This window comes from Prosthecobacter sp. (assembly GCF_034366625.1).
Taxonomy (GTDB): Bacteria; Verrucomicrobiota; Verrucomicrobiia; order Verrucomicrobiales; family Verrucomicrobiaceae; genus Prosthecobacter.
In genome coordinates this window covers 173,015-403,700 of sequence record NZ_JAXMIH010000008.1, presented here as the reverse complement: position 1 = coordinate 403,700, position 230,686 = coordinate 173,015, and the positions used below count along the sequence as shown (strand labels likewise).

169 protein-coding genes (2 of these 169 cut by a window edge) are annotated in these 230,686 nt (G+C 60.6%); 95 read left to right on the top strand and 74 right to left on the bottom strand.

The window, feature by feature from the left end:
* The 4 genes from U1A53_RS10065 to U1A53_RS10050 form a co-directional block, all read left to right on the top strand.
* Window positions 1–410 carry the 3' end of an MFS transporter gene (locus U1A53_RS10065; protein WP_322280553.1) on the top strand. The gene continues 862 nt to the left of window position 1, outside the view, so the window shows 410 of its 1,272 coding nt (coding positions 863–1,272); its start codon lies off the left edge, out of view; its stop codon occupies window positions 408–410.
* 230 nt (window positions 411–640) lie between these two features.
* Complete coding sequence (gene xylA / locus U1A53_RS10060; RefSeq protein ID WP_322280551.1) at window positions 641–1,951, top strand: xylose isomerase; 1,311 nt, start codon at window positions 641–643, stop codon at window positions 1,949–1,951.
* 200 nt (window positions 1,952–2,151) lie between these two features.
* A complete protein-coding gene (locus tag U1A53_RS10055; protein WP_322280550.1) occupies window positions 2,152–4,002 on the top strand; it encodes a hypothetical protein in 1,851 nt (616 codons plus the stop codon).
* Between the two features lie 55 nt (window positions 4,003–4,057).
* Window positions 4,058–4,417 carry a hypothetical protein gene (locus tag U1A53_RS10050; protein WP_322280548.1) on the top strand — a complete coding sequence of 120 codons (360 nt, stop codon included), beginning with the start codon at window positions 4,058–4,060 and terminating at the stop codon, window positions 4,415–4,417.
* Here U1A53_RS10050 and U1A53_RS10045 read toward each other — a convergent pair.
* Window positions 4,404–4,901, bottom strand: a complete 498-nt coding sequence (locus U1A53_RS10045; RefSeq protein ID WP_322280546.1) for a hypothetical protein — start codon at window positions 4,899–4,901, stop codon at window positions 4,404–4,406. The genes U1A53_RS10050 and U1A53_RS10045 overlap by 14 nt on opposite strands.
* 274 nt (window positions 4,902–5,175) lie before the next feature.
* On the opposite strand from U1A53_RS10045, the gene U1A53_RS10040 reads away from it, so the two are divergent.
* Both U1A53_RS10040 and U1A53_RS10035 read left to right on the top strand, forming a co-directional pair.
* Window positions 5,176–6,147 (top strand): DUF2971 domain-containing protein, encoded by a 972-nt coding sequence (locus U1A53_RS10040; RefSeq protein WP_322280544.1) that lies wholly within the window; start codon window positions 5,176–5,178, stop codon window positions 6,145–6,147.
* 357 nt (window positions 6,148–6,504) lie between these two features.
* Window positions 6,505–7,761: an SEL1-like repeat protein gene (locus U1A53_RS10035; RefSeq protein WP_322280542.1), complete on the top strand. Its 1,257-nt coding sequence runs from the start codon at window positions 6,505–6,507 to the stop codon at window positions 7,759–7,761.
* Window positions 7,762–8,100: 339 nt separating this feature from the next.
* Here the strand turns inward: U1A53_RS10035 and U1A53_RS10030 are convergent, their stop codons facing one another.
* The gene (locus U1A53_RS10030) at window positions 8,101–9,636 is read right to left on the bottom strand and encodes an arylsulfatase (RefSeq protein WP_322280541.1); all 1,536 of its coding nucleotides are present in this window, start codon (window positions 9,634–9,636) and stop codon (window positions 8,101–8,103) included.
* Between the two features lie 81 nt (window positions 9,637–9,717).
* Between U1A53_RS10030 and U1A53_RS10025 the strand changes: the two genes are divergently transcribed.
* From U1A53_RS10025 to U1A53_RS10005, 5 genes are all read left to right on the top strand, one after another.
* A complete protein-coding gene (locus U1A53_RS10025; RefSeq protein ID WP_322280540.1) occupies window positions 9,718–10,974 on the top strand; it encodes an NAD(P)/FAD-dependent oxidoreductase in 1,257 nt (418 codons plus the stop codon).
* Window positions 10,975–11,044: 70 nt separating this feature from the next.
* Window positions 11,045–14,104, top strand: coding sequence for a hypothetical protein (locus U1A53_RS10020; protein ID WP_322280538.1), 3,060 nt, complete (start codon window positions 11,045–11,047; stop codon window positions 14,102–14,104).
* Window positions 14,091–14,657, top strand: a complete 567-nt coding sequence (locus U1A53_RS10015; RefSeq protein ID WP_322280536.1) for a DUF1318 domain-containing protein — start codon at window positions 14,091–14,093, stop codon at window positions 14,655–14,657. The genes U1A53_RS10020 and U1A53_RS10015 overlap by 14 nt, the downstream gene beginning before the upstream one ends.
* Entirely contained in the window at window positions 14,654–14,977 is a 324-nt protein-coding gene (locus U1A53_RS10010; RefSeq protein ID WP_322280534.1) for a hypothetical protein, read from the top strand. The genes U1A53_RS10015 and U1A53_RS10010 overlap by 4 nt, the downstream gene beginning before the upstream one ends.
* Window positions 14,978–14,986: 9 nt before the next feature.
* The gene (locus U1A53_RS10005) at window positions 14,987–15,583 is read left to right on the top strand and encodes a L,D-transpeptidase (protein WP_322280532.1); all 597 of its coding nucleotides are present in this window, start codon (window positions 14,987–14,989) and stop codon (window positions 15,581–15,583) included.
* 12 nt (window positions 15,584–15,595) lie between these two features.
* Here U1A53_RS10005 and U1A53_RS10000 read toward each other — a convergent pair whose 3' ends face one another.
* On the bottom strand, window positions 15,596–15,817 hold the full coding sequence (locus U1A53_RS10000; protein WP_322280530.1) for a hypothetical protein: 222 nt from the start codon (window positions 15,815–15,817) through the stop codon (window positions 15,596–15,598).
* 98 nt (window positions 15,818–15,915) lie between these two features.
* On the opposite strand from U1A53_RS10000, the gene U1A53_RS09995 reads away from it, so the two are divergent.
* On the top strand, window positions 15,916–16,323 hold the full coding sequence (locus U1A53_RS09995) for a hypothetical protein (RefSeq protein WP_322280528.1): 408 nt from the start codon (window positions 15,916–15,918) through the stop codon (window positions 16,321–16,323).
* A 13-nt stretch (window positions 16,324–16,336) separates the two neighbouring features.
* Window positions 16,337–18,253, top strand: a complete 1,917-nt coding sequence (locus U1A53_RS09990; RefSeq protein WP_322280526.1) for a hypothetical protein — start codon at window positions 16,337–16,339, stop codon at window positions 18,251–18,253.
* Between the two features lie 38 nt (window positions 18,254–18,291).
* Here the strand turns inward: U1A53_RS09990 and U1A53_RS09985 are convergent, their stop codons facing one another.
* Genes U1A53_RS09985 through U1A53_RS09975 form a run of 3 tightly spaced genes read right to left on the bottom strand, consistent with a single transcriptional unit; the run spans window position 18,292 to window position 20,585 of the window.
* Window positions 18,292–19,029: an amino acid ABC transporter ATP-binding protein gene (locus U1A53_RS09985; protein ID WP_322280524.1), complete on the bottom strand. Its 738-nt coding sequence runs from the start codon at window positions 19,027–19,029 to the stop codon at window positions 18,292–18,294.
* Window positions 19,019–19,786 (bottom strand): amino acid ABC transporter permease, encoded by a 768-nt coding sequence (locus U1A53_RS09980; RefSeq protein ID WP_322280522.1) that lies wholly within the window; start codon window positions 19,784–19,786, stop codon window positions 19,019–19,021. The genes U1A53_RS09985 and U1A53_RS09980 overlap by 11 nt, the downstream gene beginning before the upstream one ends.
* Window positions 19,787–19,832: 46 nt before the next feature.
* Complete coding sequence (locus U1A53_RS09975; RefSeq protein ID WP_322280520.1) at window positions 19,833–20,585, bottom strand: N-acetylmuramoyl-L-alanine amidase; 753 nt, start codon at window positions 20,583–20,585, stop codon at window positions 19,833–19,835.
* 63 nt (window positions 20,586–20,648) lie between these two features.
* Between U1A53_RS09975 and U1A53_RS09970 the strand changes: the two genes are divergently transcribed.
* From U1A53_RS09970 to U1A53_RS09960, 3 genes are read left to right on the top strand one after another with little or no spacing between them, the layout of a single operon-like run.
* Complete coding sequence (locus tag U1A53_RS09970) at window positions 20,649–21,926, top strand: LysM peptidoglycan-binding domain-containing protein (RefSeq protein ID WP_322280518.1); 1,278 nt, start codon at window positions 20,649–20,651, stop codon at window positions 21,924–21,926.
* A 56-nt stretch (window positions 21,927–21,982) separates the two neighbouring features.
* Entirely contained in the window at window positions 21,983–22,513 is a 531-nt protein-coding gene (locus U1A53_RS09965; protein ID WP_322280517.1) for a hypothetical protein, read from the top strand.
* Window positions 22,510–22,692, top strand: a complete 183-nt coding sequence (locus tag U1A53_RS09960; RefSeq protein ID WP_322280516.1) for a hypothetical protein — start codon at window positions 22,510–22,512, stop codon at window positions 22,690–22,692. The genes U1A53_RS09965 and U1A53_RS09960 overlap by 4 nt, the downstream gene beginning before the upstream one ends.
* Before the next feature lie 20 nt (window positions 22,693–22,712).
* Here the strand turns inward: U1A53_RS09960 and U1A53_RS09955 are convergent, their stop codons facing one another.
* Window positions 22,713–23,237, bottom strand: a complete 525-nt coding sequence (locus U1A53_RS09955; RefSeq protein ID WP_322280515.1) for a cytochrome C — start codon at window positions 23,235–23,237, stop codon at window positions 22,713–22,715.
* 141 nt (window positions 23,238–23,378) lie between these two features.
* Here U1A53_RS09955 and U1A53_RS09950 point away from each other — a divergent pair, with 141 nt between their 5' ends.
* Window positions 23,379–26,471 carry a PVC-type heme-binding CxxCH protein gene (locus U1A53_RS09950; RefSeq protein ID WP_322280514.1) on the top strand — a complete coding sequence of 1,031 codons (3,093 nt, stop codon included), beginning with the start codon at window positions 23,379–23,381 and terminating at the stop codon, window positions 26,469–26,471.
* 62 nt (window positions 26,472–26,533) lie between these two features.
* Here the strand turns inward: U1A53_RS09950 and U1A53_RS09945 are convergent, their stop codons facing one another.
* Complete coding sequence (locus U1A53_RS09945; RefSeq protein ID WP_322281234.1) at window positions 26,534–27,034, bottom strand: transposase; 501 nt, start codon at window positions 27,032–27,034, stop codon at window positions 26,534–26,536.
* Window positions 27,035–27,206: 172 nt separating this feature from the next.
* Between U1A53_RS09945 and trmB the strand changes: the two genes are divergently transcribed.
* The 7 genes from trmB to U1A53_RS09910 all read left to right on the top strand — a co-directional run bounded on the left by trmB (window position 27,207) and on the right by U1A53_RS09910 (window position 39,955).
* Window positions 27,207–27,806: a tRNA (guanosine(46)-N7)-methyltransferase TrmB gene (gene trmB / locus U1A53_RS09940; protein WP_322280513.1), complete on the top strand. Its 600-nt coding sequence runs from the start codon at window positions 27,207–27,209 to the stop codon at window positions 27,804–27,806.
* 7 nt (window positions 27,807–27,813) lie between these two features.
* Window positions 27,814–28,512: an SGNH/GDSL hydrolase family protein gene (locus U1A53_RS09935; RefSeq protein WP_322280512.1), complete on the top strand. Its 699-nt coding sequence runs from the start codon at window positions 27,814–27,816 to the stop codon at window positions 28,510–28,512.
* A gap of 67 nt (window positions 28,513–28,579) precedes the next feature.
* Window positions 28,580–34,777, top strand: coding sequence for a hypothetical protein (locus U1A53_RS09930; RefSeq protein ID WP_322280511.1), 6,198 nt, complete (start codon window positions 28,580–28,582; stop codon window positions 34,775–34,777).
* Complete coding sequence (locus U1A53_RS09925) at window positions 34,774–35,361, top strand: hypothetical protein (protein WP_322280510.1); 588 nt, start codon at window positions 34,774–34,776, stop codon at window positions 35,359–35,361. Before U1A53_RS09930 ends, U1A53_RS09925 begins: the two co-directional genes overlap by 4 nt.
* A gap of 71 nt (window positions 35,362–35,432) precedes the next feature.
* Window positions 35,433–36,653: an exonuclease SbcCD subunit D C-terminal domain-containing protein gene (locus tag U1A53_RS09920; RefSeq protein ID WP_322280509.1), complete on the top strand. Its 1,221-nt coding sequence runs from the start codon at window positions 35,433–35,435 to the stop codon at window positions 36,651–36,653.
* Between the two features lie 12 nt (window positions 36,654–36,665).
* Window positions 36,666–37,094: a hypothetical protein gene (locus tag U1A53_RS09915; protein WP_322280508.1), complete on the top strand. Its 429-nt coding sequence runs from the start codon at window positions 36,666–36,668 to the stop codon at window positions 37,092–37,094.
* Window positions 37,095–37,114: 20 nt separating this feature from the next.
* Window positions 37,115–39,955 carry an AAA family ATPase gene (locus U1A53_RS09910; RefSeq protein WP_322280507.1) on the top strand — a complete coding sequence of 947 codons (2,841 nt, stop codon included), beginning with the start codon at window positions 37,115–37,117 and terminating at the stop codon, window positions 39,953–39,955.
* Window positions 39,956–40,095: 140 nt separating this feature from the next.
* On the opposite strand, the gene U1A53_RS09905 is transcribed toward U1A53_RS09910, so the two are convergent.
* From U1A53_RS09905 to hrpA, 3 genes are all read right to left on the bottom strand, one after another.
* Entirely contained in the window at window positions 40,096–41,808 is a 1,713-nt protein-coding gene (locus tag U1A53_RS09905) for an amidohydrolase (protein ID WP_322280506.1), read from the bottom strand.
* Between the two features lie 209 nt (window positions 41,809–42,017).
* Window positions 42,018–43,100 (bottom strand): WD40 repeat domain-containing protein, encoded by a 1,083-nt coding sequence (locus U1A53_RS09900; protein WP_322280505.1) that lies wholly within the window; start codon window positions 43,098–43,100, stop codon window positions 42,018–42,020.
* 286 nt (window positions 43,101–43,386) lie between these two features.
* On the bottom strand, window positions 43,387–47,160 hold the full coding sequence (gene hrpA / locus U1A53_RS09895) for an ATP-dependent RNA helicase HrpA (RefSeq protein WP_322280504.1): 3,774 nt from the start codon (window positions 47,158–47,160) through the stop codon (window positions 43,387–43,389).
* Window positions 47,161–47,245: 85 nt separating this feature from the next.
* Here hrpA and U1A53_RS09890 point away from each other — a divergent pair, with 85 nt between their 5' ends.
* Complete coding sequence (locus U1A53_RS09890; protein ID WP_322280503.1) at window positions 47,246–47,980, top strand: DUF1003 domain-containing protein; 735 nt, start codon at window positions 47,246–47,248, stop codon at window positions 47,978–47,980.
* On the opposite strand, the gene U1A53_RS09885 is transcribed toward U1A53_RS09890, so the two are convergent.
* Together U1A53_RS09885 and U1A53_RS09880 are read right to left on the bottom strand one after the other, a co-directional pair.
* Window positions 47,981–48,400 carry a hypothetical protein gene (locus tag U1A53_RS09885; protein WP_322280502.1) on the bottom strand — a complete coding sequence of 140 codons (420 nt, stop codon included), beginning with the start codon at window positions 48,398–48,400 and terminating at the stop codon, window positions 47,981–47,983.
* A gap of 58 nt (window positions 48,401–48,458) precedes the next feature.
* Window positions 48,459–48,935 carry a cupin domain-containing protein gene (locus U1A53_RS09880; RefSeq protein WP_322280501.1) on the bottom strand — a complete coding sequence of 159 codons (477 nt, stop codon included), beginning with the start codon at window positions 48,933–48,935 and terminating at the stop codon, window positions 48,459–48,461.
* A 130-nt stretch (window positions 48,936–49,065) separates the two neighbouring features.
* Between U1A53_RS09880 and U1A53_RS09875 the strand changes: the two genes are divergently transcribed.
* Genes U1A53_RS09875 through sufD form a run of 5 tightly spaced genes read left to right on the top strand, consistent with a single transcriptional unit; the run spans window position 49,066 to window position 53,699 of the window.
* Window positions 49,066–49,521, top strand: a complete 456-nt coding sequence (locus U1A53_RS09875; protein ID WP_322280500.1) for a Fur family transcriptional regulator — start codon at window positions 49,066–49,068, stop codon at window positions 49,519–49,521.
* Window positions 49,522–49,543: 22 nt separating this feature from the next.
* Window positions 49,544–50,302, top strand: coding sequence for a Fe-S cluster assembly ATPase SufC (sufC, locus tag U1A53_RS09870; RefSeq protein WP_322280499.1), 759 nt, complete (start codon window positions 49,544–49,546; stop codon window positions 50,300–50,302).
* An 8-nt stretch (window positions 50,303–50,310) separates the two neighbouring features.
* Entirely contained in the window at window positions 50,311–50,820 is a 510-nt protein-coding gene (locus U1A53_RS09865) for a YcxB family protein (RefSeq protein ID WP_322280498.1), read from the top strand.
* Between the two features lie 47 nt (window positions 50,821–50,867).
* The gene (sufB, locus tag U1A53_RS09860; RefSeq protein ID WP_322280497.1) at window positions 50,868–52,295 is read left to right on the top strand and encodes a Fe-S cluster assembly protein SufB; all 1,428 of its coding nucleotides are present in this window, start codon (window positions 50,868–50,870) and stop codon (window positions 52,293–52,295) included.
* 48 nt (window positions 52,296–52,343) lie between these two features.
* Window positions 52,344–53,699, top strand: a complete 1,356-nt coding sequence (gene sufD, locus U1A53_RS09855) for a Fe-S cluster assembly protein SufD (RefSeq protein WP_322280496.1) — start codon at window positions 52,344–52,346, stop codon at window positions 53,697–53,699.
* Window positions 53,700–53,729: 30 nt separating this feature from the next.
* Here sufD and U1A53_RS09850 read toward each other — a convergent pair whose 3' ends face one another.
* The 8 genes from U1A53_RS09850 to U1A53_RS09820 form a co-directional block, all read right to left on the bottom strand.
* A complete protein-coding gene (locus U1A53_RS09850) occupies window positions 53,730–54,308 on the bottom strand; it encodes a 3'-5' exonuclease (protein WP_322280495.1) in 579 nt (192 codons plus the stop codon).
* Between the two features lie 68 nt (window positions 54,309–54,376).
* A complete protein-coding gene (gene alr, locus U1A53_RS09845; RefSeq protein ID WP_322280494.1) occupies window positions 54,377–55,489 on the bottom strand; it encodes an alanine racemase in 1,113 nt (370 codons plus the stop codon).
* Between the two features lies 1 nt (window position 55,490).
* Complete coding sequence (locus U1A53_RS27065; RefSeq protein WP_345786483.1) at window positions 55,491–55,661, bottom strand: hypothetical protein; 171 nt, start codon at window positions 55,659–55,661, stop codon at window positions 55,491–55,493.
* A complete protein-coding gene (locus U1A53_RS09840) occupies window positions 55,613–55,879 on the bottom strand; it encodes a hypothetical protein (RefSeq protein WP_322280493.1) in 267 nt (88 codons plus the stop codon). The genes U1A53_RS27065 and U1A53_RS09840 overlap by 49 nt, the downstream gene beginning before the upstream one ends.
* A 15-nt stretch (window positions 55,880–55,894) precedes the next feature.
* The gene (locus U1A53_RS09835) at window positions 55,895–56,470 is read right to left on the bottom strand and encodes a DUF1802 family protein (protein WP_322280492.1); all 576 of its coding nucleotides are present in this window, start codon (window positions 56,468–56,470) and stop codon (window positions 55,895–55,897) included.
* A gap of 39 nt (window positions 56,471–56,509) precedes the next feature.
* Window positions 56,510–57,766, bottom strand: coding sequence for a phosphatase PAP2/dual specificity phosphatase family protein (locus tag U1A53_RS09830; protein WP_322280491.1), 1,257 nt, complete (start codon window positions 57,764–57,766; stop codon window positions 56,510–56,512).
* The gene (locus tag U1A53_RS09825) at window positions 57,763–59,487 is read right to left on the bottom strand and encodes a bifunctional alpha/beta hydrolase/class I SAM-dependent methyltransferase (RefSeq protein ID WP_322280490.1); all 1,725 of its coding nucleotides are present in this window, start codon (window positions 59,485–59,487) and stop codon (window positions 57,763–57,765) included. Before U1A53_RS09825 ends, U1A53_RS09830 begins: the two co-directional genes overlap by 4 nt.
* Window positions 59,484–60,137 carry a CDP-alcohol phosphatidyltransferase family protein gene (locus U1A53_RS09820; protein ID WP_322280489.1) on the bottom strand — a complete coding sequence of 218 codons (654 nt, stop codon included), beginning with the start codon at window positions 60,135–60,137 and terminating at the stop codon, window positions 59,484–59,486. The genes U1A53_RS09825 and U1A53_RS09820 overlap by 4 nt, the downstream gene beginning before the upstream one ends.
* A 94-nt stretch (window positions 60,138–60,231) precedes the next feature.
* Between U1A53_RS09820 and U1A53_RS09815 the strand changes: the two genes are divergently transcribed.
* From U1A53_RS09815 to U1A53_RS09805, 3 genes are read left to right on the top strand one after another with little or no spacing between them, the layout of a single operon-like run.
* Window positions 60,232–61,629 (top strand): DUF1501 domain-containing protein, encoded by a 1,398-nt coding sequence (locus U1A53_RS09815; RefSeq protein ID WP_322280488.1) that lies wholly within the window; start codon window positions 60,232–60,234, stop codon window positions 61,627–61,629.
* The gene (locus U1A53_RS09810; RefSeq protein WP_322280487.1) at window positions 61,626–62,144 is read left to right on the top strand and encodes a hypothetical protein; all 519 of its coding nucleotides are present in this window, start codon (window positions 61,626–61,628) and stop codon (window positions 62,142–62,144) included. The genes U1A53_RS09815 and U1A53_RS09810 overlap by 4 nt, the downstream gene beginning before the upstream one ends.
* A complete protein-coding gene (locus U1A53_RS09805) occupies window positions 62,141–62,719 on the top strand; it encodes a methyltransferase domain-containing protein (RefSeq protein ID WP_322280486.1) in 579 nt (192 codons plus the stop codon). Before U1A53_RS09810 ends, U1A53_RS09805 begins: the two co-directional genes overlap by 4 nt.
* Here the strand turns inward: U1A53_RS09805 and U1A53_RS09800 are convergent.
* From U1A53_RS09800 to U1A53_RS09770, 7 genes are all read right to left on the bottom strand, one after another.
* Window positions 62,709–64,133, bottom strand: a complete 1,425-nt coding sequence (locus U1A53_RS09800; RefSeq protein WP_322280485.1) for a neutral/alkaline non-lysosomal ceramidase N-terminal domain-containing protein — start codon at window positions 64,131–64,133, stop codon at window positions 62,709–62,711. The two genes, U1A53_RS09805 and U1A53_RS09800, sit on opposite strands and share 11 nt — an antisense overlap.
* A 75-nt stretch (window positions 64,134–64,208) precedes the next feature.
* A complete protein-coding gene (gene tpiA / locus U1A53_RS09795) occupies window positions 64,209–65,009 on the bottom strand; it encodes a triose-phosphate isomerase (RefSeq protein WP_322280484.1) in 801 nt (266 codons plus the stop codon).
* Window positions 65,010–65,050: 41 nt separating this feature from the next.
* A complete protein-coding gene (locus U1A53_RS09790; RefSeq protein WP_322280483.1) occupies window positions 65,051–66,265 on the bottom strand; it encodes a phosphoglycerate kinase in 1,215 nt (404 codons plus the stop codon).
* Window positions 66,266–66,395: 130 nt separating this feature from the next.
* The gene (locus tag U1A53_RS09785) at window positions 66,396–67,301 is read right to left on the bottom strand and encodes an anti-sigma factor (protein ID WP_322280482.1); all 906 of its coding nucleotides are present in this window, start codon (window positions 67,299–67,301) and stop codon (window positions 66,396–66,398) included.
* On the bottom strand, window positions 67,301–67,936 hold the full coding sequence (locus U1A53_RS09780; protein ID WP_322280481.1) for a sigma-70 family RNA polymerase sigma factor: 636 nt from the start codon (window positions 67,934–67,936) through the stop codon (window positions 67,301–67,303). Before U1A53_RS09780 ends, U1A53_RS09785 begins: the two co-directional genes overlap by 1 nt.
* 78 nt (window positions 67,937–68,014) lie before the next feature.
* Window positions 68,015–71,176, bottom strand: a complete 3,162-nt coding sequence (locus tag U1A53_RS09775; protein WP_322280480.1) for a UvrD-helicase domain-containing protein — start codon at window positions 71,174–71,176, stop codon at window positions 68,015–68,017.
* Window positions 71,177–71,222: 46 nt separating this feature from the next.
* Window positions 71,223–72,104, bottom strand: coding sequence for a DMT family transporter (locus tag U1A53_RS09770; protein ID WP_322280479.1), 882 nt, complete (start codon window positions 72,102–72,104; stop codon window positions 71,223–71,225).
* A 250-nt stretch (window positions 72,105–72,354) separates the two neighbouring features.
* On the opposite strand from U1A53_RS09770, the gene bamA reads away from it, so the two are divergent.
* The 7 genes from bamA to U1A53_RS09735 all read left to right on the top strand — a co-directional run bounded on the left by bamA (window position 72,355) and on the right by U1A53_RS09735 (window position 81,418).
* On the top strand, window positions 72,355–74,697 hold the full coding sequence (gene bamA, locus U1A53_RS09765) for an outer membrane protein assembly factor BamA (RefSeq protein ID WP_322280478.1): 2,343 nt from the start codon (window positions 72,355–72,357) through the stop codon (window positions 74,695–74,697).
* Between the two features lie 69 nt (window positions 74,698–74,766).
* Entirely contained in the window at window positions 74,767–75,381 is a 615-nt protein-coding gene (locus U1A53_RS09760) for an OmpH family outer membrane protein (protein WP_322280477.1), read from the top strand.
* A 92-nt stretch (window positions 75,382–75,473) separates the two neighbouring features.
* Complete coding sequence (gene lpxD, locus U1A53_RS09755) at window positions 75,474–76,535, top strand: UDP-3-O-(3-hydroxymyristoyl)glucosamine N-acyltransferase (RefSeq protein WP_322280476.1); 1,062 nt, start codon at window positions 75,474–75,476, stop codon at window positions 76,533–76,535.
* 74 nt (window positions 76,536–76,609) lie between these two features.
* Window positions 76,610–77,836, top strand: coding sequence for a tryptophan synthase subunit beta (gene trpB, locus U1A53_RS09750; protein WP_322280475.1), 1,227 nt, complete (start codon window positions 76,610–76,612; stop codon window positions 77,834–77,836).
* A gap of 10 nt (window positions 77,837–77,846) precedes the next feature.
* Window positions 77,847–78,566, top strand: coding sequence for a hypothetical protein (locus U1A53_RS09745; protein ID WP_322280474.1), 720 nt, complete (start codon window positions 77,847–77,849; stop codon window positions 78,564–78,566).
* A gap of 1 nt (window position 78,567) precedes the next feature.
* Window positions 78,568–79,191, top strand: coding sequence for a class I SAM-dependent methyltransferase (locus U1A53_RS09740; RefSeq protein WP_322280473.1), 624 nt, complete (start codon window positions 78,568–78,570; stop codon window positions 79,189–79,191).
* Window positions 79,192–79,261: 70 nt separating this feature from the next.
* Window positions 79,262–81,418 (top strand): tetratricopeptide repeat protein, encoded by a 2,157-nt coding sequence (locus tag U1A53_RS09735; RefSeq protein ID WP_322280472.1) that lies wholly within the window; start codon window positions 79,262–79,264, stop codon window positions 81,416–81,418.
* Window positions 81,419–81,430: 12 nt separating this feature from the next.
* Here U1A53_RS09735 and U1A53_RS09730 read toward each other — a convergent pair whose 3' ends face one another.
* The 6 genes from U1A53_RS09730 to recF all read right to left on the bottom strand — a co-directional run bounded on the left by U1A53_RS09730 (window position 81,431) and on the right by recF (window position 89,195).
* On the bottom strand, window positions 81,431–83,017 hold the full coding sequence (locus U1A53_RS09730; RefSeq protein ID WP_322280471.1) for an Rne/Rng family ribonuclease: 1,587 nt from the start codon (window positions 83,015–83,017) through the stop codon (window positions 81,431–81,433).
* Between the two features lie 32 nt (window positions 83,018–83,049).
* Window positions 83,050–85,335, bottom strand: coding sequence for a penicillin-binding protein 2 (gene mrdA / locus U1A53_RS09725; RefSeq protein WP_322280470.1), 2,286 nt, complete (start codon window positions 85,333–85,335; stop codon window positions 83,050–83,052).
* Complete coding sequence (locus tag U1A53_RS09720; protein ID WP_322280469.1) at window positions 85,325–85,939, bottom strand: hypothetical protein; 615 nt, start codon at window positions 85,937–85,939, stop codon at window positions 85,325–85,327. The genes mrdA and U1A53_RS09720 overlap by 11 nt, the downstream gene beginning before the upstream one ends.
* Window positions 85,940–85,945: 6 nt before the next feature.
* Window positions 85,946–86,797: a rod shape-determining protein MreC gene (gene mreC, locus U1A53_RS09715; protein WP_322280468.1), complete on the bottom strand. Its 852-nt coding sequence runs from the start codon at window positions 86,795–86,797 to the stop codon at window positions 85,946–85,948.
* An 80-nt stretch (window positions 86,798–86,877) separates the two neighbouring features.
* Window positions 86,878–87,909: a rod shape-determining protein gene (locus U1A53_RS09710; RefSeq protein WP_322280467.1), complete on the bottom strand. Its 1,032-nt coding sequence runs from the start codon at window positions 87,907–87,909 to the stop codon at window positions 86,878–86,880.
* Between the two features lie 215 nt (window positions 87,910–88,124).
* Entirely contained in the window at window positions 88,125–89,195 is a 1,071-nt protein-coding gene (gene recF / locus U1A53_RS09705) for a DNA replication and repair protein RecF (protein ID WP_322280466.1), read from the bottom strand.
* Between the two features lie 68 nt (window positions 89,196–89,263).
* Here recF and hisS point away from each other — a divergent pair, with 68 nt between their 5' ends.
* On the top strand, window positions 89,264–90,553 hold the full coding sequence (gene hisS, locus U1A53_RS09700; RefSeq protein WP_322280465.1) for a histidine--tRNA ligase: 1,290 nt from the start codon (window positions 89,264–89,266) through the stop codon (window positions 90,551–90,553).
* A gap of 49 nt (window positions 90,554–90,602) precedes the next feature.
* The gene (locus tag U1A53_RS09695) at window positions 90,603–96,260 is read left to right on the top strand and encodes a PVC-type heme-binding CxxCH protein (RefSeq protein ID WP_322280464.1); all 5,658 of its coding nucleotides are present in this window, start codon (window positions 90,603–90,605) and stop codon (window positions 96,258–96,260) included.
* Between the two features lie 197 nt (window positions 96,261–96,457).
* Here the strand turns inward: U1A53_RS09695 and U1A53_RS09690 are convergent, their stop codons facing one another.
* Entirely contained in the window at window positions 96,458–97,324 is an 867-nt protein-coding gene (locus U1A53_RS09690; RefSeq protein ID WP_322280463.1) for a TIM barrel protein, read from the bottom strand.
* 139 nt (window positions 97,325–97,463) lie between these two features.
* Between U1A53_RS09690 and U1A53_RS09685 the strand changes: the two genes are divergently transcribed.
* Both U1A53_RS09685 and U1A53_RS09680 read left to right on the top strand, forming a co-directional pair.
* Entirely contained in the window at window positions 97,464–98,441 is a 978-nt protein-coding gene (locus tag U1A53_RS09685) for a PmoA family protein (RefSeq protein ID WP_322280462.1), read from the top strand.
* A 2-nt stretch (window positions 98,442–98,443) separates the two neighbouring features.
* A complete protein-coding gene (locus tag U1A53_RS09680; RefSeq protein ID WP_322280461.1) occupies window positions 98,444–98,884 on the top strand; it encodes a SufE family protein in 441 nt (146 codons plus the stop codon).
* Window position 98,885: 1 nt separating this feature from the next.
* Here U1A53_RS09680 and U1A53_RS09675 read toward each other — a convergent pair whose 3' ends face one another.
* On the bottom strand, window positions 98,886–99,146 hold the full coding sequence (locus tag U1A53_RS09675; protein ID WP_322280460.1) for a hypothetical protein: 261 nt from the start codon (window positions 99,144–99,146) through the stop codon (window positions 98,886–98,888).
* A 137-nt stretch (window positions 99,147–99,283) separates the two neighbouring features.
* Between U1A53_RS09675 and rpsT the strand changes: the two genes are divergently transcribed.
* The 3 genes from rpsT (at window position 99,284) to U1A53_RS09660 (ending at window position 101,323) form a co-directional block, all read left to right on the top strand.
* Complete coding sequence (gene rpsT / locus U1A53_RS09670; RefSeq protein ID WP_322280459.1) at window positions 99,284–99,556, top strand: 30S ribosomal protein S20; 273 nt, start codon at window positions 99,284–99,286, stop codon at window positions 99,554–99,556.
* Window positions 99,557–99,652: 96 nt separating this feature from the next.
* Window positions 99,653–100,573: an aldo/keto reductase gene (locus tag U1A53_RS09665; RefSeq protein ID WP_322280458.1), complete on the top strand. Its 921-nt coding sequence runs from the start codon at window positions 99,653–99,655 to the stop codon at window positions 100,571–100,573.
* Between the two features lie 57 nt (window positions 100,574–100,630).
* A complete protein-coding gene (locus U1A53_RS09660; protein WP_345786485.1) occupies window positions 100,631–101,323 on the top strand; it encodes a protein-L-isoaspartate(D-aspartate) O-methyltransferase in 693 nt (230 codons plus the stop codon).
* Here the strand turns inward: U1A53_RS09660 and U1A53_RS09655 are convergent.
* Together U1A53_RS09655 and U1A53_RS09650 are read right to left on the bottom strand one after the other, a co-directional pair.
* Window positions 101,320–101,793, bottom strand: coding sequence for a hypothetical protein (locus tag U1A53_RS09655; protein ID WP_322280456.1), 474 nt, complete (start codon window positions 101,791–101,793; stop codon window positions 101,320–101,322). The genes U1A53_RS09660 and U1A53_RS09655 overlap by 4 nt on opposite strands.
* Window positions 101,794–101,796: 3 nt before the next feature.
* Complete coding sequence (locus U1A53_RS09650; RefSeq protein WP_322280455.1) at window positions 101,797–102,657, bottom strand: MBL fold metallo-hydrolase; 861 nt, start codon at window positions 102,655–102,657, stop codon at window positions 101,797–101,799.
* Between the two features lie 168 nt (window positions 102,658–102,825).
* Between U1A53_RS09650 and gltB the strand changes: the two genes are divergently transcribed.
* The 3 genes from gltB (at window position 102,826) to U1A53_RS09635 (ending at window position 109,565) form a co-directional block, all read left to right on the top strand.
* The gene (gltB, locus tag U1A53_RS09645; RefSeq protein ID WP_322280454.1) at window positions 102,826–107,412 is read left to right on the top strand and encodes a glutamate synthase large subunit; all 4,587 of its coding nucleotides are present in this window, start codon (window positions 102,826–102,828) and stop codon (window positions 107,410–107,412) included.
* Between the two features lie 58 nt (window positions 107,413–107,470).
* Window positions 107,471–108,955, top strand: coding sequence for a glutamate synthase subunit beta (locus U1A53_RS09640; RefSeq protein WP_322280453.1), 1,485 nt, complete (start codon window positions 107,471–107,473; stop codon window positions 108,953–108,955).
* A gap of 118 nt (window positions 108,956–109,073) precedes the next feature.
* Window positions 109,074–109,565 carry a hypothetical protein gene (locus tag U1A53_RS09635; protein ID WP_322280452.1) on the top strand — a complete coding sequence of 164 codons (492 nt, stop codon included), beginning with the start codon at window positions 109,074–109,076 and terminating at the stop codon, window positions 109,563–109,565.
* An 18-nt stretch (window positions 109,566–109,583) separates the two neighbouring features.
* On the opposite strand, the gene U1A53_RS09630 is transcribed toward U1A53_RS09635, so the two are convergent.
* Entirely contained in the window at window positions 109,584–111,008 is a 1,425-nt protein-coding gene (locus U1A53_RS09630; protein ID WP_322280451.1) for a sulfatase, read from the bottom strand.
* A 108-nt stretch (window positions 111,009–111,116) separates the two neighbouring features.
* Here U1A53_RS09630 and U1A53_RS09625 point away from each other — a divergent pair, with 108 nt between their 5' ends.
* Window positions 111,117–114,575 (top strand): S8 family serine peptidase, encoded by a 3,459-nt coding sequence (locus U1A53_RS09625; protein ID WP_322280450.1) that lies wholly within the window; start codon window positions 111,117–111,119, stop codon window positions 114,573–114,575.
* On the opposite strand, the gene U1A53_RS09620 is transcribed toward U1A53_RS09625, so the two are convergent.
* Window positions 114,576–115,727 carry a M20 family metallopeptidase gene (locus U1A53_RS09620; protein ID WP_322280449.1) on the bottom strand — a complete coding sequence of 384 codons (1,152 nt, stop codon included), beginning with the start codon at window positions 115,725–115,727 and terminating at the stop codon, window positions 114,576–114,578.
* Between the two features lie 144 nt (window positions 115,728–115,871).
* Between U1A53_RS09620 and U1A53_RS09615 the strand changes: the two genes are divergently transcribed.
* Window positions 115,872–116,627: a c-type cytochrome gene (locus U1A53_RS09615; protein ID WP_322280448.1), complete on the top strand. Its 756-nt coding sequence runs from the start codon at window positions 115,872–115,874 to the stop codon at window positions 116,625–116,627.
* Here U1A53_RS09615 and U1A53_RS09610 read toward each other — a convergent pair whose 3' ends face one another.
* Both U1A53_RS09610 and U1A53_RS09605 read right to left on the bottom strand, forming a co-directional pair.
* Window positions 116,628–117,935: a DUF1501 domain-containing protein gene (locus U1A53_RS09610; protein ID WP_322280447.1), complete on the bottom strand. Its 1,308-nt coding sequence runs from the start codon at window positions 117,933–117,935 to the stop codon at window positions 116,628–116,630. It lies immediately after the preceding gene.
* A 1-nt stretch (window position 117,936) separates the two neighbouring features.
* On the bottom strand, window positions 117,937–119,598 hold the full coding sequence (locus tag U1A53_RS09605; RefSeq protein WP_322280446.1) for a DUF1553 domain-containing protein: 1,662 nt from the start codon (window positions 119,596–119,598) through the stop codon (window positions 117,937–117,939).
* Window positions 119,599–119,703: 105 nt separating this feature from the next.
* On the opposite strand from U1A53_RS09605, the gene U1A53_RS09600 reads away from it, so the two are divergent.
* Window positions 119,704–120,870, top strand: coding sequence for a DUF4013 domain-containing protein (locus U1A53_RS09600; RefSeq protein ID WP_322280445.1), 1,167 nt, complete (start codon window positions 119,704–119,706; stop codon window positions 120,868–120,870).
* A gap of 78 nt (window positions 120,871–120,948) precedes the next feature.
* Complete coding sequence (locus tag U1A53_RS09595) at window positions 120,949–121,716, top strand: sulfite exporter TauE/SafE family protein (protein WP_322280444.1); 768 nt, start codon at window positions 120,949–120,951, stop codon at window positions 121,714–121,716.
* A 1-nt stretch (window position 121,717) separates the two neighbouring features.
* Here U1A53_RS09595 and U1A53_RS09590 read toward each other — a convergent pair whose 3' ends face one another.
* Complete coding sequence (locus U1A53_RS09590; RefSeq protein WP_322280443.1) at window positions 121,718–122,476, bottom strand: hypothetical protein; 759 nt, start codon at window positions 122,474–122,476, stop codon at window positions 121,718–121,720.
* 88 nt (window positions 122,477–122,564) lie between these two features.
* Here U1A53_RS09590 and U1A53_RS09585 point away from each other — a divergent pair, with 88 nt between their 5' ends.
* Complete coding sequence (locus U1A53_RS09585; protein WP_322280442.1) at window positions 122,565–125,510, top strand: PVC-type heme-binding CxxCH protein; 2,946 nt, start codon at window positions 122,565–122,567, stop codon at window positions 125,508–125,510.
* A 12-nt stretch (window positions 125,511–125,522) separates the two neighbouring features.
* On the opposite strand, the gene U1A53_RS09580 is transcribed toward U1A53_RS09585, so the two are convergent.
* Window positions 125,523–127,262, bottom strand: coding sequence for a S8 family serine peptidase (locus U1A53_RS09580; RefSeq protein ID WP_322280441.1), 1,740 nt, complete (start codon window positions 127,260–127,262; stop codon window positions 125,523–125,525).
* A gap of 567 nt (window positions 127,263–127,829) precedes the next feature.
* Here U1A53_RS09580 and galE point away from each other — a divergent pair.
* Window positions 127,830–128,834, top strand: a complete 1,005-nt coding sequence (gene galE / locus U1A53_RS09575) for a UDP-glucose 4-epimerase GalE (RefSeq protein ID WP_322280440.1) — start codon at window positions 127,830–127,832, stop codon at window positions 128,832–128,834.
* 186 nt (window positions 128,835–129,020) lie between these two features.
* Complete coding sequence (locus tag U1A53_RS09570; RefSeq protein WP_322280439.1) at window positions 129,021–129,347, top strand: hypothetical protein; 327 nt, start codon at window positions 129,021–129,023, stop codon at window positions 129,345–129,347.
* A 2-nt stretch (window positions 129,348–129,349) separates the two neighbouring features.
* Here the strand turns inward: U1A53_RS09570 and recN are convergent, their stop codons facing one another.
* Both recN and U1A53_RS09560 read right to left on the bottom strand, forming a co-directional pair.
* Window positions 129,350–131,011 (bottom strand): DNA repair protein RecN, encoded by a 1,662-nt coding sequence (gene recN / locus U1A53_RS09565; protein ID WP_322280438.1) that lies wholly within the window; start codon window positions 131,009–131,011, stop codon window positions 129,350–129,352.
* A gap of 44 nt (window positions 131,012–131,055) precedes the next feature.
* On the bottom strand, window positions 131,056–131,913 hold the full coding sequence (locus tag U1A53_RS09560) for an AraC family transcriptional regulator (protein ID WP_322280437.1): 858 nt from the start codon (window positions 131,911–131,913) through the stop codon (window positions 131,056–131,058).
* Between the two features lie 102 nt (window positions 131,914–132,015).
* Here U1A53_RS09560 and U1A53_RS09555 point away from each other — a divergent pair, with 102 nt between their 5' ends.
* The 3 genes from U1A53_RS09555 to U1A53_RS09545 are packed head-to-tail and all read left to right on the top strand — an operon-like array spanning window position 132,016 to window position 135,190.
* Window positions 132,016–132,921: a dihydrodipicolinate synthase family protein gene (locus U1A53_RS09555; protein WP_322280436.1), complete on the top strand. Its 906-nt coding sequence runs from the start codon at window positions 132,016–132,018 to the stop codon at window positions 132,919–132,921.
* A 9-nt stretch (window positions 132,922–132,930) separates the two neighbouring features.
* Window positions 132,931–133,983 carry a sialidase family protein gene (locus U1A53_RS09550; protein ID WP_322280435.1) on the top strand — a complete coding sequence of 351 codons (1,053 nt, stop codon included), beginning with the start codon at window positions 132,931–132,933 and terminating at the stop codon, window positions 133,981–133,983.
* Between the two features lie 13 nt (window positions 133,984–133,996).
* Window positions 133,997–135,190, top strand: a complete 1,194-nt coding sequence (locus U1A53_RS09545) for an exo-alpha-sialidase (RefSeq protein WP_322280434.1) — start codon at window positions 133,997–133,999, stop codon at window positions 135,188–135,190.
* A 54-nt stretch (window positions 135,191–135,244) separates the two neighbouring features.
* On the opposite strand, the gene U1A53_RS09540 is transcribed toward U1A53_RS09545, so the two are convergent.
* The 3 genes from U1A53_RS09540 to U1A53_RS09530 all read right to left on the bottom strand — a co-directional run bounded on the left by U1A53_RS09540 (window position 135,245) and on the right by U1A53_RS09530 (window position 139,054).
* Window positions 135,245–136,324, bottom strand: coding sequence for an SGNH/GDSL hydrolase family protein (locus U1A53_RS09540; protein WP_322280433.1), 1,080 nt, complete (start codon window positions 136,322–136,324; stop codon window positions 135,245–135,247).
* 141 nt (window positions 136,325–136,465) lie between these two features.
* Entirely contained in the window at window positions 136,466–137,707 is a 1,242-nt protein-coding gene (locus U1A53_RS09535) for a hypothetical protein (protein WP_322280432.1), read from the bottom strand.
* A 282-nt stretch (window positions 137,708–137,989) separates the two neighbouring features.
* Complete coding sequence (locus U1A53_RS09530) at window positions 137,990–139,054, bottom strand: hypothetical protein (RefSeq protein WP_322280431.1); 1,065 nt, start codon at window positions 139,052–139,054, stop codon at window positions 137,990–137,992.
* A 39-nt stretch (window positions 139,055–139,093) separates the two neighbouring features.
* Here U1A53_RS09530 and U1A53_RS09525 point away from each other — a divergent pair, with 39 nt between their 5' ends.
* The 7 genes from U1A53_RS09525 (at window position 139,094) to U1A53_RS09495 (ending at window position 147,881) form a co-directional block, all read left to right on the top strand.
* Window positions 139,094–140,365, top strand: coding sequence for a hypothetical protein (locus U1A53_RS09525; protein ID WP_322280430.1), 1,272 nt, complete (start codon window positions 139,094–139,096; stop codon window positions 140,363–140,365).
* Between the two features lie 31 nt (window positions 140,366–140,396).
* The gene (locus U1A53_RS09520) at window positions 140,397–140,831 is read left to right on the top strand and encodes a nuclear transport factor 2 family protein (protein ID WP_322280429.1); all 435 of its coding nucleotides are present in this window, start codon (window positions 140,397–140,399) and stop codon (window positions 140,829–140,831) included.
* Window positions 140,832–140,923: 92 nt separating this feature from the next.
* Window positions 140,924–142,363: a Gfo/Idh/MocA family oxidoreductase gene (locus U1A53_RS09515; RefSeq protein WP_322280428.1), complete on the top strand. Its 1,440-nt coding sequence runs from the start codon at window positions 140,924–140,926 to the stop codon at window positions 142,361–142,363.
* 69 nt (window positions 142,364–142,432) lie between these two features.
* Window positions 142,433–143,992, top strand: a complete 1,560-nt coding sequence (locus U1A53_RS09510; protein ID WP_322280427.1) for an FAD-dependent oxidoreductase — start codon at window positions 142,433–142,435, stop codon at window positions 143,990–143,992.
* Between the two features lie 36 nt (window positions 143,993–144,028).
* Window positions 144,029–146,044, top strand: coding sequence for an SUMF1/EgtB/PvdO family nonheme iron enzyme (locus tag U1A53_RS09505; protein ID WP_322280426.1), 2,016 nt, complete (start codon window positions 144,029–144,031; stop codon window positions 146,042–146,044).
* Window positions 146,045–146,053: 9 nt separating this feature from the next.
* Complete coding sequence (locus tag U1A53_RS09500; RefSeq protein WP_322280425.1) at window positions 146,054–146,830, top strand: prolyl oligopeptidase family serine peptidase; 777 nt, start codon at window positions 146,054–146,056, stop codon at window positions 146,828–146,830.
* Window positions 146,831–146,894: 64 nt separating this feature from the next.
* On the top strand, window positions 146,895–147,881 hold the full coding sequence (locus U1A53_RS09495; protein WP_322280424.1) for an alpha/beta hydrolase: 987 nt from the start codon (window positions 146,895–146,897) through the stop codon (window positions 147,879–147,881).
* 87 nt (window positions 147,882–147,968) lie between these two features.
* Here U1A53_RS09495 and U1A53_RS09490 read toward each other — a convergent pair whose 3' ends face one another.
* From U1A53_RS09490 to U1A53_RS09475, 4 genes are read right to left on the bottom strand one after another with little or no spacing between them, the layout of a single operon-like run.
* A complete protein-coding gene (locus tag U1A53_RS09490) occupies window positions 147,969–148,871 on the bottom strand; it encodes an alpha/beta hydrolase (protein WP_322280423.1) in 903 nt (300 codons plus the stop codon).
* A gap of 51 nt (window positions 148,872–148,922) precedes the next feature.
* Window positions 148,923–149,501: a sigma factor gene (locus U1A53_RS09485; RefSeq protein ID WP_322280422.1), complete on the bottom strand. Its 579-nt coding sequence runs from the start codon at window positions 149,499–149,501 to the stop codon at window positions 148,923–148,925.
* 18 nt (window positions 149,502–149,519) lie between these two features.
* Complete coding sequence (locus U1A53_RS09480) at window positions 149,520–155,783, bottom strand: Ig-like domain-containing protein (RefSeq protein ID WP_322280421.1); 6,264 nt, start codon at window positions 155,781–155,783, stop codon at window positions 149,520–149,522.
* A 36-nt stretch (window positions 155,784–155,819) separates the two neighbouring features.
* A complete protein-coding gene (locus tag U1A53_RS09475; protein ID WP_322280420.1) occupies window positions 155,820–158,192 on the bottom strand; it encodes an autotransporter-associated beta strand repeat-containing protein in 2,373 nt (790 codons plus the stop codon).
* 372 nt (window positions 158,193–158,564) lie between these two features.
* On the opposite strand from U1A53_RS09475, the gene U1A53_RS09470 reads away from it, so the two are divergent.
* The 15 genes from U1A53_RS09470 (at window position 158,565) to U1A53_RS09400 (ending at window position 181,141) form a co-directional block, all read left to right on the top strand.
* Entirely contained in the window at window positions 158,565–160,634 is a 2,070-nt protein-coding gene (locus U1A53_RS09470) for a sensor histidine kinase (protein ID WP_322280419.1), read from the top strand.
* 32 nt (window positions 160,635–160,666) lie between these two features.
* Complete coding sequence (locus U1A53_RS09465) at window positions 160,667–160,972, top strand: type II toxin-antitoxin system prevent-host-death family antitoxin (protein WP_322280418.1); 306 nt, start codon at window positions 160,667–160,669, stop codon at window positions 160,970–160,972.
* Window positions 160,973–161,337: 365 nt separating this feature from the next.
* Complete coding sequence (locus U1A53_RS09460; protein WP_322280417.1) at window positions 161,338–161,961, top strand: response regulator transcription factor; 624 nt, start codon at window positions 161,338–161,340, stop codon at window positions 161,959–161,961.
* Between the two features lie 66 nt (window positions 161,962–162,027).
* On the top strand, window positions 162,028–168,141 hold the full coding sequence (locus U1A53_RS09455) for a LamG-like jellyroll fold domain-containing protein (RefSeq protein ID WP_322280416.1): 6,114 nt from the start codon (window positions 162,028–162,030) through the stop codon (window positions 168,139–168,141).
* A gap of 114 nt (window positions 168,142–168,255) precedes the next feature.
* Window positions 168,256–169,821: a hypothetical protein gene (locus tag U1A53_RS09450; RefSeq protein ID WP_322280415.1), complete on the top strand. Its 1,566-nt coding sequence runs from the start codon at window positions 168,256–168,258 to the stop codon at window positions 169,819–169,821.
* Between the two features lie 258 nt (window positions 169,822–170,079).
* Entirely contained in the window at window positions 170,080–172,365 is a 2,286-nt protein-coding gene (locus U1A53_RS09445; RefSeq protein ID WP_322280414.1) for an autotransporter-associated beta strand repeat-containing protein, read from the top strand.
* Window positions 172,366–172,584: 219 nt separating this feature from the next.
* The gene (locus tag U1A53_RS09440) at window positions 172,585–173,088 is read left to right on the top strand and encodes a hypothetical protein (protein WP_322280413.1); all 504 of its coding nucleotides are present in this window, start codon (window positions 172,585–172,587) and stop codon (window positions 173,086–173,088) included.
* A gap of 12 nt (window positions 173,089–173,100) precedes the next feature.
* Window positions 173,101–173,244 carry a hypothetical protein gene (locus U1A53_RS09435; protein ID WP_322280412.1) on the top strand — a complete coding sequence of 48 codons (144 nt, stop codon included), beginning with the start codon at window positions 173,101–173,103 and terminating at the stop codon, window positions 173,242–173,244.
* Between the two features lie 164 nt (window positions 173,245–173,408).
* A complete protein-coding gene (locus U1A53_RS09430) occupies window positions 173,409–175,550 on the top strand; it encodes a sensor histidine kinase (RefSeq protein WP_322280411.1) in 2,142 nt (713 codons plus the stop codon).
* Window positions 175,547–176,182 (top strand): response regulator transcription factor, encoded by a 636-nt coding sequence (locus U1A53_RS09425; protein ID WP_322280410.1) that lies wholly within the window; start codon window positions 175,547–175,549, stop codon window positions 176,180–176,182. Before U1A53_RS09430 ends, U1A53_RS09425 begins: the two co-directional genes overlap by 4 nt.
* A 62-nt stretch (window positions 176,183–176,244) precedes the next feature.
* On the top strand, window positions 176,245–176,997 hold the full coding sequence (locus U1A53_RS09420; RefSeq protein WP_322280409.1) for a DUF2334 domain-containing protein: 753 nt from the start codon (window positions 176,245–176,247) through the stop codon (window positions 176,995–176,997).
* A 57-nt stretch (window positions 176,998–177,054) separates the two neighbouring features.
* Entirely contained in the window at window positions 177,055–177,498 is a 444-nt protein-coding gene (locus U1A53_RS09415) for a nuclear transport factor 2 family protein (RefSeq protein ID WP_322280408.1), read from the top strand.
* 38 nt (window positions 177,499–177,536) lie between these two features.
* Window positions 177,537–178,034, top strand: a complete 498-nt coding sequence (locus U1A53_RS09410) for a hypothetical protein (RefSeq protein WP_322280407.1) — start codon at window positions 177,537–177,539, stop codon at window positions 178,032–178,034.
* A gap of 6 nt (window positions 178,035–178,040) precedes the next feature.
* On the top strand, window positions 178,041–180,032 hold the full coding sequence (locus U1A53_RS09405) for a VCBS repeat-containing protein (RefSeq protein WP_322280406.1): 1,992 nt from the start codon (window positions 178,041–178,043) through the stop codon (window positions 180,030–180,032).
* Entirely contained in the window at window positions 180,029–181,141 is a 1,113-nt protein-coding gene (locus U1A53_RS09400; RefSeq protein WP_322280405.1) for a sialidase family protein, read from the top strand. The genes U1A53_RS09405 and U1A53_RS09400 overlap by 4 nt, the downstream gene beginning before the upstream one ends.
* A gap of 6 nt (window positions 181,142–181,147) precedes the next feature.
* Here the strand turns inward: U1A53_RS09400 and U1A53_RS09395 are convergent, their stop codons facing one another.
* From U1A53_RS09395 to U1A53_RS09340, 12 genes are all read right to left on the bottom strand, one after another.
* A complete protein-coding gene (locus tag U1A53_RS09395) occupies window positions 181,148–182,659 on the bottom strand; it encodes a sulfatase-like hydrolase/transferase (protein ID WP_322280404.1) in 1,512 nt (503 codons plus the stop codon).
* A 58-nt stretch (window positions 182,660–182,717) separates the two neighbouring features.
* A complete protein-coding gene (locus U1A53_RS09390; RefSeq protein WP_322280403.1) occupies window positions 182,718–184,964 on the bottom strand; it encodes a hypothetical protein in 2,247 nt (748 codons plus the stop codon).
* 48 nt (window positions 184,965–185,012) lie between these two features.
* Entirely contained in the window at window positions 185,013–185,879 is an 867-nt protein-coding gene (locus U1A53_RS09385) for a hypothetical protein (RefSeq protein ID WP_322280402.1), read from the bottom strand.
* Between the two features lie 6 nt (window positions 185,880–185,885).
* Window positions 185,886–186,866, bottom strand: coding sequence for an alpha/beta fold hydrolase (locus tag U1A53_RS09380; protein WP_322280401.1), 981 nt, complete (start codon window positions 186,864–186,866; stop codon window positions 185,886–185,888).
* A complete protein-coding gene (locus U1A53_RS09375) occupies window positions 186,863–187,621 on the bottom strand; it encodes a M14 family metallocarboxypeptidase (RefSeq protein WP_322280400.1) in 759 nt (252 codons plus the stop codon). Before U1A53_RS09375 ends, U1A53_RS09380 begins: the two co-directional genes overlap by 4 nt.
* Window positions 187,622–187,665: 44 nt before the next feature.
* Window positions 187,666–188,511, bottom strand: a complete 846-nt coding sequence (locus U1A53_RS09370) for a hypothetical protein (protein WP_322280399.1) — start codon at window positions 188,509–188,511, stop codon at window positions 187,666–187,668.
* A 21-nt stretch (window positions 188,512–188,532) separates the two neighbouring features.
* Complete coding sequence (locus U1A53_RS09365) at window positions 188,533–189,957, bottom strand: sulfatase (RefSeq protein WP_322280398.1); 1,425 nt, start codon at window positions 189,955–189,957, stop codon at window positions 188,533–188,535.
* A gap of 81 nt (window positions 189,958–190,038) precedes the next feature.
* Complete coding sequence (locus tag U1A53_RS09360; protein ID WP_322280397.1) at window positions 190,039–192,147, bottom strand: hypothetical protein; 2,109 nt, start codon at window positions 192,145–192,147, stop codon at window positions 190,039–190,041.
* 34 nt (window positions 192,148–192,181) lie between these two features.
* Window positions 192,182–193,534, bottom strand: coding sequence for a sialidase family protein (locus U1A53_RS09355; protein ID WP_322280396.1), 1,353 nt, complete (start codon window positions 193,532–193,534; stop codon window positions 192,182–192,184).
* 13 nt (window positions 193,535–193,547) lie between these two features.
* Window positions 193,548–194,936 carry a neutral/alkaline non-lysosomal ceramidase N-terminal domain-containing protein gene (locus tag U1A53_RS09350; RefSeq protein ID WP_322280395.1) on the bottom strand — a complete coding sequence of 463 codons (1,389 nt, stop codon included), beginning with the start codon at window positions 194,934–194,936 and terminating at the stop codon, window positions 193,548–193,550.
* An 8-nt stretch (window positions 194,937–194,944) separates the two neighbouring features.
* Window positions 194,945–196,498, bottom strand: a complete 1,554-nt coding sequence (locus U1A53_RS09345) for a hypothetical protein (protein WP_322280394.1) — start codon at window positions 196,496–196,498, stop codon at window positions 194,945–194,947.
* A gap of 31 nt (window positions 196,499–196,529) precedes the next feature.
* Window positions 196,530–200,663, bottom strand: coding sequence for a PVC-type heme-binding CxxCH protein (locus tag U1A53_RS09340; protein WP_322280393.1), 4,134 nt, complete (start codon window positions 200,661–200,663; stop codon window positions 196,530–196,532).
* A 76-nt stretch (window positions 200,664–200,739) separates the two neighbouring features.
* On the opposite strand from U1A53_RS09340, the gene U1A53_RS09335 reads away from it, so the two are divergent.
* Window positions 200,740–201,717 (top strand): sugar phosphate isomerase/epimerase family protein, encoded by a 978-nt coding sequence (locus tag U1A53_RS09335; RefSeq protein WP_322280392.1) that lies wholly within the window; start codon window positions 200,740–200,742, stop codon window positions 201,715–201,717.
* A gap of 3 nt (window positions 201,718–201,720) precedes the next feature.
* Here the strand turns inward: U1A53_RS09335 and U1A53_RS09330 are convergent, their stop codons facing one another.
* Window positions 201,721–202,578, bottom strand: a complete 858-nt coding sequence (locus U1A53_RS09330; RefSeq protein WP_322280391.1) for an alpha/beta hydrolase — start codon at window positions 202,576–202,578, stop codon at window positions 201,721–201,723.
* Between the two features lie 116 nt (window positions 202,579–202,694).
* Here U1A53_RS09330 and U1A53_RS09325 point away from each other — a divergent pair, with 116 nt between their 5' ends.
* Entirely contained in the window at window positions 202,695–204,209 is a 1,515-nt protein-coding gene (locus U1A53_RS09325) for a hypothetical protein (protein ID WP_322280390.1), read from the top strand.
* On the opposite strand, the gene U1A53_RS09320 is transcribed toward U1A53_RS09325, so the two are convergent.
* From U1A53_RS09320 to U1A53_RS09285, 8 genes are all read right to left on the bottom strand, one after another.
* Window positions 204,210–205,823, bottom strand: coding sequence for a sialidase family protein (locus U1A53_RS09320; protein ID WP_322280389.1), 1,614 nt, complete (start codon window positions 205,821–205,823; stop codon window positions 204,210–204,212).
* A gap of 5 nt (window positions 205,824–205,828) precedes the next feature.
* Complete coding sequence (locus tag U1A53_RS09315) at window positions 205,829–206,680, bottom strand: GDSL-type esterase/lipase family protein (protein WP_322280388.1); 852 nt, start codon at window positions 206,678–206,680, stop codon at window positions 205,829–205,831.
* Between the two features lie 78 nt (window positions 206,681–206,758).
* Window positions 206,759–209,368 carry a DUF4838 domain-containing protein gene (locus U1A53_RS09310; RefSeq protein WP_322280387.1) on the bottom strand — a complete coding sequence of 870 codons (2,610 nt, stop codon included), beginning with the start codon at window positions 209,366–209,368 and terminating at the stop codon, window positions 206,759–206,761.
* Between the two features lie 139 nt (window positions 209,369–209,507).
* The gene (locus U1A53_RS09305; RefSeq protein ID WP_322280386.1) at window positions 209,508–210,353 is read right to left on the bottom strand and encodes a GIY-YIG nuclease family protein; all 846 of its coding nucleotides are present in this window, start codon (window positions 210,351–210,353) and stop codon (window positions 209,508–209,510) included.
* A gap of 337 nt (window positions 210,354–210,690) precedes the next feature.
* Window positions 210,691–210,990 (bottom strand): type II toxin-antitoxin system RelE/ParE family toxin, encoded by a 300-nt coding sequence (locus U1A53_RS09300; RefSeq protein WP_322280385.1) that lies wholly within the window; start codon window positions 210,988–210,990, stop codon window positions 210,691–210,693.
* Window positions 210,987–211,223 carry an addiction module protein gene (locus U1A53_RS09295; RefSeq protein ID WP_322280384.1) on the bottom strand — a complete coding sequence of 79 codons (237 nt, stop codon included), beginning with the start codon at window positions 211,221–211,223 and terminating at the stop codon, window positions 210,987–210,989. The genes U1A53_RS09300 and U1A53_RS09295 overlap by 4 nt, the downstream gene beginning before the upstream one ends.
* Window positions 211,224–211,306: 83 nt before the next feature.
* Window positions 211,307–212,203, bottom strand: coding sequence for an alpha/beta hydrolase (locus tag U1A53_RS09290; RefSeq protein ID WP_322280383.1), 897 nt, complete (start codon window positions 212,201–212,203; stop codon window positions 211,307–211,309).
* Window positions 212,200–214,797 (bottom strand): c-type cytochrome domain-containing protein, encoded by a 2,598-nt coding sequence (locus U1A53_RS09285; protein ID WP_322280382.1) that lies wholly within the window; start codon window positions 214,795–214,797, stop codon window positions 212,200–212,202. The genes U1A53_RS09290 and U1A53_RS09285 overlap by 4 nt, the downstream gene beginning before the upstream one ends.
* A gap of 124 nt (window positions 214,798–214,921) precedes the next feature.
* Here U1A53_RS09285 and U1A53_RS09280 point away from each other — a divergent pair, with 124 nt between their 5' ends.
* From U1A53_RS09280 to U1A53_RS09230, 11 genes are all read left to right on the top strand, one after another.
* On the top strand, window positions 214,922–215,455 hold the full coding sequence (locus tag U1A53_RS09280; protein WP_322280381.1) for a sigma-70 family RNA polymerase sigma factor: 534 nt from the start codon (window positions 214,922–214,924) through the stop codon (window positions 215,453–215,455).
* Window positions 215,448–216,950 (top strand): LamG-like jellyroll fold domain-containing protein, encoded by a 1,503-nt coding sequence (locus U1A53_RS09275; RefSeq protein ID WP_322280380.1) that lies wholly within the window; start codon window positions 215,448–215,450, stop codon window positions 216,948–216,950. Before U1A53_RS09280 ends, U1A53_RS09275 begins: the two co-directional genes overlap by 8 nt.
* A 48-nt stretch (window positions 216,951–216,998) precedes the next feature.
* On the top strand, window positions 216,999–221,474 hold the full coding sequence (locus tag U1A53_RS09270) for a PVC-type heme-binding CxxCH protein (RefSeq protein ID WP_322280379.1): 4,476 nt from the start codon (window positions 216,999–217,001) through the stop codon (window positions 221,472–221,474).
* 133 nt (window positions 221,475–221,607) lie between these two features.
* Window positions 221,608–223,863, top strand: a complete 2,256-nt coding sequence (locus U1A53_RS09265; RefSeq protein ID WP_322280378.1) for a sialate O-acetylesterase — start codon at window positions 221,608–221,610, stop codon at window positions 223,861–223,863.
* A 10-nt stretch (window positions 223,864–223,873) separates the two neighbouring features.
* The gene (locus tag U1A53_RS09260) at window positions 223,874–224,647 is read left to right on the top strand and encodes an SDR family oxidoreductase (protein ID WP_322280377.1); all 774 of its coding nucleotides are present in this window, start codon (window positions 223,874–223,876) and stop codon (window positions 224,645–224,647) included.
* Between the two features lie 25 nt (window positions 224,648–224,672).
* On the top strand, window positions 224,673–227,366 hold the full coding sequence (locus U1A53_RS09255; protein WP_322280376.1) for a DUF1592 domain-containing protein: 2,694 nt from the start codon (window positions 224,673–224,675) through the stop codon (window positions 227,364–227,366).
* 35 nt (window positions 227,367–227,401) lie between these two features.
* Window positions 227,402–228,334, top strand: a complete 933-nt coding sequence (locus U1A53_RS09250; protein WP_322280375.1) for a GxxExxY protein — start codon at window positions 227,402–227,404, stop codon at window positions 228,332–228,334.
* Window positions 228,273–229,559, top strand: a complete 1,287-nt coding sequence (locus U1A53_RS09245; protein ID WP_322280374.1) for a DUF1552 domain-containing protein — start codon at window positions 228,273–228,275, stop codon at window positions 229,557–229,559. The genes U1A53_RS09250 and U1A53_RS09245 overlap by 62 nt, the downstream gene beginning before the upstream one ends.
* Before the next feature lie 57 nt (window positions 229,560–229,616).
* On the top strand, window positions 229,617–229,847 hold the full coding sequence (locus U1A53_RS09240; RefSeq protein ID WP_322280373.1) for a hypothetical protein: 231 nt from the start codon (window positions 229,617–229,619) through the stop codon (window positions 229,845–229,847).
* Complete coding sequence (locus U1A53_RS09235) at window positions 229,844–230,239, top strand: Fic family protein (protein ID WP_322280372.1); 396 nt, start codon at window positions 229,844–229,846, stop codon at window positions 230,237–230,239. Before U1A53_RS09240 ends, U1A53_RS09235 begins: the two co-directional genes overlap by 4 nt.
* Window positions 230,240–230,384: 145 nt before the next feature.
* Window positions 230,385–230,686, top strand: partial view of a PVC-type heme-binding CxxCH protein gene (locus U1A53_RS09230; RefSeq protein ID WP_322280371.1) — the 5' end (the start) only. The gene runs 3,853 nt beyond the window's last position; only the first 302 of its 4,155 coding nucleotides appear in the window; the start codon lies at window positions 230,385–230,387; the stop codon falls past the right edge of the window.

Genomic DNA, 230,686 nt, shown 5'->3' with positions numbered 1-230,686 from the left:
CGTGCTTCGGGGCGCTGTCAGATCGCGTCGGACGGCGGCCGGTTTATCTTGGCGGCGCGTTCTTTCTGCTGCTGTTCACGTTTCCGTTCTTCTGGATGATCGAATCACGCCAAACCGTGCTCGTTGTGCTGGCCGTCGTCATCGGCCTCATCGGCCACGCGGCGATGTATGGCCCGCAGGCGGCGTTCTTCTCGGAGCTGTTCGGCACACGGGTGCGTTACAGCGGTGCTTCGCTCGGTTATCAGCTTGCCTCACCTCTCGCCGGCGGCCTCGCCCCGCTCATCGCCACTGCCTTGCTGGATCAAAGCGGCGGCAAACCATGGCCCGTGGCGCTGTATCTTATTTTCATGGCGGTGATCACGTTGGTGGCCGTCTGGCTGGCGGAGGAGACGAACAAGAAGGCGCTGTGAGGACATTCGGATCCACCGCAGAGAGGCGGAGGAGCAGAGGACGCAGAGATTAAATCGATAAAACTCTGCGCTCTCTGCGCTCTCTGCCTCTTTGCCCCTCTGCGGCAAACCCGAATCACCCATCGCCTGCCTTCGCCTCCCCGCGTCCATTTCGGCCCAAAAACTGTCCGCCCGCGTCCTGACGAACCAGTTGCACGCCGCCCTGTTCCGCCTCCCTTGCACGCCCTACCATGAACGAAGCCTTCCCAGACATTCAGAAAATCCAGTTCGAAGGACCGAAGAGCCGCAACCCGCTCGCCTTCAAGCACTACAACGCCGACGAAATCGTGGGCGGCAAAAAGATGCGCGACCACCTGCGCTTCGGCGTCGCCTACTGGCATGCCATGCGCAATTCGCTCTCAGATCCCTTCGGTGGCGGCACCGCCCAGCGTCCGTGGGATGACGGCAGCAACTCCGTCGCCAACGCGCAGCGCCGCGTGTGGGCCTGCTTCGAGTTCATGGACAAGCTCGGCGTCGATTACTACTGCTTCCATGATCGCGATGTCGCGCCTGAACTCGGCTCGCTCGCCGAAAGCAACGCCGCCTTCGATGCCGTCGCTGACGAACTCGAAAAAGCGCAGAAGCAGACCGGCAAGAAGCTCCTCTGGGGCACTGCTTGTCTCTTCTCACATGCGCGTTACTGCCAGGGTGCCTCCACCAGTCCGAACGCCGGCGTCTTCGCCTATGCCGCCGCGCAGGTGAAGAAGGCCATGGACGTCACGCATCGCCTCGGTGGTGAAGGCTACACCTTCTGGGGTGGCCGCGAAGGCTACGCCACGCTGTGGAACACCGACATGAAGCGCGAGATCGACCACCTCGCCCGCCTGCTGCACATGGCCGTCGATTACAAGCAGAAGATCGGCTTCAAAGGCCAGTTCTACATCGAGCCGAAGCCGCGTGAACCCTCCACGCACCAGTACGACTCCGACGCAGCCGCCTGCTTGAACTTCCTGCGCGAGCACAACCTGCTCGACCACTTCAAGCTCAACCTCGAAACCAATCACGCCACCCTTGCCGGCCACAGCATGCGTCATGAGATGCAGGTCGCCATCGCCGCGAACGCTCTCGGCTCCGTCGATGCGAACACCGGCGACACGCTCATCGGCTGGGACACCGACCAGTTCCCGACCAACATCTATCTCACCACCGAGATCATGCTCGAAGTCCTCCGCATGGGAGGCCTCACCACCGGCGGTCTCAATTTCGACGCCAAGTGCCGTCGCGAGTCCTTCGAACCCGTCGATCTCTTCCACGCCCACATCGGCGGCATGGACGCCTTCGCCCGCGGCCTCAAGGTCGCCCACGCGATGATCGAGGACGGTCGCATCAACACCTTCATCAAGCAGCGCTACGCCACCTTCGACACCGGCATCGGTGCGAAGATCGAGAAGGGCGAAGTCGGTTTCGCCGAACTCGAAGCCCACGTCCTCGCCAATGGCGAGCCTTTGCTCGGCAGCGGCCGTCAGGAGATGATGGAGAATCTCGTGAACGAGTACCTCTGAGCCACCGCACGCCCGACAACGGGGAAACCCGGCTGCTTGGGTTGAATTCAAATCGCGATTTGCGGGGCGTCCGTTGCCGGACGCCCCGTATTTTTTTGAGGCTGGCAAGACATTGAGGCCGAACGATTCAGGAGATGCCTGCGGCAAGGTGCGAAAAATTGAACTCGACTGATGCCGGCACTTTTGGTGTTAATCCCGGCATGAACACGCAATTCCTGGAAAGAGCGATGCTGATCACCGGTGGCTTCGAAGGTTCTGATCCTTGGGCCAACATCACGGGCAACTTCGATGGCGAGGGCCTCACCTGCGGGCAGTTGGGCAAGACCATCAAGGCGGGCGATCAGCAGGCCGTGGTCAAAAACTACATCAAGGCCCATGGCACCGCCGAACTGCTGGCGCTGATGCCCAAGAAAGGCGGCGAGTACGTCAAGGTCATCAACGCCAGCATTGCCAACGGCATGGCCATCGTGGTGAAGTGGAGCGACAAGCACGGGCGTGTTCTCGAGCCTTACAAGAGCGAGCTCGCCGCGTTTTGGAAGAGCGCCAAAATGGTGGTGAAACAGCGCGAACATGCGGAGGCCCATGAAGGCGCGCTCACGGACACCTGGGTGAAGGATTGGAAGGGCAACGGCAGCTTCCAGGAGTTTGCGTTGTTCTTCGATGTCGCCGCACAGAACGGCAGCCTCAAAGGCGTGACGGCCGCGGTGGTCGATGCCTACATTGGCACCAGTCCCGCCGCCGCCGTCGCCAAGGCGCTGCTGTGGGTTGACTCCTGCCCCAAAAAGACCAGCGGTTATGCGGATGCGAAAAAGAACGTGCCTCTCTGGCGGGGAATTCTCGCCTCGGCGGAGCTGCAGATCATCCGTCTGTTCATCTTCGCGATTCTGCGGGCGCAGAAGGCCCTTCCCGCCTGGCAATGGGATGTCGCGAACCGCAAAGGCACGCTCGCCGTGGGAGAAGGCTGGGTGCATGGCAGCAAATGGTCTTTCCTCGACAAGTTTGATCTCGTCGCTCCGCCCGCCATTCCGGTGATCGAGGAAGTACCTGCCGCCAAACCCGTCGCTCCGCCGGTGGGCGCCGCGCCAGCCGGTGCGGGAGCGCTGTTTCGCATCGCGGCAAATTCGGGTCTCTGGCTGCGTTCATCGCCTGACTCAGCGGGCAACAAGAACAAGATCGCCGCTTACGCGCAGGGCACGCTGGTACGTTTTGTTCGTGAGTCTGCCAAGAAGGATTGGTGGGAGGTGTCGGTGGATGAAGGTGGCAAGACGCGGACGGGTTTCATGGCCGCCGGTTTGCTCAGTCCCGTCGCCTCCGTCGTGGCGCCGAATCCCGCGCCAGTTTCTCCAGCCGCGCCTCCTCCACCGCCACCAGCCACCGCCGCAGGCGTGGTCGAAGTGCATTTCCCGAACCCGAACAACCGGCCGGTGAAACGCGCCGAGACCTCGGGCCGCATCTGGAAGCTCAACGAACCCGGCGCACCTCTGCGCAGCGGCAACACCCCGGCCAAACGTGCCGCCGAACTCGCGGCCGTCATCGCCTGGCTCAATCCCGAAAAATCCGTGCGTCATCTGCCGGACAGCAAGAACACCTACTGCAACATCTACGCCTACGACTACGCCTGCCTCGCGCAGTGCTACATCCCGCGTGTGTGGTGGACGCAGAAGGGCATCCATGAACTCACGCTCGGCCACACCGTCGTCATCAAGTATGAGGACACCGTCGATGAACTCACCGCCAACATGCTCTACCAGTGGTTCCGCGACTGGGGCGGCCAGTTCGGCTGGACTGCCGCGCATGATCTCGACGAGCTGCAGAGCAGCGCGAACACCGGCGGCGTCTCCATCATCGTCGCCAAGAACAGCCAGGGGCACGGCCACATCACCGCCGTCGTGCCCGAAATCCCCGGCAAGCAGGCCAAACGGGACGCCGCAGGCCACGTCGTGGTCCCGCTCGAGAGCCAGGCCGGCAGCACCAACCACAACTACGTCACCAAAGCCTCAGCATGGTGGAAGTCCCCCAAATACACCACGGGCTTCTGGGTGCATGCGTGAGGGTAGGAGATCGCCGCCGCTTCCAAGGAGCGAGGCCTCTCATCCTTCCGAGGCGGTGCGCTGGAATATGCCGTTTGAGGGCACCACCGAGCCGTTTACCGGCAGGATTCGTCCATTTAGCGGCAGCAATGGCCCGTTTATCCTGCGGATTAAACCGTTTAACCGGCGGAAGAAGCCGTTTATGCAGCGCAATAAACCGTTCCCCCACCGCACTAATCGGTTTACAGCGCCGGTTAAATGGATTCATGCGGAGGTTAAACAGTTTCTTCAGGCGGATGAATGGATTAGCCAGCAGGTTAATTGGTTTGTTCCGTCCACTAATCGGCTGATTCAGCCGGATAAACGGCTCATCCTACCCGGAAAAGGGACTGGAACGCCGGTAAATGGGGCGGAAAGTGCCCTTATTCCGTTTTAGCGGGCGAAAATTCAGCGGAAACGGCTGGGGAATCAGCGCTAGCAGGCGGTGTTTCGGCCGGAACGGGACGGGGAATGGTGCAGCGGTAAAGACTGCCGTTCCGGCCCGTCCTCGCTTCGGCAATGATGACCTTCCCCTGCCGGATCATGCGGTTGAGAAAGGTCTTCACCGTGCTGGTCTCCGGGAAGTTGCGTGTGACCTTGTAAATGGCACGCTTGAAGTCCTGCGGGGCGAAACCGCCTTCCGGCATCTGCACCAGGCACTCCAGGAAGATCTCCTCGGACGACTTCCGCTTCTCCGCCGGGGCCGGACTTTGAATCGGCGACGCGGGAGCCGCACTCACGCTCACCGGTGCCGGGGTGGTCGCCAGCAAGGGCCGATGCTCCTCCAGCAGCGCCCGCACCTTGCGGACCATCTCCAGGTCCGCCACCAACTTGGCCTCCAGCCGTGCCAGAGCATCCGGGGATAAATCAGAAACCGTCATGGGAAAGGGTGATCCGTTTACCGAATGGCGTCAAACGGAAGGTTTTTCGTTTCGGAGCCAATGTCTCAATATCGGTCTCAGGAGATTGGCATGCGCTATCTGCTAGGCATCTGCGGCTGCCGTGAGCGAGTAAGGACTAACCAGTCCGTGTTCCGCAATCCACAATCACAAGCAGAGAGATCTACAGCCCACTGCTTGCGTAAGGCGGATTGAAAAGTTGGGGCGACGATAAAGTGCCTTTCTCCTTATCGCTTACCTGTGGTTTCGTGGAGGCATGAAAAAGAACCCGTCTTTTGAGAACAGCTCAGCATGGAAACGTGCTGTCATTGACCGCCTTGATGGAAACTACGTATTCACAGATCATCTGGAGGAAATTCAGTCGGAAATTGACCGGTATCTTCCCAAGTTTCTTTATCGCTACCGATCAGCATCCAACGTGAATCATGTTGCCAGCTTGTTGGCAGGTGAGGAGTGGATGGCTTCTCCGCTGACCTTTAATGATCCGTATGACAGCGGTTTCGCGATCAATTTCGAGCGTTTGGAAGCAAGCATCATGACACCTGATGCCATAGAGGTAATTTGGCAGAAACAGAATCTTGATGCGGAGTTCGACTCCAAAACCAAGCAAGAAATTCTTTCGAGTCCGAAACCCCTTGATGCTCTCATGCGTGCGCTTTTGGCGCAAAGCCCCCTTCATCAGACAAACAAAGATCAGATAGTAGAGGAAGTATGGAGGCGGCAGCAAGAAGCCATGCGCGACGAGATGAGGGATAGTGTACGAATATGTTGCTTCAGTGAGGACGCGACATCCATCCTCATGTGGAGCCACTATGCCGACTATCATCGCGGATTCGTCATCGAGTATGACATCGAGGCATTTTCAGCCGATCAGCGTACCGCCTTCTTTCCGGTGGACTACCGGGATGGACTGCCTGACACCGACGGGGTTTTCCTGAACCGCACCAAGGCCAATCTGTTTTGGAGAGTTGCAGCGGCCTGCATGAAGGCAATTTACTGGAGATATGAGCGTGAGTGGAGGTTGATCACCTGGAATACAGCCTTTTCAGGAAAATTTGAGGGTAGCGCACACCCGATCCAAATGCCAAAACCAGCTCGTGTGCTGTTAGGAGCCAAGATCGAGCCTCGAAACCAACGACTGATCGAACATATCTGCAAAGCAAGAGGCATCCACTGCCCGCCGATGAAGCTAGAGCCGGGCGGGTTTCAAATTGATACTGCATCTTAACATTTCCCAAAGCCCAGCGGGCTTTCGTCATGCAGCGCTCTCCTGGGAACCGCGTCACCCACGAACCCCGCAGGATCATGAACCTTAGCGAGGTTCCGTCACCCGAATGTCTCGGAGTTCCATTTTTTCGTCGTAGGGGTGTTGTTTCAAGGTGTAGACGGAGCACCAGTCGTACTCATGTGCTCGGCCCGAACCCGGCAGCGCTGAAAGCGGTGACGTGAGATCGAAGCAAGATTCCGGGCGCGGAACAGCCATGAGAGGGCGGTGAAAATGTGTTTCGGCTGTGATGCAGTCTGCTCGGCCAATTACTTTAAGTTTTCTCGTTGTGACGACACACGTTATGCCTAGTGCTCTTGCATGGACTCAGATCCGCTTCCAAGTCGAGGATATCTCAGGGCTATTTTTGAGAATGGCGATGCGGAAGAGCAATTTGAATTTGGCGAGCGTTATGCCCGAGGGGAGGGAGTGTGCGAGGATGCCATTGAGGCAGTGAAGTGGTATCGCAAGGCTGCTGAGCAGGGATATGCGAAGGCGCAATACAATCTCGGCGTGCACTATGCTAACGGGGATGGAGTTCCCAAGGATGTCGGGGAGGCGGTGAAGTGGTGTCGCAAGGCCGCTGAACAGGGATATGCGAAGGCGCAATGCAGTCTGGGAGTCCGCTGCACCAAAGGAGAAGGAGTGCCCAAGGATGTCGAGGAGGCAGTGAAGTGGTTTCGCCAAGCCGCTGAACAGGGACATGCGATTGCGCAATACAATCTCGGCGTTCACTACACCAAAGGGGAAGGAGTGCCCAAGAATGTTGAGGAGGCGGTGAAGTGGTACCGTAAGGCCGCTGAACAGGGAAATGCGAATGCGCAATTTAGTCTAGGTGTCCGCTGCTCCAATGGAGATGGAGTGCCCAAGAATGCTGAGGAGGCAGTGAAGTGGTATCGCAAGGCCGCTGAACAGGGCTATGCGAATGCGCAATCCCAACTCGGAGTTTGCTACCTCAATGGTCAGGGAGTGTCCAAGGACGCTGAGCAGGCCGTGAGGTGGTTTCGCAAGGCCGCTGAACAGGGGCTGGCGAATGCACAATGCAGCCTCGGCGTGCGCTACGACCAAGGGGAAGGAGTGCCCAAGGACGCTGAGGAGGCCGTGAGGTGGTTTCGCATGGCCGCTGAACAGGGGCTGGCAAGTGCGCAATACAATCTCGGAATGAGCTCCGGCAAAGGTGTCGGAGTGCCCAAGGATGCTGAGGAGGCAGTGAAATGGTATCGCAAGGCCGCTGAACAGGGCTATGCGAATGCGCAATACAATCTCGGAGTGTGCTACCGCGATGGTGAGGGGGTGCCCAAGGATGCTGAGGAGAAGGTGAAGTGGTATCGCATGGCCGCAGAACAGGGGCATGCGGGTGCGCAAAACAATCTCGGAGTGTGCTACCGCGATGGGCAAGGTGTCCCAAGGGACTTTGTATTGGCTTACAAATGGGCAAACTTAGCGGCAGCGAGTCTTCCAATGGCAGCCGAATTGAGGGATGAAATCGAGGCCAAACTTCCCAAGGCATCGCTGATGAAGGCGCAACAATTGTCGCGCGAGTTCCATGTTAATTCAGGGGAATCGAAGTCAGGTTGAAAAAAATCAACAACCCTGCCTGCAAGCCTAATCCATCGCGCTCAGGTAAAGCCCAACGGGTTTTCGTCATGCAGCCCAGGAGTGCCGAGCGCCAGCGAGCGCTCTCCTGGGAACCGCGCCGCCTACGATCCCCACCGGATCAGGAACCTCAACGAGGTTCCGTCACCCGAATGTCTCTACGGCATCGCATCCCCCGTGACGGGACCGCGTTGCGGTCCGGGCGAACGTCTCGCGGCCTGCGCAGCCACCCCAATCAGCCGGGAAATCCGGCGAAGGAGGCCATGACATTGACGGAGCGTTGAGCGCCGGACACTCCTAGCCTACGACCGGAGGCCCAGCTCACTTCCCCCCAAACTGCTTTTGATACAGCGTCTTGAACGGGTTCTCGGCGGCGAGCGGGGCTTTTTCGTTCACGAGCAGCGGCTGGACGCTGTCCCACCATTGGTCGTAGGCGGTGGCGAGTTGTTTTACGATGTCGGGATTCGCGACGGCGAGGTCGGTTTGTTCGCCGGGGTCGGCCTGGAGGTCAAAGAGCTGCCAGGAGGCGGGCATGGGCTCGGGTCCGGCGCGCACGATGGCGTTGGCGTCTTTGGAGGCGGTGCCAGCGGGTGCTTTGGGCGCGGCTTTGGCCTTCTTGCCTTTGGCGTTGTTTTTGGCGGGGCCGCCGCGGGCGGCGTTGGCGTTGACGAGATGCCAGCGGCTCATGCGGACGCTGCAATTGGTGAACTGGTATTTCTGCGGATCGGCGTCCTTCGGCCAGCGGCCGACGTGGGTGAAGAGCTGGCGGTCGGCCCATTCGGCGTTCGGATTTTCAAGCAGCGGGACGAGGCTGCGGCCTTCGACCTGAGCTTTCACGTCATCGGTGAGCCTGGCACCGGCGAGTTCGGCGAGGGTGGGGAAGAAGTCGATGTGGGCGGTGAGCTTGGTGACGGGTGCGGACTTGAGCGTGCCGGGCCAGCGCCAGAGGCTGCTGGCCTTGATGCCGCCCATCCATGGCGAGCCTTTGGCGGCACGGAGTCCGGCGTTGTAGGTCTTCACCCCGGCGGTGCCGCCGTTGTCGTTCATGAAGATGACGAGCGTGTCGTTCTCGATGCCCCATTCCTTCAGCTTGGCGAGCAGCAGGCCGAGATTTTCGTCGATGTTGTGCAGCATGCCGAAGAAGCTGGCGGCGTCATCGCCCTCGACCTTGCCGTCGAACAGCGCCTTGTCCTCGGGGCGCGCGATGTAGGGGCCGTGCGGGGCGTTGGTGGCGATGTGGCAGTAGAAGGGCTGCTTGCCCTTCACGCTTTCGATCCACTTTTTCGCCTGCGCGAAGAACACATCGGTGCAGTAGCCTTTCGTCTTCTCGAAGGTGCCGTTGTGCAGGATGGCGGGGTCGAAGTACTTGTTGCCCGGCGCATCGCCGCAACTGCCGGGATAGCTCTGGCCGATGCCACCGGCACCGTGGGTGAACGATTCGTCAAAGCCGCGCGCGCTGGGCCAGTAGTCGGGTTCGTCACCGAGATGCCATTTGCCGAAGATGCCGGTGGTGTAGCCCGCCGTTTTCAGCACCTGCGCCAGCGTGGTGGCCTGCGGCGTGAGGCGTTCGCGTTCGAGGATGGTGTGCGTGATGCCGTTTTTGAATTCGTGGCGACCGGTGAGCAGCGCGGAGCGTGTCGGAGCGCAGGTGGGGCTGACGCAGAAATCCTCAAAGTGGACGCCCTCGGCATTGAGGCGGTCCATGTTCGGCGTCTTGAGCACGGGATTGCCGTGGCAGCTCATGTCGCCGTAGCCCTGGTCGTCGGTGAGCAGGAAGATGATGTTCGGGCGCTTGCCGGCCAGTTCGGCGTGAACACTCAAGGCACCGAGGAGGGAGAGAAGGAGAAGACGGATCATGGCGGCGTTCAACGTCGCCATTCACGAGGAGATTGCAGCCGTGTTGTGTCCTGCCGACGTAATCGTGCTACGATGACCGCCATGAACACCGACTCTTCCAACCAACCGCGCGTGGTGATCATCGGCGCTGGATTCGGCGGACTGGCGGCAGCGAAGGCGCTGGGCGGTCAGCCGGTGCAGGTCACGGTGCTGGATCGGGAGAACCATCATCTGTTTCAACCGCTGCTGTATCAGGTCGCCACAGCGGGACTCTCGCCCGCGAACATCGCGCAGCCGGTGCGCAGTATTCTGCGGCGGCATGAAAACATCGAAGTGCTGATGGCGAATGTGACGGGCTTTGATCTGGAACAGAAGCGTGTGCTCGCAGGCGGACGCAGCGTGCCGTTTGATTACCTCATCGTCGCCACCGGCGCGCGGCATGGTTATTTCGGCCACCCGGAGTGGGAGGCGTTCGCGCCGGGCCTCAAAACGCTCGAAGACGCGCTCGACATCCGCCGCCGCCTGCTGCTGGCGTTTGAAAAGGCCGAGGCGGAAAGTGATCCGGTCGAGCGTGAGCGGCTGCTGACGTTTGTCATCGTCGGCGCAGGCCCCACCGGAGTCGAAATGGCCGGGGCGATCTCGGAAATCGCGCGTGAGACGATGCTGCGCGACTTCCGGCGCATCGATCCGCGTGAGGCGCAGGTCATTTTGCTCGACGCGGCGGAGCGTGTGCTGCCGGTGTTTGACGCGGAGCTTTCACGCAAGGCGGAGGAGCAGCTACGGCATCTGAAGGTCACGGTGCGACTCGGCGTGAGCGTGCAGGACATCAACGCGGAGGGCGTGAGAACCAATGATGGCTTCATCCATGCACGCACGGTGATCTGGGCCGCAGGCAATGCCGCGTCGCCGTTGGTGAAAGCACTGCCGGGCACGTTTGACCGCGCCGGGCGTATTCAGATCAGCGAGACGCTGCAACTGCCGGACGCGCCGCACATTTATGTCATCGGCGACACGGCGCTGTGCCTCGGCAAGGACAAGAAGCCGCTGCCCGGCGTCTCACCGGTGGCGATGCAGCAGGGGGCGCATGCGGTGCGCAATATTCTGGCGCAGATCGAGGGGCGGCCACTCAAACCCTTCGCCTACTGGGATCGCGGCAGCATGGCGACGATTGGCCGGCATCGCGCGGTGGCGGATGTGAACTTCGCGAAATTCAGCGGCCTGCCCGCGTGGCTGGCCTGGGTCTTCGTGCATCTGATCTTCCTCATGAGCTTCCGCAACCGCGTCTCCGTCTTCATGATCTGGGTGTGGTCGTATTTCACCCGGGCGCAGGGAGCGCGGCTGATCACAGGCAAAAAATGAGGGCAGGCGAACAAGGAAGGCCGGAAGCCATGCCTTTCATTTCCTGCTTTCCCGCCTTCCTTAACACCTCGTGAAACCAGACTCCCAACCACCCAAACGCCGCCGCTGGTGGCGATGGTTGTGGCGTTTGAGCCTGATCGCCATCGTGATGGCCGCCGCGCTGGGTTACTGGGCCTGGAAGGAGCGCGTGCTGCTGGTGAATGCCGTGCTGCTGCGGCTCGGCGGTGATGTGCGGGTGCAGATCGTGAAGCTGGACTGGGAGGACGGGGCGCTGCATGTGCGGGAGGTGAGCACGCTGCACACGCCCAGCGCGCAACGCGTCGCGACAGTGGATCATCTGGAATGGCGGCCGAGCTGGAGCCAGTTGCGCTCAGGAAATCTGGGCGGCTTGAAGGCGGAAGGCACCACAGTGGATGTGCCTTTGGCGTGGTTGCTGCCATCCGCACCGTCCGCACTGTCCCCAGCAGGCACGGCAGCCGGTTCATCACGCCGCTGGCGTCTGGAGGTGGTGGATCTGGCGCCGACGAAGTTCGTGGTGCGCGATGCCGGGTGGAAGCCGGTGTTCAGCGTGATCGTGACGCAAAAGGTGGAGGCGCTGGAGATGGGCGGCAGCAAGTCGCCTTCGTTTCAAACGGTGATCACGGACTTGAAGCAGGCGGAATGGCACGGGAAGCCGGTGTTTGTCAGCGTGCATCTCGAATCGGTGATGCGTGAGGACACCATCGAGTTGAAGAAGCTTTCGCTGCATGGCGGCAACATCGATCTGGACTGGCTCAAGGAGTTCAGCCCGGCGCTGAGCGCCAAGCTGCCGCCGCTGCGTGGCGAGGTTCAAGTGGAGTGGGAAGGGCGCGATGCGCGGCTTTCGAGCGCCGGACTGATCGCCGGCGGCACGCATGAGGTGCGCTTGAAGAACCTGCGGATCCAGCCGCAGACCGGCGCGGGCATGGTGAAGGCCGAGGCGGTCGATTTGAAGATGTCGCAGGATTTGAACGGCCTCTGGCATGTGCAGAAGGGGCTGGTGGTGAAACCGGAGATCGAGTGGACGCGTGAGCTGGAAGCCGCGCTGCTGCCGAAGGATGAATCGAAGCAGGCGTCTGCGTGGAAGATGCAGGTGGACGAGCTGGAAGTGCGGGATGGCAAGGTGAGGCTGTCGCCGACGGAGCTGAGCCCGGTGGCGGGAGAGTTTGGCTGGAGCACGAAGCTGGAGGCGCTGGAGATCGCCTCGGATGGTGTACGGTCGGCGGTGAAACAGAAACTGGCGCTGGCGAAGCTGGCGCTGTACTGGGGACGGCTCGATCCAAACCTGAAGCCGCGTCCTTTCATCTCGGTGGAAAGCGCCGGACTGGAGGCGGTGCCCGACAAGCTGCGTGAGCTGTGGCAGGTGGAGTCGCTGGTGCTGGCGGGGCCGCATCTGGAGCTGACGCCGGAAAACGGGCCATGGTTTGACAAGGTCGTGGCGGAGCCAGTGAAGCCGCTGCCGAACAATCCGGAGCCGGTGTGGTGGCAGCGGCTGCAGTTTGGCCATCTGGCGATCCAAGACGGCGCGGTGGATATGGCGATGAAGCTGGCGGAGCGCGTGGAGGCCTCGACGCGGTTTCATGTGAGCACGGAGGCCACGAAGCAGCGTCTGCACATCGAGGACGTGCGGGTGCGCATCCCGAAGCGGGCGAATCTGCCGGTGCTGAGCCTGGAGAATGTGGAGGCGGTGGCGGCGCTGCCGGAGATGTGGCGCACGCGGCGGGTGGAAAGCTTGAAACTGGCAGGCGGCCAGATCGAGGTGGGAGAGGCGTTGATGACGCTGTTCAGCGGCCAGGCGGCGGTGGTGGAGGAAAAAGCGAATGCGGCGGCGGCACGCTGGACGGCCGGAAAAATCGAGGTGGAAAAGATGGGCGTGACGCTGATGAGCATCGCGCCCGGCCTGCCGCCGGTACGCTTTGATGTGACGTTCCATGCGAACGAGACGCCGCTCGATCTGGACGGCCTGGCGGAGAACGTGGAGCCGCAGCGCATCGTGCTGACGCGGCTGCGCATCCCGTCACCACACGAGCCGCTGCGCACGGTGGCGGAGATGGACATGATTCATGTGAACTACACGCTGGACGGCCTGCTGCACCGCCGCATCGACCGCGTGGAGATCGTCTCGCCGCTGCTGTATGTGGGCGAGGATTTGTTCTGGTATGTGGAAAACTACCGCAAGATCATGAAGGGCGAACCGCCGAAGGCAGACGCCACTGCCGGACCGCCGCGACCGCCGAAGCCCGCAACGCCGGGCTGGCATGTGGACACACTGGCGGTGACTGAAGGACGGCTGGTGCTTGCACCGAAGGGCGTGCCATTGAAAGGCTTCAGCAAGCCGTTTCCGTTCAGTTTCACGTCCAAACTGGAAAGCGGCCAGCTCGACGCGGTGTTCGACATTCCGACGGATGATTACACGCTGGCGGACCTGAAGCTGGAGTTTCGCGGCATGAAGGGCCAGGTACGCTTCAACCTGCCGATAAAGGACCGGAACAACAACCTGACCGAGACCTTCACGGTGGAGCAGGTGCGCTGGAAGCAGCTCCACATCGAAAAGGCGCACCTGAGCGTGACCTACGACGCGCACGGCATCTATGGCACGTTCGGCGGCGAGTCCTACAGCGGCTATGTGAACGGGGCGTTCGACATCTATCTGGACGATGTTTACACCTGGGACGGCTGGGTTTCGGGCGTGGGAGTGAACCTGGGGCCGGTGACGACGGTGATGTTTCCCCGCTATTTTTTGCTCAATGGCGTGGTGGAGGGAAAAATCATCGCCACCGGGAACAGGAACGAGCTTTACCAGGCGGATGCGGAGTTCAAAAACCACTCGCGCGGAAAGTTCAGCATCGCGGCGCTCAATGACATGATCGCCGCCCTGCCGAAGGCGCTGACGGGCAGCCTCAGCGACCAAATAACCCGCATCGGGCTGGAAACGCTGCGTGACTTTGAGTATGAGAGCGTCGATAGCAAAGCACGTTTCTACGGACGTGAGGGCCGCGGCCACCTGCGGTTCACCGGCCCCTACGGGGCGCGTAACTTTGATGTGAATGTCTATGACCACCGCTGGAAAGAGGAACCGCGCAAACAGGAGGCCGCCGATGCAGTGGAGTGAACTGAGCCGGCTGCCAATGGTGTTTGGGGCTCTCATCTTGAGCGCCTGCAAGCAACTGCCCGCGATCCCGCTCACCACGCCGAAGCCGCTGGAGGTGAACCTGAACATGCGCCTCGACATTTACCAGTATCGTGGTGATGAGCCGCTGGACAAAGAAGCCGCAAAAAGCGCCAGCGAGGCCACGCAGCGGCTGCGCAACCGCATGGAGGAGATCCAGACACTGAAAAACAACCAGCTCGTGGGCGAGGATCATCGCGGCCTGCTGCTGGTCCGCGAAGTCCCTGCAGGCGACTGGGGGCCACAGATGCAAAAGGCCGTGGCCGCTGAAAACGAGGACCGCATGCAGCTCATGCGCCGGAAGGCGAAGGAATCCAACCGGCCGCTGCACGAGATCGAGAGCGAGCAGTGGCGGCTGCGCACGCAACAGGCCAACACCGGCGAGTGGATTGAAGTACCTGGTGCCACGCCGGGCTCGTTCCAATGGAAACGTGCCGGAGCCGAAACGAATCCCCCAGCCACGCCACCTGCCACTCCAACCAAGACCACACCATGAGACTCATCATCTTCCTCCTCATCGCGCTGCTCGTCGTTCTGGCCCTCACCAATCCTAACGAGGCCGAGTTCCGCTCCCACATGCAGCAGAAGTACGGCATCGCCGGTTCGCTGAGCCTGAAAGTGGCGGCGATCTTCTCCGCCGGCACCAGCACCGGCGTGCATCGCGAGAATTTCTTCATCTTCAGCCGCTACTATATTGGTGGTGATGGCATCCTGCCGCGCACCGACCTGGCGTGGGGCGTGGCCGGGAAGTTTTTCGACATTGAGGAAGAAGATGTGACGAAGAAGGACGGCCGGGAAAATTCCACGCGCTTTTAACTCACATCCATGTGGCTGCGCATTCTGCTCGTCGGGAGCCTGTTCATGTCCAGTTGCACGCTGCTGCAACGCAAGCCGCGGCCCCCTGTGGCACCACAGCCGGTCTATCATATCGATGAGGTTCTTGTCGGCACGTTGAAGCCAGGGTCAGCGCGGATCGAAATTGATCTGACCAGACAGGAAATGCGCCTGTTGAACGCGGACCAGGCACCGGTGGTGGTGACGCAGATTTCCACCGGCAGGCATGGCAACCCAACACCCACGGGTGATTTTAAGGTGCTGGAGAAACTGCCGACGAAGTTCTCGAACCGTTACGGCAAGTTCGTGAAGCCGGACACGCGCGAGGTCATCGTCTGGCGCACTTGGGAGCATCAGGGGCCACCGCCGGCCGGCACTGAATACGAGGGCTACGAGATGAGACACTGGCTGCGTCTGACCTGGCCCGGCGTGGGCATTCATCACGGCGAGTTCAAGCCGGGCGAGCTTTCCAGCAAGGGCTGCATCCGCACGCCTGCGGAGCCGCAGCGGGTCATCTGGGAGCATGCACGGCTCGGGACGCCGGTGCGCATCACCGGCAGCATCCAAGGACATCCTGATGCGCCGTGAATGACCTGAAAATCATTTTTTTCCGGTCTCAGGCGGCGGCTCTTCCACTTTTTTCTCCGCCGGCATCTCGAAAGTCACGCTCAGCTCCCAGGCGCGAATTTTGATGGCCCACGCCAACGCCGCCACGGCGAGCAACCCCATGAGCGCCAGATGAATCATGCAGCCGGTACGGCAGCCGATTCCTTGAAACGAATCGCGATAAGTACGGATACTGGTTCTGGCGGAGTCGTTCACGGATGCAAGCTGCTCCATCTTGGATTGGACAGCCAGCAATTGTCGTCGATTTTTGGCCGCCCCGCCCGTTCTCCCCACCCTCTCCTCCCCATCAGCCAATGCCTCGCCGTGCCCAATCTGGAGTCCGCCCCGCCCACTGGCTGGGATTGATCGTCATCCTCGCTGTCATCGGTGGCGGTGGTTATGCCTTGATGAACCGCACCACCGATCCGATGACCGGCATCACCGAACTCAACTCCAACGAGTTCATGGAAAATGCCACGGCCTTGAGCGGCAACGAATACAAGGTCGAAGGCATCGTCGATGACCGGCTCGACAACTGGCGCAGCGCCGACGGCCGTCTCTTCAGCGTGCAGGTCAGCGACGGCACCGGCAACACCTTCGTACCTGTCTGGGTGCCGCCGGACTACAAAGGTTCCAACATTCAGCGCGGCCAGCGCTATGTTCTCAAGGTGCGCGTGCTGGAAACCGGCGTGCTCGAAGTGCTCGAACTCATCAAATCGTAATCCCATCCCCACCATGAAGCGGATCATTCTCACCCTCGTTCTTGCCGGATTATCGCCCGTCTGCGCCCAAGTGCTGCCAGGTGCGCCAGGAGGAACCGCCGCGCCGCCTTCCAACAACACCGCCACGGGCGGGGAGAAAAAAAGTGACGCGCAGATGCTCGGCGGCCTCGCGCCTGCGGTCGATCCCGGCAGCGAAAACGTCTCCTGGGACGGCAAGCTCTGGAACATCAGCAACAACCGCGTGATGCGCTCGCGCTTCGAGGTCTATCTCACCACGCCCGAGGCCAAAAACGCCGAAGACCAGGCCTACCGCGATGTGATGGCGCAGATTTTGGAACTGCTCGCCCCCACGCACAAACCCGCGCCCGAATTGATGAAGGCCTTCGCCCTGCTGCCAGAGGCCGGCACGGCCAAAATCGACGGCGGCCTCTGCAACGCCATCGCCAACTCCATCTGGGACGTGTGGACCTCGCAGAAGCGTGTGAACGAGCGCAAGCTCGCCAACAACGCCATGCTCGACCGCCGCAAGCAGCTTGAATGGAACGCCGAGATGGGCTTGAACAATAACCAACTGGCTCCTCCGGGTGGCAGCAGCAACAGCGGTGCCAGCAAAGGTGGCCAAGGCCAGCAACAGGCCAATCAAACCGCCCAGATGAACAGCGCCACCGTCGGCCGCACCTCCGGCTACATCAAGGGCATCGCCGAGATCGAGGCCCGCATGAAGATGAACGAGACCGCCATGGGTCTTTCCGAGATCACCAGCAAGACGCAGTTCCAGGCGCTCATCATCCAGATGTTTCTTCAGCGTCGTTTCGAGCACGCAGTGATCGCCTGCCGCTTCTACCCCAATTTGTTCAGGGATGGCGACAGCGTACTCCAGCTCGACAAGGACAGCGATGTGCAGAAGGCGCTCTCCAGCAGTTTCGGGGTGCCACCCACCGTCAGCATGATCGACGGTCTCTCGCTCGAAGCCATCCGCAGTGTGGATGAAGCGCTCGTCGCCTTTGAGCAGCTCTCTTTGCGCCAGGATCTTTATAGCGCCGGCAACCGCCTCATGGAGGCCTTCGGCATCGGCGAATACCTGCCACGCGTGCGCCGCCTGCCCATGAGTGAGAAACTCAAGGTGCTCGACTTTGTGCGCGACTCGAACCAGCTCCTCTCCTTCCTCGAAATGAAGGACTACGGCGAAGCGGAAAAGGTCGTGGTCAAGCTCAGGACCGCCGCGAAGGACTTCGACTACGCCAAGCCGCAGGCCGCCATCGAAACCGCCAAGACCATCAGCGACATGCGCCTTCAGGCCGCCCGTGCCGCCGCTGTGAAGGGAGATCAAAACGGCTACGCCACCGAGATCAAGGCCGCCGCCGAAATCTGGCCCACCAATCCGAAACTGCGTGAGCTTTCCAACATGGTCGGCCAGAACTCCGACATCCAGGCCCAGGCGCTCATGGACTTCGACCGCCTCGTCAGCCAGCGGAACTACCGCCAGGTCTTCAACGACCAGGCACGCTTCCTCGCCGCCTCCATCAACGATTCCGCGCGTCAGGAACAGCTCAAAAAAGTGCTCGTGGACATGAACCGCGTGAACATGATCATTCATGGGGCCTCCGAAACCGCCCGCAGCAGTCCCGCCCAGGCGTGGGAGATGGTGGAGAAAGAAGCGCGTCAGTTTCCTGACGATCCTGAACTCACCAAACTCCGCGCCGACCTCGGCGTGAAGGCCAGCGACTTCGTCAGCGCCATCGAGCACGGCCGTCAGCACGAAGAGAAAAAGCAGGTCGGCTCCGCCCTTTCCTGGTATCTCAAGGCCAAGCGCATGCATCCCCCCAGCGAACTGGCCCGTGACGGCGTGAAACGCCTCGTCGAAGTCGTCAAAAGCGGTGACCAGCCGCCGCCCGCTCCCACCGAAACGACCTCGGCGCTCAACAACTGAGAAGCTGGCGGTTTGGACAGCCGAACTCGTCCCCTTCGTCACCGATACTTCGACAAGCCTTCCAGATACTGCTGAGCCAGCTCGGTTTGCGGTTTGGTGAAAAAGTCTGAAGCAGATGAGGATTCCTGAACCTTCCCCGCCGCGAGGAAGACGACCCAGTCGGCGACTTTGCGGGCAAAGCTGATCTCGTGCGTGGCGAGGATGATGCTCTGCCCGGCCTCGGCGAGTTCGCGGATGACATCGAGCACCTCGCCGGTCATGACGGGGTCGAGCGCTGAGGTGGGTTCGTCGAGGAGCAGCAGTCTAGGCTTCGGCGCGAGGGCGCGGGCGATGGCAGAACGCTGCTGCTGGCCGCCGGAGAGCTGGCTGGGACATTTGTGCTCGTGACCTTCGAGTCCGAGGCGATGCAGCAGTTCCAGAGCGCGCTGCGTGGCCTGCGTTTCGGACATGCCATGCACCTCGCGCAGCGGCAGCGTGATGTTTTGCAGCGCGGTGAGGTGCGGGAAGAGATTGTAGCCCTGGAAGACGAAGCCGTTAGCCCGCCGCTCGATCAAGGCACCATTCTCATCATGCGGCAGTGTACGTGCGTCGATTTTGACGCTCCCTTCGTCCGGAACGAGCAGACTGCCAAGCACACGCAGCAGTGTAGATTTGCCGCCGCCGGAGGGGCCGAGCAGTGCGATGACGCGCGCTTCATCGCCCGTGGTGAATGAGGCACCATCGAGCGCGGCGTGGGCACCGTAGCGCTTCGTCACGGTCTGCGTTTCAAGTTTCATACGCGAACCTCCTCTCAAGACGACGCGCGAGGTAAGACAGGGGCAGGGTGACGATCAAATAAGCCAGCGCGAGCGGGAGAAAGCCCTCCAGCGGCTTGTAGGTGGCGGCGTTCATGATTTTCACCTTCTGCACGAGTTCCTCGATGCCGATGACGGAGAGCAGCGAGGAGTCTTTGATGAGCGAGACGAGCTGGCCGGTAGTGCCGGGCAAAGCACGGCGCAATGCCTGCGGGATGATGACGAAGCGGTAGGTTTGTACTTTGTCGAAGCCGACGGCACGCGCGGCCTCAAGCTGCGAGGCGCTGATGCTTTCGACCGCACCACGGAAAATCTCGGCCAGATACGCGCCTTCAAAGCAGCCGAGCAGGATGATGCCGGTGAACACGGGCTGGTCGATGCGCAGGGCGTTCGCGATGATGTAATGACCGATGAGCAACTGCACGAGCAGCGGTGATCCGCGCACCAGCTCCACCACACCGCCGCAGAGCATGCGCACCGGCTCCCACGGCGAGCGGCGGCCGAGCATGAGCAGAAAACCGAGTGCGACGCTGACGATCATGGCGATGAGCGATAGGCCCATCGTCATGAGCCAGCCGTAGCCGAACTGCTGGCGGTAAAGCCACACGCCATCCCAGTTCCACCGGTAAGCCACGCTGGAAAACAGCGTGTAAAACACTGCGGTGGCGAGCGCGAGCAATGCCAGCGCGTAAAGCGTGCGACGTGTCGGCGAAACAGTGCTGTCGGGAGAAGCAGGCAAGGCGAGTGGATTTACGCCGGGGAGCGGTGGTTTGTCCCGCGCAATTTCACTTCACCGCCGTGGCGATGAGGCTGGGACGCGATGGTTGCGCCTGCAAAAAGAGCGCCACGCCCTTGGCGATGCCTTGAGCGACCTGATCGCGGTAAGATTCGTGTTTCAGCTTCGCGGCTTCGCTGTCGCTGGTGATGAATCCGCATTCCACCAGCACGGCGGGGCACGGAGCCTGGGCGACGACGGCGTAACTGCGGGCCTTCGTGCCGCGATTTTGCGCTTTCGTTGTCGAGCAGACCATGCGTTGCACGGCGGCGGCAAAATCGGCGCTGTTGGCAGGTCTGGAAGCGAACTGGCGGGCAGAAAGCGGTGCTGCGTCGGCAAAGTAGGTCTCGATGCCCTCCGCGTCGCTGCCAGCTCCGTCTGTGTTGAGATGCACGCTGACAAAGGCGGCGGCCTCGTGTTTCGCGGCGAGAGCGGCGCGATCTTCGAGCGGCAGGAAGACATCGGTGTCGCGGGTGGTGCGCACGCGCAGTCCGGCAGCTTCGAGCTCGCGCTTCACCCGGCGGGTGAGGTCGAGGGCGAGATTTTTTTCAATGATGTCGTTGGCCACAGCCCCGCCGTCGTGCCCACCGTGGCCGGCATCCACGATGATCAGTGGCGCGGTTTCATCCCAGCGAGGCAGGGCGGGAATCGAGAGGGCGGTGTTTTGGCGCTCCAGCCAGACGAGGGAGGCAGCACTGCCGCCCAGCGCCGCGAAAGCGACGAGGGTTTGGGCTGTCAGGGCGATAAAATGGCGAAATTTCAAAATTATATTCACTTATATAAAATATTTGTTTGAATTAACAACCGAATTTTCTACAATAGCCATATGAAAACGCTGCCTGCCTCCTCCCGTGTGCTGAGTTACCTCGTCGCTTTTTGGGGAACTGCCCTGCCGCTCTCGGCACAGGTTTCCTACAACTACACAGCCCCACCGCCTCCCGGCTACCCGGCTGCTGGAGCGCCGAAACAAACATCAAGGACCACACGCCAGTCTGCCGCCGCCGTACAGGCTCCAGCTACCTATCCTAGCTACCCTGGCACCTATCCGCCGCCTCCCGGGTACACTTACCCACCACCTCCGGGCTATGGCACCGCCCCCCGGACTGCGATTTCCAAACCTGCCGCCACGAAGCCTAGCACCAAGACATCGTCTTCTTCAAAAAAATCCACCGCAGGCCCGCCGCCTCCACCGAAGGTCTATGGCCCCACGGGTGATCTGAGCAGCCAGGTGGCGAAGCTGCGCGACAGCGACAAGGTGCAAAACCTCCGCCTGGGCGATCTGGAACGCGATGTGAGCAGCATCAAACGAGGTGGTAAAAGCAGCTCCGGAAGTCGCTACGCCGGCGGCACCGACCTCGCCGCACATACCACCTACATTGCCAGACCCGGTGACACGCTCTGGCGCATCGCCTCCACGCATCGTGTCAGCGTGGGCGAGATCCAGCAGCTCAACCGCATGACTGAAGAGGAAGTGCATGTCGGCCAGACGCTGCTCATTCCCTCGCCGCATCGCCTCAGCTCCCCAACTACCCAAGTGAGTTACAAGCCCTCGACTCCAGGCAGCTCTCCCGCGCCGGTTAGCACCTCCGCGTATTACACGGTGAAGAAAAACGACAGCCTCAAGGGCATCGCCATCAAGCACAAGATGACCACCGTCACACTGGCCAGTGCAAACAACATCAAGGACGTGAACAAGATCTTCGTCGGTCAGCGTCTGAAAATCCCCGGCCGCACCAGCAGCGTAGCCTCGTCCAAATCGACTCCGCCGCCACAGCCTGAATCGTCTGACACCGTTCCGCTGCCAGGCTTCGGCGTTCCCAGCGCTCCGCCGCCGCCTGCCTCCGGACTCGCACCAGCGACAGCACCCACTCCCGCCCCCTCTCCTGCAGCTCCAGCCAAACCCGACGCCAGCACCGCTGACTCCCACCGCGGCATTCTCGCCTACCGTGTCGATCGTTCGGACACCATCGAGAGCATCGCCACGCAGTTCAGCACCACACCGGACCGTATCCGCGAAATCAACCGCCTCAGCACCAGCACACCGCTCAAGTCCGGCGATGAAATCATGGTGCCAGCGATGGGCGCGGTATCGGTGGGGCGGTGAATGGCAGTGCCAGACAAGCGGCTTGAGCGTGACATGACCTCCGATTAGCCTTCGCCATGCAGTCGCTCGCCGAATACCTTTCCCGTGCCCAACGCCGGGGTGAGTTAAAGTTCATGCTGATTGGCGGCAGGTCGTTGGAGGCTCACGGCTATGTGCGCAACACCAAGGACGTGGACTTTCTGATTGCCACTCACGACATCCCCGTGATGGAGCGTCTGCTCACATCCATCGGCTATCGCAAGGAGGCAGAGACGGAGATTTTCTCACGCTGGAAGCATTCATCCATGGAAGCGGAGGATGTGGATTTGATGTTCGTGGGCGCGTCCACCTTTGATTCGCTCGACAATGACTGCGTGACGATGCAGATCGGTTCTGCGGTGTTGCGGGTGCCTTCCGTGGCGGGGATTGCGGCGCTCAAGCTGCATGCCATCAAAAACAATCCCGAACGTCTCGCCAAGGACAGCACGGACATTATCTCACTCATGCGGCTGAACCCGGCGGCGTTAGATCATGACGGACTGCGGACACTGTGTGAAAAATTTGGCAACGCCGAAATCTGGGCCAAACTCGAACTGCTGCTGTCATGATCTCCCCGCACCTTCTCGATCTCGAACTGCCCGCCGGACGCATCCCGACGGATGGAAAAGACACGGCCACGCCCGAACAAAACGACGCCTGGCAATGGGAAAACACCCGTCTGCGCTGGGAACGCGGCGATTTCAGCCGCAGCGACACGCCGGTGAACGTGATGTTCGAGATCAAGTAGCCGCAGCCTTTGCCACAGGCTCACTCCTTCACAAAATCCCGCATCTCATAGAGCTTTGGGTCACGCACGGGTTCTTTGCGCGAGGCTTTGGCACGTTTGAGCATCTGTGTGAACAGGGCGTCACCTGCTTCGCCCTCATCCATACCACCGAATTCCTGCTCCAGCTTCTCGGGGTCTTCGCCGGATTCGAGGCGGCGCACCATTTCGCGGAGTTCGGGCGGAGTTTTGTCGCCCATCATGTCCGTCATCTTGCGCATGAAATGGCCGAGCTGGCGCGGATCGGGGTTCTCCTCGTCCATACCGCCCATCTCTCGCTCCATGTCCGCCATGAAGCTCTCCATCTTCGTTTCATCCATGCCTGCAAAGGGATCATCCGCCGTGTCTTCCTTCGCCTGGCCGATCACCGCGAAGCGCGACACTCGCTTCTCCATTTTCAAACCTTCGCCATCCGGGCAAGTCGGCACCTTCTCGCGATACGCCAGCGAACGTGCCAGGAACGAATACAGCTTGTTGTTGTCGGGGCAGTAGAACTCGAAGATCGGCATGGTGGTTGGGGAAAGTCGGCGTGCACACTTTAAACAGCCCGCCTCAACGCTCAAGGAAAGCCATGCGCTTCGCGAACCGTTCACGCTTCGCTCATTTCCCGTCCGGTTTCTCCGTTTCATGCGGGAATGGCCATCCACTCCATGAAGCGCCTTCTCCTTCTCTTCGCCCTTGGCCCTTGGCTCTCCGCTTTGTCCCAGCTTCCGCTGGAGTTGAAGCCAGGCACCCGCATCGCCCTCATCGGCAACTCCCTCTTCGACCGTATGCGCGATTACGGCCAGTTCGAGGCGCTCCTGCACCAGCGTTTCGCCAAAGAAAAGCTCATCGTGCGCAATCTATCTTGGTCCGCCGATGAAGTGGCCCTGCGCCCCCGCCCTGACGGCTTTGGCGATCTCAATCAGCACCTCACCGAGCATAAAGCGGATGTCATCCTCGCCGCCTTTGGCTTCAACGAGTCGTTCAAGGGCGAGAAGAGTGTCGCGGAGTTTGAGACGCTGCTGAAAGCCTTCCTCATCGAGTTGAAGAGCCATCGCTACAACGGCAAGACCGCGCCGCAGATCGTACTAGTGTCTCCGACAGCCGCTGAGAAGCCGCATGAGCATCTCAATGCCCAGATCAAACTCTACACCGAGGCGATGAAAAAAGTGGCGAAAGCCGAAGGCGTCGGCTTTGCGGATGTTTTCACCGATTTGGCACCCAAAACGACCAACGGCGTCCATTTGAATGTCGAAGGCTATCTCGCTTTCGGCGAACGACTCTACAACCAGCTCACGCAGGAAACCGCCCCCAAGCTTAACGAAGCCGTCCGCGCGGCGGTGGTGGAGAAGGAAAACAAATTCTTCCAGCACTACCGCCCGCTGAACTACTTCTACATCAAAGGCGGCCGCATGGAGCCGTATGGCGTGGTGAACTTCCCCGGCGAGTTGAAGAAGCTGCTCCAGATGACCGAAGCCCGCGACCGCCTCATCTGGACATCCGCAGATTTCACAGATTCAGCAGATTTAAAATCCAAGCTCCAATCTGCGAAATCTGTGGACGATACCCCCCTTCCTGTGATCACCGGCGACCGTCCCATCAACGAATGGCTCTCCCCCGCCGCTGAACTCGCCGCCTTCAAGATTGACCCCCGCTTCGAAGTCAGCCTCTTCGCCTCCGAAGAAGACTTCCCGGACCTCTTCGTGAAGCCCATCGCCATCCGCTTTGATGCCAAAGGCCGCCTGTGGGTCAGCACGAGCACCACCTACCCGCAAATCATGCCCGGCGAGGCCCCGCAGGACAAGATCCTCATCCTCGAAGACACCAACGGCGACCACCGCGCGGACAAATGCAGGGTGTGGGCGGACAAACTCGCTATCCCGCTCAGCTTCGAGTTCGGCAACGGCGGCGTCTTCGTCTCCGACCAGCCGCACCTGACCTTCCTCAAAGACACCGATGGCGACGGCAAGGCCGACCACCGCGAAAAACTCCTCACCGGCTTCGGCACCGAGGACAGCCACCACGCGCTGCACGACTTCGTCTGGAGCCCCGAGGGCGATCTCATCTTCCGCGAGAGCATCTTCCATCACAGCCAGGTCGAGACGCCCTACGGCCCCGTCCGCGCCCGCGAGAGCAGCTTCTTCCGCTACACGCCCGCCACCGGCCGCCTGCTCGCCTTTGGCAGTTACATGAGCACGAACCCCTGGGGCATCACCTTCGACGACTGGGGCTTCCACGTCGGCAGCCATCCCGTCTTCGCCAGCGCCGTCCATGCGCTCAATCCGCCCTACCCCGACATCCACATCCCCGCCGGCAACTACTTCCCCGCCTACAGCGGCACCTGCGGCCAGGAATTCCTCACCAGCAGCCACTGGCCCAAAGACCTGCGCGACAAAAAACACTTCATGCGCGTCCGCTACAAGCCCACCAACGAAGTCGAGCTGCACGAGTGGGTGGAGCACGACACGCACTTCGAAGAAAAGAAAGTCGGCATCGTCTTCCAGAGCACGAACCTCAGCTTCATCCCCGTGGACATCCAGCAAGGCCCCGACGGCGCGATGTACGTCGCCGACTGGTACAACCCCGTCAAAGGCCACATGCAATACTCCCTCCGCGACACCCGCCGCGACAAAAAGAGCGGTCGCATCTGGCGCATCACCGCGAAGAATCAAAAGCTCGAAGAAGCGCCAAAGATCGCCGGTGCGAGCATCCCCGAACTGCTCGACCTGCTGAAAAGCGAGAACTACCGCACTCGGTATCGCGCGAAGGTGGAGTTGCGGGAGAGACAACCAGCTTATCAAACAGTGAACGCGACCAAAGACTGGTTGAACAAGCGATCAGAAGACGACCTCGCAAATGAACATCTTCAAACCGAGTTGATGTGGGCGCTTGGGTGGAGTGGCTTTCTGGAGGTTTACCGAACCGGGCCATTTCCAATCAAAGCGCTTGAACTGACGACCTCGCCTATGAATCGGCTTCTCAAGGAGATGGCAAGTCCATTAGCTCGCGCTGCTGCTACTCGCCATATCAGGCATCTGAGAGACTTTATCAATTGGCCTCATCTTCTTCTAACAACTGCCTCGAACGACCCCAGCGGTCTCGTCCGCCTCGAAGCAGCCATCGCGGCGAGTTACATCGGCACGCCGGAGGCCTTGGATGCCGCACTCGACCTCCTGAAGCATCCGATGGACAGCTATCTCACTTACGCGCTGCGCACCTCGCTCGACAGCCACACGCTGCAGCCGCTTTGGAAGGGCAACGCTGCCTTCATGCAGCAGCATCCCGAGTTGGTAAAATTCCTCGAAGACAGCGAGCCGAAGAAACCTGCGCAGCTCGCCAAAAAGAAGAAGGCCGAGAAGCCCGATCCCTTCGACGCCCAGCCCGGCCTGCAAACCCTCACTATCAAGACCATCCCCGAGCGCCTGCTCTACGACCTGCGCGAGTTCAAGGTGAAGCCCGGCGCTCCCGTGAAACTCGTTTTCGAAAATCCCGACGTCACCCCGCACAACCTCCTCATCGTCCAGCCCGGTGCCGCCGATGAAGTTGGCATGGCCGGCAACGAAATGGCCAAAACGCCCGACGGCCTCGCCAAAGGCTTCATCCCCGACAGCCCGAAGATCCTGCACAAGACCAAGATGCTCAATCAAGGCGACAGCGAGACCCTCCGCTTCACCGCTCCCTCCGCCAAAGGCAGCTACCCCTACATCTGCACCTTCCCCGGCCACTGGCTGGTGATGAAAGGTGAGATGGTGGTGGAATGAGTACGTTGTTCACGCGTCAGCGTGATGAGAGCGTTCTCACGCTGAAGCGTGAACAACGTACCTCAATCATCCCAGCCCTTCCCGTAATCCAGCACGGGATAGGCCCTCCAAATACGAAGCGCCTCTTCACGCCCGACATCTTCCAAAAAGCTCTCCGCACTGCCAAACGGCCAGTCCTGCCACTGCTCCACATACCCATGCTTCACTGGGTTATGGTGGATGTAGTTCATCGTGGCCCAGAAATGATCGTCGTTGCGAATGAGTCGGTCGGCAGGTGCGGACCAAACTTTTCTTCCCCGCAGATTATCCTCACCGTTCCAGGCATGCGAGGTACGGCCATGCAGACGTCCGAGCGAGGCGATCACATCCTTCAATTCAGGCACCTTCAGCAACAGGTGATAATGATTGGGCAGCACGCACCAGGCATGAACCACGGCTTTGAGTTCCTCCAGCGTCTGCAACAGAGCCTCGGAGAACTGACGCATGCGCTCCAACGATGCGCCGATCACATCCGCATGCTCATAACATGCCGCCGTCAGGTGAAACAATGCCGGTCCCTCCACGAAGTGCGGCGGACTATGCCACGGTCGCCTCAACTGCTGCCGCCATTGAAGCAACCCAGCGCGATCTTCCTCTGAAAGTCTTCGCCAACGATACATGCCGCATGGTACGTTGTTCACGCTTCAGCGTGACAAAAACTTTCTCTCACGCTGAAACATGAACAACGTACCCTGAATGCCCGCCCTTTTCACCCCGCCCGATTACTTCCGCGAACTCACTCCCGCCGAGATCTTCCCCGACCCCACCCGCCCGCTCGAGATCGACCTCGGTTGCGGTGACGGCACCTTCATCACCGGCATGGCCGCGCAGCATCCTGAGTGCGATTTCCTCGGTGTGGAGCGCATGCTCGGCCGTGTGGATAAAACCATGCGCAAAATCGAGCGCATGCAGCTCCCGAACGCCCGTATCATGCGCCTCGAAAGTGCCTACACCGTCGGCTGGCTGTTGCCGACTGCGAGCGTGAGCCGCCTGCACCTGCTCTGTCCCGACCCGTGGCCGAAGAAGAGCCACGCGTCGCGCCGCCTCGTGAATCAAAGCGAGTTCCTGGATGGATTGCATCGCATCCTCATCCCCGACGGTGAATTCCTCCTCAAGACCGACGATCAGCCTTACTTCGAAGACGCCCTCGCCAGTTTCGAGTCACGCACGCATCAGTTCATCCGCCTCGACTGGCCCGACGACGCTTTCTTCTACACCACCACTGATTTCGAGCAGGACTGGCTCCACATGGGCCGCAGCATCCGCCGTGCGAGATGGCAGAAGATCGGGCGTTAACTCGCCCATGCTTCGCCATTGCCTTCTCGCTGCCCTTTTCAGTTTCACGATCGGCCACACCGCCGAAACCAAAACACGTGTCGCTCTCGTCGGTGACGGCACCGTCACCGACAGAGCCGGTTGGGGCGCTGCTTTCACGAAACTGCTGGGTCCCTATGCTGAATGCATCAATTTCGCCGACGGCGGCCAGAGCAGCAAAAGTTTCCGCGACTCCGGCAATTGGAAGAAGGTCATCGACGCCAAACCCGCCTACGTCCTCATCCAGTTCGGTCACAACGACATGCCCGGCAAAGGGCCGAACCACGCAACCGACCCCGCGACGACTTACCGCCAGAATTTGATCCGCTACATTGCGGAAGCCCGCGCCATCGGCGCGAAACCCATCCTCATCACCTCGCTCACCCGCCGGACCTTCAGCAAGGACAAAATTCGCGGCGAGCTGAAGCCCTGGGCCGACGCTGCCGCGAAAGTCGCCGCCGAGCGGGAAATTCCGCTCGTCGATCTTTTCACCCGCAGCGTCGCTTTGCACAACCAGCTCGGCCCCTTCCGGTCAGCCGCCTTCAATCCGCCTTCCAAAAAAGGCGGGGTCTACACAAACGGAACCGACGGTGCCCACCTGAACGAGCATGGAGCGGCGATCATCGCGAAGATCATTGCCGAGGAATTGCGCAAGGTGGAGCCGGAGTTCGCGAAGCACCTGCAGTGACCGCTCCGACAAGTTCTTGCCCCTTGGCTCTGGTGGCAAAGGCGTTTATGATCGAAGGGTGAAGTTTATGCCGTGCATCGCAGGCCAGTTGATGGGATTCAGGCGTCTTGTGGGGACGCTGGCGCTGGCATTGGCACTGAACGTTCATGCGCAAACGGCGGACAAGGCGTGGTCGGAGCGCGAGACGCGGCTGGCAAACGAGTATCTGTCGCTTCTCGTTCAGCAGCCGGAATACGGCCGCGTCCTGGATTTGCTGTGGACGCTGTACGAGAAACACGACGCGACGAAGCTGCTCGTCGAAAACGTCTCGAAGCAGGCGAAGTCGTCGAACTTTCCGGCGGTGAAGCTGGTGGAGGCGCATCTGATCCGGCGCAGCGGTGATTTGAAGCAGGCGGCGAAGCTGTATGACGAACTGCTCAAGGCGGATGGAAAGAACCTGACCTTGCTGCAATCACGCGCGGCGGTGGCGCGTGAGCTGTCTGATCCTGCGACGGCGTTCACGCTGATCAAGAAGGCGGCGGAACTGGTGTCACCCGATGATCCGCAGGGACCGCTGATGTGGATCGAGCTGGGTGGCATGGCGCTGGCGGGCGGCAAGAACGCCGAGGCGGCGGATGCGTATGAGCGTGCTGCTCAATTGAAGCCGCAGGACATCGAGCTGGCACGGCAGGTGGCGCAGTTGCTATTGCAGGCCGGGTTTCCAGAGCGGGCGGCAAGTTTCTTCTCTGCCCTGGCGGATCAAAAAGACCCCCAGCGCAAACTGGACGCGCTGTACGATCTGGCGCGCATCTACGAGCACGCGGACCAGTTTCCGAAGGCGGACCAGGCACTCAAAGACGGTCTGGCGCTGCTGCATTTCCGTGATGGTCGTTATCTCGACTTCTTTCGCCGCCGGGTGCGGCTGCATGAGCGGTTTGGGGCGCTGGAGGATTTGCAGAAGGCGCTGGTGACGACGGCGAAAGCCACACCGCCCTCGGAGCAGGCGTTGTTCGACGCGGCACGTTTTTTTGAGTTCACGGTCGATCTGGACGAGCATCTGCGCTGGCTGCGCGAGCTGGTGAAGACGGTGCCGCAGGTGGAGAATTACCGCTGGGAGCTGGTGCGGGCGCTGCTGGATCACGAAGGAGCCGTGGAAGCAGCGAAACTGCTGGATGAACGGCTCAAAAATGATGGCAGCGACCTTACGGCGATCGTGCTGCTGCGCTGCGAGGCGGATTTGCGCGGTGGTGATGCGGAAAGCGCGGTGAAACGGCTGATCAGCCTGCTCGAAATGCAGGACAATCTGGATGTGGAGAAGCAGGTTCTCGTGTTTGCGCAGACGCGGGCACTGGACGCGGTGATCGAGAAAATCCTGCGTGCCCGTGTGACGCGTGATCCGCAGAAGGCCGAGGCGGTCTTCGATCTGGCGGCGTTTTTCCGCGCGCGGCGCGATGTGGTGGCAGAGGACAAGCTGCTGCGCGAATTCACCAACGGCGCGGCAACGGAGGAGGAGCGGCAGAAACGGCTGAGCGACGCGTCATCCTTCCTCGCCGCGAGCAACAACCTCGACAGCGCGATCATCCTGGCGCGTGAGGCGGTTTCCAAGCCAAGCGCGGGCCGTGAAGCATGGCTGCGGCTGGCGGAACTGCTTGCAGAGCAGGGTGAGAATGAAGAGGCGGCTGAATGGGTGGAAAAAGCCTGGCATGCGAGCACGACGGACGAGGAGCGCGTGGATGTGGATGAACGCCTTCTTTCCATTTTGATGGGCGATCAAAAAGCGGCGGCCAAACCGGTGACGAGCGGGGAATTCAAACTGCCGGATGCGTTCACCGGCACGGGTTTTGCCAGTGATGAAGGCGAAGGGCCTAAGCGAGAGAAGCTGCCGGAGCGTGTGATGGAGTTTGCACAGAAACTGATCGCGACGGCGAAGAACAGCGACTTCAAATCGAAGGAAGCCCAAGCAGCCGGGTTTCGCGGTTTTTGGTGGGCGCTGCGGATCGGTCAGTTCGAGGACGCGTATGACCTGCTGCACCGGTTGGAGTATGATCCGGTGACGAAGAAGGAGCGCCCGGTGTCGCTGATGGCGGAGCAATTGAAGCTGGATCTGGCGCAGGCGGATGAGAACGCGGCCTTGATGGAGCGGCAGTTGCGTCGCTTGTCGGACTTGGATGTCTCAGGACGCATTCGTTACACGCTGCGGCTGGCGGAACTGCTGATGGAGTCGGAACGCCGAGCGGATGCGGAGACGAGCAACCCCGGCTGGAAGAGCAACACGCCGCTGCCCCGGCCGGGCGTCGAGGCGGCGAAGCTGCTGGAGCTTGTGCATCGCGAGTTTCCAGAGTCAGGACAGCTTCTCTCGGCGCTGACGCAGATTTATTTCCTGCAACGGCGTCCTGAGGATGCGCTGGCACTGTGGAAGCAGGCGGTGAAACGTGTGGAAGGCCCGGCGGCGATGCCGCTGCTGGAGAGTTACGCGGACATTTTGTTGCGGCAGCATCGCATCCCGGAGCATGTGGAGGTGCAGGCGCAGATTCTCGAGCGTGAGACAGATGTGAAGCGTCGGCGCGAGGTGCTGCGGCGCTGCATCGACCGGCTGACGTTTTCGGACGCGAGCGGCGGCGAATTGGCCCCGAGCGTGGCGCGTGACCGCCTGAAGCTGCTGGAGCGCGCGCTGCTGGAGCGTGTGCAGCGGCATCCGTTCGACGGTTTCTACCATGAGGCGCTGGCGCAGGTGTTTGAGCGCGGCGGGGATCACGTGAAGGCGTTCGCGAGCATGAAGCAGGCGTATTACACGGCCCCGGACACGCCGTTTTCGCTGGATCAATTGCGTGATGCGGCGCTGAAGGTGGCGGATGTGAAGTCGGCGGTTTATTTTCAAAAACAGATCGCGGCGGCGGCCCCGCCGAAGGAGGTGGCGGCGGAAACTCGACGGCTGGTGGAACTGCTGGAGCAGACGTTTCAGATCGCGGAGGCGGATCGTGTGCGCCGTCGGCTGGAGAGCCGCTTCGCACAAGATGCCTCGGCGCTGGAGGAACTGGCGAAGTATTATCAAACCACCGGGCAGGACGAGGCGGAGCGTCGTGTGTATGAGCAGATGGCGCGGGTGAGGGCGTGGGATGGACGTGCGCTGCTGCGGCTGGCGCTGAAGTGCCTGCGTTTCGCAGATGAGGCGGAAGCAGAGCGGCAATTGCAGGCGGTGCTGGCCGCGCCGGTGAAGTCGCGCAGCTATCCGATGAGCGGCGTGCGCGCGCCGTTGCCACTGACGGACACACGGCGCACGGGCAGTGGCGTGACCACGGGTGATCTGGTGTCGCTGCTGGATTTCGCGCCGGGCCTGGATCGCAAGGAACTGGACACGCTGCGCGCATTCCTGGGCCAGCCGCGCGCGGAATTTGCCGAGCTGCCGGAGGATGCGGCGCTGGTGCGGCTGCGTGCGATCGAGGAGCTGGCAAAGCTGCGAAGCGCGCATGGCGGCGACGGTTTGAGCACGTGGATCAAGCAGTGGAGCGAGGATGCGAAGGCCAACGTCGTGGAAAAACTGTGGGCTCTGTATTATGCAGGCGCGGGCGTGGAGTTTCGCGTCGTGCTGAAGAAGGTGCTGCCAGACACGAGCACGCTGGAGGCGCAGTTTTCCATGGTCTGGTTGTCACTGCGCAGCCGTGGGATGGCAGAGGCGGTGCAATGGGCGGGTGAGAAGGGATGGTCGCCCGAAGTGTTGAAAGCGCGCGCCGAGACATTGCAGGCGTGTGTTTCGATGCTGGCGGATGTGACGGACTTCCGCTACCGTGCGGAGGACCTGCGCGTGCTGGGTGAGTCACGTGTGCTGCGCAACGCGGTGATCGTGGAACTGACGCGCAAGCTGCAGGACAAGCAGCGCTACGACGAGGCGCTGGCCTTGGGCGAGAGCCTGCCGCGCAACTCGCCCGAGATGGAGATGGATTACTCGCTGTTCCTCGCACGCATCGCGGAAAGCGCGGAGCGCTGGGATCTGGCGCGGCGCTACCTGGACGCGGCGGTGCGCGGCCCGGTGGCGGCGGAAAACTATCGCACGACCTACGATCCCTTTTTGCTGAGTCTCACGTCACTGAGCCGCATGGCAGGCTCGGAGCAGGAACGCGAGGAGGCGCTGCGTGATGCCTGGAGCAGACTGCAACGCACGCGGCCTTCTGCGATGACTTCGATCCGCAAAGCCGCCGTGGCGGGCCTGGCGGGCGCGGAACTTAAAGGTGCCGAGACGCTGGGGCGGTTCCTTTCAGGTCCGTTCGTGGCACAGCGCGACATGGTGGAGTCGAAGGGCAGCCTGGTCCCGCAGGCATCGTCGCGATATGAAGAGCCGCTGCATCTGCGCAGCCTGTGGGAGGAAACGCGGGAGATCCAGGCGCTCATGATCCAGCAGGGCCTCGGCGGCGTAGTGAACAGCGCGAACGCCACCCTCACTCGAAAATACGGCGCTACAATGCTCGGCCCGCGCTCGGATTCAGAGTTCGGCGAATGGCGCATCAGCGAGCTGCTCGGCAGGCTGCGCGAAGTTGATTATCCCACGCGGAAACGGCTGATCCGCGAGCATCTGGCGGCGGTGGATCTGCGCACTGAGCACTCGGTGGACACGTTGGGAAATCTCGGCAGCCGGCTGGAGACCGTGGGCATGGCCCGCGAGGCGATCAGCGTGTACAGCATGCTGCCGGATCGTGCGCCTTCGAATCCCGATTACGCCATCTGGATGCTGCGCGTCTGTGAGAACGCGATGGAGATCGAACCCGGGCTGAGCTTTGCGCTCAAGCTGCTGCTGGCCGAGCCGCCGCTCAAGCCGCCACAACCTGGCGATGACACGCTGCGCGAAAAATACGCGCTGTTCCTCGCGCGTGATTTCAACGTGGACGAGTTGCGCCGCCAGGGCTTCCGCGAGCAGTTCTCACAGGTGCTCGAGCGCCGCCGCCCGCACGAGATCTCCTACCTGCGTGAGCTGGGCTTGCTGCTGGAGCGCATGCAGGACGACAAGGCCGCGCTCTCCGCGTGGGACCGCCTGCACGCCGCTTACGTGGCGAATGATCAGGCCGGCACCGATCTCGACATCGAGGCGAGTTTGCATCGCGGGCAGATCCTGCAACGCCTCGCGCAGCCTCAGGCCGCTTTGAAAGTACTGCGTGAGGTGCCGCTGGCGGAGCCGCTCGATCCCGTGGCGCAGGAGGTGCTGAAGCTGCGCTGCCAGATCGCCACGTCCACGGGTGACTGGAATGACGTGCGTGACCTGATGACGCTGTGTGTCGAACGCAAATCGCTGCCCTGCGTGGTGGCGCTCGCCACAGGACTGCGCACGCAGAACCGGGCCGCCGAGGCGCTCAATCTGCTCACACAGGCCGACCGCACGATCAAAGGTGATCATGAGCGTTTCACCCTGCGGCTGGAACTGCTCAAGGTGCTCGCCGTGGACGCCAACTGGGCACCGGAGCGGGGACGCGCGCAGATTGCCGCGTTGTTCCGCGCTTCAACACGGGATCGTGACACGCTCAAGGACATGCATGCGTGGCTGCGAACGCAGTCGTCCGGCAAACACGCCGCAGGCTGGGCTGCCATCCTGCGCACCGAGGCGCGTGCAGGCGCGGACCGTCCTCTCGCGGCGCTGGCCTTGAGCGCCTTCTCCGCGAAACTGCCCGCCACCGCGCAGGCTGATTTCATTCACGCCTGGCAGAAGGTTGAGGAAAAAGACCGGCTCTGCATCGAACTCGCCGCCGAAGCCATGCTGGCCGCAGGCCGTGCCGCCTGGGCCTGGGATGCGTGCGAGATCGTGGCGGGCATCCCCACCTTGCGCGAGCAGGGGCGCAAACTGCCGCTCGCTGTGCGTGTGGCGCATGCACTGAACGATGAAGCGACGGTGCAGGAGCTTTTCAGCGAGACCTTCCGCCTCCCCTTCCCCGGCGGCGCGCAGACCGTGGATTGGGCACGCGCCTTTGAGGACACCGGCCATGCAGGTCTCGCCAGCGAGCTGTTCGCCGCGGCTCTCCAACGCTTGGAAGGCACCGCGGCCTTGCAGCCGGAGTTGTTCGCCGCGCATGCACGATTCCTCGTCCGCCAGCGTGAGTTTGACACTGCGGAGGCATTCCTCATGCGCATGAACTGGGCGATGCCGAACGAGTCCGCGAAACTGATCTTTGAACTCTACCAAAGCTGGGGCAAACTAGCGGGCATCGAGACGGAGTTGCCGAAGTTCCATCTGCCTGGTGCGGTGAAGAAGGAAATCCTCTTCCTCACACGTCAGCCCTCCGCCAAAACCACCCCCCAGCCATGAACCAGCCCGTGCGACTTCTGATCTGCGTCAGCGCAGGCCTTGTGCTGTGCCAGTGCTCCAGCACGAAGAAGAAGAACATAGCTCCCTCGGAGATGAAGCTCTCGCAGCGTGCCATGCTGAAACCGGACGCCAGTCAGCGCAGTTCGTTTGAGAAATACATCACCGATCCCAAAACGGCGAAGGGCGGTTCTGCGGGCGCTTATTTTCAGAAGCAGATGCATCACTCCAAAAGCTTCAACGGCGGCGATGCGTATGCCGGGCAGAAGCAGTTCAAGACCAACCAGAGCGGGTTCGGCAAATCGCAGGCACGAGGCGCTGACATGACCTACGCGCTGGGAGACAAACAACCTTCCGGCATGGATGGCGCCTTCAAAACGAGCCAGTCCCGTCTCGGCGGCCAGCAGTCCCGTGATGGCGGCTCCACCTTCAACAGTGGCGACAACATCTTCAAAACCGGCTCCGCCCTCACCCGCTCCAAAGGCACGCCCGAGGCCCCCCTCATCATCGAGAACTACGGTGACAAAGGCGGAAAGAAGAGCGCCTACTCCGAAGATGAGGTGAAGAAGCTGCTGAACCGAAACTGATCCAGCCAGCGCAGCGTGCCTGCTGCTGCCGATCATTGCGCACTGAGGCATTCCCGCCTAGTTCACGGCGCATGCGCATCCTCCACACCGCAGACTGGCATCTCGGCGCTCGACTCGTCGAGCGTGACCGCCTGCCGGAGCAAGTCGCCTTTCTTGACTGGCTCATCGACACGCTGCGCAGCGAAAAAATCGACGCGCTGCTGCTCAGTGGCGATGTCTTCGACGCCGCGAACCCGCCGCAGGATGCCGTCGCGCTCTACTTCGATTTCCTGAAGCGCCTCGCCGACCTCCAAACGGTGAAGGCCGTCATCACCGGCGGCAACCACGACTCCGCCTCCCACCTCAACGCCCCGCGCGAGCTGCTCCGCCGCTTCGAGGTCCATGTCTTCGGCCACGCCGGTGACAACGTCGTCGATCTCGGCGGCGCGGTCGTCGCCGCCGTGCCCTTCCTGCGCGAGCGCGACCTCCGCCAGGCTGCCCCTGGTGAAACACTCGCCACTGTGCATGAGCAAGTCCGCGCCGCCATCCGCGCCCACTACGCCGCGCAGCTCGCCGCCTGCCGCGAGATCGCGAACGGCCGCCCCGTCATCGCCATGGGCCACCTCACCGTCCTCGGTGCCACCACCAGCGACAGCGAGCGCGACATCCACATCGGCAACCTCGGCTCCGTCGGCGCGGACATCTTCGACGGCTTCGGCTACACCGCCCTCGGTCACCTTCATCGCCCGCAAAAGGTCGCCAGCAATGAAACCATCCGCTACAGCGGCTCCCCCATCCCCCTCAGCTTCTCCGAGGCCGCCGATGCGAAGTCCGTCGTCATCATCGACACAGAGCCAGAGGCTTGCACCGCAGAGAGGGGGAGAACGCAGAGTTCTTCTTCAAAAAAAACATCTCTGCGTTCTCCCCCTCTCTGCGGTGTAAAACTTCTTCCCATCCCCACCACCCGCGCCCTCGTCCGCGTGAAAGCAAACCGCGCCACCCTCGCCGCCGATCTCGCCAACGTGCCCGCCACAGCTTGGGCCGAAGTCACCGTGAAGCTCGATGCCCCCGAGCCCGATCTCGACCGCCAAGTCCGCGAAGCCGCTGTTGGCCGATTCGAGGTATTGAAAGTCCTCGCCGACCTCCCCGTCTCCGAAACCGCCCCCTGGCAATCCACCGCCCCCACCCTCCACGACCTCCAGCCCCGCGACGTCTTCCGCGAACTGCTCCAGGAAAAGCAGATCGAAGGCGACGAACTCACCGCCGTGTTTGATGAGCTGCTGGCGTTGAGGGAGGAGAAAGTGATACTGTAATTCAAAGACTTTATGAAACGGACATCCATCGCCAAACTGCTCTGCGCTTCACTCTTGATGATATTGACTTCGTGTGATGACTCCGTGACATCGAAACCCGCTGCAACAGAGCTTGTTGGGTTGTGGAAATGCAAAAAGCTGCCTGACGGATTCCTTAAGAGCGCAGGCAGTCCAGCTTTTGTAGAGTGTTTGATCCAGTTCAATCTCGATGGAACGTTCGTGGCGAAATCTATGCCTGAACGCGATCCACATCGTTTGGCGGATTCGGCAGGGAAATGGGACATACTCGATCCTTCGATGACACCGAGCGGAAAGTGGTCGGTTGAGATTGATGGCACTTTCCTTCGGTTTGCTCGTCGAGGCGGAAAGTTACTGCTCAAGCAGTCCATTGATGTGCTAGCAGGCTATCGTGCCGAATACGAACGCGAAAGAGCCGAATAGCCCTCTTTCTGATCTCAGCCATGCGCCTCCTCGCCGTCCGACTCCAGAACCTCAACTCGCTCAGCGGGACGCATGAGGTGCGGTTTGATGCGGCTCCGTTGAGCGCGGCGGGCGTGTTCTTGATCACGGGGCCGACGGGCGCGGGGAAATCGACGTTGCTGGATGCTATGACACTGGCGCTGTATGGCCGCGCGGCGCGTTACGGGAATGACAAGGCGGATGAGATGATGAGCCGACATACGGCGGAGTGTTTTGCCGAAGTGGACTTTGAGACGGGCGGGCGCAAGCTCCGCGCGACGTGGCGGCTGGGGAAGACGAAGACGGGCAATCTCAAACCTGTGCAGCGCACGCTGGCGGATGCCACGACGGGCGAGATCCTCGCCGACAAGGGTCGCGAGGTCGATCCGCTGATCGAATCGCTCACCGGACTGGATTACAACCGCTTCATGCGCTCCGTGCTGCTCGCGCAGGGACAGTTCGCGGCGTTTTTGAAGGCGAAGCCGAATGAGCGGGCGGAGCTGCTGGAGAAGATCACGGGCACCGAGATCTACAGCGATCTGTCCGTGCTGGCCTACGAGACACATCGCCAGAAGGACGAGCAGGTGAAGCAGCTCAAAGCCAGTCTCGGCGCGGTGACGATGCTGGATGACGAGGCACGCACGAAGCTGGAAACCGACCTCACCGAGACCCGCACGACCGCCGAACGCCTCACCACCGAAAGCCAGGCCGCGACGAAGCAATGGCACGATCAACGCGAGCACGCGTCCATCGTCGCCGAACTCACGAAGCTCGCCGAGACGGAGCAGCAGCTCAAAAAATCGCAGGTGGAGGCCACCGCAGAGGTTTCCAAGACCAAGGCGCTTGCCGATGAGGCGAAGCAGCAGCGCACGCAACGCGAGCCGGTGTGGGAACAGGCCGCCGGTTTGGCGGCGCAGAGCGATCAGCTCGAAAAGCAGCTCGGCGAGAGTCGCGCGACTTATGAGATATGGAACAAGGACAAGAAAGAAGCCGTTGCGCGAAGCGCTGCGGCTCAGAAAGCCTTGGAAGCTCATGATAAGGCTGCTGAGGAGCTGGAAGCTTGGCTGAAGCAAAACGCGGGCGATGCGGAGCTGGCGGAGCGTTTGCCGAAACTGCGCGTGGCCGTCCGCGAATGGCGCACGGCCTTTGAAAAGCTGGCTGAAGGCCGGAAGCGTCATGCGGAGGCGCAAACGCTGCATTTGAAGATCACCGAGGCGGAAACGCAGGCGGCGGCGTTGGCGAAAAAAGCGGCGGAAAGCACCGCGAAGGCGAAAACCGATCGCGCCGAGCTGGAGCGGCTCGCGAAGGCTCTCGAAGCCCAACGCGAGGTGACGCGGCAGGCGGAGCTGGTGGCCGGGTTTGACGAGCACCGGCATGATTTGAAGGCGGGGGAGCCTTGTCCGTTATGCGGAGCCAAAGAGCATCCGTTCGCGACGAGCAGCGCGAGTTTTGAATCGCAGCTTCAAACCGCGCGAAAGCTGCTCACGACGCTGGAGAAGCAATGCGAGAAGGCGAACCGCGATCTGGCGACGCTGGAACGTGATCTGGCGAAGGTGGAGGCGGAGGTGGGTGCGGAGACGAAGCGGGTGGTGGAGATGCGAAAGAGTGTCGTGGAGCTGGACGCTCCGACGGATGGAGTGTTGGAGGGGTGGCGCACGGAGGAAGCGAAGAAGCGGAGCGCAGTGACAAGTAGTCCAGTTGCTGTGCAACTGGTCCCCTCCCCAGTTGCGCAGCAACTGGACTACTTTGCTTCGCCGAACGATGCGGAGCGCGAAATCGATGCGCTGGACAAGCGGGCGGGTGTCTTTGCGAAGAAGCAGCAGGAGGCCGCGCAGAAACTCAGCGATCGGCAGAAGCTCGAAGGCGCGATCCAACTCGCGAAGGCGGATGAGGCGTCGAAGACGAAGCGGCTCGATGAGCTGAAGGCCGAAGGCGTGATGCTGCGAGGCAAGTCGGACGAGTTGAAGGCGAAGTTGAACGAGTTGCTGGGCGGCCAATCGCTCAGCGAGGATCGTCACCAGCATGAAGCCCGCGTTTCGACGGCGGAGAAAGCCTGGCGTGAGGCGGAGACGAAGCTGAACACCCTGCAAACGCAGATCGCGGCGACGAAGGCGAAGCTGGAGCAACTCGAACTTCGTCGAGTGCCGTTTGAAGCGCAAGCGGTGCTCAGCGTGGAGGCTTTGAACGAGCTGGAGACAGCAGCGAAGCGCTTGAACGATGAATTCGCGACCAAACGCACCGAAGTCGGCTCGCTGGAACAGCAGGTGAAGAATGATGACGAGGCGCGAAAGCGTCGCGAGGCCGGTGGAGCCGAGCTGCAAGCCGCCGAGACCGAGGCGCTGCGCTGGGGCCGGTTGAAGGAGCTGATCGGCTCGGCGGATGGCGCGAAGTTCTCGCGCTTTGCTCAGTCGCTCACGTTGCGGCAGCTCATCGGCTTAGCGAATGAGCATTTAAAGGTGCTGGCGGAACGCTATCGTCTGATGGCGGCACCGGGTGATGAGCTGGACCTGCGGATCGTTGATCTGTATCAGGCGAACGTGGATCGGCCGATGGAGAGCCTCTCCGGCGGCGAGAGTTTCCTAGCGAGCTTGGCGCTGGCGCTTGGGCTGAGCGAGTTGGCGAGCAGGCATCATCCCATCGACTCGCTGTTCATTGATGAAGGTTTCGGGACGTTGGATTCGGAGACGCTGGAGATCGCGTTGAGCGCGCTGGAGAATCTGCGGTCACGCGGGAAGACGATCGGTTTGATCTCGCATGTCGATCTGCTCAAGGAGCGGCTGACGACGCAGGTGCGGGTGATTCGCGGTGCGGGTGGGACGAGCCGGATCGAGGTGGTGGCGTGAGTGCTGGGTTGAAGAACGCTGCTTGCATACCTCCGGCATGCGACCTTGAGAGAGGGAGATGTGTTCGTGTGTTCCAGGGGTGGCACTCGCTGCGCGAGTTTACCCCTGGCTACCTGCTTTGATCCCTCCGGGATCTCGGATCAGTGCTTTTCAAACACGATCTTGCCACCGAGCCACGTCTTGAGCACCTGGGTCTGCACGAGATCGTCGATGGGACACGTCAGTGGATCGCGATCGATGAGAATCATGTCGGCGAGCTTGCCGGTTTCGAGGCTGCCGGTGTGCTGTTCGTTTTTGAGGAGGAAGGCGTTGTTGGTGGTGTAGAGGCGTAGCGCTTCTTCGCGTGTGAGGGCGTTCTCGATGTGGACGGGCTTGTCGAGTTTGCGGGCTTTGCGGGTGATGGCGGTCCACATGCCGAGCCAGGGGTTGTAGGGATTGATGCTGCGGAAGGAGCCGATCTTCTGCATGTGATCGCTGCCGCCACCAACGATGACTTTTTGATCGAAGCAGGCGCGCAACGGCTGGAAGCGGGCCATGCGCTCGTCGCCGAAATGGTGCGTGAGCGTGCGGCCGTCCATGTGCAGCCAGATGGGCTGCAAGTCGATGCAGACGCCGAGTTTGGCGGCCTTGGCGATGGAGTCGGGGTGCATGAAGTTGCAATGGGTGACACTGCTGCGCGCGGCACGGACGCTGTGGCGCTGGTTCACGTCCTCGTAGGTGTCGATGAGGAGCTGCACGGCGGCATCGCCGACGCTGTGCGCGGTGAATTGCAGTCCGGCGGCGGTGACTTTCTCGACGAGTTGCTTGAGGCGGTCGGCGGTGATCTTCTGCACGCCACGGTATTGTGGATCGCTGATGCCGTAGGCTTCGCTGATGCCCCAGGGATCGATCATCCACGCGCTGCCGGTGAGCATGCCACCATCAAGATACACCTTCGTGCCGGTGATTTGCAGCATGGGGTCGGGCTTGGTGCGCGGATGCTGCACGACTTCGTCGATGGCCTTTTCACACGCAGGCCAGAGGCTCATGCTGGGAATGCCGGGCGAGACGCGCATGCGCACGGTGAGATCGCCTTTCGCGAGCATCTTCTCGTAATTCTCGACACTCTTCAGGCTGGAATCGCGATCCGCGACGGTGGTGAGGCCGACGGCGTTGTAATCGCGGAAGAGTTCGACGGTGCGGCGATACGTGTCGTCGGCAGTGGGTGATTTGGCGGAGGAGGGCGCTTTGACGTTGTGGCCGAGGCTGCGTAGTAAACCGGTGGGCTCGCCGGTGGCGGGATCGGTTTCCATCTTGCCCGCGCTGCCTTCCGGCACTTTGAAATCGCGACTGTAACCGCCGAGCTTGAGCGCGAGACTGTTGAGCATCGAGTCCGGGCCGGTGGAGAAGACGACGGGATTGTTCGGCGCGATGCGGTCGAGTTCAGCGCGGGTGGGATAGCGCTTTTCTTCGAGACGGGTGATGAAAATCTGGCGCACGAGGATGAGTTCGCCGGGCTGCGAGGCTTTGACGCGTGTGGCGATGTAGGCGAGCACGTCGGCGATGGTTTCCATCGTCGGAATCTCATGATCGAACTCCGTCATCGCCGCGCCGGGATGCACATGCGAGTCCATGAGGCCGGGCAGCAGCGTTTTGCCGCCGAGATCGAGCAATTGCGTGGAATCAGCCTTCAGCGCGAGGACTTCATCGTTCGTGCCCACGGCGGTGATGCGTCCATTCGCGTCGATGGCGACGGCTTCGGCGATGCGGAAGGCTTGATCGACGGTGATGACCTTGCCGTGATGGAGGATGAGGGACGGGGCGGCGTGGAGGGAGGTGAACGCGAAAACGGCGAGTAAGACAGTGAGTTTCATTGGCAGACAAACGCGGTGAGAAAGGGCTTTATGGCGTAGCGATGATGGACGGAACCCCGTTGGGGTTCGCCCTTGAGATGAAGGGTGTTTTGTTTGGAGACCCAGGGTTCTGCGAACCCTGGGCTGCATGACGCAAGCCCTTTGGGCTTGGGAGATCAATCCGTCCAGTTAGCGAACTTCAAACTGGGCATCAGTCTTCCGGCGCTTCGTTATCGGACATCCGCTGCTCGGAGCCATTGGATTTCTTCCAGCGTCTGCCCATCAAAGATTCGAACCTTTTCTCGGCCTGACCACCCCTGCCGCACCATCAGTCGCAAGCCGTTTGACGAAACTTTGGCATCGGAGAGCCAGTCAAGCACACGGATTGACTTCACAGTTTTGAGATCTGGCAGGCTCAGTTTGATCAGATACCAATCGTGGTAACCAAGCTGCATGAAGCTCGTGTTGTCGAGCACGACATGGCAGTGGCTGAGATCATTGGAGAGAAGAACGTCTCGAATCTGCGCCTTGCTGTGAAAGCCGCCCAAATACTTTCCATCATCCACATCACAACAGTCTAGCGAACCGTCATATCCCCAGCACAACAATCGTTTCTTATCCTGGGAGACGGCAACTCTCGGCCCCTCCACATCATCATGCTGCCGAAGCTCATACAGCTTCTTCAAAGACGGAATCTCATGCACCGTCGCTTTTCCTCGTCCGGGCGAGATCAAAAGCCGGTTGTCAGGCAGAAATCTGCCAGTCAGGCCATTCTGCGCCTCGAAGCTCTTGCCTATTGGCTTCCCGTTCGAAACATCCCAAAGCTGCAAATGGCCCTTGGGGCCGTTTTCGCCAGGACCATCATGCGTGACGGCAAGACTGCTGTCGTCCGAAGTGCTGAAGCCGTAAGAGTAGCCTTCACGATAAGGATGTGACAGTGCTGTGCCGACTGGTTTCCAGCTCTTGGTTTCATAGCGCGTGACCACTCCATGAGTGTCCATGATGAAGCAATAGGCACCATCAGCGGTGAACTTTGTCCGCAGACTGCTTTCGGTGTCGTCACTCGGCTTGGTCTCGCCGTGGAGGCTCTTGAGATTTCTTCCGCTGAGCACATCCAGCACATGAGGCGTGTGAGAGTCATCAAAGAACACCAAAGATGTTAAATCAGGAGAAAATGCGCCTTTGTCAGCCCATGGCCCGATACTTTCGACGTCCAGCGCAGGCGACAACGCCAAGCCTGTGGTCGCATCATACACCACGGGTTTGTGCTGCTTGTATATCGCCACAAAGACCTTGTGGTCGCGATCCAGCAAATAATGGATGCATTCGTTTTCGCTGTTGAGATCGCCTTGAATCGCTGCACCAGTCGCCGTGCTCCACAAGCCAATCCTGCTGTCAGGTCCATGCGTCACAACAACGGAGCCATCGTGATTGAAGTCTGCGGAGTAAACACCCTTCAGCTCGGAGAGCGTTTCGACGTGCTTGTTTTTGTTGTCCTGCGCTAACAAGCCGGATGTTAGAGCGGAGCATGCCAAAAAGAGAAAGGCGATCCTAAGCATGGATGAAAGTCATCTTCATTCCCAGTATTCGCAAGTCTTGTCACACCCACAGAGCCTCCAGCCGCTTCACGCTCACCGGCTGTGCGGTCCCAAGCTCCTGAGCAAAAACCTGCACACGATACTCTTCCATCATCCAGCGGAAGGTTTCGTGCTGGGATTTGGGGACGTGGGATTGCCAGCCGTCGAAATCGGCGATGAGGTTGTATTTCTCGATGTCCTTGGCGGGATTGGCGAGGCAGCGCTCGTTGCGAATCTGGATGGCTTTTAAGTAGCGCGGGAGATGCTGAAGCTGCTCGTGGGGCGTGGTGGCGAGGAGGTCGGTGGGAATGAGGCGGGCGAGGTCTTGTTCGAGGCCGGGGTAGCGTTTGGCGGAGGCGAGGAGTTTGGCGCGCTGGTCGTGGATCTGGGTGAAGAGGGTCTTCACGCGATGGGTGACGACGGGGAGATCACGACGGACGGTTTCGCAGAGGGTGAAGAAGCGTTTCTCGGTGAGCGGGAAGACGGGCTGCAGGCGCAGCATGTGGGCGAGGATGTGCTCGTGGGCTTGGGTACTGAGATTGGAGGCTGGCGTGGCAGCAGCGATGGGTGTGGCGAGCTGGGAGAGGGCTGCTTGGAAGCTGGCGGGTTGTTGGGTCTTCGAAGCCGGTGCACTGATGCTGCGGAGTTCTTTGGGGAGCCAGGCGAGGTCTTTGGAGAGCGTGTTCTCGGCGAGCTGACGAATGGCAGGCGGGGTGCCGCGTGCGGCTTCGGCTTGGGTGCGGAAGAGGCGGACGTCGATCTCGCCCTCGCGGAGCACGAGGCCGAGATAACCGAGGATGGGCGTGCCGTTGAGTTCTTCGACGAGAATGGTCTCGGGAAGGTCGCCGAAGGACCAGGATTTGAGCGCGAAGCGTTCGACGCGTGGCAAAAGCTTATCCCAGGCATCGGAACGCACGTCCTGCTTTTGCACGCTAGTGCGAATGGTGTCGAGATCGCGGCTGGAGGCGATGACGCTGTTGTTTTTGGGATCGAGCACTTCAACGCGCGGCTGCAAGTGCGCGGGCAGGCTTTGCGGCGGCCAGTCTTCGGCGCGGACGTGGATGCGGTAGCGACGCGTGATGAAGTCGGCGAGCGCGGTGAGGAAGTCATCGCGTCCAGGATCGAAGGCGGCGGCGATTTCGCGTCCTTTGGGGTCGATGGGCATCAACTGGCGGCGGATGACTTTTGGAAGCGCACGCAGCATGACGTTGGCGAGTTCTTCGCGATTTCCGGGCACCATCCACTGCACCTGGCCGCTGGTGAGATGACCAGCGAGTTGCGCGGGGACTTGCACGGTGACGCCGTCGTGCTCTTCGCCGGGTTTGTAGTTATAGGTGACGGGCAACGCGGTGTTGCCGAGCGAAACTTTGTCGGGGAACTGCTGGAGGTCGCACTCGAAGTCCTCGCCAGCGGTGAGATCGGCCTCGGTGGCGCAGAGGAAGTTGGGTTGCTCGTCGAGGTGCTCTTTGACGACGCGGTTGAGATCGTGAATGGACGAGACGTTTTTAATGCGCTGGTCGTAGAAGCGGAACAGGCGCTCCTCGATGGCATAGACGCGGTTGTTGCGCACGCGGGTGAGCATGGTCTCGATCTTCTGCCGAAGCTGGTTGTTGTGCGCGTAGAAGCGCAGCGTGATGGGCACCTCCTGGTTGTCGATGAGCGCGGCACGAATGAACATCTGCGTGGCGGCAACGGCATCGACCTTGAGGAAGTCGATGTGCTGGCGCTTCACCTCTAGTCCGTGAATAAGCGTGCGCTGCGTGACGAGCACACGGCCGGATTTGAGGTTCCAATGCGGCTCGCTGTATTTGTGCGTGCAAAGATGCGCGCCGAGTTCGGCGATCCAGTTCGGATCGATCTTCGCAAGGGTGCGCGCAAAGAGCTGCGTGGTCTGCACGATCTCGCCCGCGACGATCCACGGCGGCTGGCGGCCTTTGTCCTGGCCGGGTTTGCCCTTGCTGTTCTTCTCGCGGCGTTCGTAAAGATTTGAGCCTGGGAAGACGGTCACTTCGCGATTGCCAGCAGCCTTGTAGAGATTGCGTTCCTCCTTCATCGCGATGTGGCCGAGCTGCGCGGCGAGGATGCAGCGGTGGATGGCATCGGATTGTTTTTCCCACAGATTCAGAGAACCCGCAGATTGATTTTCATTACCAATCTGTGGGTTTTCTGAATCTGCGGGAGAACTTCTTCTCAAGTCATCCCTGAAGCAGTCGCAGAGCTGGTTCCAGACATCGCGCCACTCCTGCATGCGGGTGAAGGAGAGGAAGTTGGATTTGCAGAACTTTCGCAGTGCGTTGCGTGATTTGCCGGTGGTTTCAGGGCAGGCGTTCCAGATCTTGAGCAGCGTGAGGAAGTCGGATTCGGGCGCGGCGAAGGCTTTGTGCGCGGCGTTGGCGAGTTCGCGTTTTTCCTCGGGGCGCTCGCGTGGATCGGGAATGCTCAAACCGGCGGCGATGATGAGCAGTTCGGGCAAGGCTTTCTCAATGCGTGCCTGCAAGAGCATGCGTCCGAGCGTGGGATCAAGAGGCAGGCGGGCGAGTTCGCGGCCGAGGGGCGTGAGCTCGTGCGTTTCGTTGAGCGAGCCGAGTTCGTGCAGCAGGTCGTAACCGGCGCGGATGGAGGCGCTGACGGGCGGATTGAGGAAGGGGAAGTCCTCGATCTCGCCGAGCTTGAAGGCTTTCATGCGCAGGATGACTTCGGCGAGGTTCGCCCGCTGGATTTCCGGCATGGTGAAGCGGTCGCGCTTTTCAAAATCCTCCTGCGAGTAAAGGCGGATGCAGATGCCATCCTGCACACGGCCGGCGCGGCCCGCACGCTGGTTCGCGCTGCTTTGTGACACGGCCTCGACCGGCAGGCGCTTGGTGCGCGTGCGCGGATTGTAGCGGCTGATGCGGGCGAGGCCGGTATCGATGACGTAGCGAATGCGCGGGATGGTGATGGACGTTTCCGCGACGTTCGTGGCGATGACGACGCGACGTTTGCGGCCCGGCGAGAAGATGCGCTGCTGCTCGGCGGAGGCCATGCGGCCATAGAGCGCGAGCACTTCGAATCCTGCGCCGAGTCGGCCATCGAGCAAATCGCGCGTGTCGCGGATGTCACGCTCGGTGGGCATGAAGACGAGCACATCGCCGTCATCGGTCTCGATGAGCGCATTTTCGACGGCGGAGACGGCACCGTCGATGAAGCCGAAGTCGTCTTCCTCGGTGACGAGCGGCGCATAGCGAATCTCGACCGGGTAAAGCCGCCCCGAGACCTCGATGATCGGCGCACCACCGAACGCGGCGGAAAACGCCTCGGTGTCGATGGTGGCGGAGGTGACGATGAGTTTGAGATCGGGCCGCTTTTTGAGCAAACCGACGAGATAACCGAGCAGGAAGTCGATGTTCAGCGAGCGCTCGTGCGCTTCATCGAGAATGAGCACGGAATAGGCCCGCAGCATGGGATCGCTCTGGATTTCGGCCAGCAGGATGCCGTCGGTCATGAACTTGATGCGCGTGTCGCGGCTCGTGTCGTCACTGAACCGCATCTTGCAGCCGACTTCACGGCCCCAGGGGACATTCAGCTCCTCGGCGACACGTTTGGACACACTCATCGCCGCCACACGACGCGGCTGCGTGCAGCCTATCTGGCCGCGCACATCATGCAGCGCTTCGAGGCACATCTTCGGAAGCTGTGTCGTCTTTCCAGAACCCGTTTCGCCCGCGAGGATGACGACCTGGTTTTGCCGAATGGCCGCGACGATCTCGTCACGACGCGGCGTGATGGGAAGATCGGGCGGATAACTGATGTGCGGCATGAGGCGAAGCGGGCGCGAAGGGTAGGCGGAAAATGGCGAATGACGAATTCCGAATGACGAATGTGCCGGTGATGTATTGTCGGGCATGGAACCGTCACGAACGCAGGCTCAAGGCCAAGGCAGTTGCGCTGTCACCGGACAATCATTGCCGGTGTCCAAACTGGTGCCGCTGCGGGCGTTGCAGCCGAGCATCGCGCAGACGCTGCGGGAGCGGCATCCGGAGCTGAAGGATGGGTCGCTGCTGAGCATGGAGGCGGTGAATGCGGCGCGGCTGGAGTATGTGCGCACGCTGCTGGAGAAACAGGTCGGCGATCTGACCAAGCTCGATGAGGAAGTCGTGGAGAGCCTGCACAAGCAAGAGGTGCTGAGCGAGCGACCGCTGTCGGCAGATGAGGAGATTCAGCATCTGACGTTTGGCCAGCGGCTGGCGGACAAGATTGCGGATTTCGGCGGGAGTTGGACGTTCATCCTCACGTTCTGCGGCTTTTTGATGCTGTGGATCGTGGTGAACGCCGGGCTGTTGCTGACGCGGCCATTTGATCCGTTTCCCTTCATCCTGCTGAACCTGCTGCTGTCGTTTCTGGCCTCGCTGCAGGCACCGGTGATCATGATGAGCCAGAATCGTCTGGAGGCGCGTGACCGGCAGCGCGCCGAAGGTGACTACAAGGTGAATCTGAAGGCGGAGCTCGAGATCCGGCACCTGCACGAAAAGATGGACTACCTGCTACACCAGCACGCGACGCGACTGATGGAAGTGCAGGAGATCCAGCTCGAACTGCTGCGAGAGCTGGCGCGCGGACGCGAACGCCCGAAAGCGTAGCTAAATCGAGCGTGGCATTGCGCCGCGTGGGGTGAACTTGATGTTCGCTCCCGTTGGCACCGCCGCACCGGATTGAATCCAACTACGCAGAATTTGGACATCGTTCTTGCTGATGGCATGACCGCTGGGCGGCATGGCACCGGGGATGGTGTCCGGGAAAATGACGACCTGGAAGAAACGGCTCATTTCGGGTTTGCCGGGGACGATCCAGTTCGTGCCGATCAGCTTCGCAAGCGCATGCGAGTCGTTGATTGGCGGCATGGTGGAGAGGCGGTTGTCGCCGTGGCAATGGACGCAGTTGGTTTCGAGGACGGTGCGTACTGGGGCGAAAACCTGGTCTTCGGCTGGATGCGTGGGCGTGGTGCGGCAACTGGCGAGCAGTGCAACTAAAGCACAAGTGGCGAGGATGGATGGTTTCATGTCGCAGCATGCCTGTGTTTCGTGATCGTGAAATCAGAATGCTTGCGCGCGGATTGGCTCACTCCTCGTCCTTGAAGTAGTCGGCCTCGGCCATTTCGAAGACCTTGCGCTGCGGTTTGACCATCCATTTGCCGGAATCGGGGTAGTGGATGACATCGGCCTGTGGCTGATCGGCGACGACGATGTAGGTGAGGTCTTCGGAGCCGGTGTTGATGAGCTGGTGCGCCTCGCCGGGTGGGAAGACGAGGTAGTCACTGGCTTGGATGGCCTCCTTGCCCTTCGGCGTGCGCACCTTGCCGCTGCCGGAGAGGATGTAATAGGCCTCCCACTGGGCGGCGTGCTCGTGGAGCGGGAAATTGATCTTTCCAGCCGGGATGCGGTGGATTTCGAGGTCAAAGGGGTGGCCGCCGCCCCAGGTGCCGATGTCCTTCTGGCCGCCTGCCCCCTGCGAGACACTGCGGCGCTGGATGCCATACTTGCCCTTGGGGGAGTTTTGCGCGGTCCAGGGGAGGTCTTCGGTTTGGGTGCGGGTCATGCCGGAGGCTGTAGCACGCTGTGGGGGATTTGGCGTGACTGGGAGGAAAGTTTTTTCCAAGGAAAGGCATCCGCCACTTGCCAAAGAGGCGTTTCCAATGCAGTTAGAATCATTCTAATTCTAAATCGCTATGCCCCCCTCTACCCCACGATCTCCTGCCAAAGCCTCCGGTTTGGACTGCCGTCTCGCCGTGCTGGGTGCTGACGTGCGTCTGACACCCCACCGCCGCGAGGTTTTCGACATTCTCGCTGCCTCCACCGACCACCCGACGGCCTACGACATCTTGGACCGCGTGAAAAGTCGCAGCCCAGGCATGTCGCTTGCCACGGTTTACAACTGCCTGGAGCACCTGACCACCCACGGCCTGATCAAGCTCGTCCACCTCGAGCGCGGTCAGTCCCGCTACTGTGCGAACCTCCACGAGCACGTCCATTTCCACTGCGAAACCTGCGGCAAAGTCATCGACGCGCATCCCAACGCCGACTTCGACCCCGCCAAGTTCTGGAATCTCCCTGCTGGCACCAAAGTCACCCGCACCGACCTCGCCATCCACGGCACCTGCCAGACCTGCGCCGCCAAATCTTAATTTCCTCCCCCCAAGCACCCACATGTCACTCGAGATTAAAGACCTCCACGCCCAGATCCCCGGCCGCGAAATCCTCAAAGGCCTCACCCTCACGATCAACCCCGGTGAAGTCCACGCGGTCATGGGCCCGAACGGCTCCGGCAAGAGCACGCTGAGCAAAGTCCTCTGCGGCCACAGCGACTACGAAGTCACCAGCGGCAAAGTGTTGCTCGATGGGCAAAACATTCTCGACATGGCCGTCGATGCCCGCAGCCGCGCCGGCCTCTTCCTCGCCTTCCAATACCCGCACGAGATCCCCGGCGTCAGCAACGCCAACTTCCTCCGCGCCTCCTTGAAGGCCCGCCTGCCGAAGGGCGAGGACATCGACGCCGTGAAGTTTTACAAGCAGATGTATGCCCGCATGGACGCCCTCGAAATGGACCGCAGCTTCACCAGCCGCAGCGTCAATGAAGGCTTCTCCGGCGGTGAAAAGAAGCGCAACGAAATCCTCCAGCTCATGATGCTGGAGCCCAAATACGCCATCCTCGACGAAACCGACTCCGGCCTCGACATCGACGCGCTGAAAATCGTCTCCCGCGGCGTGAACGCCATGCGCAGCGAGAACCGCGGCTTCCTCGTCATCACGCATTACCAGCGCCTCCTGAACTACATCCAGCCCGACATCGTCCACGTCCTCAAAGACGGCCGCATCGTCAAAAGCGGCGGCAAAGAGCTCGCTCTCGAACTCGAAGCCAAGGGCTACGACTGGGTCCATGAGGAGCCTCTCGCCGCTGCCGCATAACTGAATCAATGAACGAAGAGATTACAGTCCAGACAGTCTTTGATGTGCCATCCATGCGCGTGGCTTATCGTTGGCATAAGTGTGCCCATGGATGGCAGAAAGCCACAAAGTGGATGCTGCCCTTGGTAGCTGTGGTCGGGCTTTATCAACTTGTCTATTCCGCAGGGGTAGATCGTACAGTGGGCGGTATTTTACTGGGGATTGCGGTATTCGCTGTGCTGGTGCTGGTTTTGGAGCGACGCATCATGGAAAAGTCTATCAGGAGCAGCCCGGCTTGTGGTGAGAAAATCAAGTTTGTGTTTGGTGAGGAGGGATTTTCCTTGAAGGCACCTGGTCTTGAAAGCGCGCTTTCTTGGAACCAAGTTTTTGAATCAAAGACCACTCCCGAGGGAGCGCTCATCTACCTCCAGCGCCTCATGTTTCACTGGCTCCCCAAGACCGCCTTCACCTCTGAAGCCGACTACAACCGCTTCCTCGACCTCCTCGCCGCCAAAACCAAGCATTCGAAGGTTGGCTAAGCCCCAACTTGAAACTTTGAACCTGAAACCCGCCAAATTTTAACATCATGGTCACCGCCCCAGAACCCGTCGATAACGACATCTCCGACATCAAGGTCGATAACGTTGGCGATTTCACCTTCCCCGAGCGCAACAAGTTCGACTCCGGCTTCGGCGTCACCGAAAAAACGATCGACTACATCAGCGATGTGAAGGGTGATCCCGACTGGATTCGCGAGTTCCGCAAAAAGGCGCTCAAGGTCTTCCTCGACAAACCCATGCCCACGCATTGGGCCACGAAGGATTTGGAAAACATCAAGTTTGACGAATTCCGTTACTACCTCAGCGACGGCCAGAAGCCGAAGCGCTCCTGGGACGATGTGCCTGAGGACGTGAAGAAGACTTTTGATCGTCTCGGCATCCCCGAGCAGGAACGCAAATTCCTCGCCGGTGTCGAAGCGCAATACGACAGCGAGGCCGCTTACTCAAACATCAAAGCCGCCGTCGCCGAGCAGGGCGTCATCTTCGTCAACAGCAGCGAGGGACTCAAAGAACACCCCGAGATCTTCAAGAAGTGGTTCGGCAAAGTCATCCCCACCGGCGACAACAAATTCTCCGCGCTCAACAGCGCCGTCTTCTCCGGCGGTTCATTCATCTACGTCCCGCCCGGCGTGAAGGTGAAACACCCGCTCCAGGCCTACTTCCGCATCAACAGCGAGCAGTTCGGCCAGTTTGAGCGCACCCTCATCATCGCCGATGAAGGCGCGGAAGTGATGTACATGGAGGGCTGCACCGCGCCGAAGTTCGAGACCGCCACCCTGCACAGCGCCGTCGTCGAACTCGTCGCCCTCAAAGGTGCCAAGATTCAGTACGTCACCGTGCAGAACTGGAGCAGCAACGTCTTCAACCTCGTCACCAAGCGCGGCATCGCGCATGAAGACGCCGTCGTGAAATGGATCGACTGCAACATCGGCAGCCGCCTCACCATGAAATACCCCGGCGTCATCATGAAGGGCAAACGCGCCCGTGGCGAAGTCATCAGCATCGCCCTCGCCAACAGCGGCCAGCATCAGGACACCGGCGCGAAAATGGTCCATGCCGCCGATGACACCACCAGCAACGTCATCAGCAAATCCATCTCCATCGGCCAGGGCCGCGCCACGTATCGCGGTCTCGTTCACATCCCGAAGCATCTCAAAGGCTGCAAAAACAACACCGAGTGCGACGCCCTGCTCATCAACACCAACAGCCGCACCGACACCTACCCCGCCATCAGCGTCCGTGGCAACCAGCACTCCACGCAGCACGAAGCCAGCGTCAGCCAGGTCAGCGCCGATCAAATCTTCTACCTCATGCAGCGCGGCCTCAGCGAAGCCGAAGCGATGAGCTTGTCCGTCAACGGCTTCATCAACGACCTCGCGAAGGAATTCCCGATGGAATACAGCGTCGAACTCAAACGCCTCATTGACCTCGAAATGGAGGGCAGTGTCGGCTAACGCTCACGACGAGCCACTATCTTCAAGCAATCGCCATTGTTCGCACGCATGCCCACTCTCGCTCCAGTTCCCCAGACCTCCTCCATGCCTTCCGAAGCCGCTCCTGTCGCCGCGCCACCTGCCGGACTCGAAATCATTGCTCCTGCTCGCGAAACGTCTGCTGCGCCCGCTTGGTTCCTCGAAAAATCCGCTGCCGCATGGAGCAACTTCCAATCCCTACCGGTCCCCGGCCTCAAGGACGAAGCCTGGCGCTACTCCAACGCCAAAAAGATCGCATTGAGCACCTACCAGCCCGCTGCGGCTGCCAATGAGCACATTGAAGCCGAAGCCGTTGCCGCATCGTCAGGCCTCGCCGAAACCGCCGCACGCTTTGTCTTCGTCAATGACCGTCTCGTCGTTGCCGAGACCGACAGATTGCCCGCCGGTGTGATCTGCCTGCCATTCGAAGAAGCGCTGCAATCCCAAGCCGCACTTCTCCAACAGCACTTCATGCAGCGCGAGATGACGCTCGGCTCCGCCAAGTTCGCCGCACTGCATCTGGCGCACGTTCGGGCCGGACTCGTCATTCTGGTGCCCAAAGGCATCGCCATTGAGCAACCCATCGAAATCTTCCATTGGATCGCCGCCGAGCATGCCGCCATTTTCCCGCACACGCTCATCGTCACCGAGGACAACGCCGATGTCACCGTCGTCGATCACTACCGCACTTGGAAGGCCGAGACCGGCCTCAGCCTCGCCGTAGCCGATCTCGTCGCCGGCAAAGGCAGCCGCATCCGTTACATCGCCTGCCAGGAACTGGGCGAGAAGGCGCAAGCCATGCATCTCTCCAGCACCGTCACCGCACGCGATGCGCAGGTGAAAAACTTCCAGGTCCAGCTCGGCGCCGAGTTCAGCCGCAGCGAAAGCGTCAGCGATCTCCTCGGCGAAGGCTCTCACAGCGACATGCTCAGCGTCGCCTTGCCCACCGGCGATCAAATCGTCGATCAACGCACGCTGCAAAACCACAAGGCCCCGCACGCCACCAGTAACCTTCTTTACAAAAACGCGCTCTACGGCAAATCGCGCTCCATTTTTAGCGGCCTCATCACCGTCGATAAAGAGGCGCACTTCACCGACGCCTACCAGACCTGCCGCAACCTCCTCAACAGCGACGAAGCCGAAGCCACGAGCCTCCCCGGCCTCGAAATCAACGCTGACCAGGTCAAATGCAGCCACGGTGCCACCAGCGGCCCCATCAGCGACGAAGAACTTTTCTACCTCAAAGCCCGCGGCATCACCGACGGCGAAAGCCGCAAGCTCATCGTCGAAGGCTTCCTCGCCGACGCCCTCGCCAAACTCGGCAACGGCCCCATCGCCGACATGGTCGTCTCCCGCATTCACGAGAAGTTGATCCTGGCCGTTTGAGCGAAGTGGTCCGCACACTCCGTGTGCGGTTCAGACCAGCGCCGGAATCACGCCCACGGAGCAATCCACCGGACATTCTTGGAAGCTAGGCGTCAGCCGTGTCCACATCTGCCGTACTGCCTGCGCCAGCAGTTGCACATCGCCACGCGCATCGTGACGCACTACGCCCTCGCTTGAGAGACCTAAGCGGCTTAGCACCGCGTCCAGGCCATGGCCGCCTTTGCCGCCCCAGATTTTGCGTGAGAACGACCGCGAATCCAATGCACTCGTCTCGCGCACCGGGATGCCGTGACGCATGCAGTTCTCGGCGATGAAGCGCATGTCAAAGCGCAGGCCGTTGTGCGCGATCAATGTCGCATTCTGACCCACGAAGCGGGAGAACTGCATCAAAACGTCCACCGGCGACGGCGCATCCGCGACTTGAGCCTGCGTGATCCCCGTCAGCTTCGTGATGAACGAGGGTATGTGGTTCTCAGGTCGCACATAGCTGTCAAAATACTCGCCTGCATCCCAACGTCCGTGCTGTACCTTCATTGCCGCGATCTGGATGATCTCATGCTGGGAGGGTAACAAGCCGGTCGTTTCGAGGTCGAAGATGATGAGGTTCATGAATGAGGAGGAACACGCCATCGCGCCCCACCCCTTCGTTGCGTCCATCACCCGTCGAATGCAAGGCATTAAACATACACGCGCGGCACACGCGCATTGATGTTCGTCAGCACCTCATACGGAATCGTTCCCGCGCAGTCGGCCACATCTTGAGCAGTGATCGTCTCCCCACCATCCGTGCCAATGATCGTCACCATATCGCCATTGTAGGCGGTTCCCCACTCCAAATTTACCATGAACTGGTCCATGCACACGCGGCCCACGATTGAATGCCGCTGACCTCGAATGAGCACTTGGCCGCGATTCGACAGCACCCGAAAATAGCCGTCGCCATAGCCCACCGGCACCGTGACGACGCGCACGGGATGATCGCTGCTCCAAGTGCCGCCGTAGCTCACTGGATTGCCAGGTTGCACGACTTTGAAATACACCACCTGCGAGTTCCAGCTCAGCGCCGGCCTTACCGCGACTGTTTGCTTCGTTTCACGCGATGGATAAACACCATACAGCATGATCCCCGGCCGCACGAGATCGAGATGGCTCTCAGGGAGCTGCAAAATGCCGCCGGAGTTCGCGATGTGCCGCTGTGGCGGCGGCAGGCCGCGTTTTGGATAAAATTCGAGCACTTCGAGGAATCGCGCGAGTTGCTCTCGTGCTCCTGCAAGGTCCGCCGCGTCTGAACTGGCGAAGTGTGAGTAAATCCCGGCCACCTCGACATTCGTGAAGCCCAAACTGGCCTCCAGCAGCTTCTCCGCGCTGTACCAATGCACGCCAATGCGCTCCATGCCCGTGTCGATCTTCAAATGCACCCGCGCCATCACCTTCGCCGCAGCCGCCGACTCATCAATCTGCCGCAGCTTGTCGATGGACGATGCGGTCATCATCAACTCATGCGCGATGAACTGCGGAATTTGCCGCGTCGCCACGCCGCCAAACACGAGAATCGGCACCGCGATGCCCGCCTGCCGTAACGCGACCGCCTCCTCCAACAACGCCACGCCAAAACACGTCGCCCCATGCGCCTCCAAATGGCCAGCCACCTCCACGATGCCATGCCCATACGCATTCGCCTTCACCACGGGCATAACCGTCGCCTTGCCGACATGCGCCCGGATCGCAGCAAAATTCTGCGCGAGGGTGCCGAGGTTCACCTCGACATGGGTTGGGCGGATGGCGTCCATTTCAGGAATCATGAAGAGCCGACGATATGCCGGCATTGGATTTCCGCTCGGTTAATTCACAGCGATGCCCCTCGGAATCATCAACCACCGCCCGCAAACCCCACTCACTCAATGTGGGTTTCACTACGGCCTTCGCTCCAGCTTGAACCAATGTCGAGAATGCTTTCTCCACTGAATCCACGGTGAATCCAAGCCGCGTGCTGTCGTGGGCGTTTCGCCAGGCTTCAGTGGATAGATCTCGAAGCCGAAATTGCCGAGTTCGGACGAGAAATGTTCCGGCCCACTGCCATGCCGATGTTTAACGAACTGCATCCCCAAATGGGCATAGAATATCGCCAGCTTTTCTGGTTCGCTGGCTCGAAGCACAAGTAACGACAGGCTTGGATTCATTCCGGCAGCATAACGCTAGCCCAGGATCGCTTTCAACTTCGCCGACACCTCGGCAAACGCCTCATTACTCAGTGCAGGCGTCGCGGCGGCGGCCATGGGCAGGCCTTCCTCCGGCAGCGTGATCCAGGAGCGGCAGCCGCCGTAGCTCTTCGCATACGCGAAGTGCCAGAGTTGCGGGAGCTTGTAGGCACGGACGAGAGCGACATGCAGGCAGCTTTCGTCGTCGTAAATGAAGCGCTCCTTCACCACGTCCTCGTTCCAGATGTGCAGCGGGGCCAATGCGGCGACCTTGTCCCAGTCGGTGACTTTCCAGACCTGTTCTAGCGTGGCGCAGCCGTCGATGTCCACCGTTTGACGTTCTTCTTCCGGTGGGAAGGCACGCTGGGTGTTCTCGGGCGTCCAGCTCAGCTTCTCGGCCTGGTTGTGAAACCACGTCGGGAACAGGAAGAACTCGCGGTGCTTCCACTCGAAGCCGCCACGGCCCTCGTGAATGCCGCCTTTGCGCAAAATGATGCTGAGCTTGCCTTGCACGAGGGCATCGCAGACGAAGGACCATTCTTTGAATCCGATGGGGGCGGTAAGGTTGGGCATGATGCTTGATTAGCCGGACGATTCACGAGGGCAAGCGCTCTAAATGACCACGCTGGGTTCCAGTGCGCGAATCTTGCTCTTGGCGGCCTCCAAGCTCTCCGCTTCGCCATTTTCCACCAGCCAGTGCGCGGCGATGAGCGCGGAACGCTGCAAGCCGAGCTGGCAATGCATGAAGACGCGGCGGCCTGCGGCCCGCTGTTCGCGGATGATGTTCAACGCGGCGGTGATGTGCTCTGGTTTGAGCGGAACGAGATCGAGCAGCGGCAGATTGTGATAATGCGCATGCTCGCGGAAGGCCACGGGCGCGTTGGTTTCGGCGGTGAGGTCCAGCACGGCCAGATCGCCTCCCTGGACGAGTGCCGCGGCTTCTTTGGCGGTAACTTTGCGGCCGAAGAGCACGCCGGGTGTGACTTCATGCCATCCGGGCTTCCGTTGGAGCCACTTGCGCTGAATTTGCGCCGTCGCGATGAGCACCGGCAGCAGGCACCACTCGGCGGAAGGCGAGAGCGTGCCGTTTTCTTTGCCCAACAGTCGCGACTGGCCCGTGGCATAGGCCAGCGCCATAATCCCGCACGCCACGGCGGGCCAGACGAAGAAGATGGAGCCAAAACTCAGCGCCGTGCATGCCACCGCACCGATGCCGTAGCGCAGCGCATATTTTGAGGAAGGATTCCGGGGCCCAAGCTGCCGAGAATCGGGAAAGATGGCCGCGATGGCCCAGCCCATGACGAAACCGCCCGCCACATCGACGAGATGATGCTGCCAGACGAGCAGCGTCGAGAGACCGATGAGGATGAACCACACTTTCACCGCCGTGCGCAGCCGGCCGGTGAGATGCGCGCCGTAAAACACCCACACCAACGAGCGCAGGCTGATGTGCAGCGAGGGCGCGAGGTTGTAGGGCAGGTCGTTGAAGTAGAGCGCATGAAACAGCGGCGCGGTCCAGCCCACGGGCTCCGGCCTGGGCAGGGCAAGTTTCAGTGGAAACAGCAGGTAACACACACCGCTGAGCACGGTGACGGCGATGAGGCGCTTGGTGAGCAGATTCAGCTCCAGCTTGCTGCCGCAGAGAAAAAACGCGCCGCAGAAAAACAGATCAAGCGACCAATACGGCACCACCAGCTCGCGCACGAAGGGGATGTGCCGCTCCCATTCGAACATCAGCGTCGGCACATCACCGCGTGTGGCGGTGAAGTGATTGCAGCCGCTGTACACGATCACAAACGTGGCACCCGCGAGCGCGAGCCGCCAAATCGCGGGCCAGAACAGGCCGGGTTCGCGGGGAGCGCGGTTCATGCAGGTTTGCGGGCGATGCTGACGGTGAAGATGCCGAAATCGTCGATCCACTGCTTCTCTTTTTTGAAGCCTGCCTGCTCGACGAGCGCGTCCATCTCACCCTGCGGGCGGCGGCGCATGATCCAGTATTGGCCGTCGCGGTTGGTGAGCGTGCGGGCGATCATTTCCACCTGCGGATGCCATGGCTGGCCAGTGTAGATGAGCCAGCCGCCCGGATTCACCGCGCTGAACAAACCACGCAACGAGCGCTGGAGTTTGTCGTTCTCTGGAAACAACTCATACAAGCCGGACACGACGGCGATGGATGGCTTCGGCTCGACGGTGGCCAGCGATTGCTCGTCGAAGGCATCACCACGCAGATGCGTGATGCGTTCGCTGAGACCCATTTGCTGCGCGGACTCACGACCTCGTGCCAATGCGGATTCGCTCCAGTCGCGGCACAGGATTTTCAGATCGGGCTCGTCGAGCACGTCCAGCAAGTAGCGCCCCGCTCCGCCGGCGATGTCCATGAGCTGCAAGGGCATGCCAGCCTCTCGAACTTGCTTCACCGCAAAGCGCAGCGCCTGATTCATGCACGCGCGCCGCTGGCGGATTCCGCGCCAGCCGATGGCGTTGAGGTAAAAGTAATCGATGACCTTGCCGACGAGCAGGTTGCCGCGCGGCTTGTTGTCATAGACGTAATCGAGCGATTCGCCGGAGTCGAAACCCGTCGCATGACCGATGCGGATGCCCTGGCTGAGTCTGCCGGTCGTGCCGAGAGCGGCGCGCTGGAAAATGAATGAAAGCCCTCGCAGCGAGGGGGATGGCAGCGGCTTCTTCAGGCTCGCAAACTCCGCATTCGTGGCCGGATGCGTCAAATCGGCCTCCAGGCGTGGAGGCGTGAAATTGGCGATGCAGCGCTCGGCGAAGCGTTTGATCGCGCCGCAGACTTCATCGCGGCATAGATCGTGGAAGATGGCATGGCGCGCGCCTTTGAGCGTGAGATGCGTTTTTTGCTCGCAGCCGTAGTTGGTGTAGAGCGCGTCGATGGCCTCGCGTTTCACCACTTTGTCCGCACCGGCGGAAAAAAGCAGCAGCGGCCGGTCCATGACCTCCGCGTCGCTGATCACGCGCTGCGCGGTGTCGAAGAGATCGACAAGGATTTTGGCCGAGATGTCCTTGGAGATGAGTTTGTCGGCATCGTAAGCGGAGGCTGCGCTCAGATCGCGGGTGAGCCAGGAGCCGCGGACGTAGCTCTTGATCGTGGCGTCGGATTTGAGCTTCTGCATCACTCGGATGCTCGTGAGAGCACCCGGAACGATCAGATTCACCTCCAGCGCTGGCGTGGCGAGCACGAGGCCGGCAATGCGCGGTGCAAAGTCATGCACCCAGGCCGCCGCCACGACTCCGCCAACGCTGTGTGCCACCACCACGGTGCGTTCCGGCGTCAAGCCGTGCGCTTTTTGCAGGTGATGGAAAAACGTGTCGAGATCGCGCACATACTCCATAAAACCTGCCGCATGCCCTCGCCTTCCCGGCGAAAGGCCATGGCCGCGTGCCTCCCAGGCATAGATCGCTGTGTCCGGCATTGAGAGAGAAGGAATCACCGTATCCCAACGGTCTGCATGCTCATGGCCGCGATGCAGCAGCACCAGCGCCTTTGTGGTTCCCTGGACGTTCCAGGCTTTGTAATGAAGGGCGAGACCGTCGTCGGTGGTGAATTGGAGGCGTTCGGAGTTCATGAGGGTCTTTGGTGAAGGACTTTTGCCAGATGACTGACACGCCGCCAGACGGTAATAACGATACCTGCATTGATGACAGCAATGGTCCAGGTCAGCAGCGGGAGTGCGACCTGCATCAGGTCCAGCGTCAGCATTCCCAGGCAGCCCAGCGTCACCGTGAACATCCGGTGCGGTTTCGCCATCGGTCCGCAGAAATCGTGCTTGCCGGTGATGCTGGCGCCGAGGGCACGAACATAGGCGGTCAACACCGAGCCGCCCATCGCCGCCCAGCCTAGCGCGATGCTCCACTCCGTGCCTCCGGCGTATCCCAGCGGCACCAGGATGAAGGCGTCGTCGATGCGGTCGGGGATCTCATTGAAAAGCTCGCCCGTGGCCGATTTGAGACCGCCTTCAACCGCGAGCAGGCCGTCCATCATGTTGCAGAACAAGCGGAGCTGAACTCCTACGGCCGCGATGAGCCAGAAGAGCCACGCCGAATCCGACCGGACCGCCATCAACGCCGCCCCGCCGCCGACAGCCGCGCAAACAATCCCCAACAGGGAAACGGTGTTCGGCTTTAATCCGAGACGCAGCATTCCACGCGAAAAAAACTGAGCCCAAGCCGTGCTGCGCGACTTCAAAGGACGACGTGCCGAAGGATCGCTGCTCATGAGGGCGAAGCAAACAACCGCGCCGTCGGATGTCAATCCGCCTGCTGGTATCGCGAGGAAATAGCGCCATGCTGCACCACGTTTGATCTCACACATGTCCCCTCGTTTCAATCCCACAGGCGCATGTTCGCCCCTCAGCCGCCGCCAACTGCTCTCCGCAGGCGGTTTGGGGATGTTCGGGCTGACGATGCCGCGCTTTCTGTGGGCGGCGGAGCATCAGCCGCTGGAAAAGCTCGTGGCGAAGGCGAAGTCGGTCATCTTTTGCTTCCAGTGGGGCGGGCCGAGCCATCTGGAGACCTTTGACATGAAACCGGATGCTCCTGAGGGCATTCGTGGTTTTCACAAGCCGATCAAGTCGAGCGCGGATGGCATCTGGGTCTCGGAGAAACTGCCGAAAACGGCGAAGGTGATGGACAAGGTCACGCTGGTCCGCTCCGTGCATCACACGATGAAAAATCACAACAGCGCGGGCTACTACGCGTTGAGCGGCCATGCGCCGCCGAGTGATGACCAGCGGCTCAAGGATTCGCCGGATCTGTTTCCGGCCTATTCGTCGGTCGTGGATGCCCTGGCTCCATTGAAAGGCGAAATTCCGACTGCGACGACCTTTCCTTACATTGTGAGTGACGGCTCCGTGACGCCGGGACAACGCGCGAGCTTTCTGGGCAAGGAGCATGATCCCTTCATCGTGCTGCGCGATCCGAACGCGCCGGACTTTGCGCTGCCGGAGCTGAGTTTGCCAAGCGGTGTGAGTTTTGAGCGTCTGAATGCACGGCGAGAGCTGCAAAAGCTCGTCGATTCACAGACGAGGATGCTCGATTTCTCCGCCGAGGCGCGTGGCATCGAAAGCTATTACGACAAAGCTTTGTCGATGCTGCACAGCGAGAAGCTGCGCGCTGCCTTCGACCTCACGAAGGAGCCGGACAAGGTGCGCGATGCGTATGGCCGCTCGCCCTATGGCCAGAGCCTGCTTATGGCGCGACGTCTTGTGGAAGCAGGCGTGAAGTTTGTGACGGTCAATTTTTCCCAAGGCATCGGCGGGCAAAGCACGACCGAGGGCGGCTGGGACACACACGGGTTCAATGACACGCGCATGTTCCCGATCATTGAAAAGTATCATCTGCCGATCACCGAGCAGACGCTGCCGACTTTTTTGACCGATCTCGATGAACGCGGTCTGCTGGACGAGACGCTCGTCGTGTGGGTCGGTGAGTTTGGGCGCACGCCGAAGATCAACAAGAACATCTCCCGTGATCACTGGCCGCAGTGCTACACCGCGCTGCTCGCCGGCGGCGGTGTGAAGCGCGGTTTTGTGCATGGCGCGTCTGACAAGAACGGCGAGCATCCCGCCGACAAGCCGGTGAAGCCCGATGATCTCGCGGCCACGATGTATCACCTGCTCGGCATGCACTCCGAAACAATGGTCAAAGACGTGATCGGCCGCGACGTGCCGATCAGTTATGGCAAAGTCATTCACGACATCATCGGATGAAAACGCTCCTCACCACGATCTGCGCGCTGATTTGCGCCAACCTGTCTGCTAAAGACCTCGGCACACATCCGGTCTTCAAGCATTACATCGGCACATGGACGGCCGAGGGCGAGCTGAAGGGCGAGAACAACGTCATCACGATCAAAGAGGAGTGGACCGGCAAGCCCGACGGCGACAACGCCTTCCTCATCGAAGGCACACGCACGATCAACGGCGACACACAGCCGTTCAAATGGGCGATCATCTACAACGAGGGCGCGGACAGCTATGATGCGACGATCAGCGGCGCGGACGGTGCGCAGATGCTGCGATTTGAAGCTCGTGCCTCCGAGGCGAACCTCACGCTCGAGCTCAAGGCCATCACCGGCGGCGGCCAGAGCGCCATCACCATCATCGATTCGTTCAAGGGCGAGGCCAGGGACGTCCTCGAGAGCAAGGTCACCAGCACGGGTGATGCCGGGCAGACGACGCTGGAGGGCGTGATCAAGCATCAGAAGGAAAAACCGGCCCCATGAACATCACCAACTGGGATCAGGCCTACCAGGAAAATTTCACCCCGTGGGACAAAGGGCTGCCTTCACCACCGCTGGTGGAATGGCTGGTGCGGAACAAGCTCACAGGACGTGTTCTGGTGCCGGGATGCGGCGTGGGACATGACGTGGCGCACCTCGTTTCGCTGGGAATCGACGCGCATGGCCTCGACATCGCGCCCACGGCGATCGCGCAGGCGAAGGAACGCTATCCGCAGATGGCGGAGCGCTTTGTGTGTGGCGATCTGTTTGAGTTCAGCGGCCAGTTTGACGCCATCGTGGAGCACACCTGCCTGTGCGCACTGCCGCCGGAGTGGCGCGGGCGTTATCGAGACGCGGCAGTTTCACTGTTGAAGCCGGGCGGACGGCTCATCGGTGTGTTTTTCATCAACCCGGAGATGGACCCTGGCGAAACAGGGCCGCCGTTTGGCATCTCGCTGGATGAATTGACCGCCCTGTTCGCGCAGCGCTTCGAAATCATCGAGAGCCACGTGCCTGAGACCGCTTATCCAGGGCGTGAGGGCCGTGAGTGTCTCCGCGTACTGCGGCTTACTTCTTGATCTTGACGCTCTCGGACAAAGGCGCCGCCGGATTCTGCATGCGGCGTGAGACAAACTCCTCCGGCACGAGCGTTTTCACCGTGCTGGCGATGATGCCTTCGATGCCGGAAGCAAAACGTGTGGGGCGGCCGTAATAAATCATGGCGTCTGCAGCTTCGTAGCCGCCTTCTTCCCACACACGCTGCGAGGGGATGTAACAAGGCACGTCGTTGCTGTAGCCGTTGACCCAGGTGCGCGCGGGGTCGAACTCGCGTTTGAAGCGCAGGCTGTAGTCCACCACGACTTCACCGGGCAGGTTGATGGTGAGCAAATCCTTGCCGTAATGCCACACTTGAATCGTGTAGGGCAGCGCGGACGGGAGTTTCACGCCACGCTCGAGCAGGGCGAGATGCTTCCTGGCGTGATATGCCTTCCATTTGTTGGTGTCAGCAGCCTTCGCCTTCCATTCGTCTGCAGCGGGCACTTTTTCAAAGGGCAGCATGACTTCTTTGTTTGCGCAGTTGAGCGGGCCGGTGACGGCATGCATGGGCAGATTGATGAGACGCACTATTTCCTTCGCGATGCTGACGCCATGCTGGCTTGCGCGTCCGATCTCATAGCGCGGATACGGGTTCTGATCCGCACCACAGCCGATGGCAATGAGACACACGGCTCCAGGGAAGCGCAGCTCCATTTCCTCGTGCGCACGCCCTGCCCAGTCACCATGGACCTCGTTAAAATTAAGCGTGGTGCAGTGGCAGGCGTAACTGGCGTGCGTGGCGATGAGTTTTTTGCCGTCGGCGCTTTTCACACGCAGGACGGGCAGGGCGCGGTCGGTGGGGCCGTTGAAGTTCTGCGCGTTCTGAAAGCCGGTTTCGGTCTTCAGCCGACGGTTAAAGGCGAAATAAACCTTGCCGCTGCTCCAGTCGAGGCGGGCAGGCTCCATTTTCCCCAAGGCTTCGGCAACGGCCTGGACGATTTCCACGGTGAGTTCCTCCGTGTACCTTTCCACGCGCTGCTGCTGGTCGGCGGGGAGATCAGCGCCAAAGAGGAAGGGCAGCACGCCCTTGAGCATCGGCGCGCAATGGGTGTGGGTGGAATGCAGGGTGAAGCGCTCGTCGGCGATGGTTTTACCGAGGGCGGCGAGGCGTTTGAGCACCTCGGCGCGCACGGTCGAAGGCACGCCGCAGTTATCGACGGTGACGATGATGGCCGGGGCATCCTCCTTCCATTGCAAGGCCAGGGCATTCGCGTGGAGACGCTGCGCCACTTTCTCAAACTCCGTGGTGCGGTTGCCGTAGCCGCTGAGCCGGACCGGGTAATCCGGCGTGATGTCCACGTGGCTTGCGCCAGCTTTCCAGAAAGGCCCATTCTGCGCCGACAGCACTGCCGTCTGCAGAATGAACAAGAGGATCGGGAGGAGAACCTTGCGCATATGTAGGATTCTGCCTGGAAAGTCCTGATTTTAGCAAGACCTAAATCTTCCCGCAGGAAAATGTGGCGGAATCCGCTACGCGTTGGCGTTCGCCCAATCGATGGCGGCACGGCAAATTTCCCAGAAGGAACCGGTTTCCATGCTGGCACCGCCCACGAGAGCACCGTCCACGTCGGGCTGGCTGATCAGCTCGGCCATGTTGTTAGGCTTCACGCTGCCGCCGTATTGGATGCGGATTTTCACGGCCACATCAGCGCCAAACATGTCGCCCAGCACCTTGCGGGTGAAGGCATGGGCCTCCTGCGCCTGCTCCGGGCTGGCAGTGCGGCCGGTGCCGATGGCCCATACGGGTTCGTAGGCGATGACGCAATCGAGGATGCGGCGCGGGCCGACTTCGGCCAGAGATTCGCGGAGCTGGCTCTCAAGCACCTGCTCGATCTGACCACCATCGCGCTCGGCCAGTGTTTCGCCGATGCACAGGATGGGGTGAAGGCGCGCTTCGAGCGCGGCGAGCACCTTGGCATTCACAATGGCGCTCGTCTCACCATAGAGGCTGCGGCGCTCGCTGTGGCCGAGAATGACATGACGGCAGCCGCATTCCTTGACCATGCGGGCGCTGATTTCGCCGGTGAAGGCACCGGCAGGCTGGGCGCTCATATTTTGCGCGGCCAGTTCCACACTCTGCTCACGAGCTGTCACGAGCGCGTTGTTCGCGCGTTCCAGACTGACGAACGGCGGGGCCACGACGATCTGCACAGGCACCTTGCCAGGCACGAGACGGGCGAAGGCACGGAGAAAGTCATCCGTCTCCTGCGGAGTCATGTGCATTTTCCAGTTGGCGGCGATGATCGGTTTGCGGAAGTGAGCGATGGGCATGGGGGTGGTTTTTGAAATAGTTGGAAACAGTAACGGGTCGTTTATTTTTCCTTCAAGCAGGCAACGCCGGGCAAGACTTTGCCTTCGAGCAGTTCGAGGCTGGCACCGCCGCCGGTGGAGATGAAGGTCATTTTGTCGCCGAGCTTGGCTTTCTTGACGGCTTTCACGCTGTCGCCGCCGCCGATGATGTTTTTGGCGCTGGAATTGGCCGCCATGGCCTCGGCGATGTCAAAGGTGCCTTTGGAAGCCTCCTTGATCTCGAACACGCCCATCGGGCCGTTCCAGATGACGGTCTTCGCCTTGGAAATTTCCTCGCTAAAGAGCTTCACGGACTCAGGGCCGATATCGACGCCCTCCCAGCCGTCCGGGATGCTTTCGCCGACAGCGGTGAACTTGATGTTGCCGAACTTCTTCGCGTCGAAGTCAAAAGCGTCGGTGATCATCGCATCCACGGGGATGAGGATCTTCACGCCGCGCTCCTTGGCCTTGTCGAGAGCCGCCTGCGCGATGGGTTCCCACTCGGGTTTGTATAGGCTTTTGCCGATGGAGATGCCCTGCACGAGCTTGCGGAAAGTGTAGGCCATGCCGCCGCCGATGATGATGGTGTCGGCCTTTTCGAGCAGGCGATTGATGACGCCGATTTTGTCGCTGACCTTCGCACCACCGAGGATGACGACGAAGGGACGCTCGGGGTTTTCGAGTTCATCGTGCAACCAGGTCAGTTCCTTCTCCATGAGGAGGCCGGAAACGGCAGGAAGGTAATCCGCGATGCCTGCGGTGGAGCTATGAGCACGGTGCGCGGAGCCGAAGGCGTCGTTCACGAAGATCTCGGCGAGATCGGCCATGCCCTTCGCGAGTGTGGCGTCGTTCTTTTCTTCACCCGCGTGGAAACGGGTGTTTTCGAGCAAAAGGACACCGCCGTTGGCCAGCGCGAGCGCCTTGGTCTTAGCCTCGTCACCAATGCAGTCGTTGGCGAAATCGACCGGCTGGCCGATCAGGGCGCTGAGAGCTGGGGCGACGGGCGCGAGGCTCTGTTTCGGGTCACGCTGGCCTTTCGGGCGACCCAAGTGGCTGGCGAGGATGACTTTCGCTCCTTTTTCGATGAGGAACTTGATGGTCGGCAGTGTTTCCTGAATGCGGGTAGCGTCGGTGATGACCATCTGGCCGTCTTTTTCTTCGAGCGGCACGTTGAAATCGACGCGCACAAAGACGCGTTTTCCGGCGAGGTCGATGTCACGAATGGTCTGCTTGGGCATGGTGTTTTTTGGGGTAAAAGGGGCGCTATTCATCGCGGATTTCGCGGGATTGGCAAGGGCGCAATCTTCGTGCCTGAAAGGCGCCGATTGCTGGCCTGCTTCCAGGGAACGCGAGCAGCAAAAATCGCTTTTACGGCCCGCTCAGCACGATCGGACCTTCGTTCTTTGGCACGCCGCCTTTTTTCTCGACGCTGAGCGCAAACTTCGCCGCGCCGCTCACGGCATCGACGGGTTTGAAGTCGATCTTGGCGAAACCTTTGGAGTCCACCTGCACCACGCCCGCGTTCACTGGCTGTGGTTTCTTCGGATCAAAGACCCAGAGCTGGTAATCCTTCCCGGCATCCACCGGCGGCATTTTTTCGAGCTTGAGCACGCCCTGGTGTTTCTCGTCATCCCAGACAACGACCGCCACGCTCTTGCGATACTCCCAGACCGAGCTTTGCAGCGTGGCGATCTGCACCTGTGCCAGCGCATCACGCTTCTTCAGCGCCTCGGTCTCGGTGGTGAGCTGGGTGATGCGGGCATTGGCCTCCGTCTCGCGCTTGCTCAAGGCTTCGACTTCTGTGCTAAGCGCGGTCTTTTTCGCCTCAAAGTCATCCCGCAGACTCTTCAGTTCATCTTCCAGGCTGCGCGACTCCGTCTTGCCATTGGCGGCAGGAGTCACGGGAATGATCACCTTGCTCAAGGCGGCGAACTGCTTCGTCAGTTGCACACGCTCATTCCAGAGCCACACCGAGGCCACGGCCAGCGCGGCCGCCAGCGCCCAGCCGACGGCACCAATCACCGCGCCTCGCGAGAGCGTGGACAGCCTTCCCCCGCGCGAACGGATTTTGCCACGAATGCGGCGTTTCATATCCACAGGGGGAGCCATGGGTGCCACGAGGTGACCCAGTTCCGCCGTCGTCTGCTCCAGTTCCACACTCAGCGCACGCAGTTCCTTGTCCGAAACGCAGGCGCCGGAAAGCACGCGCTGCTCATCACCCTCCAACATGCCGAAGGCGTTCAGAGCAGCCAGTTCCTCATGCCGTTCGTCCATCAGTCGCCTCCTTTCAGCAGATCACGCAGGCGCAGCAGCCCGCGGCGGATGTTCGTCTTCACGGTGCCGAGCGGAATGCCCAGCGAGTCGGCAATCACATGATGCGTGAGCCCCTTCAAAAAGGCGAATTCGATCAACTGGCGCTGCTCCTTCGGCAGATCAGTCAGCGCCTTGCGCACCACCATGCCACGCTCATTCGTCTGCGCCTCGTCATCGGCGGCGGGCACTTGCGGGGACAGCGTCACCTCCTCCAAAGCAGCACTGTCCACCAGGCGGTTGCGGCGGCCCAGCATGCGCATGCGATCGATGGCCTTGTTGCGGAAAATCATCACGGCGAAAGTAAAAGCCTTGCTGCGTGACGCGTCATAGCTCGAAGCCCGCTCCCACAGAAGCACGAAGCCGTCCTGCAGTACCTCCTCAGCCTCGCGCTCATCATGCAGCATCTGCCGCAGCAGGCCGTACAACCGCGGAGCAAGCGCATCGTAGAGCTGGTCGAAGGCACGCGAGTCCCTGCGTCCCACACGCTGGAGCAGATCTTCTTCGCTGAGTTCGGGCAGGCTCATGTCGGGGTCAAAGGCACGTCGGGCCGCACAGAAGCCGGAGGAGGGGGAGGCCCGGCGGTAGTGTGGGGACACGATGCGCGGATTCCATGCCAGAGCTAGTGCGGTCACACAAGTTTTTGCGTCGCACAGACGGTCTGGATTCAAAAATAGTCACTTTACGTCCACCAGACGACAACTTCGGGTAAACAGCAGCACGCTCTCGATCCTATCCGGTTTCAAACCCGTCAGCCGTGCCAGCGCCTGACGGTACAGCACAATCTGCGGCCGGTAGCCCGCCACCTTGGCCTCCAGGGCTGCCTCATCGGCCACCTCGTCCGTCTTGAAATCAATGAGCCGCACCGAATCAGGCCGCACCACCACACGATCAAACACGCCGCTGATCCATCCTCCATCGTGAATCAGGTCAAATGGACGCTCCCGCCACACCTCTGCGTCTGGAGACGGCCTGGCAAAGGCACAAGACGCCTCCGAGTGCAAAACATCACGCACCATGGCCACCGCCGTCTTTTCGATCTCCTCGCCGCGCAGCAATCCCGCCGCCTTCCAGCGTAATTCGAGTTCTTTGAAGCTCGACTTCGCATTCCACCACTCCACCAGCGCCAGCAGTTCGTGAACAAGACTCCCCAACCTGCGTCCCGGCTCACGACCCTCGCCGAACAGCACGCTGCCCTTCACCTGAAAATCTTCCTCTCCTGACGGCGTCACACGCTTCGCCAGCGGCTGAAACTCGCGCAGCAACTCCCCCAGCGGGCGCGAAACAACAGGGAAACCTGGCTGCTTGGGCTCTGCGCGATTTGAACTCGCGAACCACCCCGCATCGCCCGTCTGCCATTGTATCAAGTACGATGGATGCTCCTGTCCGTCGTCCGTCACGCCCAGCATCCTCCGCAAAAACTGCGCTTCCGTGATCGCCGCGTCCTTCGACTTCGGCGGCGGCTCCGCGATGAGATACAGCCCGCGTTTCGCCCGTGTCATCGCCACATACAGCCGGCAGAGCGACTCAAAGCCAGCCCGCTGCTTCGAAGTCTCCATCTCCTCCTGCAACGCCGCATGCAGCGGCGCAAAGATGCGCGGCGGCTCCTGCATGACCCAGGAAATGCCCTTCGCATCACGGCTCACGATCAGCGATCTCCGCCGCACCTTGTCCATCGCATCGCCATTGAGGTCTGGCAGAATCACCACGTCGAACTCCAGGCCCTTCGCCTTGTGAACCGTCATCACCTGCACCGCGTTCGCCGCGCCGCGCACCGTCATCGGCATGTCGCGCGCATGTTGCAGGAACGCGTCGATGTCGCGCAAGCCGCCCGCATCAAACTCGGCGGCGATCTCGCCAAACTGGCGCAGGCGCAGTCCATGAAACGCATCCATCTCCGGCAGCAGCGCGCGCAGATGCCGCGTCCAGACTTCCGCGAAGCCGACGAAACCGCGCTCAAACACCTCCCTGCGCACGTCATGGCAGGTCAGCGGCCAGCCGTGGCCCTCAAACTCGATCTGCGACCACAGCGGCGTCATTTTCAGGTGCTCCAGTGCCAGCGTGTCACCTGGATGCGCGGCCAGTTGCAGCAGCGCGAGCAGCGCCAGCGTCACCGCATTGTCCGTGGCCGGACGCTGCTGCGATTCGCACACGATTTCCATCCCGGTCTCAGCTCGCAAAGCCTCCGTGACCTCAATCGCGTCCTTGTTCCCGCGCACCAGTACCGCGCAGGACAAGCCACGCTCCAGCGGACGCATCTCGTTCAACAACGCCGCCACAACAGGCGTGGTCGATTTGTCCTCGCTGTCCGGCTTCACGCCAAGCAGCGCCGCATAACCGGCGAGTTGCTTGTTCCGATCCGCCGGTTCGTGCTGCTTGAACTCAAACCCCTTCGTGCAGCCTGGCAGCACCACGTCCACCGACTTTAGATCATGAAAGACCGCATTGATCGCCTCCAGCACCGCTGGCGCGCTGCGGAACGACTGGCTGAGCGTTTCGAGTTGCAGTCCTTCGTCGCCGTGACGCGGCCAAGAGTTGAGCACATCGTCAAACAAACCCGGCTCCGCCTGCCGCCAGAGGTAGATCGACTGCTTCGGATCGCCGACGGCAAAGAAACTGCGTCTGCCGGAATCATCCTGCATCACCTCATCCACCAATCCTCGCACCACATTCCACTGCACGCGGCTGGTGTCCTGAAACTCATCGAACAACCAGTGATCGTAACGTCCATCGAGCCGGAACCACAAATCACCACGCTCATGGTCCATCCATTCAGCGCCTCCTGTCGTAGCTTGTGCGAGCAACCGTTGCACATCGGCAAAGGAGAGCCGTCCGCGTAAACGCACGCGGCGTGCATACTCGGTTTCATACAGCTCCATGAGCGCCGCCATGCCGCTCGTGCGCTGCGCCCGGCATTTCAATTCGCGCCGCAGCATTGTTTCGGCCACGCGCACCCAGGCACGGGCGGCGCTGCCTGAAACATCATTTTTCCCGCCACCCCAGGTGACTTCCGCCTTTCCAGAACGGAGCGCCGGCCACGCAGCACTGGATTTCTTCAAGAAATCCTCAACGCGATGAGGGAGACTCGTTCCTGGCTCCCAATCAGATGCCTGGGCCAGCAACTCGTCCATGAACTGAGTGCTTTTGGGCCTGGCAGGAACAAAGCAATCCCTCAAATCACCGAGCGCAGCACCGAGATCGTCTTCCTGCGCAAAATCGAGTCCCGGCAGGCTGCCCCAACGCGCAACGCCATCGCTGTCGAGCCAGGTGGTGTGATGATCCCCGATCCATGATTCGAGGCTTGTCACGGCGCTGCGTTCCTCGATGCCAAACGTGGCCTGCTTGAAGCCTTCGAGCAGCGAACGGCCCGCTTTGTCATCGCGTGATGAATGAATGCGTTCCAGCAGCGCATCGAGCGCCTCGTGGCGTGCCTGCGCGGCCTCATCCTCCGCCATGACCTTGGCGCCGAGCGGGAGGCCGAGTTCGAGCGGGAAACAGGCGGTGATGTTGGCAAAAAAACTGTCCATCGTGCCCAACCGCAGTCGATGCAGCCGCCGCGTGACCTGCCGCAGCAGCGCGACGAACTCCGGCCATTGCGCGGGCAACGGAGCCATGCCCGCGAAGTATTGCTCCGGCTTCTCGCCGTGCTGCGAGAGCGCGGAGAGACGCTGCAGGATGCGCTGGAAGAATTCGCCCGCCGCCTTGCGCGTGAACGTCATCGCGGCGATGCCCTCCGGCGGCTGCCCGAGCGCCAGCAGATGCAGATGCCGCCGCACCAACTGGTACGTTTTGCCCGAACCAGCGGAGGCGGAGACGAGGATGTGTCGAAGACGGTTCACGCGTGGTGGTGATGCAAGCCCACGCGACGAGCCGTGTCCAGCACTCTCACTTTTCCACCCAGCGGCGAATCCATGGCAGGGCAAGCACGACAGCGATGATGATGCCAGCGCCCAAATAAAAACCGCCGCTCATGAACTCGGCTTTGCCGAACACGAGCGCGGCGAGAATGATGCCGTACACTGGCTCCATGTTGTAAACGACGTTCACGGTGAAGACGCTGACACGCCGCAGCACGTCCATGAAACCCGCATAGGCGGCGACGGTGCAGACGAGCGCGAGCACGAGGAGCCAGATCGCCGAGGACGCATCTGGCAGCGCTGGGAAGAAGCCTGTTTCGAGAAACGGACGCGCCACCAGCGAGGCTAGGCAGGCGCCGGTCATCTGATAAACGCCGATGACGCTCCAGTGCGTGTCTTTGGCGACCTGCTGCTTGCTGAGCGTGGCAAAAAACGCCGCAAGCACTGCGGCGGCGATGGCGACGGAAAAACCAAGCCAGTAGCGGAACTCGAACTCATAGATGAGCCACACCGCGCCCACCATGACCGCGCCAACGATGAGTTCAGACGGCCGCCAGCGGCGCGAGCCGTCAATGAGCGGCTCAATCAACGAGCACCACAGCATGGCCGTGGGCATGGCGACGAGACAGACCGAAGCCGTGGCGAGACGTGCCGACCAGAAGAACAGAATCCAGTGCAGGCCGAGGATGACGCCGACACCGAGCATCCCGAGCATGCTGCGACCTGAAAGCCGCGTTCGCTTCCTCAGAATGCGGGCAAGCACGAAGAATCCCGCCGCCGCGAGCGCGGTGCGCCACAAGACAACATCGACCGGCGTCAGGAAGATGAGCTTGCCCAAAATCGCGGTGAGTCCCCACGCCAGCACGACGAGATGGAGTTGCAAGTAGTCGCGTGCGTCGGAGCGGGGCATGACTTTGGAGCCGGGAACACCTTTCTAGCCGCGCAGGTGATGGAAGCCCAACCTTTTGTGAAAACAGGAAGCTGGAATTCCCAAGGTCCTGCCGACAGCACTCTCAACACTGCGAATGCGGCGGAATTCCCTCAGAACTTACACCTTGACGCGGGGCAGCCCGGAAGCAGTAATGCAGCTTCATGTGCGCCAGGACTGGCGTGCTCCATAGACCTGCTCTGTTCCCGCCCGCTCCCTCCTCCCCTCACCCATGAATTACGGATCCTTCACACAGTCACGCCTGGCTCTTTTTGCTGCGGCGGCCTTCACACTCTTGATCGCCTCCCCCGGGCAGGTCCAGGCCCAGGTAGGCATCCCGGCGGCTCCCGCAGCCAGAAAGATCGTGAAGGATGTTCAGATCATCTTCAAAGGCGCGGTGAAGCTGGACGAAAACCGCATTCGCGGCCAGTTGTCCACCCGCGTGGGCCAGCCGTTCACGGACGAAGCGGTGGAGCGTGACATCCGTGCGCTCTACAGCACGGGAGCCGTGGAAAACCTGGACATCCGTGCGGTGGACGTGGCCGGTGGCGTGAGAGTGATCGTCGAGATCACCGGACGTGGTGGCATCAGTGATATCGGCTTTCTGGGCAACACGAGTTTTGACAATGACAAGCTGCGCAAGGAAATCGAGGTCAAGGTGGGCGACCCCGTGGATGACTCCAAGCTTTCCGCCGCGCAGCAGAAGATTGTGGAGCTGTATGAAAAGAAGGGCTACTCCGATGTGATCGTCAGCTATGACATCGCCCCGTCCGCCCGCGAAGGTTTCTCCAGCGTGGTGTTCAAAGTCGATGAAGGCGCACGCGGCATCATCCATGACATCCGCTTTGAGGGCAACACTGCCATCAAGGCACGCGTATTACGCGGCAAGCTCAAGTCCAAGGAGCACCACATCTGGAACCTCTGGGGCAAAAAAGGCAAGCTGAGCAACCAGGACTTGCAAGAGGACATCAAGAGCGTCGAGCAGGCCTTCCAGGACGAGGGTTATGTGTATGCAAAAGTCACCGAGGTACGACGCGAGCCGGTGTCCGCCAAGGAGATGGATCTCGTTTTTGTGATCCATGAGGGCGCCAAATATGACGTGTCGGGCGTCAGCATCGCCGGCAACACCATCTTCACCAACGAGGCGCTGACGCCAGGCATCAAGACCGAGCCTGGATTCCCCTATGTAGGCAGCTATGTGAAGGCGGATGAAAAGATGATCCAGGACTACTATGGCTCGCGCGGTTACGCCGATGCACGGGTGGAGACCAGCATTTTGGAAGCCGGCCCCGGACAGGTGACCGTGGTCTACCACATCACGGAAGGCACCAAATCCTACATCAGCAAGGTGAACATCTCCGGCAACTCCGTCACCAAGGACGAAGTTATCCGCCGCGAGCTGCCCTTTGCACCCGGCGAAGAGCTGAACACGGTGAAAATCGCCGCCGGCAAAAGCCGCCTGGAAAACCTGAACTACTTCAGCGCGGTGGACCTCCGCAACACTCCCTCCGTCAACGAAGGGTTCAAAGATGTGGATGTCAGCGTGGCGGAACAATCCACCGGAACCGTGAACTTCGGCGCCGGTTTCAGCTCCATCGACAGTCTCACAGCCTTCATCCAGGTGACACAGACGAACTTCGACATCCGTGACTGGAAGGACTTCCGCGGCGGCGGCCAGCGCTTCAATGCGAACATCCGCGCAGGTGCGCTCCGGCGTGATTTGAGTGTGAGCTGGACGGAGCCGTGGTTCATGGGCCGTGAGCTGGCGCTTACCATCGAACTGTTCTACCACAACATGTACTACCTCTCGAACAGGTATGATCAGACCAATGCCGGAGCCTCGGCCGGACTGCGCAGGCGGCTGGGCGAGCACTCCTACATCGAAGGCATCTACACGCTTCAGCAGGTTTCGATCGACAACATCGATGTGGGAGCGTCCCCCCTCATCTTCCTGGAGCAGGGCGACTACCTCCAGAGCAAGATCGATGTGAACTGGGTGCATGACACCCGCGACAGCATCTTCATCACCCGCAGCGGTCACAAGATCGAGGCTGGCACGCTCCTTTCCGGCCTGGGGGGGGATGTTCAGGCCTATGGTGCCAATGTTGGCGGCCAGCAGTATTTCAACCTGTGGGCAGACACCATCCTGAGCTTTGAGGGCATGTTCCGAACCGTCAACAACTGGGGCGGCAGCCGCGTGCCCATCTTCGAGCGCCTGTTCCTCGGTGGCGCGAACAACCTGCGTGGTTTTAATTACCGTCAGGCAGGCCCCAAAGACGCCACTGGTGAGCCGATCGGCGGACTCTGCTCGATCTATGCTTCGAGTGAGTTTTCCATTCCCGTCCATATCACCAATGTTTCCGATAAATCTCCCCGCGTGGTTTTCTTCGGTGACATCGGTTCCGTCGGCACCAGTGCCTTTGACGTCGGTGGCAATATCTTCTCCGATGTCGGCATCGGCCTGCGTCTCTTCCTGCCCATCGGTCCCATCCGTGTTGATTACGCCGTGCCGATGTCCAAGGACCAGTTCTCCGGCTCAGGCCGCTTCCAATTCAACATGGGCTACAAGTTCTAAGCTCCAAGCCCGTTGTTTCAGACAATTTTGTTTGTCTGCCTCCTCAATCCCGTTCAAACCCACATTCCTATGATTCGCAGCGCGTTCATCGCCCTCCTCGCCCTCACCACCACCCTCCAGGCCGCCGATCTTAAAATCGGCGTGATCGACATGTCCAAAGTGTTTCAGGAGTTCCACAAAACCAAGTCCGCCGCTGAAAAGTACAAAGGCAACTACGAAAAAGCCGCGCAGGAAATGCAGGAACGCCAGACGGTGTACAAGAACCTCGCTACCGAGGCCCAGAAACTGCAAAAGCTGGCCCAGGATCCCATCATCACCCCCGAGCAGCGCAACAAATACGCTGCCGAACTCGGTGAGAAGGTGAAGGAAATCCGCTCCATGGAAATGGAGATGCAGGAGTTCGCCGAGCGCCGTCAGACCCAGCTCAAACAGGAAGACATGCAGATCCGCAAGGGGCTCTACGAGGAAATCCTCGTCGTCGTTCGCGACAAATCAAAGTCCGAAGGACTCGACATCGTCTTCGACAAGACGGGCGTCAGCCTCTCCACCGTGCCAATCATTCTGCACGTCAAGGAAGGCGCCGCCGCCGACCTCACTGACCAGCTCATCGTCGAGTTGAACAAGAACGCCCCGCCTCCTGGCGCTGAGCCGGCCAAAGAAGCGGCGGGCGAAGCGAAGAAATAATCGCGACGCAGGTCTCACCTGCCTCCGGGCACGCCGCAGACAAGTGCGACGTGCCTTTTTTGTTTTTCAGCGCCATCCTCCATCCAGCGTCCATGAGCAACCCCATCACTCTGCAGAAACTGGCCGAACTCGTCGGCGGCCAACTCTCCCAAGGAGCGACTGATGATGTCATCACTGGATTGAATTCGATCACAGATGCCATCCCGGGCGAAGTGACCTTCCTCGGCAACGCCCGCTACCTGCCTGCGCTCAAAAACACCCGTGCCTCGGCAGCGCTCGTGCAAGATGGCCTGGACGCACAGGATGCACGAGACGGACTGGCTCTCATCCGCGTCAAAAATCCCACCCTCGCCTTCTCCACTGTCATCCGTTGGTTTGAGCCGCCCAGCCCGGCCATCACGCAGGGGGTTCATGCCACCGCCGTGGTCGCCAGCGATGCTGTGTTTGACCCGCAGAAAGTCAGCATCGGCGCGCATGTTGTGATTGAGGAAGGTGTGGCCATTGGAGACGGCACCGTCATTCATTCAGGGGTTTTCGTGGGCCGCGGTGTTCGCATGGGGACAAACTGCATCTTGCATGCCAATGCCGTCATCAAGGAACGCTGCGTGCTCGGCAATCGAGTCATTCTTCACAGCGGTTCAGTCATTGGCAGCGATGGTTTCGGCTATGAGTTCGTCAACGGACGCTACCAGAAGATCGATCAGGTCGGCATCGTGCAGATCGACGACGATGTCGAAATCGGCTCCTGCACCACCATCGATCGCGCGCGCTTTGGCCGCACTTGGATCGGTGAAGGCAGCAAGCTCGACAACCTCGTGCAGATCGGTCACAACTGCATTCTAGGAAAGAATTGCATCATCGTCTCACAGACCGGCATCTCCGGCAGCACCCAACTTGGTGACTATGTCACCATGGGCGGTCAGGTCGGCGTGATCGGTCACCTTAAAATCGGTGACCGTGTCATGTTCAAGGCCAGATCCGTCGTCACCAAAAGTATTTCGGAAGCAGGCACCTACACCGGTTATCCCGCACGTCCGCTCATGGAAGGCCACAAGATGCTCATTCTGCCGGCTCGCATTCCCGAACTCATCGAGCGCGTGCGTGAACTGGAAAAAAAACTCGCCGCACTTGAAGGCGATGACACCCAATCCTGATTGCGCCTCGTAACCTGCTGGAATGCAGCGCAGACATTGCCAACGTCCAGCGTTCGATCTAACTTCACTGCCCCATGACCGCCGCCTCCATCCTTCCGCTCCCCGTGATGCCAGACACTCACGGCCACTTCGGCCAGTATGGCGGCATGTTCGTGCCTGAAACGCTCATGTCGGCTCTCACCGAGCTGTCCGACCATTATGAGAAGGCCAAGGCCGATCCCGCCTTCCAAACAGAGCTGGACCGCTTGCTCCACGAATACGTCGGCCGCCCCACGCCGCTCTACTTTGCCGAACGCTGGACCGAAAAAATGGGCGGGGCCAAAGTTTACCTCAAGCGCGAGGATCTGCTGCACACTGGCGCTCACAAGATCAACAACGCCCTCGGGCAGATCCTGCTCGCCCAGCGTCTCGGCAAAAAACGCATCATCGCCGAGACCGGCGCTGGTCAGCACGGCGTTGCCACTGCCACCGTCTGTGCACGTGCCGGCTTCGAATGCGTCATCTACATGGGCAAGGTCGATATGGAGCGCCAGGCGCTCAATGTCGCCCGTATGCGCTTCCTCGGGGCCAAAGTCGTCGCCGTCACCGCCGGCCAGGCCACGCTCAAAGAAGCCGTGAACGAAGCCATGCGTGACTGGGTCACGAACGTACGCACCACCCACTACATCCTCGGTTCCGCGCTCGGATCGCATCCCTTCCCGATGATGGTGCGCGATTTTCATCGCGTCATCGGCATCGAAGCACGCCGCCAGATCTTGGAACGTGAAGAACGCCTGCCCGACTTGCTCGTCGCCTGCGTTGGCGGCGGCAGCAACTCGATCGGCCTCTTTCATCCCTTCTTGAATGACAAGGATGTCCGTATGACCGGTGTCGAAGCCGGTGGCGATGGCATCATCCCCGAGCGCCATGCCGCACGCTTCCAGGGCGGCCGCCTCGGTGTGTTGCAAGGCACCAAAACATGGCTGCTCGCCAACGCTGATGGCCAGATCGAACTCACCCACAGCGTCAGCGCTGGTCTCGATTACGCCGCCATCGGTCCCGAACACGCCTGGCTGCACGATCAGGGCCGCGTCACTTACAACTACGCCACCGACGACGAAGCTCTCGCCGCCTTCCAGGAACTCAGCCAGGTCGAAGGCATCATCCCCGCCCTCGAAAGCTCCCACGCCATCGCCGAAGTCCGCAAAGTGGCCCCCACGATGCGCAAGGATCAGATCATCCTCGTCAACCTCTCCGGTCGCGGTGACAAAGACGTCGCCCAGGCCGCGCGCATGATCTTTGGCGAGGAATTGAAGTTTTGATCGTAACGCCATGAAGCTTTGGAGCATCGCCATCTGCTTGTGCGCGTTCGCATGCGTTGGCGATGCCGCTGCGGAACCGAAGCGGATTCACGTCTTCGTCGCTTTGGCCGACAACGCCAGTCAGGGCATCGCACCCGTGCCTGCAAAGATTGGGAATGGCGACGATGCGGAGGAAAACCTGTATTGGGGAAATTCAGAGGGCTTCAAAGCGATTTTCGGTCGCAGCAAAACCTGGAAGCTTGAAAAAGCCGAGGCAAACCCTGTTCCTGAAATCCTCGACCGCCGCACTTACCGGCATGCATCAAAGGATTGCATTCTCATCGCCGAAGCGTGGCGTGGCAAAAACATCCACCAGTGCCTCGAAGCCTTCTTCACGAACCTGCGTGATCGCAAAAGCGATCTCACGGCATTCATCGGCCATAACGGCCTCATGGATGATCCTGTCGCTGTGTCCATCCTCGACGCCTCGACCAAACCCACCGACGCCATCATTCTCTGCTGCCTCAGCGGCAGCTACTTCAAACCGCATCTTGAGGCCTTGAAGGCCCGCCCTGTGCTTACTACCGAACAGCTCATGTATCCCGGCTCTTTCCTGCTGCGCGATGCCCTCGATGTCTGGCTCCGCAACGGTACCCGGCCCGACATTCGCCTGGCCGCCGCCAAAGCCTACGCGGCAAACCAAAGCATCTCCGTGAAGGCGGCTGCCGGAGTGTTTTCCAAACTGGAGTGACATGAACTCGCCCACTTCGTTATCTTCAGACCTGCCAGCGCCGCAGAACGCCATCCAGGAAGACATGTCGAAGCTAAAATCGCTTCTGCACGACTCACTCGCGCCGCATCTGCCGGTGGTGCAGAAGGACATGCGCATTTTGAATCTCGCCTGCGGGCGATGTGATGAGGCCGAGACTTTAATCAAAGTCGGCTCCGAACTCACCAAAGGCGGCGATGTCGAGATGATCGGTGCCGACATCCGCATTCGCGAGATCCGGCAGGCGCGTGAGACACACCGCCATCTGCCCGCGCAGTTTTTGATCGAAGACGCCACCAAGATCGATGAGCACAAAGAACTCGGCGACGATTTCAACATGGTCTTCATGCGCCACCAGAACTTCTGGCACGGACAGGAGCTGTGGAAGAAGATTTTCGATCAGGGCATCGCCAAACTGAGACCCGACGGCATGCTGGTCATCACCAGCTATTTCGATGTCGAACACCGGCTCGCGCTCCGGGCGTTGGAGTCGCTGGGCATGGAAGTGGTCAGTAACCGGCGGAACAAGGCCAGCCGTGCGCTCAAAGACGCCCCCGGCAAGTCCGTGGACCGCTGGGTGGCCGTTTTGCGGCGGCGGCAGGCTTGAGACAGACCTCCAAGGCCATTTACAAGGCCCCCGCGAGACGGTAAACTCCGGCCCCCTTCCCCAAAATTCCATGAATCGTCTTCTTTTTGTCCTCACCCTCATGGCGGCGCTCGGCTCTGTCGTTCCGGTGTCGCATGCTCAATCTGCCGCAGAACTCAACGAGGCTGGAGACATTTATCTGCGGGGGTTTACGATTAACAACGAAGCCGTCCGGCTCGAAAAAAGCGGGGAGCTGGACCTTGCGCTGACCAAGTTCAATCAAGCCGCAGAACTTCTGGGCACCGTGGAAAAAAACTATCCTGCCTGGCAGCCGGAGTTCCGGGCGAATCGCCAGATGGAAATTCAGAAGGCGGTGACACGGATACAGACGGCCATTTCACACAAAGCAGCCGTCGTCACTGCCACCCCTGCACCGACGCCGGCACCGGCTCCCATGCCTGGCCTTGCCACCCCTCCTGCCCCAGGCGTTCTGGCGCCGGGCGCACCGGCCATGCCCTCCGCACCCGGCGCCTTGCCGAGCCTCGGCGACATGCTGAGCCAGTGGGAGGCCATGTACAAGCAACGCATGCTGGAACTGGAGACGAAAAACAACCAGATGCAGCTCGACCTCGGCAAATGGCAGAACTGGTACCAATGGGCCTCCGGCGAAATCACCACCGCACGCGTGCAAAACGACGCCCTCGGCAAAAAATCCGCCGCGCTGGAACAAAACATCCTCCAGATGGGCAAGGATGTGGAGGAAGGCCGCGTGGTCAGAGCGCAGCTCGACAAGCTGATGGAGGAAAAGATGGCGGTGGACCTGGAGATGCGCAAAACCGGCCAGCGCCTCATGGCCGCCGAGAATGCCGCGAAGGAGGCTTCGCAGAAGCTGGTGGAGGCTTCCACCCGCATCACCGCCGTGGAGCAGGAGCGTGACAAAATACTCAAGGAACGCGACCAGGTCGTGAAGGAGCGCGACACTGCCATGCAGCAGCGCGATGACGCAGCGAAACAGCGTGAAGTGGCCGTGAAGGAGCGCGATGCCGCCAGCGCCCGCAGCCTCGGTTTGCAAGCGGAGCTGGATGAAGCGAAGAAGAAGAGCGGCAGCGCCGAAATGAAGCGCCTCGTGGCCGAAAACGAGCGCCTGAAGAAGGAACTGACCGAAGTGGAAAAGCAGGTCGCCACGTTGAAGGCCGATGTAACGCGCAAGGACCAGGAGATCGTCACGCTGCGCGGCCAGCTCACCGGATTGCAGGGACAACTGGCCGAACTGCGCAAGGAGAGTGGCGCTTACCAAACTCAGGTGGCCGAGCTGACAAAGCAGCTCAAGGAAGTGCAGTCCGGCATGGACGCCAAGATCGCCGCCACACCCGAACTCACGCAGGAAAACGAACTGCTCCGCACCATCATCATGCGCCAGCTCCGCACCCAGCACCGCCAGCAGGCGGCGAAGGATCTCATGATCGCCGAGCTGCAGAAAATGGAAAACGCCTCGAACGATCTCATCAAGCAGGTCGAGGAGCTGAAAAACGCACGCATGATCCTCACTCCAGACGAGGAAAAACTGTTCTCCGATCCCGTCGTTCGGGAGCTGCTCGGCCCGAAGGGCGTACAGGCCACGCTCATCGCCAATGCCACGCCTGACAGCGACAAGAAGATGGCGCCTGCCGCGCCCGGTTCGGTCGAAAAGCTCATCACCCAGGCGAACGAAACCTACATGAACAAGGACTTTGAAGGCTCGGCGAAGCTCTACCAGGACGCGTTGCGTGCCGAACCGAAGAACGTCACCGCCCTCATCGGCCTGGGCATGGCACGCCAGCGTGACAACAAGCACGCCGAGGCCGAGGTGGCACTACAAAAAGCCCTGGCTTACGATCCTGTGAACGAACCCGCTTCTTTTGCGCTCGGTGTGACCTACTTCAAACAGGAGCGCTGGAAGGATGCGATGACCTACTTCGAGAAAAGTCTCGCCAAACGTCCTGACAACGCCAGCGGCAGGCATTACCTCGGCATCATCGCCACAAAGTTGAGCCTGCTTGAACGTGCTGAGCGCGAGTTCAAAACCGCCCTGGCCATCGATCCCGCTTATGGTGAAGCGCACTTCAATCTGTCCGTGCTTTACGTCACCTGGGATCCGCCGCAGTGGGACAAGGCCCGCGCCGAATACAGCGAAGCGATCAAAAAAGGCGTGAAACCAGATGCCAACCTCGAAAAACTGCTCGAAGACGGCAAGGACTCGCAACCTTGATGCAAACCGCGATCAGGGCCGGATTTCCTCGCCCGTGGTCGCATTCGCAAGCGTGATCTGCTCACGGTGGAAGGCGGGATCACTGCGGAAGGTGAGGCGGGCCTGGTACTTGCGTTCGAGATCGACAAGGAGTTCGCCATCTTCGGTTTTGAGGCGGGCGAGGACTTCGGGATGCACGACGACAATGAGGCTCTTTTGGTCGTCCTTGGCACGGCCAAGAACACTGACGAGGCGGCGCTGAAGTTCGACGCTCATGGTGAGCGGGGTTTTGACCTGGCCGTGCCCTTTGCAGTACGGGCAGGCTTCGTAGAGCGTGGTGCCGAGGCTTTCGTTAAGTCGCTGGCGGGTCATCTCCATGAGGCCGAATTGCGAGATGGGCAGCACCTGGGTCTTGGCCTTGTCACGCTTGAGGTGATCAATCATGAGCTTGTACACGGCCTGCTGGTCGCGGCGGTGCTTCATGTCGATGAAATCGACGACAATGAGGCCGCCCATGTTGCGCAGGCGGAGCTGGCGGGCGACTTCGGCGGCGGCTTCGAGGTTGGTTTCGAGCAGGAGCTTATCGACATCCTTGTGGCCTTTGTTGCGGCCGGTGTTGACGTCGATGGAGACGAGTGCCTCGGTCTGGTCGATGACGATGTAGCCGCCACAGGGCATCCACACCTGGCGGTAGAAGGCGTTGTCGATCTGCTTCTGAATGCCGTAATGCTCGAAGATGGCGTTCTGGCCCTGGTAGTGGTTGATGCGGCGCTTGGCACGGCCGGAGATGTGCGCGGCCATTCGCTGCATGCGTTCGACGGTGGCGGGATCGTCGCAAGCGACTTCGTCGATGTCTTCGGTGAGGAAGTCACGCACGGTGCGTTCGACAAGATCAGGCTCCTGGAAGCAGCAGACGGGGGCGTTTTGACCGTCGCGCTTGGCGACGGTCTCGTCCCACTCGTCGAGCAGGATGTTCAAATCGCGCACGATATGGCGGGCTCGTTTGCCGGAGGCTTCGGTGCGCAGGATGATGCCCATGCCTTCGGGCAGGCTGATTTTTTCGATGATGCGGCGGAGGCGTGAGCGCTCTTTCGGGTCTTCGATCTTGCGGGAGATGCCGCAGGTGTCGTTGAGCGGCATCAAGACGAGCAAACGACCGGCGAGGGAGATGTTTGTGGTGACACGCGGCCCTTTGTTGCCCACAGGACCTTTCGTGACCTGCACCATGATCTCGGAGCCGATGGGATAAAGCGTCGGGATGTCCTTGGCCTCGATGCGCTTCTTCTTTTTGCTGCCGCCGCGGTTGATCTCTTCAAGGCCGGCGTCGAGCGCGGCGGGAATGGCGTCCCAGAAGTGCAGGAAGGCGTTTTTGTCGAAGCCGATGTCGATGAACATGGCCTTGAGGCCCTGCTCGATGTTGCGGATGCGGCCTTTGAAGACGCTGCCGATGAGGCTGTTCGTGCCGACACGCTCGATGTTGTATTCCTCGACGACGCCCTTGTCGAGCAGTGCGACGCGGTTCTCCAGTTTCTCGCAGTTGATGACGAGGCGCACGCCGCTTTTGATGTCGCGTTTGCCGGTGAGCAGTTCTTTGATTCTTTGAACGAAGGTCAATGCCATGGTGATAAGTCTCCCTGAAATGGTGCGGCTCTTCAGCGGAAGAGCTTGCGGAAAAATCCGCCGCCGCTGGGGGCGGGTTCGGATGGTTTGGTTTCCTGGGAGCCTCCCCGGTTGAAGATACCGACCCTGCGCACTGGCACGGCCTGGGGCACATTCTGTCCGGAGCTGCTTCCCGCCGATCCCGCTGAATCGGCCTTCCGTTTGATGTTGGGCGTCGCGTTCACACGCGGCGCGGCATCATCCACCGGTTCTGGCGTGGACGCACCCGCGCCCACGTCGCCATCCTCATCCGCGCCGGGCACCTCTGGCACCGCGGCATCAGCGTATTGGACGGCTGCAATATGATTGAAATGACCTTCCGCTGCCGGCAGGGCCTCGACGGCCATTGTGAAGGTGCCGTTGTCGAGCGCCAGACACTGCTCCAGCACACGCCGGGCGACCGGTGCGGCACAGCCACCGCCGGATTTGCCATTCTGGACGAGCACGCAGACCGCGAACTTCGGATTCTGATAGGGGGCAAAACTGATGAACCAGGTATGATTGTCGTCGAGTTTCACGCCACGCTGATCACGCCGCCAGTTCTGCGCGGTACCGGTCTTCCCCGCGACCTCGACGCCGGTGATGCGCGCGGATTTGCCGGTGCCGCCGGGATCGTTGACGACCTTCCACATGCCTTTGCGAATGATCTCGATCTCATCCGCCTTCACATTTTGGGAAAGATCACCGCGCAGGCTGGGCGGATTGTCGAGGACGACCTGATCACGATCCATCACGCGTTTGAGCAGATGCGGATTCCAAGACTTGCCGCCATTGGCGACGGTGGCGGTGACGGCGGCCATTTGCAGCGGTGAGGCGAGCACCATGCCCTGCCCGATGGAGGTGTTGGCGGTATAACCATCGCTCCAGCGCTCGGCCGGGCGATGCGCGCGTAACCAATCAGGATTGGGCAGGATACCGGGATCTTCGTCCTCAAGCTCGATACCGGTTTTGTCGCCAACGCCGAGAATTTTTCCCACCTTGGTGATGTTGGCGATGCCCGCCGCATTGCCATAGCGGTAGAAGAAGCAGTTGCATGACTTCATGATGGCATCGCTGAGGCCCAGAGTGCCATGTGAGCCGCCGCTTTGACGCTGAATCCAGCATTGCATGGGGGTGTTCCCATAAGTGACGCTGCCGCTGCAATTGAAGTGGCTCTTTTGAATCCCGGCCAGGCAACCGGCAAAGGAGATCGGAATTTTGAAGGTGGAACCGGGCGCGTGACCTTTCACCGCACGATTGAGCAGTGGGATGGTTTTATTTTCGAGCAGAGCGTCCCAGTCGGACTGCTGGATGCTCGGAATGAACTGGTTCGGATCAAAGGAGGGAACGGAAACCGTCGCCAGAACTTCGCCCGTGGCCGGTTCAATCACGACCACAGCCCCACGTCCGATCTTGCCATCTCGCAACGCCTTGTCAGCGATGATCTGCATGCGGGCGTCAATCGTGAGGTAAACATCACTGCCTTTGCGTGGTTCTTGATACTCCTCGTAAACCTCACCGACGGGCCTGCCACGCTGGTCGCGCTGCATGATGCGAACACCAGGCTTGCCGCGCAGATAGTTGTCGAAACTCTTCTCCACCCCCGCGCCGCCAAAATCATCCGGCACATAATAGTCCCAGCCTTTGCGATCCTCGGCGGAGGCACGTTGATCATCCGGCAGGCGCACGTAACCGAGGATGTGACAGGCGAGCGATTTGAGCGGATACACACGTGAAGCACGCTCGGCGACGGTGACGCCGGGCAGTCCGAGATTATGCTCGGCAATGCGGCTGAACTCGGTGAAGGTGAGGTCGTCGCGATACACCCACGGCACCGCACCACCAAAACTGCGGTAATGCACCCGCAGCGAATCCACGGAGTAGTCTTTGTGAACACCCATCTCGCGCATGCGGGCGGTGATCGTCTCCTCAAAGATCTTGTAGATGTCGAGTTCGGGCTTCTGCCGCCTGATGCCTCTTTCGACAATATCGAAGGTGATTTCCGGAATGGATGTCTTGAGCACTTTGGCGACACGCTTGTACTCTGTGACGACTTCCGCGAGGTTGATGCGCACCTCGAAGCTGGCCTTGTTCGTGGCCAGAACGACGCCGTTGCGATCTTTGATCTCCCCCCGGGGGCCGGGAATACGAGCGCGCTCTTTTTTCGCCCCGGGGATCATCTTCGCAAACTCCTCCCGGCGGTCGATCTGCAACGACCACAACCGGAACACAAGCAGTCCAAACCCGCACAGCATGGCGAGGGTGAACAGATAGAGACGGAAGTGGTATTTAACGACCATCGAAGCGGTACCTCAGGCCTTCGTATTTGATTTCATAGCTCGACAGGCGGGCCAGTGAATAGAGCAGCAGAAAGATGAGCGGCGCGGCAAGCATCGCAAGCAGGGTGTCAGTGATCATCTTTGACCACACACCGCCTGGAAACTGCAGGGAGCCACGCAGGAACGTGATGATGAGATATTGCGAAAGCAGCCACAGGAAGGTGGCCACGCCGACCATGAGCACGGGCAGTTCCAGGCGTCCGCGCTTGAACAACGGGCGGATGCCCTGCATCAACGTGCCGAGCATGGCAAATAGGACGATGGAGAGACCAAACGGCAGCGGATGACTGCCGGCTCCCAGCTCCACGTCCGCGCCCGTGCCAAAGACATCCTCCGCGCCCGACAAGCCCTCAACCACGCCCGGCAGATGGCGCGCGTCCCAGATGAAGCCGGTGATGAACGCAAGAACCAGCATCATCGAAAACGGCGCGGCCACGGAGGCGCTGAAGAAAAACACCGCCGGCAGAAACAGCGTGGCGAACTGAGCGATCTCCAGCCCAGGAATGAACTCCTGCACCATGAAGGTGAGCAGCAGCAAAATGATGGAGATCGGGTGAAACAGCATGGCGGCTCAGGGCTTGGTGTTGGCCGGCGGCGGCGGAGGTTCCGGCGCGGGCTCGACGGCCTGCATTTCAATCACAAAAACATGATCCAGGGTGGAGAAATCAACGGCGGGTTCGACGATGGCCTCTCCAGATATTTCCCGGTTCTCAAAACGCTTCACGCGGCCCAGCAGCAGATTCTCAGGAAACACGCCGCCTTCGCCGGAGGAATACACGCTCGCGCCCGCATTAATGTTCGCGTTGCGGCTAAGGAAGCGCAGGTGCAGCTCGGGGCGCACCTCCAGCGCCGCACGTTCACCCGCCAGAATGCCCTGCTCCAGCGTGCCTTCGATTTTGGCCGAAACGCGGCACATTTCATCCGTCAGCAAAATCACCTTCGTCAGATGCGGGGCCAGTGTGGAAGTCTTCCCCACCAGGCCGACGGATGTGATCACTGGACTGTCGGTGCCGATGCCATCCAGCGAGCCTTTGTCGATGATCAAGCTGTTCCACCAGGTGCTGGAACTGCGGCGGATCACCTTGGCTGCTGTCATCTTGAAGGGGGCCGACTGCTTGAATCCAATAAGCTGCCGCAACTTCGCATTTTCCTCGAGACTTTGATTGAACTTCTGCTGGACGATGCGCAGACGCTCCACCTGCACGCGCAAATCATCATTCTCACGTTTCAATTCGACTGGATTGATCTGCGGCGCCACCGCGGCATCCGCCGCCTGCTCCATTGCCGCGCTGGAATGAATGAACGGCGACAACAGACTCATGACGCGAGCCTGAATCTGCCGTGTCGTCGCCGTGTCAAACGTGAACACAGAGACGAGCCCTGCCACGAAGATGAGAAGCGCGAGGATGTTGAGCTTTTTCATGGTAGGCCTTTCCTCCGGGCTGGGTGTGGCGCTTTTCGGCGAACGCCTTCAAGCAGACACCGGGCAACGCGGAACGGGCATCAAACTTCTGTTGTGCTCACTTTGCGCAGGAATTCGAGTTCGCTAAGCACACGTCCGGTACCTTCACCCACAGCACTGAGCGGATCTTCAGCCACATGCACGGGGAGCGCGGTTTCTTCCTGCAGCAGCTTGTCCAGGCCACGCAGCAACGCGCCGCCACCGGCCAGCATGATGCCACGGTCCACCAAGTCGGCGGAAAGCTCCGGCGGGCAGCGTTCCAAAGTCGTGCGCACCGCGTCGATGATCGCGTTGAGCGGCTCGAGCATCGCCTCGCGTACTTCCTGGCTCGTGATGGTGATCGTCTTCGGCAAACCGGCCACCATGTCGCGTCCTTTGACTTCCATCGTCGTTTCCTTGCCCAGCGGGAAAGCGGAGCCGATGCGCAGCTTGATTTCTTCCGCCGTGCGCTCGCCGATCATGAGGTTGTAAGCACGCTTCATGTAATTGATGATCGATTCATCGAGCTCATCACCCGCCACGCGCACACTGCGGCTGTAAACAATGCCGGAGAGCGAGATGATCGCCACTTCAGTCGTGCCACCGCCGATATCGACGATCATGTTGCCCGCTGCTTCCTGCACCGGCAGACCCACGCCGATCGCGGCGGCCATCGGTTCTTCGATCAGGTAAACTTCACGCGCACCCGCCTGCTCCGCACTTTCCTTCACCGCGCGCTTCTCGACTTCGGTGATGCCGGAGGGCACCGCGATGACCACACGCGGCCCGCGCATCTTGCGCCCGCCGCCCTGCACCTTGCGGATGAAATGGCGCAGCATCGCCTCCGTCACACGGAAATCGGCGATCACACCGTCTCTGAGAGGACGGATGGCCGTGATGCCGCCCGGAGTTCGTCCGAGCATGCGTTTCGCGTCATCGCCCACAGCCACCACTTCATTGGTGCCGGTCTTAACCGCCACCACGGAGGGTTCTCTGAGGACGATGCCGTGATCTTTTACATAGACGAGGGTGTTTGCCGTGCCGAGATCGATGCCGATATCTTGGGCGACGAAGCCGAAAAGTTTGCCAAACATTGAGAATAAAAGGGAAAAATGTTGATACAGACGGTTGTCAGAATCCAGATGCGACGCGGAGAATTCTAACTTTTTTGAGAATCACGAAAAGCAACGCGGCGCACGACATTCTAACCCATATAAAGCTAAAACTGCCTGAAAATGCGTCAAGGGAAGTTTCTAAGGGTCTTTGATTTGGTGTTTTCAGGCCATTTCGGGCGAAAAACGGCTCATTTTCACCCCTGAACACGATCTAGCGTCGCTTGCTCGACTCGATACACCAGCCCTGTCATCTGATCGGCATCCGCCCAGTCAAGATTCGTGGTCGTGATGATTTTTTGTGTTCCTGGCGGCAAACACGCGAGCAATGCACGCCGCCGATTGGCATCCAGTTCGCCAAAAACATCGTCAATCAACATCAGCGGCGCCTCGCTTCGAGCTTTCCCCAGCACATGCGCCTGAGCAAGTTTCATGGACAGCGCGAACGATCTCTGCTGGCCTTCGGAGGCGAAGGTCGTTGCATCGAGGTCATTCAGCTTCATCGCGATATCATCGCGGTGTGGACCAAACGCCGTCGAACGCATGCGCGCCTCTTTATCACGCATCGCAAGCAACGCATCAAACAAACTCAGCGCATCATCACTTGTGCGCTTGAATTCAATCTGCACTTCTTCTGCGCCATCGCTCAGTTTTGCATGTGCCGCAGTCACCTCAGGCTGCAAAGCGGCACACAGCTCCGCGCGCCGCCGCCACAGCACCTGCGCGAAGCCATCCATCACCCGCGCAAACGCATCCGCCTGCTTCCACCCGATCACCGCGTCACGCTTTAAAACATAGTTCCGCCCGCGCAGAGCACGCTCATAGCCGCGCAACGCGTGCAGGTAATCAGGAAACATCTGGCTCGCCGCAAAATCCAAAAAACGCCGCCGATGCTCCGCGCCACCGCGCAGCAGGCTCATGTCGCGATGATCCATCCACACAACGACGCCCGATGCGGCCAGATAATCCGCCGACTTGCTGCAAGTTGTGCCATCCAACGCGAGACGCCGAGTCGTGGCCGATTGCGCGTAGCGTAGCCGCTTCCCATGCCATGCAGCCTCCACAAGGCATGCCGGGGCTCCAAAGCGCACCAACTCGGCCCGGTTTGTTGTGCGCGGCGATTGCAGCCGCAGCAGAATGCACGCAGCCTCTATGAGCGAGGTCTTCCCCTGCGCATTTCGGCCCACCAGCAGCGTCACATCGGGATGCAACTCCACCTTCGCCTCGGCGAAGCAGCGGAAATCGCGCACAAACAGGTCGGAGAGCATAGGTGGGCCACGCAGCGCAATTCCCGGTTGCGTTCCCGGTGCGTGCGAGGATGAATCGCCCCTTTCTTATGTCCACCTTCCGCACCGTCAAAGGCTTTCGCGACTTCTTCCCCGAAGAATGCGCCATGCGTAACTACATCGCCGAAACCTGGCGCGTCGTCGCGCGGCGTTATGGCTTCGTCGAGTATGAGGCACCTGTCGTCGAGAGCACCGATCTCTTCCGCAAGAAAAGCGGCAACGAGATCACCGCACAGCTCTTCTGCTTCCGCGACAAGGCCGACCGCGAGATCACGCTGCGCCCCGAAGTGACGCCCTCACTCGCCCGCATGGCCACCGCCCGGCAGCGTGACTTCAAGAAGCCCATCAAGTGGTTCCAAATCGGTCCCTGCTTCCGCTACGAAGAGCCGCAGGAGGGCCGCGGACGCGAGTTCATCCAGTTCAACGCCGACATCCTCGGCGACAACAGCCCCGCCGCCGATGCGGAACTCATTGCGCTCGCCATCGACGTCATGCGTGAGTTCGGCGTGAGTGAAAACGACTTCATCGTCCGCCTCAGCAACCGAGAGATTTGGAACACTTTCCTTGCTGATCAAAACATTGCCCCAGAGCACACCGCGACGTTTCTGAGCATCATCGACAAGATCGAGCGAGCCAAACCCGAGGACACCGAAAGCAAGCTTGCCAAGATCGGTCTCACCACCGCCATCGTGCGCGGCTTCATGGCGTCTGCGGATGAAAATCATTCTGCCTTTGCCGAACTGAAGGCCAATCTCACCGCGCGCGGCCTCTGGTCCTTCATCAAGATCGACGCCACTATCGTCCGCGGCCTCGCCTACTACACCGGCACCGTCTTTGAAGTCTTCGACCTCAAGCACAACCTCCGCGCCGTCGCCGGCGGCGGTCGCTACGACAAGCTCTGCGCCCTCATGAGCGATGACAATGTCGATATGCCAGCTGCAGGTTTCGCCATGGGCGACGTGGTGCTCGGCATCCTGCTCAAGCGCACGCCCGGTGCGCAAATGAAGCTCACCAGCGCCCTCCTCGCCGCCAGCAGCATCGACGCCTTCGTTGTCATCGCCGATGAAGCGCAGCGTCCGCATGCCCTCGCCTCGATCCAACAGCTCCGCGCTGCGGGCATCCGCATCGACTACGCCTTCGGCTCGCAAAAAGTCGGCAAACAGTTCCAGGCCGCCGAGGACCGCAAAGCCCGCTTCGCCATCGTTTTCGGTGCCGAGTATCCCGAAGTCGTCATCAAGAACCTCATCGCACGCTCGCAGGCATCGGTGCCTGCGGCCAATCTGGTCGATGAAGTGCAGAAATTGCTTCAGGAGCCTGCAATTGGGCCGTTGATCGCCTAATCGAGAGGCAAGCATGCGAGATCCGTGAGCGTTGGTTTGAGCCAACCTCATGAAGTCGCTGCTCTTTCTCTTCGGATTCACCGCCCTCACCTCACACGCGCAACCCTCATTCCGTGCCGGAGTGGCCACGGTGGACATCTCGCCCACGGAGTTCCCGCGCATCATCGCGGGCGGATTTCTCGAAGGACGGGGCGAAAAGCTCGCGGACACGCTCCTCGTGCGCAGTTTCGTGCTCGATGACGGGAAGATGAAGATCGCCTTCGCCATCGTGGACACCTGCATGATGGAGCAGTCGCTCATTGATGAGGCGAAAGCGCTCGCGTCGAAGCAGTGCGGCATCCCGGTGGACCGCATGATGGTCAGCGCCACGCACACGCACTCCGCACCGGCGGCGATGGGCTGCCTCGGCACGCGCAAGGACACGGTGTATGCGAAATTCCTCACGCCGAAGATCGCCGAGGCCATCGTGGCGGCGAATGCGGCGCTGCAACCGGCCCGCATCGGCTGGGGTTCGTTCGATGACTGGGAGCACACGCACAACCGCCGCTGGATTCGCCTGCCGGGCAAGGAGGTCGTCGATCCCTTCGGCCAGCCCACCGGCCGCGCGAACATGCACCCCGGCTACCTCAGCAAGGACGTCGTCGGCCCCAGCGGCCCGGTCGATCCGCAGCTCAGCGTCATCGCGCTGCAAACGCTCGATGGCAAACCGCTCGGCGTGCTCGCGAACTACTCGCAGCACTACTTCGGCAGCGGTCCGGTCTCCGCCGACTACTATGGGCACTTCTGCCGACACCTCGCCGCAAAGATGGGCCAGCCGGGCGATGGCAACGGCCCCTTCGTCTGCGCCATGAGCCAGGGCACCAGCGGCGACCAGATGTGGATGGACTACGGCGCGGAGAAAAAGACGATCACGATCGACACCTACGCCTCCGAGGTCGCCGACAGCGCCCTGAAGGCTCTGCAAACCGTGAAGTATGCCGACCACGTCCCGCTCGGCATGGTCGAGAAGACGCTCGAGCTCAAGTATCGCGTCCCCGACGAAAAACGCCTCGCCTGGGCAAGACCCATCGCCGCGAAGATCGAAAACGACGTACCGAAGAACAAAGAGGAAGTCTATGCGAGAGAGGCGCTGATTTTGCACGAGCGGCAAAAGACGAGCGTGAAGCTGCAAGCGATTCGGATTGGCGACCTGAGCATCGCCACGCTGCCGAACGAGGTGTATGCGATCACGGGGTTGAAGCTGAAATGGTGGTCACCTTTCAAGAGCCATTTTAATATCGAGCTTGCGAATGGGGCAGAGGGATATATTCCGCCGCCCGAGCAGCATGTTCTTGGGGGATATACCACTTGGCCGGCGCGAACGGCAGGTTTGGAAGTGTCAGCGGAACCTAAAATCGTTTGGGAACTGACTGCCAACATGCATGAACTTGCTGGTCTTCTTGGCTCTGGCGAACGCCCAATGAACTTGACCTCCATCATCAAAGGGCCAAGGCACACGGGAGCGTGGATGCCAGCGATAGAAAAATCCGATCCCTTGTTTCATTGCACCCTCGACTCAGGAGGTTTTGGTGCCGACGAAGACGGCCCCAGCCTCGCAAGGGATGGAAAACAGCGAGCAACTGGCAACATGTGGCTTAAACCGATCGGCAGGATGATTCCGTACATGCCTGGAGCGGGTGCTGGGCTAGGTTACGGAGAAGAATCTGCATTGCATGCCTCTGAGTTAGATTATGCGGCCAGATATAATTACTCAGTTCAACTCACTGGCGGTCACTTTAAGCTTCCCGCTGAAAACCTTCAATCTACGACCACCATCGCCCTCTGGTTCTGGCTCGGCCATGAAAGCGGCGCGAGTGATCGCACGGGCGAGTTGATCAACGCGTTGGGTGTCAGCTTGAAGGCGCATCAGTTCCCGGATCACACGGTGAGGCTGGAATGGGGCATGGACAAGGAGAGGGACTTGCCAAGTCCCCCCTCAAGCCCGGACTTGGCAAGTCCGGCTCCTTGTTTCGCCGATGACTGGCATTTCGCCGTTTTGGTCCGCGATGGCCAAAACGTGCGCGTGCATCTCGATGGCTCTGAAAAGCCCGTTTTGACCGGAAAGGCCGGGAAGGCGGCGAATGAGGTGCTTTTCGGTCAAGGACTCGAAGGACGGCTGGATGAGATCACGATCTGGGATCGCGTCATCGAGCCATCGCTCATCGCGAAGCTTTGGAGCATCTCGAAAGTGGCTGATGACAACGCGCGACATGGCGTCGCGCGGAAGGAAAAGGCCAAGCGGGCGCAGGTGCAGACCTCGGCATTGCTGAAGGCGCATGAGAACTGGTCCGCGTCGATGCGCTTCCGCAACGCGAAGGCGAACAACGTCAGCGCGGTGACGGCTTACCTCATCTCACGCGGGCCGAAGGGCGATTCGCAGGCTCCGGGGGATCATCTCGGCATCGGCGGCAACTACAAGGACTCGTCGCCGGGCCGGTTGTTTGTCTTCAATGGCAACGCAGTGAATCAAATCGTGCGCGGCACAACGGTCATCGCGCCCGGTTCGTGGAATGACGTGAAACTGGAGCGCAGCGGCTCGCGCGTGAAGGTGACGCTGAATGGCAAGGTGGAAATCGACGCTGAACTGCCCGTCACCGCGCCGGGAGCGAATGGGTTGTTCTTTGGCCGTCGGTGCGATGATTTCGCGCCACTGGAGGGCGAGTATTCTGACGTGGTGGTGACAGGATTGGAGATTCCGAAGGGCGCGGCAGCGTCGTGGAGTGCGGCGGGAAGCGTCAGCGCCACACCGCTGTCGAAAGCTGAAACGTCATCGAAGGCCAAAGACCGCCCGAAAGCGGTGTCGCCGATGCCAGGTGGCCCCGGCATCTCTGCCCCCGCACTCCACGACGCTGGCGCGAAGTCGAAGGTGCCAACCGCCACGCCACCACTCTTCCCCGAAGAATCCGCGAAGAAGTGGCATGTGCGCGACGGTTACCGCATCGAGCTCGTCGCGGCGGAGCCGGTGGTGCTCGATCCGGTGGCGTTTGATTGGGATGAGCAGGGCCGACTGTGGGTGATCGAGATGGCGGACTATCCGCTGGGCATGGATGGCAATGGCAAGGCCGGCGGACGCGTCGTGCGGCTGGAGGATACGGACGCCGATGGCCGCTACGACAAGCGCACCGTCATCGTCAGCGATTTGAGCTATCCCACCGGCATCCTTACCTGGCGCGAGGGCGTCATCGTCACCGCCGCGCCGGACATCTTTTTCATTTCGCCCGATGGCACGAAGAAGGTGCTCTACACCGGCTTCAGCACCGGCAACCAGCAGCTCCGCGTGAACGGCCTGCGCTGGGGCATGGACGGCTGGGTGTATTGCGCCGCGGGCGCGCATCACGGCGGCTACAACAAAGGCACTCAAATCGAGTGCAAGCTCACCGGCGAGAAGATCGACCTCGGCAGCCGCGATTTCCGCTTCAAACCGGACACCGGCGAGTTTGATCCGCAGACCGGCCCCTCGCAGTTCGGCCGCGCCCGCGATGACTGGGGCCACTGGTTCGGCGTGCAGAACAGTTTCCCGCTGTGGCACTACATCCTGCAGGATCACTACCTGCGCCGCAATCCGCACGTCATCCCGCCGGACCCGATCCATCAGCTCTTTCCGCGCAATCCGCCGGTGTATCCCGCCAGCAGCATGGAGAAGCGTTTTCACAGCTTCGATCAAGCCGGGAGGTTCACGAGTGCGTGCGGGATCGAGGTGTATCGGGACCGCGTGCTGTTTGAAGATGGCAAGACGCATGCTTTCACCTGCGAGCCGTTTGCCAATCTGGTGCAGCACCACATCCTCGAAGAAGACGGCGTCACCTTTAAAGCCGTGCGCGATCCCGCCGAGTCGAAGACGGACTTCCTCGCCAGCGAAGACCGCTGGTGCCGCCCTGTCATGGTGCGCACAGGACCGGACGGCGCGTTGTGGGTCGCCGACGTGTATCGCTACATGATCGAGCATCCGCAGTGGTTGCCGCAGAATGGGAAAGAGGAGCTACTGCCGCATTACCGGGAAGGAGACGACAAGGGGCGGATTTGGAAAGTAGTTCGAGCTTCAACTCGATCTGGGGCTGCTATTCCAGTTGCCAGCGCACCTCAAACCGATCCCATTTCAAAATCGGTCACTTTAGATTTAACCAACAATCCAGCGACATGGTGGGAAAGCAGCAATGGCTGGCTCAGGGACAAGTGGCAGATGAAGGCCCTATGGTCAGGCTATCCACACGCACTTGGCGCTTTGAAAAGGCCCAAAGGCATCATCGCGGCACAGACGGCATGGGCATATCTTCTTTATGGGAAAGGAAGTGAGAGACACAATATGGTTCTCGACCTTCTTTTGAGGCAAGATTCGCATGTCCACGAACAAGCTCTCCAAATGGCCGAAAAGCTTGAGTGGAGTGGCGACGAATCGTCGCCACTCCAAAAAGCGCTGGCAAAGCTCGTGAACGAAAAGGACGAGAAGGTGCGGCTGCAACTGGCGTGCTCGTTGGGCGAGTTGAAGGGCGATTGGGCGGCGGATTTGCTGGCGGAGCTTTTGAACGCGGCTCCGGCGGGTTCGGCGCTTCAAGGCGCGGCCTTGAGTTCGGTGCTGCCGCATTTGGAGCGGGTTTGTGCGCGTGCGGATGCGAAATCGGGCGGGATGCTGTTTCGCTGTGCGCTGGCGGTGAAGAATGAAAAAGCCATCGCGGCCTTGGTTGCGCGGCTCGAAGGCCAAGAAGGCATCGCGGAGCTTCTGACCGTCCTCGACGAAAAGAATCTCTCGCTGGTGCAATTTGCGAAGCAGGTGAGTTCGCCGGAAGCACAGGCGGGATTGAAGAAGATGGCGGACATGCTCGCGAAGGCGGCGGAGGCGGTCAAAACGGCGAAGGCGGCTCCGCCGGTGGCAGAACTGGCGCTTTTGGCTTCGGATCGCGAGCATCGGGAGATGGTGAAGGACATGCTGCCGGGTTTGTGGGCGAAAACGGGCAGCGCGGAGGTGCTGCGACTGGTGGGACGGCTGCAACCGAAGGATGGGCCGACATTTTTGCTGGAGCGCTTCGAAGAGCGCACGCCGGCGGTGCGCGGTCAGATCATCGAAACGCTGCTCTCGAACGATGCGTGGACTTCGGCCCTGCTCAAACGGCCGGAGGCGAAGGCATGTGATGCGGCGACGCGGGCGCGGCTGGTGAAGCATCCGAAGAAAAACATCGCGCAGGTAGCGGAGAAGGTGTTTGCGGACTCGACGAGCGCCACGCGGGCGGCAGTGGTGGAGAAGTTCAAGCCCGCGCTGAAGCTCACGGGAGATGTGGAACGCGGGAAGACGGTTTTCGCGAGCGTGTGCATCAGTTGCCACAAGCTGGATGGCGTGGGCCTCGAACTCGGCCCGGATCTGCGCAGCGTGGTGCAGCATGACGCGGAGAAGCTGCTCAACTCCATCCTGGACCCGAGCGCGATCATCGAGCCGGGTTTCATGGCGTATCATTGCACGCTGAAGAACGGCGAGCAGCTTTATGGTGCCATCGCCACGGAGACGAGCGCGAGTTTGACGCTGAAGATGGCGGGGAACCTGACGAAGTCGGTGCTGCGGAGTGATGTGGCGTCTTTGAAGAGCGCGGGGATTTCGCTGATGCCGGAGGGGCTGGAGGCGGTGATGACGCCGCAGTCGCTGGCGGATTTGATCGCGTATCTGAAGGTGGCGCGATGATGGGACGGAGCGCGAGTATGGCGAAGCCTACTCGCCTGTTTTGAGGTCTTGCGTTGACGTAGGGAGTTGAAAGTGGCGAGTGGTCTTCGACACACTCGCGCTCCGTTTTGCGTGCCCGCTTGAGCGAAACATCGCGCTGGGGTGAATGAGCACAAAAAAGCGGGGCCTGGAAGGCCCCGCTCCTTGGGTGATCTGAATTACTGCGCAGGCTTCCAGTTCTTCACGAATTCGAGGCACTGGGTAATTTCGGGCACGCTGGTTTCCCAGTTGTGCTCGTATTCGCAATGCAGCGGACCGGGGTAGCCTTGGGCGTGGTATTCTGCGAGGATGGCGGGGATGTCGCTCTTGCCGGTGCCGAAGGGGAGGTCGTGGGCTTTGGGATTGCCGAATTCGGTGAGGTCCTTCATGTGGCTGTCAAAGATGCGGCCTTTAAGGATCTTGATGCAATCGACGGGATTGAGGCTGCTGCGGACCCAGTGGCCGACGTCGGCGCAGGCTCCCATGCGAGGATCGCGGTCCTTGACGAGGCCGAGGACGTAGTTGGGATCCCAGAACATGTAGGCGCGGTCGAGCGGGCGCTTGGGATGGTTGTGGATGGCCATCTTGATGTCGAATTCCTTCACGAGGGCCTCGATCTTGTCGAGTGCGGTGACGTCAGGCTCGGTGACGACGACGCCAATCCCGAGGGTTTTGCAGAACTCGAAGATCTTGCGGTTGGAGGCGTCATCCTGGCCGAGTTTGACGACGCCATAGCCGACCGCGGTGAGGCCTTTGGCTTCGAGGTGTTTCATGACGGCATTGATCATCTCAGGGGTGGCGTTGTGATCCCACTTGGCATCGGGCTTCTCGGTGGAGAATTTCTGCCCAGGATAGAATTCAATCGTCTTGCCGCCGCATTGCGCGGTTTTGTCGATGGCTTCGAACACGCTGTACATGCGGAAGCTGTAGGCCTGGCAGCCGGCGTAGAACTGGCCGACTTTGGCGGCGTCGGGGATGGTGGCCGCGAAGGTGGCCGCGAAGGTGGTCGCAGCGGCGAGGAGGAGTGAGAGAAGGATTTTCTTCATGGGATGGGCGGTTGGAACGAGGGGAATCGAGGATTCCTTGCGGTGGGAAGATGAACGGGAAATGTCGAATGACGAATGCAGAATGACGAATGAATGCCGAAGCCCGAAGGATCACGGTTTGGGCGCGTATGGAAGGATCATGCGAATTTCGACCCTCCTATTCATCTTTGCGACGACGGCGGCAGCGCAATTACCTTCGGCGAAGCCGATTCCGCGAGTGCAGGCGGTGCCGATGCCGCATCACATCACGTCGTTTCAACTCGATGGGCGGGAGCTGACGGCGATGCACTTCGATCCGCTGGACATGCGGCCGTTCTGGCACCCAATCCGGGCTTCGCGTGAGGTGAGTCTGACGCGGATGGGGCATCCGCATGATCCGCTGACGCATTCGCATCATAACAGCGTGTGGGTGACGCACAACATGGTGAACGATCTGGATTTCTGGGGCGATTACGCGAAGAAGCAGGGCCGCATCGTGAATGTGGAGGTTTCACGCGAAGGTTACGAGGACACCGACGAGTTCGCGGCGATGCGGATGGTGAACCACTGGATCAGCGAGGCGGACAAGTCGATTCAACTCATCGAGGTGCGGCGCACGGAGATCCGGCCGCTGGACGGGGCGAAGAGCTGGTTCATGATCATCGACCTGGAGTTTTCACCGCCGAAGGGCAAGACGACGACGTTTGGGGCCACGGGTTTCGGCCTGGTGGCGGTGCGAGTGGCAAAAAGCATCGGCGTGCATGATGGCGGCGGGCGCATTTTGAATTCGGCAGGGCAGGTCAATGAGGAGGCGATTTTCCGCAAGCCCGCACGCTGGTGCGACTACAGCGGACGCATCACCAACGACGCGGACGGCTTTGGCGGCATCACGCTGATGAATCACCCGATGAATCCGCACAACCCGACGGCCTTCCATGTGCGCAACGACGGCTGGATGGGCTGCTGCCTGAGCCTGGACACGCCGGTGGAGGTGACGGAGGAGAAAAAGCTCCGCGTACGCTATGCGCTGTGGGTTCACGACGGCGTGGCGACGCAGGAGCAGAGCGAGGCGCACTGGAAAAAGTTCACAGAGATGCCGGTGATTGATTTGAATCCGCCAAAACCGGTGAAGAAGTAAGCATGCAGGCCTATCCCGCCGCCTTGGGCGAATTGATCGCGTTTTTTGAATCGCTGCCGGAAGGCGAGCGGCGGGAGAATTTGATCGATCTGGCGGCAGCTTCGGCGGCTCACGCGCCAAAAGAGGGGGAAAAGTTCGATCTGGAGGACGTGCGGAAGGACGCAGAATGTACGGACACGGTCGGGGTGCATGTGAGACTCGAACAGGACGATCATGCGTACTTTGCAGTCAGCCTCGGGCCGAAGGTGCAGACGCTGACGAAGGCGCTGACGACGATTTTATGCCGAGGACTGAATGGCTCGACCTTGCGGGAGGTGCTGGACGTGCCGCAGGATTTTGTGCCGCGTATCATCGGCGCAGAACTGGTGCGGCTGCGCAGCCAGACGGTTTATTATGTTCTCACCCGCATGAAGCAGGCCGCGCAAGTGCTGCAGCAGAAGTGAGTCAGATCAGCTTCGTCGTGCCGCCGCTGCGCAGCTCTTCGGGGATCTGACCGACGAAGCGGGGCTGAAGATCGATGGCGTCGAAGATCTGGTTGATCTCCATCTGATTGAGGTCACCGGGCTTGTCGATCTCGAAATAAACGAGGTCATGCCGGGTATCGACTTTGTAGCGGACCTTGGGAAAGTGGTCCATCTGGTTGCGGAGGTGCATCACGGCGGACTCCGCACGGAGGCCGGGGGCGTAGATTTCGACTTCGATCATGGCTGGTATGGACGAGTTTCTACCGGATTCGACCGGCGGAGCCAAGCAAAACCTGCGTGGCGGCAACGGGCAGGATTCCAGTTTGACAGGCCGGTGGGGGCGTCCTATTCTCGCCGCCCTTTCCCCCCGCCCCTTTTATGGCCAACATCCGCTCCGCAGAAAAAGACATCCGCAAAACGACGGTTCGCACCGCTCACAACCAAACGGTGAAAAGCCGCATCCGCACCCTGCGCAAGAAAGTGATCTCTGCCGTGGAAAAGAAGGACGCCGCCGCCGCCGCCGCCAGCCTGAGCGAGTTCGCCGCCGCTGCTGACAAAGCCGCCAAGACCCACGTCATCAAGAAAAACACCTCCGCCCGCTTCAAGAGCCGTCTGGCGCTCAAGGTTGGTGCGTTGACCAAACCCGCCTGATTCAGGACCCCCAGCAAAGATTTCCGAACGGCATCTCGCGAGAGGTGCCGTTTTTTGTTTGTCGGATGAGGTGTGGGCAGCAATGGTCGGCCACGCATGATCACCCGCCACCGCATCGCCCCCAACGGCCCTGAATTCTCCCGTCTCGTCTATGGCACCTGGCGCATCCTGGATGATGAGGACAAGGCCAACTGCACGCCCCAAGCACTGCTGAACCGCTTCAAGGCCTGCGCTGACATGGGGATCACCACGCTGGACACGGCGGAGATCTACGGCAGTTACAAGGTCGAGGAGGCCATCGGCGGCGCTTTGAAACTCGACCCCGCCTTCCGCAGCAAGATCGAGATCGTGACCAAATGCGGCATCTACGTGCCCTGCGAGTTCCATCCCGACCGCAAAGTGGCGCACTACAACGTCACCGCAGCCCGCATCATCAAGAGCGCCGAGAAATCGCTGCGCTTCATGGGCATCGACCACATCGACCTGCTGCTCGTCCACCGTCCCGACTGGCTCACCAGCGCGGACGAAACGGCCGCAGGGCTGAACAAGCTGCTCAAGGATGGCAAGATCCGCAGCGCCGGTGTCTCGAACTACAACGTGCATCAGTTTGAACTGCTGAACTCGCGCATGGACCAGCCGCTGGTGACGAACCAGATCGAGTTCAGCCTCCTGCACATGGACCCCATCTACGATGGCACCGCCGATCAATGCCAGCGCCACCGCATCCTGCCCATGGCCTGGTCTCCACTGGCCAAAGGAGCCTTGATGGAGAAAAAAGATCCCGCCGCCGTCCGCCTCCACGCGAAGGCGGCTGAACTGTCCGCCAAATACGGTGGTGCCACGCTCGACCAGCTCGCCTACGCCTGGATCATGGCGCATCCGTCGATGCCGCTGCCGATCATCGGCACCAACAAGCTGGATCGCATCCAGGCCGTTACCCAGGCCGCCGGGATTCAGTTGGAACGCGAAGATTGGTACGGTTTATGGCAGGCGGCCATGGGTCACGGCGTACCCTAAGGTGCCATGTTCCCTGCTCTGCCAGTCGCCCGTGTCGTCGCCATTGCAGCCGTGGCAATGTCCGGCTGTTGCGAAGCCCAGACACTGACAAAAGCAGGCGACTCTCAAACCCAGCGGGAGCGCATGGTCCGCGAACAACTCATGACAGCCGGGCGTGACATTCAAAACAAGCGTGTGCTCGACGCCATGCGCAGCGTGCTGCGGCATGAATTTGTGCCGGAGCATCTGCGCTCACGTGCCTACGAGGACGGGCCGCTGCCCATCGGCCACGAGCAGACGATTTCACAGCCCTACATCGTGGCCTTCATGACTGAGGCCATTGATCCGCAGCCCGGAGAACGCATTCTGGAGATCGGCACTGGCAGTGGTTATCAGGCAGCGGTGCTGGCAGCGATGGGGGCGCAGGTCTTCTCCATCGAAATCGTGAAACCTCTGGGCGAACAGGCGCAGGAGACATTGAAACGCCTCGGCTACGACAAGGTGAAGGTGCGCATTGGCGACGGCTACGCCGGATGGCCGGAGGAGGCGCCGTTCGACGCAGTGATCGTCACGTGCGCTCCGGAGAGCATTCCGCAGCCGCTCATCGACCAGCTCAAAACCGGCGGACGCATGATCATTCCAGTAGGTGAAACTGGCGGAAAGCAGGAACTTTATCTGCTGAAGAAACAGGCGGATGGCCTGCGCAAAACCGCCGTGCTGCCGGTGCGGTTCGTGCCCATGACCGGCAAGGCACAGAAAAAGGGCAATTAACGCACCTGATCATTGTGGATCATGTTCACCTGCCAGTCCCATGGCCAGCGCCCGGGATTGCTCCAGTGAAAAATCCACGGCTCGGTGAGCTGGTTGACGTGTCCCAGAACCATCTGGCTGTAACCAGCGCCGTTGCCTTCGAGGCGGATCATCATGCTCACCATGCCCTGCCCTTTCGCGGCCCGGATCGTCGTTTGATCCGTCTTCAAGGTCAGTGTGAAGAAGCCACTGAGATATTTACGCCCGTCCTGAAGCGCGGAGGCGCGGGTATGGCCGTAGGCATCGGTGTAATTGTCCGCGAGCAGTTCCTCCACCTCGTCCCAGTCGCGATCTTCGACCGCTTCGATCAAATTCGCCTGGGCCGCACGCACCTGCGCCTCGGGTGAACGCCCGAAAACCCACCATGTGAGCCAAAAAACAACGATCAGGAGGAGCGCCAGCAGGCTGCGGACGATGAGGGATGTGTTCATCTTTTAAAACAACGCCAGTTGTCCGGCAGGATCCGTCGAGGCCACGCAGAAGCTCACGCCAGCACTGCTGCGACGGCGCACAATTTCGATCGTCGGTGTCGGTTTATGACGTTCGGCGCAAATGACGCGTGCATCATTCGCACCGGAAGAATCGAGCGCCTGGCGGATGTAGCGCGCGGCAACGACGGGATCATTGCAATCGTCGCTCAAATGGCCGAGCACGACATGACTGAGGCCGGGGTGCGCGATGTCGCGGACGAGTTCGGCCGCCTGCTCGTTGGAAAGATGGCCATGGCGCGAGCTGATGCGCTGTTTGGTCGCCCAAGGACGCTTCGTGTCGTTTTCGAGCAGTTGCGTGTCGTAATTGGCCTCAATGAAGAGGCTGTCAGAGTTGCGAAGGCGATCCTTGATCAAGTTGGTCACGTAACCGACATCGCTGAGCACCCCGAGGCGGGATTCCTCGTCGGCGATGACGAAACCCACCGGATCGACGGCGTCATGCGGCACGGTGAAAGACTCGATACGCAGATCCTGAAACTCGAAGGCCGATCCGGTGCTCATGAGCCGCCAGGAGGGTGGTTTGCGGAAACCGAGGCTGCTGGCGAGGGTTTCCTGGGTCAGGGCGGTACAAAACAGCGGCACCTGACGCTTCCGGCTGAGCACCTCGATCCCGCCGGTGTGATCCTGGTGCTCATGGGTAAGCAGGATGCCATCGAGCATGTCGAGCGAGAAACCGCAGGCGTCGAGACGCAGGCAGATCTGCTTGGCGCTGAGTCCGGCGTCCAGCAACAGGGTGGTGCGTTCCGTCGAGATGACGGCGCAGTTCCCCGAACTGCCGCTGCCGAGAATCGTGAGACGAACCATGCGGTGTTTTTAGCGGCTATGGGCGGGCGATGCAAGATGGATGAGGGCTGGGCAGGACAAAGCCCCGAAATAGGCCCGCAGGCGCAAAATAAGGGTCAAACTGGCAGGCAGAATGCTGGTTGATTTACCGATTCAAATCGCCTTAATGCGGCCCCCTTTTGACCCAAAATGACAAATAACGGACTTCCCCAGAAACAAGGCCTGTATGACCCGCAGTTCGAGCACGACGCCTGCGGTGTCGGTTTCGTGTGCCATATGAAGGGGAAGAAATCGCATTCCATCGTGGCCAATGCGCTCCAAATTCTGGAGAATCTGGACCATCGTGGTGCCTGTGTGGAAGAAAACACCGGTGACGGGGCGGGCATCCTGATCCAGGTGCCTCACACGTTCCTCGCAAAGGTGGCGAAGCAGGCGGGTTTTGAGCTGCCCGCAGCGGGCCAGTATGGCGTAGCCAATATCTTCACCTCGCGCGATCCGGCGATCTGGGCAAAGACGAAGGAAGTCTTTGCCAAGGTGGCCACAGCGGAAGGCATGCCTGTCATCGGCTGGCGTGACCTGCCGACGGACAATTCGACGCTTGGCAAGTCGGCGAAGGCCAGTGAGCCGGTCGTGCGCCAGGTGTTTGTGAAGCGTCACGCCTCGGCGCTGGATGATCTCTCCTTTGAGCGGAAGCTCTATGTGCTGCGCAAGGTGGCGAACAACGACATCCGCGTGGCGAAGGTCGATCCCGTCTGGTATGCGCCGAGCTTTTCGTGCCGCACGCTGGTGTACAAGGGCATGCTCACGCCGCATCAGGTCGGAGCGTATTATCTGGACCTCCAAGATTCGGACATGGAGTCGGCGCTAGCGCTGGTTCACAGCCGTTTTTCGACCAACACCTTCCCAAACTGGGAGCGATCGCACCCCTACCGCTACATCGCCCATAACGGCGAAATCAACACGCTGCGCGGCAATATCAACTGGATGCTCGCCCGCCAGTCGCTCTTCGCGTCGGAGCTGTTTGGCGATGACATCCACAAGATCAAACCCGTCATCAACATCGACGGTTCGGACTCCACGATCTTTGACAACGCGCTCGAACTGCTCGTGCTGAGCGGCCGTTCGCTGCCGCATGCGATGATGATGATGATTCCTGAGCCGTGGAGCGGCCACGAGTCGATGAGCGAGGCGAAAAAGTCCTTCTACGAGTATCACTCCTGCCTCATGGAGCCGTGGGATGGTCCTGCGTCCGTGGCCTTCACCGACGGCACAATGATGGGAGCCACGTTGGACCGCAATGGTCTGCGTCCTTCGCGCTACTACGTCACGCATGACGACCTCGTGATCATGGGCTCGGAAGCGGGCGTTTTGCCGGTCGATCCAGCGAATGTGAAGCTCAAAGGCCGTCTGCAGCCGGGCAAGATGTTCATCGTGAACATGGAGGAAGGCCGCATCGTTCCGGATGACGAGATCAAAGAAAAAATCGCTGCCGAGAAGCCCTACCGCGAGTGGCTCGACAAGAATCTCGTGAAGCTCGCTGACATCGCCGACGGTGCCCCCGCACCGCTGCCGGACCACGAAACGATGCTGAAGCGCCAGCAGGCCTTTGGTTACACCTTTGAAGATCTCCGCATGCTCATGGTGCCGATGGCACGCGATGGCGTGGAAGCGATTGGCTCGATGGGCACTGACATCCCCATCGCCGTGCTCTCGAACAAGGCCAAACTGCTTTACGATTACTTCAAGCAGCTCTTCGCGCAGGTCACGAATCCGCCCATCGACTGCATCCGCGAGGAAATCGTCACGTCGCCGGTCACCACGATTGGCCGCGAGGGCAATCTGCTCGATCCGAAGCCGGAAAGCTGCCACCTGATCGAACTCAAGACGCCTATCCTCAGCAATGAGGAGCTGGCGAAGCTCAAAGCCATTGCCAGCGGCGAATTTGCCTCCGCCACGCTCGACATCACCTTTGATCCGAATAAGGGCGCGAAAGGCCTGGAAGAAGCGATGGATGCTCTTTGCGCCCAAGCGGACGATTTAATCAAGAAAGGCCGCAACATCCTCATTTTGACCGATCGCGGCATCAGTGCCACGAAAGCTCCGATCCCGGCTCTGCTGGCCGTGGGCGGCCTGCATCATCATTTGATCCGCCAAGGCACGCGTACGCAGTGCGACATCGTGCTGGAGTCCGGCGAACCGCGTGAAGTGCATCACTTCTGCACGCTGATCGGTTACGGCTGCGGTGCGATCAATCCTTACCTCGCCTTTGAAACGCTCGACGACATGATCCGCCAGGGCTTGCTCGTGAACGTCGATCACAAGAAGGCGGTTTATAACTTCATCAAGGCTGCCACGAAGGGCGTCATCAAAGTCGCCTCGAAGATCGGCATCAGCACGATGCAGAGCTATCGCGGCGCGCAGATCTTTGAAGCCGTCGGTCTCAGCAAGAGCGTGGTCGAAAAATACTTCACTTGGACCGCCACACGTGTCGAAGGCAGCGACCTCAAGATCATCGCCGAGGAGTGCATCCAGCGCCACATGCGCGGCTTCCCGGATCGCGACTCGCAGGTGCACGCGCTCGACGTGGGCGGTGACTACCAGTGGCGCAAGGAAGGTGAGGCCCACCTTTTCAACCCGCTCACGATCCACACGCTGCAAAAAGCCGTTCGCACGGGCAATTTCGAGACCTTCAAGCAATACTCCGCCCTCGTGAACACGCAGGTGAAGCAGTTCTACACGCTGCGCGGCCTGCTCGACTTCAAGGCGCAGACTCCGGTGCCGATCGACGAAGTCGAGACCGTCGAGAGCATCATGAAGCGCTTCAAAACGGGCGCGATGAGCTACGGCTCCATCTCCAGCGAGGCTCACGAGGCGCTTGCCATCGCCATGAACCGCATCGGCGGCAAATCGAACACCGGTGAAGGTGGCGAAGACCCCGAGCGCTACACTTGGACGAACGACAAAGGCGACTCGAAGAACTCGGCGATCAAGCAGGTAGCTTCGGGCCGTTTTGGCGTCACCAGCCTCTATTTGAGCCAGGCGAAGGAAATTCAGATCAAGATGGCCCAGGGCGCGAAGCCCGGTGAAGGCGGCCAGCTTCCAGGCGCGAAGGTGTATCCTTGGATCGCCAAGGTGCGTCACTCGACACCCGGTGTCGGCCTGATCTCGCCGCCTCCGCATCATGACATCTATTCCATCGAGGACTTGGCCCAGCTCATCCACGACTTGAAGAACGCCAACCGCGAGGCCCGCATCAGCGTGAAGCTCGTTTCCGAAGTCGGTGTCGGCACCATCGCCGCCGGCGTGGCAAAGGCGCACTCGGATGTCGTGCTCATCTCCGGTTACGATGGTGGCACGGGTGCTTCGCCGCAGACTTCGGTGAAACACGCCGGTCTGCCGTGGGAACTCGGCCTCGCCGAGACGCATCAGACGCTTCTCCTCAACAACCTCCGCTCGAAGATCGTCGTCGAGGCCGATGGCCAGATGAAAACAGGCCGCGATGTCGTCATCGCCGCGCTGCTCGGCGCTGAGGAGTTTGGTTTCGCCACCGCTCCGCTCGTCACACTGGGCTGCATCATGATGCGCGTCTGCCATCTGAACACCTGCCCCGTCGGCGTCGCCACGCAGGATCCGCAGCTTCGCGCGAAGTTCAGCGGTGATCCTGAGCATGCCACGAACTTCATGAAGTTCATTGCCCAGGAAGTGCGCGAACTCATGGCGCAGCTTGGTTTCCGCAAACTCCAAGACATGGTGGGCCGCACGGACGTGTTGGAGCCTCGTCAGGCCGTCGATCATTGGAAAGCCCGCGGCATCGACCTCAGCAACCTGCTTTACAGCCCGAAGGTTGGCCCCGAAGTCGGCAAATTCTGCTCTGAAATGCAGGATCACGGCATCGGCAAGAGCATGGACATCACCACGCTGCTGCCGCTTTGCAAAGACGCCATCGAGAAGGGCACGAAGGTCAAGGCCACGCTCCCCATCCGCAACGTCAACCGCACCGTCGGCACCATCCTCGGCAACGAGATCACGAAGCGTCACTGGCACGGCCTGCCGGACGACACCGTGCATCTGCACTTCCAGGGCAGCGCCGGCCAGAGCTTCGGCGCCTTCGTGCCAAAGGGCGTCACGCTTGAGATCGAGGGCGACACTAACGACTACATCGGCAAGGGCCTCAGCGGCGGTCGCATCATCGTCTATCCGCCTGCGGCCAGCACGTTCGTTGCTGAGGAAAACATCATTGCCGGTAACACCGCGCTTTACGGTGCGACGAGCGGCGAGCTTTTCCTGCGCGGCATGGCAGGTGAGCGCTTCGCCGTCCGCAACAGCGGCGTCGATACCGTCGTCGAAGGCGTGGGTGACCACGGCTGTGAGTACATGACCGGTGGCCGCGTCGTCGTTCTCGGCGTCACGGGCCGCAACTTCGCCGCAGGCATGAGCGGCGGTGTCGCTTATGTCCTTGATGAGAAGGGCGACTTCGCCACTCGCTGCAATGCCGGCATGGTCGATCTGCAAAAGCTCGAAGACAAAGAGGAGATCGACAGCCTCTACGAGCTCATCAAGAAGCATGCCGACCTCACCAAGAGCCAGAAAGCCTTCAAGGTGATCGCATTGTGGGAGCAGAGCATCCCGCAGTTCGTCAAAGTGATGCCTCGCGACTACGCACGCGTCCTCAAGGCGCTCAAAAAAGCCAAGGACGACGGATTGGTCGGCGATGAAGCCCTCAACGCCGCCTTCGAGGCCAACGCCCGCGACGTTGCCCGCATCGGCGGAGGCTAGAATCCAGCCCCGCCCGACACGAAACCACAGACATCACCTTTTTTCACACTGCTAGATCATGGGAAAACCAACCGGCTTCATCGAATTCACCCGCGAACTCCCCGCTGACCGCGATCCGCTCGAGCGCATCAAGGATTGGAAGGAATTTCACCTTCACATGCCTGTGGAAGGCCTCAAAAAGCAGGGTTCCCGCTGCATGGACTGCGGCATCCCGTTTTGCCACAGCGGCACGCTCATCAGCGGCATGGCCAGCGGCTGCCCGGTCAACAACCTCATCCCCGAGTGGAACGACCTCGTCTATCGCGGCCTCTGGCGTGAGGCGCTCGACCGCCTGCACAAGACCAACAACTTCCCCGAGTTCACCGGCCGCGTCTGCCCCGCCCCGTGCGAAGGTGCCTGCGTGCTCGGCATCAACGAGCCGCCGGTCACCATCAAGAACATCGAGGTCAGCATCATCGACAAAGGCTGGGAAGAAGGCTGGGTGAAGCCCGAGCCACCTGAAAAACGCACCGGCAAAACCGTCGCCATCATCGGTTCCGGCCCCGCCGGTCTCAGCGCCGCCGCGCAGCTCAACAAGGCCGGCCACACCGTCACCGTCTTCGAACGCGCCGACCGTCCCGGCGGCCTCCTCATGTATGGCATTCCGAACATGAAGCTCGACAAGAAGGAAGTCGTCCTTCGCCGCATCAAGTTGCTCGAGGACGAAGGCGTCACCTTCAAGTGCAACGTCAATGTCGGCACCGACATCACCGCCGAGCAGCTCCGCAAGGACTTCGACGCCATCATCGTCGCCACTGGAGCCACCAAGCCGCGCGATCTGCCGATCCCCGGTCGCGAATTGAAGGGCATCCACTTCGCCATGGACTTCCTCACCGCAAACACGAGAGCGGTGCTCGACAGCCATCAGAACGGCAACTTCATCACCGCCGCAGGCAAGGACGTCGTCATCATCGGCGGCGGCGACACCGGCACCGACTGCGTCGGCACCAGCCTGCGTCACGGCTGCAATTCTCTCGTCCAGCTCGAGATCATGGCCAAACCCCCGCTCGCCCGTGCCGCGAACAATCCGTGGCCCGAGTGGCCGAAGGTTTACAACATGGACTACGGCCAGCAGGAAGCCGCCGCCAAGTTCGGCGACGATCCACGCGTCTATCTCACCACCGCCACGAAGTTCGAGGGCGATGACAACGGCAACCTCAAGGCCGTCCACGTCGTCAACGTCGAGTGGAAGAAGGACGACAAAGGCAACTTCGGCCCGCAGAAAGTCCCCGGCACCGAAAAAGTCCTCCCCGCGCAGCTCGTCCTGCTCGCCATGGGCTTCCTCGGCCCCGAGCAGCCCCTCCTCGACGCCCTCAACGTCGAACGCGACGCCCGCAGCAACATCAAGGCCGAGCACGAGAAATACACCACCAGCCTCCCCGGCGTCTTCGCCGCCGGCGACTGCCGCCGCGGTCAATCCCTCGTCGTCTGGGCCTTCAACGAAGGCCGCGGCGCCGCGAGAGAATGCGATCGCTTCCTGATGGGTGAGACGAGCTTGCCTTGATCAGCTTCATTTGCTGAAGTCAGCTTCCAAGCCCAGGATTTGCCAGAATCCTGGGCTTTTTGATTGTGCGTTCAATCCAAGTGACACATTGGAATCAACACGTCTGTCAGGACGAACCATGTTCCACACCTCAATCCCCTTTGGCTACACCATCATCTATCTGGTGCTTTTCGGTAGCATCGTGTTGGGCGGGCTTTTGCTGCTTGTGGGTTTCTGGAGACGGATTCGGGCTTTGAAGCGATTGGGAACGGTTTTGGCGACGCTTGGCGTTGGGTTGCTCGCAGCGGACATCTACTTCAACTCGTTGATGGAGTGGAATCCGCACATCGCGTCCGATGCGGCGGTTTTGGGCACTTGGGCTGATGAACGGGAGACGATCACGCTGCATGTGGATCATCGTGTGCATTACCATTCGTGGAACGAAGATTTCACCGGGACTTGGAGCCTTGATAACTGGAATCTGCGGCTCAAAGCCGAAGGCGTCGATAACCTGATGCGCTTCGTCAGCTACGATGGCGAGCTGCGTCTGATGACAAATCCTCCCGATGATCCTGACGGTTGGAACGGCATCATTGGTCTCAAACGCGTGTCCGAGGATGTTCTAAAATGAACATCTTCCCAAACAGGCTCACTCCGCCGTCTTGCCCTTCTTTTTCTTCTTCTCGGCCTTCTTCTTTTGCTTCTGTTCCTCGTCGCGGGCGGGTTTCTGGTTGATGGCGGGGATGGATTTGGCGAGTTCGGCCTTGGTGCCGTTGTATTGCGGATCTTTCGCGAGGTTGGTCCATTCGTTGGGGTCGGTGGCCTCGTTGTAGAGTTCTTCTTCGCCATTGGCGTAGCGGATGTAGCGCCAGCCTTCGTTGCGGATGCCGTGGTTGTTGAAGCCGTGGGTCGTGAGCGCTGGCGTGGCCCACGCGGCGGCGGGATCGGCCAGCAGGGGCTTGATGCTCAGGCCTTCCACATGCGCGGGCTTTGGAATGCCGCACACGTCCATGAGCGTGGGGTAGATGCTCATGAAATCGACCGTGCGCTCGCAAACGCTGCCGGGTTTCGTCAAACCGGGCACGACCCACAGCAGTGGCGCGCGGGTGGCCTCCTCCCACAGCGCGAATTTGCGCCAGTGATGCTTTTCGCCGAGATGCCAGCCGTGGTCGCACCAGAAGACGATGATCGTGTTGTCCTTGTGCGGTGATTTGTCGAAGGCATCCAGCAGACGGCCGATGTTCATGTCCGTGTAGGCGGTGGCGGCCAGATAGGCCTGGATGGCCTCCTTCCAGCGACCTGAGTCAAGCATGGCCTTGTGATCGCCCTGAGGCTTCGCCATCGCCACACCGGCGGGCGGGATGTCGCCCAGATCATCCTCCTTGTAAGGCGGCAGCTTGATGTCGGCGAGCGGGAACATGTCATACCATTTCTGCGGCACGTTCCAGGCCATGTGCGGCTTGTGCAGGCCCACCGCGAGGAAGAAGGGCTTCTCATGCGCCTTGCCGAGCTGCTCGATGCCGTAGTCGGTGATCTTCCAGTCGGGCAGGTCGCTGTCCTCGCAATCCAGCGGCGCGAACTTGATGCCGCCAACGCCGTCGTCCTTCGCGTTCTTCGAGAGCTTCTTCTCCGCTTTGCCGCCGCCTTCGTCATCCAGGTAATCGTCCCACTCACTGCGACGCTCAAAGGAGCCGTGGTAGATTTTTCCCGCGCCACTGACGAAGTAACCCGCGCCGCGAAACGCTGCTGTCAGCGGCTTGTCCTCCGGGATGAACTTGCGCCAATCGGCTTCATTGCCGTAAACGCCGGTGGTGGAGGGGCGCATGCCGCTCATCAACGCCGCCCGCGACGGATTGCACACCGGCGCTGCGCAGTAGCTCCGCGTGAAGGCGGTGCCCATCTTCGCGAGGCGGTCGATGTTCGGCGTCTTCGTCTGCTCGTTGCGGTGCAGGTAGCCCACCCAATCACGCAGATCGTCGATGGCGATGAAGAGCACGTTGGGCTTCTTCACATCAGCAGCGTGAAGTGTGAGTGTGGCAAAAAACAGGCAAAAGAGCAGCAGCGGGCGTTTCATGGCGCGTGAACAGAGGCTGCGGGCGGTTTCTTAGCGCGAAATGCTGCGGCGGGTTTTTCTGTGGCGAGGTGGCGGCATTGTGAGCATCATCCGCACCTGATTGTCTCCATGCGGATGCGTTTTCTTGTCTTTCTCAGCCTTCTTGCCAGCAGCGCCTTGCTGCACGGGCAGATCGCGATTGCGGGGAAACGCTTCGAGCGGTCGCTGACGGAAGCGGGCACCAAGGGCGAGTGGGTGCTCTATGAAAAGGACGCGCCGCAGAATGACGGCACGCGGCGTTGGCTGACCCAACGTGTTTTGGTGGAGTTGCAGCCTGGGAAAGCCGCCGCAACGCTGGGCGGCGTCGCGGGCGTGGTGAAAACATCCGCGCGTGGCAAATACGCGGTGGTCGAGTTTGCCGGAAATCCTGACGCGGCACTCGCCGGAGCTGAAAAGCTCAAAACACTGCCCGGCGTGCGCTCGGCGGAGCCGATGCTGGCGCGGCAGCTCTTCCGCCGCTTCGTGCCGGATGATCCGCTCTTCGCCCACAACGTGGCCAATGCCGGTTACCAGTGGCATCTGCGCAACACCGGCCAGAATGGCGGCACGGCGGGCATCGACGTGAACGTGGTGACGGCGTGGGACAGCCACAAGGGCGCCGGGGTACGCATCGGCATCGTGGATGACGGCCTGGAGGTCACGCATCCCGATCTGGTGGCGAACATCGATCTTCTCAACGACTACGACTTCAACGATCTCGATGACGATCCCTCCCCTGGTGCGGAGGATTTCCATGGCACGGCCTGCGCGGGTGTGGCGGCGGCACGGGGCAACAACGGCATCGGCGTGACGGGCGTCGCGCCGGAGGCGACGATTGTGGGCCTGAAGCTCATCGCCGCGCCGACCACGGACGCGGACGAGGCGGACGCGTTCGCGTTCAAGCAGGACATCGTTCACATCAAGAGCAACAGTTGGGGACCGTACGACAACGCCTACGGTACCGGAGGCCCAGGACCGCTGAGTCTCGCGGCGATGGCGGACGCGGTGACGAACGGTCGCGGCGGCAAAGGCACGATCTTCCTCTGGGCGGCCGGCAACGGCAACTACAGCGGCGATGACTCGAACTACGACGGCTGGGCGAACTCGCCGCACGCCATCGCCGTTTCCGCCATCAATGACAAAGGCCGCGCCTCGTGGTACAGCGAGCCGGGGACGAACATCCTCGTCTGCGCGCCTTCCAACGGCGGCAAGCAGGGCGTCACCACCACGGACCGTGTCGGCGCAACGGGCTACAACGAGGAAAGCGGCACGGTGGAGTATCCTGACTTCACCGACACGGACTACACCAACACCTTTGGCGGCACGTCCTCCGCCACTCCGGCCGTGGCCGCTGTGGTGGCGCTGATGCTTCAAGCGAACCCGAACCTGACGTATCGCGACGTGCAGGAGATTCTGGTGCGCACAGCGGTGAAGAACGACGAGTTCGACGGCGGCTGGATGACGAACGGCGGCGGCTTTCACTTCAACGACCACTACGGCGCGGGCCTGGTGAACGCCCAGGCCGCCACGAGCATGGCAGCGACGTGGGCCAGCGTCGCGCCGCTGCAAACCCGCGTGCTGACACAGACCAACCTCGCGCAGGCGATCCCGGACGCGAATGAGAACGGCGCCTCCCGCACCTTCACCGTCCCCGCTGTGGACAATCTGCGGCTGGAGCACGTCACCGTGAAAGTGAAGGCCACGCATCCGTATGCGGGCAATCTGGAGTGGCGTCTCACCTCTCCCAGCGGTGTGAAGGTCCGGCTGGCACGTGCGCGCTTCAGCGACACTGCCGTGAATCTCGACTGGACCTTCATGACGACGCATTTCTGGGGCGAGCGCTCGGAGGGCGACTGGAAGCTCGAAGTCTTTGACCGCATGATCGACCACAGCGGCACGCTGGACGACGTGGCGCTCACCTTCCACGGCACGCCCACGGCTCCGGCGCTGCCGCCGCCGGCCATCACGTCCAACTGGATCATCGTGGGCCGCGAGGGCTGGGAACTGAAGCACCAGATCGCCGCGTCAAATTTCCCCACGAGCTTTGGCGCGGGCACCTACTTCCCCGGCGGCCTGCCTGTGGGGCTGTCGCTCAACACCACGACCGGACTCATCACCGGCACTCCCACCGAAACGGGCCTGTTCCAAGGTTATCAAAGCGCCACCAACGCCACCGGCACCACCGAGGAGTTCGCTTATTACCTGATCCTCGCCGCCGATCCGCTGCTCTCGACCGCCCTGGAGCAGCCTTCCACCACGAAGATCGTCCCCTTCGGCTTCGGCGATCCATTCAGCCAGACTACCACCACGCACGACGGCGTGGATGCCATCGGGACCGCTGTGGTGGAACATGAGGAGTACTCCGGCATCGAGTTCACCGTGAACGGCCCCGCGAAGCTCGAGTTCCAGTGGAAGGTGTCCTCGGAGAAGAACTACGACTACCTCGTGCTCACCGTGGATGGTTATGTGAAGGACTACATCACCGGCGAGACCGACTGGACCACCTCCACCACCTATCTCGGCGACGGGCCGCACAACGTGGACATCTACTACACCAAGGACCAGGAGGTGGTGAAAGGACAGGACAGGGGCTGGATCGACGAGATCATCATCACTTCCACCACCGCCGTGCCTGAGATCACCACGCAGACGATCCAGGCCTACCAGGGCGTGTATTTCCGGTATCAGCTCGAAGCCACAAACGCACCATCCGGCTACAGTGCGGACAATCTGCCCGCCGGACTCACCCTGCACGCCACCACCGGCCTCATTTACGGCAGCGTCGCCGCCGCAGGCAGCTATCCCGTCACCATTCACGCCACCAACAGCATCGGCACCGGCACTGAAACCATCACCCTCAACGTCGGCAGCGTCACGCAGGGGCTCGCAGACGCGCTCGACGCGCCCTTGCAAACCATCACCACCTCCGGTGATCTCGCGTGGACGCCGCAGCAGTTGTACTCCAGCGACGGCGAGGACGCCACCCGCAGCGGCCCCATCGACAACCTCCAGCAAAGCGTGATGACCACCGAGGTCACCGGCCCGTGCAAGGTGACGTTCTACTGGGGCATTTCGTCCGAGAAGGACTACGATTTCCTGCGCTTCTACATCGACGATGCCGAGCAGGACGCCATCAGCGGCGAAGTCGGCTGGACGCGCAAAGGCTTCCTCGTCCCCGCCGGCACGCACACGTTGAAGTGGGCCTACATCAAAGACGACTTCACCGCCTCCGGCCTCGACTCCGGCTTGGTGGACCGCTTCGCCATCCATCACGACAACGACGGAGACGGCATTCACTCGGACCTCGAAACTTGGTTCGGCACCAGCGACAGCGATCCCAACATCCAGCCGCAGCCCGTCGTCAGCCGCACCACCAGCACAACGCTGGAGTTTCCCTCCGTCAGCGGCAACGACTACCGCATCGAGCACAGCGACGACTTGATCGATTGGACGCCCATCATCGTCACCGCCACAGGATCGACAACCACATGGATCGATCTCAATGCCGTGAACAAGACGCGTCGCTTCTACCGCGTGGTCATTCCGTGATCAGGCCAGACTGCGCAGGAATCGCGTGAAAAAGTCCACCCCGGCCTCCAGATCGGCCACGGTGATGAATTCATCCTTCGTGTGCGCCTGGGCAATCGAACCGGGTCCGATGGCGATGGATGGCGTTCCAGCAACGGCCAGGAAAGCCGCGTCGCAGAACCACGGCGCGCCGGTCAATTCGGCTCCGGCGGCGATGAGTTTCTGCACAAAGGGATTCGCAGGATCGGTGTCGAGATGAAAGGCCTCGCTAGCGACGGTGACGCTGGCGGTTTCGTCAATGCGCCGCACGAAGTCGGTCAGCAGAGCCAGCGCACCGCCCGCACGCTGCAAACCGGGTGTGGTGCGGATGTCCACGCGGAGTTTGCAGGCATCGGCGACGATGTTGCTGCGTGTGCCGCCCTGGATCATGCCGAGATTGATCGTGCTGAAGCCGAGCCATTCGTCCGCGCCGCTGGTTTCGGTCAAAAGTTCACGGAACTCGGCATCGAGCGCTGCGACGAGCTTTGCCATCTTCACAATCGCATTCACACCGAGTTCCGGCGTGGCACCATGCACGGCGACGCCGGTCGTATGCACATCGGCCCACAGGCAGCCTTTGTGCCGAAACACGGTCTTCAAGCCCGTTGGTTCGCCGATGATCGCCAGATCGTAGCGCCCGTGATGCTTCGCGAAGTGCTGCGAGCCAAGTTGCGCGCTTTCCTCGGACATGAACCCGGCGAAATGCACCTCGACAGGCAGCAATGGGATCTCATGGCGCATTTCATGCAGAGCCCAGAGGAACGAGGCCATCGGGCCCTTTGTGTCGGAGGCTCCCCTTCCCCACACTTTTCCATCGCGCAGTTCACCGCCGAAAGGATCAATCGTCATGCCGCCGACGCTCACCGTGTCCGTGTGCGGGCCAAAAAGAATGCGCGGCTTCGGTTTGCCATCCGCGCTCGGATTCGTGGGAAAACGGCCGATCACGTTCGGCCTGCCGGGTTCCACCTCATCGAGAACTGCCTCGGCACCGGATGCCGTCAGAAACTCCGCCACGAATCGCGCGCATCGTTCTTCGCCAATGCCGTCGGTGCCGGGATCGCCGTCGGGATTCACCGACGGGATGCGCACGAGAGCCTGGGTAAGTTCGACAACGTTCTGGGGAAGCGCGGGCATCCCGCAGAGAGGCACAGGCGTGTGCCAGACGCAAGCACACGCCGGATTTGTCCTGCAGTGTGCCGATTTTGGCAAAGATGGCCCCGCAGCAAGTTCCAGGCAGCATTGTTGTAACCCGCGTGCAACTTACGGCGTTTCACAGCCATGAAAATCAACTGCTGCCATCTCATGCTCGTGCTTCTCAGCATCAGTGGGGCGGTTTTACAAGCCGCCGACCCCGTCGTCCCGGTGGTGACACCCACGACCGCCACGGATGGCAAAACGATCTTTCAAACCGTCTGTGCGCAATGCCACGGAGTCTCGGGCGAAGGCAAGGAAGAGCTCAAATCGCCCTCCATCGCCGGCATGCCCTCGTGGTATGTGCACACACAGTTCACGAACTTCCGCGAAGGCCGCCGCGGCCACGACGCCGCCGATCCGCAGTCCTTCATGATGGCCACCATCGCGAAGGTGCTGCAGCCGGAGCAGATCAAGGCGGTGGTGTCCCATGTTGAAAAGATGCCGCTCGTCGTCCCCACCGGCAAAGCCCGCGACGTGGCCGATGCCAACTTGGCTGAAGGCATGCGGCTGTTCCAAGAACGCTGCATGGAGTGCCACCGCTACAACGCCAGCGGCGAGATGGCCTTCGGCAGTCCGCCGCTGCTCGGCCGCCAGGGCTGGTATCTGGCCGACCAGCTCAAGAAGTTCAAAACAGGCAAACGCGGCACTCACAAAAACGACGTGAACGGGGCCAAGATGGTGCAGATCACCAATTTCTTCATCGAGGATGAACAGATGCTCCGCGATGTGGTGGCCTACATCATGACGCTCAATCCTGATCCAAACGCCTCCAAGGAGCAGCAGGACAAGCAGATCCTCGAAGGCAGCCCTTTTGAAGCGAAGAAAACAGCGCAACGCTGATCAAGCCTTCAGTTCCTCCACCACATCGCCCTTGCTCAGCGCCATCGGACGGCCGATCGGAGTCATGACTTCCCTGCTGTAGTCGATTCCCAGCAAGTCCTGCACTGTGGCGTGCAGATCTTCGACGAAGACCGGCTTTTCCGGCTCCTTCTTCACACCTTCGGGATCTGTGGAACCAATGACACGACCACCGGCGAAGCCGCCGCCCGCCACGAGCATGCTGAAGCCATGCGGCCAGTGGTCACGGCCACCGACGTTGTTGATCTTCGGCGTGCGGCCAAATTCACCGCCGCAGACGACGATCGTGCTCTCCAGCAGGCCGAGGCGTTTCAAATCACGAATCAACGAGGCGTAAGCAGCGTCGAGGATCTTCACTTGCGTGGCCTGACCTTCAAAATTGTTCGCGTGCGTGTCCCAGCCGTTGAGCGTGACTTCCACACAGCGCACACCGGCTTGAATCAGACGCACCGCCGCGAGACAGCCGCGACCGAAGGGTGTGTCGCCATACGCGTTGAGTTCCTTGGCCGGAACATCGCTGACATTGAAGGCATTCAACTGATCCGAAGTCATCATGCTGCGCGCCCGCTGCATCGAAACCTGGTGCAGTGTCTTGGTTTGATCAATGTCCGGCGCACGCCCCTGCGCGAAGGCACGCTCGACGACGCTGAGGCTCTCCAGCCGACGATCCATGCGTTTGTCTTCCACGCGGGCCTTCACATCCGGCACGGGATACTTGGGATCGTACATCTGGAAGGCATCAAACTGTGCGCCGAAGAAGCCGCCGCGCGCCGGCCATTGATTCGGCAAAATGGAGACATGCGTGGGAATCTCGATCTTCGCCGCCGGCAGTTCGTGGCAGACGATGGCGCCGATGCTGGGATGAATGAGCGTGGGATCGGGCCGGTAGCCGGTCTTGATGTTGTAAAACGCCCGCTCGTGATCACCCTCCTTGCTCACCATGGAACGAATGAGCGACACGTCCTGCATCACACTGGCGGTTTGTTCGAGGCCGGAGACAAAATCCACGCCCTTGATCGCCGTCGGGATCGTTTTGACGCCACCGCCGATCTTCGTGGCAGGATGCGGATCAAAGGTGTCAAGCTGGCTGGCTGCTCCACCGAGCCAGAGCAAGATCACCGAGCGCGCAGGCTTGCCGCTTGGAGCTTTTTCAGCCTCCATGGCCAGCAGATCGCCCAAGGGCGTGAGCCAGGAGAGGCCGGTGATGCCCACAGCGCCTTTCAGCAAGGCGCGACGGTTGATGTGATCGTGGCTGTTGCAGCCGCAATGGGGATCGTGAGACGAGTTCATATCAATGATTCCAGGAAAACTCGGTGGCGTTCATGAGTGTCCAGTAGAGATCGGACATCGCATTGCTGCGCGAGTTGTTGCTTTTGACGGTGGCGAGAAGGCCGGTGAAGTGATCCGCCTCCTCCACAGTGGGTCGGCGCGTGAAGATGGAGAGATAAGCCGCTTCCACAGCCGTGGCATTGTCAGGTGCCAGCATGCCGATGCGGGTGCTGGCATTGATCAGCGGATTGCTGTTGGTGTTGTTGCTGATCATGTTGCCATTCATGAGCAGCAGCCGCTGCGGAATCGTGCCGCCAGCATCTTCGAAGTTGTCCTCGCCGGAATCGCCGTAGCGTTTCACAAAATTCGCCACATCGAGATCACGCTTGATGCGAAACAGCACATGCGTCTCCGCGTCAATCGTGCTCAGTGAAGATGCCTGGATGACACTGCCCGCCATCTGCTCCGGCCGCAAACGCGTCACAGGAAACGCCGCCCAGGCCTTTTCCGCCTCTTCCGTCACCGGATGCGATGGATCAGCCGAGCGACTCGACTGCTGAAACACCCGCGTGGCAGCGATGACCCGGATCAAGCGCTGCAAATCGAAGTCATGTGCGATCAAATCATCCGCCAGCGTCTCCATGCCCGCCGGGAACGGCCCTTCGAGCGGGATGTCATCCACCGGTGTGATCAATGGCCGGTTGAATAGCAGCGCCCACATGCGGTTCACGAGAGTGCGTGCGAAGGCCTTGTTCTCCTTCGCCGTCACCCACCGGGCCAGCCGGTCGCGCGGACCGCCCTTCTGCGGCAGCAACTCCGGCTTCCACGGCACCATCGCCGGCACAACCTCCTCCTCCGTCTGGCCGAGGTAGCGGAATTTGTACTCTTGCTTCGGGTCGTCGCGCATTCCGGTCAGCTCAAAGTCCGTCTGGCCGAAATACGCGGCCAGTTTGTGGAAATCCGTCTGCTTCCAGGTGCTGCCGAGCTTGCCGTCATGGCACTGCACGCAGTCCATCTGCACGCCGAGGAAGGCGCGACTCACACGAGCAGCCAGCTTGGTCTCGTCGGGGCCTTTGTTGTTCATCTGGTTCGTCACCGTGATGAAGTTCACTTCCGGACTCGTCGTCCACACGCCCTTCGAGTCGATCAAAGCACGGGCGATTTGATCGTAGGGCCGGTTTTTTTGCAGCGCCTCGCTCAGCCACTCTACCAGCCGACGACGACGATAAATCAAAAACGGCCCATTTTCGATGCCTACATAGACGCGCACCAGCCGCTCGGCGAGATAGTCGCTCGCACGACGATCCGCAAACATCTGCGTGAGCCACCACTGCGTGATGTCCATGCCCTTCACCGACTCCAGCGTCCGAATTTCCTGCAACGACGGAATGCTGCCCGTCAGCGCCAGCGACAGGCGACGCACAAGCGTGAGATCATCTGCCTTCGAGGTCGGTTGGAACTGCTTTGGCACCCAAGACTTCTCAAAGTCAGCGTTCACCTTCTGCGCCGCCTGCAAAACGTCCTCCAGCTTCGCCTTCGGCAAACCCACATCACTCGAAACCTTCCCCACCGGCGGCCGCAGCAGTTCCACCACGCCCCACACTGCTCCCGCCACCAGTCCGGCCAGAATCACGGCATTGCGCAGCCGGAGCAGCCAGCTTGAGGAAGGAGGGGCGGAGTTCATGACGATGCGCTTCGTTCGAGCCTGTCTTTAACACGCGCCAACAGCATCGGTTTCCGCGCAAACTTTGCAACAATCCACTCATGGGCGACTTTCATAGCGCATCTCATGTCCGAACCTCCCCCGTTGCCGCCGCCCCTGCCTGTTGAGGCAGTCTCAGCGCCATCACCCGAGGTAAAGCAGGGATTCTTCCAGCGCGTCGCCTCCGCGCTGGACTGGCTGTTCGGCCTCGTGGCACTGATCGCCCTGCTGGCGGCTTGCTCGGTCATTCCGGTGCTCAATTTCCTGAGTCTCGGCTATCTGCTGCATGTGAGCGGCACCATCGCCCGCACGGGCCGCATCCGCGATGGTTTCATCGGCGTGCGCAAGGCTGCGGTCATCGGCAGCATCGTCGCGGGCATCTGGATCGTCGTATGGCCAGCCCGACTCGTCTCCGGCTTTTGGAAAGACGCTGAAATCATCGCGCCAGGCAGTTCCACTTCTCAAGCGTGGCATGTGGGACTCGTTCTCGTCATTGTCATCACGCTGGCGCACATCGCCTGGGCGTGCATTCGCGGCGGCAAGCTGCGCCACTTCCTCTGGCCGCAGCCGCTGCGTTTCCTGCGCTGGCTCAAAGCGCCGGAGAAGTTCCGCAATCTCCATCACATGATCACCAGCTACATGATCGGCCTGCGGCTGCCTTTTTACTTCTGGCTTGGCCTGCGCGGTTTTGTGGGAGCACTGGCGTGGCTGATCGTGCCTGTCGGCATTCTGCTGGCCGCCACCCGTCTGCCGGTGGGTGGATCCATCCTGCTCTCGCTGTTCGGCGGACTGCTCCTGCTGCTCGTGGCGATTCATCTGCCTTTCTTGCAGGCACACTTCGCACAAACCGACCGCTTCGGCGCCATGTTCGAGTTGCGTGAGGTGCGCCGCCTGTTTCTCCGCGCACCGCTCGCGTTCTGGCTCGCGCTGCTCATCACGCTGCTGTTCGCCATCCCGTTGTATTTGCTCAAGATCGAACTCACGCCCCGCGAGCTCGCCTGGCTGCCGAGCCTGCTCTTTGTGATCTTCATCTTCCCAGCCCGCATCCTCACCGGCTGGGCCATGAGCCGGGCGAAACGCTACGAACAGCCGCGCCACTGGTTCCCGCGCTGGCTCGCACGCCTCGGCATCGTGCCCATCGGCCTCGCTTATGTGCTTGTGGTGTATCTAACGCCCTATTTGTCCTGGAACGGTGCCCTCAGCCTGCTGGAGCAGCACGCCTTCCTCGTCCCTGCGCCTCTGATGGCGTTGTGAGCGGCGAACGCGGAGTAAAGGATTGATGGAGTAGCGGATTGATGTCAGAGGAGCCTTCCATCACTCCACCCACCCCGAATGCCCTGGCTCACCGAACACACCCTTCTGCCCGCCGATACCTGGATGCTCGTGTTGGCGACGCTGGGAGCCATGTGCATCGGGATGTCGAAGGCCGGGTTGTCGGGCACCTCGACACTAAATGTCGTTTTGATGGCGAAGATCTTCGGTGCGAAGGAATCGGTGGGCGTGATCCTGCCCATGCTCATCGCGGCGGACTTCATGGGCTACTTCCTGAATCGCAAGGGCGGCACCTGGCGGCGCATCCTGCCGATCCTGCCTCCGGCCATCGTGGGCGTGGTCGTCGGCTGGGTGCTGCTTGGCAAATTCGACAACGCCATGGCCCGCATCGTCATCGGCTGGATCATCATCGCGCTCCTCATCTTCAACTGGGTGCTCAACAAGCGGCGGCAGGACTTCATCGCTCTCACCGAGCACCAAGGCTTCACTTGGACGATGGGGTTTCTCGCCGGCGTCGTGACCATGCTCGCGAATGCCGCTGGTCCTGTGATGACCGTTTACCTCCTCGCCCAGCACTTGGAGAAAAAAGAGCATCTCGGCGTCTTCAGCCGCTACTTCCTCTTTGTGAACCTCTTCAAAGTGCCCTTCAGCACCGACCTGGGCATCATCAACTCAAAGTCGCTCATGACCAACCTCACGCTGATGCCCGGCGTGGTGCTTGGCGTGTTTCTGGGCTGGTGGATTCTCAAACGCCTGCCACAGCAGCTCTTTGAGAATGTTCTCTTCTGGCTCACCGCGTTTGCCGCCGTGTGGTTGATTCGTGGTTAGTTCACTCTTGGATTACCTCAGCCATCTTGGGTCGCTTGTAAACTTCCACGCCAAATTCAGTCCAGCGGTAGTGGTAACAGCAGGGCGCAGTGACCTCGCACACGATAATCCCTAAATCGAGCAGCTTGTTTATTGCCAAGTGCTTCCATAAAGGCGCGTCACGATTTACGCCAAAGGGTTCAAATTGCTTGTTGATACCAAACTCGAACATCACTGCTTTGCAGTTCGCGTCCAATCGTTCACTGACCTTTTCGATCTGGAGGGCCATCATTCGATGGCGGTGACAAAGTGCCTCGCTGATCTGATAAGCGAACAACTTCTCGGCAGATTTCAAATCGTCTGCTGAATATGAGTGTATCAATATATTGGCTATATCAAAGTTGATGCGTTCGTTGTCATTTCTAACGACGATAAGATCAGTTTCTGGTCTGATGGCATGTGCTAGGCCCAACTCATACATTACATTCCCATTGCGCTGATTGACCCAAGCTCCTCTTTTTGCCACAGAAACATCAACAAAAATAAGTCTGGCGTGTGCGATTCCATCCAAGATGGATTGAACAACATTTCCCGAAAGGACGGTCGTATCGACCCGATTCGCCAATAGTTTTATCCCACCTTGATGCAGATCCTTCTCTATGGCCGGTTTGATCGCCTGCTCCCATATCGTCTGAAATTCGTCATGAAACGGCATTGCCACGAACACCTCGTTGCGAATATGAGGCCCCCAATACGTATCAAAAAAACTTCGTGGATACATGAGACTTCATACTTCTTGCTCATCACTTCGCAAAAGGAGAATCTTGATCGCACCAACTCTCAAACAAAGTATGCTGAACGTCATTTGCATGAAGTCTCCAATCGCTTTTCTTGCCTCTATTTCTCTCGCCTGCGCCGCCGATTTCCCCGCGCTCTACAACAGCGAGCCGGGCAATCCTTCGCCCATGTCACCGCAGGAGGCTTTGAAAGCGCTCAAACTGCCGGAGGGCTTCAAGGCCACGCTCTTCGCCGCCGAGCCGGATGTGCAAAATCCCATCGGCATGGCCTGGGATGCGCGCGGGCGCATGTGGGTGGCGGAAAACTACACCTACGCCGAGCGGGCGAAGCGTTTCGACCTCGGCTTGAAGGACCGCGTCATCATTCTCGAAGACAAGGATTGGGATGGAGTCGCCGAGACGCGCAAAGTCTTCACCGAGGACGTGCAGATGCTCACCAGCGTCGAAGTCGGTCGCGGTGGTGTTTGGCTGATGTGTCCGCCACGGGTGCTCTTCATTCCCGATGCGAATGGCGACGACATCCCCGATGGTGAACCCGAAGTCGTGCTCGATGGCTTCACCGTCGCCAAGGACAACTACCACAACTTCGCCAACGGTCTGCGCTTTGGCCCCGACGGCTGGCTCTACGGCCGCTGCGGCCACTCCTGCCCCGGCAAGCTCGGCATTCCCGGCACACCGGACGAGCAACGCATTCCGATGAAAGGCGGCATCTGGCGCTTCCATCCCGAAAAGAAAATCGTCGAAGTGCTCACACACGGCACCACCAACCCCTGGGGCCACGACTGGGACCAAAACGGCGAGATGTTCTTCATCAACACCGTCACTGGCCACCTCTGGCACCTCATCCACGGTGCGCATCTTATGGATTCGAACACGCTGAATCCGCTCGTGTATGAAAAGCTCGACACCATCGCCGACCACTACCACTACGACCGCAGCGGAAGCTGGACCGAAAGCCGCGATGGCAAGGCGAACAGCCTCGGCGGCGGCCACGCGCACATCGGCATGATGATTTATCAGGGAGATCAATGGCCCGCAAAGTATCGCAACAAGCTCTTCACGCTGAACATGCACGGCCGCCGTGCCAATGTGGAGCGTCTGGAGCGCAACGGCAGCGGCTACGTCGGCAAACACGAGCCCGATGTCTTCCTCAGCGACGACCCCTGGTTCCGCGGCATCGAAATCAGCACCGGCCCCGACGGCAGCGGCTTCATCCTCGACTGGAGCGACACCGGCGAGTGCCACGACTCCACCGGCATCCACCGCACCAGCGGTCGCATCTTCCGCGTGAGCTATGGGGAACCGAAGAAGCCAACATTCGACTACTGGGCAGGACCTCTTCACGAGAACTTGGATCGCTTGCTGCATGACCCGAATGTGTGGTTCGAACGTATGATCCGGCTCGGCATGATCGGCTCGGGGACGGAGCCTTCCTGGGTTTCCACGAAGCTTCGAGCTTTTCTCAGAAGTGATGACAGCTCTACGTCTGCGAAGCTTCGTGCCTTGTGGATGCTGCACTCGATGGGTGAACTAAGCCCAAGTCAATTTCTCGAAGACAAGGATGAGCACCTGCGTGTCTGGGCTATTCGCTTCTTAACTGAATCTTGGCCTCTCGATAGAATTACAGGTCCCACTAGCAATGCGTTCTATCCAGACAACGCAGAGGCGCTGGTTGCCTTCATCAAAATGGCCAAGGACGACAAATCCGCCTTCGTGCGCCTTCAGCTCGCCAGTGTGCTTCAGCGGCTTCCCGTCATCAAACGGCCTCTTCTCGCCAAAGCGCTGCTTTCGCACACTGAAGACGCGAACGACCCGTTTTTATCCCACATGGTCTGGTTCGGCATCTCGCCGCTTGCGAAGTATGAGTCCGTCGGACTCGTCGCTCTGGCGAAGGATTGCCAATGGCCCAAAGTGACGCGTTGGATCGCCCGCAGCCTCGCCACGCAGCCGGAGATGCTGAACATGCTTCTCGTCATCAACAGATCCGACGAAGTCCTCGAAGGCATGTCCGAAGCCTTCAAAGGCCTGCGCAAGGCTCCGAAGCCCGCGAACTGGGATCAGGTAATTGCCACCTCGAAATCACCGCTCATCCGCGATCTCAGCATCCTTTTCGGCGACGGCCGTGCGCTCGATGACGTGAAAAAAATCGCCCTCGATGACAAAGCGGACATCCAAGCTCGCGAATCCGCCCTCAAGACACTCATCGAAGCCCGCCCGGACGATCTGCGCTCGATTTGCACCCAGCTTCTCGACGTTCGCACACTCAACACCACCGCCGCACGCGGCCTGGCGCAGTTCGACGATCCGGAGATCGGCAAACAGCTCGCCAAAAGCTACCGCAAATTCGCCACCAGCATCATGGACACGCTCGTCTCACGTCCCGCCTTCGCCCAAGCCATGCTCGCCGAGATGACCGTCGGAAAAATCCCGCGCAGCGACCTGACCGCCTTCCACGCCCGCCAGATTCGCTCCTTCAATGACGAGTCGCTCACGAAACAGCTCACCGAAGCCTGGGGCGAGCTGCGTGAATCAGCCGCCGATAAAAAACAGCTCATCGAGAAAGTGAAGGCACAGCTCACGCCCGACTCGCTCGCCAAAGCGAACCTGAGCCAGGGCCGCATGCTCTTCACCGCCGTCTGCGGTGCCTGCCACGTCATGTATGGCCAGGGCGGCAAGATCGGCCCCGATTTGACCGGCTCAGGCCGCTCAAACATCGACTACCTGCTCGAAAACATCGCCGATCCCAGCGGCGTGGTCAGCGCCGACTTCCGCATGAGCCTCCTCACGCACAAAGATGGCCGCATCCTCAGCGGCGTCATCGCCGAATCGAACGACCGCACACTCACCTTGCGCACCGTGACCGAAACCTTGACCCTTGACCGCGCCGACATCACCAAACAAGAAACGTCCCCCATGTCGATGATGCCCGAAGGCCTGTTCCTCGCCCTTCAACCGGACATGGTGCGCGATCTCATCGCCTACCTCATGCATCCCGTGCAGGTGTCGATGCCCAAGTGATGGCTGTGGGCATCAGTTGGCCGTGACTTTGAGACGAAGAAACTTTTGAGCAGTGGCGGGCAACGTGACCTGAATGGTATCGCCCGTACGTGTGATGGTGACGCCATTCACTCCATGAACCAGATCCTGCCAGGAGTTCGTCAGCAGTGAGTCGGATTGCTGCACGACCCACATGGCAGCGGTGCGGGTGGCAGGCTGGTGAAAGTCGAGCGCCAGAACGGACGGTCCTCCGCCAGGAGCAGCCAGGCTGACGTGGGGATGGCGTGAGCGATCTGCGGCAGACTGTGTTTTTGGGTCGGTGCCCAGGACATATTCCAAAAGGGCCGGTGAGCCATCTTGATCGACGTCCGCAGCAAGATCCGGTGTGGGTGTGGCAAGGTGGTAGTGCCCCCAGCTTTCCAGTGTGGAGAAAGTGGGAGGATGAGCGGCTAAAAGCGCGGCGACAGCCGCCTCAAGTTCTGGCAGCGGCCCGATGGGCGTGGTGGCAGCGCCAGCACCGGTTTGCGGGCGGCCTGTGTTTACCAAGATGCTGCGCAACTCTCCCGGTGAGAGTCTAATGCCGAGAAGCTTGATGGCAACGGACTGCAGCAACGCCACGGCGGAAGCGACGACGGGCGTGGCGGAACTGGTGCCGCTGAATCCCGAGGTGTACTCTTGATTGGGGTCCGAGCCATAAGTGGCGTAGGCACCATAGCCCGTGGTGAAGACTCCACCGCCCCAGCCCTGCACATTCACGCGCGTGCCATAGGTGCTGAAGCTCAGCTTTGCCCGCGCGCTGCTGCCTCCGCCCACGATGATGGCCCCGCTGTCACCACGTGCGTTGTACGCACTGAAAAGAGCGCTGTCATCGAGGTTTTGGTTGCCGTTGCCAGCGGCGGCGACGGTGATGATGCCCGCGTCCGTGCCCACCCGGACAGCATTCCACACACTGATGTCGATCTCAGCCATGACATAGTCCGTGGTTCCAGTGGCGGGGCCATTTGCCTGCATTTCCAGCACCACGATGTCTCCGCTGGCGGAGGCGGCGATGGCCGCTGTGACACAGGCTGAGCGGCTCTGATGGCCGGTGGTGAGCGTGGAAAATTCAGGATAAAAACGAGTCACACATTCAGGCATGCTGCCGGTGGTGCCGTAGCTGTTCCAGCCTGAGGCTATGATGCCCACCACCGCAGTGCCATGATCATCGCCAAAGCCGGTGTACATTGAGACGAGGTTCGGCTGCATCTGCACCAGCCCGCTGAGGTCTTCGTGATCGGGGTTGTATTGATACTCGCAGTCAGTGACACGGAGGCTGCCATCACCACGGACGCCAAAGGTGTTCCAGACATAGTCCACATTGACGCCAGTGCTGGCACCCCGGTAAGTCTGGTTGCTCACGAGCAGTGGAGTGACGGGCGCAACGTCGGCGGCGGGCGGCGGCGGTGGTTGATCCTGAGATTCAAGCTCGGCGTACTCGATCTCTGGCAGGGCATGAAGCTCACGGGCCAGGGCGATGATTGCCGCACGTGAGTTTTCAGACGCAATGACCTCCACATCCGCCGCGAGGTCAGGCTGGGCGGCACCGCTGTTACGGGCGGCGCGCTCGGTGAGATCCGCCAGTTGCGCATCACTCACCGTTTGCACACGGCGGAAGCGCAGATCATGCGCGGTAACGAGCCGTTGGAGACCCTCGACCACCGTGGCGCTGGAGCTTTGGACGCTGAGACCACCGTCATCATTGGCGCGGCCCACGAGTTCATCGGCGATTTTCACTGTCAGGCGCAATTGCTGACCCTCCGGGATGCGCAGAGCTTCTTTTGGTGGAATGCGACGGGGTTTGAGTGACTGGCGAAATGCCTGCTCGGCAGGAGGAACGGCGGGCTTCTCACGCAGAACGATCCGCGAGAAGACCTGCCTGGCAGCCCGGGCCACCTCAGTGCTGCCAGGGGCCGTAGAAGCCCCTCGGGCTGCGGGTGATTTCAGCGGCTGGGGCGCAGAAACGGTCCCGGCAGTAGGCCGCGGACTCCCGGATGAAACGGCGGGTTTGGCGGGCACACCCGTTCGCCGGTCCGCAGCCCAATACAAGGCAGCGGCGAACGGCAGAAGGAGCAGCCAGAGTAAAAGGCGACGGTTCACAACTCATGGAATATCATGCTGACGAAAAAGTGTCACCAGGAGTTTGTACTGCGGGTTCTGTCGAAAGACAGCGCTTTGCCTCGCCCAAAGCGCGTCAAAGAGGCGGGTTATTTTTTGGAATACTCACCCTGCCCAGGGAAACACGGAGATCATTTGAGGCAAAGTTTATTTGGCACCGCTGCCATCGCCTGCTGTATTTCCACAATGTCTCAAGGAACCCTTCTCATCACCGGCGGCGCCGGTTACATCGGCTCACACACCGTACGCCACCTGCTGGAGCAAAACGAACGCGTCGTCGTCCTCGACAACCTCGTCTTCGGACACCGCGAAGCATTGCCGTTGGACCGTGTCACCTTCATTGAGGGTGAACTTGCCGATGCCGCGCTCATGGAGCTCATCTTCGCCGAGCACAAGCCGGAGGCCGTCCTGCACTTCGCGGCGTTCGCCTATGTCGGCGAGTCCGTCACCGATCCGCTCAAATACTACCGCAACAACCTTGCCGCACCGCTCACACTGCTGGAGGCCATGCAGCGTCACGGCTGCAAACGTTTCATCTTTTCCTCCACCTGCGCCAGCTATGGCGACCCCGTTCGCATCCCCATCGACGAGTCACATCCGCAATCCCCGGTGAATCCCTACGGTGCCTCCAAGTGGATGCTGGAGCGCGTGCTGCGCGATTGCGGACATGCCTGGGGCCTCAAGTCCGTCTTCCTGCGTTACTTCAACGCCAGCGGCTGCCACCCAAGCGGCGAGATCGGCGAGGATCACGATCCCGAGACCCATCTCATCCCGCGTGTCCTGATGGCCGCCACAGGCGAGATCGAAAACATCACCGTTTTCGGCACCGACTACGCCACACCCGACGGCACCTGCATCCGTGACTACATCCACGTTTGCGACCTCGCCTCAGCCCATGCTTTAGCCTTGAATTACCTTCGTGGGGGCGGCGACACCATTGCCGTAAACCTCGGCACCGGCCGCGGCTTCAGCGTCAAAGAAATCATCGCCACGGCCGAGGCGGTCACCGGCAAAAAAATCCCTGTGAATTACGGTCCGCGGCGCGCGGGCGATCCTTCCGAGCTCATCGCCAATCCGTCGCGGGCGAAGGAAATCCTTCATTGGCAGGCAATTCATCTCGATCCGCGTGAGCATATCGAGAGCGCGTGGAAATGGATGAGCGGTGCTCGCGGCGGGCGATATGCAGATTGAACGCATATCATCTAAGGCTGTCATAGGTTAGCCCCGCCACTTTTCAGGTTTATGGAAGGATCTGCTTCATTGTTCATTTGCATCCTCGTCGTCGCTTCCGACGTAGCTGAACTGCTGCCCGGTCCTCACACGCCACCCTTTTCTTTTCGCTGAAATGAGTCGAAAATCTGTCAAGAAAACCAACCCATGAAAAACACATCTCATTCCTGCCCCGTCTGCGGCTATGACAAACTCGCAGAGCCGCCACGCAACCGCGCTGGCGGCGCCTCCATGGAAATCTGTGCCTGCTGCAGCTTCCAATTTGGTGTCACCGATGATGACAAAGGCATCAGCTACGACGATTACCGCCAGCAGTGGATTGACGACGGCATGAAGTGGACGAGCACCGGCAAAAAAGCCCCCAAAGGCTGGAACCCGCAGACACAGCTCGCTTCCTTCGCCCTGCGCGCCACGCTCAGCCGTGTGAAAGGCCGTCCGCCTCGCATGCTTCTCAGCACACCGCAGATGGCCTGAGTTCAGGCTGCGCTTTTGAGCAAACTCTTCGCATGCTCACGCGCGCTCGCGGCACTGCCGCCGAGCATGCGCGCCAGTTCCTCGATGCGCTCGTCCGCGCTCACTTCCTGAATCTGCGAGCGCGTCGTGTTCCCTGTGATTTCTTTCGTCACCACAAAGTGACTCCGCGCCAGCGATGCCACCTGCGGGAAGTGCGTGATGGCGATCACCTGATGCGTCGCGCCCAGCGCAGCCATCTTGCGGCCCACCGCCTCGGCGATGTTCCCGCCGACGTTGGCATCAATCTCATCAAACACGAGCAACGGCACCGCATCCTGTTTCGCCAAGGCACTTTTCACCGCCAGCAGCACGCGGGACATTTCTCCGCTTGATGCCGTCAGACGCAGCGGCTTCGCAGGCTCGCCTGGGTTCGGTGCGAAGAGGAAATCGACCTCTTCCAAGCCGTTGCGCTCTGGCGCTGGCAAAACACCGAGTTGCGCCTCGAACACGCTGCGTTTGAAGCCGAGATCGAGCAGATGTGAAGCCACCTCCCTGGCCAGTTTCGGCGCCGCGTCGGTCCGTTTCTTGGAGATTTGCTTCCCAAGCTTCTGCACATCCGCTTCGCGCTCCTTCACGAGTTTCTGAAGCTTCGCAATCTCCTCGCCGCGATTTTCCATCTTCGCGAGTTTGCGCTCTGTTTCGGCCAGGAATTCCAAAATTTCGCCAATCGTGCGGCCATACTTCCGTTTCAGCGTCTGGATCGTGTGGATGCGCGTTTCGAGTTTGTCCAGTTCGGCAGGATCAGTCTCCAAATCATCCGCATAGTCCTCCACGCTGCTCTCCAGCTCCGTCAGCTCGATCTGCGCCGATTTGAAGCCCTCAAACATCGCCACCGTGCCGGGATCGATCTTTTCCAGCTCATGGATGCTGCGGCTGATCTCGCGCAGACCGTCGATCACACTGCCTTCACCCTCACTAAGTCGGCCCGTGATGGCTCCGCACAATTCGGCAAGCCGTGCTCCGTTGGCGGCAATGCGATGGCGCGATTCGATCTCTTCTTCTTCGCCTGCCTTGAGGTTCGCCGCTGCGATTTCATTCGCCTGAAACTTCAGCATGTCGATCTGCTGGCTGCTGGCGCGTTCGGAGTTCTCCAGTTCATCCAGTTCCGTCACCGCCGCACGCCATTGACGCCAGGCGTCCTGATACTTGCCCAGCAGCTCCTCAATGCCGGTGAACTTGTCCAGCATCTCAAGCTGCCGCTCCCGCGAATTCAGCGACTGATGATCATGCGGACCATGCAGATCGACCAAAAACTCGCCGAGGCTCTTCAACACTTGAATCGTCACCGGCGAACAGTTCACAAACTGCTTGTTCGCCCCGCTGGCGCTGATCGTGCGTTTGATGAGCAGTTCGCCGTCCTGACATGGCTCCAATCCCGCTTCCTCCAACACCGCGTCAATCGTCCGCGTGTCCTTGAGGTGAAAACTCGCCTCCACCGTGCAGGCATCCTGCCCCGTGCGAATCAGCGTGCGATCCGCCCGCTCACCAAGAATGAGCTTCAGAGCACCCACGATGATCGATTTGCCCGCACCCGTCTCCCCCGTGACTCCGACCAGCCCCGCCGCCAGTTCCCACGTCACATCTTCGACGAGGGCCAGGTTGCGGATTTTGAGGAAGGAAAGCATGCGATGGGAAAAGGTGGCGGAGTATGGAAGATGACGCGTGCATTTCAACCCCGAGGCGATCTTCCGCTCCAGGCTTTGAACGCACGGGAGAAGTGCGCTGCCGATTTGTAGCCCAGTTCCGCCGCCACGCTCTTCACCAACGCGTCTGGCTGGCGCAGTTTGATCGCCGCTTGGGACAGCTTCAGCCGCGTGAGGCACGCCAGCGGCGTTTCGGTGTCGTAGCGTTGAAACAGGCGCGTAAAATACGCCGCCGAGACATGGCAGGCCTTCGCCGCCTGCTCGATGCTGCTCAAAACCGGATAATTCCGCAGCAAATGGCCGCGACAACGCAGATATGTCGCATACGCGGGGTCGATCTTCGTGGTTGCTGGCTGGCGACTGTCCGCGCAGAGCACCAGCGCATGCTCCAGCGCCGCACAGGCCGCCCGCAGGCCGAATCGGCCGCCACGCAGTGCATGATCGATCACTTCCTCCAGCAACGTGACCACGCGCGAGGCATCCGCCACGCGCAAAACGCTGCCGGGAGCGAGATCAAGATCGTTCATCATCTGCGTGGCCCGTTTACCCGTGAAGTTGAAAAAATACTTCACCATCGGCTCCTCCGCCGAGCTGCGGATGACGTGCGGCGTGCTGGAATCGAACACAAAGGCGTGCCCGGCTTCGATCTCATGCCTCTGATCTGCCAGTGTGACGCTGCCGTGACCGCGTGAGACAAACTCGAAGGCCAGAAAGGGAAACTTCTGCCGGTCCACGATGAAATCCGGCGCGCACCATTCACAGCCGCCGCCCACGAGACAGAGCGTCGCCCCATCACGCTGACGTTCTTCCCACTCCGGCAGGAAAAAGCGGCGTGTGCGCACGACTTGCGTCGAAAAGTAGTCGGCCTGGTCTGTGGCGGGCATGCACCGGAGCATGTCAGGGCAGTCAAGAATCGTCAAGCGTGCGCCAAAGATGGTCAGGAATGCGGCTTTTATCTTTCAGCCTTCATCTTTAATCTTTCCCGCATGTCCCAACCTCTCTCCGGCATCATCCCGCCCCTCATCACTCCTTTGCGTGATCGTGACACCCTTGATGCCGCCGGTTTGGAACGCTTGATCGAACATCTCATCAGCGGCGGCGTGTCCGGCCTGTTCATTCTCGGCACCACCGGAGAAGGGCCGAGCCTCAGCTATCGTCTGCGTCGTGAGCTGATCGAAAAGACCTGCCAGCTCACGAAAAACCGCGTGCCAGTGCTTGTAGGCATCACGGATACGTCGTTCACGGAAAGCGTGAACCTCGCCAAATACTCCGCCGACGCCGGAGCCACGCATGTGGTGCTCGCGCCGCCGTATTACTTCCCTGCCGCGCCGCCGGAGATGCTCGAGTATGTGCAGGATCTCGTCGCCGAGATGCCGCTGCCGCTGTTTCTCTACAACATGCCCGGTTTGACCAAGGTGAGCTTCGAGATCGATCTCGTGCGTCGTGCTTTGGACATGCCCGGAGTCTGCGGCGTCAAAGACAGCTCGTGCGACATGATCTACTTCCACCGCTTGATCGAAGTCGCCAAGCAACGCGCCGACTGGAGTGTGCTCGTCGGCCCTGAGGAGCTCACCGCCGAAGCCGTGCTGCTCGGCGGTCATGGCGGCATCAATGGCGGCGCCAATCTGCACCCAAAACTCTACGTGCAGATGTACCAAGCCGCCGCCGCGCAGGATTTGAAACGCACACGCGAACTCCACGCCCAAGTCATGCAACTTGCCGGCAGCATCTACACCGTCGGTCGTCACAAATCGGCCATCATCAAAGGCATCAAATGCGCCCTCAGCCTCCTCGGCATCTGCGAAGACCACATGGCCGAGCCGTTTCATCGCTTCCGAGATGCCGAGCGACAGATCATTCGTGAAAGACTCACCACGCTCGGCCTCTTGTAACTCCTCATCATGAAATCTCTCCTTTGTGTTCTCCTCCTCACTGCGGTGCAACTTCAGGCCGCTGATCCCGCCATTTTGAAAACCGAATACATCTACGACATCGGCCCATATCCGTCGATCCACGCGACAACGATCACCGAGACACCCACGGGCCTTGTTTCTGCGTGGTTCGGCGGCACGGCGGAAAAGAACCCGGACGTCTGCATCTGGGTCTCGCGGCTCGTCGATGGGAAATGGACCGAAGGCGTCGAAACGGCGAATGGTGTGCAGACTGATGGCACACGGCATCCGACTTGGAATCCCGTGCTGTTTCAGCCGCGTGAAGCGCCGTTGATGCTTTTCTACAAAGTCGGCCCATCGCCGAGCACCTGGTGGGGAGAGCTGAAAACCTCCTCGGATGGAGGCAAAACATGGTCAGCGGCCAGCAGGCTGCCGAAAGGCATCTTCGGCTCCATCAAGAACAAACCGGTGCAGTTGCCCAATGGCGACATCCTTTGCCCCACGAGCAACGAAACCGATGAAAAGCCCAGCAAGTGGGCCATCTACTTCGAGCGTAGCAGCGATCTGGGCAAAACCTGGCAGCGCACGGAGCTGTTACACGATGGCGTCACCGTCGGTGCCATTCAGCCGAGCATCCTCGACTTCGGTGGCGACAAGCTCATGGCGCTGGGCCGTTCCAAGCAGGGCAAAGTCTTCCAAATCACCTCCGAGGACGCCGGCAAGACCTGGGGCGAGATTTCGCTCACTGAGTTGCCGAATCCGAACTCCGGCACCGATGCTGTCACTCTCTCCGATGGCCGCCATCTGCTCATCTACAATCATACCGCGAGAGGCCGCAGCCCGCTGAACCTCGCCGTGAGCAAGGATGGAAAGACCTGGGAGGCCGCGCTGGTCTTTGAAGACGAGCCGAAGAAGGAATTCAGCTACCCCGCGATCATCCAGACCAAGGACGGCCTCGTCCACATCACTTACACCTGGCAGCGCAAGAAGGTGAAGCATGTCGTGCTCGATCCCGCCAGGCTGACCACCAAGCCCATCACAGACGGCCAGTGGCCGCAGTAACCCACTTCCCATCATGAAAACGCTCCTCCTCGCGTTTTTTGCGGCGTCTGCACTTGCCTCCCCTGATCCTGCATCACTGGTGATGCTCTCCGGCCCGTGGCTGCCGGAGAATCCGCATCAGCTCGACTTCGCTTCGCTTCCTCGCTTGCCGAGCGAGCATGTCGTGATCAACTACGTGACCGCCAAGGGCAATGATCCGACTAAACTCGACAAAAAGTCGGGCGGCGTGAACCAGCACAACTACCTCGCGCATCACGATGGCCAGTTCTGGGCGATGTGGAGCGATGGACCTGGTATCGAGGACCGCGTGGGACAACGCGTGAAGTATGCGACCAGCCCCGACGGCCTGAACTGGAACGAACCCCAGTTCCTCACGCCCGTGCCGCCGAACTCAGGACCGAATTCGCCTCACTACGGCACGCGCACGGACAAAGGCATGCGCTGGATCTCGCGCGGCTTCTGGAAGCGCGATGGCGAGTTGCTGGCGCTCGCCTCGCTCGATGAGGCCGCCGGCTTTTTCGGCAAAAGTCTGGAACTACGCGCTTTTCGCTATCACAAGGCCAGCGCGGACTGGGAAGACGCGGGCGTGGTCTTCAAAAACACCATCAACAACTTCCCACCGCTCAAACTGAGCACCGGAGACTGGATGATGTCGCGCCGCATGCACGACTACAAAACCAGCGGCGTGCATTTCCTCGTCGGCGGTGTGAAGTCGCTCAGCGACTGGCAGTCCTTCCCCGTGCTCGGCAGCGCATCGGAGTTGAAGGCCGAGGAACCCGATTGGTGGATTTTGCCGGGCAACACCCTCACTGCCGTCTTCCGTGACAATCGCCGCAGCGGGTTTCTTTATCGCGCCTTTTCCACTGACGACGGCCGCACCTGGAGCACACCGCAGAAGACGAACTTCCCCGACGCCACCTCCAAAATCAGCGGTCTGCGCCTCCGCGACGGCCGCTACGTCCTCATCTCGAATCCCAACCCGAAGAAGCGCGATCCGCTCACGCTCTCCATCAGTGATGACGGCCTCATCTTCACCAAAATGCTCTATCTCGTCGGCGGCCGTCACATCGACTACCCGCACGTCATTGAGCATGGTGACAGTTTGTTCATCGCCTTCGCTAGTGGCAAACAAACTGTCGAGATGCTGAAAGTGAAGCTCAGCGATGTGGATGCGATCAAGATGCCGGACAAACCGCTCGTGAAGTAGCGTCGATTGGCAATCGAAGACCTGATGTAAATTGATGGCTGCAAGTGCAGGCTCTCATTCTGGAGCCCCGGCGGCACCGACCGCCCAGATGCGCACCTTGGTGGTTCCTTGCGGGGCCTTGCTGCCTGCGAACTCGATGCGGACGCGGTGCTGGCCTGAGGGCAAATCCTCCGCGAGCGGTAAGCGGTTGGGACTGCTTTTCAAAAGCTGCGACTTGCCTCCGTCGATGGAGAAGGTGGTTAAGGGCTCGGCTTCCTTATCGATGTCGTATCCTACAAAGAGCAGCTTGCCGGAAAAACCAAACTCGATGGCTCCATCGGTCCTTGTGGGGCATTCCCATTTGTTGCCGTCTGAGGATCGGGTCCAGCCGCTGTTTTGAGTCGGTTTCAGGTCGGCGTATTGCGCATAGCGACAATGGGCGAAAAGCTCGGAGATCATGGGCGACGGAAGGTCCGCACGGATCGCTGTGGCGCTGGGGGCGGGCTTGGCATTCACGTCATTGAGCAGAGCAATCAAAAGCTCGGAGGCGAGGATATGCCCGGTGTCGTTCGGATGCACCACATCGGCATACATCACTTCCCACTTGGTGCGTCCGCTGTAGATCTCCGGCCACCAAGCATCGCGAAAGCTGACCATCGGCAGATCGTAATGACGGCCGAGCATCTGCTGCGTTGCCTGGGCGTTTTCTCCCTTTCGTTGCATGAAGAACAATTGCACGACGGCTGGCTGCTGAGGCTCGCGAAGAATCTGCCTCAGCACCCCCTCGTAACTGTCCCAGAACATCGGCACGGGGTGATTGTCGTTCACGGCATACTCCACAATGACGAGGTCAGGCTTCTTGCTCAGCACATCTCGTTGCACCCGCATGGCGCCGTAGAGCGAGTTGGTGCCACCGATGCCCGCATTGACAAATCGCACCTTGGCCTTGGGGAAGGACGTCGTGAACCAATCCGCAACACGGGCGATGTAGCGGTTCTTCGGGTCTTTCGTCTGCAAGCCGCCAGCGGTGATCGATCCACCGATAGCCGCGACGCAAATCTCTTCACCACGACGCGCCTTCGCCAAAACAGCGGCCAATCGGCTCCAATCTCCCTCGGAGACAATGCCACGCTCTTTGATGGATGGCGTGGTCACTGGTGACTCCGCGCGAACTTCTCTAGTCTGGAGAAGCGATATGGTCACAAGGATGGCGATGCAAAAAGACGTGATGTTCTTCATGGGTGATAAGCAGGAGATGCGTTCAAGGCTGATCGTGTCGTCGATGGTGGAGCGCAGTCACTTGCGGAGCTTCAAGAGCTGCCCCTCTTCGACGAGCATTGTTCCATCGACGCCATCCAGGGTGTAATCGACCTTCAATTGCTTTTCGATGCCATTCGCTGGGTCACCAAAGTTTTCAGCGGTGGCTTCAACAGTGAGCGAATCCTCGATCCAATCCGCCACCTTCTGCGTCACGTTGACCACAGTGTTGTTGGCCAGATCGCCGTAAACTGCCTTTTTGATCACCAGACGCGTATTGATCTCGCGTTTCACCGGTTTCAGCCCCAGGAAAGGGTTCCCGATCATGAGAATGCCTGAGACGATGTCACCCGGAGCGTGATCACCGGGATGGGCTTCGATTTCATGCGCTTGCTTGCAGGGCAGATAAGCCTTTCCGAGGTAGTCTCCGACGCGCAGGCGCTCGTAGATGAGATCATCGAACCCGACTCCACCGCTGCGGACCTGAGCGACGGCTGCCTGGCCAAGATGCTTGCCAAAAACCCAGCTCAGTCCGCAATTCGGCCCGTTGTCATCGTGTTCGGTCTTGTTCCAGTTCGCGGTGAAGCATCCATGGTTGATCGTGATGAGCGATCCGGTTTTAAAGTCGGCGATCTCATGCGCCATGAGATCCTCATCAGCCAAGGCGTGACCCGTTTCATCCGAGTGAACGCCCACGCATGTGAGCGAGTAACTGTGCTTCTTGAATGCCTCCAAGGCGGCTTGGTGCGTGCATGCCTTTCCCGTCAACAACGTCACATCCCCTGGCTCGGAAAAACGGGTGCCACCGCGCCGCTTAAACCAATCACCCGGCCCCGTCCAATCGGTCGTGCTGACGTCGGTGCTGAAGAAGAGGGTGCGGAGTTCCGGCACCGCCTTGCCGGTGTAGTAGTCGTGCGTTTTGGCAAAGAAACGGCGCAGGCCGGGAAGGTCGTCATCTCGCTCCTTCTCGCTCGCACGGATGTTGGCGACCCAAAGCTTGAGTTGAGGTTTGCCCTCGTAGGCGTCGTCCACGCCGTCCTTGTTCTTATCCACGAACCGCAGCTCAAAGTCTTCAAAATACACCGGATTCGGATTGGCATGCTCGTGCATGAAGAAACGATGCATCGGCATCGCACCGACGAGGATGACGCCCGAAATGGCCTTTTCGCGATGCAGGCTCTTGATGGCCTCACGGACCTCTTCGGGCGTTTTCCATTGGCCTTTGATGACCTGCAATTTCACCGGGAAGCGTGTTTCCACATCCAGAACGTATTGTTCCAAGTGCCCCTGAAGAGTTGCGCAAGTGCGCTCGTGGAGTAGCATCGCTACTTGGTCTTGCTCAGCACGCACTGACAGCGAGATCACGCAAAGGAGAAACAAGGACAGAATAGTCTGTCGTAGATTTTGAGATGCGTTTGTGGCTGTCATGAGCTTGAGGGCAAGCAGTGTCCATACATCACTCCTCTGTCGATGGTGAACTGTTTTTGGACATCAATCGGGAGAAGAGGGTGTCCGCCACAGCGCCTCCCACAGTTTGGATCCCGTGAAATCACTTTGCTCGCGCTACCTCCGCTCTGCCTTCAAATACGGCCGCAGCGCTTCAAAGCGGAAGTCGATCTCGGCGATCTCATCGGCTGTCAGATTCAGTTCGGAGAAGATCGGTTTGTCCGGAATGCTGCGATTCGGGCCGTATTGGCGGGAGATCATGTTTTTGAAGACACCGCGCTTCTTCCACAGGTGAAGCTGGAAGCCGCGCAGGTCGCCGCCGGGGAGATGCTGGCCGAGATTGAAGAGGAGCAGCAGCTTCGCGTAGATGTCGCGAACGGTGTCGGGGTCTTTGCTGCTTTGCATGAGATCCCAGATGCGGGTGAGCACGTCGGCATAGACAGCGCGTTCGGTGATGAGTCCTTCGGTGCCGAGGTGGGACTCGTAGAGCCAGCCATGGGCTCCACGGGCGCTAAAAACGCGGCGGATCGTGGGCTTAGCGGCGCACAGCTCCTTAGTGCGCGCGATGATGGGCGCGGCTTCTTCTTTGATGTAGCCGAAGTGGGGAAACTCCTTCGCCAACTCAATCATGAGCTTCACGGAAGGCACCGGGCCTTTGTAAGCCACACCACCGGTTGTTTGGAAGAGCACCGGCCTCTTCGCAATCTTCGCCAGCTCACGCCAATACTGCCGCAGGTCGTCTTCCGTGCGTCCCGAGTCCGGCGGACGCGAGATGATGGCGGTGGGCGCGAGCTTTTCAGCATGTCGGGCATACACGAGCATCTCTTCCGTGTCTTTGCCCTGCACACCAAGGCAAAGCGCTGATGTCTTGAATCCGCGTGAAGTCTCCGCCAGCACCTCCATGCCGCGCAGTTTTTCGTCCATGGTTAAGAGGTCCACACTATCGCCCGACTGCGGCCAGATCATGCCGGGACAGCCGCCCCAGTCCACGAAGCGGGCTTGATTCGCCAGCACCTCATAGTCCACCGCGCCAGATTCGGTGAACGGTGTCGAGAGGATCGGAAAGGGTCCGCGCACGCGTGGATCAGCCTCCGCTGCGTGCAGACGATTTCCGGCCCAGAGGCCCGAGACACCGGAGATGGCGACCTGGAGCAGTTTTCGACGTGTGGGGTGTTTCATCATGGCTATGCTTTCAACGCGGCTCGTCTGCCGTCTTCTCCCATGAAAAGCTTCCTCATCGCCAACCTGCTCCTGATCTCCGCCGCACTCACTCATGCGCAGGAAGTCGCTTCGAACATCGAGCGAGCCTGGGACATGGTCTGGACACGCTTTTATCTGCCGCAGGTGCAGACTTTTGGCGACTACCTCAGCAGCTATGACAAAGGCAAAGAACAAGCCCATTTGCCAACTGCGGAGGAGGTGAAGCGCCAGTATCCAAATCCCTGCGGCTACAGCACCGGCATGGAAGACGGCGCGATCCTTGGCGGTGCGATGCTCAGCGTGCTGTGTGACCGATTTGAGGTCACGAAGGATGAATCATTGCGCGAGAAAGCTGCGAACGTTTTCGCTGGACTCAAACGGTGCGTCACCGTGCATGGCGTGCGCGGCTATGTGGCCCGCAACGTCTGCCCTGAAGACGCGAAGAGCGTTTACATCAACTCGTCACGCGATCAGGTGACGCACTTCGTCCACGGCCTGTGGCAGTATTTTCACAGCCCGCTGGCGGATGAGACCACGAAGCCGCAAATCCGCGTCATCCTCGCCGATGTGGCCGAGCGGATGATCGAGACCGTCACGCCAGAGAACGATTACGACTTCCTTCGCGCCGATGGCACGCGCTGCCCGCTGGGCATCTGTCGCATGTGGAACGTGCAGCCGCATGAAGCGGCGCGACTGCCGATGATCTACGCCACCGCGTGGGACGTGACGCGCGAGGAGCGGTATCGCGAGCAATGGCGAAAGTATGCCGCCGATGCCATTGAGCAGTCCGCCAATCCCGGCGAGCAGAAGCCCGCCTACGCCTTGCTGCAAATGCAGTGCTCGTTGGAGGTGCTCCACGCATTGGAACCCGATGCGGCGCTCAAAGCCACGATTCACCAGCGCATGATCCACGTCCGCGATCTGGCCGCGAAGCGCTTCATCAGCGTCCTGGCCAAAATCGCGAAAAAGAGTCCCGAGGACATGCGAATGCTCGGCCCCGACTGGCGCAAGGTTCCCGAGTGGAAGAACCAAAAAGGCTACCCGAACCCGCAGTGGGGACCGTTTCGAGAAATCTGGCATCTGACGCGTGAAGCGGGCGAATCCGCGCTCATTTTGCTCATGGGCGATTCACCGACACTCACCGCCGAAGAGAAAACCTCGCTTCAAAATCTCCTCGGCAGCTTCGATTACACACACAACGCCAGTTGTGGTCTCGTTTACCACCTTGCGGCCTATTGGAAGGCACGGCGGCACCGTAGCTTCGATTGGCAATCGAAGCCGTCCGACCCATGATTCGATTGCCAATCGAAGCTACGCTCATCTCATGAAATCCATCGCCTGCGCCCTCCTCTCCCTGCTCCCACCACTCTCAGCGGCTGACACCATCATGAACCACGAAACGGCTCTCACGACCTACATCGAAAAGCTCAACACGCACTCGTGGGCGCAGATCGCACCGTGTGTCACCGAGGATGCCGTGTTCATTTTCACGGAGGACACCTTTGTCGGCAAAGCAGCGGCCAAGGCGGCTTTCGAGAAGACCGTCAAGCTGATTGAGAACGAGGTTTTCAGCCTGCACGACATCGCGTGGACTGCCGTCACGGATGATGTGGCCACTTGTCACTACGAGTTTCGCTGGAAGGGCCTCATCAGCGGCCTGGAAGCCTCCGGCGGCGGTCGCGGCACCTCCATTCTGCGCAAGGTCGATGGCCGCTGGCTCATCGCGCATGAGCATCTTGGGCCTTATCCCCGCAAGTGACGCCACGTCTGCTTACCCCACCAGAAGGATTCAATGCTGGCATTTTTTCCGCCGGACAATTACCCTGCTCACTTCGCCCTTTCTACTGAACCATGAAAACAACTGAGACAGCCCCTCCATCATCCCGCCGCGGATTCGTCAAACAATCTGTCGCCGCAGGATTCGGCTTCACGTTTCTTCCCGCTTACCTGACCAGCGCACGCGCGGCTGACAATCCCAAGCTGCCGCCGAGCCGACGCATCAATCTGGGCTGCATCGGCATCGGTGGGCGGGCGGGCAGCGTCATTCCGGGACTTACGGCGGGTGGCATCGCCACGCCGGTGGCGTTCACGGATGTGGATTTTGTCACGGCGAAGAGCTTGGAGAAGAACCTGACGGCTTTCCCGGATGTGAAGCGCTTCCACGACTTCCGCGAGATGCTGGACAAGATGGGAAAGGACATCGACGCCGTCAGCGTGGTGACGCCGGACCACACGCACTTCACCGCCGCGATCAGCGCGATGGCGCTCGGCAAGCATGTGTATGTGGAGAAGCCGCTGACGCACACTTTTGAAGAAGCGGAGATCCTCATGCGTGCCGAGAAGAAGTTCAAAGTGGTGACGCAGATGGGCAATCAAGGTCACACCTCCGCTGGCGCGGAGCAGTTCAAGCAAATGCTCGCGGCGGGCATCGTGGATGACATTGTGAAGATCGACGCGTGGAAATCGCCCTCGCTGTGGTTCATGAATGCGACGGAGCGTGCGCTAGTGAAGGGCTATCCAGCGGAGGAGCCGAAACCCGATTCGCTGAACTGGGACCTGTGGTGTGGTCCGCAGGAAGTGAAGCCCTACAGCAAGATGTATCACCCCTTCAACTGGCGCGGCTTCCACCTCTATGGCGGCGGCATGTTTGGCGACTGGGGCGCGCACATCATCGACTTTGCCCATCACCATCTGAAGCTTGGCCTGCCCACCCGTATCACGCCGCTGGCGCTCGCGGATTACAATCGGGTGAGCTATCCGCTCAGCTCGGATATTCGCTTCGAGTTCCCGGCCCGTGGCGAGAAATTTCCTGCTGTGGAGCTTCACTGGAAAGCTGGTGGCGACACCAAGTTCGACATCGAAGAGAAATTTGGCGACCCTGGCCCCGACGGTAAAATCGTGATCCCAAATCCCGGCGGTGCTGGATCACTCCTGCATCGCAAACAAGGCGACTACCTCGTCCAGCGCGGCTCGCATGATCGTCACTCCCTCTTGTATCCACGATCGAAGATGGTGGAGTTCAAAGACGCCATGGGGCTGCATGCATTGAAGCGCAATCACTTCGACAGCTTCATCAACGCCTGCATGGGCGAAGGCACGACCGAATCGCCCTTCAGCATCTCCGGCTTGCTCACCCAGGTGTTGAACCTCGGCACCATCGCCGAGTATTTGAACGTCGATCTCCAGTTCGACCCGAAAACGAAGCGCTTCATCGGCAACGACGAGGCGAACGCCCGCCTTTCAGGCCCGCCTCCCCGCGCCGAGTGGGCGGATTGCTACAAGCTGGCCTAAGCTGCTGCGCCTGTTTTTAGCCGCAAAAGAACCAATATGGGGCGGATCAAGATCATCGTTGCCCTATCTGTGTTCTTTTGCGGCCAATCCATCGCGCAGGACATCGTTATCTACGGCGGCACGCCGAGCGGCATCGCTGCGGCCATTTCAGCAGCGCGCATGGGACGTAAGGTCATGCTGGTCGATTACAACGACCACATCGGCGGCATGACGACGAGTGGGCTGGGCAAGAGCGACATCGAAAACCGCGCGATGATCGGCGGCCTCTTCAAGGAGTTCGTTGCAGGAGTGCGGGAGCACTACGTCACGAAATACGGCCCCGAGCACGAGCACACGAAGCTCTGCCAGGATGGCTACTACGCGGAGCCGCATGTGGCGGAGAAGGTCTTCGAGACGATGCTCGCCAAGGAGGCGAAAATCACGGTTTGGAAGGGCTGGAGGCTCCAATCGGCTCACGTCAGCGAAAACAAGCTGCGAGGCATCACGGTCGTGAATCGGCAAAACGGCACGGAGAAGCGGTTGGAGGGCAAAGTCTTCATCGATGCTACTTACGAAGGTGATTTGTATGCCGCTGCGGGAGCGAAGTTTCGACTCGGTCGCGAGTCGAAAGCCGAGTTCGGCGAGGAACACGCGGGCGTCGTCTATTTCGACTATCAGGCGCATGAGTTTCTGCCCGGCAGCACGGGCGAAGCTGCTCCTGATCTGCCCGCCTACACCTACCGGCTTTGTTTGACCAAGGATCCGCAGAACGCGCATCGCCTGACCGAGCCTCCTGTGGGCTATGATCTAAAAGATTACCTCGGATACTTCGATGATCTCAAAGCAGGCCGCCTCGCCGGGCCGAAGGTCTTCAAGCCAGGACGTGGCTACAATCCGAAGCATTTCGACACGCTGGTGCGCGCTTTGTCGGTCGCCGACATCCCGAACCACAAGTGTGATGTGAACATCAATCCGCGTCCGCTTGGCTTTCCCTTTCCCGAGGAAAATCGCGGCTATATCGAAGGCGATAAAGCCACGCGTGAACGCATCCGTCAGCGACATCGCAGCCTAGTGCTTGGTCTGCTGTGGTTTTTGCAGAACGATCCCGAGGTGCCCGAGGCTCATCGCAAGCTGGCGAACGAGATGCATTTGCCAAAGGACGAGTTCACCGACAACGCGCACTTCCCCTGGCAGCTCTATGTGCGCGAAGGACGCCGCCTCGTCGGCGAATACACGCTCACGCAGCACGACATCACGGGCAAAGGCCAGGAACCAAAGCATCACGCCGACAGCATCGCCGTCGGCGAGTTTCCCATCGACAGCTTCCCCTGCCGCAAGCGCCAGCCTGGCGACACGCTCGTGCTCGAAGGCTACCTCGGCATGCTCGACTACATCACGCGGCCTTACGAGATCCCGTATCGCATCATGATCCCGGAGAAGATCGACGGCCTCATCGTCCCCGTCGCCGCCAGCACCACGCACGTCGCATTCTCCAGCATCCGCATGGAGCCGACATGGATGTGCCTCGGCCAGGCTGCTGGAATCGCTGCGCATCTGGCGATTCAAAACAAGATTGAGCCGCGCAAGGCGGCGGTTCCAGACCTTCAACGCCTGCTCCAAAGCCAGGGACAAGTGATCCGGCATCGGTAGCTACAGTTCGCCAGCCCCCTCCGTTCCAGTTCTCACATGAAACATCTACTCGCCGCCTTTTTGATCACCACGGCTCTCCATGCCCAGACCATCACCAACTCCATCGGCATGAAACTCGTGCCGATCTCACCCGGCAGCTACATCATGGGGCAGGATGGGCCTGCGGCGGACTACAACGTGAAGAAGCATGCGGAGAAGTTCGACGATGCCGACTGGGATGAGAAGCCCGCGCATCGCGTGACGATCACGCAGGCGTTCCACCTGAGCGCCACGGAGGTGACACAGGTTCAGTATCGACAATTTCAGCCGAAGCATGGTCGTGGAGCCGATGATGATGCGGCGGCGGGACTGACTTGGAACGATGCCGTGAAGTTCTGCGAGTGGCTGTCGCAGAAAGAAGGCAAAACGTATCGCCTGCCGACCGAGGCGGAATGGGAATTTGCATGCCGTGCGAGTACCGCGACGTTGTTTCACACCGGAGACGCGCTGCCAGCAGGCTTTCATCAATGGCCGAGCGACATCGGCTTGCGTGAGCGCTTCTTCCCCGCCGGGCTGCCGCCTGAGTTTCGCCCTGCGAAAGAAAAACTCACGCTGCGTGTCGCACAAACGCCCGCGAATGCATGGGGCCTTCATGACATGCACGGCAACGTTTCCGAGTGGTGCGCGGACTGGTACGGGCCTTATGAAGCAGGCGAGCAGACGGATTCGCTCGGTCGCATCGACGGCGACTTCCGCGTGATCCGTGGCGGCAGTCATTCGCAGCAAACGCGGTTGCTCCGCTCAGCAAATCGCACCGCATGGCTGCCGGACACGCAGAGTGAGAAGACAGGCTTCCGCGTCGTGCTCGGTGAATGGCCGAAGAGCACGAAACTCCCTCTACCCGCCCCGCAACTGCACGCGCAGAATGTCTCTCAAACTCCCGCGAAGATCGAGATGCCGCCGCAGCATGTGCCTTTCTTCGATGGGCCGAAGCCCTTCGTCATCATCCCGCCGAACTCATCCGGCGCGCTGTATTCCTGGCACAATCACAGCCCCGCCATCATCGAATGCCCGAACGGTGATCTGCTCGCGGTGTGGTATTCCTGCGTCGATGAAGCAGGCACCGAGCTGAACAACCTCGCCAGCCGCTTGCGTCGTGGATCGACCGAGTGGGAGCCTGCGTCGCTCTTTTGGGATGGCGCGGATGTGAATGATCACGCGCCGAAACTCTGGTGGGACGGCGACAAGACGATCTTCCACCTCGCCCGCGGTCTGCGTGAGAACATCGTGCGCAGCAGCACCGACAACGGTGTGACGTGGACGAAGGCGCAGATCATCCAGCCCTGGAGCGAGATCGGCAACCAGCTCCTCCGCACTCGCGACGGCACGATTTTGATGACTCAGGACACCACCACCGTCAGTCTCACGAAAAGCAGTGACGGCGGCAAGACATGGACCTCGGAGGTCATCGCGGACAAGAAGCTCGCGCATCGAAACGGCAGCGCCGTACGTCATGCGGGTATCCACGCGCCCATCGTCGAGCTGGGCGATGGCCGCTTGATGAGCTTTGGCCGACTCAACAGCGAATCCGAGCAGAAGCCGTATGGTTTCAAAACGCCCGCCAGCTTCTCCAGCGACGGTGGCAAGACCTGGACGCACGAGGCCACCGAATTCCCTGCCATCAGCAGCGTGCAGCGTCAGGTGCTCATCCGCCTGCACGAAGGCCCGCTGCTGTTCTGCTCCTTCACTGATTTGTCCGCCAACTCGAAGAATCCTAAAGGCTTGACCTTCCAAAGCAAGGCCGGCGAATTCAACGGAGCTGGTCTCTTCGCCGCGCTGTCCTTCGATGAAGGCAAAACATGGCCGCATAAACGTCTCGCCACTCCCGGCGGCACGGAGCGCACTGTCAACGGCATCGACCGCGGCCAGTTCAAGCTCAGTGACACGAGAGCCGAGCCGCAAGGCTACCTCGCCGCCACCCAGACGCGCGATGGCCACATCCAGCTCATCAGCAGCAAGAACCACTATGTCTTCAACCTCGCGTGGCTGAAGGAATTGCCGCCTGCACCGTAATCTCATCTCATGAACACTCGTACCCTGCTCACCCTGCTTTCCTGTCTCACGTTGCCGCTGACGGCTCAAGAAGCACGGCCCAAAACAGCCGAGACCTTCGATGTCAGCGGCAACAAGGCTGTGGTTTATGCCGCGCCGAAGCCTGCCGAGGGCAAGCCTTGGTTGTGGTATGCGCCGACATTGAATGGAGGCGTGTCGATTGTGGGACGGAAGATGTATTTCGAGGCCTTCATGAAGGCGGGCATCAGCGTCGCAGGCTTCGACCTGGGCGAGGTGCGCGGCTCACCGGCCAGCTCGGCGAAGTTCACGCTGTTTTACGACGACATGGTGAAGCGTGGTTACTCGCCGAAGCCGATCCTGCTCGGCCAGAGTCGCGGCGGCATGATGACGCTCGCGTGGGCGTTTCGGAATCCCGACAAAGTGCGTGCCTGGGTGGGCATCTATCCCGTCTGCAATCTCGCAAGCTGGCCGCTGAAGAACTCGAAGCCGCAAACGCTCGCCGACTTCGCCATGACCGAACCCGAACTCGTCGCGAAGCTCAGCGAGCTCAATCCCATCGACAACTTGAAGGGCCTGCTCGCCAACAAAGTGCCCATGTTTGCCGTGCATGGCGATTCCGATGTTGTGGTGCCGTATGATTTGAACACCAAGCTGCTCAAAGAACGCTACGAGGCCGGTGGCGGCCAGATCAGCGTCAAAGTGATCCCCGGCGAAGGTCACAAGGTCGGCCCGTCGTTCTTCGAGTGCCAGGAGCTGGTCGATTTCGTCTTGAAGCACGCACTGTAGCTCCGATGGGCCATCGAAGCCGCCCACGCATGATCGTTTCAATCATCAACCCAATCTACAGCCAATGAAGCCGCTCATCTTCCTCTTCACCCTCCTGACCACGGTTGCTCTCGCGCAATCAACCAAACCGGCTCCCAAGCCGTTCACGTTGCCTGCGGGCATCAAGATGGAGAAGGACATCGCCTACATCGCAGATGGCGATGAAGCGCAGAAGCTCGATCTTTATCTGCCGGAGAAGCCTGCGGACAAACCACTGCCGCTCATCGTCCACATCCACGGCGGCGGATGGCGTGCGGGGAACAAATTTCCGTGCCCGGTGATGGCGATGGTGCTCAAAGGCTACGCGGTGGCGAGTGTGGAGTATCGATTCAGTCAGAAGGCCGTCTTCCCCGCGCAGATTCAGGACTGCCAGGCCGCAATCCGCTGGCTGAGGGCGCACAGCAAGGAATACAACCTCGATCCTGAGCGCCTCGGTTCGGTTGGCGGTTCCGCAGGCGGACATCTCTCCGCGCTCGTCGGCACCGCCGGTGACAAGAAAGCCTTCGCGCCCATCGGCGGTCATGCTGATCAATCCGACCGCGTGCAGGCCGTGTGCGACATCTTTGGTCCCGCCGATTTCACCACCGTCGTGCAGCAGGCCGCCGAGGACAAAAACGTGAAGAACATCTTCCAGTTCAACACACCCAGCGATCCCTACTCCGGCCTCATCGGCACGAAGCTCGACGACAAGTCCAAAGCCGACGCCGTCAGCCCCGTGCATTATGTCAGCGCGGACAATCCGCCCTTCCTCATCCTCCACGGCACGCACGACTCGCTCGTGCCTTATGCGCAAAGCGTGCAGCTCGAAGCCGCGCTGAAGTCAAAAGGCGTCGCCGTCTGGCTGCAAACCCTCCCCGGCTCCGGCCACGGCGGCCCGGCCTTCGGCAAACCTGCCGTCATTCAGCTCATGCAGAACTTCTTCGACAAGCACCTCAAAGGCGCGGACGTGAAGATCGAACTCGTGCCGGAAGGTGGACTTGCCGTCGAGACGCCAAAGCCTGCCATCAAGTAGTTGGCAGTCGTTCATCACGGTGCAGGCAGACGTGGCCTAAGCCCACTGCGCCACCCGCCCCCCTGCGACTTTTGCTGGGCCGGGAGGCTACAGGGTCCGCGCAGAGGTTCCAGGCAGCGCGTCCTTGATGAGGTGGCACTTGAAGAAGGTCATGATGCGTTCGCGTTCCTTCGTCCACACGGCGACGTGAGAGTGACCGACTCTGGGCAGGGTGATGAAGTCGCCGCGGGTGCCGGCTTTTTTCATGGCGGCATCGAAGAGCTGGCTTTGCGAGATGTTGATCACGCCGTCGGCGTCGCCGTGGAGGATGAGGATGGGCGCTGTGTCTTGGGTGAGATAGGTGATCGGGCAGGCTTCACGAGCAAGGTCGAGTGCTTCGCTGCTGGCGCGCCCCCACATCTTCGCCTCGGGTGAGGTGGGGCTAGTGAACTGCGGCATTTTCTCGAAGTCGATGGGGCCAAACATGTCCACGGAGCAACTCACGGCACTGGAGTGCTCGATATGTTCCCCAACGTCGAGCTTCTTGGCGCTGCTGCTGGTGCCGACGAGAGCGGCGAGGTGTCCGCCTGCGGAGCTGCCCCACACGGCGATGCGGCCGGGCGCGAGGTTGTAGTCCCTGGCATGAGCGCGGAGGAAACGGATGGCGGCTTTGCAATCGGTGATCTGTGCGGGCCATTTGGCATCGCCGCTGAGGCGGTAGTTGATGGTGGCGACGGCGTAGCCTGCTTTCATGAGATCGGCCCAAATGGCGTGATTCTCCGCCTTGTCGCCGGTCATGAAGGCCCCGCCATGGATCCACACGAGCAGCGGGCGTGGCTTGTCTTTTTTGAAGTAGGCGATGTCGAGTTTCTGCCGCTCATGCGCGGCGCTAACATACGCCACATCGCCCGCGAACTCTGTGTCTGGTGGCAGATTGGCGGGTGCTTTCTGCGCGGTGGCAAACACGGTGGATGCGAGCAGGGCGAGAAAGGTGATCGCAGATGATTTCATGAAAGTGCGGGCGAATGTGGAAGAATATCTGACCGTCGCAAACAGCGAGCTTCATGCATCGATCAGCTCCCGGAGACGCTGGCGGGCGCGGTGGAGGGCTACGCGGGTGGCGGATGATTGGGGTGGGTGGGGGCCTGGGGTTTCGTCTCCATCAAGGAATGGTCGGACGCGCTGCCATGCGCCGGGCTGGAGTTCGTGACGCAGGCGTTGCAGGGCATCGTGAAGGCTCTGCTCACAGAGCCGGGGTGTGCTGCCGGGTGTTGGGGTGCGTTCATCGGTGATCTCCAGCACGTTACCATCCTGCTGGATCAGGGGCACGAAATGGCGGTGGCCTCCGCGGCGCAGGCGGCGGGCATCGCGCCAGCGGTTGACGAGATGGCAACGGAGACGGAGGCGGAGGCTGGCCTGCTGGTGCTGGCCGGGCAAGGTCGCCAACATGCGCAGCCGGTCGTGCTGCAACAATCGCAGAAACACATCCTGCACCGCATCCTCCGCTGTGTGGGGATCACAGCCGAGGCCATGGGCATGCATGCGCAACTGCGGATAGTGTCGCAGATAGAACGCGCTGATTTCAGCTTCGCCGGAAACGTCACCTGTGCGCCGCGAGTCGTGCATTGGAGGCGTCATCATGCGTGGGTAAAATCTGAATCACCGCTGGATGCTGATCCTGTAGAAGCATCGTGGTGTCGGTGGTGGGGGAACGGGCTCGGAGAAGTTGAGCGTGCCGCCGTTGCCAGACACGGGCGAGCCGACGTTTTGCCACGAGCCTGGAGCCAGCGTCTCGGACTTTTGAAGCTGGTAGGTGTGGCCGAGCACGGAGGCTGCAACTGAGAGTGTGGCATTGCCGCCGACGATGCCCATGGTGGGAGCCTGCATCTCCGTTTCGTTGAAGGGCGGGGAGACGGGTGTGGCGCTGGCTTGATTGGAATTGCCGCCCTCGCCGCCCGCATTCATAGCGGCGACGACGTAGAAGTAGGTGGTGTTGTTCGCCGCAGTCGCGTCGGTGCCGCCGGTTCCGGGGACGCTGCCCAGCAGAGTGTAGGGTCCGCCATCGGTGGTGGCGCGTTTCACGTTGTAGCTGGTGGCTCCTGAGACGGCGTTCCAGGCAAGCCCGACCTGCATGTTGCCCGCAGTCGCGACCAGGCCCGTGGGCGCGGTTGGAAGGACATCGCTGCCATAGAACTCAACTTCCGCGACGTTGCAGAAGCCGTCATTGGGCGAGAGGTAACGCACATAACGGAAGGCCGTCGGATTGCTGACGAGCTGCAAGGTGAAAACTCCTTCTGTGGGCGCTCCGGCCAACGTATGGAGGGTGACGGCATCGCTGAAATCGGCGCTGTTCGCGCCCTGCAACGAGCCGCCGTTCATGCGCCAGGAATAACCGTTGCGCGGCGCGAAACGGATGGCGGCGATTTGCTTGCTGGCACCGGCTCCGAGATCGAGGCCCGCCCAGGCTCCGGCTCCTTCGAGCGCATCGAAGAAGGTGTTGAGGTTGTCATCGTAAACCGCCGCGCGGGTGGCATTGGGATCGTTGTTCCATGAGCCGGTGGTTCCAATCACGGTGCCGGTCAATTTCGGCGGCAGAGGCACGGCGCTCACGGCGACGGAGTCGGCGCTGTTCCCGGAGGGATGGAGCGTGCTCAGGACGTAGTAGTAGAGGGTGAAGTTCGCCACGCTCATGTCGGTGTAGGCGGTGCCGGGAAGATTGGCTGCGAGGGTGGTGAAGGGGCCGGTGGGAGCGGTGCCGCGTTTTAAATCATAGCCGGTCGCACCACTGACGCTGCTCCAGGAGAGGGCGACCTGGGCATTGCCAGCGATGGCGACCAGTCCTGCGGGCGCGGGTGTGAAGGGCGTGGCGCTGACTTCGGCGGAGTCCGCCGTCTCGCCACCGCCATTGAGAGCGGAGACGACATAGAAATAGGTCGTGCCGTTGGTCAATGCAGTGTCGGTGAAGGTGTTGACCGCGACGTTGTTCGAGATTGTTGAGTAAGGTCCGCCGCTCACGGGGGAGCGTTTGACGTTGTAGCCGGTGGCATTGGCGGAGGGCAGCCACGACAAGCCGACCTGTGCGTTCCCTGCGGTCGCCATGAGGTTCAGGGGCACGGGCGATGATGCGTCCGCGCCGTAGAAGACCACTTCTGCGACATTGCAGAAGCCGCCCGCCGGGGAGAGATAGCGGAGGTAACGGAAAGCGGTGCTGCTGGTGATGGAATGCGACGTGAGGACGCCATCGGGCGGGGGCGCCTCGGCCACGGTGTGGAGTGTCACCGCGTCGCTGAAATCCGCTGTGTTGGCACCTTGCAGGAGACCACCGACCATGCGCCCGCCGCTGCCCGCACGCGGGCAATAACGGACTTCGGTGATGATGCGGCTGTTGCCCTCGCCGAGGTCGAGTCCGGCCCATGCACCGTCGGCTTCGAGCGCATCGTAGAAGGTGTTCAAGTTGCCGTCGAAGACCGCTGCTTTGGTGGAGTTGGGATCGTTATTCCAAGAGCCATTGGTGCCGATGATCGTGCCCGCGAGTTGATCGCTCGCGACGCCGGTGGCGGGGGTGATGAGATTCGTGGTGGGCACGATCTCCTCGGCAAACCCAGGGCCGCTCCACAACATTTGGATCAGCGCACCGCCGCCGTCTTCACGGTGGTCCACACGCAGCTCGTGCAGCGAGTTTCCACTCAGCGTGAGGGTGGCGGTGACAGCTCCGGGATCGTAACCCCAGCGGTCGATCACCAAAGTGTTGTCCAGCCACACGCGTATGCCGTCATCGGCGAAAAATTTGAGCGTGTAGGTGCCGGGATCACGCGTGAGCAGCCGCCCGCGCCAGCGAGTGCTGAAGTTATCCACCACCATGCCCGCGACCGGGGCAGCGTTGCCATAGTTGGCATTCAATGTCGGCTCCACGCGTGCGAGGACGAAGCTGGTGAAGTCCGCCGCGTTGTAATACTGCGCATAAAGCCCGGTCTGGCCCGGACTGAACACGGGCACGATGATCGCGCTGGAGGATGTCGCCGCAGCCCCGTCGTCGTCCACGGCGCGTGCGGTGATGTGATAGGTGCCAGCGGTGTAGCCCGTCCAGGAGAAGACATACGGCGCGGTGTCGTCTTCACCGATCTTCACGCCATTCGCATAGTATTCGACCTTCGTGATGGTGCCGTCGGGATCGTTCGCGGTGGCGCTAAGTTTGGCGGAGGCACCGATAGTCGGGAAATCTGGCGACACTCCGGTCAAGGCGACGACTGGAAGCTGGTTGCCATTGCTTGGAGCCATCTCGCTGATGTCCACATAACAAAGTTTGGCATTGTTCGCGCCAGCAGCGGGCGAGATGGTGAGCAGACCGTTAGTCACGGCGACGGTGGCGGTGGCTTCATAGAAATTTTGTCCCGCAGGCGTGCCGGTGGTGAGGGCCACGCCATTCGCGGTCACGGACTGGACTCCGTCGGTGGCCGAGGCATCGCCGGTGACGACGTGGACCGAGTAGCTGCTGTTCGGAAGCGCGATGCTCCACGTGCTCGTGACATCACCGCCGCCGTGATCCTTCTGCATGTGGACGAGCGTGTCGTAGCGCTTGTCAGCGTTGAGATTGCGCTCGCGCGAGTCCACCGTGTTGTCGCGGCTCCAGCCATAGGTCATGCCGTTGCCGCGTGCGGCGAAAGGAAGGCCAGAGTCCGCCACATAGCCTGAAGGCACGACTGCGACTTCTGTTTGGAAGTTGATCTTCGCTCGCACGAGTCCGGGCAGCTCGGTGACGGTGATGGTCACGCTCGCGCTGTCAGCGGAGTTGTTCACGCTGTCGTAAGCCCGCGCAAAGAGCGTGTGCGTGCCTTCTGTGATGCCGCTGTGGGAGAAGGCATAAGGCGCGGTGGTGTCCTCGCCGATCTTGGTCGTGCCATCGAAGAACTCCACCCGCACGATGCCGTCCGCATCCGAGGCGGTGGCTTCGAGCGCGACGGGATTGGGCGTGATGACATTGGCTCCGTTGATCGGCGAGGTGAGCGTGACGACAGGCGGATCATTGGCCGGGAGGCTGTTGATCCAGTCGGTAATGAGTTGCACACCGACTTCATCCACCAGGTTGCGCCCGATGGGCGGCATCTGGTTGGCACCCACGCGGTCGATGCGGTGATGCATCATGGAGCGGCTGGTGGATTGCGGCACGATGACGCGCGGATTCACGAGGCCGAGCGTGGTGCCGACGGAGCCGTAGATGATGCCCTGGTTTGCCAGCGGCGTGTCAAAACGCGCGTCCCACAGTGCGGGCACACCGCCGGGCCGGTGGCAGTTGGCACAGTTCGTGTCCACATAACTGCGGGCGCGTTTTTCCAGCGACTCGCTGGTCTGGTTCACATGCGCGAGCTTCTGGTAGGTCGGGATCGTGGGTTCATCGAGCGTGGTGTTGAACATGCCGACATGGCTAAAGGCGCGCAGTTGGTTGTCCGTCACGCCGGTGGCGGTGTAGTCATAGTCCTTGTTAAACTGTCGCGTGTTGGGGCCGATGAATCCGCCGCCCGCGTTGTTGTTGTGACACGTCGTGCAGTCCGTGCGGCCTGGATAATACCAAGGCTGAAGGCGCGTCGTTTGCAGCTCGATGGTGCCGGTGGCGGCGAGGCCGTTGTCGTGCGCGTTCATCGCGATGCCAAAGTAGAGCGTGGCGGGCATGGCGATGGTCTGGCGGGCATATTCGGCCCAGTTCGCACCGTCCGCGCTGGTGTAGCTGATGAAGGTGTTGCCCTTGCGAGCCATGCGCAGCCAACCGTTGGGATAGCTCACCAGATGCTGCCCTGCCGCAGGGTAGTTGGCGGTGGTGTTGCCGCCGGCCGTAGTGCGGTAGTGGTCCTCATAGCCGCTGGAGTTCGCACCGCGCCCGGCGTTGCTGCCCCAGGCGAAAATAAAATAATGCGGTGAGTTCGCGGCCAGTGACTCGCGCGCCATGAGGCCGAACTTGGAATACAGCACCGCCGGAGTGAAGGAGGTGGCCTTCATGGAAATGTCGAAGTCGCCCGTGCGCTGCTGATGCGCGAAATGGAACTGATCGCTCGTGCCCCAGATGTCAGAGCCGCCACCGGAAACGGTGAGCGTGTTTCCATTCACCGTGGTGCTGCCCGCGACGCTAGGACTGCCGATGTCCGTCGGCGTGAAGGTGCCGACGGACGGGATGGTGATGGGCACGATCTCCGTGACGCCTTCGTTGATGAGATCGGCATCGCTGTTGTCGGCACGCCATTTGTAAGTCGCGCCATAGGAGCCGCCGCTGGCCATTTTTAATAGCACGCGTGTTTCCAATCGCTTGCGCACGGCGCTGTTGGTTTCGTCCGTTGCCAGATCGAAATGTTTCATCGCGACGCTGCCCGCAGGGAAGCTCCAGTCTCCCGTGGGAGTGAAGCCGATGGTCGTGCCCGTGGGCACCGTGAGCCAGCGCGACTTGATGGCTTTGTCCGACCAAAACGGCGCGTTGATCGTGTAGGGGATGAGTTTGTCCGAAGGCACGAAGCCAGCGATGTCGCTGAACAAACCCGTGGCGCTGAGCGTGGCGGGCAACGGCGTGCTGGGGGCGGAACCGCGTTGCAGTTTCAAGATCGTGCCACCGGTGCTGCTCAAGCGGCAGATATAGACTTCGCCATCGCTGTCCACGCCCCAGCTCGATATGCCGATGTAGCTGCGTCCGCTGTCTGGACCGGGACCGGTGGGCACGGTGGTGAGCAGTGTCTTCGTGGCTGGCGTGGTGCCTTCATTCATCGCCCACACTTTGTTCACCACATTGTCGGCGAAGAGGTATTTCCCCTGAAGCTCAGGAAAGGCCGCGCCGCGATAGACATAACCACCGATGATGGCGCTGCCCTCGCTGTGATTGTAGTCGAGCACCGGGCGCTTGTTCACGCCGAGGTAGGGCGGCGTCATGTCGCCGTTGTAGCCTTCTTTTTGCGGCCACTGGAAGTTCATGCCGCTGGTCTCGGTGGGTTCGATGATGTCCACCTCCTCGCGATCACCCGCGCCCACATCCGCGATGAAGGTGCGTCCGGTCACGGCATCGTGCGTCATGCGGTGCGGGCTGCGCAGGCCGATGGCGAAGGTTTCTTCATTCACGCCCGACTGCCCGACGAACGGGTTGTTGTTCGGGATGAAGTAGTTCTGCGTCGTCACGCCCGTGGGCACGCGCACGGGCGCATGGCTGAAGTTTCCACCGCGCTTGTCCACATCCACACGGAAGACACCGCCCAGCAGCGGCCCCGTGATGGACTGGGCGTTCGCGGAGTTGGTGTCATCGCCGTTGCTCCAGTAAAGGTAGCCGTCCACGGGATGGAAGAACATGCCGCTGCCGTTGTGCCAGGTGTTCGTGGCGGCCTGATCCATGATGATGACCTCCGAGTCCGGCAGCGCGACACCATTGGCATCCAGCTCGAAGCGCGAGATGCGGTCGCGCATGTCGGGGATCGTGTTGTTTGGCCGTGTCGTCGGACTGCCCACGACCGTGCCGGGCGGCACCCATTCATAATACACGAAGATGTAGCGGTTCGTGCCCGGTGCGCCGCCGAGGTCGAACTGCGGATGAAACACGAGGTTCATCAAGCCCGCGTCGTCCCAGCCCTGGCACTGGTTGGAAATATCGAGCACGAGGGTCTTCGTCGCCGTGGTATCCGCCTTGTCGAAGATGTAAACGCCACCCTCCCGCTGCCACACCATCATCTTGCTCTGCCCCGGCACCTGGAGGATGCCCGTGGGATTGACGAAGGTGAGGTTCGGATACGCATCGACCGCCGTGAACGAGCCGACCACCGGAGGCGTCGGAGGAAACGCGCCGTCGAAATAAGCGCCGACTGTCGGCTTCGATGCGATGCCGTGGGATTGGGCATGAGCCGTGAAAGCAGCCAAAATACAGGAGGAGATGAGAGGAAACAGAAAGCGCGGAGCAGTCATGAAATTGGCGTTGGAGGTTGTGTGGTCCGGTTCCGATCAGGCGGGGACAACCAACGGCCATGTCGAGCCAAGTTGACGGCGGCGGCGCAGCATGAGGCCTGCTGCGCCGAACATCACCAGCAGCGCCCGCGAAGGCTCTGGCACCGCGCCCAGGATGCTGATGGTGCCCTGCGTGTAGAGGTTACTCGTGTCGATGCTGAGACCGGACCCGAGATTGATGTCGCTGAAATCGGTGGTGAAGGTGCCAGTGCGAGTGGTGATGCCGGTCCAGTCGAACAGACGGAACATGTCACCTGCCTGAAAGGTGAGCGCGTTGGGATTGTTCAACAACAGGGTGGAACCTGCCATGATGTCCAGCGTGCCAAAGAGCCTGAGCATGTCTGCGGCGGCTAGCGTGCCGGTCATGTCCGTGCCCGTGGTGGACCATAGGTCCATGGCTAGCAGACTGCTGGAGCCAAGGATCGTGCTGCCGGTGCCCGAAGTCGTCAGGGAGAAGTCCGAACCCGCCGAAGCTCCGATGGCTCCGACTTGGAGTGTGCCATTGACATAAACATAATTGTTTGAGCCAGTGGTGATCATGCCGTCACCGGTAAGTTTAGCTCCTGCATCCACCGTGACCGTGCCGTCACCGGTGCCGGAACCGCTGGTGTTGTTCACCTCCAGCGTGCCCGCGCTGACCGTGGAGCCGCCGCTGTAGGTGTTAGCGGCGGTGAGTTGCAGCGTGCCCGCGCCTGCTTTGGTGATGGCTCCGTTGCCAGAATAGTCGCCGGAGCCGTCGCGCAGCGGGTTGCTGATGATCAAATCGGCAGCGCTGCTGGAGGTGGCATCGGCTACGGTGACGAGCATGTTGTGACCGCCGCTGATGTGGTTGGCCCTGTCATTGCTGGAGCTGATCGTCGAGGCTGCGGTGCCGCCGACGGTGATGTTGCCAAGGAACTCGTAGCCTTCGTAGCCGCCGGTGTCGGTGGTGGATTGATTCAACGTGCCGCCATTGAGGGTGACGTGGCCGAGGACGTTGAAGCGGCTGCTTTGCATCGTGCCGCCGTTGAGGACGAGTTGTGGCAGTCCGGCTGCAGTGGCTCCACCGCCGGCAAAGATGTTGTTGTTGGTGAAGTCGAGGGTCGCGCCAGTATTCACGGTGATGGTGCGGCTGCCGTCGTTGGCACCGAGATTGCCTGTGGCGGGATAGCCGTTGCGGAAGGCGTTCGCACGCAAGGTGCCGCCGTTGACGACGATGTTGCCGTTGAAGCTGTTGTCCACGTTGCTGAGGACCAGCACGCCGGTTCCGTTCTTGGTCAAACCACCGTCCGTGGCGTTGTCACCGCCGATGTTGGAGTGCAGGAGGGCTTGGGAAATAGTTACGTCGAAGCCGTTTGTGTCCACGATGGCACCCCCGTTGCGCACATTCGCGCGGGTGAGGCTGTCCATGAAATTGGTTCTCGAATCCTGCGCCTGGAGCGTACCGCCGTTGAAATTGAAGGTCGAGGTGCCCTTGATTCCGGTGCCTCCGGTTTCACTGAAAACCCGGAGGGTGGACAAGGTGCCGCCGTTGAGGTTGAAGGTGGCGGTGCCCCCGGTGGCGGTGTCATAGCCCGAGGCCATGTTCACGCCCGCATGCCAGTCTTCATTATGTCCGACATCGGTCGTCAGAGTGCCGCCGGTCATCGTCACCGTTGCCACATTGCCACCAGCGGAGGTGCCCGTTCCCACGCCGAGAGTCAGCCGATTGTTCAAGGTGAACGAACCGCCGCTGATGTTGAGGTTGCCCGTGGCGCTGGAGCCGCCAGAGCCGAACTGAGCACTGTTTGTGTAATCGCCGAAGACCGTGAATGCGCCCGCATCAAGGTTCACGGTTCCCACGTCGCCCACGTTGGTGCCAGCGATCAGGCTGCCATTGGAATGCACCGTGCCGGAGGTGTTGACGTTCAAAACGCCGGTCGCATGATCCCACCATGACCCCGCCCCGACACGAATCTCGCCATTGACGCTCAGGCTTCCAGATCCCGTTCCGAATCCGGTCAAAGCACCGCCTGTGGCCGCTGTGTTGGCGATGTTGTAGGTGCCAGTGCCGTTAGTGCCACCGCCAAGCAGCAGCCAGCCATAAGGCCAGCCGGTATTCGTCACGGTAAGGGAACCTGCCGTGTGATCCAGGCGACCGTTGTTAGACCATGTCCCCACCTGCAACTCCGTGACGGGTCCGACTGGGTTCGCTGAGATCGTGGCGATGTTGCCGGTGTTCGAGGTGATGAAAGCCCCCGCATTATTCGGCACCACGCCGCCATTCCAGTTCGTGCCGGTATTCCAATCCGTGCTCGTGCCGCCCGGCAGCCAGTCCGCCGCCTGCGTGGCACCTGAGAGCGCCGCAAATAAGACGGCGAAGCCCGCCACGAGAAGAATGGGCAGGCGCATTGGACTTTGGGACAGAGTGGTTGGACTCGGCTTCATGGTTGAGGCCACGATCTAACCAACACAAGCCCTTCACGTCGAGGTTCCACCCATGGCACTTTAGTCCTGCATGGGCAGGTGCCGGTGCGGGTGGTCAACGCGGTGTCCGTGAAGCTGTTGATTGCGACGTTATTCGTGATCTTCGGTAGCTTCGACGAAATCACTGTCACCTTTCCCCTCCAAAACGTCATGGAACTGTGACAGCATAGTCCGCGACGATGACCTCGAACAATTGGCCTGCCATCTCACCTTCAGTCATTTTAATGCCCTCTGAATCCGTCGAAAACTACAGCTCCGCTCGCTTGATGGCTGCAACAGGGTATTGCATCGTGACCGATGAAGTCCACCCACATCGTTCTTTTTCTCGTCCTGCTCGCTGCCATGCAGTTGGCAGGCGCGGCGGAGGTGGTGCGCAGCGCGGCGGTGCTGCGGGCGATGGCTCCTGATGAGGCGAAGAAAGGACTGCCAGTGGAGCTGGAGGCGGTGGTGACGTTTGTGGACAGGAGTTGGGGAAATTTGTTTGTGCATGACGGCACGGCGGGTGTGTATGTGAAGGCGAGTGAGCAGGTGAAGCAGGCGTCATGGATCGCCGTGGGGCAGAAAGTGGGAGTGAAAGGCGTGACGGGAGACGGCTTTTTGCCAGTGATCGTGGCGGCGGAACTCGTTGATCTGGGCGAGGGCGTGATGCCTGCGCCCATGGTGCCGAAGTCGCCGGAAGAGATTCAGACACCGGCGATGGATGCCCAGTGGGTGGAGGTGGAGGGCGTGGTGAAGCGCCTAGCAGACGAATATGCCGGCCTCACGCTTTACCTGCAATCAGGCCCGCTGGAGCTGCCTGCCGCTTTGCCGCGCACAGAGACGCTGGCGGCGGTGGGCACGCTGCCGCTACATCTGCTGGAGCGGCGTGTGCGGGTGCGTGCGGTGGCGGCGACGCAGTTCAATCAGCAGCGACAGATGAGCGGGCGGCATTTGTATCTGCCAGGCATGAGTTTCCTGACGCTGCTCGATCCGGCGCAGGAGTTGCCGCCAGCGCCGCTGCGGCGGGTGGATGAGCTGCTGCGAGTTGGCTCGCCTCTCGATGAGCGGGTGCGATTGCGCGCTGTGGTGACTCACGCGGTGCCGGAGCAAATGCTTTTTCTACGCGGTGATGGCGGCAGCATGAGGGTTGATTCGGCGCTGACACCGGATTTGAAACCGGGGACGATGATCGAGGCGGAAGGTCACGCGACGTTCATGCCGCTGCGGCCTGGATTGAATGCGGCGGCGCTGCAAAAGCTGGAGGATGGTCCATCGCCGCTGCCGCTGCGGCTCGATCTGACATCCGAACGCCGCAGCGCGGAGCAGTATGAGCTGGTGACGCTGGATGCGGACTTTGTGGAGGCGCTGCCGACTCCGCGTGAGACGATCCTGCTCTGCCGTGCGGGCGAGGTGGTGTTTGAGGCCAATCTGCCGCCTGGCGTGGCTGCGCCATTGGCGCTGGAGCCGGGGATGCGGCTGGGATTGACTGGCATCTGCGAGCTGAAGATGAACAATCCGTTTGGTATCGCCCAATGGACAAAGGAGTTCACGCTGAAGCTACGCTCGGCCCGTGATGTGGTCATTTTGCAAAGGCCTCCGTATTGGAATGCGGCGCGGCTCCTGCTGCTGCTCTCCGCTGTCGGTGGTGCGGCGTTGCTGGTGGCTGCTTGGGCCTGGATGCTGCGCAGGCAGGTGGCTCGGCAGGCAGCGGTGATCGAGCGGCAGACGACGACGAAAGCGACGCTGGAGGAGCGTCAGCGCATCTCCCGTGATCTGCATGACACGCTGGAGCAGGAACTCAGCGGGCTGGCGATCTTGCTGGATACGACCTCGCGGCAGTTTGAAACCGGTGATGGCACGCCCGACAAGACGCTGGGCCTCGCCCGGCAGCTTCTGCGGCGCAGTCGTGAGGAGTCGCGCTCCACCATCCGCGATCTACGCAGCATGGCGATCGAGCAGCTCGGCCTGCTCGGCGCGATGGAGACGATGCTGCGTCCCCTGGCGGAGAGCGCGGGTTTGACGTTTGTTTTTTCGGCAGAGGGCAACGAGAGAAGGCTCCGGGGCGATGTGGAGTCTGCATTCCTGCGTGTGGCACACGAAGCGGTGGCCAATGCGGCGAAACACTCGCGCGGCAGCCGTGTGGAGGTGCGCATGAGCTTTTCTGCTGATGCGGTGAAACTCGCCGTGAGTGATGATGGCACAGGTTTCAGACCCGAAACGGCTGCGGATGACTCCACCGGTCATTTCGGACTCAGCGGCATGAGGGAGCGCGCGGTGCGGATCGGCGCGGATTTGCGTGTGGACGGCCAGAATGGGCGCGGGACCTGTGTTTCCCTCGTTTGGAGCCACTCGCGGCTGGAGACGCGTGAATCCCACCTCGAATGTTGACGAAACACATTATTCCGTGCTAGGCTGGAAGCATGAATATGCTATTGGCCAAAGACATCGTGAGCGTGACGGATTTCGCTCGCGGCACCAAGGAACACCTTGCGGAGATGGCGGTGACGAATCGTCCTCGTGTGCTGACGCAAAACGGCAAGGCCGCTGCTGTGGTCATGTCTGTGGAGATGTATGACGAGATGTCTCACGATGCCTACGAGCGGAAGATGGACATGGAGTTGAAGATGACTCTGGAGGCGTATGCGCGGGGTGAGCGGGGACGTCCGTTGGATGAGGTTTTTGGTGATCTGGAGAGGAAACACTTCAGCAAGCATCAGGCAAAATGAGCTTTCGCGTTCAAGCAACGGAAGCATGTGAGGCGTGCATCGACGCTCAACTGAGTTGGTATCGCGCAGATGAAAACCGTGGCGGCGATGCTTTGGCAAGACGTTGGTTTGATGCCCTCCATGTCGCCTTGGCAAAACTCAGCAAACATCCACAGGCACATGGCTTCGCACCGGAAAACGGGGAATGGCTTCCAGACCTCCGAATCCGCCAGATGCTCTTTCGCCCGTGGAAGTCGGGAGTGGGTTGGCGCGTGCTCTTTGCGGTGGATGAGGACACGAATCTCGTGACAATCCTTCAAGTCCGCCATGAGCATCGCCTCTGGATGCATGAGAACGAGGATGAGTAGAAAGCCTTTGCTACGACCATGCCCATCCGCATACTCATCATCGACGACCATTTCGTGCAGCGCCTGGGGTTGACGGTGGCCATCAACAACGAAAAAGACCTCCGCATCGCCGGCCAGGGCGGCAGTGTGGCGGAGGCGGTGGCGCTCTATGAGAAGTTGAAGCCCGATGTGACGCTGATGGACTTCTCTTTACCCGACGGAACGGGGGTGGAGGCCGTGAAGCGCATCCGCGAAAAGCATGATGACGCTCAAATCCTCATGCTCACCGTGCTCGATGGTGAAGAAGATGTCTTCCGCGCCAGTGACGCCGGAGCGGCGGGCTATCTGACGAAGTCGGCGGATGCGAAGACGCTCATCGCCGCGATTCGAGAGGTGGCGGATGGCGGCACGTTTTTCCCGGAGTCCGCCCGCGCTAAAATCGCAGCGCGGATGAAACGCGAGCCGCTGACGCCGCGTGAGCTGGAGATCGTGCATCTCATGGTCGAAGGACTCAGCAACAAGGAGATGGGGACCCGCCTCGGCATCGCCGATGGCACGGCAAAACTGCATGTGGCGAAGGTGCTGGCGAAGCTCGGTGCCCTGGATCGCACGCGAGCGGCCATTCTAGCCGTGGAGCGTGGAATTGTAAGGCTGGGGAAATGAGTATGCCGGACGGCATATAGCGGATGGAGGCCGTTTCCCATACGATGAGGTCGAATATCCAACCTCATGACCGTCCATCTCTTTCTCGCACGTTTTTATCTGCGGAGTGTTTTCTTCGCCATCTCGGCAATCGTAGCGCTCGCGCCGGTTTGTTTGCACGCTGATCTGGTGAACCGCTGGTCGTTCAACAACACCTCGGGCGCGGTGACTCCTGGCACGGCGCTGATGGATAGTGTGAGTGGCACGACGGCGCTGGTGGTGGGGACGGGCGCGACTTTTTCAGGCAGTCAGCTCACTCTGCCGGGCAATACGGGCGGCGTCCAGACGGCGGCGAACATCGCGGGGTATCTCGATCTGCCGAATGGCATCCTTTCCTCAAAAATTAGCGTGACCCTGGAGGCATGGGCCACACCGCTTTCAGTGAAGGGATGGATGCGGTTGTTTGACTTCGGAAGATCGGCGGATGCGGGAGTCGGCGGTGGTGCGGCGGGAGAGATCACGGCGAATACGACGGTGGCTCCGGCTGGCGGGGCGCCTTCGGACAATTTGATGCTGACGTTCTGCCGTGGCGCTGATCTTGGCCTGCAACGCTTCGAGGTCATGCGCAACGGTGCTTTCATGGGGAATCGCGACACGAACTGGCCGACGACGGCGGGGCAGCAGTATCATTATGCGATGGTGTTCGAAGGCAGCGCGAGCGCCTACGGAGCCGCAGGCGGACAACTGACGTGGTATCGCGATGGCGTGGTGATCGCGACGATGCCGGTGGCTTTTAAGCTCGCTGACTTGCAGGACGTGAACAACTGGATTGGACGCTCAAACTGGACCTGGGACTCGAATGCGCACATGTCGCTGAATGAGCTGCGCATTTACGATCATGCGCTGACGCAGGAAGACATCACCGCGAATCGACTGGCGGGGCCGAATGCGCTGACGGCGAGTCTCGTGAATCGCTGGTCGTTCAATGCCACAGCGGGCACGGCTGCGGGCGGCACGACGATGGTGGATGAAGTCAGCGGCGCGGTGGCGCAGGTGGTGGGCACGGGTTCGACCTTCACAGGCACGGCACTGACACTGCCAGGCACGACGAACGGGCTGCAAACCGCGTCAGACATCGCGGGTTATGTCGATCTGCCAAACGGGCTGCTTTCGTCCAAGACAAACCTCACGCTGGAGACCTGGGCCACTCCGCTGTCGATGAAGCCGTGGATGCGGTTGTTTGATTTTGGTCGCGTGCGCGGCCCCGGCACGGGCGGTGGCGCCACAGGCGAGATCACGAACACGACGACGACCGCGCCGGGCTTCACCTTTTCGCAGGATGCGATGACGTGGATCATCGCCCGTGAAGCGGACCTCGGCCTGCAACGGCAAGAGTCGGGACAAAACTCCGGCGGCAGGGCTGCATTTGATTCCACAGCGCCGACCACGCTGAACCAGCAGTATCATTATGTGATCACCTTTGAAGATGGCGTGGGTGACTTCGGCACCGATGGCGGCATTTTGAAATGGTATCGCGATGGAGCGCAGATCGCGTCCATTTCGGTGCAGGGACGCCTTTCCACGCTGGAGGACGTGAACAACTGGATCGGTCGGTCGCAGTGGAGCGGCGATATGATGGCGCACATGGCGCTGAATGAACTGCGGCTCTACTCGCGCACGATGGCTCCGGCGGAAATTGCTGCAAACACCACCGCTGGCCCTGCTGGCACGCCGACGAGCATCGCGAACCGCTGGTCCTTCAATGAAGCTGCAGGCGCGGCCGCAGCGGGCACGGCGCTGACGGACAGCGTGGGTGGCGCGGTGGCGGTGGTGAAGGGGAATGGCTCCACCTTCGACGGTGCACAGCTCACGCTGCCCGGCACGACGAATGGTGATCAAACGGCTGCAAACATCTCCGGCTATGTCGATCTGCCGAATGGCATCATTTCATCCAAAACGAATCTCACCGTGGAAATCTGGGCCACGCCGATCTCGGCGCAGGCGTGGATGCGAGTGTTTGATTTTGGGCGTGTGAATGGGGCGGGTGTGGGCGGTGGCGCGGTGGGTGAGGTTTTGGAAAATGCCACGACGGCCTCGGGATTCACCCGCGCTCGGCGAAATCTGATGTTGTCTTTCGCCGTCGGCACAGACCTCAATGCGCAGCTCATCGAAATGCTCACCCCCGGTGGAGGGGCATGGCAGGACGCGGCTTTGGCGACGACGGCGGGCCAGCAGTATCATTATGTGATGACGTTTGAGGACGGCCTCGGTGACTTCGGTGCGGAGGGTGGCGTGGTGAAGTGGTATCGCGATGGTGCGCTGGCAGCGAGCTACTCCGTGCCGTTTCGGCTGGCGACGTATCAAGATGTGAATGCCTGGCTCGGACGCTCGCAGTGGACGGCGGACTCGAACGCGCATGTCTCCTTCAATGAGTTCCGTGTTTATGATTACGCCATGCCTGCGGACGTGGTGATCGCCAATCGCGATGCCGGACCGGATGCGCCGCCGGTGCAGGCTCCGAGCTGGACGGTGGCACCCACGCCGGTGAACCGTTGGACCTTCAACTCCGCCGCTGGCACCGCGCCGAGCGGCACCGTCTTCACTGACGTGATCAGCGGCACTCCGGCCATCGTGCGTGGTCATGGTGCGACGCTGAACGGGGCCAAAATCACGCTCCCTGGCGGCACCAATGGCAATCAAACCGCCGCGAATATCTCCGCGTATCTCGATCTGCCGAATGGCATCCTCAGCTCGAAACCGAACTTCACCGCCGAGGCCTGGTGTGCGCCGCTTTCTTCGCAGACGGACCAGCGGCTCTTCGATTTTGGCCGCACCACGGCCACACGCGGTCCAGGGGCGCTTTTGGGCGAAATCATTGATGACGGCACGATTGGCGGCTTCGGCGGCTTCGACAATCTGTGCCTCACGCTGAACTCCGGTGCTGCCTTTGGTCAAAACCGCCTGGAGGGCCAATACAACGGCGCAGCGCCCATTTTGTTCGAGACGAACCTGACGGCCGTGACGGTCCCTGGCCGCGAGTATCACTATGTGCTCGTCGTGGAGGACAATGCGGGCCTCTACGGCACCGGCGGCTGCGTGTCGAAGTGGTATCGCAACGGCGTGCTCCAGGATGTGCTGCCGTATCCCTTTCACATGAACCAGCTCGCCGACGTGAACAACTGGGTCGGCCGCTCGCAATACAGCGGGGACATGAACGCGCACTTCGCACTGAATGAGATGCGCATCTACGACCGGGCGCTCACGCCTGCGGAGATCGTGGCGAGTTACTATGCAGGCGCGGAGGCGCAATACGGCCCCGTGGCGGCCGTGGCGGACAGTGTGACGATCCACGCAGGCCAAAAAGTGCGCGTGGATGTGGTGCAAAACGACACCGGCGGCATCGCGGATCCGCTTTACCTCGAAGTCACGACTGCGCCTGCTGTCGGCACCGCCACGGTGCAAAACGACGGCACCATTTTGTATGCTCATGCGGGTGTGAACACCGCGCCGGTGACGTTTGCGTATCGTCTGCTCGGGCAGGGCGGTTGGTCGGCTCCGGCCACGGTGACGGTGAATGTCTCCACTGCGCTGCGCATCGCCACTGTGGGCCTGAATGTGCCTGATGCACCGCCGATGAATTCCGTGCAGGTGGCGGATGCGTTCAGCGGTGTGCAGTTCGTCAAGCCTGTCGCCGCGACGAGTCCGCCGGGCGATACGCAACGGCTTTTTGTCTGCGAGCTTGATGGCAAACTCAAAGTCATCCCCGATGTCACCGCCGCCACGCCCACGAGCGCTGTGGTGCTGGATTTACCAGCTCTGCTCGCCACACGCATCGGCGAGGTGATCGATCCTGGGCCCTTCAATGAGAACGGATTGCTCGGCATGGCCTTCCATCCGCAGTTCGCCACCAACGGCTATTTCTTCGTCACCTACACCGTGCAGAAAGCCAGTGATCCGACGGTTTGGTATAATCGCCTCTCACGCTTCACCATTCCTGCGGGGCAGATCAGCTCGCCGACACCTGCGGCTGATCCTGCGTCCGAGTTGATCTTCATCGAGCGACGCACCCGTGGCGCGAATCATCACGGCGGCGATATTCACTTCGGCGCGGATGGTTATCTCTACACAGCCTACGGCGACGAGGAGAATGCCAACGACTTCCGCAACAACAGCCAGCGCATCGATTTGAACTTCTTCGGCGCCATGTTGCGCATCGACGTGGATCGTCTGCCGGGCAATCTGGAGCCAAATCCGCACGCCTCCGTCCCCACGGACTCCGGCGTGGCTCGCTACAAAGTGCCCGCAAACAATCCGTATGTCGGCGTCACCACGTTCAATGGCGTCACGCTCACTCCGGCCAATGTGCGCACCGAGTTTTGGGCCGTGGGCCTGCGCAGTCCGTGGCGTTTCTCCATTGATGCACCCACGGGAGAGCTGTGGTGCGGCGATGTCGGCCAGGATGTGTATGAGGAGGTGCATCTGCTCGCCAGCGGCACGAACGCGGGCTGGGCCTTCCGCGATGGTCTGCACCCCGGCCCGAAGGCGGCGCAGGCACCGGGCGGCTTCACCTCCAGCGATCCGCTCTATGAATACCTGCACACCGGTGTCGCGGGCGGTGACGGCAATTTCAAAGGCAACTCCGTCATCGGCGGCGTGGTCTATCGCGGCACCGGCATCTCGAGCCTGACCGGTGCCTACATTTTTGGCGATCATGTCAGCGGCCACGTCTGGGCGCTCACGCGGCCTGGTGGAACCGCCAGCGTGCAGCGCATCGCGGGTTCCCCTGGCACGGTTGGTTTTGCCCGCGATCCCTCGAATGGCGATGTGCTGCTGCTCTCCATTTATGAAGGCAGAATCAAACGTCTCGCCTCCTCCGCATTGCCGGATGACAGCTACCCGGCGACTTTGAGCGCCACTGGCGTTTTCGCCGATCTCACCGATCTCGCACCCGCGCCCGGTGTGCTGCCTTACACGCCCAATTTGACCTTCTGGAGTGACTTCGCCGTGAAGAGCCGCTGGTTCACGCTGCCGGATGCCGGCAGCAAGATGACGTGGAGCAAAGATGGCGTGTGGACCTTCCCGAATGGCGGCGTGTGGGTGAAGCACTTCGACATGGAAATGACCCGCGGCAATCCCGCGACCAAGAAGCGCCTCGAAACTCGCTTGCTCGTGAAAAACACCAGCGGCGTCTATGGCGTGAGCTACCGCTGGAACGAAGCGCAGACCGAGGCCACGCTCGTGGCCGATGCAGGCGAGGAGTTCGATTTGAACATCATCGAGAATGGCACACCACGCGTCCAGCATTGGGGCATCCCCAGCCGCTCCCAGTGCCTGGCATGCCACACGAGCAACGCAGGCGGCATGTTGTCCTTCAACACGCGTCAGCTTAATCGCAACGGCACGCTGAATGGTTTCACCGGCAATCAGCTCGAACTGCTGCAAGCCGCCGGTTATTTCCACAACACCGTGCCCTCTACGAACCTCCTGCCGCGTCATGTGCGCCCGGATGAAACCGCCTTCCCCATCGAGGCCCGCGTGCGCTCGTATCTCGACGTGAACTGCTCCTATTGCCATCAGCCCGGCGGCTCCGGCCCCGCCTGGGATGGCCGCGCGCACCTCACTCTCACGCAGACTGGCATGATCAACGGCTTCGGTGTAGCGCTGCACGCTGGCGATAAACTCATCGTCCCCGGCGACACGCTGCATTCCATCATCCTCAGCCGCACCGGAGCCACAAATGGCTACGCACGCATGCCGCCGCTCGCCACCTCCGAAGTGGATCAAACCGGCATCCAGCTCCTCACCGACTGGATCAACACCTCCCTGCCCAGCCGTCAAACCTACAGCGACTGGCGGCTCGCCCAGTTCGGCAGCAGCACCAGTCCCGAGGGTGCCTCCAACGTCGATGCTGACGCCGATGGCGCGACGAACATGGCCGAGTTCCTCGCTCTCACAAATCCGCTCAGTGGCGTGAGTTATCTCAAACCGCAGCTCGGTGCTGCTGGCACCACTGCCACGCTCACTTTCGATGTGCCTGCCAATCGTAGCTTCATCATCGAAACCACCGCTGATTTAGTGAACTGGGTCCAATGGGACACGCCAGGAAACAACGGCCAGGCGCAGCCCGGCGGCAGCGTAACCATCTCCGGGCCGAGCAACGGCGTGCGGCAGTTCTTCCGGCTGCGGTTGAGTGAAAACTGATCCCTTTACTTTATGATGAGTCACACCAAACGAGCCTTCGTATCGACCTTCTTATTCCTACCGTCTCTGATTTCCGCGTCAGCAAAAGATGCCGCCTTCCCCGTCCACATCACCGTGGATGCCGCCAAGCCCCTCGGCGTGCTCAAACCCATCTGGCGCTTCTTTGGTGCGGACGAGCCCAATTACACCTACATGCCGGACGGCGCGAAACTGCTCGGCGCGCTCGGTGAGATGAAGCCCAAGGAAGTCTTCTTCCGCACGCACAATCTGCTCACCACGGGCGATGGCACGCCTGCGCTGAAATGGGGCAGCACGAACGCCTACACCGAGGATGCCGAGGGTCGCCCGATTTACGATTGGACCATCGTGGACATGATTTTCGATGCCGGACTCCAGCGCGGCGTGCGGCCGTTTGTGCAGATCGGTTTCATGCCGAAAGCGCTCTCCATCAAACCAGAGCCGTATCAGCACCAGTGGACGCCAAAAGGGGGCTACAAGGAGATTTTCACCGGCTGGGCCTACCCGCCGAAGGACTATGCGAAGTGGGAGGAACTCGTTTTCCAATGGGCGAAGCATTGCGTGGAGAAATACGGCAAGGACGAGGTGCTGAAGTGGTATTGGGAGACCTGGAACGAGGCCAACATCCCCTACTGGCGCGGCACGCGGGAGGAGTTCTTTAAGCTGCACGACCACGCCATCCGTGCGGTGCGGCGGGCGCTGCCAGAGGCGAAGGTCGGCGGGCCGGATGTCGCGGGCGGACCGGGCGGCACGTTTTTGGCCGAGTTCCTCACTCATTGCCAGAAGGCGGGCACGCCGGTGGATTTCATCTCCTTCCATGCCAAGGGCAAACCTGAAGTTGTCGGCGGGCATGTGCGCATGGGCATCTCGCATCATCTCAATGACATTGATCGCGCCTTCAAGGTCATCGCCGGATTTCCTGAGTTCAAAGACAAGCCCATCGTCATCGGCGAATCCGATCCCGAGGGCTGCGCCGCCTGCCAGGGGCCGCAGCTCGGCTACCGGAACGGCACCATGTATTCCAGCTACACCGCCGCCAGTTTTGCGCGGAAGCACGACCTCGCCGCGCGGCATGGCGTGAACCTCGAAGGCGCTCTCACCTGGGCCTTCACCTTTGTGGATCAGCCGATCTTTGGCGGCTTCCGCCAGTTGGCCAGCGGCGGCATCGACCACCCGGTGCTCAATACCTTCCGCATGTTTTCGAAGATGAGCGGCCAGCGTCTCGACGTGCAAAGCAGCGCCGCCATCGCGCTCGATGACATGATGAAAAAGGGTGTGCGTGACAAGCCCGATGTCTCCGCGCTCGCCAGCATGGATGGCGGCAGGCTTTGCGTGCTCGCGTGGCATTATCACGAGGACGACGTGCCCGGCCCTGATGCAGCGATTGACCTCACGCTCGCTGGTTTGCCGAAAAACAGCGGCAAAGCCCGCGTGGAGCACTACCGCATCGACGCCGATCACAGCAACGCCTACGAAGTGTGGAAGAAACTCGGCTCCCCGCCGAATCCCACGCCCGAGCAGCAGACGACGCTGGAGAAGGCCGGACAGCTCGCAGTTTTCGGCCCAGCGGAGGAGATCGCGGTGAAGGATAGCGCTGCGCCCATTCGCGTGCAGCTCCCACGTCAGGCGGTGTCGCTGCTGGTGGTGACGATGGAGCCGTAGCATAGACGCGGGCGCAAAAAGTAGAGCGAACTTCCAAGTTCGGTCTCAAGTTGAGCCCCACATCCAGGGAACGAACTCGGAAGTTCGTCCTACACCGCCGTTCCGAATGCCTTTTTGCGCCCGCGTCAGCATAGGCTTTCTAGCCTGTGTTTCTGGGCGCTGGGTCTTCTGATCACAGGCTAGAAAGCCTATGCCGAACGGCATATTGCGATCACTCCCCTCGATCTGGCAGAATGGCAGCCAATCAACCCAACCGCCATGACTCGCCCAACCATCTCGTGTCTTCTATTCACCGCATCGCTTCTCGCCTGCGCACGTCTCCACGCGGCAGACTGGATCAACACAGGCACCACCGATTGGAACACCGGCACGAACTGGTCGGGCGGTGTGGTGCCCAACGGTGAAGCGGCTTACATTACTTCGAACACCGGGAATATCGCCACCATTTCCGCAAACGCATCTACGATCACGGAGCTGCAGGTGGGCACATGGGGTAACGCAGGACGGCTGGACCACACGGCCGGTTCTCTTTCAATAACCAACACAAACTGGCCTTACGGATGGCTGCTCCTTGGAGGAGGCACTAACGGCAGCGGCACCTACAATCTCGCCAACACGGCGGCATCGGGCGGCACTTTCACCGGCTTTGGCACCGGCTCTGGAAGCCTGACGGTGAACGGTGAAATGCGCGTCGGGGCGGGGGCGTGGTGGGATCACGCGACCGGCGTTTTGAACGTCAACACCTCGGGCACGGTGCAGATCAATGGCAGTCTGGTTGCTGGCTCCAACATTGGCGACGTGGGCACGGTCAACATTGATGCAGGCACGGTCACGGTGGGCGGGGATTACGCGAACAGCGGCCAGTTTGGTCACGGCGGCTCGGCGGCGACTGGCAACCTCAACATCAGCGGCGGCTCGATCAGCTTCAACAACAGGCTGGCACTCGCGGTGGGCACGAACACCTCTGCTGGCGGCAATGTGGCCACGGTGACGATGAGCGGCGGCACGCTGATCACGGATGCCGCGCATAACGAGGACTGGCACGCGGGCTTGAACATGGCTTCGGGCTATGACACCGCCACCGGAGGTGTGGCGACCTTCAATCTCAACGGCGGCACCTTGTCCACCCTGCGGGTATTCAGTGAGACGGGCGGCACCGGCGTCAAAGGCTCCTCGACCTTCAACTTCAACGGCGGCACGCTCCAGGCGCAGGACTCCAGAGGCAATTTCATGGAAGGACTCACCCGCGCGAATGTGCGCAACGGCGGTGCCGTCGTGGACACGAACGGCTTCGATGTCACCATCGCCCAGGCGCTGCTGCATTCCAACATCGGCGGCGACAACGCCACTGACGGCGGCTTGACCAAAAACGGCGCAGGAACGCTCACCCTGTCCGCACAGCACACCTTCACCGGAGCCGTCACCGTCAATGCAGGCACACTCTACGCGAACGCGGGAAACGGCCCAACGGATCGCAGCTTCAGCTACACCAGCGGCATCACGGTGAACAACGGCGGCACCCTGCGCGCCAGCGTCAACAGCCTCTTCGGTTGGGACGGCTCACAGGCCAAGCCCATCACCATCAATGCCGGCGGCACCGCCATCGCTGAAAGCGAAGACCAGAACGTGGGCCTCGTCACCCTCAATGGCGGCACGCTCGCCAGCTCCGGTGCCATCGGCGACTGGGGTTCCTGGAACTTTGGCCGCGCCACCGACAAGAAGCTGCTCGTCACCGACAACTCCACCGTCTCGGCCCTCGAAGTGGGCTTCCACAACGGAGCCACCATCGAGGTCGCCAGCGGAAAGAACCTCAACTTCACCGGCACCATCACCGACAGCAATGATGGAGCCTCTGCCGTCATCAAGACCAGCACCGGCACCCTGACGCTCGCCAGCGCCAACACCTGCACCGCAGGCACCACGGTGAGCGCAGGCACGCTGAATGCCACCAACACCACCGGGTCCGCCACGGGCAGCGGCACGGTCACGGTGGATGCAGGTGCCAAACTCGCCGGTGATGGCTTCATCACCACTGGCTCCAACAACTATGTTTATATCAATGGCACCCTGCAGGTCGGAGCCATCGGAGCCACGGCAGGTTCGGATTTCTCCGTGACGACTTCAGGCACGGGCAGCACGATCCTTGGCTCCAGCAGTCTGCTCGCCATGGATCTATGGTCCACCTCGGGCACGGACATGACCGGCACGCTTGCCGCCGCAGACATGCTCCGGCTCTTTGGCACGTTGGACATCACGGCAGGGTCCACCCTGTTGTTCAGCAACCCCAACGCGCTCACGTTTACCATTGGTGATGTGTTCAGAGTGTTTGACTGGACGGGCCTGAGCACCCGCACCGGATCATGGACCCTCGACACCTCGGCCATCACCGTCTCCTCGGGCGCGTATGTGGACACGAGCAATCTCTACACGCAGGGCAGCATCAGCATCATGGGCGCGGTGCCGGAACCTTCGCGGGTGATGCTGGTGATGCTCGGATGTATCGGAATCACGTTGCGCAGGAAACGTGTGACCGCAGCCATCTGAACTGGTGGGGAACCTCCACCGGCACGTTGCGCAGGAAACGTGTGACCGCAGCCATCTGAACAAGTGGGGAACCTCCACCGACACGATGCGTGGTGCCGGACAAGATAAAACCGACTCCTCTCAACCATGCATCCATCCTCCGAGACCAGCGATGCAGACCGAACGACCGGAGGATGCGGACTAGCGGCATTTTACCGCAGCCACTACTCACGACTATGCATGCAAGCCCAGCGTCTCGGCTGCGATGCCCACACAGCAGAGGACAACGTTCAGGACATGTTCCTGCGCCTGCTGCGCACGGGCCGGCTTCAACTGCTGGCTGAGCTGCCGCCACCTCACCAGCAAGCCCATCTGCACCTGCGGCTGCGTTGTCATCTGGTGAACCGCACACGGGATGCACGTCGCCCGCGGCGGGGCGGCCGGCTCATTCATGTTCCGCTCCATCAGGCTGACGGCGCACCGTTTGAGATCATTGATGAGCGTGCCGATGTCCCCGGCAGCGAGCCGCGCTTATGCGAGCTTCACCTGCAATCAGCCCTGCGCCTGCTGCGCAGCGAACTCACCCCACCCGCCTGGCGGCGTGTCAGCCCGTGGCTTGACGTTGAGGAAGCCGAAGCCCCGTTGAGAAAGCGGCAAAATGGCGCGACTCGCGTGGCCCTGCACCGCGCCCGCCGCCGCCTGCGAGAGCTGCTGAATCTTCAGGAACAGAAGCCTGGCAGCTAGTGGATTCGCACCATGCCCAAGACACCCAATCATGAGGCATTCAACTACGCCGAGCGTGTGCGCGAGCGGTTGCCGCGCAAGCTCCAAGAGCTGCGGGAGGCTTGCGGCCTGAGCAAGTATGCGCGTGGCAGAAGACCGGTGTGTCGCGCGACATGATTGGCCGCATCGAGGGCGGTGAGTCCATTCCCACGTTCCACGTCGGCGCACGGCTTCTCACGTCGAGGTTCGAGGCATGGCACTTTAGTCCTGCATGGGTAGGTGCCGGATGGTTGGGGCTTTCCGCGTGCGTTCAATGCCGCTAGAATCCCATTCCAGCTCCCATGCATTCCCGCTTCCAGCCCGTCATCGCAGTGCTCCTGGCTCACGCTGCGCTCACCTTTGGCGCACCCGCCGGGAGTGAGACGACGCTCACGACGCTCACGACCATCGCCGACGTTCGGGCGCTCACGCTTGATGAAGCGGCGCGACATCATCCCGTCCAGGTGCGCGGCATCATCACCTACTGCAATCCCATTTACAGTCTCGGCTTCGTGCAGGATGAAACCGGCGGCATCTTCTTCACACCTCCTCCGGCGGGCGCTCCCGATTCGCCGATGCTCGCCGCCGGTGACCGCGTGGAGATCATCGGCATCACCCGCCGCGGGCGTTTTTCACCGAGCATCTCCATCCTTCCTGGCGACCTCGACAGCACAGTTGCATCCACGGGTTCTCCCGTGGTGATGCGCATCGTTCGCCTTGACGCAGGCCCGCTCCCCACGGTTCCGCTCGTGGGTGTGGAGCGGATCAACACGGGCGATTTCCACGACCAGTTTGTGCGAGTGCGTGCGACCCTCCGGCGCGTGGCAGAACACCTGGACCCTTCCGTGGAGCAATTGAACATGGATGCCAGCAGCCGCTCCGGCGCGCTCAACATCATCCTCGACTGTCCGAAGAGCGATCAAGCGACCGTCAAAGAATGGGAGAATGTGGAGGCGGAGATCAGCGGCGTGGTTTCCGGCGAAGCCAATGACCGCAGCCAGCTCCGCCGGGTGACCCTGCTCGTCGCCTCCGTCTCGCAGATCAAGCCAAACACTGCTGCCATGCAGGCGAGCTTTAATCAGCCAGTGCGCGGCTTTCGTGAGCTACTGCAATACCGTCCTCCCATTGCCGGTGCCACGGAAGAGCGGCTGCACGTCACGGGCATCGTGACACTGGTGCATCCCTCGCGTGGCGGTTTCTATTTGGGCAGCGAGCAGGGCGGTCTTTGGGTGCGGACACCGCAGCACTCGTCCCTGCTGAACGGTGATGATGTCGATGTCATCGGCTTCATCGCCGGTGGTGCCGATGAAGGCGTCTGGCTGGAGGATGGCATTCATCGCATCGCACGACGGGCGGTGCCCTTCGCACCTCGCGTGAGCACCGCAGATGAAATCGCCAAGGGTGGCGACTTCGGGAGTCTGATCCAGGTGGAGGGACAGTTGATCGACCAGTTCGACCGTCCGAGCCATCGCCTGCTCTACCTCGGTGCGGAAGGGCACACCTTCTACGCACGGCTCGCCGAAAGCGCGGACACCACGCCTCCGCTCGCCTTGGAAAACGGCAGTTGGCTGCGCCTCACCGGCGTGTGTGAAAAGCCCAACGGCACCGCCGCACGCGAGTCCTTCTCACTGCTGCTGCGCGAGAATGCGGACATCGCACTCATCAGCAGGCCGCCCTGGTTCAATACCCAGCGGCTGCGCTGGATATTGGGCGGCGTGCTCGTGCTGACGGTGCTGGTCAGCGCCTGGGTGCTCCTGTTGCAACGCCAGGTGACCCGCCAAACCCAAGTCATCGCGCATCAGATCGAACAAAAGACGCTGAGTGATGAGCGCCGCCGCATCGCACGCGAACTCCACGACACGCTGGAACAACAACTCGCCGGCGTGAACATCCACCTCGACACCGTCGCCGAATGTGCGCCGGAGATGCCTGCGCCCGTCTCCCGAGCCCTCGACAACGCCCGCGCCATGCTCACCCACAGCCGCACCGAGGCCCACCGCTCCATTTTGGAACTCCGCTCCCGCACCATCGAGCAGACTGGTCTCATCGGTGCCGTGCGGGAGTCCATCGAAGCCCTTCAGGTCATCACACCACGCATCACCACTGAGGTCGAGGGCCGGGAGCAGCGGCTCTCACAGCGCGTCGAGTTTCAACTGCTGCGCATCGTTCAGGAATCCATCACCAACGCCCTGAAGCACGCCCAGGCCGAAACCATCACCGTGCGTTTCCACTTCACACAAGACGAGCTGACCGTCACCATCACCGACGACGGCACCGGCTTTGATGCCACGCAGCCACCCGCCGTCCACAGCACCCGCTTTGGCCTGCTCGGCATGAGAGAGCGTGCGGCGAAAATCCGCGCCTCCATCGACATCCAGAGCACGCCCGGCACCGGCAGCACCGTATCCGTCACCGCACCCATCCACCCCACGCACACCCCATGAGCAAGACACCCGCCATCATTCGTGTCCTCCTCGTGGACGATCATTTCTTCGTCCGCTCCGGCGTCAAAGTATCGCTCGAAGCCGAGGGCGACCTGCAAGTCGTCGCCGAGGCCGACAGCGCCACCGCCGCCATCGAGCAATACCGCCAGCACCAGCCCGATGTCACCCTCATGGACGGCAATCTGCCCGACCGTCATGGCATCGAAGCCCTGTCAGAAATCCGCGCCGAGTTCCCCCAGGCCCGCATCATCATGCTCTCCATCAATGAGACCGAGGAAGACGTGTATCAGGCAGTCGCCGCCGGAGCCGTCGGCTACCTCACCAAATCCTCCGGCCGCAAAGAAATGCTCCACGCCATTCGTGAGGCCGCCCGAGGCAAACGCTACTTCCCGCCCGAACTCGCCGCCCGCCTCAACGCCCGCCGCGCCCGCCCCGAACTGACCACCCGCGAAACCGAAGTCCTCCAACACGTCATCGCCGGCACCCCGAACAAAAACATCGCCGACGCCCTCGGCTGCACCGAGCAAACCATCAAAAACCACCTCAGCCACATCTTCGCCAAACTCGGCGTGCAGGACCGGACATCTGCGACGGTGACCGCGTTGCGCCGAGGGCTAGTGCGGCTGGAGTGAACAGGATTGTGAATCAAAGCCTTCCAGCCGATGATTCAATTCACCATCCAATCCACTCAACCATGCTGCGCGCACTCCTCTTCACCTTATTCCTCGGCACCACACTCCAAGCCGCCGACCAGCAAATCATCCTCCTCAAGCTCGACGACGTGATCGCGCGGCGAGTCGGCACGAAGCCGGTGTCGGACAGGTGGCAGAAGGTGCATGATTACCTGATCGCGCAGGGCATCAAAGGCTCCTTCGGTGTCATCACGGAGTCGCTGGAGAAGGACAACGCGATGTATTTCCAATGGCTGAAAGACGTGCAGGCGGCGGGACAGATCGAGCTGTGGATGCACGGCTACAAGATGCGCGGCGCTAGCGACACGGGTGAGTTTGAAACCGGCACGGCGGCGGAACAGCGCGCGATTTTGGCGAAGGGCGAGAAGCTGGCGAAGGAGAAGCTCGGCTTTGACCTCCCCGCCTTCGGCCCCCACTGGAGCGGCACCACAGACGCCACCGACGAGGCGATGGAAGGCGTGCCCGAGGTTAAAATCTGGCTCTACGGCCCGAAGAAGCCGAAGTTCTTCACGCGACTGAGCATCCCGCGTGTCATGGCGCTGGAGAACCCGACCTTCGTGCCCGATTCGGCCAAGTTCATCGTCTTCTACGAGAAGATCGCCGCCACCAAGGACGTGCTCGTGCTCCAGGGTCATCCCGAGCAGTGGGATGACAAGCGCTGGGCGGGCTTCGTCGAGATCATCGCGTTTTTGAAATCGAAGAACGTCGCGTTCATGACGCCGAGCGAGTATTTGAAGAAGACACCGTCGAAGTAGCTTCGATTGGCAATCGAAGCCTTCCGCGCCATGATTCGATTACCATTCGAATCTACCATGAAAACACTGCTCGCCTGCATCGCCGTCGTCTTCACCTTCCAAGTCTTCGCGGAGGAAAACCCCAAGCTCGCTGCCGTCCAAGCCGCTGACAAAGACCGTATCGCCGCGATGCAGTCACCGGATCGCGACAAGCTGAGCGCCATCTTCTCCGATGAACTGCGCTATGCGCACTCCAACGGCGTCGTGGATACCAAAGCCTCGTTCATCGACATCCTGACCACTGGAAAAACCAAATACGTCGGCTACGACTACGAGGAACAGAACTTCACCTTCCCAGCCCCGGGCGTCGCCCTCATGAGCGGACGCGCTCATGTCAAAGCCGTGACCGCGACAGGCGAAATGGACAGCGTGCTGAGCTTTCTCGCCGTGTGGCGTGAGGAAAATGGAAAGTGGCGCTTCCTGGCGTGGCAGTCGTGCAAGCTGCCAGCGGTGGCGAAGTGAAGTAGCATAATAAAGTCATCAGCGAATCTCCTTCACCCATGATTCCACTCACAGGCAAAGTAGTCATGTTCTGTGGAACAAACCTTGGAAGTGCGAAGGATTGCATCGAATGGGCTGTCCATGCGCTATGCCACGGTGAGGACACACCTCACCTGCGAATATTGGCAGGTCTCACTGAGCCGGTTTCGTCGTTTGAAGTCAGGGATTATGCGATCAAGACTCTGAAGGAACTGAACATAAGCATTCCAACGGGAGATCAGGCCGTCATTGCTTATGCAAGGGACTTGATTCAAGAGATTGCGAACGATCCCACGCTCATTCGCAACAATCTGCGTTTACTCTGCCAGCTATGCATGGAGAACGACTATCTCCGCTCTATCTACGATTTCTATTTGCTGAGATGGGCATTCGACGACCTGCAACAGGCTGAAGTGCAGTGGTATTGGGATGGGGCGGATCGCTGTAACATCGAGACGATTGTTCTCAAGCGATGCAGCAAGTGGCTAGATGATCATTCATCAACCATTCTATATTGAGATGTCATGACAAAGCCGCTCCTCCTTCTCTTTCTTCTCGTCACCGCCTGCAAGGCTGAGCCGCATTTTCCTCCCGGCACGAAGGCTTTGCCATCAGCGGCCCCCAAAGGACGTGGGCCGCTGGCGTTGGTGAATTTGAATCATCATGTGCTGGGGCATGCGAACGTCTTTGGCGGCAAGGAGCCGGATTTGTTTGTGGCGGGGTATGGCGGGCCTCAGGCGGTGCATTTGTTTCGCTGGGTGGAGACGGCGGAGAATGGCGCGCCGGTGTTTGCTGAGCCGGTGGTGGTGAAATGCGCGTTCAAGGACAAGGGCAGCGTGTTTCAGACGAAGGATGGCACGATCACGGGGCTTTGGATCAGCAAGGAGGAACTGGTGACGACGAAGCTGGATCGCGAGGCGATGGAGTTTCGCGAAACGAAGCGCGTGAAGCTGCCGAAGGAGGTGAAGTCGCCTTCGAGTCTCGGGGTGCTGTTGAATGAGCAGGGCTATGACCTGGCGTTTGAGGTGTCGAACGGAGCCAAAGGAGTAGAGGGTAGCCCGAACAAGGAGGAGTGGCGACCCTTCAACTCGTCCGGCATCGCGGTGGGCGAGATGCGGTATCGTTATCTCGTCGGCTGGCCGACAAAGGGCGAGGTGAAGCAGATCACGGCGACGAAGAACGAGGTGTATTTCTCGATGCATGGCATCACGGGCATTGGTCTCGGTGCCGGGCATGAGCGCGACCTCATCACTGGCTCGAGGCAGGGCAATCTGGTGTTTTATCGCAACAAGGCGGCGAGCGGGTTTGATCTTGAAGCGAAGCGTCTCGTCGCAGGCGAGGATGGCAACGCGCTGCGACATCCGAGCATCAATCCGAGCGTGTCGGCGTATCCGGGCGGCTTGATCGCATGTGGCGAGGGCTCGCTGTATTTCTACCGCTTCACAGGGAACTGGGCGAAAACGGGTGCGCCGGTGTTTGCTGAGCCGGTTTCGGTGTTGCAGGAGAACGCAGATCTCTACGCGGGCACGCTGCCATCACCGACGACGGTGGATTGGAATGGCGATGGTGTGCTGGACATCCTGGCGGGCAACTCGGAGGGCTTTGTGCTCTTCTTTGAAAACATCGGCAACAACGACAAGCCGAAGTTTTTGCCTGCGACACGGGTGAAAGCCGGTGGACGCGAGATCCAGGTGCAGGCGGGTTATTCCGGCAGTTTGCAGGGCCTTCAAGAAGCACGCTGGGGCTATCTCTCGCCGAACGTGATCGACTGGAATGGCGATGCGCTGCCGGACATCATCACCGGCGACATCACGGGTGATTACCTGATCTATCTCAACCGTGGCACCAAGACGGAGCCGAAGCTTGACGCGGCGCATCCGCTTTACTGCGATGGCATCGATTTGCATGGCATGTGGCGCTGCAGGCCCGCAGTGGCGAAGATCGGCAACCGCATCGCGCTGGCGATCGTGGATGGCGACGATCATTTTCACCTCTACTGGCGCATCGACGACTACAACGTCGAAGACGGCGGCAAGCTGAAGCTCGACGATGGCAAGCTCATCGGCACGAGCGGCGGCATCGGAGGGATGAGCGGGCGGTGCAAACTCGACTTCTTCGACTGGAATCAAGACGGCCATCTTGATTTCGTCATTGGCACGGGGCGTGTCGTTTCGATCCCGGATCGTGAGACGGGCTATCCGATGGCCGCGCTCGGCAAAAACCCGGTCGTGGGTGGCGTGATCGGCGGTCTGATCGATTCCGCATTGCCGACGAAGCTGAAGAAGACCCTCGGCACACCGCTGGTGATGCTCAACACGGGCACGAATGACAAAATGAAGTTCGCGAGGCCGCTCGTCTTCCGTGACGAGGCTAGAACCGTCATCCAGCCCGGCGGTGCGCATGAAACGGGCGCGGTGGGCACGATGCTCGGCAAAGACGGGCCGAATTTGCTCATTTGCAACGAGGCGGGGCGTTTGTTCCTGCTGCCGGGCAAGAAACTGCAAACCACGCCATGAAACGATTCCTCATTCTTCTACTGCTCTCTTCCACGCTGTTCGCTGCGGAGCCACTGCTGAACCTTCCAGGCACCGACGGCGACCCCGCGAAGATCGACTTCGCCAAGCTGCCAGTGCTGAAGGGCACGCATGCGGTGGTGTGTCCGTATGAGGAGGCGTGGAAGTTTCAGCTTCACAACTACCTGCTGCATCATGAGGGCAAGTTCTGGTGCATGTGGAGCGCGGGACCGGTGGTGGAGGATGTGCCGACGCAGCATGTGCGTTATGCGACGAGTGAGGACGGATTGAAGTGGAGCACGCCGAAAAACCTCACGGGCATGCCGCTGGAAGGCCGCGCCTACATCGCCCGCGGCTTCTGGCTGCGTGATGGCGAGATGCTGGCGCTGGCGGCGAGCTATCAGGGCAAAGGCGCGTTTGGTGTGAACAAAGATTTAAAGTTGGTGGCCTTCGCGTGGGACAAAAAGGGCGACACTTGGAAAGAGACGGCAATGGTGTTTGAGAACGCGATCAACAATTTCTCACCGCAAAAGCTCTCCACCGGCGAATGGATGATGACGCGGCGGGATGCGCGCTTCAATGTCTCGATGCTCATCGGCGGCGTGAAATCGCTGACGGAGTGGGAGGTTGTGCCGGTGGTGGAACGGCTGGCGGCGCTGAAGGTGAGCAAGTTCAGCCCGGACGAGCCGGTCTGGTGGGAACTGGCTGATGGCACGATCATGTCGGCCATTCGCGACAATGGCGGATCGCAGCGGCTGTTCCGCTCCGTCTCGAATGACCATGGGCGCACCTGGAGCAACCCGGAGGTCACGAACTACCCGAATTCGACGAGCAAGCTGTTCACGTTGAAGACGAGTCGTGGCTTCCGGGTGCTGGTTTCAAACGCGAACCCCGCGATAGGTCGGCGTGAGATGCACCTCGCGATCTCGGAGGATGGAAAACAGTTCACTCGCATGGCGAGACTCGACATTCCGTCGCCGAAAGCGACGACGTTTCAGTATCCGCACGTCATCGAGCACGACGGGAGTCTGTTCATCGCGTTCTCGAACAAGAAGAACGTCACCGAGGTGCTGAAGGTGCCGCTGGATGAGGTGGAACGGCTGCGGAAATGATCGCGGTCACTTCATCACGGAATCGACAAAGCCAGCCTCGGTGCGCTTGAGCTCGGCTTTCATAGCTTCGCGGAGCTTGGTGATGCGATCAGCGTGTGTGGCGTCACCAATGAGATTTTTCAGTTCTTCGGGATCGGACTTTAAATCGTAGAGTTCCTCGCCGGACTGGCCGTCGAGGTAATGAATGAGCTTGAAGCGGTCCTGGATGACGGCGGAGTAAAGCGGTACGCCCTGGTGATTGTCCTGCTTGGCGCCAGTGAGAATGGTCTGGCTGACTTTGGAGCCGTACTCGTTGCCCATGTGCTCGTAGTAGCAGGCGTGCGGCCAGGCTGTGTCAGGCTTTTCGAGCAGTGGCGTGAGATCACGACCATGAACCTGCCACGGCACTTTCACGCCACTGATGGCAAGGAAGGTGGCGGCAAGGTCGGGCGCGTTCACGGAAGCAGCGCAGACTTTGCCGGTGGGAAAGCGCGCTGGCATGCTGACGATGAGCGGGGAGCGGTAGTTGGCATCATACGGGGCCAGTTTGGTGCGGAAACCGTGCTCGCCCATGCTGAAACCCTGGTCGGCGGTGTAGATGATGAGTGTGTTGTCATATTGACCGGATTCCTTGAGCGCGGCGATCAATTGACCGACGCCTTCGTCGATGGCGGGGACGCATTCGTTCACCTGGCGGACCCAGTCGTCGAAGCGCTTCGCTTTTTTCGTTTCACCGAAGGCTTCGCCGCCCTTTTTGGCAATGGGATGACCGTCCTCGCCCTTGGCCCAGGCCTGCATCTTGTTGAGGTAATCGGGCTTGCCTTCGCGTGGCGGGAAGATGTCGGCAGGCACGGGCACTTCAGCGTCCTTGTAGCTGCCGAGGTGGCGTTTTGCGGGTTTGGAGGGGCCATGCACGCTGCCGTAGCAGAGCCAGAGATACCAGGGCTTCGAGGCGTCGCGATTTTTGCCTCGGATGTAGTCGAGCGACCACTTCGTGTAGTTGTCAGCGGGATAGCCTTCCACGGTCTGCTCCTTGCCGTCGATGGAGAGAATCTGCGTCTCGTAATACGCGCCGGCGTTTTCAGGATGCAGCGGACGGTTCCAGACAATCTGATGATCCCAGTCGCGTCCCCAGCCGTTGTCAGTGCCGGTGTGCCACTTGCCGATGTGCGCGGTGTGCCAGCCTTGCTTGCGCATTTCGGCGGGAATGAACGGGCACTGCTTTGGATCGTAAGTGCTGCCGGGATACTTGCCCGCCATCGACATCGACTCAATGCCATGCGGATGGCGTCCGGTGAGCAGCGTGGCGCGCGAGGGCATGCACCAGGAGCCAAGATAAGCGGCGTGGAAGCGCACGCCATTTTTCGCCAGCGCATCAATGTTCGGTGTCTTCACCCAGGGCCAGGAATCGGGGTAACAGCCAACGGTTTTGGTCGATTGGTCGTCGGCGTAGATGAACAGGATGTTCGGACGTTTTGCCTCCGCCGCCGAGGCTTGAAATGCGAAGGTGCCGAGCAGGAGGATGACGAGTGCTTTCATGGTGGCGCGGTAAACGCCACGCACGACGGCTTTGTAGCCGCAAAGCGCCTGGAATCACTCAGGCGGCGTTTCCCTGCGAAGGCGGCGGCAACTTTGCCATGGGCGGTCGCAGCACACCCTGCGGCGGTTTCGCAAGGGGAGCACCCGGTGGTCTGGCGAGGGGTTTCGACACCGGAGCGGAAGGCGGTCTGCCGACCGGTTTTGCCACCGTGCCAGAAGCGGGTGGTTGTGACGGTGGAGGTGGTGGCTTGGCTCCAGGAACAGGCGGTGGCTTGACGGGTGCTGCCTCCTGTGCCCGGGCAATCGTTGAGAGCACAGATTGCGGTGGTGGCGCGGCCTGCGCCTGTTTGGGCGCGTGCGCTTTTTGAATCATTTCCCACAGGCGCAGTCCACGCAGCAGGGGATGGTTGCGCAGGGCGGCGAGCACGTTGTCCTTGATGGCGGGCGGCTCGGTGGCGAGCTGGTCGTAGGACCCTTCACGCTGTGCGGCCAGCATGCGGCCGAGCGCGGCCAAGATGGCGGATTCAGCGGCCGGCATGTGATGAAACGTGTTCTTCGCCTTGAAGACGTTGAGCAGTTCCAGGGTGAGCTGGCCGGAGACAGGCGCGGCGTCATGACGCAGAAGAAGCGTGTCTCCGCCGGCCTCCTTGAGCCGCTCCAGCACGGCGATGAAGCTGCCACGCATCGCATCGCTGGTGGAAATGCGAACCTTGCTGCCGCCCCATTCGAACCAGCGGTCGGCTCCATCGAAATTGTCGTAGCTCTTGCGGATGTCGCCTTCGCTGATCGTGACAGGCGGCGCGACCATGAGTTCGATGAGATCCCGCACACGCTCACCGAGGTCGATGGCACTGGCAGGGGCGATTTCCGCCTTCGCTGCATCAATGGCCTGCTGGAGCAATGCGTCGATTTTTTCCGCGAGCGGTGTTTTGGTGACGACTGGCGGAGGCGGCGCGGCCTGCGGAACCGCAACAGGCGCCACGGCAACGGCGGCAGAGGGTTCAACAGCCTTGGCTTCTTCAACAACACGCACCGGCACTGGCGCAGCCTCGACAACAGCGGGGACAACCGGAGCTGCAGCAGCGAGCACGACAACGGCGGGAAGCACCACCTGTGGTTGTGGAGCTTGTTCAGCCGGCGTGGTGCGCATGGCATACACTTCTGCGGCTGCGGCGAGCAGATGACGCGGGAAGATCGCCCCACCGGCGGTGAGGCGGGCCACGTCCTCCTCCAGCAGCGGATGAATCGCGGAGGTGATGCCATCCTTCTTGCGCTGCTCCACGAGTTCCGGTGTTTCGAGGCGGCAGTTGAGCAGCAGGCGTTTCTGCTCGTTGGCCACGGGCAGCATGTCGATCACCGGCAGGCGGAAACCCAGCGGCGCGTTCGAGTCCGGCACGCCGATGCGGCCGCGCAATGCCTGGGTGAGCGCGGCGTCCCAAGCGGCGAAGCGTTCGGCCACGAGGCCAATCAAAACGACCCAGTTTTCGCTTTGATCGATCAGCGAGAACAGCAGACGCTGCATTTCATCAAACTGCGGCTGCGTGGCCACGAGATCGAGCTGGTCAAGCACCAGCACAGCGGGAGAACCCGCCTGCGAGGCCAGTTTGCCGAAAAGCTGGATCACGAGACCCATTTCAGAGCGTGCCAGAGGCTCGGGCACGTTGAGGTATTTCAACTCATTCTCCGTGAGGTAGGCGGCGCCGGAGAGCCATTGCGCGGCGAGATGCTCCTTGTCCTCACGCAGCACATTGAGCAGGCAGCGCAGCACGCTGCGGGGCACCATGGGATGATCGGCCTCCAAAAGCTGCACCGCCTGGTGGATCATCTCTTTGCGCGTCTCCAGCTCGATGTCCGCCCAGGCCTCGTGCAACTCCGGCAGTGTGAGATCCTGCTCGACCACCGGCTTTAGCAGCGCATAAGCGAGCAGACGAAGCTGGCTGTAAGGTGCTTCTTTGCCCTCGGCATTGCGCGCCGGATGCCGCAGACTGCTGACGAACCGCGAAAGGATGAAGTTCTCCAGCGCCTCCGGCTGCAGCGGCGGGTTCGGCGCATACGCGTAAAAAATGCGGTCAGCACACTCGCGCCGCAGCCGCGCAAAGAGATGCGATTTGCCGGAACCGCCCGCTCCACGCACAAAACGCACCTGGCTGCGGTGCTGCGCCCGCACCTGATCCACGGCGATGCGCAGCGCACCAAACGGCACCGAATGAATGTAGGGCACATCCAGAAAGGAGGCGGAATTCCACAGATCATTCTCGCCCACGCTCGTGGACATGAAGGGGTTCAGGCCGGCATAGGAGGACATGGTCTTGGGAGGAGTCTGTTCAATATTCGAGAGGAGGCGGAACTGGCATCAGGAGAGCCAGCACCAAGAGTAACCGGGCGGGCCGAGAGACATCGGGACAAGCAGGGCACTTTCCTGCTCGGGGAGGTCTTGCGGCCGTTCACAAGGTTCTAGCAGGAGGTGCCCATTGTTGTAAAGCGTCTCAATCAAACTTCGTAAAACCTGACTATCAGCCGCCCCTCCGAGTTCGGCCGCCCAAGCCTCATAACGGGCAAAGGTCTGGGGGATCGGAATCATCATCGTGGACGAGCGCAGCCGGTCGAGATCATACCAGGAACGCAGGATGGCCTCATCAGGAAGGATGACGGCTTTGATTGGCGGCGAATCCAGGCCAGCGTGACAATCTCCGTCCAACCAAGTGATGAAATCGGCGAGCGTGGCGGCTTGTGAACGAACGCTGTTCGCGGCATCGAGCATTTTCTGCAACGCACGGCGTTTCGCGGCATCGAGCAGTTCCGAGGGCTTCGGCTTGCGTGCGAAAACAAGTCTTTTGGCTCCCGGCAGCACAAACGCATCGCCTGCTGCGACGAGTTGCGCCAAAGCTCCCTCAAAGTGCGGCAACAGCGCCTCAGGCAGCTTTGTTCTCAGCTTGGCCGCAGGCTGTTCCTTCTTGGCCAGATGCACGTATTGCTTCAGGAGCGCGGCAGTCGCTGATTCGCTGCTCCGGGGGGTGAAAAGCGGCTGCGGCTTGCCGCTGGTTCCTGCCGCGATGCGATTCAGCGCACCTGTTGCCACCAGCGACTCCAACGCGGCCACCACCGCCTTCGGTGTGGCGGCGCGGCCAACAAGCGGTTTGACGAGCTTCGTGATGTCGGACGCTTTCAGCGGCAGCACGGCCTGATTCAAAGCCTCATGGATGGCGTGTTCGAGGGTCATGGCGGTTCAGCGGCGGGTGGATTTGATCTGGCGGTCCAGCCAGCGGGCGACATCTTTCACCACCTCCTCGCGCTGCACGTCATGCAGCAGCAGATGGTATGAGCGGGTGTACCACAGCAGTTTCTTGTCACGGCTGCGCACTTCGGCAAAAAGCGTCTGGATCTGATCCGCCGAGGAAAGCACATCGTTCGGCGATGCCACAAACAGAACCGGCATTTTCAAACGATGCGCCGAGTCGGCGTTTCCATCCAGCATGCCGCCGATGGTTGTGAGCAGCCGCAGTGAAAAAGCGCTGACATGATGCGGCGTTACCGCCATCTGACCGCCGTGGGTGCTGTTTGAAGTGACCTGGATCTTGGATTCATCCACACCAGCCAGTTCTCCAAGTGAATAGCGCGTCCGAGGTGAAAGCTTGGCCGCCATTTCGAGCAGAAACCGCTGAAAGCCGTTCACCGCCATGCGCAGCCCGGCCACAGGCGAGGCGAGGATGATGCCATCCGGGTCGTCACGATTCCCCAGCAAGTCTGCGGCCGTGTGCAGGGCGATGAGACTGCCCAAACTCTCGCCATACCAGAACACCGGCGTTTTCGAGTGCCTGCGCTTCACCAGACTGTGAAATGTGGCCAGATCACGCTTCCACGCTTTTTCGCTAGAGATGTCGCCACGATCCGTCAGCACTGGATCATTCCCCTGCCCTCTCAAATCGTACGCATACACGGCGTAGCCGCGCTTCGGCAGCATCTCGCCCAGATACCAGAAGTCTGACTTCGCGCCGCTCAGACCATGCACCGCGATCACCACGCCGCGCTGCGTCACTCCTGCGGGCACCTGCCAGGACTTCCACGGCATCGTCTTGTCATCAAAACTCACCCAGTCGTCCGCCCGCAGCATGCCATGGCCGCCACCGATTTTCGGTATCGCCGCACAACCGCACAGGCCCGCCACAAAGACGAGCCATGCCATGCGGAGGATGGAAAACGTCTTCATGATTCTTTCAAGAACGCCGTCGCCGCCTCAAGGAACGCCACCTGCGCCCGCACTCGCGTGTCGAGATCAAATTCGGACGGTGTCTCAAACGTCAGCGTCAGCGGGCAGCCGCGCAGATGCAGTTCGATCGCCTCCGGCATGCCCGGCAGATGTGTCGGCAGTGTGCGGCGGCGGATCACACCACTCTTCGCACGCTGGCCGTCGATGTTTTTGCGCGGATCAGGCGCAATCACACGCGAACATCGCTCAATGATGCCATGACCCGCTGTTTGTCGCGCATGATTGAGTTCGTAGAGATAAATCCCCTGCCCGTCGTAATCCTCATGCAAACACAGGCCAAAGCGCATCGCACGTCCGGTGATCCAGCGCTGCCACGGACCGCAGATCAGATCCTCCGCATCATGAAACCGGCGGTTGATGTCGATCCCACGATGATCCGCCCGCGTGTTCAACGTAAGGCCGACTGGATTGAGGCATGGAGCGATCAGGAACGAGCCGCGTTTCAAGTCATGCACGTGCTTCTCCGCCCACGTCAAAAGCCCCCAGGCCGCGCCCGGTTCATCGCCATGCACACCGGCGGAAAGATAAACTGCGGGCACGCCTTCATGCGCCGCCGTCGATTCAACCGTGATCACTGGCAGTTCATCCGCCACACACAACACCTTCACACGGCACTCCGCCTCTCGCGCTAGCACGCGCCAGCGCTGGATGAGGTGCTGCGCGTCATGGGCGCGGTGGTTGGGGAGCAGCTTCACGCGGCGGAGAATGGCGAGTTTGGCAGGCTCATGCAATTACCACGTCATTTCACTGCCGGATTCTTCCCTGGCATCAGTCGCAACGTCCCCCACTGCCGCAAGTTCGTCCGCTTGTTTTTTTCACCCGCGAACCAGTCCTCGTGATGAAAATTCCCAAAGTTTCCTGCGCCCTTCTCCTTCTCATCCAGATCACCCACGGCGATGTTCAGGCCCATTTTCGCCTCCTTGTCGTCGGGTGTAAAAAATTGGCCGGGCGCGATCTCCAGGCACGGATCGAAACTCACCGCCCACTCGATGATATAACCTTTCCCTTCCGGCAAAACCTTCGCGGCAGCCTGCATCGCACCCATTTCGATCCAGCGTTGATAATTTGCCCACGCCTTCGCATCAGATCGCGGTTCACCTTCCAGCAAACCACCCGTGCCAACGCCACCCAACCGCGATTTCGTCAAATTGCACACCATCTGCCAAGATGCGCCGTCTCCCGCCGCGTTCGCATCGCCCTGCCACTGATTGGATGCGTTGATAAGCAGTTCCATCTCATCGCCAAACCACGGCCAGCCCTCGCGCGTCAGTTCGTGTGCCTTCGGATTTTTCTCCGACAACCAGCGCGGCGTGTCGATGCCGTAAAGCACGTCATCCGTCACCCGGAACGCGAAGTACAGCCGCTTCGCATCAAACTTCACCCATCCGACGAGCGACAAATCCTCCGCCTTCGTCGTCGGCGAGAACTGTGGCGTCCATCCCTGCACACCCTCGAATCGCACCGCATCCTCCCACTCCCCCGCCTCGATCACGCCATCCACCTTCGGCGTCGTGCCACGATATGCCTGCAACTCCCGCGGCCACTCGCCCGCCAAGGTCATTCCAGTCAACATCAGCCAGATCATCACTCCTAACTTCATAACTCATCACTCCTCCTTTTTCTTTTTCCCCTTCCCTTTCTTCTCCTGCGGCGGCCCCTTCGTGCTGCCTTCATTCTTCGCCACTTCCTCCGGCTCTGGAATCCGCCCCTGATCCTTCGTCTGCTCGATCCATGTCGTCAGAACCCCGCTCAAGCGCTCCAGCGCCGCGCGATGCTCCGGTTGGTTCGACTTTGCGAGGTTCTGGATCTGATGCGGATCGGCCTGCATGTCGTAAAGCTCTTCCTCCGGCATCGTCGGCGCCGCCAGGACAGCCTGCCCGGGTGTCAGCTTGTCCTGCGCGGCCAGTTCCTTGATCAGATTCCACACCGGATACTGCGCCTCCTTGTAGCGGTTGAATTGCAGGAACGGCCGGTCTGGCGTGAAGTTGCGGATGTAGCGGTAGCGCGCATCCCGCACCGTCCGCAGCCGGAACACCGTCATGTCACAGCGGTCTCGCGCGCCAAAGACATATTCCCGCGCCGGTTCCGCCTTCGCGCCCATGAACACCTGCCCCTGCATCCCCTTTGGCTTCGCAATGCCCGCCCAAGCCAGTGATGTCGCCGTCAGATCAATCGACATCAGCAAGCGATCACTCGTCTTGCCTCCTTCATAACCCGCCGGAGTCGGCAGACCGGACGGCCAGCTCAAAAGGAACGGAACATTCAGCCCCTCCTCATAGCAGAACTGCTTCCCGCGCACATGCGCCTGGCCGTTGTCACCCACGAAGCAGATCACCGTGTTCTCCAGCAAGCCGTCACGCTTCATCAGCTCCATGATCTTGCCGATCTTCCGGTCCAGCTCCGTCGCCGCATCCAGATACTGCGCCCAGTCCTTCCGCGTCACCTCATGGTCGGGATAATACGGTGGAATCTCCACCTTCGCCGGATCGGCATGCACCGGTGCATGAAACGTCCGGTGCGTCTCCTGAAAGTTCACCTGCGCATAAAACGGCTGGTGCGTCTTCAAATCATCCCAGTTTGCCGAATCAAACGGCTTCATCGGCGGCGCGAAATTCCAGTCCGTCTTCCCCGACCCCTTGAATCCCGCCTCCGCCGGCAGTTCCTTCACATTCGCCGTAAAATACCGCGCTTCCCGCATCCGCTCGCTGATCAACTTCACCCCTGCAGGCAACGTGTAACCATCATCCCGATGCGACCGATGATGGTGCGCGCCGATGGTCGTCTGGTACATTCCGGTATTGAAAGCCGACCGGCTCGCCGAGCAAACCGGTGCCGTCGTGTAATACCGCGTGAACCGCATCCCCTTCGCCGCCAGCCCGTCCAACACAGGGGTATTGACTTCCTTCGTGCCATAACACCCCAAATGCGGCCCGAAATCCTCCGCGATCAGCCAGAGAATGTTCGGACGTTTTTCCTGCGCCTGAATCGTGACGGATAAAACCAAACTGAAGAACGCAACAAATCGAATCATGCCCGTAGCATGATCAAAAACGCCGCAACGATGCAAGAACGGATTTATGCAGAACCGACGATTCACCGGCTTTCCAAACATTTACTTCACCGCCCTGCCCATGCCATTCACCGATTCGATGATCGTCACGCGGTCCTTTCCAGCCATCTCGATGAGTTCCGGCAGGTCATAGTGCCGCAGCACGCCATGCACGGTGTTCACAAGCTGGTCGAAGGTTTCGTCGGCCATCATGAGAGATTGCCATGAAAGAATCATCTGCCTCAGCGTGATCGACGAGAACGCCTCACGATCCAACGCCGCCGCATGCAGCGCCGGGATCGCCGCTTCGCCAATGGCGATGAGTTGCACGTCGGCAGCCTTCGTTTTCAAGAAACGTGTCCAGCTTTGCACGTCACCCGTTCTCATGCCGACATAGCTTTTCCCCATGAGATAGGCGGTGAGAGTTTCGAGATTGTCGCGGCCGAACTTCCCCGCGCCGAAGCCCTTCTTCCGCAGGCCCGTTTCCGTTTCGCCGATGCCGCGCAGTTCGGCGGCGAGCACGATATGACCTTGCTTCACCAGGGTGTCGATGGGGCCGCCGGGCGCGGCGTCCTGTTTCAGGCTGGTGCCGTGGAGATAGAGCGTGGCTTTGCCGCTTGGCTTCTTGGGTTCAAACAAGAGCGCGGGCAGTTGCAGACCTGCTTCAGCAGCGAACACGAGCTTCTGAATCGTGGCTGCATCGCGCTCGATCTTGCCCGTGACTTCAACCTTCGATTCAGGCAAAGCCTCCGCAGCTTGTGCACCGATGGTTTCGCGGATGAGCTGACGCTTGGCATCGTCGTACAGTTCGCTCCAGGCTTTGCTGCGCGTGGTTTGCAGGGAATTGGCGATGTCCGCATTGATCTGGAAGACAGATCGCTCGCCGGGCATGAGCAGCACCTGTCCCTTTGGTGTGCAATGCAGTTGCTCGGGCGTCCAGTCGGGCTGGCTGTACTCACGCAGTTGCTCGTCGGTCAGTGAATCCGGCAGCGATTCTACTTCGCGGATGACCACCTCTTTGCCGAGCAGCCAACGGCTCATGAAACGCGCCACCGCTTCACGCAGTTGGATGGTGAAACCATGCGGCGCATCAGGTGCGGCGATATCCATGCACTCGGAGTAACCGAGCCGCGAGTAGAAGCGCTTCGCATCGCGAAACACATCCATTGTGCCCGAGAAGTCGAAGGTGACGTCCCGTGTGCCGGCACAGATGAGCGTGGGCTTCGGCGCGCGCATGATGCAGTAGTCCGCCTCGTCCATGCCAAATGCGATCTGGCCGAAGATGTTCTGCTCGCCATCCTGCGGACCTTTGGTGTCGATGAGCTTCCGAAACGTCGTCAGGAAGCAACCCGGCGCTGCGGCGACGATGCGGTCATCCAGCGCCATGAGATACGCCGTTTCCGTGCCACCACCGGAGTTGCCCGTGCAGCCGATTTTGTCCGCGATGATGTCCTTGCGGCTTTGCAGGTAGTCGATCACGCGCATGCCGTCCCAGATGCGGAACTGCGCCACGTTCGCGCCGATCAAGGCACTGCTGATGCCCATCATCGTGTGCTCCGTCGTACACATCAGCCGCACATTGGGATGCGGCGTGGGCACATGCGCCGCATCATCGAACGCTTTCCGCTGGTGTGTGGGATCGAGCATCTGATAGCGCTCGCCTTGGCCGACGGGATCGTAGCACATCGCCGCCATGCCATGCTTCGCCAGCAGGATCGACGCACGCTGATACTGTCCGACCGCCTTACCCTCATGACTGTGCCCGCAAGGCACCAGCACTGCTGGCCATGGCGGCGGCGTCTCGGGCAGATACAGATTCCCCGTCACATGAAATCCTGGGCGGCTCTCGAACATGATCTTCTCCACGCGATAGCCCTTTCCCTGCAACGTGCCGACCACCTGCGCCTTCAGCGACGTGCGCTCCGGCAATCCACCGATCTGCTTGAGGAAAAACGCCTTCCGCTCCGCCTGCCACGCGCGCATCGACGCCTCGCTCTTGATCATCGTTTCAAACGCGGCACTGCGACGATCCACCATCGAATAAAACTCCTTCTTCAGCCAGACTTCGAGATGCTGATCCGGCGTGGTGCCATCGGGGGTTGCTTTGAGAACGGTGAGGTCTTCAGCGGCAAGCGCAGACGACAGACAGAGAAGGGCAATGAGGCATCGCATGACATCCATACGCCGCTTCGAGCCAAGACCTTCGTCATGGACTCACCACGACATCCGCACTGCTCGCCGCCGCCGAAACGCGGCCCTCACGATCCACCGCCGCGATTTCAAACCGGTAGCTACCACCCAAGAGAAGCTGTCGGCTGAGATCGAGCTGCGTCGCCGCAGTTTGGATAACGGCATGAGGATAAATTTCCGTGTCGGTGTAGCTCGCAGCAGGCTTGATCAAAACCGGCGTCACTTGATACCGCGCTGCCGATCCCGACCAGGACAGCAGGCCTTTTGTAAACGTGATCCCCGTTGGCGCGGCCAAGTCCTTCGTCATCACACTTGGAGCATGAAGCTTCACCCTCCATGCGTCGATACGGCGATTCGCAGGCGTGATGACGACAAGCGAATCTTCTTCCGTGGCCGTCATGCCCGCATTTCCGCCGCATAGGCTGGTGAGAATGTGCGCCGGACTCCACTCACGTCCCGTTCCATCGGCGGAGAGGTAAAGGCGGCAGTGATTCTTGCTGTGCGCCGTGAGTAGCGCGAGCGCTCCATTTGGCAAGAGCTGCAACGTCGGCAACTTGCCTGCTGCGGACAGCTTTTCCGGTGCTGACCACGTCTTGCAGCGATCCGCAGACCGCACGCTCACGAGCGATGCCTTCGCGCTGCTGCCCGTGCGCACGATGGCGAGCCAGTCGCCGCCTTTTGTCGGCGAAACCGTTGTTTCGAGCCACGGCGTCGTCACCGGCGCACCCGCTTTCACCATCGCCGCTGCGGTCGTGATGCTCGAAAGCACCGTCCAATGCCTCCCACGATCTGCGGAGGTCAAAAGCAGCGCGTGATTGCCATGCTTGCCCCATGCATACGCGGGCATGAAAAGCACTCCCTTTTCATCCTCGAACGTGTGAGGCAGCGGTCGTGCGATGACGCCAAACTCGGACGGGCAATCGATAACGGCTGTCTCAGACTGCCAGGTCCGCCCTTGATCCTTCGAGATCGCGATTTGATAAGCGTCCGCCGGCACATCCTGCGCGGTGATCTCGCCATGCTTCTTCGGATCAGGCACCCAGCGAATGCCAAAGGCCAGCAGATCGCCATTGCGCAGCTTGTCAGCCCACAGATCCACCATCTTCGGCATCGGCCAGTCATCCGGCTGCGCCTTCCATGTCGCACCGCCATCTTCTGAAACACTCGCGCCCATGCCACCTGAGCCGCCGAAGTCATCGGGATGATTCGGGTAAAACATCAGCAGCCGATCTCCCGCCGAAACGATCTGTCCCGCGCCCGTGATGCCATCCCGCTCCACCACACTCACTCGTGGCGCGACGGTGATTTGAAGATCAACGGCGCTGATGGTGGCGCTCAGTGCGCAGCAGATGAAGCAGAGTTGTTTCATGGTTTTGGCCGGCCTACTTCAGCATCTCTCCCACCTTCCCGATGATGCGCTCCTCCAGCGTGTCGGCGAACTTGTCAGGGTGCAGTGGATTGGACCAATACATGAGCGAACGAAATGCTTCGTAGCCACCTTCTTGCAGCACGCGCTTGCTCGGGATGTAGGCGAGGATGTCGTTGCTGTAACCCGCGACCCACAAGCGGCCTGGGCCGGTGAACTCGCGCTTCAACCGCAGAGAGTAATCCACACACGTCTCGCCACTCAGCGCCACGAAAGTCAGATCGCTGCCAAAGCGCACGGTTTGAATCGGGTAATCGTAGTGATCGCGCAATCCACCATTCTTGATCGCATACAGCCGTTTCTCGTCCCACTTGCGCTGATAGACCTCGTAGCCCTTGTCATAGCCTTCGCCGGTGCTGAGACGCTTCTCGATCAGCTCCGCCGTCGGAATCGACTGGTAATCAAGCCGCGTCGTCTGCCAGTCGATGCGCAGTGGCCCTCGGATCGGCTTTGGCTTCGCATCAATGGCTGCCTCCACCGCCGTGGCGAGACTTTGGCCGTGGCGCAAGCTGAAGATCGGGCTGAATCTCGGATACGCATTCTGATCGCCGCCGCAGCCCATCATGAACAACGCCACCGTGCCCGGATGCGCTTCCTCGATCATCTGCTGCGCATGGCCCGCGTAATCGCCATGCCACTGCTTGAGGCTCATCGATGTATTGTGACAGGCGTAGCCGAAGACAATCGCGCTTAGCTTGCCTGCTGCCGAGTTCACCGTCAGCACCGGCACATCGTGATCCACCACGCCCTCGGGATTCGGACTGTTTAAGTAAGGATCGCCCGTCGGCCTGTCGCTCTTCAGTCGGCGGTTCATCGCGAAGCCGCAGCGCGCATGTCCATAGCTCACCGTCGCCGGTTCCAGATGCTGCAAGGACTCGCCAATGATGCCGATGATCTTGTCCGTCAAAAACGCGTTGTAGCGCAGGCAGCGCTCTTTCCGCAGCGGATCGGTGAAGCTCATGAACTCCAACTCGGTGTAGCGCAGCTCCGGCCCGCAGTGCGTGTGCGAGCAGTTGAGCAGCAGCGCCTTCTCCGGCAGCCCAAACTTTGTCTTCACCGCAGCTGCCACCGCATCGCGGAGCTGATACGTCACCTCCACGAGATCGAGCGTCACCATGACGAAGCGCGCGCCTTGTTTGTCCTCAATGGCGAGGGACTTCGCATGCAACTCCATCGCCGTGCCTTCCGCCGGCACCTCACGATTCGCGAAGCCCGCGAGATACATCGGCTCCGTCGGTGTGATGACTGCTTTGGCTGCTGCTGCTTTCCATTCCGCAAGTTCAGCGGCCGACAAGAGGCCACTGACGGTCCAGGCGAGACAGATCTGAAGTAGAAGTCGTTTCATAAAGCATGTCATTCGATCCAAAACGAGAACAGCCGCCCGTTTTGCACGGCGAACTCCAGCCGCATGGGCTGACCTTTGCGGCCTGTGATCTTGCTCAGTCCTGGAATGGCGATGTCGATTTCGTCGCGGTCCTGGACCACCACTTTTTGCAACGCCGTGCCGTTGTCATCGAGCAAGCTCACGGTCAGCGCGCCGAACTTCACCGCTGCATTCACATGCAGCGTGCCGCCGTCATGGATGAAGGGTTTCGTGCGCAGAATGCCAGGACGATAGCTGCCCTCCATCGCGACAAAGCGATCACGCTGGATGCTGGCGAGGCCAAAGGAGCCGCGGAACGATGACTTTGCGGGCAGCAGCTTCGGCTCATCGTCAAACTTCCAGCGCGTGCTGTGGAGTTGATTGCGTCCGGTGTAGTAGAAGCGCAGTTCATCACCCACGACCACGGGATCACTCGTCGGCGGCGAGATCACGCTGCGATCCCACTCGCCGAGCACGCCCTGCGCGAGAAAGGGCGATCTGTCGCTGAGCCGCTGCCAGCTTTGGTTGTCGCGACTGATGCCGAGCTGGATCGGTAGCGTCACGCTGTCGGGATTGTTCAAAAACATGTGAACGAGGCCGACGTGCAGACCCGCGTAAGGCACGCTGCGCATGTCGTAGATCTCAGTCGTCGCACTATCCTGCGCATCGCTCGCCATCACGAGTTCTCCCTTCTCGGGCGTCCAGTGGATGAAGTCGGCGCTCTCACAGCGCACCACCGCGCGGCCCATGTTGTAGGCGAGATTTGGGTCAGCAGCTTGTGCGGCCTTCTTCTCAGGCGACACGACTCCAAACGACCGGCCATACATCACCCAACGCTTCCGGGCCTCGTCGAAGTTGATGTGAATCGGTGCATCCAGCGTGGCGTAGCTCGCGGGTTCGTTGTGTGGCGTCCAATGAATGCCATCCGGGCTAAAAGCCACGCCTAGCGCGGTGAGTTTGCCGGTCTTGGATGAGGGCGTGCGCTGAAACTTCCGGTCGATCCACAGGTAGGCCATCTTGTAGCGTTTCTGCGGATCGGACTCGCGCTGGTCTTTGATCACCCCGCTCGCGTAGCAGAAGTAAGTCCATCCGCGCTCGCGTGAGCGGAGATATGCCAGCTTATCCGGTGGTGCCTCTTTCTGATCAAACTCGAAGCCGCTGAGGATCACACGATTCGTCGGCGTTTGATCGAACTCGGGGAACAGATGCAGCTTTGGCCGCTCCCACTTCACACCGTCCTTGCTCGTGAAATAAAAGACGCCAGGTCCGCCGCCATCCAGCCAGGCTTTGAAGATCTTCTCTTCATCATCATAGATCACCGAAGGCAGGAAGTAGCCGTCCGGCTCCCAGTCGTGCTCCTTCACGATGAGCGGATTGGCCTCGTGCTTCTGCGCCGGCTGCACTCGGCGCGTGAGATGCTCGCGGTGCTCGATGAGATGATCGTCGAGCAGCAATTGGTGCTCATGGCCGATGCGAACCGGCTCTGCCGCAAGAGCCGACGTCGCACCCAGAATGAAAGGGATCAATGTGATGAAAGCACGCATGAGCGAACACATACGCGGCCATCCTCGCGAACTATTCCCGCTTGCTGAGAAGAAACTTCAGCAACTCCAGCGCCTTCCTCTCCGGCAGAGCTTCGAGCAAACCGGGTGGCATGATCGAGACAGGCAGCTTCTGACGATCTTTGAGGTCAGCTTTTGAAATGATCACGGACTCCGTCACCGTCCGTGCCGTGATCGCCGTGTCGGTTTCCTGCTCGATGACGCCGGAGACGACGCTGCCGTCCTTTTTGGTCAAAACGTGGAGCTGGAAGTTGTCTCCGACGACCGCGTTTGGATCGATGATGTTCTCCAGGAAGTAATCGAGACCATTGCGCCACGATCCGGCGAGATCGGGGCCGAGCTTGCCGCCCACACCTCCCATCGCATGGCACACGGCGCAAAGCTGCTGGAAGGTCTGCTCGCCCGATTTCGCGTTGAAGGCCCAAAGCGGCGCGGATTCATACGCCTTCTTGAATTTGGCGATACTCGCCTTCGCTGCCTCGCTGGAATCGTTCACTTTGCCCCAGGTCGCGTCGAGCAGCGTGTTGATCTCCCCATGGTTCAAATTGCGCATCTGGCGGATTTGCAGACTGCTGAGGTGTTTCTTGTCGAACGTGCCGGCTTTGACGGCTTCGAGCATTGGTCTGGCAAGCTCCGCGCGGCTCGTCAAAGCGCCCAGAGCGGCGCTGCGGTCAGCAGGGTCAAGTTGGTCAAAACGGTCAAGGAGTGTCAAGGCGGTGGCCGGATCATTCGAGCGTGAAAGCAGCGGAATGACCGCCGACGCGAATGCCGCTTCATCGAGCAGCTTCGCGAAGATTGGCGTCGATTCGGCATCGCCGACGCGTTTGAGCAAATCGAAGGCGCTGCGGCGTTGGGGTAGCGGCTTTGCGGTGTCCCCTAGCACGGCACGCATTTCAGCGAGCTCCGTTTTGTCTCCAAAGAGCGCAGAAACCTGTCGGACGAGATCCGACTTGTCCGACAAGTCCGACTGAACCTGCGGCCACGCTTTCGGCATTTTCACAGCAGCCTCATCCTTCAAAGCGAAGGCCAGGATTTGCAGACCCCGCGTCGTTTTCAGCGTCTTCACCAGCGCCTCGCGGCCTTCAGCGCTCTTTCCGGCAAACCAGCGGATCGAATCAGCCAGCGAGGGCATCGGCGTCTTCTCCGCGAGCGCCAAGCCTCGCGCCCAATCGTCCCCAATCACCCGCGCAAGTCCAAACCAGATCATCTTCGGCAGGAAGCGGTCGTCTTTGTCCTCAGCGCGCATTGCGAGCGCGCTGCCAACAGCCAAAGCTGTCTCCTCATCCAACTTCGGCAAGGCTGACGCCAGCGCGAGGCGCACGGTGGCTGAGGGATCGGTCTTGGCGAGTTTGAGCAACGTTGCGGCGCTGAGTTTGGGTTTCCCCGCTTCCTCCGTGGCGAGCTGGATGGCCCATGAGCGGACGATGTCATCTTCGTCTGATAAAAGGCTCTCGAAGAACCCGCTGAAGTCTATCTGATCGCCCGCATTGATGGCAGTCCACATGATTCGCAAAGCCTGTTTACGATCAGCCGTCCTCAAGGCTAATGGCCCAACAAGTTTGCCGTAGGTTCCGAGAGGCCAGTTCGGGCGTTCTTGGAGAAGCCGACGAGACATCCTCGACTCCCACTCAGTTCCAGACACCGCCAGATAAACTAATTCAGCATCAGTCATCCTACCCAAATCCACCTTCACCGGCTTGTACGTCTCCTTCCACGAGATGCGGTAGATGCGGCCATTCGTGCGGTCCCATTTTTCGTCGTCGGGGTTGTGGCAGTGCTGGGTGTCGGTCCAGTCGATGACATAGACGGCGCCGTCGGGGCCGGTTTGGAGATCGACGGGGATGTAGTCGGGCGCGGAGCTGTTGAGGAGGTCGTAGCCAGCATGCAACGTCTCGTAGCCGCTGCCGGTGCGGACCATGTGCTGATGATTGAGCTGATGACCGTGCAGGTTGTGCGTGAAAAGATGGTCGCGGTAGATCGCGGGCCAGTTGTCGCCGTTGTAGATCATCGTGCCGACATGCGAGTGGCCGCCATACACGGCGGTGGTGCCCGGTTTGCCCGCGCCTCCCTCGCCGCTGTCGTAGCGCGCGGAGGCAGGCAGGTAGTTTTGCAGCTCGGGCGCGAAGTCCGGCGCGGTGGCGGACACGAAGGACGGATAATTCGCGTTCGCCTGATTCCAGAAGTGGCCGTTGCGGATGGCGTGCGTGGTGCCGCCTTTGCCGAAGAAGCTGCGGCAGTGTGTCATGAAGAAATGGCCTTTGCTGTTGTAGTCGAGCCCCCACTGGTTGCTGCCGCCGTGGCAGAAGACTTCAAACTCATGCCGCACCGGATGATAGCGCCACACCCCCGCGCGCAGCGTGACCCGATCCTTCGCATCACAGCCCGGTTTGCCGATGGCGGCGGTGTTGAAGACGCCTTGATTGCCATACAGCCAGCCGTCCGGGCCCCAGATGAAGCTGTTCAGCGTTTCGTGCGTGTCTTGATAGCCGAAGCCATCGAGGAGGATCTTCGGTTCGCTGGCTTTGTCGTTCGCGTCCTTCGGAATGAACATCAAATACGGTGCCGCGCCCACCCACACGCCGCCAAAGCCGACCTCGATGCCGCTGACGAGATTCAGGCCTTCGATGAAGATTTTCTTCGTCTCAAAGGAACCGTCACCATCTGCGTCTTCGAGAATCGTGATACGATCCTTCCCTTGGCCCTCGGGCTGGCGATTCGGATAGCTGAATGCCTCCGCCACCCACATGCGGCCGCGTTCATCGAAACAAAACGCGATCGGCTGCTTCACGTCCGGCTCCTTGGCGATCAATTCGATTTGAAAGCCATCCTGCACGCGCATCTCCGGCAGATCCTTCGACGAATTTGGCAGCAGATGCCAGAGCACGGGGCTTTCATCGCCGCGCTTGGTGCGGTCGCCGCTGATGGTGAGAGTGCTGGCGGCAAAAGACGGCTTTTGATCGTGGAAGACGAAGTCGTCGAAGTTCACATGGCCCCAGCCGGTCTGGCTCGAATCGGTGATGCGGATGAAAATCTTCTTCTCGACCACGCTTTCGAGATTCACCGCCACCCGCTTCATGTCCTCGCGATCCTCACCGCTGGCTTTGAAGATGACCTTGCCGCCTGCTTCTTCGACGATCTCCGTTTTCATTTCTCGCCCCCCGCCGAAGAGAAAACTCGCCCACGGATGCGTGGCGACAAAACTCGATGACGTGAGCGTGCCGGTGCCTTTGTCGCCGATGCGCTCGTAGCCGCCGAGCCAGAATTTGCCCGCATGCTGAGAGTTGCCGCGCTTGCGGGTCGCGACTGTGTCGCCTTCAACGGGTTGGCCGGTCCAGGCATCGCCCTCGGCCTTCCAGCCTTCGAGCGTGCCTTTTTCAAAGCCAAGATTCAGCTCCGCAGGTGGTGGTGATGCAGACACTCCTGTCTGCTGATTCAAATCATTGCGGGCAGGAGTGCCCGCATCACGTCTCGGCATCGCCGTCTTGCCGAGATGCGTGAGCTGGATGTTCCGAAATTGCACCTTGGCCGGTCCGGGGCCGCTGTGGAGCTGGAAGGCGATCTTGCCGCTCCATTCGGCTGCTTTGGCCTCATGATCGTCGAGCACGCTCATGAGCACGTCATTCACACGCACCTCGACGTGCGATGCGGTGGCGGTGATGCGGTAGGTGTTCCAATCGCCCGCCTTGATGACGCTCGCGAGGCTCTTCGGCTCCGCGAACACATCCGCCCAGCGTCGGCCATCCGGCGCGATGCTCACCCTTGATCCACGCTCCACGAGCAACGCGCGTCCATGCTCGTCGTAGATGCGCCCAAGCCATACCGCGCCCTGATCGAGATCGGCCTGGTAGCCGCTGGCGTGGCCGTTTTCGTCGCGTTGGCAGCGATACTGAATGCCGCTGTTCGCACTGGGGCCGCCGCTGATCCGAAACTCGACGCTCAGATCGAAGTCATGCACCTCGCCATCCCAGAAGATCCATTCGTTGCCCTTGAGCGGCTTGTCGGCGGGGATCTCGCCCGTGATGGTACCGTCTTCGACACGCCAGTGCTCTGCCTTGCCGCTCCAGTGGTCGAGCGTCTTGCCGTCGAAGATCGAATCGGCGGCAAGGAGAGGTGCTGCGGTGAGGAAGAGGGCGCAGAAGGATTTCATGGTGGGATGGAACGTGGCGAATCCTTTGGTCCATGCACGGCAACATGTCGTGATTCAGGCACGTTTGGCTTCTCCGATGAAACCAACCGCCTTCTCCCCGTCCCGCCGTCAATTCCTCGCCACCGCTGGTGCTGCCTCACTGTCGCTGCTGTCTTCGTCGAACGCGGCGACCTTCAAGACGGTGATCAAGAAGGCCAAGATCATCGGCAAGCCGGAGGAGAAGGCGCTGCGTGATCTCAAGGATGCCGGATTCGACGGCGTGGAGGTTTCGTTCCTCTTCGATGACGAGACAGAGGCCAAAAAGGCGCGTGAACTCGTCGAAGGCATCGGTTTGAAGGTACACTCGGTGTTGCGTGGCTGGGCGGAGTTCAACAGCGATGATCCGGGGCAGGTGGCAGCGAGTTATGCAGTGACTGAAAAGGCGCTGCGCACAGCGAACTGGCTCGGCGCGGAGACGATCCTGCTGGTGCCATGTCGCGTCGGTGGCCCGACAGTGAAGATGCCGGAGCCGTGGGAGTTTGACATCGAGTTCGACGAGAAGACCGGCCACGTCAGCCGCGTGGTGAAGGGCGACAACACGCCGTTTGCCCGCTACATCGCGTTGCAGAACAAATCGACCGACGGGTCGAAGGAGCAGGTGACGAAACTCATTCCGCTGGCAGAGAAGCTCAATGTCATCATCGGCCTCGAGAACGTCTGGAACAACCTCTGGGTGCGCCCGGACCTCTACAAGAACTTCGTCGCATCCTTCAATCACCCGTTTGTACAGGCCTACTACGACGTGGGCAATCATGTGAAGTATCTCGTGCCCGTGCATGACTGGATTCATACGCTGGGCGGCCTCATCAAGAAGATCCACATCAAGGACTATGCGCTCGCGCCGGATAACAAGAGCGGCAAATTCGTGCATCCGCGCGATGGCAGCATCGACTGGCCGAAAATGCGCCAGGCGCTCGACGACGTCGGCTACAACGGCTGGATCACCGTCGAAGACAACGGCCTGCCTCTGCCCGAGTTCACGGACAGGCTGAACAAGATCATCGCAGGCGTGTGAGCCTCACTTCTTCAACACCCTCGCGACAAAGTCACTCAGCGCCACCGTCGCCGGATCGCCCGGCTTGCCGAGGTTGTCATTGAGTTTGCTGTGATCGGTGTCCTTCGCGCCGAAGACGGTCGTCGGCACGCCGGCCTCGGTGAGGACCGCGCCAAAGCGTCGCGCCTGAATGGACGTGTCAGGGTGATTCGAGACGTGCAAGATCAGGAAAGGAGGGATGCCCTTGCCCTTCGCCACATGCGTCACGGCGGAGAAATCTCTGTGCTTCTCCGGGTCGCCGCCGAATTTCAGGCGGTGGCCATATTTCGGCATCGGCATGCCATGCACACGCAGGCGCGTCTCCGCTGTCTCGATCATCGCCGGGATGTCATAGGTGTCGCCATCGACCGGCACACTGCCGATGAGCGCGTTGAAATCAGCGCCGGCCTCCTTCAAGTAGCGGTCATCCGTGCATAGAATCGCCGCGAGTTGCGCGCCCGCCGAATGTCCGCCCACGAGCACGCGTTTTGGATCGCCGCCGTGCTGCGCGATGTTTTTCTGTACCCAGGCGAACGACTTCGCGCAGTCGCGGATGAGCGTGCCCATGTCCACCTCCGGCAGAAGGCGGTAATTCGTGGAGACAAAAACGAAGCCTTTGTCCATGAACCACTGCGGTTTGAGCTCCACATCGCTTTTATCACCCTGCTGCCATCCGCCGCCGTGAATCCAAAACACGACGGGCAGGTTCTTGGCGTTCGCTGGCGCGTAGATGTCGAGCACATGACGTGCGTGGCCGTTCTCGACGTAGGGGATGTTGGACTTCATGTCCTGGGCGAATGTAATCGTGACGAGTGCAAGACTGGCGAGGAGGAGATGCTTCATGGCTTGAATGCCTTCGGTTGTGAGGCTCCTCAACCAACGCTCGCCAACCCGCTTTCTGCCACAGAGAATGATCGACATCAGACATGCCCAGCGATTAAAACCACCCCATGACTTCGATGACACGACACCTTCTCTTTGCCGCATGGCTCGCATGTGGACCGTCGATGCTGCCTGCGGCAGAAACAGTGGTTGTCGGAGTGATCGAGGATTTCGCCAGCGCGCCACCGGGGCCATTTCAGAAAGGCTTTCTCGAATCGCATCGCTGGAGTGAAGACTTTCGACAGCGAGCACGTGCATGGAGCAGCATCGAGGTCGTTTCTGAAGGAGGTGGCAAAGCATTGCGCGTTCGTGTCAGCGATCCGCAGGCATTTGCGAGTGGTGCCGGATCGTTTCTCCGCCTCGCACCCTACTTTCCGCCCGAGGCCGATGCCCTGCGTATCCGCGTGAAGGTGCTGACTGGTCAGGTCTCGATCTACATCGGCGGTCCGACGGCCTATTACGGCAACAGTGACGTCTTCACCGAGCCGCAAACCATCCGTGCGATGGCAAAGCCCGAGTGGATCGAGGTCGTCTGCCAGTTCAATCATCCCACCTGGCGCAATTACCGCCGCTCCGGCTTCAGCACCGATGCGCCGCGCAATTACTACAACCGCTGGGCGCAGGAGCATGTGGGCGTGTTTCTCGCACCAGACTCGCTCGGCGAATGTCTCATCGACCACATCGAAGTGGTGGCGCTCGGCGAAGGGAAACCCTTTGCCACCTTTTCGCCCGATCAGATCAAGCCTGTGAAGACCATCACCGACTTCGAGAACGGCAAGCACGATCAAGCCTTCAATCTCTACATGGCCGCCGCTGAGGCGGAGTGGTTCGACGAATCCTGGAAGCGCACCAAGCCGCTGCGCTTTGAGCCTATGCAGCTCACCGTGATCGACACGGGTCTCGATGGCCGCAAGTCACTCGAAAGCCGTGGCCGCACCGCCGAGGAGGTGCATTGCACCGGCGTGCGCACGAGCAGTGCCGCTGATGCCAATGCCATCACGGTAACGCTCAACGTGGATGCGCCGGAGCAGCGCAACACACTTGTCGGCGCTGGTGAGATCGTGCCTCTCGACTTCCTAGTGTTCGTCGCACCCACCGGCAAACCCTTCCCATGGCAGTCCCTCGCGACCTCCGCCGAATTGCGGGCCAAAGGCGGCCCTGGCTTCGACTACAACCTCACCCACCGTAGCATCGCCACGCGTACCGATCTCGACTTCGCCATCTACCAGACGCGGCGCTACCTCAAGCCCGGCGAGTGGTCGAACCAGGTGCTCCCCACCGCCGATTTCACCTGCATCTACGGCCAAGGCGCGATGCGAGACCGCTTCACCCGTCACGAGCCACTACGCAGCAGCGAAGTCATCGCCGTCGCTTGGTTAAATCCGTGGTGTCGTCAGGGACAACGCGATGCGCCCGTCATCACACGCATTGATGACCTTTCGTTCGTCAAAGTTCCCGGATCACCTGCCGAGCATCAATCCTTCTGGCAGGTGCCCGATGTGAAACAGTTCCTCCACCGCGACGAAGAATCCCCCGGCCTGCGCAAACGCCACATCTGGCTGCCGGGTGATCCTCCACCTCCAACGAAGTAGTCACTTCACCCGCTCCACCTCCACCATCACGCCGTTCACCTTTGGAGCATCGTGGATGTAGAGCAGCTTGCCGGGGCTGATTTCGCGGATGCTGGTGTAGTTGAAGCCAACGCGTTCGGAGATGACATGATGGGAAGGCCACGTCTTGCCACCGTCGAGGCTGAACATGAGGCAGCTCGCCGGACGGCCGTAGGCACAGGCGAGCACGCCGTTGCTCATGAGCACGAGATCGGGCAGCACCTTGCCGACTTCGAGTTCGACAGGCGGCGTCCACGTTTTGCCGCCATCGTGGGAAAACATCTGCTTCATGCGCGAGTTGCGGTCGCCGCGGATGACGGCGGTTTGCTCCGTGGCGCTGAGGCGGCAGACGGCGGGTTCACCGCCGGGACCGATGGTGCTGAAGTGGGTCCACGTTTTGCCTTCGTCGGTGCTGCGCATGAGGTGGGACATGCGCACGGTGTTGTTGCGGCCATCGGGCAGCTTCACGCCCTTGCGGCTCCACAGCACCATCGTCACACCACCGTCGTCATCGTTCCAGATGTGGCGCTCGCAGATGATTTGGTCGCTCTTGGCCTCATTGGTGAACTCTTTCGGCAGTTTGAGCTCGTTGTCGATCATCTCAAAGCTCGTCGCATCCGCGTTGAGATGCACGGTTTTACCAACCACACGTCCATCCGGTTGTGTGCGTGTCCAGCGGGACACGGCGAGGATGCTGCCATCCGGCCGACGCAGGCATGGCAGCGGCGTGGTGTCGAGCTTGTCGAGTCCGGGGATCGGCGTCCATGTTTTGCCCGCATCGGTCGATTTGAGCAGGCCATAGGGCTCGTAGAAGGCATCCGGGCCTTGGGCGACACTCATGAGCAGCAGGCCCTGGCCCATGTCATAGAGATAAGGCCGCGTCTGGCGGATGTCGTCGCGCTTGATCTCCCACGGCTCGCTCACGGTGATCTTCAACGGTGATGATGGCAAAGGCGCTGCCGCTTTGCGCACACCCAGCTTCACCGACTGCCAGATCGCACTGCCTGTGGCCGTTTTGGCGCTCGACCCGAACTGGATGAAGGCCTCCGGCGATTCCGCAAGTTTCCAGAAGGCCCCCTGGCCCTCCACTTTGCGCTCGCCGTCCACCCACATGCCCATGTCCGTGCCGCGAATAACGAGCCGATAGGTGTGAAAACGATTCGTTGTATCCATCGGGATGAAGCGGTCTGTATGACTCGCGGCTTGATTCGCGAACAGCACGAGCCCTTCCTGATGCTTGCCATCGCTCACGAGCACGGACACCGGCGCGCCATCGCGCCACGGCCAGACGGAGGCGGATGTTTTGCCCTTCACAGCGCCCGTGGTGCCAACGACCTTCACCGTGACTTCGACGATGATCTCCTCATCCGCGCCCGCCTTCCACGCAGCGCGGAAGTTCGCGAACTCCTTGTCATCATCGGCAAGATGCAGCCCATCAGCCTCGATTGTGGCTTTCGGTGTGCCGGTCGTCGTCCACGACCCGGCGGGCAGCGATTTGGCGTCGTAGTTCACGAGCCAGTTGATATCATCCGCTGCGGCCAAAGAGCCAATGGAAGCCAAAAAGGCCGCAAACAGGCCGGCACGTGGGGAAATCATGATCGTTACTTCTTGGGGTTCGATTTGGCCTTTTCCGCAGCCGCTTTGGCACGTGCTTCGGCCTGCTTTTTCGCAAACTCCGCGGCAGCCACTTCGAGCGCAGGCCAGGAGGCTTTGGCTTTGTCGAGTTCGGCTTCATTGAGTCCGAAAGCCTTCAGCACGCCGACGGCCATGAGCTTGTTGCCTTCGGCATTCATGTGCACGCCGTCGCTGGTGAGCACTTTCACGTTCGGCTTGTTCTCCGCCTTGATGCGCTCCTCAAACATCGCGTACAGATCGGCCATCGGCACATTCTTCTCCTTGGCGAGCTTGCGGAGGAAATCGTTGTAGGGCGCAAGCAGGCCGTTCTCTTTGCTCGCGAGATTCTCATGAATCACTGTCGCCGTCAGCATCACCGGCTTCACGCCTGCGGCTGTCGCCTGATCGATGATGGCGGTGATGTTCTTCTGGTAAGTGCCGCGTGTGGCGACCTTCTCATCGTAGGTGCCACTTTTCGCCATCACATCATCGAGCGGCACGCCGCGAGGGCCGTGCCACACATCATTCACGCCGCAGCTCAGCGTCATCCACTGCGGCTTCTTGCTCAGCACGTCCTTGTTGAGCCGGGCGAGCATTTGATCCGACTTGTGCCCGCTTATCCCCGCTGGAACCGGTTCCGCCTTGATCCCATTCGCTTCCAATCCCGCGATCACGAGCCGCACATAACCCGCCGGATTGCTCCAACCGCCATGGGTGATCGAATCACCGAGGAAGGCGATCTTCTCGCCGCTCTTCACGGCGATTTCGGCGCTGGCCAAGACTGGCGCGACAAGTGTGGCGGCGAGGACGGGGAGAATTCGGAGGGAGTGTATGTTCATGGTGGCTGCAAGCAAACGAGCAACCATCACCTTCCTTTCTGTCACCAAGGACTCAAAAGCAGATTCGCTTCACGATGCCTACTCAAACACGATCTCGCCCATCACGGTCGCGTCTTCCATGCGGGTGCTGGTGAGGGAGGAGGACCAAATCGCGCGGTCGATGACTTCGCGGGGCAGGGCGTGGTTGCGGCCGAAGTTGGCTTTCCAGGTGATGCCTTTCGTGGGGGCTTCGACACCGAGAGTTTTGAAGGGAATCACGATGTATGCATGCCAGCGTTTCGCTTTGGCATCGACACGGGTTTCGCTGGTCCAGTTGCCGTTCCATGTGGGGTCGTCTTTGCCGTGGCGGGGGTCCATCACGTCGGTGATGCGGCCGTTGAGGGCGTCGTATTTCGATGCGGCATTCGCGCCTTGGGTGAGGCGATAAAAGAGCGGTTGGGCGGGATTGGGGGCGAGATACACGTCGAGCGCTTCTTGGTTGGTGAGGACGCGGTCGCGGTTGAAGGCGGTGAAGGTCGTTTCATCGCCGAGTTCGGCTTCGGCGCGGAGATGGAGGGCGTTTTCATCGTAAAGGAGGCGCAGCGTGGTTTTACGCGGCAGCGTGTGCAGCGGCGGGAGGAGCGTGAGTTCGTGCGCGGGGACGTTTTGCCACTCGGGGCTGTCGAGCGTGAGTTTGGCGGTCTTTTTGGCGATGGTGAGCTTTTTGAGGCCGATGGGCGGGGCGTTGCGCATGGCCTTAGTGTCCCAGTTGAAGCAGGTGTTGGCATACGGCTCCTGGTAGCCGTCGTGGGCGAGTTGCAGGTGCTTCGCGTCGTGGCCGGGGAAGGGGAAGAGGATGTGGTTCCACTCCTTTTGATGACCTTTGATATAAAGCGTGGCGATCAAGGCATTGCGGGCGTCGATGGCATCGAGCAGGCGATGCAGCGAGCCGGTATCCGGCAGCATTTGATAGGCTTGATGCAGATGCACGACCTTCGCGAAGTGCTTCAAGTAATCGAACTCCGTGCGCACGAGCGCGAGGCGTGTCTTCACTTTCGGTGTGGTGGCTAGCTTTTCGGACTGCGCGAGGTGACCCTCCATCGCGGCGAGCAGGCGCGGCGTGTAGAGGAAGGCGATGAGCTGAAACGGGTCCTGCACCGTTTTGCGTCCGCGGGCGTCGGTGGGCAGCGGTTTGAAAGTCCACACGTCGTTGCGCGTGCCGAGGTGGTCGGAGTAGAGCGCGATGGCATTGTAGAGTTCGTCATAAAAGGCGCGCATGTAGAAGGCGATGCTTTTGTTTTGAAACGCGGCCTCGCAGAACTCGGGGACGAGGTCTTTGGCGTGGTTGTTCGCCGGATCATCAAACATGCGGCCCATGGTGTAATAGACGGGGCCTTCGAGTCCGAAGAGCTGGCCGGGGCCGTCGCGGTAGAGCGACTGGATGCGGTTCGCGGCGAGCCTTTGCACCTGCAGCTCGATGTAGCCCGGCGTGCGCATCGGCGTGTAGCGCGTGCCGAGGTTCGGGCACCAGTTATAGACGTAGCCGGTGAAGCCGCGTGGCACGTCGATGCCGCGCCACGGGGCGATGTCTTCCTCGTTCGTGCCGGTGAGCATGATGCAGGTGTTCGCGGGGAAAGCTTTGAAGGTCTTCGGCGGCGCGGCGGTGAGGATGTAGCTCATCATCGTCACCTGCTTGCCTGGATGCGACTTCTCCAAACGCCGCGCGACATCGCGGTGGAAGATCCAGATCTTCTCCGACCAGTCTTTGCCGGTGCCGTGGAGCGTGTCGCACTTCTCGCACTGGCACTCGCGAAAACCGTCTGGCTGGCCGAGATCGACGCTGTCGTAGCCTTTGTCGAAGAAGCCCGCGAGATCGCGGTAGATGCGCTCCTGCACGTCGGGATTCGACAGGCAATACTGCGCCTTGCCGCCCTCCGGCTTCAATCGCGAGCCGCTGATCATCGCGAAGTATTCCGGGTGCTCCGCAAACAACTCCGCCGGCACCGCCCGCTCCCACGTGTGACCGCCGAACTGCTCGTCCACGCGCGGGAAGCGATTGTGCGCGAGATCATAAAACGACGCGCCCGCCGGATGCGCCGTGTTCACCCGCAGCAGCGGCGTGGTCGTCACATTCAGCGACTCCGGCACCGTGATCGTCTGCATCGGCAAAAACTCGATCGCGGGCGATGCGAGCAGGTCGATCTTCGCCGCGCCGCTCACCGGCGTGTAGCCCGGCAGATCAGGATACAAAAAACGCACGCCCATGAACTGCCGCGCAAAATCCACCACCGCCTTCGCCGTGCCCACGCGATCCCAGTTTGGACGGCGCTTATTGTCCGTCGGTGCCTTCGACGGATGATCATGCCCCGCGATCACGATGTCCCGCCCGATCACGCGATGCGCAAAGCTCCAATCCCGCAGCTTCGTCACATCGATGCCGTTCTTTTGCGCAAACTGCGTGTTCCCGAGCATCAACGCCGGTTTCGCTGCATCTCGCTGACTCTCCGTCACGACCGCGACCTCCGCGCCATTCGCCAGAAACGCCGTTTGCAGCAGCCGCGCCGTCTGCGCGAGCCCATCCGTCAGCGCCTGCGTCTCCAGCTTGTCCGGCACGACGATCTGGTAGTCCGACTTGCCCGCATCGAGCAACTTGAGGTCAGCAGCGGTTGCAGCGGAGAGGGAGAGGAAGAGCGCAAGAAAGAGCTTCATGGGTGGGACATGAACGCGGTTGGTGGAGCGGTCTTCTCCCGCAGCGCTCAGGAAGGTTTGGTCTTTATGTGAGTAGATGCACCGTATGTTCCATACCAAGCTCTACCGCGATTCGCAGCCACCTCTGCTTTGGAGATCATCATTGCTCGTCCAATTGCTTGAGTGATCTGCCATCCTTGGTTTTCCAGGCAGTGAGTCCGTTCGCGCTTCCACCGTGAATTACAACTGCTGCTGCGGACGGACTGGTAAACTCGACATCCTTCGTGAAGACGAAAAGGCCGCTTTTCTCGATTAGCGTGCCATTCACAACGAGTTGTTTCCGGTGAGCCAGGACATTGGGATACTTTTCAGTCGATGGCCGGTCTTCCAAACTGGCAGTCGAACCTTGGAAGACTACAAAGCCATTCGCTGTCCGCTGTCCTCGCGCCTCAGCATCCTTCATTCGGCAGTAGAGGACACCACCGGGTTGGGGTTTTGCTGCAGGCTGGGCAATAGGCGTGATGATGTCACACCCAAGAACGGGAAGGAGCTGGCGGATGCGGGAGAAGAATACCTCCATATCCTCACGGTCTGATTCTGGAAGCTTGGATCCACCTGCCTGATTCTGTTCGAGCGTAAATCTGTTCACCGCAGCAGCTTCGACGAGAAGACGTTGCTCAAGATAACGGACATGAGCCTTGGTCAGATTCTCGTCCTTGCTCACAAAGACTATCGCCGAAACCCAAAACTCTTTGGTTTTGTGCTGTTTGATCCGGTCACGAATCACCTCAGCTTCGCCCACGTATGCTCTGGGTGCGTTAGCGAGCGGATCGGTGCCGATGAGGATATAGACCTCGGCTTTGCCCAACTCCTCGCGGGCGAGGAGATCGTCCAGTTCGGTTCGTGGCGCTGCAACTGCCTTTCCCGTCCAGTTAGAGATTTCGGCAGTTCGGAGGCTCTTTGCATCCCCACGAGGCAGGAAGAGTTTGATCGTTGCGGAGGTCATTGACGGAAATGTATGTCTGTTGCTTTAAGACCCCTCTAAACCTGTAAAGGATCAGATTCACTCACATGTTTTGTGGTTTTGCCACCGCATGACCTCGTGCTTGCCTGATTGAGGCCGCTGCCTTCCGAGTATCCTCCCTTGGCGTTCCAGCCACTCGACGAGCCCCTGCGGCCCATTCGCGGGCGGGGATGAGGAACACCACCAGAGATTCAGACGGGCAAGAGTTCCCCTGGGAAGCCTCTCGCGCCATGTTGAACTCTCGCGGTGCGCTTTCCCTCAAGGAGGGGCGGTTTGCAACCGCCCGGAGGCGCTTCAAAAGCGCCTTTCCTTGCCCCCCTCACGGCCACCGGTTCTTCCAGTAGTCAGGCTGTCGGGCGTGGTGGGCAACGGCCACGACAATCACCCTCTCATCACGAATAATGAACGCGATGTAGTAGGGGAAGCCGGGCAGGTTCACTCGACGCCAGCCGCCTTCCCTTAGCCGCCAAAGCAGCGGGTGCTGAACAATCGCCGAGCAAGCATCCTCCAGTTCGTGCCGGAACCGCGCCCCGAGTCCAGGAACCTTGGCCTCGTAATCGCCGGTGACGCACTGTGCTTCCGCCTCGGCCTCGGGAAGAAACTCAAGAACGAGGTTCATCGATCTGGAGCAATCTCGCGGAGCTTGCGGAAAACATCCACGGCTGGAACGGTCCTGGTCTCTCCAGTGTCGAAGGCTGCGATCCGGCGGGAAATTTCGTCTGACCAAGCCTCATTCGCAGAGGCCATGTTGTCAGTCTCCACACTCTCCATCAAAGCGAGTGCCAGACGCATGCGCTGCTCGGCGGGGAGAATGAAGACCTGACTGGAGATAGCATCAAGTGTGGCTGGCATACGGGCAGTCTATGCTGACGGCGCGACCTGTCGAGCCTGGAATCCGTACCCACCTCGTGCTTGCCTGATCAAGGCCGCTGCCTTCAAGGCTTCTTCCCCAGGCTTTCCAGCCACTCGACGAGCAGCTTCGGCCATTGTGCGCCGGGGAAGCCGTTTTTCACGCGTTGGGGGATGAGGTTGCCGACGCCGTGGCCGCCTTCTTCGTGGAGATCGAGGCGGGCGGGGACGCCGAGCTTCTTCAAGTCGGCGATGATGTTCGTGGCGATCTCGACGGGCTTGTCGGTCGTGGCGTGGGCGAGATAGACGGGCGGCGAGTTCGCCTTGAAGACGAAGGGGTTCTCCGGCTTCCGCCAATGCCACGTCCCGAGTCCTACCGCGAAGTCAGGACGGCTGCTGAGGCACTCGATGGGATCGGTGGCCTGCGGATCACCGAGATCGAAGTTCGCGGCGAGATTCATCGCGAGGTTCGCGCCAGCGGAGTAACCCACGACGCCGACTTTGGCGGGATCGATGCCCCACTCGGAAGCGTGATGACGCACGAGGCGCATGGCGCGTTTCGCATCGAGCAAGGTGAGCGCCTGAATGCCTTCGTTCGGCAGGAGATGCGGCGGACGCGTGCGATATTTGAGGCCGATAACGGCGATGCCCATGGGATTGAAGACCTGCGCGGCATACACGACATGTGTCTTCCAATCATGCCCGCCATAACCGCCGCCCGCGCACACGACGATGGCCATGCCGTTGTGCTTTTCCTTCGGCGGCAGATACGGTGTGATCGTCGGCACCGAGACGCTGCGGATGCGCTGATTTTCCGCGATGACCTCAGGCGCGGCGTTTTCGAGAAACTGTGGCGGTTTGCCGGGCCAGAGCAAAATAGGCTCCGGTGTGTCGGAGCCGAGTTGCTGCATCAACTCACGCTCGGCGGGCGTGAGCTCAGCGAAGACCGAGGTGACGAGGAGAAGTGAAAGAAACTGTCTCACGGCTTGAACTCGGCCACGACTTTCGCGGAGGTCACATCCCACGCTCTCACGGTGCCGTCTTGATCGCCGCCGAGGATGAGATCGCCGGCTTGATTGGTGGCGAGGGCCTGGAGGAAAGCGGTGGAGCCGGGGAGTTGTTTCACTTCGCCGCCGTCGCTGGTGATGAGGCGCAGTTTGGTGTCACCGGCGCTGGTGGCGATCTGGTCGGCAGCGCCGAGGTAACGGATACCGGTGACTTCTTTGTCCCAGCCATCGACGTTTTTGCGGCGATCTCCGGTGGTCCAGTCCCAGATTTTGACGACGTTGTCCGCACCACTGCTGGCGAGCAGGCGGCCATCCGCACGCCAGGAAACGCCCAGCACATGATGCGTGTGGCCTTCAAAGACCTTCACCACTTTGCCGGTGCTCAAATCAGTGATGCGCACGGCCTTGTCGGCTCCGCCGGAGGCGAGGAGCTTGCCATCGGGGGAAAAATCGAGCGCGAAGATGCTGTCGAGATGACGCTCGGCATAAGTCTTGGTGAGCGTGCCAGTGGCAACATCCCACAGCGTGATGTCGCCGCTGCGGGAAGGCTCTCCGCTGCCGATGGCGAGCGTTTTGCCATCAGGGCTGAAGGCGATGCTGTTGGCGCGGTCGGTGATGAGTGATTTGCCGTCGCCAGTGCCGAAGCTGCGTTCAAGAACCCAGGTGGTGCTGCTGCTGCCGGGCGCGATGGGCTTGCCGTTCACGGTGCTCCAGGCAAGCGCGGGGCCAGCATCAAAGGTGGCGATGAGTTCGAAGCCGTTGGCGGAGAACTGGAGTGCCTTGGCCTTCTTGAGGCCGGTCGTAAGCGTTTTGGCAATGAGGTCGCGATCCGCGTTCGCCTTCTCGAGTTCCTTCTTCACGACTTCGAGACGTGCTTTGGCATCGACGACGTTCTGCTTGGACTTCTTCTCGTTTTCAGTGACGAGTTTGATTTCATTGGCCGTGTCGGTGATGGCAGCTTCGGCGCGGGTGAGGGCTTCTTGCGCGAGCTTGAAGTCACTGGCGGCCTTGGTGGCTTTGTCCTGAGCTTCGGTGTTCTGTTTGATCAAAGCATCATCTGGTTTGCCGGTCGATACCTTGGCAACTTGATCGGCGACTTCCTTCGCGGCTTTGTCAGCGGCAGCTTTGGCGTCTTCCTTGGGCTTGACGGCCTTCCTTCTCTCTTCGAGCGCCGGCTTCGCGAGTATGACGAGCTCGCCGAGATCGCTAGCCTTCCTCAAGCGATCCACCTGCTCCTTCAAGCGATTATTCTGTTCGGCGAGCTCAGCGGGAGCTGGCTGGGGCTGCTTCTGGCTTTCGGTGATGAGTTTGGCTTCGTTGGTAGCGGCGGTGATGACTGCCTCGGCGCGTGTGAGGGCTGTCTGGGCGAGTTTGAGGTCGAGGGCGGCCTTGGCAGCCAGGGCTTGAGCTTCGGCGTGCTTTTTGGCCAGCGCATCATCCGGCTTGCCTGACGATGCCATGGCGAATTGAGCACCGATTTCCTTCGCGGCCTTCTCGGCGGCTACTTTGGCGTCTTCCTTGGGCTTGATGTCCTTCTTTTTCTCTTCGAGCGCTTTCTTGGCGAGATCAGCGAGTTCATTGGCTTTCTTCAAGCGATTCGTCTGCTCGGTGGCATCGGTCTCGGCCTTCTTGATGGCCTCGTTTTGATAGGTGACTTCCAAACTGGCCCGCGTGGCTGCTAGGCTGCGCTGAGCGAGAGCCTGCTCGACCGTGAGGTCAGTCTTGATGTGGGCGATGAGCTTGCCGCCAGCAGTTTCGGTGAGCTTGATCGTGTTGTCGGCCTCCTGGACGGCGGTGAACTTCGGATGCGTCGGCACCGGGGCGGCAACGGTCTTCGTTTCGCGTTTCCACAGCTTCACCTCTCGAAAGCTGCCCGTGGCGAGCCGTGTGCCATCCGGGCTGAAGGCGAGAGATTGCACCATGTCGCGATGTGCGACGCCGGGCTGCTTGTAGAGGCCGGATTTGAGCAGGGTCTCGTCGGTGAGCTTGGTGACAAGGCTGTGCGTGGGCAGATGGTAGATGCTGATCTGGTTCGCGCGTGCGGCGGCGGCGAAGTCGCCCTGCGGTGTGGCGGCGATGGCGTAGATGGTCTGCAAGCCGGACGGCAGCGGCTCCCATGAGATGATGACTTCTCTTTTAGGCGAGGCCTTCGCACCTTGGTCGATCCATGCTTTGAAAAGCGCGAGCTGCTCGGTGGTGAGGTTCACCGCGCCGACCTTGTTGCCCTTTGGCGGCATTTCGGAGTCCCAGGTGTGCGCGGCAGCCTGAAACATGATGCTGTCAGCCCCCTTGCCTGGGATGATGCCCTTGTCAGTCTCACCGCCCTTCGCCATCAGCTCCGGCGTCTCCATGTTGAGACCGCCTTTGGTCGTGGTCTTGTTATGGCAGGCGATGCAGTTCTCTTTGAGGAAGGGACGGATGTCGCGGTCGTAATCGAGGGGCGCGGCGTTCGCCGCACTGGCGAATGACGGAAGCAGAGCCGAGCAAAGCGAGACAGCCAGCCAAGGGCTGCCCCGAAGGGGTGAGCGAAGCGAAGCAAAGACAAGTGAGGAGAGGCAGCGGCGGAGCATGATGGCAAAGTACGCAGCCAAGGGAGCCAATTGCGCATGCGGTGTGGTTAAAGACCCGGCTTCTTGATTTTTCGGGACGATTTCTTGTCCGGTTTTCCTTCCTCGCTTGGGTTAATGGCAACGCATGAACACTGCCGATACTCACGCAGCCCAGATTTTTCTCTCCCATCACGACTTTGTGAAGGGCGTGGCGCTGAAATATGCCCCCTGGCCGGGCCTCATGGACGACATCACGCAGCAGGTGTTTCTCGAATTCATGGCGAAGGAGTCGAAATGGGATCTCAGCAACGACGCACGGCCGCTGCTGGCCACGATGACGCGCCACATCGCCATGCGGCTGTGGCGTGAGCGCACGCGGCAGCAGCCGGAGGTGGTGCAAAAGCTGGCGGATCACATTCGATTGCTGGCGGATGAGCGTGAGAAGCCACCACGCTACGAGGACGAGATCGGCGTGCTGCGCTCCTGCCTGCAAAAGCTGCCGGAGAAAAGCCGCGAACTGGTGGAACTCTATTATTACAACGAAGTCGGCACGCCGGAGATCGCGGAGCAGATCAACATGAAGGCGGACACAGTCTGCCGGGCGCTTTCACGCGTGCGCGAAAAGCTGCGCGAGTGCATCCAGCAATCCATGAACCAGGGAGGCCACACGCATGCTTGATTCAGACACCTTGATTCAGCATTACCTCGAAGGCACGCTCAGCGATGCCGAGGCGGAGGAGTTGCATGAATTGCTCAAAGCCCAGCCAGAACTCGGCGAAAAGTTGATCCAGCACTTCGAGATGGACGCGATGCTCCGCGCCACGAAGCCTTTGGCCGCGAATAACATCATCCGGCCCGCCTTGCTGCCGAAACGCCGTTTCACCTTCGCCACCGTCACCAGTGTGGCCGCGCTGGCGGCCTGCGTCACACTGCTGGGCACGTGGATCGTGCTGCCGTGGCTGAAATCGGACGTGGAAGAGACCACTGCCTCCGTCGCCGTGCTCACACGCGGCGTGAATCTCGAATGGGAATCCGCCGCCATCACACCGGGCACGCCGCTTTCGCCGGGGCTGCTCAAATGGAAGTCCGGCATCGCGCAGATCGAGTTTTACCAAGGCGCTCGCGTGTTGATCGAAGGGCCCGCCGAACTGCAACTCATCTCCAGCGGCGAGGCCACCTGCACCCGCGGCAAACTCAGCGCCAACGTGCCGCCGCAGGCCAAAGGCTTCCGCATCAACACGCCCAAAGGCACCATCGTCGATCTCGGCACCGAGTTCGGCCTTGATGTCAGCGACGCAGGCTCCGAGGTCCATGTCTTCAAAGGCGAGGTCGAGCTGCACAAGGCCGCCGAGTCGATGAAATCGCTCAAAGAAGGCCAGGCGATGACCTTCGCGGCCGAATCACAACTCCTCGCGGCAAATGCATCGAGCTTTGCCTCGCTCAATGAAATCAACGCCCGCACCGCGTTGTCGGATCGCTCGCAGTTTGAGCGCTGGCAGGCGCAAAGCGCCATACTGAACGCCGATCCGAGTTTGAAGCTCCATTTCGACTTTCAAGACGACGAGACCGCCCGCTCGCTGCGCAATCACGCAAAAGCAGGCGAGGACGGCAGCATCGTCGGCGCCGCATGGACGATGGGACGCTGGCCCGGCAAGCGCGCGCTCGAATTTCGCAACGTCAGCGACCGTGTGCGCATCAGCATCGCAGGCGAGACCAAGGCACTCACGATGGGCGTGTGGCTGCGTGTGAACGGACTCGACCGCTCCTTGAACTCCATCTTCATGTCTGAAGGCTGGGGTGACCGTAAAACCCACTGGCAAATCACCCGCGAAGGTAAAATCCGCCTCGGCGTGGCTGGTTCGCATGGCAAGCGGCACGCTGATTATGACACGCCGGTTTTCTTCACGCCGGAACGATTTGGCCGCTGGATGCACCTCGCCGTCGTCTTTGATCCCACGGCCAAAGAAGTCCGCCATTACGTCAACGGCAGCCTGCTGGCCCGCCTGCCACTCCAAGACGCCTCACCGCTCAAAATCGGCATCGCCGAGCTCGGCAACTGGAACGACCGCCGCACCGGTGGCGTCGCCATCCGTCACCTCAGCGGTGCGATGGACGAGTTCGCGCTGTGGGATCGTGCTCTCGGTGATGCCGAGATCACTGCCCTCGCGAAGTGATCCGCAATATCACGCGTCCATTCTCCGACTTAGAAGCCTCCCAACCTCATGAAACACATCCTCCTCGTCCTGTTCACCCTCGTTTCGCTCACCAGCGCCGCACCGCTCATCTTTGAAGGCACGGAAGGGCCGGGCAAGGGCAAGCACATCGTCTTTTTGGCGGGAGATCATGAATATCGCTCTGAAGAAACGCTGCCAGCTATCGCGCGCATTTTGGCGAAGCATCATGGCTTCAAATGCACGGTGCTCTTTGACATCGACCCGGATGGCAACATCGCCGCTGGTGAGCCGCAGAACATTCCCGGCATGGAGGCTCTCGACTCCGCCGATCTCGCCGTGGTGTTTCTGCGTTTCCAAGGATTGCCGCCGGAGCAGATGAAGCATCTGGATGCTTACCTGAATCGCGGTGGTCCCGTCATTGGCCTGCGCACGGCCACACATGCCTTCAAAGGCACGCCTGAGCCTTACGCCAAGTATGACTACAACGCCAAGGTCGCGGGTTACGAGTCCGGCTTCGGCCATCAGGTGCTTGGGCAGACGTGGGTGGGGCACTACGGCACGAATCACAAGCAGAGCACGCGCATCGCTATCGTGCCGGACAAGGCCTCGCATCCCATTCTGCGCGGCGTGAAGGACGTTTGGGTACAGGCGGGCGGTTACGTCGGCAAACCGACCTCCGGCGAGATTTTGACGATGGCGCAGCCGCTGAACGGCATGACGCCCGATTCACCTGCTGACACCACGAAGCCACCGATGCCCAGCGAGTGGACGCGCAGCTACAAATCCGCCTCCGGCAAGGAAGGCCGCGTGTTCACGTCGCTGTATGGCACTTCGGAAGACATCACGAACGAAGGTTATCGTCGCCTGCTCGTGAACGGCATCTTCTGGTCGCTTGGGTTGGAAAATAAGATCAAGGCAGACATGAACATCGCCTTCGTCGGTGCGGCGAAACCCAACACCTTTGGCGGTGGTGCGTATGCTCGCGGTATCAAGTCGGAGATGTATGCAGGCTTTGCGAGTCCGATCCCGGCGAACAACAACACGAAGAATCCAGACGCGAAGCCGACGAAGAAGGAAGAAAAGAAAGCCGAGAAGCAGGCTGCTAAAGCAGATGCTTCGGCCAAACCTTCGGTCGCCACAGGCAAACCGGCGCGTTATGTGCGCATTGAGATTCCCGGTGACAAACGCTGCCTGCAAATCGCGGAAATCGAGGTGATGAGCGGCGGCAAGAACATCGCGAAAGGCGGCAAGGCCACGCAATCGACGACGACGAATGGTGGCGATGCGAGCCGGGCGCTGGATGGCGACAAGAGCCCGGCTTGGGGCAAGGGCATGACGCATACGAAGGAAAATCAGCCGAATCCGTGGTGGGAGGTGGATTTGGGCACGGCGCAGGAAGTGGACACGATTTCGCTTTGGAGCCGCGCGAGCTTCTCGGATCGTTTGGGCGACTTCACGCTGCAATTGCTCGATGACGGCCGCAAAGCGGTGTTTGAGGTCAAAAACATCGCAGGACCGGAAGCGCTGACGATTGATGTCAAAGGCGGCGGCAAACTGGCCTACCTCACCTTTGATGGAAAACCGGGTAAACCGGCGGTGAAGGGCAGTAGCGGCGGTGGAGGCAAACCGGCGGTTCCAGAGCCAGCGCTCGTCGAGGTGCCCGCCGACTACAAAGACACGCTGCCCTTCGCTTTCAGCAAAGGCGACACTGTCGCGATCCTCGGCAATGGCCTTCCTGACCGCATGCAGCACGATGGCTGGATGGAGACGGTACTGCAAAGCGCCCTGCCAGAGCAGAACGTGCGCTTCCGCAACATGAGCGCCAGCGGAGACCGCCCGAACTCCTTCCCCCGCAGCGGCGGGCACATGCACATGACGGATTACCTGCGTCATGTGAAGCCGGATGTCGTGTTCGCCTTCTTCGGCTACAACGAGTCCTTCGAGAACAAGCCGGACGACTTCAAAAAGCAGCTCGTGGATTTCGTGAAGTATGTGCGCGGCACAAAGCCCAACGGCAAAACCTTCCCGCGCATCGTGCTCTTCAGCCCCATTGCGCATGAGGACACGAAAAACCCGAACGTCCCGAGCGGTGCGGAGCACAATCCGCAGCTCGAAGCCTACACGAAGGCCACCGAGGCCGCCGCGAAGGAAGCGGGCGTGGGCTTTGTCGATCTCTTCCACCCCTCGCTCGATCTTTTCAAAGCCGCCAAGGAGCCGCTGACGATCAATGGCGTGCATCTCAGCGCCGAGGGCAATCGCCAGCTCGCCGAAGTCATCGCGAAGGCTTTGCTTGGCAAGGAAGTGACCGCGTCCGCGTCGCTCGAAGAACTGCGAGAGGCCGTGATGGAGAAGGACGTGCATTGGAACGCCCGCTACCGTGCCCGCGATGGCAATGACGTGTGGGGTGGCCGCTCGACGCTCGCCTTCACGGATGGCCAAACCAACGCCGTGGTGCTCCAGCATGAGCTGACGATGCTTGATGTCATGACCGGCAATCGCGATGCCAAAGTGTGGGCGCGATCCAAAGGCGGCGACCTCGAAGTCGATGACAGCAACGTGCCGCCACCCGTGCCGGTGATTTCCAATGTCGGTGGCAAATCGAAGTCATCGAGCGCCATGAAGGAAGGCCGCACGGAATACATCAGCGGTCAGGACGCGATCAAGCACATGGCCTTTGATCCGCGCTTTGAAGTGAGCCTGTTTGCCGATGAAGCACAGTTCCCGCAGCTCGTGAATCCCGTGCAAATGCAGGTCGATACCAAAGGCCGCCTCTGGGCCGCCGTGTGGCACACCTACCCGATGTGGGAGCCTCTCAAAGAGATGAAGGACGCCCTCGTCATCTGCCACGACGACAACAAAGACGGCAAAGCGGATCGCATCACCGAGTTTGCCCGCGTGCAGAATCCGCTCGGCTTTGAGTTCTGGAATGGCGGCGTCATCGTCACCTGCGCCCCCGACATCATCTTCCTCAAAGACACCGATGGCGACGATGTGGCCGACGTGCGCACCATCATGCTGCAAGGCGTCGATTTCGCCGACACGCATCACGGCGCGAACAACCTCGTCATGGGCCCCGATGGCGGCATCTACTGGCAGAGCGGCGTCTTTATGGTGCACAATCACGAGCATCCGTGGGGTCCGTCGCTTCAGACCGGCACCAGCGCCATGTATCGCTTCGATCCGCGCCGCTTCACCATCGCGAAGCACGCCGACAACTCGCCAAACCCGCACGGCATCGCCTTCGACACCTGGGGCTATCATTACGCCACCGACGGCACTGGCGGCCGCGCTTACCAAGTGCGCCCCGAGGGCAACGGCTTCAAAATGTATGAGCTTTTGAAGAAGGAAGTGCGCCCCGTCACCGCGAGCGAAGTCGTCAGCAGCACCCACTTCCCCGAAGACATGCAGGGCGACTTCCTCATCTGCAACGTCATCGGCTTCCTCGGCATCAAGCACTACGATCTCGCTCGCGATGGCGACAAAGCCACCGTCTGGGGCGAGCCCGCCGGTGCCGAACTCACCGTCAAAGTCACGCAGGCCGACGGCAGCGTCACCGAGGACAAATCCCGCGGCCTGCTCATGAGCGGCGACAAAAACTTCCGCCCCAGCGATGCCATCTTCGGCGAAGATGGTGCCCTTTATATCGCCGACTGGCACAACGTCATCATCGGCCACATGCAGCACAACGTCCGCGATCCAAATCGCGACCACAAACACGGCCGCATCTACCGCATGACCGCCAAAGGCCGCGACTTGCAGAAGCCCGTCGCCATCGATGGCCAGCCCGTTCCCGCCTTGCTCGGAAACTTGAAGCATCCCGCCGATGGCGTGCGCCATCGCACCCGCGTCGAACTCAGCGAGCGCCCCACCGCCGAGGTCATTGCCGCCACGAAGGAATGGATGAAGCAATTCGACTCCACGAAGAAGGAAGATGCGCATCACCTTCTCGAAGCCCTCTGGCTCCACCAGCAGCACAACGTCCGCGACACCGCGCTGCTCACCAAACTGCAAACCTCACCCGAACTCCACGCCCGCAACGCCGCCAACGTCGTGCAGCAACTTTGGTTCAACGTCGAAGCCAGCACCAAAGGCGGCGTCATCGCCGGAGAAGCCGAGGAGAAAGCCCAGAAGTCCGGCATCCTCAGCGACACCGCCGATCTGACCACCATCCGCATCGCCACCATCCGCGAGCGCCTCATGTATGACGTGAAGGAGCTCAACGTGAAGACCGGGAAGAAGATCAAGCTCACCTTCGCCAACACCGATGTGATGCCGCACAATCTCCTCGTCACCAAGCCCGGCAAAGCCGACGCCGTCATGAACGCCGCCATCGTCATGGGCGCCGCCGGCTTCGAAAAAGGCTTCATCCCACCCGGCGATGACGTTTTGCACCACACCAAGCTGCTGGACATGGGCAAAGAGGAGGTGCTGGAGTTCACCCTCCCCGCCGCAGGCGATTATCCCTTCGTCTGCAGCTTCCCCGGCCACGGCATCATCATGCGCGGGGTGCTGCATGTGAAGTAGCATCGTCTTTCCAAACTGTGGTTATGCCTCAAAGGTCGTGGCGGTGCCGTCAAGCGCTTCGCTTGGTCAAGAAGTCGTCAAGATGGGCCGCCTTGACCTCTTGACCGCCACTTGACCTTCTTGCCCCTTTCCCATGCGACTTCTCAGTCTTCTCCTCGTCCTGCCAGTTCTCGCCGCTGCTGCGGAGATCACCCTCACCTCGCCACTCGATCATCAGGTGATCCAGCGGCATTCGAACACGGAGGGGACGATTTTTATTCGTGGAACGCAAAGCGGGCTCGATGCAGGCAAGACCAAGTTTGAGGCCAAGATCGGCGCAAAGGGCAAGTGGCAGGCTTTGAGTACGCAGATCGAAAAAGAGAACTTTTCGGCACGCGTGACGGCTCCGGTGGGTGGTTGGCATCGGCTTGAGGTGAGGGCGATGCTGGATGGCAAGGCGGTCGCGACGGCGGTGGTGGAGCATGTGGGCATCGGCGAGGTGTTTGTCGTCGCGGGGCAGTCAAACTCGGCGAATCATGGCGAGGAGAAGCAAACGACGCAGTCGCGACACGTGGCGGCCTTTGATGGCACGAAGTGGCAGATCGCCGATGATCCGCAGCCGGGCGCGAGTGGTCGCATGGGCAGCTTCATGCCGGCGCTGGGCGATGCGCTGGTGCAGCGCTTCGACGTGCCGGTGGGCTTCGTCGCCTGCGGGATCGGGGCGACGAGTGTGCGTGAGTGGTTGCCGAAAGGCACGACGTTTCCGAACCCGCCGACGATTGAAAGTCGCGTCACCAAACTGCCAGATGGCCAGTGGGCGAGCAATGGAGTAGCGTATGATGCCTTCATCGCCCGCATGAGGCCGCTGGGCCATAATGGCTTCCGTGCGGTGCTTTGGCATCAGGGCGAGAGCGATGCGAATCAGAAGGACACGACACGCACGCTCGCCGGGAAGCTCTACCGCGAGTATCTGGAGAAAATCATCCGCGATTCACGTCGCGATACCGGCTTTGAGGCTCCGTGGTTCGTTGCGCAGGCCAGCTACCATGTGCCGGGCGATGAAGGCAGCGATGACATCCGCGCCGCGCAGGCCTCCCTATGGAAAGACGGTCTCGCACAGCTCGGACCGGACAGCGATGCGCTGAAGGGGCCACTCCGTGAGCGCAAAGGCCTCGGCGTTCACTTCAGCGGCCCCGGTTTGCGTGAGCATGGGCAGAAGTGGGCGGAGAAAATCACGCCGTGGCTTGATCAACAGCTCTCCGGCACGCGCTATGATTCATCCAAGCTGCCGAAGGGACATGACTACTTCGAGCTGCGCGGTGGATTGGCGAATGCGCATCGGAAGTTCGAGAAGGAGAAGACCGGACGCATCGCCTTCCTCGGCGGATCGATCACCGCAGGCGGTGGCTGGCGGGATCATGTGATGAAGTATTTCCAGGCGAAGTTTCCGCACACGAAGTTCGAGTTCATCGCGGCGGGCATCGGTTCGATGGGCTCCGTGCCGCATGCGTTTCGACTGGAGCGCGATGTGTTGTCGAAAGGCCCCGTCGATCTGCTCTTTGTCGAAGCGGCGGTGAATGACAGCTCGAACATCCCCGATCATCCTGAGCAGATGCTGCGTGGCATGGAGGGCGTGGTGCGTCATGCCCGCGAGGCGAATCCTCTCACGGACATCATCCAGATGCACTTTGTCATGCCGCCGCACATGGATGACTATCACAAGGGCAAGGTGCCGGCCTCCATCGCGCAGCATGAGAAGGTGGCCGTGGCGTATGGCAATGCGTCGCTCAATCTCGCGCTCGAAGTCACGGATCGCATCGACGCGGGCGAGTTCACCTGGGACAAGGATTTCAAAGGCCTGCATCCCTCCGCCTTCGGTCATCAGCTCTATGCCAACAGTATCGCTCGCACGCTTGATGCTGCCTTTGCCAAACCGCTGACTGATGCCGCGAAACCTCATGTCATGCCAGCGATGGTCGATGCGCAAAGCTACGCCAAAGGTCGTTTCGGCAACGTCGCCGACGCGAAGATCATCAAGGGCTTCACGCTGGAGCCTGCGTGGAAGCCTGCGGACGGCAAAGGCACACGAGCCGGATTTGTGAACGTGCCTGCGCTCGCCGGCACGGAGCCTGGAGCCGAGTTTGAGTTCAGCTTCACCGGCACCGGCTGCGGACTTTTTATCGCCGCTGGGCCGGACGCGGGACGCATCGAGTTCAGCATCGACGGCGCTGCATTTCGCTCGCTCGAAACCTTCACACACTGGAGTGCGGGACTGCACCTGCCGTGGGCCTTGATTCTCGATGACACACTCAAACCCGGCCCTCACACTGCCAAAGTCCGTATTGCCGCCGATCACGACCCGAAAGGCATCGGCACGGCGCTGCGAGTATTTCATCTGCTGCTGAACTGAGCGCTTATCCATGACTCCCCAATACGCCTGCTACCCTTCTCTCGTTGATCGCACCGTCTTCATCACTGGAGGCGCGGATGGTATTGGAAGCGCTCTGGTAGAACAGTTTGCCAGACAGGGCAGCCGAGTCGCCTTTGTGGATAAAAACGTGGAGTATGCCAAGGCCACGATTCGACGCTGCATCGACGCGGGCGCGGCTCATGCGCCGTTGTTCTATGAGGTGGATCTGCTCGACATCGAAGCACTGAAGGCGGCCTGTGCTGCGGCGATTCGTGATCTCGGCAGCGTGACCGTTTTGGTCAACAACGCGGCCAATGATGACCGCCACGACTGGCAGGACATGACGCCGGAGTATTTCGACAACCGCATCAACACCAACTTACGGCATTACTTCTTCGCCATCCAGGCGCTGGCACCGCAGATGATCACCGCAGCGCATGGATCGGTCATCAACATCGGCTCCAGCAGCTACATGATGCAGGAGGACTTCTTTCCCGGCTACGCCATCGCCAAATCGGCGGTGGAAGGCATCACGCGCACCATGGCTCGCACTTTTGGTCCCCATGGCGTGCGGGTGAATACCGTGCTCCCCGGCTGGGTGCCCACGGAGCGCCAGCTCACGAAATGGTGGTCGCCCGAAGGCGAGGAAGGCACCATGCGTGATCAGGCCATCAAACGCCGCATCATGCCGGATGAGTTTGCTCAAATGGTCCTCTTTCTTGCTGCCGATGATGGCGCTGCCTGCACCGCGCAGCAGTTCATGGTGGACGGTGGCCGTTTCTAGCCCTCATCTCTTGCTGTCTTCACTCATGCGTCTCACCCCTATTTTCACGGCTCTGCTCCTCGCACAACTGACCGCCCATGCCGTCGAAAGCGAGCCGCGCGTCGCCATGCAGGAAAAGCATCGTGCTTTATTCAAGGAGCACTGCATTTCGTGTCACGGGCCGGAGAAGCAGAAGGGGAAGTTCCGCGTGGATGATCTGCCGTTCACGATCACGAATGTCGAAACGGCGGAGAAGTGGCAGAAGGTGCTGAACTCACTGAACTCGGGCGAGATGCCGCCGGAGGATGAGAAACAGCCCGAAGGTGCGGCGAAGGCCGATTTCCTCGATGATCTGGCGAATGTGATGGTCGCGGCGCGACGCAGCCTGGGAGATCAAAATGGTGTGATCACGATGCGGCGGCTGAACCGGCGTGAATACCGGAACACGCTGCACGAATTGCTCGGCGTGGAGATCGATGTGAGTGAGCTGCCGCCGGACACGAGCTCGGGCGGTTTTGACACGGTGGGGGCGAATCTTTTCATGTCGGGCAACCAGTTTGAGCAATACCAGTCGCTGGGACGCGAGGCATTGAATGAAGCGTTTGAAAGGCAGGCGGCGGCTGCGGTCGAGAAGACGAAGCGTTACGAGGCGGAGGCATGGACGCCGATGGTGGCCAAGTATGTGGCGTATCAAATCGACGCGAGGGAACGAGCGCAGAAGTGGGTGAAGGCGATGGAGGAGGCGGTGGCGCGGCCTGAAAACAAGGACATCGTCGCCAAGCTCAAGCTGGAAACCAAAGCGGGCGATTCCAATCTCCGGCGTGAGTGGGCGAAGATCCCGAGCGCGCCCAATCCGCGCACCTTTGGCTTCGACAAGAAAGGCGAAAACGATGCCGACCTGGCCAATGCCGAGCTGAACGCCTCATGGCTGCCTTATCATCAGTCTTATCTCAAGCAACCCGCGCTCGACACGGGTGCTTACCTCGGCACGCAGACCATGCACCCGTCGGTGATCAATCTTAACTACATCGAGTTTCTCGTGCCGTTTGACTGGCCGGTGGGCGAGTACGTCGTGCGCGTGCGTGTGGCGGCGGTCAAGGACGCGCCTCCCGAGCGGCGCTTTCTGGACTTCGGCATCAACGCGCGCGCGTCACGCGTCACGAACACCTGCGAAGTCACTGGCACACTGGACGCGCCGCAGGTGATCGAGTTTCCGCTGACGATGACGCGGGGCAACGGCGTGCGTGAGAACCGCACGCTGTTCATTCGCGAAAAAGGAAGCTGGGACACGAATGAAGAAGGTGGGCGCAAACGCGGCGAAGCGCTGAAGCGCAACGGCATTGGGCCGGAGTTCTCGCTTTGGGTGGACTGGATGGAGATGGAGCGCAAACCAGATGCCGCGAAGCCCAAACCACCGGGCATCGCCGCGCTCGGCATTCCGCTGGATGACAAATCACCCGTTCCCGCGACGCCTGAACTGCGTGCCGCGCTGGAGCGTTTTGCCTTGGAGGCCTTCCGCGGCACAGCGCCGCCTGCGAGCTACATTGATCGGCTGCTCAATCTCTACGAGGTCCGTCGAAAAGCGGGCGACAAGCCCGGCATGGCACTGAAGGAAACGCTGTCGGTTGTCTTGGCGTCGCCGATGTTCATCTACCTTGCTGAACCCTCGGCGGATGAAAAACGCCGTCCGCTGACCAGCGAGGAACTCGCCACACGGCTCGCGTATTTCCTCTGGAGCGCGCCACCAGACGCAGCGCTGCGCGATCTCGCCAAGCGTGGCGAATTGCAGAAGCCCGAGGTGCTCGCAGCGCAGACGGAGCGGCTGCTGAATGATCCGCGTGCGGAGGGATTCACCAAAGCCTTCGTTCATCAATGGCTCGGCATGGACCGCTTCGACTTTTTTGAGGCCAATCTCGCACTGTATCCGCGTTTCGACACCGCCACGAAGGTCGCGGCCAAGGGCGAGGTCTTCGAGACCATCGAGCATGTCCTGCGCCACAACGCGAGCCTGCGCGACCTGTTGAAGTCCGACTATGTGGTGATCAATCGCGTGCTCGCCAGCTACTACGGCATCGCAGGAGTGAAGGGGCACGGTTATGAAAAGGTGTCGCTGCCGAAAGACTCGCCACGCGGTGGTTTGCTCGGCATGGCGGCCATTCACTTCATGGGCGGCAACGGCGAGCACACCAGCCCCGTCGAGCGCGGTGCCTGGGTGCTGCGCAAGCTCCTACACGACCCACCGCCGCCCGCGCCTGCCAATGTGCCGGCGATCACGCGACTCGCGGGCAAGGTGCTCACCACGCACGAGCGCTTGCTCGCCCATCAGGAAGATGCGCAATGCGCGAGCTGCCACCGCAAGATCGATCCCATCGGCTTCGGCCTGGAAAACTTCGATGCCGCCGGTCAGTGGCGCACCGAGGACAGCTACATGGCCATCAACGCCAGCGGCAAGCCCGACCCCAAAACGAAGAAGACCTGGACCATCGAAGCCGCCGCTCAATTTCACAAAGGCCCCAAGTTTGAAGACTACTTCGGCATGCGCGACATCATCGCCAGCAAGTCCGACGCCTTCGCCAAGGGCTTCAGCGAGGCGCTCGTCGAATATGCGCTCGGCAGGCCCCTGGGCTTCCGCGATGAGCCGCTCGTCGCCGATATGATTCAACAAGCAGGCAAGAAAGGCCTCGCAGTGCGCGAGTTCATTCACGCGCTGGTCAGCAGCCAAGAATTTCACACGAAGTGAAGAATGGTTTTCTGAATCTGTGGGACTTCAAAAGAATGATCAAAGACCCCTTCACTCATCAAATCATTGGCCTAGCGATGGAGACGCATCGCGCGCTGGGTCCTGGTTTGGTGGAGGAGTTTTATCATCAGGATTTGGTCGCTCGGCTGAACAAGTCTGGCATTGAGCACCTGTCGAAACCCCGGCGTGATTTGATGTATCGCGGGTTTGTCGCCGACACGTTTGAGGCGGACCTCGTCTTTGAGAGAAGGCTGATCCCAGAACTAAAAGCTCTTCGTGGCGAATTTGCTCCTGAGCATTTCACCCAGCTTCTAAGTTATTCGAAGTTCTGGCGCATTTGTACGGGCCTGTTGATCGACTTTGGCAAGCCCAGCCTGTATCCGAAGCGCGTGATCTACACGTCAAAGACGGGAGTCTTTCCTGATGTGAGGATTCCAAACTTTGTCACGGACCCGGAGCTTGCCAGGGGCCTGGTTCGGATCGCCGACCAATGTCTTGCCGACATCGCGTTTGGCTATCGCGAAACGACCTGGACAGGACTGCTGAGCGCGGCTTTGCGAGCCGAGCAACTTCCCTTCGTAGTGAATCCGGCTGTTTCAGTGCCGGAAGTTGGCACGACTTCGTTGCGTTGTTTTGTCATCAACAATCAAGCAGCCATCACCGTCACTGCCCTGGGTCACGAAGTCACCGCAATAGATCGTGCCTGTCTCCAAACCTACCTGCGTTTGCTTGGACTGCCTTGGGGGATCAGCTTTCATTTCGGCAAATCCAAAGCAGATCTGAAATTTGTATCTGCACCCACTTTAAAGCTGCCCAAATCTTCGATTTCTCCCGCAGATTCAGAAAACCCACAGGTTGAAACTCTTCAGAAGAATAATCTGCGGGACATACCCTCTTCCACTTCCCATGAAAACCCGCCGCCATTTTCTCCAGTCCAGCACCGCGCTCATCGCATTGCCAGCGCTTGAATCTCTCGGCTTTCGTCGCTTTGCCTCGGCGGCGGCTCCGGTGGCACCGCCAAAGCGTCTCATCTTCCTGGGCTTCGGCTGGGGGATCACGACGGAGACTTGGTTTCCTGACATCAAACAACCCGGTGCCGACTACACTTTGCCGGAGGGTCTCAAGCCGCTGGCTCGTCACAAGGCGGACTTCTCCATCGTGCAGGGGCTTTGGAACAAACACTCCAACGAGGGGCATGCGGGCAGCACTTACTGGCTCACGGGCGCGAATCGTTATGCCGAGCCGGGACAGAACTCGCACAACAGCATCTCCGCCGATCAAGTTGCTGCCGCGCAGCTCGGTCTCCACACGCGCTTCGCCTCCATTCAACTCAATGGTAGCGAAAACGCCGAGTCCTCCGGGCATGGACCAGGACTCTCCATGGCATGGAACGTCTCGGGAAAACCCGTTGCTGGAGAAAAAGGGCCGTTGGCGGCCTACCACCGTCTATTCTCCAAAGACACCACGCCCATCGAACAGCAGAAGGCCATGCTCGCGCAGAAGCGCAGCGTGCTCGACACGGTGATGGAGAATGCGAAAACGATGCAGCGTGGTCTTGGCAAAACCGACACCGCCAAGCTCGACGAATACTTCCAGGGCATCCGCGACATCGAGACGCGCCTCGCGAAGGACGAGCAATGGATCGGCGTGCCGCAGCCGAAAGCGCCGCTGGCCGAGCCATCGTCCAGCCTCGCCGGACGCGAGGAGATCAAGATCATGTATGACATCATCCTCGCGGCCATTCAGACCGACAGCACCCGCGTGCTCACCTACCGCCAGCCTGTCAGCACGCTGCTCACCAGCATCGGCATCAAAGTCGCGCCGCACGACATGAGCCACTATCACAGCACCCTCGGCGAAAAGCTCGAGGCCTCCAAACAGCGCGACCTCGCGCAGAGCGACCTCCTCGCCGGACTCATCGACAAACTCAAAGCCACGAAGGAAGCCGACGGCAGTCGGCTCTTCGACCACGTCGCCCTCGCCTACGGCAGCAACCTGCGCACCGAGCACAGCCTCGACAACTGCCCCACCCTCCTCACCGGCGGCGGTGCAGGCATCAAACTCGGCCACAACATCGTCACACCGAAAGACACGCCGCTGTGCAACGCATGGCTCACGATGCTGCATGGCATCGGCGTCAACGTCGAGCGGCATGGCGACAGCTCGGGCGTGCTGAAGGAGATCGTGGCGTGAGGCCGCCGAGATGGAATGCGGCTTTGACAAATCAGCATGTAATACATAGTTTAACCCATGCTCAAGACCATCTCCAAAATCGGCAATTCCCAAGGCATCATCTTTGATTCCGCGCTCCTTCAACTCGCCCGGCTCAAGGTTGGTGACGAGGTGAATGTGGAAGTGCATGCCGGTGGGACGATCACCATCGCGCCGATGGCTCCGACGGTCATTGAGGCTTCGAAAGCCGCTGAAACGGCCAAACGACTCATCAAGAAGAACAGCGAACTCTTCCGCCGTCTCTCATGAGCGCACCATTGCTGCATCCGACCATTGATGCAGTGCTCGCGGTTCATGCCGAGGTACTCGCCGCGCATGGTGGCAGTCCGGGGCTTCGTTCGCGGGAACTGCTCGAATCCGCCGTAGCGGCTCCACAGGCGACCATGATGGGCGTGCCGATGCTCTCTGATCCCATCGAGATCGCTGCCGCATATCTCTTCTACCTTTGCAGCAACCACGCTTTCGTGGATGGCAATAAGCGAGTCGCGCTGGCCACCTGCCTGGTGTTCTTGAGCGAAAATGGTCTCCTCAAAAACGAGGAACTGGACGCGGATGCTTGGGAAAGCCTCACGCTCGCTGTCGCTGCGGGTGCTTTGAGCCGGGATGAAGTCACGAAGAGGCTGCGAAAGCTGGTGGCTTGAGGTTAGTATTCGGGGCATTCCTGCCCCGCTACCCCGAATCGGGCCAGGAATGGCCCTATTACTGAAAAAGACGCGTCTCGCATTTTTCTTGTCCGGTTCCGGCTTCTGGTGCGGTATATCGGTCCCTTCCCGTTTTTTCCCAACCATGAAGCATCTCCTATTTTCACTCGCACTCCTCGGCCCAGTCGCGTCCGCGCAGGATTATCTCGAAATCGCCGCGAATCCGGGTGGCGCGGGTGGTGGTAAAAAAATCGTGCTGGTCGCGGGCGATGAGGAATACCGCACGGAGGAGTCAATGCCGATGCTGGCGAAGATTTTGGCGAAGAAGCATGGCTTCAACTGCATCGTGCTCTTTTCCACGGACGAAAAGGCGGGCTACATCGACCCGAACAACCAGAAGAACATCCGCGGCACGGAGGTGCTTGCGGACGCCGACCTGCTGATCAT

Excerpts from the sequence above, each read along its gene's own strand:
- xylA (WP_322280551.1), top strand. The coding sequence starts at position 641 with ATGAACGAAGCCTTCCCAGACATTCAGAAAATCCAGTTCGAAGGACCG.
- U1A53_RS10055 (WP_322280550.1), top strand. The coding sequence starts at position 2,152 with ATGAACACGCAATTCCTGGAAAGAGCGATGCTGATCACCGGTGGCTTC.
- U1A53_RS10045 (WP_322280546.1), bottom strand. The coding sequence starts at position 4,901 with ATGACGGTTTCTGATTTATCCCCGGATGCTCTGGCACGGCTGGAGGCC.
- U1A53_RS10040 (WP_322280544.1), top strand. The coding sequence starts at position 5,176 with ATGAAAAAGAACCCGTCTTTTGAGAACAGCTCAGCATGGAAACGTGCT.
- U1A53_RS10035 (WP_322280542.1), top strand. The coding sequence starts at position 6,505 with ATGGACTCAGATCCGCTTCCAAGTCGAGGATATCTCAGGGCTATTTTT.
- U1A53_RS10030 (WP_322280541.1), bottom strand. The coding sequence starts at position 9,636 with ATGATCCGTCTTCTCCTTCTCTCCCTCCTCGGTGCCTTGAGTGTTCAC.
- U1A53_RS10025 (WP_322280540.1), top strand. The coding sequence starts at position 9,718 with ATGAACACCGACTCTTCCAACCAACCGCGCGTGGTGATCATCGGCGCT.
- U1A53_RS10015 (WP_322280536.1), top strand. The coding sequence starts at position 14,091 with ATGCAGTGGAGTGAACTGAGCCGGCTGCCAATGGTGTTTGGGGCTCTC.
- U1A53_RS10010 (WP_322280534.1), top strand. The coding sequence starts at position 14,654 with ATGAGACTCATCATCTTCCTCCTCATCGCGCTGCTCGTCGTTCTGGCC.
- U1A53_RS10005 (WP_322280532.1), top strand. The coding sequence starts at position 14,987 with ATGTGGCTGCGCATTCTGCTCGTCGGGAGCCTGTTCATGTCCAGTTGC.
- U1A53_RS09995 (WP_322280528.1), top strand. The coding sequence starts at position 15,916 with ATGCCTCGCCGTGCCCAATCTGGAGTCCGCCCCGCCCACTGGCTGGGA.
- U1A53_RS09990 (WP_322280526.1), top strand. The coding sequence starts at position 16,337 with ATGAAGCGGATCATTCTCACCCTCGTTCTTGCCGGATTATCGCCCGTC.
- U1A53_RS09985 (WP_322280524.1), bottom strand. The coding sequence starts at position 19,029 with ATGAAACTTGAAACGCAGACCGTGACGAAGCGCTACGGTGCCCACGCC.
- U1A53_RS09970 (WP_322280518.1), top strand. The coding sequence starts at position 20,649 with ATGAAAACGCTGCCTGCCTCCTCCCGTGTGCTGAGTTACCTCGTCGCT.
- U1A53_RS09965 (WP_322280517.1), top strand. The coding sequence starts at position 21,983 with ATGCAGTCGCTCGCCGAATACCTTTCCCGTGCCCAACGCCGGGGTGAG.
- U1A53_RS09960 (WP_322280516.1), top strand. The coding sequence starts at position 22,510 with ATGATCTCCCCGCACCTTCTCGATCTCGAACTGCCCGCCGGACGCATC.
- U1A53_RS09955 (WP_322280515.1), bottom strand. The coding sequence starts at position 23,237 with ATGCCGATCTTCGAGTTCTACTGCCCCGACAACAACAAGCTGTATTCG.
- U1A53_RS09950 (WP_322280514.1), top strand. The coding sequence starts at position 23,379 with ATGAAGCGCCTTCTCCTTCTCTTCGCCCTTGGCCCTTGGCTCTCCGCT.
- trmB (WP_322280513.1), top strand. The coding sequence starts at position 27,207 with ATGCCCGCCCTTTTCACCCCGCCCGATTACTTCCGCGAACTCACTCCC.
- U1A53_RS09935 (WP_322280512.1), top strand. The coding sequence starts at position 27,814 with ATGCTTCGCCATTGCCTTCTCGCTGCCCTTTTCAGTTTCACGATCGGC.
- U1A53_RS09930 (WP_322280511.1), top strand. The coding sequence starts at position 28,580 with ATGCCGTGCATCGCAGGCCAGTTGATGGGATTCAGGCGTCTTGTGGGG.
- U1A53_RS09925 (WP_322280510.1), top strand. The coding sequence starts at position 34,774 with ATGAACCAGCCCGTGCGACTTCTGATCTGCGTCAGCGCAGGCCTTGTG.
- U1A53_RS09920 (WP_322280509.1), top strand. The coding sequence starts at position 35,433 with ATGCGCATCCTCCACACCGCAGACTGGCATCTCGGCGCTCGACTCGTC.
- U1A53_RS09915 (WP_322280508.1), top strand. The coding sequence starts at position 36,666 with ATGAAACGGACATCCATCGCCAAACTGCTCTGCGCTTCACTCTTGATG.
- U1A53_RS09910 (WP_322280507.1), top strand. The coding sequence starts at position 37,115 with ATGCGCCTCCTCGCCGTCCGACTCCAGAACCTCAACTCGCTCAGCGGG.
- U1A53_RS09905 (WP_322280506.1), bottom strand. The coding sequence starts at position 41,808 with ATGAAACTCACTGTCTTACTCGCCGTTTTCGCGTTCACCTCCCTCCAC.
- hrpA (WP_322280504.1), bottom strand. The coding sequence starts at position 47,160 with ATGCCGCACATCAGTTATCCGCCCGATCTTCCCATCACGCCGCGTCGT.
- U1A53_RS09890 (WP_322280503.1), top strand. The coding sequence starts at position 47,246 with ATGGAACCGTCACGAACGCAGGCTCAAGGCCAAGGCAGTTGCGCTGTC.
- U1A53_RS09885 (WP_322280502.1), bottom strand. The coding sequence starts at position 48,400 with ATGAAACCATCCATCCTCGCCACTTGTGCTTTAGTTGCACTGCTCGCC.
- U1A53_RS09880 (WP_322280501.1), bottom strand. The coding sequence starts at position 48,935 with ATGACCCGCACCCAAACCGAAGACCTCCCCTGGACCGCGCAAAACTCC.
- U1A53_RS09875 (WP_322280500.1), top strand. The coding sequence starts at position 49,066 with ATGCCCCCCTCTACCCCACGATCTCCTGCCAAAGCCTCCGGTTTGGAC.
- sufC (WP_322280499.1), top strand. The coding sequence starts at position 49,544 with ATGTCACTCGAGATTAAAGACCTCCACGCCCAGATCCCCGGCCGCGAA.
- U1A53_RS09865 (WP_322280498.1), top strand. The coding sequence starts at position 50,311 with ATGAACGAAGAGATTACAGTCCAGACAGTCTTTGATGTGCCATCCATG.
- sufB (WP_322280497.1), top strand. The coding sequence starts at position 50,868 with ATGGTCACCGCCCCAGAACCCGTCGATAACGACATCTCCGACATCAAG.
- sufD (WP_322280496.1), top strand. The coding sequence starts at position 52,344 with ATGCCCACTCTCGCTCCAGTTCCCCAGACCTCCTCCATGCCTTCCGAA.
- U1A53_RS09850 (WP_322280495.1), bottom strand. The coding sequence starts at position 54,308 with ATGAACCTCATCATCTTCGACCTCGAAACGACCGGCTTGTTACCCTCC.
- alr (WP_322280494.1), bottom strand. The coding sequence starts at position 55,489 with ATGGACGCCATCCGCCCAACCCATGTCGAGGTGAACCTCGGCACCCTC.
- U1A53_RS09840 (WP_322280493.1), bottom strand. The coding sequence starts at position 55,879 with ATGAATCCAAGCCTGTCGTTACTTGTGCTTCGAGCCAGCGAACCAGAA.
- U1A53_RS09835 (WP_322280492.1), bottom strand. The coding sequence starts at position 56,470 with ATGCCCAACCTTACCGCCCCCATCGGATTCAAAGAATGGTCCTTCGTC.
- U1A53_RS09830 (WP_322280491.1), bottom strand. The coding sequence starts at position 57,766 with ATGAACCGCGCTCCCCGCGAACCCGGCCTGTTCTGGCCCGCGATTTGG.
- U1A53_RS09825 (WP_322280490.1), bottom strand. The coding sequence starts at position 59,487 with ATGAACTCCGAACGCCTCCAATTCACCACCGACGACGGTCTCGCCCTT.
- U1A53_RS09820 (WP_322280489.1), bottom strand. The coding sequence starts at position 60,137 with ATGAGCAGCGATCCTTCGGCACGTCGTCCTTTGAAGTCGCGCAGCACG.
- U1A53_RS09815 (WP_322280488.1), top strand. The coding sequence starts at position 60,232 with ATGTCCCCTCGTTTCAATCCCACAGGCGCATGTTCGCCCCTCAGCCGC.
- U1A53_RS09810 (WP_322280487.1), top strand. The coding sequence starts at position 61,626 with ATGAAAACGCTCCTCACCACGATCTGCGCGCTGATTTGCGCCAACCTG.
- U1A53_RS09805 (WP_322280486.1), top strand. The coding sequence starts at position 62,141 with ATGAACATCACCAACTGGGATCAGGCCTACCAGGAAAATTTCACCCCG.
- U1A53_RS09800 (WP_322280485.1), bottom strand. The coding sequence starts at position 64,133 with ATGCGCAAGGTTCTCCTCCCGATCCTCTTGTTCATTCTGCAGACGGCA.
- tpiA (WP_322280484.1), bottom strand. The coding sequence starts at position 65,009 with ATGCCCATCGCTCACTTCCGCAAACCGATCATCGCCGCCAACTGGAAA.
- U1A53_RS09790 (WP_322280483.1), bottom strand. The coding sequence starts at position 66,265 with ATGCCCAAGCAGACCATTCGTGACATCGACCTCGCCGGAAAACGCGTC.
- U1A53_RS09785 (WP_322280482.1), bottom strand. The coding sequence starts at position 67,301 with ATGGACGAACGGCATGAGGAACTGGCTGCTCTGAACGCCTTCGGCATG.
- U1A53_RS09770 (WP_322280479.1), bottom strand. The coding sequence starts at position 72,104 with ATGCCCCGCTCCGACGCACGCGACTACTTGCAACTCCATCTCGTCGTG.
- bamA (WP_322280478.1), top strand. The coding sequence starts at position 72,355 with ATGAATTACGGATCCTTCACACAGTCACGCCTGGCTCTTTTTGCTGCG.
- U1A53_RS09760 (WP_322280477.1), top strand. The coding sequence starts at position 74,767 with ATGATTCGCAGCGCGTTCATCGCCCTCCTCGCCCTCACCACCACCCTC.
- lpxD (WP_322280476.1), top strand. The coding sequence starts at position 75,474 with ATGAGCAACCCCATCACTCTGCAGAAACTGGCCGAACTCGTCGGCGGC.
- trpB (WP_322280475.1), top strand. The coding sequence starts at position 76,610 with ATGACCGCCGCCTCCATCCTTCCGCTCCCCGTGATGCCAGACACTCAC.
- U1A53_RS09745 (WP_322280474.1), top strand. The coding sequence starts at position 77,847 with ATGAAGCTTTGGAGCATCGCCATCTGCTTGTGCGCGTTCGCATGCGTT.
- U1A53_RS09740 (WP_322280473.1), top strand. The coding sequence starts at position 78,568 with ATGAACTCGCCCACTTCGTTATCTTCAGACCTGCCAGCGCCGCAGAAC.
- U1A53_RS09735 (WP_322280472.1), top strand. The coding sequence starts at position 79,262 with ATGAATCGTCTTCTTTTTGTCCTCACCCTCATGGCGGCGCTCGGCTCT.
- U1A53_RS09730 (WP_322280471.1), bottom strand. The coding sequence starts at position 83,017 with ATGGCATTGACCTTCGTTCAAAGAATCAAAGAACTGCTCACCGGCAAA.
- mrdA (WP_322280470.1), bottom strand. The coding sequence starts at position 85,335 with ATGGTCGTTAAATACCACTTCCGTCTCTATCTGTTCACCCTCGCCATG.
- U1A53_RS09720 (WP_322280469.1), bottom strand. The coding sequence starts at position 85,939 with ATGCTGTTTCACCCGATCTCCATCATTTTGCTGCTGCTCACCTTCATG.
- mreC (WP_322280468.1), bottom strand. The coding sequence starts at position 86,797 with ATGAAAAAGCTCAACATCCTCGCGCTTCTCATCTTCGTGGCAGGGCTC.
- U1A53_RS09710 (WP_322280467.1), bottom strand. The coding sequence starts at position 87,909 with ATGTTTGGCAAACTTTTCGGCTTCGTCGCCCAAGATATCGGCATCGAT.
- recF (WP_322280466.1), bottom strand. The coding sequence starts at position 89,195 with ATGCTCTCCGACCTGTTTGTGCGCGATTTCCGCTGCTTCGCCGAGGCG.
- hisS (WP_322280465.1), top strand. The coding sequence starts at position 89,264 with ATGTCCACCTTCCGCACCGTCAAAGGCTTTCGCGACTTCTTCCCCGAA.
- U1A53_RS09695 (WP_322280464.1), top strand. The coding sequence starts at position 90,603 with ATGAAGTCGCTGCTCTTTCTCTTCGGATTCACCGCCCTCACCTCACAC.
- U1A53_RS09690 (WP_322280463.1), bottom strand. The coding sequence starts at position 97,324 with ATGAAGAAAATCCTTCTCTCACTCCTCCTCGCCGCTGCGACCACCTTC.
- U1A53_RS09685 (WP_322280462.1), top strand. The coding sequence starts at position 97,464 with ATGCGAATTTCGACCCTCCTATTCATCTTTGCGACGACGGCGGCAGCG.
- U1A53_RS09680 (WP_322280461.1), top strand. The coding sequence starts at position 98,444 with ATGCAGGCCTATCCCGCCGCCTTGGGCGAATTGATCGCGTTTTTTGAA.
- U1A53_RS09675 (WP_322280460.1), bottom strand. The coding sequence starts at position 99,146 with ATGATCGAAGTCGAAATCTACGCCCCCGGCCTCCGTGCGGAGTCCGCC.
- rpsT (WP_322280459.1), top strand. The coding sequence starts at position 99,284 with ATGGCCAACATCCGCTCCGCAGAAAAAGACATCCGCAAAACGACGGTT.
- U1A53_RS09665 (WP_322280458.1), top strand. The coding sequence starts at position 99,653 with ATGATCACCCGCCACCGCATCGCCCCCAACGGCCCTGAATTCTCCCGT.
- U1A53_RS09660 (WP_345786485.1), top strand. The coding sequence starts at position 100,631 with ATGTCCGGCTGTTGCGAAGCCCAGACACTGACAAAAGCAGGCGACTCT.
- U1A53_RS09655 (WP_322280456.1), bottom strand. The coding sequence starts at position 101,793 with ATGAACACATCCCTCATCGTCCGCAGCCTGCTGGCGCTCCTCCTGATC.
- U1A53_RS09650 (WP_322280455.1), bottom strand. The coding sequence starts at position 102,657 with ATGGTTCGTCTCACGATTCTCGGCAGCGGCAGTTCGGGGAACTGCGCC.
- gltB (WP_322280454.1), top strand. The coding sequence starts at position 102,826 with ATGACAAATAACGGACTTCCCCAGAAACAAGGCCTGTATGACCCGCAG.
- U1A53_RS09640 (WP_322280453.1), top strand. The coding sequence starts at position 107,471 with ATGGGAAAACCAACCGGCTTCATCGAATTCACCCGCGAACTCCCCGCT.
- U1A53_RS09635 (WP_322280452.1), top strand. The coding sequence starts at position 109,074 with ATGTTCCACACCTCAATCCCCTTTGGCTACACCATCATCTATCTGGTG.
- U1A53_RS09630 (WP_322280451.1), bottom strand. The coding sequence starts at position 111,008 with ATGAAACGCCCGCTGCTGCTCTTTTGCCTGTTTTTTGCCACACTCACA.
- U1A53_RS09625 (WP_322280450.1), top strand. The coding sequence starts at position 111,117 with ATGCGGATGCGTTTTCTTGTCTTTCTCAGCCTTCTTGCCAGCAGCGCC.
- U1A53_RS09620 (WP_322280449.1), bottom strand. The coding sequence starts at position 115,727 with ATGCCCGCGCTTCCCCAGAACGTTGTCGAACTTACCCAGGCTCTCGTG.
- U1A53_RS09615 (WP_322280448.1), top strand. The coding sequence starts at position 115,872 with ATGAAAATCAACTGCTGCCATCTCATGCTCGTGCTTCTCAGCATCAGT.
- U1A53_RS09610 (WP_322280447.1), bottom strand. The coding sequence starts at position 117,935 with ATGAACTCGTCTCACGATCCCCATTGCGGCTGCAACAGCCACGATCAC.
- U1A53_RS09605 (WP_322280446.1), bottom strand. The coding sequence starts at position 119,598 with ATGAACTCCGCCCCTCCTTCCTCAAGCTGGCTGCTCCGGCTGCGCAAT.
- U1A53_RS09600 (WP_322280445.1), top strand. The coding sequence starts at position 119,704 with ATGTCCGAACCTCCCCCGTTGCCGCCGCCCCTGCCTGTTGAGGCAGTC.
- U1A53_RS09595 (WP_322280444.1), top strand. The coding sequence starts at position 120,949 with ATGCCCTGGCTCACCGAACACACCCTTCTGCCCGCCGATACCTGGATG.
- U1A53_RS09590 (WP_322280443.1), bottom strand. The coding sequence starts at position 122,476 with ATGTATCCACGAAGTTTTTTTGATACGTATTGGGGGCCTCATATTCGC.
- U1A53_RS09585 (WP_322280442.1), top strand. The coding sequence starts at position 122,565 with ATGAAGTCTCCAATCGCTTTTCTTGCCTCTATTTCTCTCGCCTGCGCC.
- galE (WP_322280440.1), top strand. The coding sequence starts at position 127,830 with ATGTCTCAAGGAACCCTTCTCATCACCGGCGGCGCCGGTTACATCGGC.
- U1A53_RS09570 (WP_322280439.1), top strand. The coding sequence starts at position 129,021 with ATGAAAAACACATCTCATTCCTGCCCCGTCTGCGGCTATGACAAACTC.
- recN (WP_322280438.1), bottom strand. The coding sequence starts at position 131,011 with ATGCTTTCCTTCCTCAAAATCCGCAACCTGGCCCTCGTCGAAGATGTG.
- U1A53_RS09560 (WP_322280437.1), bottom strand. The coding sequence starts at position 131,913 with ATGCCCGCCACAGACCAGGCCGACTACTTTTCGACGCAAGTCGTGCGC.
- U1A53_RS09555 (WP_322280436.1), top strand. The coding sequence starts at position 132,016 with ATGTCCCAACCTCTCTCCGGCATCATCCCGCCCCTCATCACTCCTTTG.
- U1A53_RS09550 (WP_322280435.1), top strand. The coding sequence starts at position 132,931 with ATGAAATCTCTCCTTTGTGTTCTCCTCCTCACTGCGGTGCAACTTCAG.
- U1A53_RS09545 (WP_322280434.1), top strand. The coding sequence starts at position 133,997 with ATGAAAACGCTCCTCCTCGCGTTTTTTGCGGCGTCTGCACTTGCCTCC.
- U1A53_RS09530 (WP_322280431.1), bottom strand. The coding sequence starts at position 139,054 with ATGATGAAACACCCCACACGTCGAAAACTGCTCCAGGTCGCCATCTCC.
- U1A53_RS09525 (WP_322280430.1), top strand. The coding sequence starts at position 139,094 with ATGAAAAGCTTCCTCATCGCCAACCTGCTCCTGATCTCCGCCGCACTC.
- U1A53_RS09520 (WP_322280429.1), top strand. The coding sequence starts at position 140,397 with ATGAAATCCATCGCCTGCGCCCTCCTCTCCCTGCTCCCACCACTCTCA.
- U1A53_RS09515 (WP_322280428.1), top strand. The coding sequence starts at position 140,924 with ATGAAAACAACTGAGACAGCCCCTCCATCATCCCGCCGCGGATTCGTC.
- U1A53_RS09505 (WP_322280426.1), top strand. The coding sequence starts at position 144,029 with ATGAAACATCTACTCGCCGCCTTTTTGATCACCACGGCTCTCCATGCC.
- U1A53_RS09500 (WP_322280425.1), top strand. The coding sequence starts at position 146,054 with ATGAACACTCGTACCCTGCTCACCCTGCTTTCCTGTCTCACGTTGCCG.
- U1A53_RS09495 (WP_322280424.1), top strand. The coding sequence starts at position 146,895 with ATGAAGCCGCTCATCTTCCTCTTCACCCTCCTGACCACGGTTGCTCTC.
- U1A53_RS09490 (WP_322280423.1), bottom strand. The coding sequence starts at position 148,871 with ATGAAATCATCTGCGATCACCTTTCTCGCCCTGCTCGCATCCACCGTG.
- U1A53_RS09485 (WP_322280422.1), bottom strand. The coding sequence starts at position 149,501 with ATGATGACGCCTCCAATGCACGACTCGCGGCGCACAGGTGACGTTTCC.
- U1A53_RS09480 (WP_322280421.1), bottom strand. The coding sequence starts at position 155,783 with ATGACTGCTCCGCGCTTTCTGTTTCCTCTCATCTCCTCCTGTATTTTG.
- U1A53_RS09475 (WP_322280420.1), bottom strand. The coding sequence starts at position 158,192 with ATGCGCCTGCCCATTCTTCTCGTGGCGGGCTTCGCCGTCTTATTTGCG.
- U1A53_RS09470 (WP_322280419.1), top strand. The coding sequence starts at position 158,565 with ATGAAGTCCACCCACATCGTTCTTTTTCTCGTCCTGCTCGCTGCCATG.
- U1A53_RS09465 (WP_322280418.1), top strand. The coding sequence starts at position 160,667 with ATGAATATGCTATTGGCCAAAGACATCGTGAGCGTGACGGATTTCGCT.
- U1A53_RS09460 (WP_322280417.1), top strand. The coding sequence starts at position 161,338 with ATGCCCATCCGCATACTCATCATCGACGACCATTTCGTGCAGCGCCTG.
- U1A53_RS09455 (WP_322280416.1), top strand. The coding sequence starts at position 162,028 with ATGACCGTCCATCTCTTTCTCGCACGTTTTTATCTGCGGAGTGTTTTC.
- U1A53_RS09445 (WP_322280414.1), top strand. The coding sequence starts at position 170,080 with ATGACTCGCCCAACCATCTCGTGTCTTCTATTCACCGCATCGCTTCTC.
- U1A53_RS09440 (WP_322280413.1), top strand. The coding sequence starts at position 172,585 with ATGCAAGCCCAGCGTCTCGGCTGCGATGCCCACACAGCAGAGGACAAC.
- U1A53_RS09435 (WP_322280412.1), top strand. The coding sequence starts at position 173,101 with ATGCCCAAGACACCCAATCATGAGGCATTCAACTACGCCGAGCGTGTG.
- U1A53_RS09430 (WP_322280411.1), top strand. The coding sequence starts at position 173,409 with ATGCATTCCCGCTTCCAGCCCGTCATCGCAGTGCTCCTGGCTCACGCT.
- U1A53_RS09425 (WP_322280410.1), top strand. The coding sequence starts at position 175,547 with ATGAGCAAGACACCCGCCATCATTCGTGTCCTCCTCGTGGACGATCAT.
- U1A53_RS09420 (WP_322280409.1), top strand. The coding sequence starts at position 176,245 with ATGCTGCGCGCACTCCTCTTCACCTTATTCCTCGGCACCACACTCCAA.
- U1A53_RS09415 (WP_322280408.1), top strand. The coding sequence starts at position 177,055 with ATGAAAACACTGCTCGCCTGCATCGCCGTCGTCTTCACCTTCCAAGTC.
- U1A53_RS09410 (WP_322280407.1), top strand. The coding sequence starts at position 177,537 with ATGATTCCACTCACAGGCAAAGTAGTCATGTTCTGTGGAACAAACCTT.
- U1A53_RS09405 (WP_322280406.1), top strand. The coding sequence starts at position 178,041 with ATGACAAAGCCGCTCCTCCTTCTCTTTCTTCTCGTCACCGCCTGCAAG.
- U1A53_RS09400 (WP_322280405.1), top strand. The coding sequence starts at position 180,029 with ATGAAACGATTCCTCATTCTTCTACTGCTCTCTTCCACGCTGTTCGCT.
- U1A53_RS09395 (WP_322280404.1), bottom strand. The coding sequence starts at position 182,659 with ATGAAAGCACTCGTCATCCTCCTGCTCGGCACCTTCGCATTTCAAGCC.
- U1A53_RS09390 (WP_322280403.1), bottom strand. The coding sequence starts at position 184,964 with ATGTCCTCCTATGCCGGCCTGAACCCCTTCATGTCCACGAGCGTGGGC.
- U1A53_RS09385 (WP_322280402.1), bottom strand. The coding sequence starts at position 185,879 with ATGACCCTCGAACACGCCATCCATGAGGCTTTGAATCAGGCCGTGCTG.
- U1A53_RS09380 (WP_322280401.1), bottom strand. The coding sequence starts at position 186,866 with ATGAAGACGTTTTCCATCCTCCGCATGGCATGGCTCGTCTTTGTGGCG.
- U1A53_RS09370 (WP_322280399.1), bottom strand. The coding sequence starts at position 188,511 with ATGATCTGGCTGATGTTGACTGGAATGACCTTGGCGGGCGAGTGGCCG.
- U1A53_RS09365 (WP_322280398.1), bottom strand. The coding sequence starts at position 189,957 with ATGATTCGATTTGTTGCGTTCTTCAGTTTGGTTTTATCCGTCACGATT.
- U1A53_RS09360 (WP_322280397.1), bottom strand. The coding sequence starts at position 192,147 with ATGCGATGCCTCATTGCCCTTCTCTGTCTGTCGTCTGCGCTTGCCGCT.
- U1A53_RS09355 (WP_322280396.1), bottom strand. The coding sequence starts at position 193,534 with ATGAAACAACTCTGCTTCATCTGCTGCGCACTGAGCGCCACCATCAGC.
- U1A53_RS09350 (WP_322280395.1), bottom strand. The coding sequence starts at position 194,936 with ATGAAACGACTTCTACTTCAGATCTGTCTCGCCTGGACCGTCAGTGGC.
- U1A53_RS09345 (WP_322280394.1), bottom strand. The coding sequence starts at position 196,498 with ATGCGTGCTTTCATCACATTGATCCCTTTCATTCTGGGTGCGACGTCG.
- U1A53_RS09340 (WP_322280393.1), bottom strand. The coding sequence starts at position 200,663 with ATGAAATCCTTCTGCGCCCTCTTCCTCACCGCAGCACCTCTCCTTGCC.
- U1A53_RS09335 (WP_322280392.1), top strand. The coding sequence starts at position 200,740 with ATGAAACCAACCGCCTTCTCCCCGTCCCGCCGTCAATTCCTCGCCACC.
- U1A53_RS09330 (WP_322280391.1), bottom strand. The coding sequence starts at position 202,578 with ATGAAGCATCTCCTCCTCGCCAGTCTTGCACTCGTCACGATTACATTC.
- U1A53_RS09325 (WP_322280390.1), top strand. The coding sequence starts at position 202,695 with ATGACACGACACCTTCTCTTTGCCGCATGGCTCGCATGTGGACCGTCG.
- U1A53_RS09320 (WP_322280389.1), bottom strand. The coding sequence starts at position 205,823 with ATGATTTCCCCACGTGCCGGCCTGTTTGCGGCCTTTTTGGCTTCCATT.
- U1A53_RS09315 (WP_322280388.1), bottom strand. The coding sequence starts at position 206,680 with ATGAACATACACTCCCTCCGAATTCTCCCCGTCCTCGCCGCCACACTT.
- U1A53_RS09310 (WP_322280387.1), bottom strand. The coding sequence starts at position 209,368 with ATGAAGCTCTTTCTTGCGCTCTTCCTCTCCCTCTCCGCTGCAACCGCT.
- U1A53_RS09305 (WP_322280386.1), bottom strand. The coding sequence starts at position 210,353 with ATGACCTCCGCAACGATCAAACTCTTCCTGCCTCGTGGGGATGCAAAG.
- U1A53_RS09300 (WP_322280385.1), bottom strand. The coding sequence starts at position 210,990 with ATGAACCTCGTTCTTGAGTTTCTTCCCGAGGCCGAGGCGGAAGCACAG.
- U1A53_RS09295 (WP_322280384.1), bottom strand. The coding sequence starts at position 211,223 with ATGCCAGCCACACTTGATGCTATCTCCAGTCAGGTCTTCATTCTCCCC.
- U1A53_RS09285 (WP_322280382.1), bottom strand. The coding sequence starts at position 214,797 with ATGCTCCGCCGCTGCCTCTCCTCACTTGTCTTTGCTTCGCTTCGCTCA.
- U1A53_RS09280 (WP_322280381.1), top strand. The coding sequence starts at position 214,922 with ATGAACACTGCCGATACTCACGCAGCCCAGATTTTTCTCTCCCATCAC.
- U1A53_RS09275 (WP_322280380.1), top strand. The coding sequence starts at position 215,448 with ATGCTTGATTCAGACACCTTGATTCAGCATTACCTCGAAGGCACGCTC.
- U1A53_RS09270 (WP_322280379.1), top strand. The coding sequence starts at position 216,999 with ATGAAACACATCCTCCTCGTCCTGTTCACCCTCGTTTCGCTCACCAGC.
- U1A53_RS09265 (WP_322280378.1), top strand. The coding sequence starts at position 221,608 with ATGCGACTTCTCAGTCTTCTCCTCGTCCTGCCAGTTCTCGCCGCTGCT.
- U1A53_RS09260 (WP_322280377.1), top strand. The coding sequence starts at position 223,874 with ATGACTCCCCAATACGCCTGCTACCCTTCTCTCGTTGATCGCACCGTC.
- U1A53_RS09255 (WP_322280376.1), top strand. The coding sequence starts at position 224,673 with ATGCGTCTCACCCCTATTTTCACGGCTCTGCTCCTCGCACAACTGACC.
- U1A53_RS09250 (WP_322280375.1), top strand. The coding sequence starts at position 227,402 with ATGATCAAAGACCCCTTCACTCATCAAATCATTGGCCTAGCGATGGAG.
- U1A53_RS09245 (WP_322280374.1), top strand. The coding sequence starts at position 228,273 with ATGAAAACCCGCCGCCATTTTCTCCAGTCCAGCACCGCGCTCATCGCA.
- U1A53_RS09240 (WP_322280373.1), top strand. The coding sequence starts at position 229,617 with ATGCTCAAGACCATCTCCAAAATCGGCAATTCCCAAGGCATCATCTTT.
- U1A53_RS09235 (WP_322280372.1), top strand. The coding sequence starts at position 229,844 with ATGAGCGCACCATTGCTGCATCCGACCATTGATGCAGTGCTCGCGGTT.